This window comes from Buttiauxella sp. BIGb0552, assembly GCF_004366275.1.
In the GTDB taxonomy this organism is placed as follows: domain Bacteria; phylum Pseudomonadota; class Gammaproteobacteria; order Enterobacterales; family Enterobacteriaceae; genus Buttiauxella; species Buttiauxella gaviniae.
This window is the reverse complement of the sequence record NZ_SODY01000003.1, coordinates 401501-632186: the sequence shown is the minus strand read 5'-3', so window position 1 is coordinate 632186 and position 230686 is coordinate 401501. Positions and strand designations below refer to the sequence as shown.

The following is a 230686-nucleotide window of genomic DNA, read 5'->3' as shown; positions in this document are numbered from 1 at the left end:
GGTCACGCGCACTTGCCGTTTCAACGATAATGTTCGCATCGCAACGCAGATTTTTCTCGACCAGGCGAGTCTGTATCGCGCCAACCGCCATCGGCGCCGGAACGGGCAGGCGATCTTTCGCGATGTTACGGTCAGACAGCACTAACAGAACCGTGCCGTTGCGAACCATGCGTTCAGCTTCATCGCACAGTGTATTGACGGTTTCGTGGAGCGACTGGGTGGAAGCATCGTAAGTGATGTCCAGCGTGTCAGCCCGATAATGCTCTTCTTCAAGCGTTGTCAGCTGCTGGAAATCAGACCATAACAGAATTGGCGATTTGAAGCTCAGGCGGTGAGCCTGGCCTTCTGCTTCACAGAAGACGTTCATTTCGCGGCCAATGCTGGTTGCCAGTGACATAACGTGCGCTTCACGCAGCGGGTCGATTGGCGGGTTAGTTACCTGCGCAAACTGCTGACGGAAGTAGTCGTAAATAATACGTGGCTGGCTAGAAAGTACAGCAAACGGGGTGTCGTCACCCATTGAACCCACAGCTTCCTGGCCATTCTCACCCAGTACACGAATCACAGAATCCAGCTCTTCTACGCTGTAGTTAAACTGTTTCTGGAAGCTTGCGAGGGTATCGTCATCCATTTCACGGGAGCCAACTTCTTCGTCTGGTAAATCTTCAAACGGCACCAAGCGACGGACGTTGTTTTCCATCCACTCTTTATACGGGTGGCGGCTCTTCAAATCGGCATCGGTTTCAGCTGAATGCAGAATTCGGCCAATACGCGTATCGATAACCATCAACTCGCCAGGACCGACACGGCCTTTCTCGATGACTTCGTCAGGCTGGTAATCCCAGATCCCCACTTCAGAAGCACAAGTGATCAGCTTATCTTTAGTGATGACGTAGCGCGCCGGGCGCAGGCCGTTACGGTCCAGGTTACAGGCGGCGTAGCGCCCATCGGACATAACGATACCGGCCGGGCCATCCCATGGCTCCATATGCATGGAGTTAAAGTCGAAGAAGGCGCGTAACTCTGGGTCCATGTTCGGGTTGTTCTGCCAGGCTGGTGGAACCAGTAAACGCATGGCGCGAACAATATCCATACCGCCTGCTAACAGCAGCTCGAGCATGTTATCCATGGAGCTTGAATCGGAACCGGTTTCGTTCACGAATGGCGCTGCGTCATGCAAATCCGGAATCAATGGAGTCTGGAACTTGTAGGTACGGGCACGTGCCCACTGGCGGTTACCGGTGATGGTGTTGATTTCACCGTTGTGCGCCAGGTAGCGGAACGGCTGAGCTAGCGGCCAGCGTGGTACGGTGTTGGTGGAGAAACGTTGGTGGAACAGGCAAATAGCTGATTCCAGGCGTAAGTCCGCCAGGTCCAGGTAAAAGCGCGGCAAATCTGCCGGCATACACAGACCTTTATAGATGTTAACCAGGTTGGAGAGACTACAAACGTAGAAGTCTTTATCCTGGATGCGTTTCTCAATGCGGCGGCGGGCGATAAACAGGCGACGTTCCATATCACGTGGGCGCCAGCCAGCCGGAGCATTAACAAAAATTTGTTCGATGCGAGGTTTTGAGGAGAGGGCGATTTCACCGAGTACGTCTTCATTGGTTGGCACTTCGCGCCAGCCGACAATCGACAAGGTCTCGTTTTGCAACTCTTCTTCAACGATGCGGCGGCTTGCACTTGCCAGCGCGTCGTCTTTGTTTAAGAAAATCATGCCTACCGCATAATTTTTTGCCAAACGCCAACCACGTTCTTCCGCAACGATTCGGAAGAAACGGTCAGGTTTTTGCAACAGCAGGCCACAACCATCACCGGTTTTACCATCGGCGAGGATTGCTCCACGGTGTTGCATTCGGGCCAGTGCGTGAATAGCAGTACGCACTACCTTGTGGCTAGGTTCGCCTTCTATGTGGGCGATCAGGCCGAAACCACAGTTATCCTTCTCAAGGGATTTATCGTACAACATATCAGTGAACCTCCCCAGGCTCTACGTGATTCCCGATACCGATTGCGTCCAGACGCAGCAAGGGCATGGCGACGGGGTTTGCGCATCTACGCTCACCTCGCGTGTCGCCCTCTTTATGTCTAACGCATCCGGTTGCACAAGTATTGAGGACTTGCTTTAGAGGGAATCTTAATTACTGCATAAATATGGTGGGCACAGAACCCACCCAGAAAGCTTCCAGCGGATTTCCAAGTTATCGGGAAAGCGCACACAGGTCAAATGGCATTCTTATTTATACGATTATGTGCTAAATGGTATTTAACATCATGAATGTAAACATTTTATTATCATTTTTATCGTATTTAAGCGGCAGGAGGATCGCCTGGGTATTGTGATCTCTCTCACTATCTGGCGGGCTGCAAAATTCCAGACCGTGCTGGCAATGCTTAAGTTGGCAGGATCTTGTGCTATCAATGAGGTCTGGCGTGTTGTATGCCACTGTTTTTCACAAGGGCACATATTCTTTAAAAATAGAGGGTCAATATAAGGAAAAGTAATCATCTTATGCGTGCGTAAAATTGCACTAATTTTGCATTGTTATGCAACAGATAAAGCTGCGCCAAAGCGATTGATCCAGGTCATCGCTAAATTGGTCAGATAATGGCAGGCTACGTCCCTTTTACAGGGCGGCCCATCAGATTATGCAGTTACAAAAATTAGTCAATATGTTTGGTGGGGATCTTCAGCGTCGTTACGGCCATAAGGTCCATAAACTCACGCTGCACGGCGGTTTCAGTTGCCCAAACCGAGACGGCACTATCGGGCGTGGCGGCTGTACTTTTTGCAATGTGGCCTCTTTTGCCGATGAAACCCAACAAAACCACTCTATCGCTGATCAACTGGAGCGCCAGTCGCAGTTGGTGAATCGCGCGCAGCACTACCTTGCTTATTTTCAGGCGTACACCAGTACGTGGGCGGAAGTACAGGTACTGCGTTCGATGTATCAACAAGCCGTCAGTAAGGCATCTATTGTTGGGCTATGCGTTGGTACTCGTCCGGATTGTGTACCGGACAGCGTGCTGGATTTGTTAAGCGAATACCATGAGAAAGGCTATGAGGTCTGGTTAGAGCTGGGCTTGCAGACGACGCATGATAAAACTCTACATCGTATTAATCGTGGGCATGATTTTGCCTGCTACCAGGAAACCACGCGCCGGGCCCGTACCCGGGGTTTAAAAGTGTGCAGCCATTTGATTGTCGGCTTGCCGGGTGAAAAACACGATCACTGTATGGAGACGCTGGAAAAAGTCGTTGAGACAGGCGTGGACGGTATCAAACTCCACCCATTACATATCGTCAACGGCAGCACGATGGCCAAAAGCTGGCAGGCAGGGCGGTTGCAGGCGATTGAATTAGAAGAGTATGCGACAGTCGCCGGGGAGATGATTCGCCATACCCCGCTTGATGTCGTGTTCCATCGCATTTCGGCTAACGCACGGCAGCCAACCCTGTTGGCACCACTGTGGTGTGAGAATCGTTGGGCCGGAATGGGCGCTATCGATAAGTATCTGACTGAGCATGGCACACAAGGTTCGGCGATAGGTACACCATGGAGCCCGGCAATTCTGTTGTAATCCCTAAGCGTGCGGTATATTTAGCTGATTGATGACGAGGGAAACGTTCCATGAAGCAAATCCGGTTACTGGCACAATATTACGTTGATTTGATGGTGAAGCTCGGATTAGTGCGCTTCTCGTTGTTGCTGGCCTCTGCCCTTGTGGTGTTGGCTATTGTGGTGCAAATGGCCGTGACCATGCTGTTACGTGGCCAGGTTGAAAGTATTGATGTTGTCCGTTCTATCTTCTTTGGCCTGTTAATTACGCCCTGGGCCGTCTATTTCCTATCCGTGGTGGTTGAACAGCTCGAAGAGTCGCGCCAGCGGCTTTCAAAGCTGGTGCAGAAACTTGAAGAGATGCGCGAACGCGATCTAAAACTCAATGTGCAGCTCAAAGACAACATTGCACAGTTGAACCAGGAAATTGCCGACCGCGTTAAAGCCGAAGATGAACGCCGTACCATGCTTGAGCAATTGAAAGTTGAGATGCAGGAGCGTGAAGAGACGCAACTCCAGCTTGAGCAGCAGTCGTCATTCTTACGCTCTTTCCTTGATGCTTCCCCGGACCTGGTTTTCTATCGCAATGAGGACAAAGAGTTTTCGGGTTGTAACCGTGCGATGGAACTGTTGACGGGCAAAAGCGAAAAACAGCTGATTAGCTTGAAACCGGAAGATGTCTATTCGCCAGAAGCGGCGCAGAAGGTTATCGAAACGGACGAAAAAGTATTTCGTCATAATGTTTCCCTTACCTACGAACAATGGCTGGATTACCCCGATGGGCGTAAAGCCTGTTTTGAAATTCGTAAAGTGCCTTATTACGACCGTGTCGGCAAACGCCATGGCTTGATGGGCTTTGGTCGCGATATTACTGAGCGTAAGCGTTATCAGGATGCGCTTGAGGGCGCCAGCCGCGACAAAACTACCTTCATTTCTACGATTAGCCATGAACTACGTACACCGCTGAACGGTATCGTCGGTTTAAGCCGTATCTTACTTGATACCGAACTGAATGCTGAACAAACAAATTATCTCAAGACCATTCACGTTTCGGCGATCACGCTGGGTAATATTTTCAACGATATCATTGATATGGATAAGCTTGAACGCCGTAAGGTTCAGCTTGATAACCAACCAATTGATTTCACCAGCTTCCTTGCTGATCTCGAAAACCTCTCCGGCTTGCAGGCGCAGCAAAAAGGGCTGACGCTTGAAATGAACCCAACCCTACCGTTGCCGCATAAAGTGGTGACGGACGGTACGCGTTTGCGCCAGATTCTCTGGAACCTCATCAGCAACGCCGTGAAGTTCACCCCGAAAGGCGGGTTAGTCGCTGTGCGTGTGCAGTATGAAGAAGAGAATACGCTGCGCTTTGAAGTGCAGGATTCCGGTATTGGTATTCCGCAGGATGAGCAGGACAAGATCTTCGCCATGTATTATCAGGTGAAAGATAGCCACGGTGGTAAACCAGCAACCGGTACGGGGATTGGTCTGGCGGTATCGCGCCGTCTGGCTAAGAGCATGGGTGGCGATATTACCGTTAGCAGTAAGCCGGGTGAAGGCTCTCTGTTTACCCTGACAATTCAGGCACCGCGCGTGGCGGATGAAGTTGAAGATACCCTTGAAGACGACGAAATGCCGCTGCCAGCGTTGCACGTGTTGCTGGTGGAAGACATTGAGCTCAACGTGATTGTTGCACGCTCGGTGCTTGAAAAGTTGGGTAATAGCGTAGATGTCGCAATGACAGGCAAAGAGGCGTTAGAAAAATTCACCCCGGGAGAATATGACCTGGTGCTATTGGATATTCAGTTGCCTGATATGACGGGGCTGGATATTTCCCGTCAGCTGACAACACGTTACGCCCGTGAAGATTTACCGCCGCTGGTGGCCTTGACTGCTAACGTATTGAAAGATAAAAAAGAGTATCTGGATGCTGGCATGGATGATGTGCTGAGCAAACCACTCGCAGTTCCGGCGTTGATGGCGATGATCCAAAAATTCTGGGACAACCAAAAATCAGAGTCTGAAAAGGAGTCTCCAATGTCTCAAGTTAATAGTGAAAAGCAACAAGCCTTGCTCGATATTCCGATGCTTGAGCAGTACATGGACTTAGTAGGACCAAAACTGATTACTGATGGACTGGCGATGTTTGAAAAAATGATGCCGGGTTACCTGAGTGTGTTGGATTCCAATATGACCGCTCGCGACCAGAAAGGTGTGGTGGAAGAAGGCCATAAAATTAAAGGTGCTGCGGGATCTATTGGATTGCGCCATTTACAGCAAGTTGCTCAGCAAATTCAGTCGCCGGACTTACCAGCCTGGTCAGAAAATGTGGGTGAGTGGATTGAAGAATTGAAGCATGAATGGCAACACGATGTTGATGTTCTGAAAGCCTGGGTTGCTAACGCCCCCAAAAAATGACCCCGGATAAACCGGGGTGCGCGAATTCTGCGCCAACACCAGGGAAAAGCCCGGTTGCGCCGTAAGTTATAAGTTTTTATCCAGTCGGCGCAGCCGATAATCTCGTATGCTGCTCAGGCATTAAGATAGCAAATCTTAAATGATTTGTTACGTGAATCAGTAAAATGTGTGAAGCATAGCGATCAAATCATAATAACTGATGATAACTATCGCATGATCAATAGGAATGGCCGAATGAAGAAGATTGGTGTGGTGCTTAGTGGCAGTGGGGTTTACGACGGTAGCGAGATTCAAGAAGCGGTTATTACTCTATTGGCAATCGCTCGCTCTGGCGCTGAAGCTGTTTGTTTTGCACCTGATAAACCTCAAGCGGAAGTTATTAATCACCTGACTAATAATAAATCTATTGAGCATCGTAATGTACTGGTTGAAGCAGCTCGAATTACCCGGGGGGCTATTACTCCACTGGAGCTGGCCGATGCTAACGAACTGGATGCGTTGATTGTTCCAGGTGGCTTTGGTGCGGCAAAAAATCTGTGCGATTTTGCCAGTAAAGGTAGTGAGTGTCAGATTGATGGCGATTTACGCCGCCTTGCCAGGGATTGTCACGCGCAGGGTAAGCCTCTTGGTTTTATCTGTATTGCTCCTGTGATGTTGCCAAAGATTCTTGATGTACCAGTGCGTTTGACCATTGGCACGGATATCGACACCGCAGAAATAGTTGAAGAGATGGGGGCAGAACATGTCCCTTGCCCGGTCGATGATATCGTGGTTGATGAAGAGCAAAAAGTAGTGACCACGCCAGCTTATATGTTGGCAACACGTATTGATGAAGCCGCATTGGGCATCGAGAAACTGGTCGCTCGCGTTATGGATATGACTGCATGAAGAAAGGGCGAATTGCGCTCTTGAGTACCCTGAGGCGCTGGCTATTTCGCGGTGTACTGGCTTTCGCCGGAGTCTGGCTGGCGGGGGTTATTCTGTTTAGCTTTTTGCCTGTGCCGTTTTCAGCCGTAATGGTAGAGAGGCAGCTCAGCGCCTGGTTTAGCGGTGATTTCGGTTACGTAGCTCACTCGGATTGGGTAAGTATGGATGAGATCTCACCGTTGATGGGGCTTGCGGTTATTGCGGCAGAAGACCAGAAATTTCCCAACCACTGGGGATTTGACGTTAATGCTATCGAAAAGGCCATTGCCCATAATGAACGTAATGAAAATCGCGTTCGCGGCGCATCGACACTTTCTCAGCAAACTGCCAAGAACTTGTTTTTGTGGGATGGACGAAGCTATGTCCGTAAAGGTCTTGAGGCTGGGCTAACGCTGGGTATGGAGGCCGTCTGGACTAAACGCCGCATTCTCACGGTTTATCTAAATATCGCGGAATTTGGCGAGGGGATTTTTGGTGTGGAAGCCGCTTCACAGCGCTATTTCCACAAACCAGCAAGCCGTCTGACGGCATCAGAAGCGGCATTGCTGGCTGCTGTATTGCCCAATCCGATTCGCTTTAAAGCGAATGCACCTTCTGGCTATGTACACCAGCGGCAGCAATGGATATTGCGCCAGATGCGCCAGTTGGGTGGCGAGTCATTCATGGCGCAGAATGAGCTGAAGTAAATTAGTCTTCGTCAAAACCTGAATTAAACAGGGCGATAACCGCATTCAAGGCTTGCTCTTCTTCAGGCCCGGTAACTTCAATTTCGATGTGTCCACCTTTAGCGGAATCCAGCATCAGCAATGCAATCACGCTGTTGGCTTCCGCCTCCGTGCCAGCCTCGTTACGCAGCATTACTTCGGCATCAAAGCTTTGCACCAGTTCGAACAGTTTCATTGCTGGGCGCGCGTGCATGCCCAGTTTGTTGGTGATCTCAACGGTCTGTTTTACTGTCATGTTTTGCGTTTTTCCAGCGTACGGTGACGGGATTGCACATTTTTCCCGCGCGAACGGAAATAGTCTGCCAGTTGTTCAGCAATATAAACTGAACGGTGTTTACCGCCTGTACAACCAATTGCCACAGTCAAATAGCTGCGGTTATTGGTTTCCAGCATCGGTAACCACTGCTCAAGATAACTGCGTGTCTGGTAGATAAAATTGTGCACTTCGGTGTGACGGTCAAGGAACGCAGCGACAGGTCTGTCGAGACCAGTCATCGGACGAAGCTTCGGATCCCAATGCGGGTTTGGCAGGAAGCGTACGTCGAACACGTAGTCAGCATCGATTGGAATACCGTGTTTAAAGCCGAAGGACTCGAACACCATAGTCAATTCGCGTTCACGTTTGCCGAGCAGACGCGTACGCAACATTTCCGCAAGTTCGTGCACTGACATTTCAGAGGTATCGATAATCAGATCAGCTCTGGATTTCAGTGGTTCCAGCAGGTCACTTTCTTCATCAATTGCACTTTCTAACGAAAGATTTTTGTTGGAAAGTGGATGCAATCGACGCGTGTCGCTATAACGACGGATCAGCGTATTGCGATCGGCGTCGAGGAATAATAATTGTGGCGAAAATGAGTCAGGCAGATTACTCATCGCCTGTTCAAAAATTTCCGGGTTTTCCGGCATGTTACGCACGTCGATGCTCACTGCCGCAGAAATTTTTCGCTCTGCGAGAGTTTTGGCAAGATCAGGTAACAGCACCACTGGTAGATTATCTACGCAGTAGAATCCCATATCTTCTAGTGCACGCAAGGCTACAGACTTCCCTGAACCAGAGCGGCCGCTGACGATCATCAGCACCATTTTTTCACTCCCCCAACTTCTCTTGCTGTGATGTCAACACAATCACAGCCAGATTATTCACTTTCACTACCATGTTCTGTTTCGGTAATGATCTGATAAAGCTCTTCATCGCTTTGCGCAGAACGCAGGCGTCGACAAATTGTTTTGTCTGCCAGACGCTTTGCCACCAGAGATAATGTGTGCAAATGCGTTTTTGTTTGATCCGCCGGTACAAGCAGCGCAAACATGAGGTCTACCGGCTGGTTATCAATCGCATCAAATGCGATAGGGGTCTCCAGTTTAATAAACACCCCAACCGCGCGGGTGGTATCTTCTTCCAGCTTCCCATGAGGTATAGCGATACCGTTACCGATACCGGTACTCCCCATACGTTCGCGCGTCAGCACGGCTTCAAAAACCACTTGTGGTGGCAGGCCGAGTTGCTTTGCTGCCAGCTCACTGATGATTTCCAGTGCACGTTTTTTACTCTGGCAATGTACGTTGGTACGAGTACATTCCTTGTTCAGGACATTACTAAGTTGTAGAGCAGAATCGTTGTTCATCATAAGTTCACCTAAGCACCCTGTTATGCTAACGGCCCGTTAAGTAACGAGCCGTCTATGCTGGAACAGTTGCCCGGATTATCAGTGTTGTTTTAGTTTATCTTTATGTTTGGTTAACTGGCGCGCCAGTTTATCAATTAAGCCATCAATTGCCGCATACATATCCTGGCCATCAGAGCTTGCATGGATTTCACCACCATTCACATGAAGCGTTGCATCGGCAATATGCGTGACCTTTTCAACCTTTAACACAATGTAGACCTGGTTAATTCTATCGAAGTACTGCTCCAGTTTGGCAAACTTCGTACTCACAAAATCGCGCAGTGCGTCAGTGATTTCGACGTTTTGTCCTGTAATGTTGAGCTGCATAGTGTCTTCCTTATCGGTTAAGTCATACCAGCTGTTTACGCTGATTTGACGGTGGTATGGATAAAGACTCTCGGTACTTCGCAACAGTGCGGCGTGCCACCATGATCCCCTGATCGGATAGCATAGTCGTTAACTTGCTATCACTCAGAGGTTTCGCAGGGTTTTCCGCAGCAATTAATTTCTTCACCAGTGCCCGAATCGCCGTAGATGAGGCCTCGCCTCCGCCTTCGGTATTCACATGGCTTGAGAAGAAATACTTCAATTCAAAAATGCCGCGTGGACTGTGCAAATATTTTTGCGTGGTCACACGGGAAATAGTCGATTCATGCATTTCGACTACTTGGGCAATATCAGCAAGAACCATCGGTTTCATGTGCTCTTCGCCGTGCTCAAAAAAACCTTGTTGCTGCTCAACGATACAGCGACTGACGCGCAGCAGCGTATCGTTGCGGCTTTCAAGACTTTTAATCAACCACTTCGCTTCTTGCAGGTTACTGCGAATAAATTGTGAGTCGCTGTCATTGCGGGCATTGGTACCCATTGCAGCGTACTGCTGATTAATTTTAAGGCGTGGAATGCTGTCGGCGTTTAATTCTACCGTCCAGCGCCCCTGAATCTTTTTGACCAGAATATCGGGAATGACATATTCGGGTTCACTGGTTTGAATCGATTGGCCTGGGCGTGGATCCAGAGACTGAATCAGGCACATTGCCTCTTTCAGAACTTCTTCTTTCAGGCGAGTGACGCGCATCAGGCTACGGAAATCATGGTTGGCCAGTAGATCCAGATGATCGCTGACAATCAGTCGTGCCTCGGTCAGCCACGGTGTTTCTCTGGCGTACTGAGAAAGTTGGATGAGCAAGCAATCGCGGAGATCGCGTGCGGCAACGCCAACAGGATCAAAACGCTGGACGCGTTTAAGTACCGCTTCCACTTCGTCGATCGTGATTTCTTCATCGCCCATGCTTTCCAGAATTTCTTCCAGCGAAACCGTGAGATAACCCATCTCATCGACAGCATCGACAATAGATGTCGCAATGGCAGTATCGGTATCAGAGAACGGAGTGAGATCGACCTGCCACATCAGGTAATCCTGAAGTGACTGGGTAGTTTCCCCTTGATAAACCGGCAGCTCGTCATCACTGTAATCAGAGCCTGTTCCTGATGGTGTGCCCGCGGTGTAGATCTCGTCCCAGCTGGTATCTAACGGCAATTCGTCAGGCATCTCTTTTTGTTCGAGAGCTTCACGGGTATCTAACGCTTCGTTTTCACGAACTTCCTGAGTTTCAATTTCTTCATGCAGATCGGTTTGCTCAAGCAGTGGGTTACTTTCCAGGGCTTGTTGGAGTTCTTGCTGAAGCTCTAACGTTGACAACTGCAACAGGCGGATTGCCTGCTGTAACTGTGGAGTCATAGCAAGTTGTTGGCTAAGCCGTAATTGCAAACCTTGCTTCATATTCAGAGCGAGCTTCCTCAGGTATATACCCGGCATACTTCGAGTTGCAGGAACGAGGGCAACTCGAATTACCCAGAGTATTAATAATTATACTTCCTACCCTATCAGAGTCTGAACTCTTCGCCCAGATAGACGCGCTTAACATGCTCATCTTCCAGGATTTCCGCAGGCGTGCCATGGGCAATTAACTGGCCCTGGCTTACGATGTAGGCTCGTTCACACACGGCCAACGTTTCGCGTACGTTATGGTCAGTAATCAGCACACCAAGCCCGCTATCGCGCAAGTGCTCGATAATCCGCTTGATGTCGATGACGGAGATTGGGTCAACACCTGCAAAAGGTTCGTCCAAAAGAATAAATTTCGGGTTTGCAGCCAGAGCGCGGGCAATTTCAACACGACGGCGCTCACCACCAGACAGAGACTGCCCGAGGTTATTGCGCAGATGCTCAATGTGAAACTCTTCCATCAACTCATTCGCACGGTCTTCACGCTGCTCAGCGCTGAGGTCATCACGAATTTGCAGGACAGCCATCAAGTTATCGAACACGCTTAAGCGACGGAATATTGACGCTTCTTGCGGTAAATACCCAATCCCGCGACGGGCACGAGCATGAAGCGGCAGAAGACTAATGTCTTCATCATCAATAATGATGTTCCCTGCATCACGCGGCACAATGCCAACAACCATGTAAAAAGTCGTGGTTTTGCCTGCACCGTTAGGGCCAAGTAAACCGACAATTTCACCTGATTTAACGGTCAGGCTGACGTCTTCAACAACGCGGCGGCCTTTGTAGGCTTTGGCGAGATGTTTTGCAATTAAAGTAGCCATAACGAATTAGTTACTCTTTTTCGGGGCTGGCGCCGGAGCCTGGCCGTCTTTTTTCTGCAATTGAGAAGGGACCAGAACTGTGGTGACACGTTTCCCTTTTTCGCTAAAGGCCTGCATTTTCTGCTCTTTAACCAAATAGGTAATTTTGTCGCCTTTAATATTGCTGTCGACCTGCTCAAGATAGGCATTGCCAGTCAGTACGACAAAATCGTTCTGCAACTCATAGTGCATGGTCGCTGAGTGGCCACTAACGGGTTTACCACTATCTTGCATCTGATAGAACGTGGCTGGATTACCGTAGCCATCAATGATTTCTTTACCTTGCTCACCGCCCGGACGGGTCACAACCACTTTATCAGCGTTAATTTTGATACTGCCTTGCGTCACGATCACATTGCCGGTGAAGGTGACGACGTTGCCTTGCATATCCAGCGACTGTTGGTCAGATTCAATGTGAATCGGCTGATCGGTATCACCGGTCAGCGCAAATGCCGAAAAACTGGCGGCTAAAAGCGTACTAGTCAGTACTAAATTACGGCTGAGTTTGTTTATTCTGGATTTCATAGGATGTTCTAACCTTTTCAATCAGCTCGGCATTTTTGCTGCGTAAGTTTCCACGCATTTTGAGGCCGGTAGAGTTAAAGCTGGTTCCGTACAAGGTTACCTGGTCATCAGACGCAACATCCTGAGTGACTAAATTAACCTGCGCATTGTCCGTGGTAATTTTGCGTAGCTGTGAATCTGGTGTCAGGGCTGTCAGCACCACATTTCCGTACAAATACAGCATCCGATCGTTAGTCAGTTTGGCGCGATCTGCCCGTAATGACCAGGTTGCTACTTTGTTTTCGTCATACTGTGTCATCACCGGATTGGTGAACCATGAAACAGCAGTGTCGGAAAAGTATTCAACGTGTTCTGCGACCAGCCGGTAATTTAAAGCCCCTTCAGGACTGTAGGCGAGGGTCGTAGAATGTTCACTTTTATAGGTCGGCTCGTTACTGTTCACTGTCTGTGGTGCAACAGTGTCTTTATCGACCAGATTTACACCAATCAATACCAGTGCCAGCAATGAAAGCAGGATGATAACCCAACGTCTGGTCTTACTCATATAGATAGCCCTTTGGCCTCATCAAGCTTTCCTTGGGCCAGTAAAAGGAGATCGCAGACTTCGCGTACTGCTCCTCGTCCGCCAGCAATACGTGTAACGTAGTCTGCACGAGGAATAAGTAAAGGATGAGCGTCCGCTACCGCGACACTCAAACCTACTTTAGCCATTACAGGCCAGTCGATTAAATCATCCCCGACATAAGCCACTTGCTCAGCTGGAATGGCGAGCTTATCTAATAGATCCTGAAAAGCCAGCAGCTTGTCAGATTGACCTTGATAAAGATGGGTAATGCCAAGCGTTTCGCACCTGTCCTCAAGAAGTTTTGCTTTCCGGCCAGTAATAATCGCCACTTCGATATCAGAGGTTAGTGCACAGCGAATTCCATAGCCATCACGCACGTTGAATGCTTTCAGCTCTTCGCCGCTATTACCCATATAAATCAGGCCGTCAGACATTACACCGTCAACGTCTAAAATAAGCAGGCGCACGTTTGCTGCCCGCTCCATCACGCGCGTGCTTACCGGCCCATAACAAGTGGCAAGAGACGCTTCATGGTTACTCATTAAGGCTAATCCTTTGTTAAACCACGCCTGCGCGTAGCATGTCATGCATATGTACCACACCCAGTAGTTGCTCGCCATCTGCAACCAGTACTGAGGTTATATGGCGGGACTGCATCAAGTTCAGTGCATCAACCGCCAATAGCGTTGGGCGAACACGAATTCCGCCGACAGTCATGACATCTGCGATATTCAGGGAGTGGAGATCAACGCCCATATCAAAGACTCGACGTAAATCACCATCAGTGAAGATCCCTTCAATTTTCATCAGGGAGTCACAGATTACGGTCATACCCATATTTTTGCGCGTTATTTCCAGTAATGCATCGCGCAATGAAGCATCTTTACTGACATGGGGGATCTCATCGCCAGTGTGCATAATATCGCTGACACGTAATAACAGTTTACGTCCCAATGCACCGCCTGGGTGAGAAAGTGCAAAATCTTCTGCAGTAAAGCCACGAGCTTTCAGCAGAGCAACAGCAAGCGCATCACCCATCACAAGTGTTGCCGTGGTGCTGGATGTTGGAGCCAGTCCTAACGGGCAAGCTTCGTGGGGAACCTTGACACAAAGATGGACATCGGCCGCTTTGCCCATTGAACTTTCCGGGCGACTTGAGATGCAAATCAGTGGCACCTGCAATCGTTTGAGAACCGGAATCAGCGCCAGAATTTCGTTTGACTCGCCAGAGTTTGAAATAGCGATAACAATATCTTGCGTGCTAACCATGCCGAGGTCGCCATGGCTTGCTTCACCTGGGTGAACGAAAAACGAAGGTGTACCGGTACTTGCAAAAGTTGCCGCCATCTTTTTACCGATGTGACCCGATTTGCCCATACCCATGACAACTACTTTGCCCTGGCAATAAAACATTTTTTCACAGGCCGCAGAGAAGTCTGTATTGATGTATTGCTCAAGCTGATCCAGGCCTTCACGTTCGATCTTCAGTACTTCTTTACCTGCTTGCTGAAAGTCAAAACCCGGTTGTAATTCTATCTGTGACATAATTTCCGTTCCGCTTTACCCTACGACAGGTGATGCAATAAACCACAGCATCACAATCCATACGAAGAAACTACATGTTAACAGAGCACCTGCTGCCTTGCCGATAGAGCGTGATTTACGCCAGCAAAGTACTGCAAAAATGGCACTGACTACCAACATGACCCAATAGTCACGAGCAAAGGCATGCGGGTCAATTTCACCCGGTGCAATCAAGGCAGGAATACCCAATACCAAAACAATATTGAATATGTTCGAGCCGATAATATTGCCAATCGCAATATCGTCTTCACCTTTACGTGCACCTGCGATGGTCGTTGCAAGTTCAGGCAGGCTCGTGCCTACAGCAATAATCGTCAGGCCAATCACTAACTCGCTTACGCCAAAGTAATGTGCGAGTACGCTGGCGTTATCGATAACCATGCGAGTGGCCATCGGCATAATAATTAAAGCCACGGCGAGCCATAAAAATGCGACGGGACGGCTCCCTTCACGAGGAAGCTCTGCCAGCTGTTCGCGGGTCAGGTTGTCAGCCCCTTCATTTCCGGCAAGGCGAGCTATTTTAATCGTAAACAGCAGATAAGCTACTGCGACAGCAATCAGTATTACGCCATCAATACGGCTAAGCTGGTTATCAAAAAGAAGCCATCCGATCACGCCGCTGACGACTAACATTAGGGGCAATTCACGCCGTAGAATATCGGAATTCACGGTAAATGGATGCAAAAGTGCCGCTAAGCCGAGAATCAGTAAGATATTGGTGATATTCGAACCTAATGCTGTTCCCACCGCTAAATTCAATTGGCCATTTAGAGCCGCAGAGCTTGCGACAAGCAGTTCAGGTAATGATGTCCCGATGCTTACAACGGTTAAACCGATAAGGAGTGGCGGAACGCCGAAACTACGGCAAAGTATCGAGGCGGCGAACACCAGACGATCCGCGCCATAGACGACCAAAAGCAAACCGATAATTAACAGAGCTGTAGCTAACAGCATGCAAAATCCTTTATTCAGGTATAATCGCCGGTCTCGTGCTGTGAAAGTACCGGCAGAGCATACAGATCTGTAGGCCATGGTATGAATTCTTAATTCTGACTTTATGTGGCAGAAAAGTAAAACAAATGCCAGTTTTCGCTAATCAGGGCTGATAACATTCTGTGAAAATGTTGGGTTGGAACTGAGTTGCTATCCAATGCTTCGTCCGTGAACTTGATAAAAGGAAAGATGATGAGCCAGACGCAGACGAATCTGGTCGAAATTCGCGATGTTAGTTTTACTCGCGGCAGTCGGCGCATCTTTGACAATATTTCTCTGAACGTGCCTCGTGGCAAAATTACGGCCATCATGGGGCCTTCAGGAATTGGTAAAACGACATTGTTGCGGCTGATTGGTGGTCAAATTCAGCCTGACAATGGCGAAATCCTATTCGACGGTGAAAACGTGCCGGCTATGTCGCGCTCACGACTATATAACGTGCGTAAACGTATGAGCATGCTGTTTCAATCCGGCGCGTTATTTACCGATCTCAATGTCTTCGAAAATGTGGCATATCCGCTTCGCGAACATCGCCGCTTGCCGGAGGAGTTGCTGCATAGCACCGTTATGATGAAGCTTGAGGCGGTGGGATTACGTGGAGCCGCTAAACTGATGCCAAACGAACTCTCTGGCGGTATGGCTCGACGAGCTGCACTTGCGCGTGCCATCGCACTCGAACCTGACCTTATAATGTTTGATGAGCCATTCGTTGGTCAGGACCCTATTACAATGGGTGTGCTGGTTAAACTGATTTCAGAATTAAACAGCGCATTGGGTGTTACCTGTATTGTGGTTTCGCACGATGTACCTGAAGTGCTGAGCATCGCAGATTACGCCTATATTGCAGCAGATCAGCATATTGTCGCTGAAGGGACTCCAACCGCTTTGCGCGAAAATTGTGACCCTCGGGTTCGTCAGTTCCTTGATGGTATTGCCGATGGACCAGTACCGTTCCGCTATCCGGCAACGGATTATCGGAATGACTTATTATCAAAAACAGGGAGTTAAGTTACTCATGCTCTTTAATGCACTGGCATCGTTCGGGCAGCGGGGACTGAAAACCTGCGCGTCATTCGGCCGGGCCGGGATAATGCTTTTTAATGCGCTGGTGGGGAAACCGGAATTCCGCAAACATGCGCCATTGCTGATTCGCCAGCTGTATAACGTCGGCGTATTGTCGCTGCTGATTATTATCGTTTCTGGTCTGTTTATCGGCATGGTTCTTGGCTTGCAGGGCTACTTAGTTCTGACGACTTATAGTGCGGAATCAAGCCTGGGGATGCTGGTTGCCTTGTCGCTATTGCGTGAGCTTGGGCCTGTGGTGGCAGCGCTGTTGTTTGCTGGTCGCGCAGGTTCGGCTTTGACCGCCGAAATTGGCCTGATGAAGGCAACAGAACAACTTTCCAGTATGGAGATGATGGCGGTTGATCCTTTGCGCCGTGTCGTTTCTCCTCGTTTCTGGGCTGGTGTAATTTCCTTGCCGTTACTGACGCTTATCTTTGTCGCAGTAGGGGTATGGGGAGGAGCGCTGGTTGGTGTGAACTGGAAGGGAATCGACTCTGGGTTCTTCTGGTCTGCCATGCAAGATGCCGTCAACTGGCGTACCGATCTGATTTACTGTGTTATCAAGAGCGTAGTGTTTGCGATAACCGTTACCTGGATTGCGTTATTCAATGGCTACGATGCTATTCCTACGTCCGCAGGGATTAGCCGGGCAACAACACGAACCGTTGTGCACGCTTCATTGGCCGTTTTAGGGCTGGATTTTGTGCTCACTGCACTGATGTTTGGGAATTAAGTTCATGCAAACTAAGAAATTTGAAACTGGGGTTGGGGCATTTTTAATTATTGCATTGGCAGCCATCGTCTTCTTGTGTCTGAAAGTGGCTAATGTCACTTCGCTGCGCAGTGAGCCAACGTATCGGGTTTACGCCACCTTTGACAACATCGGTAGCCTGAAAACCGGTTCTCCATTACGCCTTGGCGGCGTAGTGATTGGACGCGTTGATGACATTACACTTGATCCAAAAACGTACTTACCGCGAGTCACTCTGGATATCGAAGAACGCTATAACCATATTCCTGATACCAGTTCGTTAGCTATCCGCACTTCAGGTTTACTCGGTGAGCAATACCTCGCACTGAACCTTGGTTTTGATGACCCTGAACTAGGTTCATCTATCCTTAAAGAGGGCGGCACGATTCAGGACACTAAATCAGCCCTGGTGTTGGAAGATCTGATTGGCCAATTCTTGTATAAGAGCGGTAATGGCGATAATCAGAAATCAGAGGATTCCTCATCGCAGGATTCAGAGAATAATAGTGCAGCGCCACAGCCTGGCACGACGCACTAATCTAAGAGGAAAAGTTTTATGTTTAAAAGATTTATCATGATTGCCATGTTGGTTATTGCGCCACTGGCGAATGCTGCGGATCAAAGCAACCCATACAAACTGATGGGCGAAGCGGCGCAAAAAACATTTGACCGACTGAAAAACGAGCAGCCTAAAATTCGTCAGAATCCGGACTATTTGCGTGAAGTTGTTGGGCAAGAACTTCTACCATATGTGCAGGTGAAATACGCGGGTGCACTGGTACTGGGCCGCTACTATAAAGATGCCACCCCTGCACAGCGTGATGCCTACTTCAAAGCGTTCGAGGCGTATCTGAAACAGGCCTACGGCCAGGCGCTTGCGATGTATAACGGGCAATCCTACCAAATCGCACCTGAGCAGCCTCTGGGTGATGCGACCATTGTGGCGATTCGTGTAACGATTGTTGATCCAAACGGCCGTCCACCTGTGCGTCTTGATTTCCAGTGGCGCAAAAACACACAAACTGGTAACTGGCAGGCTTACGACATGATTGCTGAAGGTGTCAGCATGATTACCACTAAGCAAAACGAGTGGAGCGATATCCTGCGTACCAAAGGGATTGATGGTTTGACGTCTCAGCTGCAATCAATCTCTAAACTGCCAATTACCCTGGAAAATAAAAAGTAATGGCTGATGAACTTAACTGGCAGCGTGAAGCCGCAACGTTGCACCTGGCGGGTGAGTTAGATAGCGATACGGTGGGGCCAGTATGGCGTCAGCGTGAGCAAATCATGGCTGGTATCAAAGTGTTAAATCTTTCTGGTTTATCGCGTGTAGATACTTCAGGTTTAGCGCTTTTGATTCATCTTGTGGATTTTGCCCGGTGTCAAAATGTTGAGATAGAACTCCAGGGCGCCAGCGAGAACTTACAGACGCTGACTAAACTTTATAACCTGCCAGAAGACATCCTTCCTGCTTTTGCAGGCTAGTGTTTTCATAGCGTTACTATCATTGCCCCTGATCTAATTGGATCAGGGGCTTTTTGCTTATTTAAGCCTGCGCCACTTTCCTCTAAGATGTGTGGCTTGTTTCCTTAACCGACGAATTATATCCCATGGAAAATCATGAAATTCAGACAGTGCTGATGAATGCACTGCCCCTCCAGGAAGTCCACGTCTCAGGCGATGGTAGCCATTTTCAGGTGATTGCGGTGGGTGAGTTATTCGCCGAGTTAAGTCGCGTGAAGAAGCAACAAACAGTTTATGCGCCATTGATGGAGCTGATTGCTGATAACCGTATCCATGCGGTTTCCATCAAGACCTATACTCCGCAAGAGTGGGATCGCGATCGTAAACTTAATGGTTTTTGAGCAATTCGCCACGGCGGGTTGTAACGATTTGAATTTAATAGAGAGCAGTTGCAATGGATAAATTTCGAGTTCAGGGGCCAACCCGACTGAGTGGTGAAGTGACGATCTCCGGGGCGAAGAACGCCGCGCTGCCGATCCTCTTCGCAGCACTGTTGGCCGAAGAGCCAGTTGAGATTCAAAACGTTCCAAAACTGAAAGACATTGATACCACAATGAAGCTGTTAAGCCAGTTGGGTACCAAAGTTGAACGTAACGGTTCAGTGTGGATCGATGCCAGTGAAGTAAATATCTTCTGTGCGCCTTATGATCTGGTTAAGACCATGCGTGCTTCTATCTGGGCGCTTGGGCCGCTGGTCGCACGCTTTGGCCAGGGCCAGGTTTCTTTACCTGGCGGCTGTGCAATTGGTGCACGTCCGGTTGATTTGCATATTACCGGCCTTGAGCAACTGGGTGCGGAAATTAAACTGGAAGAAGGCTACGTTAAAGCTTCTGTTCAGGGCCGTCTGAAGGGTGCGCATATTGTGATGGATAAAGTGAGCGTAGGTGCCACTGTTACCATTATGAGTGCTGCAACTCTTGCTGAAGGTACAACTATCATTGAAAACGCTGCCCGTGAGCCGGAGATCGTTGATACAGCGAACTTCCTCAACACGCTGGGTGCGAAAATTACAGGTGCAGGCACCGATCGCATTACTATCCAGGGCGTTGAACGTTTGGGTGGCGGTGTTTATCGTGTGGTGCCAGATCGTATCGAAACCGGTACTTTCCTGGTAGCAGCTGCGATTTCTGGTGGGAAAATTGTTTGCCGTAATGCTCAACCAGACACGCTTGATGCGGTGCTGGCGAAGCTGCGCGAAGCGGGTGCTGATATTGAAGTTGGCGAAGATTGGGTTAGCCTCGATATGCACGGTAAGCGTCCAAAAGGCGTGACAATCCGTACTGCGCCGCACCCAGGCTTCCCTACAGACATGCAGGCTCAGTTCACTTTGTTGAACCTCGTGGCGGAAGGTACTGGTGTTATCACTGAAACCATTTTTGAAAATCGCTTCATGCACGTCCCGGAACTTATCCGTATGGGCGCACATGCAGAGATTGAGAGCAATACAGTGATTTGCCACGGCGTTGAGAAGCTATCTGGTGCACAAGTAATGGCAACCGACCTGCGCGCGTCAGCAAGCCTCGTTCTGGCGGGTTGTATCGCAGAAGGGACCACCGTGGTTGATCGGATTTACCACATCGATCGTGGCTACGAGCGCATTGAAGATAAACTTCAGGCATTAGGTGCGAAGATTGAACGTGTGAAAGGTAATAGCGGCGAATAAAATTCGTTGTTAAAAAGAAAAACCGGGCTTGCCCGGTTTTTTTATCTTTTCCGCATCAAACTCATTCGGTCAATGAACTGATGAGTTTCCGGATCGTAGTAGCGTGAAGGCCAAATCACCCAAGGTGAAGTTTCCAGTGCCTGCGCGATGATTAATTCACCTTTTGGCCAGGGGCGTGTCAACGTATTAGCCAAAGTAGAAGAGCTCAGACCTGCTTTCCGTGATTCAGCCGCAAGTGATGTTCCGCGTTTGCGTAGCCCTGCAATGATATCTGCCGGGTGCCAGTCAGTATTGTTACTTTCCATGTTTCTCCCTGTAACCACTTCTATTTACCGGTTTACTCAATTGCGGTTATAGCACAGCATTCACCCAAAAGACTCCAATAAATGGCGTAAAAATTCAAATTTGTGTTAACACACACAAAGTGAATGAAACCAATGAATACAGGATCCTGCGGGGAGTGGTTTTGAGGGCTGGAATGAATTTATTGGAAACTTAGTGCGCCTTTAAACGGCGCACTAACTAGAGATTAACGATCGCGTTGAACAGCCATGCGAGCCAGAGCAATTAAAGCTTCTTTGTACTCGCTTTCAGGCAGAACATTCAGAGCTGAAATAGCTTTGTCAGCTTCTTGTTCTGCTCGTAGTTGAGTCCATTCCAGCGAGCCACAGGCCGCCATAGCATCTAACACTGGCTGCAGTAAATGACGCCCGTTGCCTTGCTCAATAGCCTCACGAATCATCTTTGCTTGCTCAGCGTTACCGTTACGCATTGCGTGCAGTAAAGGGAGAGTCGGCTTGCCTTCGTTCAGGTCATCACCCACATTTTTACCAAGTGTTTGCCCATCGGCACTATAGTCCAGAAGATCGTCGATAAGCTGGAAAGCAGTGCCGAGATAGCGGCCATAATCCTGAAGTGCGAGTTCTTGTTCCGCAGTTGCATCAGCTAAAATACCTGAGCACTGAGCTGCAGCTTCGAACAAACGCGCTGTTTTGCTGTAAATCACCCGCATATAGCTTTCTTCAGTAATATCAGGGTCATTACAATTCATCAATTGCAGAACTTCACCCTCGGCTATGACATTCACCGCTTCGGACATCACTTCCAGAACCTTGAGCGAGCCTAGTTGAGTCATCATCTGGAAGGCGCGGGTATAAATAAAATCACCAACTAATACACTAGCGGCATTGCCAAATGCGGCGTTAGCCGTTGCCTTCCCGCGACGCATATCTGACTCATCAACGACATCATCATGAAGTAGTGTCGCGGTGTGGATAAATTCAATGAGAGCCGCAATATTGATATGCGCGCTTCCCTGATAACCAAGCGTGCGAGCAGCAAGAACAGCAATCATTGGGCGGATACGTTTACCACCGCCACTGACGATGTAATACCCTAACTGATTGATCAATTGGACATCTGAATTCAACTGTTCAAGGATGACCGCATTGACTCCCGCCATATCTTGCGCGGTTAACTCGTTAATTTTTTCTAAATTCATCGCAAAAGTCTGGCTTAAAGTCCTGTTTACCACATGTCTTTATGGAATCACGTGAGGGTAGAGGAGTAATAATGTAGTACAGATTGTACTGAAAAAACGAGGCAGATAAACGGCTGGTGTGATGTTGCGTTTTTTTTCTACTCTGTTTAATGACAGGGCTTGTCAAAGGGTCTCGTTTTGCGTAATATTCGCGCCCTATTGTGAATATTTATAGCGCCACCTGAAACATACGTAGGGTGCGTGCGGAAAGCGGAGTTTTATATGTACGCGGTTTTCCAAAGTGGTGGTAAACAACACCGAGTAAGCGAAGGTCAAACCATTCGCCTGGAAAAGCTGGACATCGCAACTGGCGAAGCAGTTGAGTTCGCAGAAGTTCTGATGATCGCTAATGGTGAAGAAATCAAAATCGGCGTTCCTTTCGTCGATGGCGGCGTAGTTAAAGCTGAAATTGTTGCTCATGGTCGTGGCGAGAAAATTAAGATTGTTAAGTTTCGTCGTCGTAAACACTACCGTAAGCAGCAGGGTCATCGTCAGTGGTTCACTGATGTGAAAATCACCGGCATCAGCGCTTAATACAGGGGAGCATATTAAATGGCACATAAAAAGGCTGGCGGCTCTACTCGTAACGGTCGCGATTCCGAAGCTAAACGTCTGGGCGTAAAACGTTTCGGCGGAGAAGCAGTTCTGGCAGGCAGCATTATCGTTCGTCAACGTGGTACTAAATTCCACGCTGGCACCAACGTAGGTTGCGGCAAAGATCATACTCTGTTCGCTTTGACTGACGGTAAAGTTAAGTTCGAAGTTAAAGGTCCGAAAAACCGTAAGTTCATCAGCATCGTTGCTGAATAAGTTTTTCGCGTCCCGGTAACGGATAGAAGCCCCGCAACACGTTGCGGGGCTTTTTACATTCTGCGACCGGTAAATCAATGAAGTATTTTCTTCAGATTTCGGGTTGTAGGATTAGATCATGAAACAGCAGGCAGGGATTGGCATTCTCCTGGCGCTTACAACAGCAATTTGCTGGGGTGCATTGCCAATAGCGATGAAACAGGTGCTGACGGTAATGGAACCGCCAACGGTTGTTTTTTATCGCTTCCTGATGGCAAGTCTGGGTTTGGGTAGTATTCTCGCGATACGCGGAAAATTGCCTCCGTTGGCGTTGTTCAGAAAGCCACGTTGGTTGGGCCTACTCGCGATTGCAACGGGTGGCTTGTTCGGTAACTTTTTGCTGTTTAGTTCATCACTACAGTATTTAAGCCCGACGGCATCTCAAGTTATTGGCCAGCTTTCCCCGGTGGGAATGATGGTGGCAAGCGTTGTTGTGCTGAAAGAAAAAATGCGCGGTACGCAGGTCATCGGGGCCACAATGCTTCTTTGCGGGTTGGTGATGTTTTTTAATACCAGCCTGATAGAAATTTTTACCCGCCTGACAGATTACACCCTTGGGGTGATTTTCGGTGTTCTGGCGGCGACAGTGTGGGTCACCTATGGTGTGGCGCAGAAGGTATTATTACGCCGCCTGGCCTCGCAACAGATCCTCTTTTTACTGTACACTTTATGTACTCTTGCGCTTTTTCCATTGGCTCAGTTGGATAAAATCTTCCAACTCAGTAATTGGCAACTGGCGTGTTTAGTTTTCTGTGGCCTGAATACACTGGTTGGGTATGGGGCACTGGCAGAAGCCATGGCACGGTGGCAGGCGGCACAGGTTAGCGCCATTATTACGCTAACTCCGCTGTTTACTTTGCTATTTTCAGATTTATTAGCGTTAGCCTGGCCCGATTTCTTCGCCATGCCGTTACTTAACCTTGTGGGTTATTGCGGCGCGTTTATCGTGGTTGCAGGTGCGATGTATTCAGCCATTGGTCACCGTCTTTGGGGACGCTGGCGCAAAACCGAAGCTGTTCTTCCAGTACAACGTTCGGGCGAATGATTTACGGAGAAGTGAAATGAAGTTTGTTGATGAAGCAACGATCCTGGTCGTAGCAGGTGATGGCGGTAACGGCTGCGTTAGCTTCCGTCGTGAAAAATATATTCCCAGAGGCGGCCCGGACGGTGGTGATGGCGGTGATGGTGGTGATGTGTGGCTTGAGGCTGACGAAAACCTCAACACCCTTATCGACTATCGCTTTGAGAAATCTTTCCGCGCTGAACGTGGTCAAAATGGCCAGAGCCGTGACTGTACCGGTAAACGTGGTAAAGACATTACCGTTAAAGTGCCTGTAGGGACGCGTGTTATCGATCAGGGCACTGGCGAGACTATGGGTGACATGACCCAGCATGGTCAGAAGCTGATGGTTGCTAAAGGCGGCTGGCACGGTTTGGGCAACACCCGTTTCAAGTCGTCTGTAAACCGTACACCACGCCAGAAAACCATGGGTACCCCAGGTGAGAAGCGTGATATCCAACTTGAGCTGCTGCTGTTGGCAGACGTGGGTATGCTTGGTTTGCCAAATGCGGGTAAATCTACCTTTATTCGTTCTGTCTCTGCGGCAAAACCAAAAGTGGCGGATTATCCGTTTACTACGCTTATCCCAAGCCTTGGTGTTGTCCGTATGGATAACGAGAAGAGCTTTGTGGTTGCCGATATTCCAGGGCTTATCGAAGGTGCAGCTGATGGCGCAGGCCTCGGCATCCGCTTCCTGAAACACCTTGAGCGTTGCCGCGTGTTATTGCACCTCATCGATATCGCACCAATTGACGAATCAGATCCGGTTGAAAATGGCCGAGTCATCATTGGTGAGTTGGAAAAATACAGCGAGAAACTTGCTGAGAAGCCACGCTGGTTGGTCTTCAACAAATGCGATTTGATGAGCAAAGAAGACGCCGAAGCGCGTGCAAAAGAAATTGCGACCGCAATGGGCTGGGAAGAGAAGTACTACCTGATCTCTGCAGTTAACCGCGAAGGCGTTAATGCACTGTGCTGGGATGTAATGGACTTCATCATTGCTAACCCGAAAATCACTGAGCTTCAGCCTGTTGCTCCTGAGAAAGTCGAGTTTATGTGGGATGATTATCATCAACAGCAACTCGATGCAGTAGAAGCAGAAGAAGATGATGACTGGGATGACGACTGGGATGAAGATGACGACGAAGGTGTCGAAATCATCTACCAAAAATAAGACGTTATCTAATGAAGGGCCGGAATTTTTCCGGCCTTTTTTATTGGCTTTGCGAAGGTATCCAGCAACTTGCTAGCAGACCAACTCCTTCTGGGCCGTTTTCCAAATCTAACCTTCCATGGTGTAACTGTACAATACGCTGGACAATATTCAGCCCAAGACCACTGCCACCATAACGTTCATCCATACGACGGAACGGGTCGGTAATCGTCTTGCGGTGCTGTTCATTAATGCCGGGTCCCTGATCAGCAATCATCAGTGTCGCGCCAGCCCCCTGAGTATCTAACGAAACCGTTATAATACTTTTCGTCGGGCTGTAACGGGATGCATTTTCCAGCAGGTTACGTAGCATCAGGCGCAGCAATACCGCATCCCCTTGCACCATATTTTCACTTTCTTTTGCCCAGACGATGGTTTGCTCGCGTAAGGCGACCATTTCTTCCATTTCCATCTTGAGCGGCGAAATAATGTCGCGTTGCCAGTTCAGCGTATCGTAATGCCCACTCGCCAGAGCCTGCCCCGCACGCGAGAGCATTAGCAACTGCTCTATGGTATGCATCAGCTGATCTATTCGCTCCAACAGCATAGGGGCTTGCTGAACGCCTGAGTTTGCCATCAACTCAAGGTGCAGTCGGATGCCAGCAAGCGGCGTACGAAGCTCGTGTGCGGCATCTGCAGTAAATAAGCGTTCTTGCTGAATGGTATGAGCAAGCCTTGCCAGCAATTGATTCAGTGAATTGGTGACGGCAACCATCTCTTCCATGTCTGAATACATTGGCAGAGGGGTAAGATTATCAGCGGAACGATTAGCAAGACTGGTGCGCAGGCGATTCAATGGACGGGTAATCCAGGTGATCGCCCAGAAAGAAAAGAACAATGTGAAACCAATCATCACCAGGGAAGGAACAAGCAATGAAGCAATAGCTTCGCGGATCTCTTTCTCTACATGCTGATTTCGTGCCTTGGCAGACAGCGTTTCACTGACCAGGAAACTGATTTGCTCACGACTTTCATGCCATAACCAAATGACACTAATTAGCTGGAAAAACAAGAGAATAAGAGCGAGAAGAATCATCAATCGCTGGCGCATGCTATTCATGTTCGGCTCTCCAGTCGATAGCCAACACCACGCACGGTTTTTATTCTGTCTTTGCCTAGCTTGCGTCGAAGATTGTGGATATGCACTTCTAGCGTATTTGAGCCAGGGTCATCCTGCCAACTGTAGATATCTTGCTGTAATGTTTCACGGTGCACCGTCTGCCCGATTCGCATCATTAAGCGTGTGAGTAACGCGAACTCTTTGGGCGTGATTTCAACAGCCAGGTCTTGTAGCAGCACTTGCTGAGTTTGCAGGTTGAGTGTCAGATCATCATGCTGAAGAAGGTTATCGCTATGTCCCTGATAGCGGCGAATCAATGCCCGCGTACGAGCTTGTAATTCAGCTAGAGCAAAGGGTTTGACCAGATAATCATCGGCACCAGAGTCCAGACCGTTAACTCGATCTTCAAGCGCGTCACGTGCTGTTAATATCAACACTGGTGTACTGATACTACGGCGTCGCCATTGCCTCAAAAGAGTGGCACCATCTTTGTCTGGCAGGCCAAGATCGAGGATGATCATGCCATATTCACCACTTTCTATCAGTGCATCCGCTTCGGCGGCTGTCGTTGCACAATCGAGAGCATAACCCTCGTTGTTTAATGCCAGCACCAGGCCTTCCCGTAACAGTAAATCGTCTTCAACAATCAGCAGTTTCATAACTCAATTATTCTGGTAGATATCCTTATAGAGGCGACTTTCAAAGCGCACTAATGGGATACGACGGTTACGTTGATCGGCAGGCTCAACAGCATAGCCTGACAAATATTGCACAAAGGCCATGCGCTGGCCGCTAGCAGTGGTGATAAATCCGGCAAGGTTATATACACCTTGCAGTGAGCCTGTCTTAGCCGAAACTTTGCCGTCAACACCTGCCTGATGTAGGCCTGCACGATACTGCAGTGAGCCGTCATAACCGGCCAACGGTAACATTGAGATAAAGTTAAGCTCAGTGTCATTCTGGGCGATGTATTGCAACACCTGCATCATGGTGGCGGGTGAAATCAGATTATGTCGAGACAATCCCGAACCATCTACGACGATACTATTACCTAAATCGACACCCGCTTTTTGGCGCAGAATTTGTCGTACTGCATCAGCACCTGAACGCCAGGTCCCTGGTACGCCAAAACGGTTATGGCCGATGGTGCGAAAAACAGTATCGGCGATCATGTTGTCTGATTTCTTTAGCATTACCTTTAGCAAATCGTGCAGTGGTGCAGATTGCTTGCTGGCAATTACCGTTCCAGGGGTATTGGATTGCGTCTGACGCAATAAGGTTCCGCTATAACTGATCCCAGCCTCTTTCAGCTCGGCCTTCAAAATCGCTCCCGCGTAACTGGCTCCATCTTGTATCGCGAAAGCGAGTGGGAGGGGGTCTGCACGTTGTGTCATGCAGCCAGTAAGCGTAAAACGATTCAAGTCGCCTGGCACTACATCCAGTTCACAATATTGTGCATCTGGTGAGCCTTTGGCGAGAGTTCTCACCTGGCTGAACATAACCACAGGATAGTAGGAAGCGATGCGGATGAAGGCTAAATCATCAGCTTTTGGGGCACTATAGAGCGAAACAGAAAAACAGTTTCGGTCGACGATTGCAGCAGCGGGCGGAGCGCTAAAACACTGAGTCATGTCATTCCACGGCCAGCCAGGCGCTTTGTCATGACTGGCGAATATGGATGTGTCGATCAGTACATTACCCTGAATTTGCTGTACGCCTGACTTTTTCAGGACTGCGACCATATTGCGAATATCCTGACGTTTTAGCGTAGGATCGCCACCAAATCGGGCAATAAGGTCACCTTGCAATACACCGTTATTGACTTGCGCATTACTTTCAAGCGTGGTGTTAAACCTGAAATCTGGGCCCAATTGTAATAATGCTGCCAGAGCCGTGATGACTTTTTGGGTGCTCGCGGGCAGCGCCATCTGTTGACTGTGATAGTCAATCAATGGGGCCGGCGCACCAACTTTTTGCACCATCAAAGCCAGGTTCGCGCCAGCGGGTAGCTGGGAAGTATAGTCTTCAACGTTGGCGGCCTGGACGGTAAACACCACAGCACTGGTCAATCCAATGACAAATCTAAAAAATCGCATAATCTCGCGGTAACAACCTGGAAACGTATCGTCATACTACGGTGCAAAGCAGTGCAAAGTAAACGATGACCCTTAGTGAACTCCAGGGTAAAATACAGGTCAATTTGGAAACCGTTACTGGCCTGGTGCTTTGCTCCGGGTCAGTTTTATTTTGCTTAGTGCCAGGGGTTTGGCTTATTTAAAGCAAACCAGGCTCTGGATTCAGGAATACCGTTTGGTAATTCTGAACAGGAAAGTTTTGAAGAGGTATAACAATGCAACCTATTCCGATGACCCTACGTGGCGCAGAAAGATTACGTGAAGAGCTGGATTTCCTGAAGTCTGTGCGCCGCCCACAAATTATTGCCGCGATTGCTGATGCTCGCGAACATGGCGATCTGAAAGAAAACGCTGAGTACCATGCCGCGCGTGAGCAACAGGGTTTTTGTGAAGGCCGTATCCAGGATATCGAAGCGAAGCTGTCCAACGCTCAGATTATCGATATCACCAAAATGCCAAACAATGGCCGTGTCATTTTTGGCGCGAGCGTTACAGTTTTGAATCTGGATAACGACGAAGAGCAGACTTATCGCATTGTTGGTGATGATGAAGCTGATTTTAAACAGAATCTTATTTCAGTGAACTCACCGATTGCTCGTGGCCTTGTGGGCAAAGAGCAGGAGGATGTTGTTGTTATCCGCACGCCGGGTGGTGATGTTGAGTTCGAAATACTAAAAGTGGAATATTTATAATATCTGCTACGCTTTTTTATAGCGTGGCGTATTGTAAAGAAAGGAAAAAGGCCGCACCGCGGCCTTTTATCAACTAACAGAGCGTGGCATTTTGCACACTCTCTGCTTATTTCGGCAGAGAGATTTTGCGCTCTTTAGACGCGCGATAGAGCACCAGCGTTTTACCGATAACCTGTACATTACAGGCGCCGGTTTCACGCACGATGGCATCCACGATCAAGGTTTTAGTTTCGCGATCTTCCGTTGCGATTTTCACCTTGATTAACTCATGATGTTCAAGCGCTTGTTCAATCTCGGCCAGTACCCCTTCGGTCAAACCGTTATTGCCAAGCATAACTACTGGCTTGAGCGGATGAGCAAGACCTTTCAGGTGCTGTTTTTGTTTAGTACTCAGATTCATCGTATTTTTTGCTTACGTTGGGATTGAAAACGGTTCATTCTACCGCCATATCTCCCGTATCGCCAATCGGCTGTGCTGATAACTCTTACAGCCTGCTATTCACGATGAACAAAGTTGGAATTTGAGATGACAGGTAAAAAGCGTTCTGCCAGCTCTAGTCGCTGGCTGCAGGAACACTTTAGCGATAAATATGTAATTCAGGCGCAGAAAAAAGGGTTACGTTCCCGTGCCTGGTTTAAACTTGATGAAATACAGCAAAGTGACAAACTTTTTAAGCCAGGAATGACTATTGTTGATCTTGGCGCTGCTCCCGGAGGCTGGTCACAGTATGTGGTGACTCAAATCGGGAATCAGGGGCGAATCATTGCTTGCGATCTTTTACCAATGGATCCTATCGTTGGTGTTGATTTCCTTCGGGGTGACTTTCGTGATGAATTAGTCGTGAAAGCTCTGTTGGATCGTGTTGGTGACAGTAAAGTTCAGGTTGTCATGTCAGATATGGCTCCAAATATGAGCGGGACACCGGCAGTTGATATTCCTCGGTCTATGTATTTAGTAGAGCTGGCACTGGAAATGTGTCGTGATGTTCTTGCACCGGGTGGTAGTTTTTTAGTGAAAGTGTTTCAGGGCGAAGGTTTCGATGAGTACCTGCGGGAAATTCGCTCCCTGTTTACGACAGTTAAAGTTCGTAAACCGGACTCTTCTCGTGCCCGCTCACGTGAAGTGTACATTGTAGCGACTGGGCGAAAAGTATAGTCCCCTGACGCTGTTTGTTAACACAGTTGTAATATGAGGTTAATCCCTTGAGTGACATGGCGAAAAACCTAATACTCTGGCTGGTCATCGCGGTTGTGCTGATGTCTGTGTTCCAGAGCTTTGGGCCCAGCGAGTCAAACGGCCGTAGGGTGGATTACTCCACTTTCCTGTCTGAAGTAAATCAAGACCAGGTTCGCGAAGCGAGTATCAATGGACGTGAAATCAAAGTTACCAAGAAAGATAGTAACCGATACACGACTTACATCCCCGTTAACGATCCTAAGCTGCTTGATAATCTGCTGACCAAAAATGTGAAAGTAGTAGGCGAACCGCCTGAAGAGCCAAGCTTGCTGGCTTCTATTTTCATCTCCTGGTTCCCAATGCTATTGCTAATTGGGGTCTGGATCTTCTTTATGCGTCAAATGCAGGGCGGCGGTGGCAAAGGTGCCATGTCGTTTGGTAAAAGCAAGGCGCGTATGCTCACCGAAGACCAAATTAAGACCACTTTTGCTGACGTTGCTGGCTGTGACGAAGCAAAAGAAGAGGTTGCTGAGCTGGTTGAGTATCTTCGTGAGCCAAGCCGTTTCCAGAAACTGGGCGGTAAAATCCCGAAAGGCGTGCTGATGGTTGGCCCTCCGGGTACCGGTAAAACCTTGCTGGCGAAAGCCATTGCGGGTGAAGCGAAAGTACCGTTCTTTACTATTTCCGGTTCTGACTTTGTTGAAATGTTTGTGGGCGTGGGTGCATCTCGTGTTCGTGACATGTTTGAACAAGCTAAGAAAGCGGCACCATGCATCATCTTCATTGATGAAATCGACGCCGTAGGCCGTCAGCGTGGCGCGGGTCTTGGTGGTGGTCACGATGAGCGTGAACAGACACTGAACCAGATGCTGGTTGAAATGGATGGCTTCGAAGGTAACGAAGGTATCATCGTTATCGCTGCGACTAACCGTCCAGACGTACTTGACCCAGCGTTGCTGCGTCCAGGTCGTTTTGACCGTCAGGTTGTTGTTGGCCTGCCAGACGTGCGTGGTCGTGAGCAAATCCTGAAGGTGCATAGCCGCCGTGTGCCACTGGCTCCAGATGTCGATCCAGCAATCATTGCACGTGGTACTCCTGGCTTCTCCGGTGCGGATCTTGCAAACCTGGTGAACGAAGCTGCTCTGTTTGCTGCCCGTGGCAACAAGCGCGTGGTTTCCATGGTTGAATTCGAAAAAGCGAAAGACAAAATCATGATGGGTGCTGAACGTCGCTCCATGGTGATGACAGAAGCGCAAAAAGAATCCACCGCATACCACGAAGCGGGTCACGCAATTATTGGTCGCTTGGTTCCAGAGCATGATCCTGTGCATAAAGTAACTATCATTCCGCGCGGTCGTGCGCTGGGTGTGACGTTCTTCCTGCCAGAAGGTGATGCAATTAGTGCGAGCCGTCAGAAACTTGAAAGCCAGATTTCTACGCTGTACGGTGGTCGTCTCGCTGAAGAAATTATTTACGGTGCTGAACATGTTTCTACCGGTGCGTCTAACGACATCAAAGTAGCAACATCTATCGCTCGTAACATGGTTACCCAATGGGGCTTCTCTGAGAAACTCGGTCCGTTGCTATATGCGGAAGAGGACGGTGAAGTGTTCCTGGGCCGCTCCGTGGCGAAAGCGAAACATATGTCCGATGAAACTGCACGTATCATCGATCAGGAAGTGAAGCTGTTGATTGAGCGTAATTACGCTCGTGCTCGTCAGCTCCTGAATGAAAATATGGATATTCTTCACACCATGAAAGACGCACTGATGAAGTATGAAACCATCGATGCTCCACAGATTGATGATCTGATGAATCGTCGTGATGTGCGTCCGCCAGCGGGCTGGGAAGAATCAAATAGCGGCAACAACAATTCTGATAACAATGGTACACCACGAGCACCGCGTCCGGTCGACGAACCGCGTACGCCAAATCCTGGTAATACTATGTCAGAGCAGTTGGGCGATAAATAAGTCGTCTCTGCCGAATGTTACTGCAGTAATCTATAAAACCCTGGGCTTGTCCCGGGGTTTTTGTTTTTGTCTTAACCAAAGTCTATGCAGGGAATTTTGATGAAACTCACCGCTCAGGGCACTACGCTCGATCTTTCTCATCCTCATATCATGGGTATTTTGAACGTCACGCCAGACTCTTTTTCCGATGGTGGAAAGCACAATTCGTTAGTGGAAGCCTTAAAACACGCTAACGCGATGATCAATGCGGGTGCGACGATTATTGATATTGGTGGTGAGTCGACGCGCCCAGGGGCGGCTGACGTGAGTGTAGATGAGGAGCTGTCGCGTGTGATTCCGGTCGTGGAAGCAATTGCACAGCGCTTTGAGATCTGGATTTCAGTCGATACCTCCAAATCTGAGGTGATTCGCGAAGCGGCTCGGGTTGGGGCACATATAATTAACGATATTCGCTCGTTGCAGGAACCTGGCGCGCTTGAAGCAGCCGCTGAAACTGGTTTGCCTGTTTGCCTGATGCACATGCAGGGCGAACCTAAGAATATGCAGCAGGCTCCGCGTTACGATGATGTTTTTGCAGATGTGAATCGCTTTTTTATCGACCAAATAGCCCGCTGTGAAGCGGCAGGCATCGCAAAAGAAAAATTGTTGCTCGACCCCGGCTTCGGTTTCGGTAAAAATCTGACCCACAATTACCAACTTTTGGCCCGACTTTCCGAATTCCATCACTTTGGCTTACCGCTATTGGTGGGGATGTCGCGTAAATCAATGGTTGGCCAACTGCTTAATGTCGGGCCGGATCAACGCCTGAGTGGCAGTATTGCGTGTGCAGTCATTTCTGCGATGCAAGGGGCTAACATCATTCGAGTTCACGATGTAAAAGAGTCAGTCGAAGCGATGCGCGTGGTGGAAGCCACACTTTCAGCGAAGGAAAAAAAACGCTATGAGTAACCGTAAATATTTTGGCACAGATGGCATCCGCGGTCGTGTAGGCGATTCCCCAATTACCCCTGACTTTGTGCTGAAGCTCGGCTGGGCTGCGGGTAAAGTATTAGCACGCCACGGCTCGCGTAAGATTATTATCGGCAAAGATACTCGTATCTCTGGTTACATGCTGGAGTCTGCTCTCGAAGCGGGCCTCGCTGCTGCGGGTTTGTCTGCTTCATTCACCGGTCCGATGCCAACGCCTGCCGTTGCTTACCTGACCCGAGCATTCCGTGCCGAAGCAGGGATCGTTATCTCTGCATCGCATAACCCGTTCTATGATAACGGGATCAAATTCTTCTCAATTGACGGCACAAAACTGCCCGACGAAGTTGAAGAAGCCATTGAAGCTGAAATGGAAAAAGAGATCACCTGTGTTGATTCCGCGGAACTTGGCAAAGCCAGCCGTATTGTTGATGCGGCAGGTCGCTATATCGAATTCTGCAAAGGCACATTCCCTAATGAGTTAAGCCTCAGCAGCCTCAAAATTGTTGTCGATTGCGCCAATGGAGCGACTTATCACATTGCGCCAAATGTGCTTCGTGAGCTGGGTGCTACGGTCATTACCGTGGGTTGTGAACCGAACGGCGTCAACATCAACGAAAAATGTGGTGCCACTGACGTGCGTATGCTGCAGGAACGAGTGCTGGCTGAAAAAGCTGACATCGGTATTGCACTTGATGGTGATGGCGACCGTGTCATCATGGTGGACAATCTGGGCCATAAAGTTGATGGTGACCAGATCCTCTACATTATTGCTCGTGAAGGACTCCGTCAGGGCCAGTTGCGCGGTGGTGCTGTTGGTACGCTGATGAGCAATATGGGTCTGGAACTGGCCTTAAAGCAGTTGGGTATCCCGTTTGCACGTGCAAAAGTGGGCGACCGCTATGTACTGGAAAAACTTCAGGAGAAAGGCTGGAGAATTGGTGCTGAAAACTCAGGTCATGTGATCCTGCTAGATAAGACCACCACTGGTGACGGTATCGTTGCAGGTTTGCAAGTACTTACCGCTATGGTGCGTAACCATATGAGCCTTCATGACTTGTGTAGCGGAATGAAATTATTCCCGCAAGTTTTGGTTAACGTGCGCTTTACTGCGGGCAGCGGCGATCCACTTGAGCACGATTCAGTTAAAAAAGTGACCGCTGAAGTTGAAGATGCATTGGGTAATCGTGGCCGTGTGCTGTTGCGTAAATCGGGCACTGAGCCTTTAATCCGCGTGATGGTAGAAGGTGAAGATGAAGCGCTGGTTATCGAGTATGCCAACCGCATCGCTGATGCCGTAAAAGCGGTTTAATTTATTACCGCTTTGGTTGTGTAAAAAGGCGGCATTTGCCGCCTGTTTTATAAACAAATCCAAATGTATTGCTGTTTTTTTCTCCAGTCAGTGAAATGTGAATAAATTGCCCTTGCGCGTGACCCCGGCTTTGGTTAGTATTCTCACCCGCTTCAGTGGGTAAACTTAAACGTATCCGCTTGACTGGTTTGAAGCTTTGGTATGCGGTAATACCGCAAGGAACAGGTTGATAATATGTACGAAGCTCTTTTAGTTGTTTTCCTTATTGTAGCCTTGGGCCTTGTGGGTCTTATCATGCTGCAACAAGGTAAAGGCGCTGATATGGGAGCCTCCTTCGGAGCAGGCGCTTCCGCTACGCTGTTCGGTTCAAGTGGTTCAGGTAATTTCATGACCCGCATGACCGCTGTGTTAGCAACGCTGTTCTTTATCATCAGCCTGGTACTGGGTAACCTCAATACCAACAAAACCGATAAAGGAAGTGTGTGGGATAATTTAACTCAGCCAACAAAAACTGAGTCACAGCCAGCGGCACCTACCAAGCCGAGCAGCGATATCCCGCAGTAAGTAGTAAGCTTCAATACGGTAAGAAGTGATTGCCGTGTTCAAAGTGCCGAGGTGGTGGAATTGGTAGACACGCTACCTTGAGGTGGTAGTGCCCGATTGGGCTTACGGGTTCAAGTCCCGTCCTCGGTACCAAAATATCTGCATTTCTTGCATTTTATGCAATATCGGCGTAATATTTGCCACGTTTTCGGACGCGGGGTGGAGCAGCCTGGTAGCTCGTCGGGCTCATAACCCGAAGGTCGTCAGTTCAAATCTGGCCCCCGCAACCACTTTCCCTGAGAGTTCTTTTTCAAATATACTGTGAACACCAGATGGTGCCTCGCGAAGAATTTAGAAAAAAATTCTCCTGGATATTGTCCGAGCCGCATTCGCGGTGTACAGGGTTCAGTTATATAAAGCCTCGATTTATCGGGGTTTTTTGTTATCTGACTTTAGAATAACTGGGCTATATGCCCTTTTTTTATTTCTTGGGGGTGGGCTTGTCCACATTAGAGCAAAAATTAACAGAGATGATTTCAGCACCGGTCGAGGCGCTGGGCTATGAGTTGGTAGGAATCGAATTTGTTCGAGGTCGCCAATCCACGCTGCGCATCTATATTGATAGTGAAGATGGCATCAATGTTGATGATTGTGCTGATGTCAGTCACCAGGTAAGCGCAGTACTGGATGTCGAAGACCCTATCACTGTTGCTTACAACCTGGAAGTTTCCTCACCAGGCCTTGATCGCCCAATGTTTACCGCCGAGCATTACGTTCGTTTTACCGGTGAAGAAGTAAGCATTGTGTTGCGAATGGCCGTGCAAAACCGTCGTAAATGGCAGGGTATTATTAAAGCCGTAGAAGGTGAGATGATCACGGTTACGGTGGAAGGCAAAGATGAAGTGTTCGCGCTGAGCAACATCCAGAAAGCGAACCTGGTACCCCACTTTTAATAGTTTGGATTGAGGTGAAAACCCAGGATGAACAAAGAAATTTTGGCTGTTGTAGAAGCAGTTTCCAACGAAAAATCACTGCCGCGTGAGAAGATTTTCGAAGCGCTGGAAAGTGCACTGGCAACAGCGACCAAGAAAAAATACGAACAAGAGATTGATGTGCGCGTTAGCATCGATCGTAAAAGTGGTGACTTTGATACTTTCCGCCGTTGGGTCATTGTAGAAGAAGTTACTCAACCTACGCGTGAAATCACTCTTGATGCAGCTCAATTCGAAGATCCAGAGCTGAATGTTGGCGGATATGTTGAAGACCAGATTGAATCTGTAACCTTTGACCGTATCACTACTCAAACTGCAAAGCAGGTTATCGTACAAAAAGTACGTGAAGCTGAACGTGCAATGGTGGTTGATCAGTTCCGCGAGCACGAAGGTGAAATCATCACCGGTGTGGTGAAGAAAGTTAACCGCGAGAACATCTCTCTTGATCTCGGCAGCAACGCTGAAGCTGTAATTCTTCGCGAAGATATGTTACCGCGTGAAAACTTCCGCCCTGGTGACCGTATCCGCGGTGTGCTTTATGCTGTGCGTCCGGAAGCTCGTGGTGCTCAACTGTTTGTTAGCCGTTCTAAGCCTGAAATGCTGATCGAATTGTTCCGCATTGAAGTGCCGGAAATTGGCGAAGAAGTTATTGAAATCAAAGCCGCTGCTCGTGATCCTGGTTCTCGTGCGAAAATCGCCGTGAAAACCAACGACAAGCGTATCGACCCAGTAGGTGCTTGTGTTGGCATGCGCGGTGCGCGTGTTCAGGCAGTTTCTACTGAACTGGGCGGTGAGCGTATTGATATCGTGCTGTGGGACGATAACCCGGCACAATTCGTTATCAATGCTATGGCTCCGGCTGACGTGGCTTCCATTGTTGTTGACGAAGACAAACATACAATGGATATCGCGGTAGAGGCAGGCAATCTGGCGCAAGCAATCGGTCGTAACGGACAAAACGTTCGTCTGGCTGCACAGCTGAGTGGCTGGGAACTCAACGTCATGACTGTTGATGACCTGCAAGCCAAACATCAGGCTGAAGCACATGCTGCCATTGATACCTTTACCAAATACCTCGAGATCGACGAGGATTTTGCCACTGTATTGGTAGAAGAAGGCTTCTCCACCCTCGAAGAGTTGGCATACGTGCCGATGAAAGAGTTGCTGGAAATTGATGGCCTTGATGAAGATACAGTGGAAGCATTACGTGATCGCGCCAAAAACGCCCTCACCACACTGGCATTGGCGCAGGAAGAAAGCCTGGGCGATAACAAACCTCAAGAGGATCTGCTGAACCTCGAAGGTATGGATCGCAACTTGGCCTTTAAACTCGCTTCACGCGGTGTGAGCTCGCTGGAAGATTTGGCTGAGCAAGGTGTCGACGATCTGTCAGATATTGAAGGTTTAACCAACGAGAAAGCCGGGGAATTGATTATGGCTGCTCGCAATATCTGCTGGTTTGGCGGCGAAGCGTAATAAACTGTAGCAGGAAGGAACAGCATGACAGATGTAACCGTAAAAGCGCTGGCCGCAGAGATTCAGACCTCCGTGGACCGCCTGGTACAGCAATTTGCTGATGCAGGGATCCCTAAGGCTGCTGATGATTCTGTCTCGGCCCAGGAAAAACAGACATTACTGGCGCACCTGAATCGTGAACACGGTTCTGCGCCAGATAAGTTGACATTACAGCGCAAAACGCGCAGTACTTTAAACATTCCAGGTACCGGTGGGAAAAGTAAATCGGTACAAATCGAAGTCCGCAAGAAGCGCACCTTTGTGAAACGTGATCCGCAAGAGACAGAACGTCTTGCCGCGGAAGAACAGGCGCAGCGTGAAGCGGAAGAGCAAGCCCAACGTGAGGCGCAGGAAGCTGCCAATCGTCAGGCGCAAGAAAAAGCTAAACGTGAAGCTGAAGATAAAGCTAAGCGTGAAGCCGCTGATAAAGCGAAACGTGAAGCTGCGGAAAAAGACAAAGTGAGCAATCAACAAGACGATATGACGAAAAGCGCCCAGGCAGATAAAGCCCGTCGCGAAGCTGAAGCTGCAGAGCTTAAGCGCAAAGCTGAAGAAGAAGCCCGTCGCAAATTAGAAGAAGACGCCCGTCGTGTAGCTGAAGAGGCCCGTAAAATGGCTGAAGCTAACGCAGGTGTTTGGACGGAAGAAGAGAAAGTGGAAGACGATAAATCTGATTACCATGTAACCACTTCTCAACACGCTCGCCAGGCTGAAGACGAAAACGACCGCGAAGTTGAAGCTGGCCGTACTCGTGCTCGTACTGCGACAACTAAAGCACCACGCCAGAAAAAAGGCGGCAAACACGGCGAGTCTAAAGCTGACCGTGAAGAAGCGCGTGCTGCAGTTCGTGGTGGTAAAGGTAAGCGTAAACCAAGTTCTCTGCAGCAAGGCTTCAACAAGCCTGCGCAGGCAGTTAACCGTGACGTCGTAATCGGCGAAACAGTGACTGTTGCAGAACTGGCTAATAAAATGGCTGTTAAAGGCTCTCAGGTCATCAAAGCGATGATGAAACTGGGCGCAATGGCAACCATTAACCAGGTCATCGACCAGGAAACCGCACAGCTGGTTGCCGAAGAGATGGGCCACAAAGTTATCCTGCGCCGTGAAAACGAGCTGGAAGAAGCGCTGATGAGCGACCGTGACACTGACGCAGTTGCTGAGTCACGTGCTCCAGTTGTTACCATCATGGGTCACGTTGACCACGGTAAAACTTCCCTGCTCGACTACATTCGTTCTACTAAAGTAGCGTCTGGCGAAGCGGGTGGTATTACCCAGCACATCGGTGCATACCACGTAGAAACTGAAAACGGTATGGTTACCTTCCTGGATACCCCGGGCCACGCAGCGTTTACGTCTATGCGTGCTCGTGGTGCTCAGGCAACGGATATCGTTGTTCTGGTTGTTGCTGCAGACGATGGCGTGATGCCACAAACTATCGAAGCTATCCAGCACGCGAAAGCGGCGCAGGTGCCGGTAGTGGTCGCAGTGAACAAAATCGATAAGCCAGAAGCTGATCCAGACCGCGTTAAGCAGGAACTGTCTCAGTACGGCATCATGCCAGAAGAGTGGGGCGGTGAAAGCCAGTTCATCCACGTATCTGCTAAAGCAGGTACTGGTATTGACGAACTTCTGAACGCAATCCTGCTGCAAGCTGAAGTTCTCGAACTGAAAGCAATGCGTGATGGTATGGCGAGCGGTGTGGTTATCGAATCCTTCCTGGATAAAGGTCGTGGCCCGGTAGCAACTGTTCTGGTTCGTGAAGGTTCCCTGAATAAAGGCGACATCGTTCTTTGTGGCTTCGAATATGGCCGTGTTCGTGCAATGCGTGACGAAATGGGTCGTGAAGTTACTGAAGCGGGTCCGTCTATTCCTGTTGAAATCCTTGGTCTGTCTGGTGTTCCGGCAGCGGGTGATGAAGTAACAGTTGTTCGTGACGAGAAAAAAGCTCGTGAAGTTGCTCTGTATCGTCAGGGTAAATTCCGCGAAGTTAAACTGGCTCGCCAGCAGAAATCTAAACTTGAAAACATGTTCGCCAACATGACCGAAGGCGAAGTGTCTGAAGTTAACGTTGTGCTGAAAGCGGACGTTCAGGGTTCTGTTGAAGCGATCAGCGATTCCCTGCTGAAACTGTCTACTGATGAAGTTAAAGTTAAAATCATCGGTTCCGGTGTTGGTGGTATCACTGAGACTGACGCTACGCTTGCTGCAGCTTCTAACGCTATTCTGGTTGGCTTCAACGTTCGTGCTGATGCATCTGCACGCCGCGTTATCGAGTCAGAAAGCCTGGATCTGCGTTACTACTCCGTCATCTACCATCTGATTGACGAAGTTAAAGCAGCAATGAGCGGCATGCTGTCTCCGGAACTGAAACAACAGATCCTCGGCCTGGCCGAAGTTCGCGATGTGTTCAAATCACCGAAATTTGGCGCAATCGCAGGTTGTATGGTTACCGAGGGTGTGGTCAAACGTCACAACCCAATCCGTGTTCTGCGCGACAACGTTGTTATCTATGAAGGCGAGCTGGAATCCCTGCGCCGCTTCAAAGATGACGCTAACGAAGTTCGTAACGGTATGGAATGTGGTATCGGCGTGAAGAACTACAACGATGTGCGTGTTGGTGATGTGATCGAAGTATTCGAAATCATCGAAATCCAACGTACCATCGCCTGATATCAGCCGGGTACATAGCTAATATCTTTAGGGGGCCGAGCGCCCCCTGATTTTATGGAGAATTTATTATGGCGAAAGAATTTGGTCGCCCACAGCGTGTTTCCCAGGAATTGCAGAAAGAAATCGCAATCATCCTGCAGCGCGAAATTAAAGACCCGCGTCTGGGCATGATGACCACCGTTTCTGGTGTCGAAGTGTCACGCGATCTGGCTTATGCAAAAGTGTTTGTAACCTTCCTGAACGATAAAGACGAACAAGCAGTGAAAGAAGGCATCAAGGTTTTACAGGATGCTTCTGGCTACATTCGTTCTTTGCTGGGCAAAGCAATGCGCCTGCGTATCGTGCCTGAACTGACTTTCTTCTACGATAACTCGTTGGTTGAAGGTATGCGCATGTCGAATCTGGTTTCTAACGTCATCAGAAACGATGATGAGCGCCGTGTAAACGATACGGATGACAGCAAGGAGGATTAATGAGTCGTCCTCGTCGTCGTGGTCGTGATATCCACGGAGTACTGTTGTTAGATAAACCTCAGGGTTTATCTTCGAACGACGCGTTGCAGAAAGTGAAGCGTATTTATAACGCTAACCGTGCCGGTCATACCGGAGCGCTTGACCCGCTTGCAACCGGAATGCTACCGATTTGCCTCGGAGAGGCGACAAAATTCTCGCGTTATCTACTTGATTCCGACAAGCGTTACCGTGTTATTGCCCGCCTTGGGCAACGCACTGATACTTCTGATGCTGATGGCACAGTCGTTCAGGAGCGTCCGGTAACCTTTACCGAACAAGAGCTGGCGCAAGCGTTAGATAGCTTTCGTGGTGAAACACAGCAAGTTCCATCGATGTACTCCGCACTGAAATATCAAGGCAAGCCACTTTATGAGTATGCGCGCCAGGGTATCGAAGTGCCGCGTGAAGCACGGTCTATCACGGTTTACGAACTTCTGTTTATTCGCCATGAAGGCAATGAACTTGAGTTGGAAATTCACTGTTCTAAGGGAACGTACATCCGGACCATCACCGATGATTTAGGTGAAAAACTCGGTTGTGGTGCCCATGTGACTTTCCTGCGTCGCCTTGCAGTGAGCAAGTATCCTGTCGAACGTATGGTAACGCTTGAGCAATTGCATGCATTGGTTGAGCAAGCACAAGCGCAAGAAATTGAGCCATCGGTGCTGTTAGATCCATTATTGATGCCAATGGATAGTCCGGCTTCAGACTTCCCAATCGTGAATTTATTACCTGCTGTTGCGGGTTACTTCAAGAATGGGCAGCCAGTGCAAGTGGCGGGTAGCCCGGCAGAAGGGCTAGTCCGCGTCACCGAAGGTGATGAAGGCAAATTTATCGGCATGGCCGAAATTGATGATGATGGACGCGTAGCGCCTCGTCGTCTGGTTGTTGAGTATCCGCTCTGACACCTGGAGTTGCCTTGCGATAAGAGGTGGCTACAGGTAAAATGGCGCGGCTTAACTTTCATACCTTTGTTTAACATTGTTGTGAAAGTGCACTGGAGTTGCTGAATTAGAGATCGGCACTCTATCTTTTTATCTATAATTTTGGAGTTTAAAATGTCTCTAAGCGTTGAAGCTAAAGCAAAAATCGTTTCCGAGTTTGGTCGTGGTTCTAACGACAGCGGTTCTACCGAAGTTCAGGTTGCACTGCTGACTGCTCAGATCAACCACCTGCAGGGTCACTTCTCTGAGCACAAAAAAGATCACCACAGCCGTCGTGGTCTGCTGCGTATGGTTTCTCAGCGTCGTAAACTGCTCGACTACCTGAAGCGTAAAGATGTAGCACGTTACACCAGCCTGATCGAGCGTCTGGGTCTGCGTCGCTAAGTCTTGCGAGTTTCAGAAAAAGGGGCCTTTTAAGGCCCCTTTTTTCAACCAGATGGCAGCAATTCTATGGAAACTAATGTATTGTTGCAGTGTGTGATCTTTGTTGCAGAGGTTCGCGCGGCTAATGAGAGGCTTTATCCGCATGGGCGGGTTAGGGTTGTCATTAGTCGCGAGGATGCGATAGAGATCGGGTTAAACGGAGCAAGTGCAATCACCTGCTACCAAAGATTATTAAGGATATTATTTTGCTAACTCCGATTGTCCGTAAATTTCAATACGGTCAGCATACGGTCACAATAGAGACCGGTATGATGGCTCGCCAGGCTACCGCAGCAGTAATGGTCAGCATGGACGACACCGCTGTATTCGTGACCGTAGTCGGTCAGAAAAAAGCGAAAGCAGGCCAGGATTTCTTCCCTCTGACTGTTAACTATCAGGAGCGTACTTACGCTGCTGGTCGTATCCCGGGTAGCTTCTTCCGTCGTGAAGGCCGTCCAAGCGAAGGTGAAACACTGATCGCGCGTCTGATTGACCGTCCAGTGCGTCCGCTGTTCCCGGAAGGTTTCGTGAACGAAGTTCAGGTTATCGCGACCGTTGTTTCCGTGAACCCACAAGTTCACCCAGATATCGTTGCAATGATTGGTGCTTCTGCCGCTCTGAGCCTGTCTGGTATTCCGTTCAACGGCCCAATTGGCTCTGCACGTGTTGGTTATATCAATGACCAGTATGTTCTGAACCCAACTGCTGATGAACTGAAAACCAGCAAACTGGACCTGGTTGTTGCCGGTACCGAAGGTGCTGTGCTGATGGTTGAATCCGAAGCTGAGCTGCTGAGCGAAGACCAGATGCTGGGCGCGGTTGTATTTGGCCACGAACAACAGCAAATTGTTATCCAGAACATCAACTCTCTGGTTGCTGAAGCTGGCAAACCACGTTGGGACTGGCAGCCAGAAGCGGCTAACGAAGCGCTGAATGCACGCGTTGCTGCACTTGCTGAATCCCGTCTGAGCGATGCTTACCGTATTACTGATAAGCAAGAGCGTTACGCACAAGTCGACATCATCAAATCTGACGTTATCGCTGCATTGTCAGCTGAAGACGATTCAATTGATGCTGGCGAAGTAAGCGACATTCTGCACGCTATCGAGAAAAATGTTGTTCGTAGCCGTATTCTGGCTGGCGAGCTGCGTATCGATGGCCGCGAAAAAGACATGATCCGTGGTCTGGATGTGCGTACTGGCGTTCTGCCACGTACTCACGGTTCTGCACTGTTCACCCGTGGTGAAACTCAGGCGCTGGTTACAGCAACTCTGGGTACCGCACGTGATGCACAGAACCTGGATGAGTTGATGGGCGAACGTACCGACAACTTCCTGTTCCACTACAACTTCCCTCCGTACTCCGTAGGCGAAACCGGCATGGTCGGTTCACCGAAGCGTCGTGAGATTGGTCATGGTCGTCTGGCTAAGCGTGGCGTACTGGCTGTTATGCCAGAAGCTGACCGCTTCCCGTACACCGTGCGTGTAGTGTCAGAAATTACTGAATCTAACGGTTCTTCTTCCATGGCTTCCGTATGTGGTGCTTCTCTGGCTCTGATGGATGCAGGCGTGCCAATCAAAGCCGCTGTAGCCGGTATTGCGATGGGTCTGGTTAAAGAAGGCGAGAACTTTGTTGTTCTGTCTGACATTCTGGGTGACGAAGATCACCTGGGCGACATGGACTTTAAAGTTGCTGGTAGCCGTGAAGGTATCTCTGCACTGCAGATGGATATCAAAATCGAAGGCATCACCCGCGAAATCATGCAGGTGGCTCTGAACCAGGCTAAAGGTGCGCGTCTGCATATCCTTGGCGTGATGGAACAGGCTATCAACGCTCCGCGTGGCGATATCTCTCAGTTCGCTCCACGTATTCACACAATCAAAATCAACCCAGACAAGATCAAAGACGTGATCGGTAAGGGTGGTTCTGTGATTCGTGCGCTGACCGAAGAAACCGGTACAACTATCGAAATCGAAGATGACGGCACCGTGAAAATCGCGGCGACCGATGGCGAGAAAGCGAAGTTTGCTATTCGTCGTATCGAAGAGATCACTGCTGAAATCGAAGTCGGCCGTATCTACCAGGGTAAAGTTACTCGTATCGTAGATTTCGGTGCATTCGTTGCTATCGGCGGCGGCAAAGAAGGTCTGGTGCACATTTCTCAAATCGCTGACAAGCGCGTAGAGAAAGTGACTGACTACCTGCAGATGGGTCAAGAAGTTCCAGTTAAAGTACTGGAAGTTGACCGCCAGGGCCGTGTTCGTCTGAGCATCAAAGAAGCAACTGAGCAGTCCCCAGCGGAAAGCGCAGCACCAGCTGCACCAGAAGCTGAGTAAGCTATACCGATTAAGCTCTCCATGGCGACATGGAGAGCTATTTATTACGGGGCAGGGAGTCTCGTTTTAGAGCCGGCGGACAGGACGTCATCCATATGTTGTCTTCGGGAGTGGGAAATGAAGCCTTTTTTGCGCTGGTGTTTCGTTGCGACAGCTCTCGCGCTGGCAGGATGCAGCAACTCCTCCTGGCGTGAACGTGAAGTCCTGGCGGTGCCATTGCAGCCGACTTTGCAGCAAGAAGTCATTCTTGCACGCATGGAACAGATACTTGCCAGCCGGGCTTTAACCGATGATGAGCGCGCGCAGCTTTTATATGAGCGCGGAGTGTTGTATGATAGCCTTGGCTTGCGGGCTCTAGCGCGAAATGATTTTTCACAAGCGTTGGCAATCCGCCCCGATATGCCTGAAGTATTCAATTACTTAGGTATATATTTAACGCAGGCAGGCAATTTTGATGCTGCCTATGAAGCGTTTGATTCTGTACTTGAGCTTGATCCAACTTACAACTATGCGCATTTAAATCGCGGTATCGCCCTCTACTACGGTGGTCGTTATCGTTTAGCGCAAGATGATCTGCTAGCGTTTTATCAAGACGATCCCAATGATCCTTTCCGTAGTCTGTGGCTCTATATTGCTGAAAGCAATTTAGATGCAAAGCAGGCTAAAGTGGCGTTACAACAGCGCCTCGATAAATCGGACAAAGAGCAATGGGGATGGAACATTGTCGAGTTCTACCTGGGGAACATTAACGAAAAAACGTTAATGGAACGCCTCGAGGCGGACGCAACGGATAACACCTCGCTCGCTGAGCATCTCAGTGAAACCAACTTCTATTTAGGTAAGTACTACCTAAGTCTGGGGGAAAAGGACAGCGCCACGGCACTGTTCAAGTTAGCGGTCGCTAACAACGTACACAACTACGTTGAGCATCGTTATGCATTGTTGGAATTAGCGCTCTTGGGCCAGGAGCAAGATGACCTGGCAGAATCGGACCAGCAATAGCTGACGAACATCGATCAGCCCATAAACTTTTTTATTAAAGTCATCACCTTAACGGGTGAGGGCGTTTTTGTTCGTTAATCAACCAAATTTGAGCCGGTTCACACTTTTCAATGAAAATTGCAGGTCAATTTCACGATGAGTTATGTAGACTGGCCGCCATCTACGAGGCACGTGTACTACATGACTGACATCATCGAGACTACTACTATCGAAACTACTTTTTCTGATCTGGGTCTTAACGACTCCATCCTTAAAGCCCTGAACGATCTGGGTTACGAAAAACCATCTCCAATCCAGGCTGAGTGTATCCCACAGCTACTGGCTGGCCGCGATGTACTGGGTATGGCCCAGACTGGTAGCGGCAAAACTGCAGCGTTCTCTTTACCGCTGCTGCACAACCTTGATCCAGAGCTGAAAGCACCACAAATCCTGGTGCTGGCACCGACCCGCGAACTGGCGGTTCAGGTTGCTGAAGCCATGACGGATTTCTCTAAACATATGCATGGCGTAAACGTTGTTGCCCTTTACGGTGGCCAGCGTTATGACGTGCAGCTGCGCGCCCTGCGTCAGGGACCACAAATTGTTGTTGGTACCCCAGGTCGTCTGCTGGACCACTTAAAACGCGGTACGCTGAACCTGTCCAGCCTGAAAGGTCTGGTACTGGACGAAGCTGACGAAATGTTGCGTATGGGCTTCATCGAAGACGTTGAAACCATCATGGCTCAGATCCCAGAAGGTCATCAGACCGCTCTGTTCTCTGCAACTATGCCAGAAGCGATTCGTCGTATTACCCGTCGTTTCATGAAAGATCCGCAGGAAGTACGCATTCAATCTAGCGTTACTACTCGCCCGGACATCAGCCAGAGCTACTGGACTGTGCACGGCATGCGTAAGAATGAAGCACTGGTTCGTTTCCTTGAGTCTGAAGATTTTGATGCGGCGATCATTTTCGTACGTACCAAAAACGCAACTCTGGAAGTGGCAGAAGCGCTGGAACAGAGCGGCTACAACAGTGCTGCACTGAACGGTGACATGAACCAGGCGCTGCGTGAGCAAACTCTGGAGCGTCTGAAAGACGGTCGTCTGGACATCCTGATTGCAACCGACGTTGCAGCTCGTGGCCTGGACGTTGAGCGTATCAGCCTGGTTGTTAACTACGACATCCCGATGGACTCCGAGTCTTACGTTCACCGTATCGGCCGTACAGGTCGTGCTGGTCGTGCTGGTCGTGCTCTGCTGTTCGTTGAGAACCGTGAGCGTCGTCTGCTGCGTAACATCGAACGCACCATGAAGCTGACTATTCCTGAAGTTGAACTGCCAAACCGCGATCTGCTGAGTGAGCGTCGTCTGGCTAAGTTTGCAGCTAAAGTTCAGCAGCAACTGGAAAGCAGCGATCTGGATCTTTACCGTGGTCTGCTTGCAAAAATCCAACCTTCTGCTGAATCAGAAGAAGCGCTGGATATGGAAACACTGGCTGCAGCACTGCTGAAAATGGCACAGGGCGAACGTCCTCTGATCCTGCCACCAGATGCACCAATGCGTCCACGTCGTGAATTCCGTGAGCGCGATGAGCGTTTCGAACGTTCAGACCGTGCACCACGTGGCGATCGTCCAGATCGTGCACCGCGCGGTGACCGTCCAGAGCGTTCAGATCGTCCACAGCGTGATGGTGATGCACCACGTCGCGAACGTCGTGATGTTGGCGATATGGAACTGTACCGCATTGAAGTTGGCCGTGATGATGGTGTTGAAGTTCGTCATATCGTTGGCGCTATCGCTAACGAAGGTGATATCAGCAGCCGTTACATCGGTAACATCAAACTGTTCGGTACTCACTCTACTATCGAACTGCCAAAAGGCATGCCGGGCGAAATCCTGCAGCACTTTACCCGTACTCGTATTCTGAACAAACCAATGAATATGCAGCTGATGGGTGATGCTCAGCCTCGTACTGACCGTGGCGGCGAACGTCGTGGCGGCGGTGCAGCAGCAGGTGCTGGTCGTGGTTTCGGTGGTGGTGAGCGTCGTGAAGGCGGTCGCGGTCCACGTCGTGATGGCCCAGCAGGTGCTGGTGCACCACGTAGTTTCAGCGGCGAACGTCGTGAAGGCGGTCGTGGCCCACGTCGTGAAGACGGTGCAGCTCCTGCTCGTCGTCGTACCACAGAAGCATAATCACAGAAGTTTATGCCTGCTGTTTACCAGCAGGCAGTGATAAAAATCCTGGTTAACGCAACCGGGATTTTTTTTATCCAAATTGTACTCATGTACTGGTACAATGTAGCGCAGCAAGCCTGTCACTTCGACAGTCGTTCATTGTCTCAGGAATTCGTATGGCAACTTTAGCAACCATCCACGCCTCGCCGTCTATTTTTGGTGGGGTAATGATTATTGGCGGCACCATTATTGGGGCGGGAATGTTTTCCCTGCCGGTGGTGATGTCGGGTGCCTGGTTCTTCTGGTCTTTAGCTGCACTGGTCGTGACCTGGTTTTGTATGCTGCATTCCGGTTTGATGATTCTGGAAGCTAATCTCAACTACCGTGTTGGCTCAAGTTTTGACACGGTCACGAAAGATTTGCTGGGAAAAGGTTGGAATCTGATTAACGGCCTCTCAATCGCTTTTGTGCTGTATATCCTGACCTACGCCTATATTTCGGCAAGCGGCTCGGTGATTCACCACACGCTTGGCAAAATGTCTGTCGATTTCCCCGCAAGGTTCGCCGGGTTGATATTTGCCCTGGTGGTCGCTTTTATCGTCTGGCTCAGTACCCGCGCAGTCAGCCGCATGACGACCATCGTGCTTGGCGCGAAAATCCTGACTTTCTTTATGACGTTTGGCGGCCTGATGTGGCATGTCGAACCCGTAACACTTCTCGATAGCAAAGCCATCAACCCAAGCTATTTGCCGTATATGTTTATGACGTTGCCATTTTGCCTGGCCTCGTTTGGCTACCACGGTAACGTACCAAGCCTGATGAAATATTACGGCAAAGATCCACAGACTATTAAGCGATGCCTTGTCTGGGGAACGCTGATGGCACTGGTGCTGTACGCTATTTGGTTAGTTGGCAGCATGGGAAATATTCCGCGCAGCGACTTTATTGCGATTGCTGATAAAGGCGGGAATATTGATGTGTTGGTCGGTGCATTGAGTGGTGTACTGAACAGTCGCACCCTGGATTTACTGTTGATCGTTTTCTCCAACTTCGCCGTTGCCAGTTCATTCCTGGGGGTGACATTAGGCTTATTCGATTATCTGGCCGATCTGTTTAAATTTGATGACTCACCTTTAGGTCGCTTGAAAACCGCGTTAGTGACTTTCATCCCGCCAATGTTAGGGGGGGGTATCTGGCCTGATGGATTTATCTACGCGATTGGATTTGCGGGGTTGGCGGCGACTATCTGGGCGGCAATTGTTCCAGCTCTTCTCGCAAAAGCTTCTCGCAAGAAATTTGGCAGCCCGACTTACCGGGTGTGGGGCGGGAATAAAATGATTGTGCTGATTCTTATCTTCGGTGTGACAAACGCCGCTATCCATATCCTTTCAAGCTTCGATTTACTGCCGGTTTATCACTAAGTTTTCGCCCCTCCACCGAGGGGCGAAAACTTTACAGGCTCTCGTAAACATCCATCGCCAGGTCAAAGGAATGCAGGCGAGCTTGGGTATCAAAAATCTGGCCATTAACCATAATTTCATCAGCCTGCGTTTCACGCAGCAATGAGATCAGACCGTGGCGTACTTTCGCAATATCACCCACCAGAGACATGCTCAATGCCTGCTGCACGCCATATTTCTCTGCCGGGCTCCAGAAGCTATCCATGTTTTCAATCGGCGGTGGCAACTGGCCCGTTTCGCCACGACGCAATTTAGCGAAAGCTTGCTGCATCGAGGTAAACAGGAATTCGGCATCGCGGTTGCTGTCAGCTGCAATAATATTGATGCATACCATTGCATACGGTTTTTCCAGGCGGGCAGACGGTTTGAACTGGGCACGATAAAGTTGCAGCGCCTGGAACAACATATCGGGTGCAAAGTGTGAAGCAAAGGCGAACGGCAGCCCAAGTTGGGCCGCCAGTTGGGCGCTATACAAGCTTGAACCCAGCAGCCAGACAGGAATTTTAGTGTTGTAGCCAGGAACCGGGCGCACTGCCGGGTTTGGGTCTGTGGCATCAAACCATGACACCAGTTCACTGACATCGCGTGGGAAATTGTCGATATCACCACTCATATGGCGGCGCAACGCCATCATAGTGCGCTGGTCGCTTCCCGGCGCGCGACCTAATCCTAAGTCAATACGCCCAGGATAAAGAGTCTCCAGGGTGCCAAACTGCTCGGCAATCACGAGAGGTGAGTGGTTCGGCAACATCACGCCACCGGAACCGAGGCGCAACGTTTCGGTATTCGCCGCCAGATAGCCAATCAACACGGACGTCGCAGCACTCGCGATGCCGGTCATATTGTGGTGCTCTGCTAGCCAGTAGCGGTGATAGCCGCGCTTCTCGGCCAGGCGAGCTAAATCTAAGGATCGATGGAACGCATCACGAGGCTGGGAGCCTTGTGGAATAGGGGCTAGATCGAGTAGTGAAAAAGGAGTTTGAGACATAACGGCTCACTCTGTTTATTGATGATTGTCTTTCAGTATTGCCGAAAACCATCAACAATTAAGTAACAAAGTGAGCCTTTTTTAGCTCTGAGTCACCAGTTCTAAGCCAGCAACGCGTCGCCAGTAGCCATTACAATCGTTTTGCTGTGCCAAAGATAACGGCGCATTGCCATTCTCATTTTTGCGGAAGGCTTCCAGAACGCGAAGTGTTTCCATACCCATCGGTGATAAACGCACCATATCGACTAAGCCTTTCATCGAGGCCAGTTCGTTTCCGAGGTTGTACACATAGCCGCTCATGGTCTGAATTCCATTAAGCACAAACACTTGCTGATTTTCCTGAGACAACATGTTGCGGCCGACAGGATATTTAATGCAGCAGGTTTCGCATTCATCTTTTGGTTTGTCTTCGGAACGTGCGGTGAAACAGCGTGCGGAATACGCCAAAGGCAAATGGCCATAGCTGAGCACTTCGACTTCAAACTTATTGCGAATACCCAACTCGTCACACTGAGTGAGCATGTTTGCCAGCCAGTCACGTGAAAGCTCAACCGGCATACACCAGCGAACCATACCTTGTTTGAGCAGTATGCGCAGCGTCACCGCGTTATAGCAGTTGAGCGCGTGGCCTGCGACAAACGGCAGTTTGCGTTCTGCCGCCATATTCACGGCACCGAGGTCATTGGCTTCAATCAGGAAATCACCATTCTCGACGTAGCGTTTGAGCTCGTTTAATTCAGACGGAGCCTGAACCAGTGCCAGCGTGGAGAGGACAACTTGCTTACCCTGGCTTGCCAGGCTTTTCGCCATATCCAGCCATTCGCCCGTTTTGGTTGCACGGCGCTTGCTGCACACTGACTCACCAAGATAAATCGTCTCGGCACTGCTGTTTGCTGCAGCCTGGTAAAATTTTTCCAACGTCTCTTTTGGCCAGTAGTACAGCACTGGCCCTAATGAATATTTCATGGTCATCCCTACTGCCATTTACGGTGATAGGCACCGAGAGTGGTTTGCGTGCCTTCGGCCATCGCTCCCAGATCTTCCATCCACGCAGGTTTCGCACGGTAGTTTTCCGGATCAGACATACACAGATCGATTGCTTGACGCCAGACTTTCGCTACCTGGCTGACATAGGCCGGGCTACGCTGGCGGCCTTCGATTTTCACCGACGCAATATTCGCGGCTAATAATTCAGGCAGCAGTTCAAGTGTGTTCAGGCTGGTTGGCTCTTCAAGAGCGTGATATTTCTGATCGTCAACCAGATAGCGACCTTTGCAAAGCGTCGGATAACCTGCGTTTTCACCATCCTGATACCTGTCGATAAGTACATCATTGAGGCGTGACTCAAGGCCTTGCGGAGTTTGTTGCCAACGCACAAAGCGCGCAGGGGAACAGGCACCCACTGTGTTAGGCGACTCACCAGTCAGGTAGGAGGAAAGATAGCAACGCCCTTCGGCCATAATGCACAGGCTACCAAAAGCAAAAACCTCTAGCGGTACAGGGGTTACGCGAGCCAACTGTTTTACCTGATGAATGGATAACACGCGTGGTAAAACAACACGCGCAACGTCGAAGTTGCGATGATAAAAGCGGACTGCTTCTTCATTGGTGGCGGAGGCTTGTACCGATACGTGGCGCTCAATATGCGGGTAACGCTCAGCCGCGTATTCAAGCATGGCGAGGTCGGCCAGAATTAAAGCGTCGGCTCCGAGTTGCGCTGCCATATCTACTGCACGTTGCCAGCGCACGTAGCCGTCCGGATGCGCAAACGTATTGATAGCGATATGCAATTTACGGCGATGTTGATGCACGTAACTTACCGCTTCTTGCAGTTTCTTCTCCGTGAAATTCAGTCCAGCAAAATGGCGGGCGTTGGTATCATCTTTAAGACCAATGTAAACCGCATCGGCACCATTATCGATGGCCGCTTTCAACGCCGGTAAGTTTCCAGCTGGGCAAAGCAACTCCATAATTTATCCTGAATCATTGGGTAACCTGAGAGGAAACCCATGCGGCCCAGTGTCGGACAGCAAAATTGTTAACGAACTGGGATTTTAGTTAACCCGACCGCGACAAATTTTGATTTAAGGCAGCTAATGGCGTATTGATGAAATCAATATGATGGTATTGATAACCCGCAAACTTGTTGATTTACACCGCTACGGAGAATGGCTGGTGTGGCAAAATGGTGGATAAATTTCTCAAGGAGTAAAGCTTGTGTTGGATAAATTGCGTTCACGCCTGGTCCATCTCGGCCCGTCACTGTTAAGAACACCGGTTAAACTGACGCCCTTTGCTCTAAAGCGCCAGGTGCTTGAACAGGTTCTTGGCTGGCAGTTCCGTCAGGCAATGGAAGAAGGTGAACTCGAATTTCTTGAGGGACGCTGGTTAAGTATTGAAGTGCGTGATCTCGGTCTAAAATGGTTTACTTCGGTACAAGATAACAAACTGATTGTGCGTGAAGATGCTCCGGCTGATGTGAGTTTCAGTGCGACAGCCAACGATTTGTTGATGATCGCTGCACGTAAACAAGATCCCGATACCCTGTTTTTCCAACGCCGCCTGATGATTGAAGGTGACACTGAACTGGGTCTGTACGTCAAAAATTTAATGGATGCCATTGAGCTGGATGCGATGCCAAAACCACTACGCATGCTGCTACTGCAACTGGCTGATTTTGTCGAAGCGGGGATGAAGCATAAACCTGCTCCAGAAAGTAACTCGGTAGGTGAGCCATGCTAATTCGTGTAGAAATACCTATTGATGCTCCAGGCATCGACGCTTTACTTCGCCGCTCCTTTAATAGCAATGGTGAAGCAGATTTGGTGAAGGATTTACGAGAAGACGGCCTTTTAACACTGGGTGTTGTTGCCACGGATGACGAAGGTCAGGTCGTGGGTTATGCCGCATTCAGTCCGGTTGCGGTCGAAGGTGAAGAACTACAGTGGGTTGGTCTTGCGCCACTGGCTGTAGACGAAGCTTATCGCGGCCAGGGGCTGGCGAAAAAACTGGTTTATGAAGGACTCGATTCACTCAATGAATTTGGTTATGCCGCCGTTGTGACATTGGGCGAACCTGCGCTATATAGCCGCTTTGGTTTTGTTCCCGCTGCGCAATTCGATTTGCGCTGTGCCTGGCCTGATACCGAAGCCTATTTTCTGATTCATCCACTGGCCGATGACGCGCTCAATGGCGTGAGTGGTTTAGTGGAATATCACGAACATTTTAACCGAGAGTTTTGATCTCTGATTTCGTTTGAAGGCCTGCCAAAAGGTCTTCAAACGACAATGCTCCTTTTACCAACATCTCTTTCTGCGCTTTAGTTAGCTGCTTGATGCGATACTCCAGGCGCAATGCGCTTGAGCGATCGCCTACCAGATGGCTAAAGGCCAATGTTAACTCACCTTTCCCACGCAATGCTTTCGCACCTTTCCCGGTTTGATGCTGAGAGAAACGGCGCTCCACATCGGTGGTAATGCCCGTATATAAACGGTTATCGAGGGTGCGGATTAAATAGAGATACCAGGGGGACATAGGTCGGGCGCATAATTGATGTTTTCCGCAGAATATCACTCTTCAGGTTGCACATGGAAACTCTCAATGCCATTAGTCGTTGGCTGAATAAACAGCATGTACTGACTTACTGCGCAGGCAGTAATGGTGATTTATGGTGCGCAAATGCGTTCTACTTATTTGATGAACAGCGCGTCACTTTTTACCTGTTAAGCGAAACTCACACTCGTCACGGAGAGTTGATTGGAAACCAGGCCAATGTAGCCGGAACGGTTAATGGGCAGCCCAAAACCGTCGCGTTAATTCGTGGCGTACAGTTCCGCGGCGAAATCACGCTGGTGGCTGAGCAAGAAGCCGATAGCATTCGTGCTCGTTACTGCAAGCGCTTCCCAGTAGCGCGAGTGATGAAGGCACCGGTGTGGGAAATTCGTCTTGATGAAATAAAAATGACCGACAACACGCTCGGTTTTGGTAAAAAGCTCCACTGGCTGCGAGATGACACTAAACTTGGTTAATAGGCGACAGGAGAACTTATGAACCGGGTTTTGATTACGGGGGCCACAGGTCTTATTGGTGGGCACTTACTACGTATGCTAATCAATGAGCCGCAGATCGGTCATATTGTTGCTGCGACCCGTCGCCCCTTGCCTGCAATGAATAAAGTCACCAACCCCTACGATCCTCAGTTGAGTGATGCACTCACACAATTGACCGAGCCGATTGATACAGTCTTTTGCTGCCTCGGTACCACGATGAAAGAAGCGGGCAGCAAAGAAGCTTTTGTGCTGGCGGATTACACGCTGGTGGTGGACACCGCCATCACTGGGCTGCGTTTGGGAGCTAAACAGATGCTGGTGGTTAGCGCCATTGGCGCGAACAGCAAATCGCCATTCTTTTATAACCGGGTAAAAGGTGAGATGGAGGAGGCATTGATAGCGCAACAGTGGCCGCGTCTGACGATTGCTCGTCCATCCATGCTGCTCGGCCATCGGGAATCACAGCGTTTAAATGAGTCGCTGTTTGCACCATTGTTCAAAATCATGCCTGGGAAGTGGAAGTCCATCGAAGCAAGGGATGTGGCGAAAGCAATGCTGCATGAGGCGCTTAAGCCTGCAGGCGAGGGTGTGAATATTCTGGACTCAAGTCAGTTACGTGAAATAGCAAAAGCCCCATAAGGGGCTCTATCGCAAATGATGTACGACCTGGTTGCTACTGCCGCGCCAGACCAGCGCTGGGTCTTTCAAATCCTGAACGAACTTGCCATCGATTAACACGTTAATTAAATCAACCACTTCGCGCTGAGCTTCGGTTAATTCATCAAGCTTGTAACCCGTCCACATCCAGATATCTTTGCCAGGGCATTCCGCCCGCACTCGCTGCACCAGCTTTAGCACATCCGCGATGTTTTGCGGATGAAGCGGGTCGCCGCCCGAAAGCGACAACCCCTGGCGGCGGATACGCGTGTCGTTCAGATCGGCAATAATCCGGTCTTCCATCTCCTGCGTGAACGCCATACCGGAATTCAGCCGCCAGGTGCTTTTGTTATAGCACCCGGGACATTCATGTACGCAGCCGGAAACGAACAGCGTGCAGCGTGTTCCCGGCCCGTTTACGATGTCTACCGGATAGTATTGGTGGATGTTCACTTAACCAATCTGCCCGTTACCCAAATGCTTCACGCGGCGCTTCACTTCTTCCTGCTTACCGGCGTTAAACGGACGTGCATCCGGGCTGCCAAGATAACCACAAACACGGCGTGTTACGGATACGCGAGCCGCGTCGTGGTTGCCACATTTCGGGCAGGTAAAGCCTTTGCTGGTGCATTCAAACTCACCAGTAAAGCCACACTCGTAGCACTCATCAATTGGTGTATTGGTGCCGTAATACGGAACGTGTTTGTAGCTGTAATCCCAGACGTCTTCCAGCGCTTGCAGGTTGTGCTGGATGTTCGGGTATTCGCCGTAACAGATGAAACCACCATTCGCGATAGGTGGATACGCTGCTTCAAAGTCGATTTTGTCGTATGGATTAACTTTCTTCTCAACATCTAAGTGGAAGCTGTTGGTGTAGTAACCTTTGTCGGTCACGCCTGGAACCACGCCAAACTCAGCGGTATCAAGACGGCAGAAGCGGTCACACAGGTTTTCACTTGGTGTGCTGTAGAGGCTGAAACCGTAGCCAGTCTCTTCTTTCCAGCTGTCGGTTGCCTGGCGCAGACGCTCAACAATTGCGACGGCTTTCGCACGCAACTCTTCGCTGTCGTAAACGTGCTGATTACCAAACAGTGCATTCACCGTTTCGTGGATGCCGATGTAACCCAGAGAAATCGACGCACGGCCATTTTTGAAGATTTCAGAAACGTCGTCGTCTGCTTTCAGGCGCACACCGCAAGCCCCTTCCATATACAGGATTGGTGCAACACGCGCTTTCACACCTTCCAGGCGCGCAATACGCGTCATCAGTGCTTTGAACGCCAGCTCCAGACGGCTATCGAGCAGCGTCCAGAAGGTAGCTTCGTCACCTTTCGCTTCCAGCGCAATGCGTGGCAGGTTCAGGCTGATAACGCCGATGTTGTTACGACCATCATGAATCTGCTCACCGTTTTCTTCGTACACACCAAGGAAACTGCGGCAACCCATAGGCGTTTTGAACGAGCCGGTGACTTTAACCACCTGGTCGTAGTTCAGAATGTCCGGATACATGCGTTTGCTGGCGCATTCCAGAGCAAGCTGTTTGATATCGTAGTTTGCATCGCCAGCCTTGTGGTTCAGGCCATCTTTAATAGCGAAGACCAGTTTTGGGAACACCGCAGTTTTACGGTTTTTACCCAGACCCGCGATGCGATTACGCAGAATAGAGGTCTGAATCAGGCGTGATTCCCAGCTAGTTCCCAGGCCGAAACCGAAGGTCACGAATGGTGTCTGACCATTAGCGGTGTGGAGCGTATTCACTTCATATTCCAGCGACTGGAAAGCGTCGTAACACTCTTTCTCAGTACGTGAAAGCGCATAACCTTTAGCGTCTGGGATCTGCCATTCTTCGGCAGTTTTACGGTGCTTCTCAAAGCTTTCTGTAACAAATGGCGCCAGCACTTCATCAATGCGATTAATTGTGGTGCCGCCATAAATGTGGCTGGCAACCTGGGCAATGATTTGTGCGGTAACAGCTGTTGCTGTTGAGATGGATTTTGGCGGCTCAATTTCCGCATTACCCATTTTAAAGCCGTGCGTCAGCATGCCTTTAAGATCGATAAGCATGCAGTTAAACATTGGGAAGAACGGGGAGTAGTCCAGATCGTGGTAATGAATGTCCCCACGTTCATGCGCCAGAACCACATCACGCGGTAACAGGTGCTGTGAGGCATAGTGTTTAGCCACGATACCGGCTAACAGGTCGCGCTGAGTCGGGATAACTTTGCTGTCTTTATTGGCGTTTTCATTGAGTAAAGCGGAGTTGGTTTGTTCTACCAGACCACGAATTTCCTGGTTCAGGCGGCCACGCTTCTCACGTTCGATATCGCGGTCGTGGCGATATTCAATGTAAGCGCGTGCAAGTTGCTTGTAGTCACCAGCCATCAGTTGGTTTTCAACTGCGGTCTGGATTTCGCCAATATCTACCTGGCTGCGGCCTTCCATCTGCGTGCGGACAATATCTGCTACGGTGGCGCAATAGTCTGCGTCATCGACTCCCGCTGCTTTAGCTGCACGAAGAATAGCTTCTTTGATGCGCTCTGAAGTGAAAGGCACTTTGCACCCATCTCTTTTCATCACATGCGGTGTCATGATCTCTCCATTTTTAAAAAAGGTTATCCACAAAGGATTAGAATTGCCCGCGAGCTGTATTTACCCGCGTTACCATAGGTTTTTTGTTTTAGGGCCTATGTTTATCCACAGATAATCCCCAGAATTGTCTGTAGGACATGTTGTTATAATAGACGGGAACTACAACATGTTGGGTCGGGGTGCATTTTAAGGTCTATATGTAGTGATTTGCATCAAAGATGTTTGCGATTTTATTGATGCAGAACAAAGTAAATCGGGCACAGCAGGAAGGATGGGCAGCGGGCAAAACTCTTAAAATTTGAAGGAGGAGATCTCCCTCAAATATGAGGGAGAAATCGGGTAAGGATTAACCTTGCAACCAATAAACAGCTTCGAAAGGCCGTAAGCTTATCTCGCCAGGTTTACCTACAGCGTCAGAATAGTTACTCATCAGTACATCCCAGTCATCTTCGAAGGCTTCCGGCATCCACCACTGGTTTTCACGGCTGAGGTTGGCTGCCACGACTAATGTTTGCCCTTGCCACTCACGACGGTAACACCATAAATATGGGTGCTCCGGCAGCAAGTCCTGATAGCTACCCCAGGTAAACACAGGGTTTGCTTTGCGCAGCTTAATCAGTTGCTGGTAGGCATAAAATACCGAGTCCGGGTCATCCACCGCTGTTTTAGCGTTGATGGTTTGATAGTTATCGCACAGGTTAATCCACGGAGTTCCCTGGGTGAAACCTGCGTTTTCGCCATCGTCCCACTGCATCGGTGTGCGGCTGTTATCGCGCGATTTACTGGCAAGAATGGCCAGCAGATTGTCGCTATCCCGGCCTTGTGCACGCAGTTCGGCATACATGTTGTGGCTTTCCACATCGCGATAATCAACGATGCGTTTAAAGTGCGGATTGGTCATCCCCAGCTCTTCGCCCTGGTAAATATATGGCGTGCCTTGCATACCGTGCAGCACCATGCCCAGCATTTTCGCCGCAGGAACGCGCAGTTCACCTTCATCGCCAAAGCGCGACACAATTCGCGGCTGGTCGTGGTTACACCAGAACAACGCATTCCACGCCACATTGTGCATGCCTTGCTGCCAGTGGCTGAAAATCGCTTTCAGCGCGACGTAATCAGGAGCCGCCAGCGCCCATTTTTGCCCGCCAGGGTAGTCAACTTTCAGATGATGGAAGTTGAACGTCATCGACAGTTCATTGCTGTTTAGCGCAGCATATTGCTGGCAGTTATCAAGCGTGGTTGACGACATTTCACCAACAGTCATCAACCCGCGTGGTGTAAACACATCACGGCTGAATTCCTGCAGATACTCATGAATGCGCGGCCCGTCGGTATAGAAACGACGCCCATCGCCGCCATCAATATCGGCTGGGAAATCTTGATCTTTCGATATCAGGTTGATCACATCCAGGCGCAAACCATCTACGCCACGATCGGACCAGAACTCGCAGACTTTCTTCAGTTCCGCGCGAACCTGCGGATTTTCCCAGTTCAGATCCGCCTGCTCAGGAGCAAACAGATGCAGATAATACTGGCCGCTTTCCGCATGCCAGCGCCAGGCGTTACCACCGAATTTAGAGCGCCAGTTGTTTGGCACCATATCCGGTGTGCCGTCACGCCAGATATAAAACTCGCGGTACGGACTCTCTTTATTCAGCGCTTCGTGGAACCATGCGTGCTGCGTTGAGGTGTGGTTAAACACCATATCCAGAATGATACGAATCCCGCGGTCGTGCGCTTCAGCGACCAGCTTGTCGAAATCATCGAGGGTGCCGTAAGTCGGGTCAATCGCGCAGTAGTTGGCAACGTCATAGCCATTATCAATCTGCGGGGAGATATAAAACGGGGTCAGCCAAATTGCATCAACACCCAGTAGTTTTAAGTAGTCCAGGCGTTTAATGACGCCTGCAAGATCGCCGGTGCCGGTGCCGGTCGTATCCTGAAAACTCTTCGGGTAGATCTGGTAGATGACACCATGTTGCCACCAGGGAGGAGTTGTATTCATAGCACTTTCCTAAACGCCCGTCATACTTCGAGCCGCAACTGTGTTGGATGCGCTCGCTCACCCCAGTCACTTACTTTAGTAAGCTCCTGAGGATGAGCTCTCTTGCCGCCTTGCTGCAATTCGAATTATTTAGGGCATAAGTTAAAAATTGAACCACCAAAAATCTACACCACCAACAACGTGCCCTGACGGTATTTGCGCTTATACATCACGCTGGTCAGTACGATTGGCACAATCACCGCAATCACAATCGCCAGGGAATAAACTTCCCAGTAACGTGGCTGAATGGACAGAATGCCAGGCAAGCCGCCAACGCCAATCCCGTTTGCCATCACGCCGCTCAGGCCACACAACAAGCCTGCAAGCCCTGAGCCAACCATTGCGCACAGCATCGGGAAGCGGTATTTCAGGTTGATGCCGTACATCGCCGGTTCGGTAACACCGAGGTAGGCGGAAATCGCTGCCGGAACTGAAATCTCACGTTCGTTATGTTTACGGCTGCAAATAATGATGCCGACAACCGCTGACGCCTGAGCAATGTTAGACAGTGCAATCAGTGGCCAAACCGGTGTGCCACCCATGCTCTGAATCATCTGCATGTCGATGGCGAGTGTTGTCTGATGCACGCCGGTAATCACCAGCGGTGCGTACAGGAAGCCAAACAGTGCTGCACCTATCGGCGCAAAACTGCCGGTCATCAGGTGGCGAACCGCAAAGGCCACACCGTCGCCAATCCAACGACCAAACGGGCCGATAAACGCATGCGCCAGAAATACCGCCAGAATCAGTGAACAAACAGGCACTATTACAAGATAGAGGTAATCTGGCACGATGCGTTTCAGACGCGTCTCAATAAAGCCAAGAGCAAGACCTGCCAGCAGTGCTGGAATTACCTGCGCCTGGTAGCCCACTTTTTCGATGGTAAACCAGCCAAAATTCCACACTTCAGGAATTTTGCTACCTAATTCATAGGCATTCATAAGTTGTGGGGAGACGAGCGTGACGCCAAGTACAATCCCAAGGATAGGCGTTCCACCCATTTTCCGCACAGCTGACCAGCAAATACCGACCGGCAGATAGAAGAAAATAGCTTCGCCAATCAGCCACAAGAAGTCGTAGATGGATTGCAGTGAAGGGTGCATTTGCGCGAGCGTAAGCCCGTTGCTCATTGGCAAATCGCCAATCACATTACGGAAGCCGAGGATCAAACCACCGCTGATCAAAGCTGGTAACAGCGGGAAGAAGATCTCGGCGAAGTGGGAAATTAACTGCTCGTGCCATTTCATGTTCTGGCGTGCGGCGAGCTTCGCTTGCTCTTTATCTGCGGAGCTGTGCCCTGTGGCGGCAATCAGCGCCTGATAGTAATCACCCACTTCGGGGCCAATCACGACCTGGAATTGCCCGGCATTGGTAAAGCAGCCTTTTACCATCGGCAGCTCTTCAATCTCTTTTGGTGAAGCTACTTGTGGGTTGTTCAATACAAAACGCAGCCGGGTAATGCAATGACTCACGGTTGCGATATTGCCCCGTCCGCCGACCAGGTCTATCAGCTTTTCTATATCCTGTTGTTTCACTTTGGCCATGATGAGGTTCCGAAGTAGGTAGGGAGAAGTTATCTGCCAGCAAGGTTATCTTTTAATCTTTTTACCGGAAATGGGAACGTTCCCGAAACAAGGCGACGATCACAATAAACCTGAGTTTGGAGCGTTTATTGAAGAGTGCAGGGGATGACTATCTGGCGTAACTCAAGATCTTGCGTAACTTGCCCAATCAACTGCAATACCGCCTGGCGACCTGCTTCGGCATAGCCAGGGTCGACGGTGATGATTTCCGGATGCAGGAACTTCATCAGTGGCGTATTACCGACGCTCGCCAGTTGCAGCGTGGTGCGTTGGTGTTCCTGTAGATATTTGCTGGCGCCCAGAGCGAGGGTGTCGGTCGCGCATAGCAGGGCGGTGGTTTCTGGCAACAAAACTTCAGCGACGTGTTCGTAACCTTGTTTCATCGCCAACCCCGGCAATGCCACGTTTGGCGTCAGTTGGCGTTGTTTGCAGAAGGCGAGATAAGCTTCATGGCGGCGTAAACCTGTTGTCACATCACTATGCGGCACGCCAAGAAAACTAATATGACGATGGCCCTCGGCATAAAGTTTCGCCATCAGGCTGGTGATAGCGCCTTCGTCGTCATAACAAACGGAAGCAAAGCCCTTGGCATCACGCGCCATCAGAACCAGCGTCGATTGCCACGGAGTGAGCATTTTTTCGTTGATGCCGGTAAAACCAAACAGAATCACACCGTCGATATTGCGCCGCTTGAGCATGCCAAGATGTTCTTCCACCAGCTCCGGGTCGAACTGGCTTTCCATCATGATCGGGTCATATCCTTGCTCGTACAGCGACGGCAGCATGGTTTGTACCGCGAGGTTTTCGGAGAGTGAATCCAGACGCGTCACAATAATGGCAACCACTTTATCGCTCTGGCCACGCATGGCACGCGCCGAGCGGGAAGGGGAGAAACCCTCTTGCTGCATGACCGCTTCCACTCGTTCTCGTGTACGGGCACTGACGCCGCTTTCATTATTCAGAACACGGGAGACCGTGGATTTACCGACACCGCTTAAACGGGCGATGTCTTTGATAGTGAGGCGGCTTTGCATCGTTTAGGTTCCCGGCAGTCAATTGCTCATTAGAATCAAGGCAAGCCAACAATACCACAATGGAAAAAATCTGGTTTACGCCAGGTTTAGGTTTGCGGGTGTAGAATGCCCGCGATTAGTGTAATGACTTTTTCTTTTAACCGGAGGCGACATGGAACCTGATCCCAGTCCAGACCCTGTAATGACAGGAATAATCCGGTAAGACTCCCTTCTTTGAAGCAACTGCCTTTGAAGCGACTGCCTTACCGGATTGCGTAAGGCAGAGATCTATCTTGTATCAATCAACGATGTCCCTGCTGAAGAAATTATTTGGCCTGCAAGGCAAGGATTAGCCGCGCCTGCATGTCACCAGGCTCCGCATTGCGTGGGGCCGAGGGACTACTATGCTGTTAAAAAATCTGACCCGGCAGTTGTTTGCACAACTGAGCCGCCACCTGCCACGTCGCTTGATCCAACGCGACCTGATGCCAGATGACAATACCGTTGCTCATGCTCAAGAGGTTCCCGCCTCTCTGACCGAAGCCTGCCTGAAATATGCAGCAGCTCCTGAAGAGCAACTTTATCGCGATTTCAAAAGCCACCCGGAAGGGCTGAATGCGCAGGAAGTTGAACAAGCCATTGAGCTTCATGGCCTCAACCAAATCCCGGCGCAAAAGCCGTCGCCGTGGTGGGTTCATCTTTGGACCTGCTACCGCAACCCTTTCAATATCCTGCTCACAATTCTCGGCATTGTTTCCTACTCCACTGAGGATATGTTTGCCGCAGGCGTCATTGCGCTGATGGTGGTGATTGCCACATTGCTCAACTTCGTTCAGGAAGCGCGTTCCACTAAAGCGGCGGACACGCTCAAAGCGATGGTCAGCAACACCGCGACCGTACTGCGTGTAGTGAATGAAAGCGGTGAAAATGCGTTTATCGAAATCCCGCTCGAAAGCCTGGTGCCGGGCGACATTGTTAAACTGGCGGCAGGCGATATGATCCCGGCGGATCTGCGCGTGATACAAGCGCGTGATCTCTTCGTCGGCCAGGCCTCGCTGACTGGCGAATCCTTACCGGTTGAAAAGGTCGCGATCAGCCGTGATATGTCGCACAACAACCCGCTGGAATGCGACACGCTGTGCTTTATGGGCACAAACGTGGTGAGCGGCACAGCGCTTGCGATGATCATCTCAACAGGTGGCAATACCTGGTTTGGTCAACTGGCCGGGCGTGTCACGCAGCAAGAAAGCGAGCCGAATGCGTTCCAGAAAGGCATCAGCCGTGTGAGCTGGGTACTGATCCGCTTTATGCTGGTGATGACACCAATTGTGCTGCTGATCAACGGCTTCACCAAAGGTGACTGGTGGGAAGCGGCGCTGTTTTCGCTCTCGGTTGCAGTCGGCTTAACGCCGGAAATGCTGCCGATGATCGTTACCTCGACGCTGGCCCGTGGTGCGGTGAAACTCTCTAAACAGAAAGTGATCGTCAAACACCTGGATGCTATTCAGAACTTTGGTGCGATGGATATTCTGTGCACCGACAAAACCGGCACGCTCACGCAAGATCGCATTGTTCTGGAGTCGCACACCGATATTCTCGGCGCGGTGAGTCACCACGTTCTGCACACCGCCTGGCTTAACAGCCATTATCAAACCGGGCTTAAAAACCTGCTGGATGTCGCGGTGCTGGAAGGTGTTGATGAAGATCATGCCCGCAATGCTGCTGCACGCTGGCAGAAAGTTGATGAGATCCCGTTCGACTTTGAACGCCGCCGTATGTCAGTCGTGGTATCTGAACAGCCGGATGTGCATCAGCTGATCTGTAAAGGCGCGTTGCAGGAGATCCTGAATGTTTGTACTCAGGTTCGTTATGGCGACGAGATCGTACCGCTCAGCGAAACTTTGCTGGCGCGTATCCGCCGTGTGACTGACGATCTGAACCGCCAGGGTTTACGTGTGGTCGCTGTTGCCACCAAATTCCTGCCTGCGCGGAGTGAAGATTACGGCCGTGTTGATGAGTCGGATCTGATCCTCGAAGGCTACATCGCGTTCCTCGATCCACCGAAAGAAACCACCGCACCTGCGCTGAAAGCACTTAAAGCCAGCGGCATTGCCGTTAAGATCCTGACCGGAGATAGCGAGCTGGTGGCCGCGAAAGTGTGCCGCGAAGTGGGTCTGGATGTGGGCGAGTTGGTGACAGGCAGCGAAATCGAAAATATGCCTGACGAGCAGCTTGCGGCGTTGGCTCTGCGTACCACGCTGTTTGCCCGCCTGACGCCAATGCACAAAGAACGTATCGTGCGCCTGCTGCGTGGCGAAGGGCATGTAGTCGGCTTTATGGGCGATGGCATTAATGACGCGCCAGCACTGCGCGCCGCCGACATCGGGATTTCAGTGGATGGCGCGGTAGACATTGCGCGTGAAGCTGCAGATATCATCCTGCTGGAAAAAAGTCTGATGGTGCTGGAACAAGGCGTGATTGAAGGGCGCAGAACCTTTGCCAACATGCTGAAATACATCAAAATGACCGCCAGTTCTAACTTCGGTAACGTGTTCAGTGTGCTGGTGGCCAGTGCCTTCTTGCCATTCTTGCCAATGCTTCCGTTGCACTTACTGATTCAGAACCTGCTATACGATGTCTCCCAGGTGGCGATTCCGTTCGATAACGTTGATGACGAGCAAATCAAGAAACCACAGCGCTGGAACCCGGCGGATTTAGGTCGCTTTATGGTGTTCTTCGGGCCGATAAGCTCCATCTTCGACATTCTGACATTCTGCGTCATGTGGTGGGTGTTCAAGGCAAACGTGCCAGAAGCACAAACCCTGTTCCAGTCTGGCTGGTTCGTGGTTGGGTTACTGTCACAAACATTGATTGTGCATATGATTCGTACCCGCCGCATTCCGTTCATTCAGAGTCGTGCTGCGTGGCCATTGATGGTGATGACGCTGGTCGTGATGGTGGTTGGGATTGGCCTGCCGTTCTCGCCGCTGGCAAGTTATCTGCAGCTCCAGGCGCTGCCGCTGAGCTACTTCCCATGGCTGATTGCAATCCTTGCCGGATATATGACGCTGACTCAGTGTGTTAAAGGGTTCTACAGCCGTCGTTACGGCTGGCAGTAATATACCCATCATCCTTCAAGCTGAAGCGGCGTTGGCTGCAACTCGAATGCAGTAAAAATCAGCGGGATGTGATCCGCATCTCGCTGATTCTCGCCATAACCTTGATGAATATTTCTACACGTGTTACCAGATTGTTTTTGCTTTTTTCTGGCCCGTCATTGTTAAAGGAATATTCATGTTTAAATCAATACGTTTGAGCCTGCTGGCAGGTTGCATTGCTGCAACTTGTCAGGCCTGGGCTGCTCCGGCAGGTGATTTAGCATTAATGCCCTGGCCGCAGCAGGTTGACCGCCCGGCCGCAGAAGGGACGTTGGTTCTCGACAACGCCATTTCCATTAAAATCAGCGGCGACAAACTCCCCGGCGCAATTGACCGTTGGCGGCAGAGAATCTCTCAGCAAACGGGCTGGCAATTACAACCTGCACAGGCCAACCCTGCAAAACCCACCATTGATATCCAAATCAAACAAGCCGTTGCCTCATTACCTGAGCTCAACAGCGATGAAAGCTACCAGTTAAGCGTCACTGCTGGCGGCGTAAAGCTCACGGCAAACACGCGCTTTGGCGCGATGCGCGGCATGGAAACCCTGCTACAACTCATTCAGAACGGCCCGGAAAACACCGCCATTCCGTTTGTGGCTATCAAAGATCAGCCGCGCTTCCCGTGGCGTGGGTTGTTAGTCGACTCAGCTCGCCACTTCATGCCCATCAAAGATATTCTGCGCCAGTTAGACGGCATGGCCGCGGCCAAAATGAACGTTCTGCACTGGCATTTGACTGACGATCAGGGCTGGCGTTTTGCCTCCACCTCCTATCCGAAATTGCAGCAACTGGCGAGTGATGGTGACTTTTATACTCAGGCACAAATGAAAGAAGTGGTGCGCTACGCCGCATCGCTCGGTATTCGAGTGGTGCCGGAAATGGACTTGCCGGGCCATGCGTCGGCGATTGCAGTGGCCTACCCGGAACTGATGAGCGCGCCGGGACCGTATCAAATGGAGCGCCACTGGGGCGTGCTAAAACCGCTGCTGAACCCAACAAACGACGCTGCCTATAAATTTGTTGATACCTTAATTGGCGAGCTGACGGCCATTTTCCCGGACAGCTATTTGCACATTGGTGGCGATGAAGTTGATGACGAACACTGGAAAAATTCACCGCAAATCCAGGCGTTTATGAAGCAGCACAATATTGCCGACACGCACGCTTTGCAGACCTACTTCAACCAACGGCTGGAGAAGATCCTCGAAAAACATCACCGCCAGATGATGGGTTGGGATGAGATCTACCATCCGGATCTACCGAAAAGTATTCTGATCCAATCCTGGCAAGGGCAGGACGCTCTGGGGATGGTCGCGGCGAACGGTTACAAAGGTATTTTGTCGACAGGCTTCTATCTCGATCAACCGCAATCAACGGCTTACCACTATCGTAATGAGATCCTGCCGCAAGGGTTGAATGGGATCGATAAGCTTACCGAGTCAGACAGCGCGCAAAGTTGGTTCTTCAATATGCCGCGCCTAAAAGGCAGTGCGGTGGAAGGCAGTTTCACTCTGGTGAGCAGTCAGACGGCATGGCGTGGCTTTATCGACTTCAAAGGTAAATCCCGCCGCGCGGTACGTGATATTGAATGGCTGAGCCCAACCCAGGTGACGTTCATCGTCGATACCTGGATGGGAGAAACACGCCCGGTATTAACCCTCGATAAAGACAAATTGAGCGGCTATATGCTGGTGGGTAATGTGCGTTACCCGGCAACCGGCCAGAAATTAGATGACGTGCCTGATGGCATTCAGCCGGTAGTGCCAACACCTGAGCAGATGAACAATATTATCGGTGGCGAGGCGGCGCTGTGGGCCGAAAACGTCGCATCTCCATTACTGGATATCAAGCTGTGGCCGCGTGCCTTTGCGGTCGCTGAACGTTTGTGGTCCGCCGAAGATGTGAAAGATATCGATAATATGTATCAGCGTCTGCAGGCGATAGATGCATGGTCGACGGTTTCAGTGGGCTTGCAGCAGCATGCCGCCGCCGCGCAACAGCTCACGCGCCTTGCTGGCACGACGGAGATTTTGCCGTTGCAGATTCTCGCTCAGGCGGTTGAACCGGCGCAGTACTACACTCGCCAGCACCTGAAATTCCAGGCCGGAAATTACCATCATTTTGAGCCACTAAACCGCTTTGCTGATGCACTAGGCGCGGAAAGCAACCAGGTGCGATCACTCGATATGTGGGCTGATAAACTGGTGGCTGATCCTGAAGACAGCAACAGCGCCGAGTCGCTGCGCCATACCTTCGCGCGTTGGCAAAGTAACACGCCGGATGTGCTGGCCCTGATCGATGGTAACTATCAGCTTAAGGCGTTAAAACCGGTGGCTGAAAATGTCGATAAACTGGCGGGAATAGGGCTGCGTTTAACGGATCTGGTAGCAAAACAGGGAACGTTGAGCGCTGATGAAGTTCAGGGGATTCAGAAACAGCTCGATAATGCGGCACAAACGCAAGATGAGGTCGTTGTTGCGGCAGTCTATCCGTTACAGAAATTGTTGCGGGCGAGTGTGAAATAGGTCGGATTGGCGTAGCGACATCCGACAAAATTTAAGGCCGCGTTTGCGGCCTTAAAATTGAAACGTTAGCGGCGAATGGCAATCGCTTCGATCTCAATCTTCACATCTTTAGGCAGACGAGCTACTTCAACGCAAGAACGCGCAGGGAAAGTTGCTTTGTGCTCATTAAAGAAGGTTTCGTAAGTTGCGTTTACGATCGCAAAGTCATTCAGATCTTTTACGAAAACAGTCGTTTTAATGATATCGCCAACTTTCAGGCCAGCGGCTTCAACAATCGCCTGCACGTTTTCCAGAGACTGGCGCGCTTGTGCTGCCACATCTTCCGGTACGGTACCTGTTTTTGGGTTCACTGGGATCTGGCCAGAAGTGATAATCATGCTGCCAAGATCGACACCCTGAACATATGGGCCGATTGCTGCTGGGGCGTTTTCGGTGCTGATAATACGAGACATATATCATTCCTTAATGGTTCGTAGGCAAACAAAAAGCTCCCGCCCATTATAGAGGCGAGAACTTCAGCGGCAATGATTAATCTGCCAGCACAACGTGATGCGCAAACTCTTTTTCACAATATTTGCATTTGAGACTGATGTTTTCGTCGCGTTTTTTCACTGCAAACGAAGAATGAACGGGTTCGCTGCGGCTGATGCAGTTGGTATTCGGGCAAACCAACACTTTATCGATGCGTGAAGGCAGGCTCGGTTTGCTCTTACCGACCACTTCATATTCATCAATGCGGTTGACCGTTGCATGCGGTGCATACAGTGCCAGTTGGTTAACTTGCTCATCCGTCAGGAAGGTGTTTTCGATTTTAATCAGGTCTTTACGGCCCTGTTCTTTTGAAGGCAAGTTCAGGCCGATAGTGATGCGCTGGTCTGTTTCCGTTAACTGAAAAAGAGTCAGTAACTTAAAGCCAACCTGTGCAGGAATATGATCGATAACCGTACCGCGTTTGATCGCTTCAACTTGTAATTTGTTGTCGTGTGTCATCTTTATCTTCCTCTCACTCAAACCAGTTCACGATTCAAAACTAACGCCAGCAAAGCCTGACGAGCATAAATACCGTTGCCTGCCTGCTGGAAATACCAGGCGTGCGGGGTTTTATCGACATCCGTAGTGATTTCATCAACGCGTGGCAGCGGGTGCAGTACTTTCATGTTTTCGCGGGCATCGGCAAGGTCTGCTGCACGTAGGACAAACTGCGCCTTCACGTTGGCGTATTCAGACGGGTCCAGCCGCTCTTTCTGCACACGAGTCATGTACAGAATATCCAGCTCGCCTACCACGTCGTCGATAGCTTCATGGCAGCTCCAGACGATGCCTTTTTCATCCAGCATATCGAGAATGTATTTCGGCATCGCCAGCGCATTTGGCGCGATAAAGTAGAAGCGGTTGCCTTCAAATTTCGCCAGCGCCTGCGCCAATGAGTGCACGGTACGGCCATATTTCAGGTCACCCACCATGGCGATATTCAGGTTTTCCAGGCGGCCCTGCGTTTCCTGGATGGTGAACAAATCCAGCAGGGTTTGTGTTGGGTGCTGGTTGGCACCGTCACCGGCATTCAGCACCGGCACATTGCCAGAGAACTCGGTTGCCAGGCGTGCAGCGCCTTCTTGCGGATGGCGCATGACGATTGCATCAACATAGGTGCTGATAACTGAAATAGTATCGGCCAGCGTTTCGCCTTTCTTACCCAGCGAGGTATTGCTGCTGTCGGAGAAGCCGACAACCGATGCACCCAGGCGGTGAATCGCGGTCTCAAAAGAGAGACGAGTGCGCGTTGAAGCCTCAAAGAAACAGCTGGCAACAACGATATGTTTCAACAGTTCAGGTTGCGGATTGGCTTTCAGTTTTGCCGCGGTAGATAACACCAGTTCAAGTTCTTCACGACTGAGATCGTTTATGGAAATGATATGTTTTTGATATAGGGGGTTAGCCATGTTTATCTCCTGTTCTCGGGCGTCGGGCAAAAAAAAAGCCCCTCAATGAGGGGCCTTTGGAATTGATTGATGCAACGGAAAGAAAAACAGGTTAGCGCCGTCTTTTAGACGACGTGGTGTGGCAATTTTTTGAACACACTGGACCATGCTTCCTCCGGCAAATTGTGGCGCATTATACGCATGTGGGAGGACACTTCAAGGGATAAATTCACATATTTTAGCCATTAGCAATCGGTTGCTGTGAATATTTATCCGACTCTAATGTAATCCAAGGGTTTGCATAACTCGCCGATGGACCTGTGCGGTTTTTTGTACCTCGCGTGGTGCAATCCATACAATGCTGCTGCCCGCTACTACGCCTAAAATCTCTGGCACTGCTCGATAATCGAGAATTCTTGCTATGGCCCGCCCGTATCCATGAACGGCATGAATCATGACAAACTCAGCATTATGCTCGACGCTAATCACCATCTCTGCGATTGAACGTGCTGCATCCGGTGCGGGTTGAGATTGCGGATTTAATGCATAAATTTTCTGACCTTTGGCGTTGCGTACTTTTATAACGCCAAGCAATTTCAGCAGCCGGGACACCGTAGACTGACTAATGTTTTCAAATCCGTGGAGCTGCATATCGCGACGCAGTTCTTCTTGCGATTGATAGCTTTTATGGACAATGAGTCTTTGGCAGAGTGTTAGTTGATTATGATCCTTCTCAGAGGGGGCGTGGGATACGCTCATTGCATTCACCATTCCTTGATTTATCAGGCGACTAATTTACGCCGCTTATAAATTTAAACTGTTCGTTTGATCGGGTTTTTCAAGGTTTATCAATAATAAATGTTGCAAATTATTAGGTTTAAAGAATTTAACGCCCCCTAAGGGGCGTTAAACATATCAAGTGATCTGTATTGATCCGGAAACAACCAGTTTTAATGTCCAGGCCGCCAACAGCAAGATCGCCGCCGCAATCGCCCATTCATAACCCTTCAGCATTTGTTGCCCCTGCTGTTTCTTCTGCCACAGGAAGACCAAAAGCCCTGGGGTGAACAACAACGAACTCAGTAGCATTGAGTCGCCAGCGGCATAGCAAAGCCAGAATCCGTAGACGGTGGCGATGATGCCGAGAATCAATCCGCTGGTGCGTGATTCCCCTTTCGCATAGCGTTCGCCCGTCCAGGCCAGTTTCAGCCCATAGGCGGCGCTAAACAGATAAGGAGGCAGAATGGCAGCGGTTGCGATAGAGAACAGCGCCTGATAACCCGCCTGGTAGAACAGTGTGAGGATGAGGAATAACTGGATCAGGCCGTTGGTTATCCACAATGAGAACGAAGGGGAATGTCTGGCGTTCTCTTTGGCAAAGATTTTCGGGAAGATACCGTCTTTGGCGGCAACGCGTGGCAGTTCTGCGGCGAATAGCGTCCAGGCGAGCAGGGCGCCTGCAACAGAAAGAATAACGCCACCTGCAACAAATTTAGCGCCCCATGGCCCAACCACACTCTCCAGCACACCGGCCATAGAAGGGTTTCTCAGCCCGGCAAGTGACGCCTGGTCCAAAATCCCCATCGACAACACGCTGACCAGCACATAAATAGTCAGTGCGCCCAGTAAACCAATCACTGTAGCTTTACCAATATCGCTACGATTTGCGGCACGCGCAGAAACGACGGTCGCTCCTTCAATACCGATAAACACCCATGTGGTCACCAGCATGGTATTTTTCACCTGATCGAAAAGCTCAGGCGCGGTGCCGTTGACGACCATCATGCGGCCCCAAAAATCGGCGGTGAACACGCCAATCTTAAAGGCTATCAACACGGCGACGATAAATACCAGCAGGATAACCACTTTGACGACGGTGAGTATGGTGTTGATGTAAGCCGCTTCACGCACGCCACGCAGAACCAGCGCGTGTACCAGCCACAGCACTACAGATGCGCCGATGATCGACGGCAGGTTATTACCATCGCCGAATACCGGGATGAAAAAGCTCATCGCGCTAAACAGTAATACCGCGTAGGAAACGTTGCCCAGCCAGGCGGAGAACCAGTATCCCCAGGCGGACTGGAAGCCGATGAAATCGCCGAATCCAGCGCGAGCGTAGCTATAGACGCCCCCTTCAAGTTCCGGACAACGGGAGCTGAGGTTTTGATAGATAAATGCGAGACATAACATCCCGACTCCGGTAATTACCCAACCAATGAGTAACGCGCCCGGTGAGGCGACGGAGCCAAAGTTTTGCGGCAGGCTGAATACCCCACCGCCAATCATTGAACCAATTACCAGCGCAACCAGCGCGCTAAGCCCTAATTTTGTTTCTTTTGTTGTGGATGTCGCGGCGACATCACCGTGGGTAGCATCGGCCATTTTCATTTCCTCTTGCTGTGGGATACAGCATGAATGCGCGGGTGGCGGCGAGACTATTCCCGCCGCCAGTGCGAATTACTCTCCTAGCGTGGCAACCATGACGGCTTTAATCGTATGCATGCGGTTTTCGGCTTCATCGAAGACAATGGAATGTGCTGATTCAAAGACTTCTTCAGTCACTTCCAGCCCTTTCAGGCCGTACTCCTGCTCGATTTCTTTACCGACTTTGGTGTTTTCGTTGTGGAAAGCAGGCAGGCAGTGCATGAATTTCACATTCGGGTTGCCAGTGGCATTAATGACGTTTTGGTTAACCTGATAAGGCGTCATGATGCTGACGCGTTCAGCCCAGGCTTCTTTAGGCTCGCCCATAGAAACCCACACATCGGTGTAGAGGAAATCAACGCCGGCAACCCCTTCTTCGACGCTGTCGGTCAACATGATGCGGCCACCTGTTTCTTTGGCGATAGCGCGGCATTGTTCAACCAGGGCAGGTTCTGGCCAGAACGCTTTTGGTGCCACCAGGCGAATATCCATACCCATCTTCGCAGCACCCACCATCAGGGAATTACCCATGTTGTTGCGTGCATCGCCCAGATAAGCGAAGGCGATGTCCTGAAGTTTTTTGTCCGGTGCGTGTTCAAGCATGGTCATCAAATCCGCGAGAATTTGAGTCGGGTGATATTCATTGGTCAAACCGTTCCACACCGGAACGCCCGCGTACTCGCCCAGCTCTTCAACGATATCCTGGCCGTAGCCACGATATTCGATGCCGTCATACATCCGACCTAATACGCGGGCGGTATCTTTCATTGATTCTTTGTGACCAATCTGTGAGCCGCTTGGGCCGAGATAAGTCACCAGAGCACCTTGATCAAAGGCACCAACTTCAAATGCGCAGCGTGTGCGGGTGGAGGTTTTTTCAAAGATCAGCGCGATGTTTTTGCCCACCAGGGTTTTCTTCTCAGTACCTGCTTTTTTGGCGGCTTTCAGTTCGCGAGACAAATCGATCAGGTACTGGATTTCTACAGGTTTGAAGTCCAGCAGTTTCAGGAAGTTGCGGTTTTTCAGGTTAATAGTCATTTTTACATCCTTAATATTGTTGGTGGATGACGCTGCCGCTTATCCGCCCTACGCTTTGAGGGTAAGTGCTGCGCCATCCGACAAAATTGCTGCAGCTATTCGCGAATCAGTGTGCCTTTCTCGCCTGCCAGAATTGCCGGGCCATCTTCGAGCGCACCAATTCCGGCAATACCGTGGCACTGCGCGACGAATTTGCTGCAGGCGGCGACCTTCGGTCCCATAGAACCGGCATCGAATTTCATGGCGTCTAGCTCTTGCGGCGTAATATGCGAAATCGGGCGTTGCGCAGGGGTTCCCCAATCGAAATAGACCGCGTCCGCATCGGTGAGGATCAAAAGCGCATCGGCCTCGATCTGGCGTGCCAGCAATGCGGCGGAAAGATCTTTATCAATCACCGCTTCGATACCGTGGTAGCCATCGGCTCTTTCCACTACCGGAACACCGCCGCCACCGTTACAAATAACCAGGTGATCGCGCTGGATAAGGGCGGTGATCGCATCGCTTTCAACAATCTGTTTTGGTTGTGGGGATGGCACCACACGGCGGAAATACTGGCCGTCGGCTTTAACTGTCCAGCCTTTTTCAGCAACCAGCATGTCGGCTTGCGCCTTGTCATAGACCGGGCCGATGTACTTCGTTGGGTTCTGGAATGCGGGGTCATTGGCATCCACTTCAACCTGAGTCAGCAGTACGCTGACTTCCCGGTTTGGCAGCTGGTTTTTCAGTGACTGCTGTAACATGTAGCCAATCATTCCCTGGCTTTCGGCCCCAAGAATGTCGAGCGGATATGGCGTCACTTTTTCATAGGCACTGTTTTGTAGTGCCAGCAACCCGACCTGCGGGCCATTGCCATGAACCAGCACCACACGCCAGGAGGAGGTGAGTTGTGCGATAGTTTTAGCCGCTAAATCAATGTTCTTACGTTGTATTTCCGCTTCCAGAGGCTCGTCGCGCTTCAATAGTGCATTGCCGCCGAGTGCTACAACCAGTGTCGGTTTGTGTTCCATTTCATTTCTCCCTGGATTAAATACCGTCACGTTCTAATGGGCAGCTCATGCAGCGTGCGCCACCGCGACCACGACCCAGCTCGTCACCAGGAATCGGCAGGACTTTGATGCCCGCTTTGTCGTATTTCTCGTTGGTCCAGATATTGCGTTCATAGCCAATGACCACACCCGGGCGCACGGTTAACACGTTGTTGGCGTCATTCCATTGCTCACGTTCTGCTTCGAACGCATCACCGCCGGTAGTGATTAAACGGACTTGATCGATGCCCAGCGCCTGTTCAATGGCGTGCAGCAGGTTTGGCTCCTGGTGGCGTTTGATGCCGCCACGGCCATCCGGGGTTAATGTCCAGCACTGAGCGTCTTTGCGGACCACTTCCGGGTAGACGGAGAAGGTGTCGATATCGATGTGTGTCATCACTGTATCTAGGTGCATACAGGAGCGGTGTTTAGGCAGTTCAACGGCAATAACGCGAGTGGCTTGTTGATGTTTGAATAATGATTCAGCGAGGAACTCCACACCTTGCGGAGTGGTGCGCTCAGATAAACCAATTAATACCGCGCCACGACCAATAACTAATACGTCACCACCTTCTAATGTTGCGTGGTCATAATTAATATTGTCGTCACCGTAATACTTAATAAAATTGCCATCGGTAAATGTTGGATGCCAGCGGTAGATGGCCCGCAGGTTATTTGTTTCACGTTGGCGTGCGGCTTTCGCCATTGGGTTAATAGATACGCCATTATAAATCCAGCAGGAGGTATCGCGGGTGAATAAATGATTCGGCAGCGGCTTCATAATAAAGTCGGTAACTTCATGGGTATCGACAACCATATTTTGAATATAAGTCGGAATTTCACCATAAGTCAGGCCACCACTCAGCCTGCGAGCCAATTCACGGTGTGGCATATCGGCAAGCCAGCTGCGAATATCGGAGGCAAATGCCGGGCCAAGGCGGTAGTCAGAAATCTGTGTTGCCAGCAGCCAGGCCTTGGCATCGCTAACGTCCAGGGTTTGAGTCAGAAGGTCAGTCAGTAATAAAACTTCTACCCCCTCACTACGTAATGTATTGGCAAATATATCGTGTTCTTCACCAGCACGTTCTACAGATAAAACGTCGTCAAATAATAATTCCTGGCAATTAGAGGGGGTGAGTCTTTTCAGGCTCAGATTAGGGCGGTGCAGCATTACACTGCGAAGTTATCCAATTTCGGAACCAACATAGTGCTTATCCATGACTATTCCTTTGCATTAATCCTGAGATGAAAATATCAGTGGTAATAGTTAACTATTACCGCAAGTTAAATAGGCTTTCGAAATGTCTTCGAGGCGTATGTTAATTTCATGAGGGATATTTAATGTGAGCTTAATCACGCACTCAAGGGGCTTTTTAATTCTCTGTTAATTAATTGATAGCTGTCATGGAATTATAAATAAAGTCATTAGTAAGTCTGAATAAATACGCGAAATTATGCATATTCTATTTTATTAGTGTTAACCCAATGTTATTGAGTAACCAAAATGATGTTTTTTAATTAATTGAAATTTATGGATATTTTGAAATTTAAATATAACTATGCATAAAGCCGTATTTTTCATCCATATCATGGGAAAATAAACAAAATATTTATGACTAAACTTGCACTTACTTACCAAGCTTAAAATGTGACTGGTGGTTAGTTTTAAATAATTTTGTTTTTTAAACAGCAGGTTACGAATGAGTCTGCCGGAGTCTATTTTGAGGTTATGCTTTTTTCATGCATAAAAACCTCATGGCTGATACAAAGCTGTAACATATTTTGCGCTAAACATGCGTCAGCACAGGTTTTCTTCAAAAACTCATGGCGGCAAAAGGTGAATGCTCGTATAAATACCGTAATAAAACATCGTTTCAAAAAGGTATTAATCATGATTATTGGCAACATTCATTCTTTGCAATCCTGGCTTCCTGAAGAACTGCGTCAGGCGATTGAGCATGTTAAACAGCACATCACTCCTGAAACCCCGTTGGGCAAGCATGATATTGACGGTAACCGTCTATTTATGTTGGTTTCTGAAGACTCTACGCAACCGATTGAAGAGCGCCCAGCAGAGTTTCACCAGCGCTATCTGGATATCCAGATTGTGATGCGCGGCCAGGAAGGTATGACATTTAGCTGCCTGCCTGCGGGCACGCCAGAAACTGACTGGCTGGCTGACAAAGACATCGCGTTCCTGCCAGAAGGCGAGCAGGAAAAAACCATCGTGTTAAATGAAGGGGATTTCGTGGTGTTCTATCCAGGCGAAGTTCACAAGCCGCTGTGCGCTGTTGGCAAGCCTGCGACCGTGCGTAAGGTCGTTGTGAAGATGTTGATGGCCTAAAAATAATGCCGGGTAGCGCAGTGTGCTTACCCGGCTTTAAAACTCATTAAATATCCGCAAGGGTGGCGACCATCACCGCTTTGATGGTGTGCATGCGGTTTTCAGCCTGATCAAACACAACGCTATTTGCCGATTCAAACACCTCGTCCGTCACTTCCATACCGCCATGCAGGCCATATTGTTCTGCCATCTGCTTGCCCAGCGTGGTTTGGTCATCATGGAAAGCAGGCAGGCAGTGCAGGAATTTAACCTGCGGATTACCGGTTAACGCCAGCATCGTGCTATTAACTTGATAAGGGCGCAGCAGGTTAATACGCTCAGCCCATTTCTCTTTGGCTTCACCCATTGATACCCACACATCGGTATAAATGAAGTCAGCGCCTTTAACGCCTGCGGCAATATCTTCAGTGAGCGTGATTTTCCCGCCATTGTGAGCGGCCATTGCCTGGCACTCTGCCACCAGCTTTTCATCAGGCCAGCAGGCTTGTGGAGCCACAAGGCGCAGATTCAGCCCGGTAAGTGCCGCGGCTTCGAGCATGGAATTGCCCATGTTATTACGCGCATCACCCGCATAGACCAGCGTCATTTCTTTGAAAGTTTTGCCTGGCATGTGCTCCTGCATTGTCAGCAGGTCGGCCAGCAATTGCGTGGGATGGTACTCATTGGTCAACCCGTTCCACACCGGCACGCCAGCATGCTGCGCCAGTGTTTCAACGATTTCCTGACCAAACCCGCGATACTGAATACCGTCATACATACGGCCCAATACACGGGCCGTATCTTTAATTGATTCTTTATGCCCAATCTGGCTGCCGCTTGGGCCGAGATAAGTGACGCGAGCGCCCTGGTCAAATGCGGCAACTTCGAAAGAGCACCTCGTACGAGTCGAGTCTTTTTCGAAGATGAGCGCAATATTTTTTCCAGTAAGATGCTGAACTTCAGTGCCTTTTTTCTTATCGTTTTTTAGTTTGGCAGAGAGAGCAAGTAACTCGTGAAGCTGTGCAGGGGTGAAATCCAGTAATTTAAGAAAATGCTTTTGATAGAAATGACTCATATTTTCCTCGCATGGCACCTGCCACTTATTGAATTAAAATTCAATTTATATGTATGATTATGCATTTGCAACCCCCGACGAATAAATCTTTATCGGGAAAGGTGGAGGCAAACTCAGCCGTGTGTGAAAATAGAAGTATCTGCCTACAAATTGAGGAAAGGGCCATGGCAAATCCAGAACTGCTCGAAGAGCAACGCGAAGAAACGCGTTTGATTATTGAAGAATTACTGGAAGACGGCAGCGATCCTGACGCGCTGTACACTATTGAGCATCACCTTTCCGCAGACGATTTCGAAACTCTTGAAAAAGCAGCTGTTGAAGCTTTCAAAATGGGTTACGAAGTTACTGACCCGGAAGAGCTGGAAGTGGAAGAGGGTGATACCGTTATCTGCTGTGACGTGCTGAGCGAAAGTGCGTTAAAAGCTGAGCTGTTGGATGAGCAAGTAGAACAACTGCTGAACCTCGCTGAAAAATTTGGTGTGGAATATGACGGTTGGGGCACTTACTACGAAGATCCGAATGGCGAAGACGGTGAAGAAGGTGATGACGACGAAGATTTAGCCGACGAAGACGACGACGGCGTCCGCCACTAATCTCTTCTGTGCAGCGGCGATTGCCGCTGCACATCAACGAAAGATAACAACTCATTATGAACTACCCGCAACTCCTCTCCCCGGTACTGAATTTTCTGCACTGCCCAACACCTGATGCATGGATTGAAAAGGCCCGCCAGCCTGAGCATTTGCCATTGCTGTTGACTGACCATCTGGTGTGCGAACTCAAAGCGGCACAAACGGCCATGTTCCTGATTCGTAAATATGTCGCCGATAAAAGCAGTGCGCAGTTTTTACTCGATTGGCTCAAACCCTACGAAGATTTCGCTTTCCGTGAAGGAGCCGAACCTGATTTTGTCGCGCTGCATAAAACCTTGAGCAAAAACGTCATGCCGCAAACGCAGAGTGCCTGGGGCCAGCAACTTATCGACAGCATGGTGTTGTTGATTAAAGAAGAGCTGCACCACTTTTGGCAGGTGCGCGAGATCATGATTGCCCGCAACATTCCCTACGTGAAAATGACCGCCAGCCGTTACGCCAAAGCGCTGCTGGGCCAAACGCGAACGCATGAACCGGTTATGCTGGTGGATAAACTGATTTGCGGGGCGTATATCGAGGCGCGATCCTGTGAGCGTTTCGCCGCTCTGGCACCGCATCTGGATGATGAACTACAGAAATTCTATTTGTCGCTGCTGCGTTCGGAAGCCCGGCATTATCAGGATTATTTAGCCCTGGCAGAACAGATTGCAGGTGGGGACATCAGCGATCGTGTGCGTTTCTTGGGCGAGGTCGAAGCGGCATTAATTAACAGCCCGGATGAAGAGTTTCGTTTCCACAGCGGCTTACCTTCCTCTTAAACCGCAGGATCCTGAAGTGCCGCTGTATGTTCATCTGCCTGTGGCCTCCCTCGAATTGCTTAAGGCTTGAACAGCTTCGCGCTTATCGCTAAGGTAAGCGCGTTTTTACCTTCCTGGAAAGTATCATGATAACCATCGCCCTTATTGACGACCACCTTATCGTCCGCTCCGGCTTTGCGCAGCTGTTGGGGCTGGAGCCGGATTTTCAGATTGTGGTTGAGTTCGGCTCCGGGCGCGAAGCGCTGGCTGGGCTGCCGGGGCGCGGCGTGCAGGTGTGTATTTGCGACATCTCGATGCCGGATATTTCCGGGCTGGAACTGCTCAGCCAGCTACCCAAAGGGATGGCGACGATTATGTTGTCGGTGCACGATAGCCCGGCACTGGTGGAGCAGGCTTTAAACGCTGGCGCGCGAGGCTTTCTGTCAAAACGCTGTAGCCCGGATGAGCTGATTGCCGCCGTGCATACGGTAGCGACGGGTGGCTGCTACTTGACGCCAGACATCGCCGTTAAACTGGCGGCCGGACGGCAGGATCCGCTAACCAAACGCGAGCGCCAGGTGGCGGAAAAACTGGCCCAGGGCATGGCGGTGAAAGAGATTGCCACCGAGCTTGGGTTATCGCCAAAGACTGTTCACGTGCATCGCGCCAATCTGATGGAAAAACTCGACGTCAGTAACGATGTCGGTCTGGCTCACCGCCTGTTTGACGGATGGTGATGCAACCTTTTTTCTCCCGGCTTATCTCCGTCGTCGCCAGCTTTTTTATCTTTACGGCCAGTTGGTTTTGCCTGTGGAGCATTAGCTTGCACCTGGTGGAACGGCCTGAGCTTGCCGTGCTGCTGTTTCCTTTTGGCCTGCGTTTAGGGCTGATGCTGCAATGCCCGCGTGGCTACTGGCCCGTATTGCTCGGCGCGGAGTGGTTGATGCTCGTCTGGCTGGCGCAGGAAGTCGCATTGGCGCATCTTCCGTTGTTAATGGTCGGCGGTGTGCTAACCCTTCTGCCTGTGGCGCTGATTTCCCGCTATCGCCATCAGCGTGACTGGCGCACGTTGCTGCGTCAGGGCGGGGCGCTGATTGCCGCCGCACTGTTACAGTCGTTGCCGTGGCTTGGGCAAGGGCAGGAGACCCTGAACGCGCTGTTGCTGACGTTGACCGGTGGGTTAACCTTGGCTCCAACTTGCCTCGTCATCTGGCATTACCTCACCAGCACCGTCTGGCAGCCGCTGGGACCAGGACTGGTTTCACAGCCGGTGAACTGGCGTGCCCGTCACCTTATCTGGTATCTGCTGCTGTTTGTTGTCAGCCTGTGGCTACAACTTGGGCTACCTGACGAACTTTCCCGCTTTACCCCGTTTTGCCTGGCGTTGCCGATTATCGCCCTGGCCTGGCATTACGGCTGGCAGGGCGCGCTGATCGCCACGTTGATGAACGCCATTGCGCTGATCGCCAGCCAAACCTGGCACGATCATCCGGTGGATCTACTGCTTTCGTTGCTGGCACAAAGCCTGACCGGGCTGTTGCTGGGCGCGGGTATCCAGCGCCTGCGCGAGCTTAACCAGTCCCTGCAAACTGAGCTTGCGCGCAATCGCCGCCTTGCTGAACGCCTGTTGGAAACCGAGGAGAGCGTGCGGCGCGAAGTGGCGCGCGAACTCCATGACGATATCGGCCAGACCATTACCGCGATTCGTACCCAGGCGGGGATTGTGCAGCGCCTGGCACCGGGTAACGAAGGGGTCAAGCTGGGTGGGGCGCATATCGAACAGCTCTCCCTTGGGATTTACGATTCGGTACGCCGCCTGCTGGGAAGGCTGCGCCCACGCCAGCTGGATGATTTATCCCTGGAGCAGGCGATTCGTTCGTTGATGCGTGAAATGGAACTGGAAAGCCGTGGCATCGTGAGCCACCTCGACTGGAAAATCGACGAGCCGCTACTGAGTGAAAGCCAGCGCGTTACGCTGTTCCGCGTTTGCCAGGAAGGGCTGAACAACATTGTGAAACACGCCAGTGCCAGCGCAGTAACGATCCAGGGCTGGCAGCAGGACATACGCCTGATGTTGGTGATTGAAGATGACGGCAGTGGCCTGCCGTCCGACTCCGGGCAGCAAGGTTTTGGCCTGGCAGGTATGCGCGAACGGGTTACGGCGCTCGGCGGAAACCTCACTATTTCCTGTACTCACGGCACGCGCGTCAGCGTCAGTTTGCCATTGCGATACGCGTAAGGACTGACGATGTTCACTTTCCTGAAAGCCCCACCGGCGGCGACGCCAGTCAGCGATAAAGCTGAAATTGACGCACGCTATAGCTACTGGCGTCGGCATATTCTAATCACCATCTGGTTGGGCTATGCGCTGTTTTACTTCACCCGTAAAAGCTTTAATGCCGCCGCGCCGGAAATCCTCGCCAGCGGCGTGATGACACGTACCGACATCGGCCTGTTGGCTACGCTGTTTTACATAACTTATGGGCTGTCGAAATTTTTCTCCGGCATCGTCAGTGACCGCTCAAACGCCCGTTATTTTATGGGGTTGGGGCTTATCGCCACCGGTGTGGTTAACATTCTTTTTGGTTTCTCCACCTCCCTTTGGGCATTCGCGTTGCTGTGGGTGCTGAATGCCTTTTTCCAGGGTTGGGGTTCGCCGGTATGCGCCCGTTTGCTCACGGCATGGTACTCCCGTACCGAGCGCGGTGGCTGGTGGGCGGTATGGAACACCGCGCATAACGTCGGTGGGGCGCTAATCCCGATGGTGGTCGGCGCGGCGGCACTGCATTACGGCTGGCGTGCCGGGATGATGATCGCCGGTTCACTGGCTATTCTGGCCGGGTTATTTCTCTGCTGGCGTCTGCGCGATCGCCCACAAACCGTGGGCTTGCCGCCGATAGGTGACTGGCGGCACGATGAACTGGAAATCGCCCAGCAGCAGGAAGGCGCAGGTCTGACGCGCCGGGAAATCCTCTACAAGTACGTGCTGGGGAATCCCTATATCTGGCTGCTGTCACTGTGCTATGTCCTGGTTTACGTGGTGCGGGCGGCGATCAACGACTGGAGTAATCTCTATATGTCGGAGACTCTGGGCGTGGATCTGGTCACTGCGAACTCGGCGGTAACGATGTTTGAGCTGGGCGGGTTTATCGGCGCACTGGTGGCAGGCTGGGGATCGGACAAACTCTTCAATGGCAACCGTGGGCCGATGAACCTGATATTTGCCGCCGGGATTTTGCTCTCGGTAGGCTCGCTATGGCTGATGCCATTTGCCAGCTATGTGATGCAGGCGGCCTGCTTCTTCACCACAGGTTTCTTTGTGTTTGGCCCGCAGATGCTTATCGGCATGGCGGCGGCAGAGTGCTCGCATAAAGAAGCTGCGGGGGCTGCGACCGGTTTTGTTGGCCTGTTTGCTTACCTCGGCGCATCTTTGTCTGGCTGGCCGCTGGCGCGCGTGATCGATATCTGGCACTGGAACGGTTACTTCGCGGTGATTGCCATTGCGGCAGGTATTTCTGCGCTGCTGTTGCTGCCGTTCCTGAATGCCCAGTCGCCACGCGTCCGTAGCGAAGCGTGATACATCTCACCTTTTTACCTCGAATGGCGCAAAACTAAGAAATTTTCCAGGTTGTTCCTGGAAGCCATCTCAGGCCAAAGCCGCTACTGATTTTTACAATGCCTGCTATCACGCAGGTTTTTAAATCAGGAGTAACCCATGCTGGCCTTATTAAATCAGGTGCGCAAGCCGACCCTGGATCTGCCGCTCGATGTGCGGCGCAAGATGTGGTTCAAACCCTTCATGCAGTCTTACCTGGTGGTCTTTATCGGCTACCTGACCATGTATCTGATCCGTAAGAACTTCAATATCGCGCAGAACGACATGATCTCTACCTACGGGTTGAGCATGACGCAACTGGGGATGATAGGCCTGGGCTTCTCCATCACCTACGGCGTGGGTAAAACCCTGGTTTCGTACTACGCAGACGGCAAAAATACCAAACAATTCCTGCCGTTTATGCTGATCCTCTCGGCTATCTGTATGCTGGGCTTTAGCGCCAGTATGGGCACCGGTTCGGTCAGCCTGTTTTTGATGATTGCTTTCTACGCCCTGAGCGGTTTCTTCCAGAGCGCGGGTGGCTCATGCAGCTACTCCACCATCACCAAATGGACGCCGCGCCGCAAGCGCGGAACCTATCTGGGGCTGTGGAATATCTCCCATAACCTGGGCGGTGCGGGGGCCGCAGGCGTGGCGCTGATTGGCGCGAACGTTCTGTTCGACGGCCACGTTATTGGCATGTTTATCTTCCCATCCATCATTGCGCTGATTGTTGGCTTCATTGGCCTGCGTTATGGCAGCGACTCTCCTGAATCCTACGGTCTGGGCAAAGCTGAAGAATTGTTTAGCGAAGAAATCAGTGAAGAAGATAAAGAGACCGAAGACGAGTCGATGACCAAATGGCAAATCTTCGTGGAGTACGTGCTGAAGAATAAAGTTATTTGGCTGCTGTGCTTCTCTAATATCTTCCTCTACGTCGTACGCATCGGTATTGACCAGTGGTCCACGGTTTACGCGTTTCAGGAGCTGAAGCTCTCCAAAGAAGTGGCGATTCAGGGCTTTACTCTGTTTGAAGTGGGGGCATTGGTCGGCACGCTGCTGTGGGGCTGGTTGTCGGATCTGGCGAACGGTCGCCGTGCGCTGGTGGCCTGCGTTGCGCTGGCATTAATCATCGCGACTCTCGGCGTTTATCAGCACGCCAGCAACCAGTATGTCTACCTGGCATCACTGTTCGCGCTGGGCTTCCTGGTGTTTGGTCCACAATTGTTGATTGGTGTGGCGGCGGTGGGCTTCGTTCCGAAAAAAGCTATCGGTGCGGCTGACGGCATCAAAGGTACTTTCGCCTATCTGATTGGCGACAGCTTCGCTAAATTAGGGCTTGGGATGATTGCCGACGGTACGCCAATCTTTGGTCTGACTGGCTGGGCAGGGACTTTCGCAGCGCTTGATGCCGCAGCAATTTGTTGCATCGTGCTGATGGCGATGGTTGCGGTGATGGAAGAACGCAAAATCCGCCGTGATAAGCGAATTCAACGGTTAGCGACCCAATAAAAAGTTGCAGGGTTTACTGGATTGAATAGATTCAGTAAACCCGTTTAAAACGGTTACAGAGACTTAATCATCCGCACTTCGCAATCCACATGGCCGGTGCAGCCAAGCGGCTCAGAAATATGTTCAAAGCCCAGACGCTCATACAGCGCGATGGCTTCAGTCAGAAACGCCGTGGTTTCCAGATAGCAGCGCTTAAAGTCTTTTTCGCGGGCAAAATCCATTGCCTGCAACGCCAGGCGTTTTGCCAACCCTTTGCCACGCACTACTGGCAGGAAATACATCTTCTGCAATTCACAAATGTCCGGTTCGCTGCACGTTAACGGCGCGACACCACCACCACCGACGACTTCACCATCCACTTCCACAACCCAATAGGCATGACCCGGTTGGCTGTAGACCTGATAAAGCTCATCGAGATTCGGATCTGCCACGGTATAGCCTTTATCGGCGGTTAAGCCGTATTCAGCAGAGACTTCACGGATAACGCGCGCGATGGCTGCATTGTCCTGGGGGGTTATCCGGCGCAGTGCGATTTCGACCGGAGCAGCAAGATTCATAGCGTGGACTCATTAATGATGGGCTAAAGACAGCTCATTTTAATACCACTGTGAAACTTAACAAGCAAGTTTCTAAAATGTTCATTGATTCCCGCTTCGACATATTTAAAGATGTTAATGTGCGCTTAAACGCTAATCGACAAATTCGGCTGTATTAATAATTAAAAATAATAAGGAATAATTCCTTAAGGATAACTATGTCTGAGCAACAGGGGTGTACGGAAGTAAATTATTCAAGAAATCTAATGTTTCATGGTTTGGGGAAAGAGTATTTTCGTCTTTGTATCGTTAATTTTTTGTTAATAATAGTAACACTTGGCGTTTTTGCTCCCTGGGCTTTTGTACGTTCTAAAAAGTATTTATATAGTCATACTGAATTATCAGGATCTCGGTTTTCCTATAATGTTACAGGGAGCTCAATATTCATAAGCTGGGTGTTTGCAGGTGTTTTTTTACTTTCGCTTTATATGTCAATTTATCATCATGCATCTGCTCCCACTTGGTGCTTAGTCGCTGTGGTTATTTTATTTTTACCATGGCTTATGATGAGAAGTATTCGTTATCAAATGCAATCAACTATGCTTAATAATGTACGTTTTAATTTTAAATGTAGTGGTTTGAAAGCATGGTGGGTGGTGTTAGGCTGTCCAGCGTTATTATTTGCAGTGCTTTATTTTATTTGCCTAATCACTATGAGTGTCGTGTTCATTGTAATATCTATTAATCTTAAGAATATGATGATTATCATTGCGATATGCGTGATGTTTGGTTTTTTTTGGGGTGGACTTGTACAAGGCATTACAAGTGCATTGTGGCTACGTTTGCTTTTTAACAGACTGAGCTTTGGTAAGCAAAAATTTAGTGCGGAAATTAGTATCAGAAAATGTACCAGGATTATATTTGGCGGTATTTTAGTACTGCTTCCATTCATGGTAGCAATAGTTGGATTAAACTTATCGTGGCTGATAAAAGCATTATCAATAACTATGTCGGGGTATGTAGAGTCTCCATATACACTATCTGAACTTGAATCAATTAGCTCGATGATTAAGATTTCTTATTATCTTTACTTTTTCGGTGCAGTACTGTGTTGGAGTTATATCTATGTCACACTGAGAGGTTATTATTTTAACTCTGTAGTTTTTAGTGAAAAGATTGCTTTCCGTTCCACGCTTACGGTGATAGGTTTTATTATCCAACTAGTAATAAATAGTTTACTGACAGTCTGTACTTTAGGGTTCGGCTATCCGTGGGCGCGAGTTCGCTATTGTCGCTACCTTGCGAGTAATACTTGGGTAGATGGTGATTTAGACGCATTAGATCTGCAAGACCATGACGACAAAATCGCCGCAGATATTGTGAGCCGAATTTCGTGTGGGATCGTACCAGATATCAGTTTGTAGTCATAAAAAAGGCCGGGAAATCTCCCGGCCTTCTCATATCAATGCACTCAATTACAGCGCAGCTATAGTTTCTTTCTGCTCAGCCAATTTCACTTTAGCTTCGCCACATGCCGCCAGACGTTCGCGTTCTTTCGCAACTACGGCTTCTGGCGCGCGCGCCACAAAACCTTCGTTAGACAGCTTGTTTTCGATGGATGTAATTTCAACATCCAGCTTCGCCATCTCTTTGTCCAGACGCGCAAGTTCAGCCGCTTTGTCGACCAGGCCTGCCATTGGAATCAGCAGCTCTGCACCTTCGATGATTTTGGTCACGGAAACCGGGCCTTTATCATCAGCAGGCAGCAGGGTGATGCTTTCCAGACGCGCCAGGTTTTGCAGGAAGGTACGGTTCGCATTGACACGACGTTCCGCTTCCGCGCTCACGTTACGCAGCAGGATTGGCAGTGGTTTGCCCGGAGAGATGTTCATCTCAGCGCGAACGTTACGTACTGCGGTGATTGCCAGCTTCAGCCACTCGGTATCTGCAAACGCAGCTTCGTCGTCCTGTGCGCTGTTATACGCCGGGAACGGTTGCAGCATGATGGTATCTGCGGTGATGCCTTTGAAGGTTTTCACGCGCTGCCAGATGGTTTCAGTGATGAATGGAATGATTGGATGCGCAAGACGCAGCAAACCTTCCAGCACGTTAATCAGCGTATTACGCGTACCGCGCAGTTCCGCTTCAGTGCCACTGTTCATCACCGGTTTGGTCAGCTCCAGATACCAGTCACAGAACTGGTTCCAGGTGAATTCATACAGAATGTTGGCAGCGATATCAAAGCGATAGCTATCCAGCGCCTCACGGTATGCTTTCACAGTGCGGTTGAATTCCGCCAGAATCCAGCGATCCGCCAGAGACAGAACCATTTCGCCGCCGTTAAAGCCGCAATCCTGGTCTTCGGTGTTCATCATCACGAAACGGCTGGCGTTCCACAGCTTGTTACAGAAGTTACGATAACCTTCCAGGCGTTTCATGTCCCAGTTGATATCGCGACCAGTAGACGCCAGAGCTGCCAGCGTAAAGCGCAGTGCATCGGTGCCGTGTGGTTCAATGCCGTTCGGGAATTGCTTCTCGGTGCGTTTACGGATTTTCTCAGCCAGTTGTGGCTGCATCATGTTACCGGTGCGCTTCTCGAGCAGGTCTTCCAGGGAAATACCGTCAACCATATCCAGTGGATCGATAACGTTACCCTTGGACTTGGACATTTTCTGCCCTTCGTCATCACGGATAAGACCGGTCATATAGACGGTTTTAAACGGAACCTGTGGCTTGCCGTCTTCATCTTTGATGAAGTGCATGGTCAGCATGATCATGCGTGCAATCCAGAAGAAGATGATGTCGAAGCCGCTAACCATCACGCTAGTTGGGTGGAAGGTGCGCAGCGCTTCGGTGTTCTCAGGCCAGCCGAGGGTGGAGAATGTCCACAGGCCAGAAGAGAACCAGGTGTCGAGAACGTCTTCGTCTTGATTCAGTGCAACGTCGTCGCCAAGGTTGTTTTCAGCGCGAACTTCCGCTTCGTTACGGCCAACATACACATTGCCTTCGGCATCGTACCAGGCTGGGATACGGTGACCCCACCACAGCTGACGAGAAATACACCAGTCCTGAATATCGCGCATCCAGGAGAAGTACATGTTTTCGTACTGCTTCGGCACGAACTGAATGTCGCCTTGCTCAACCGCTTCAACCGCGACTTTCGCCAGCGGAGCGGTGCGCACGTACCATTGGTCGGTCAGCATTGGCTCAATAACCACGCCGCCACGGTCGCCGTATGGAACGGTCAGATCGTGTGGTTTGATCTCTTCGAGCAGGCCCATTTCATCGAACGCAGCAACTACCGCTTTACGCGCCGCGAAACGCTCAAGTTTCTGGAACTGAGCGGGGATTTCATTGCTATACACATCGGCTTCTTCGCCGTTGGTATCAAACACTTCTGCGCTCTCACGGATATCACCGTCAAAGGTCAGAATGTTGATCATTGGCAGCGCATGACGGCGGCCAACTTCGTAGTCGTTAAAGTCGTGAGCAGGCGTGATTTTCACGCAGCCGGTGCCTTTTTCCATATCAGCGTGTTCATCGCCAACGATTGGAATGCGGCGGTTAACCAGCGGCAGCACGAGGAATTTGCCGATCAGATCTTTGTAACGTGGATCTTCCGGGTTCACTGCTACGCCAGTATCGCCGAGCACGGTTTCTGGACGCGTGGTAGCAACAACCAGGTAATCTTTGCCATCAGCGGTTTTCGCGCCGTCAGCCAGCGGATAACGCAGATGCCACATAGAACCTTTGGACTCGCGGTTTTCAACTTCCAGATCGGAAATCGCAGTGCGCAGTTTCGGGTCCCAGTTAACCAGGCGTTTGCCACGATAAATCAGATCTTCTTTATACAGGCGCACGAACACTTCTTTCACCGCGTTGGACAGGCCTTCATCCATGGTGAAGCGCTCGCGCTCCCAGTCTACGGAGTTGCCGAGACGACGCATCTGACGGGTGATGGTGCCACCAGACTCTGCCTTCCACTGCCAGATTTTCTCGATAAAGGCGTCGCGGCCGTAGTCGTGACGTGTTTTCCCTTCTTCGGCGGCAATTTTGCGCTCAACGACCATCTGGGTCGCGATACCGGCGTGGTCAGTCCCCGCCTGCCACAGAGTATTTTTACCCTGCATGCGCTGGTAACGAATCATGGTGTCCATGATCGTTTGCTGGAAGGCGTGACCCATATGCAAGCTGCCGGTAACGTTCGGCGGCGGGATCATGATGCAGAAGCTTTCCTGGCTGGTGTCGCCATTTGGCTTAAAGTAGCCCTGCTGTTCCCAGTGCTCGTAAAGCGGCTGTTCGATATCTTGCGGGTTATATGTCTTTTCCATTGTCTGCTATGTCGTTCCCGGCGGGGTATGAGTCGCCGTAGTCAAGTGGAAACCAGCAACGCGATACGCCTTATAGCGATCACGGGCCAGTTGTTTTTGAGTGTCTTCGTAAGGTACGAAGTCTATCACTTCATGGAAAGCGGTGGCAAAATCTGCGAACTGTGGCAACAGGCTAATCAGCACATCGCGGGGTGAACTACCACGCCGTTGTGGCCAGGCCAATTCTACCGGAGCGCCATAACGTGGCCCCTCACCGGCAAGATTATGCGGTACAAACGCGTGCGCGTCGCGCTGCCAAAGTGCTTCATCCAGACGGATAGCTTGTTGTTCATCAACACAAGCAATCAGCAGGCGTTTTCCTGCACGAAAGCTTTCTGCCGCCAGTTCACACACCAACGCTTCAACGGCACTCAACTCACCGGATGGCGTGTCGTTGTCGAGCAGGTAGAACGTCGCGTTTTTCATTAAGCCAGCTTTTTCTTGTGAATGGTGTTTCACTCTAACCCTCTCTTGGGTGAGGGCTAGAGTGAGGGCGTTAAATTACTCTTCGCCGTTAAACCCAGAACGGTTCAACAGGAATTGTGATAACAGCGCAACAGGGCGTCCGGTTGCGCCTTTGGCTTTACCTGAACGCCATGCAGTACCTGCGATATCCAGGTGCGCCCAGTTGTACTTACGGGTAAAGCGCGACAGGAAGCAGGCTGCGGTAATTGCGCCACCTGGGCGGCCACCAATGTTTGCCATATCAGCAAAGTTGGAGTCGAGTTGATCCTGATACTCATCAGCAATCGGCAGACGCCACGCGCGGTCACCGGCTTGTTCAGATGCGCCGATAAGCTCGTGTGCCAGTGGGTTGTGGTTAGACATCAAACCGGTGATGTGATGGCCCAGGGCAATCACACACGCGCCGGTCAGCGTCGCCACATCAATTACCACATCAGGCTCGAAGCGTTCAACATAGGTCAGCACATCACACAGCACCAGACGGCCTTCGGCATCGGTGTTCAACACTTCAACCGTTTGGCCTGACATGGTGGTCAGCACATCGCCCGGGCGATAAGCACGGCCACCAGGCATGTTTTCACAGCCCGCCAGTACGCCAATCACGTTAATCGGCAGGTTCAGCTCTGCAACCATACGCATTACGCCGTATACGGATGCAGCACCGCACATATCGTACTTCATCTCATCCATGCCTTCGGCAGGTTTGATAGAAATACCGCCGGAGTCAAACGTCAGGCCTTTACCGACCAGCACGATTGGGCGCACATCAGGATCGGTGCTGCCTTTGTATTCAATAACCGACATCAGCGATTCGTTCTGGGAACCATCACCCACCGCGAGGTAGGAGTGCATGCCCAGTTCTTTCATCTGCTGTTCGCCAATCACGCGAGTGACGACATTTTTGCTATATGAGTCAGCCAGCTGACGCGCCTGGGAAGCCAGGTAAGCCGCGTTACAGATGTTTGGTGGCATGTTGCCAAGATCTTTTGCCGCTTTAATACCGGCTGCAATAGCCAGACCGTGCTGAATGGCGCGCTCACCGCTGGTCAGTTCACGGCGGGTTGGCACGTTAAACACCATTTTACGCAGCGGGCGGCGTGGCTCGCTTTTGTTGGTTTTTAACTGGTCGAAGCTATACAAAGACTCTTTTGCCGTTTCTACTGCCTGGCGTACTTTCCAGTATGTGTTGCGGCCTTTGACGTGCAGTTCGGTCAGGAAGCAGACAGCTTCCATTGAACCGGTATCGTTCAGAGTATTAATCGTTTTCTGGATAACTTGCTTATACTGACGTTCATCCAGTTCACGCTCTTTGCCACACCCAATCAACAGAATGCGCTCTGAGAGGACGTTTGGAACGTGGTGGAGCAACAAAGTTTGACCGGGTTTCCCCTCGAGCTCACCACGGCGCAAAAGTGCGCTGATGTAGCCATCGCTGATTTTATCGAGTTGTTCGGCGACCGGGGACAGGCGACGCGGTTCAAAGACTCCCACAACGATGCAGGCACTACGCTGTTTCTCGGGACTACCGCTTTTTACACTGAACTCCATGCACTACGCTCCTGAATCTTAAAGACAACGGCGGTGGCTACAGCTAGAATTGCAAGCTTTCGTAACTCATCTCCGCGGTTGCGATGACTTCGTGTTAATCTTACGAGTATGTTTTTTACGGTTTCGGCAACGTCATTTAAATCACCCTGCGCCAGTATTATGCCGGGCTTTTTAATCTTAGCGATGTTTTCGACGACTCAAGAGAATAAATGACGTATAAGCGATGAAACAAGCGATTTTCCTGCAAAAAGACTCGTTTTCACAGGCGTATTTAATGTGATTATCATAAGATATCTGGTTCGGGAGACGCTCAAAAGCCAACTTGCGATCCTCTTCATCCTGCTACTGATCTTCTTTTGTCAGAAGCTGGTCAGGATTCTCGGGGCGGCGGTTGACGGCGATATTCCGACAAACCTCGTACTTTCTTTGTTAGGACTTGGTGTGCCTGAAATGGCGCAGCTCATCCTTCCACTTAGCCTTTTCCTTGCGCTGCTCATGACGCTAGGCCGACTGTATACCGAAAGTGAAATCACGGTAATGCATGCCTGCGGTTTGAGTAAAGCGGTGCTGATCAAAGCTGCAATGATCCTCGCACTCTTTACCGGTGCAATTGCGACAGTCAACGTAATGTGGCTTGGGCCGTGGTCTTCTCGTCATCAGGACGAAGTATTGGCTGAGGCCAAAGCTAACCCTGGTATGGCTGCACTTGCTCAAGGGCAATTCCAGCAAGCGACCGACGGCAACTCAGTTTTGTTCATTGAAAGCGTTGACGGCTCAAGTTTTAAAGACGTTTTCCTGGCTCAGTTGCGCCCGAAAGGTAATGCACGTCCATCGGTAGTGGTTGCGGATTCCGGCCATTTATCCCAACGCCCAGACGGTTCGCAGGTTGTGACGCTCAATACCGGTACGCGTTTCGAAGGTACGGCATTACTGCGCGATTTTCGTATTACTGACTTCCAGGATTATCAGGCGGTTGTAGGGCACCAGACGGTGGCGCTTGACCCTGAAGATTCCAGTCAGATGTACATGAAAGCCCTGTGGACTAACGATTCGCCAAATGCTCGCGCTGAACTGCATTGGCGTCTGACACTCATCATGGCCGTTGTCATTATGGCGTTGATGGTGGTGCCATTAAGCGTGGTTAACCCACGGCAGGGGCGCGTGCTTTCAATGCTTCCGGCTATGTTGTTGTATCTGATTTTCTTCCTGCTTCAGACCTCGTTGAAATCGAATGCGGCGAAGGGGAAAATCGATCCGATGATCTGGATATGGTTGGTTAATCTGGTCTATTTTGCCATCGCGATTGTCCTCAATGTGTGGGATACGGTGCCGATGCGCCGGCTACGTGCAAGCTTTAGCAAAACACGAGGAGCGGCATAAATGTTTGGTGTTCTCGACCGTTATATCGGTAAAACCATCTTTACCACCATCATGATGACACTCTTCATGCTGGTGTCGCTGTCGGGCATTATTAAGTTTGTCGACCAGTTGAAAAAGGCCGGGCAGGGTAGCTATTCAGCAATGGGCGCAGGTGTATATACCGTCCTTAGCATTCCAAAAGATATCCAGATCTTCTTCCCGATGGCAGCACTGCTTGGTGCTCTACTTGGGTTGGGGATGCTGGCGCAACGTAGTGAACTGGTGGTGATGCAAGCTTCTGGTTTTACGCGTATGCAAATCGCGCTGTCAGTGATGAAAACGGCTATTCCGTTGGTGTTACTGACCATGGCGATTGGTGAATGGGTTGCTCCGCAAGGCGAGCAAATGGCGCGTAACTACCGTGCACAGCAGATGTATGGCGGTTCTTTGCTGACAACTCAGCAAGGCTTGTGGGCTAAAGATGGCCACAGTTTTGTCTATATCGAGCGCGTGAAAGGCGATAACGATTTGGCGGGCGTGAGTATTTATAGTTTTAACAAAGAGCGTCGCCTGCAATCTGTTCGTTATGCGGCATCGGCCCAGTACGATGTGGAACATAAGGTATGGCGTTTGTCACAGGTTGATGAGTCAAATCTGACAAATGAGAAGCAAATTACCGGTGCCCAAACCGTCAGCGGTGAGTGGAAAACCAACCTGACCCCAGACAAACTGGGTGTGGTGGCGTTGGACCCGGACGCACTTTCTATCAGCGGCCTGCACAATTATGTGAAGTATCTGAAATCCAGTGGCCAGGATGCCGGGCGTTACCAGCTCAACATGTGGAGCAAAATCTTTGCGCCGCTCTCCGTTGCGGTAATGATGCTGATGGCCCTGTCATTCATTTTTGGCCCGCTGCGTAGCGTGCCAATGGGTGTACGGGTTGTCACTGGTATCAGCTTTGGTTTCGTCTTCTACGTGCTTGACCAAATCTTTGGCCCGCTAAGCCTCGTGTATAGCATCCCACCGATTTTGGGTGCGTTGTTACCCAGTGCGACGTTCTTCCTTATCAGTCTTTGGATGATGATGAAGCGCTCGGGCTAATACCCGTCATACTTCGAGTTGCAGGGGTGTTGGCTGCGCTCGCAAATCCCAGTCACTTACTTATGTAAGCTCCTGGGAGTTTGCTCTCTTGCCGCCTACCTGCACCTCGAATTATTTTGGGTATTGACCTGATTGACTAAAATGGCCTTTCTCGTAAAAGCGAAGGACTAAAGTGTAGAAATTACCGTTTACGCCCACCCATAATACTGCCTAAAACTCCGCGAATAATTTGGTTAGTTACCTGGCGTGCCGCACTCTTCGCCATGGTTTGCACTACGCCATCTTTCTTGCCGCCACGCGGCCCTGTGGTGCCAAACAGAATATCTTTCAGCCCGCCGAGAATACCGCTATCAACCGCTACAGCTTCACCTTTAGCAGGTGGTGCATTTTGTTGCTCACCAGCCGTCTGAACGCCCTTTTGCAAACGCTCATACGCCGATTCTCTGTCGACAGTTTCATCGTATTTGCCGTACAGCGGTGAGTGGTTAAGTAACCCGTTGCGTTCATCGTCAGTGACTGGTCCCATACGTGAACACGGGGCGATAACCATGGCTCGCTCAACCACTGTTGGGCTGCCTTTTTCATCCAGCAATGAGATAAGTGCCTCGCCGGTTCCTAACTCCTGAATCGCTTTTTCGGTATCGAATTTTGGATTTGCGCGCATGGTTTGTGCGGCGGTTTTTACGGCTTTTTGGTCTTTAGGCGTAAAAGCACGCAGTGCATGTTGAATGCGGTTACCGAGCTGGCCGAGCACGGTGTCTGGAATATCAGATGGGTTTTGGGAAACAAAATAGACCCCAACGCCTTTGGAACGAATCAGGCGAATTACCTGCTCGATTTTGTCCAACAATACCTGTGGGGCATCGTTAAACAATAGATGCGCTTCGTCGAAGAAGAACACCAGTTTGGGTTTTTCCAGGTCGCCCGCTTCAGGTAATTGCTCATAGATTTCCGAAAGCATCCACAACAGGCTGGCGGCGTAAAGTTTGGGCATCTGATAGAGCTTTTCGGCTGATAGAATATTGATAATTCCTTTACCATTAGCATCAGTGCGCATCCAGTCTTTGATATCCAGCATCGGTTCGCCAAAGAAATATTCAGCTCCCTGTTGCTCAAGCTGCAACAGCCCACGCTGAATGGCACCCACAGATGCACTGCTGATATTGCCATATTGGTTCTGGAACGATTTTGCGTTATCGCCGATGTACTGTGTTGCTGCCCGTAGGTCTTTAAAATCGAGCAGTAATAAACCCTGATCGTCAGCAATGCGGAAGATGATTTGCAGTACGCCGGACTGGACTTCATTGAGGTTGAGCAGACGTGAAAGTAGCAATGGGCCAAGATCGGACACCGTTGCTCGCACCGGGTGGCCTTTTTCGCCAAAAATATCCCACAAGACAACTGGATTGCTATGAGGTGACCAGTCAGTCACGCCAATTTTGGCAAGCCTTGCGAGCAGCTTTTCGGATTCAGCACCCTCTTGCGCAATACCCGTGAGGTCGCCTTTTACATCAGCCATAAATACTGGCACACCGATTTCTGAAAATGACTCGGCCAGTTTTTGCAGCGTCACGGTTTTACCAGTGCCCGTAGCCCCGGTTATTAACCCGTGACGGTTTGCCATACTGGGCAACAGATGCAGTTCTTGTTCGGTGGTTCTGGCAATCAGGAGCGGCGCAGTCATGGTGATTTTCCTGTGGCAACATTTCCATAAGCATAGCAAGTGGATAGGGAACGTCATCACGCAAAAATCCTGGTTTGCGGCATCTCTCGCAGCAAAGGCTATGCTTTGCATATGTATTACTTATTGTTGGGAAACTATGTCCAGATTCTTCTTTAATGACCGCCAGCAAATGGTCAACGATGCCATCGAAGGCGTCATCATCAGCTCTCGTTTTCATAACCTGGCCCGGTTAGATACCGATCCCGCTATTCGCGTGGTGGTACGTAAAGACTGGAACAAAAGCAAAGTAGCGATTATTTCTGGCGGTGGTTCGGGCCATGAACCTGCGCACGCAGGCTTTGTTGGTAAGGGGATGCTCACCGCTGCGGTATGTGGCGACCTGTTCGCATCACCGAGCGTGGATGCGGTATTAAACGCCATTGTGGCCGTTACCGGCGACCGTGGTTGCCTGCTTATCGTCAAAAACTATACCGGTGACCGCCTGAATTTCGGGCTGGCAGCCGAGAAAGCTAAAAAGCACGGCCTGAGAGTGGAGATGGTTATTGTTGGTGATGATATTTCTCTGCCCGATAACAAGCAGCCGCGTGGAATTGCCGGGACGGTACTGGTACACAAAATTGCGGGCTTTGCCGCAGAGCAGGGGAAATCACTGAGTGATGTTCGAGACATCGCGCAAAGTGCCTGCGACAGCATTGCCAGCATCGGTGTCGCCATGCAAACCTGCAATCTGCCCGATCAACACGAGGAAGAAGGGCGCATCAAAGGCGGCCATGTTGAGTTAGGGCTGGGTATCCACGGTGAACCTGGTGCAAGCACTGTTGCCAGCCAGAACAGTCAGCAAACGGTGGCGACGCTGGTAAAACATTTGCGTAAAAAAACCGGTACAGACACAAGGCTTGCGGTGCTAGTCAACAACCTGGGCGGAGTGTCATCGCTGGAGATGGCTATTCTGACCAAAGAGCTTGCGCATTCAGAATTAAAAGAACAAATCGACTATTTGATTGGCCCGGCGCCGTTGGTTACCGCGCTTGATATGAAAGGTTTTTCGCTCTCAACCATTGTGCTTAATGACGAATTTATTAAAGCGTTACAGGCAGATGTAGAAACGGCGGGCTGGCAAACCATGGTGAAGCTTCACGCAATGCCGATGCAAAAACACAGCATTATCCGTAAGGGGATGCAGGTAAAATCATCGGAAAATGCCACGGTGAAAGCACTGGTCGTCAGTATCACAAAGACGCTTATCGAGCAGGAAAAAGCGTTGAATGCTCTGGATGCAAAAGTAGGGGATGGCGACACCGGCTCCACGTTTGCACAGGGTGCGCGGGATATCACTCAGCTTAATGATGATGGGAAACTGCCACTCAATGATCCGGCCGTTTTGCTGGAGTTGATTGGTGAACGGCTTGCCACGGTGATGGGCGGCTCAAGCGGTGTATTGATGTCCATTTTCTTCACGGCAGCGGGGCAAAAGGTGGCTAAAAAGCAGCCGATTGCCGATGCGCTGTTGTTTGGTCTTGAACAGATGAAACGCTACGGCGGTGCCGATCTTGGCGATCGTACGTTAATAGACGCGTTGCAGCCTGCACTTGAAGCCTTGAAAGATAGCGATTTGAACGCTGCAGTGAAGGCTGCACAAGATGGTGCAGAGGCAACGGCGCAGATGCAAAAGGCGAATGCCGGGCGCTCGTCATATGTGAACAGCGATAACCTGAAAGGGGTGAAAGATCCTGGGGCTGTGGCAATTGCTGCGGTCTTTGCCGGGTTGAAGTAATGGCATCGTGATTGTGTCGGATGTCGCTGGCGCTATTCCGACCTACAATTGCATGATTTGGCAGGAAGATGTTGCTCAAGCCTGCCCGTTCAATGCCATCTGCGTTAACCAAAGCCGCGTATCAAACTCCAGTTGGTGATATTGCGGCTCCATATGGCAGCACAGTGAATAGAATGCTTTGTTGTGGTCTTTCTCTTTCAGGTGAGCCAGCTCGTGAACCACAATCATGCGCAAAAAGGCTTCTGGCCCATTCTTAAATACCGTCGCGACACGAATCTCCGCTTTGGCTTTTAGCTTGTTTCCCTGAACGCGTGACACTGCCGTGTGTAAGCCCAGTGCATTATTTAGCACGTGAATCTTGCTGTCATAAGCCACTTTATTCACCGGTGGCGCATTGCGCAGATACTGGTTTTTCAGATCTTGCGTCCACGCATACAACGCTTTATCGGTGGTGATGTTATGCGTATACGGATACCGTTTTTGCAGCACCTCGCCCAGACGTTGTTCCGCAATTAATGTTCTGACCTGTGCGAGCAAATGCTCGGGATAGCCTTGAAGGTAGGTTAAATTGCTCATTAGATCTCGCTCGCTCGACGTCTTTCAAAAGGCAGTTGCGCAGTTTGAGGAAAAAAAAGGGTATACTCACGCCCCCATTCGGGGATTACGCCGAAATTTTACCATCCAGGAGGGCCGATGAGCCAATTAGACGACGGTTTCCGTTCACTGACACTAAAACGTTTTCCAGAAACGGATGACGTTAACCCACTACAGGCGTGGGAAGCTGCCGATGATTATCTTTTGCAGCAACTGGACGAAATCGAAATCAGTGGCCCGGTCCTGATTTTTAACGACACTTTCGGGGCGCTGTCTTGCGTGCTGGCTGAACACAAGCCATACAGCATCAGTGACTCGTATCTTAGCGAACTGGCTATCCGTGAGAACTTGCGTGAGAACGGCATCGTTGAATCCAACGTAACGTTCCTTGATAGCACCGTTAAATACCCGGAAGCGCCAGCCGTGGTTCTGATTAAGATCCCTAAAACGCTGGCACTGCTTGAGCAACAGCTTCGTGCTTTGCGCCATGTTGTGACCCCTGAAACACGTATTATCGCGGGTGCTAAAACGCGTGATATTCACAACTCAACTATCGAGTTGTTTGAAAAGATCCTTGGGCCAACCACCACAACACTTGCGTGGAAAAAAGCACGTCTGATCAACACGACGTTCAATGCTCCGGCAATTAAAGAAGTACCCGAAACGCTGAACTGGAAACTGGAAGGCACGCCGTGGACGATTCATAACCACGCTAACGTCTTTTCCCGTACCGGTCTGGATATTGGCGCGCGCTTCTTTATCGAAAATCTACCGACAGGCCTTGAAGGTGAAATTGTTGATTTAGGTTGTGGTAACGGCGTGGTCGGTTTGCACTTGCTTGAGCAAAACCCGGAAGCGAACGTGGTATTTGTTGATGAATCACCGATGGCCGTTGCTTCAAGCCGCCTGAACGTTGAAACCAACATGCCAGAAAACCTGGATCGTTGTGAGTTTATGATCAACAACGCATTGTCCGGTGTTGAGCCATACCGCTTTAACACTATTCTGTGCAACCCACCGTTCCATCAGCAGCATGCGCTGACCGATCAGGTTGCGTGGGAAATGTTCCACCACGCCCGTCGTTGCCTGCAAAATGGCGGCGAGCTGTACATCGTTGCTAACCGCCATCTGGATTACTACCACAAACTGAAGAAGATCTTCGGTAACTGTGACACCGTTGCTACGAACAAGAAATTCGTCGTATTAAAAGCCGTGAAACTAGGCCGTCTTCGCTAAATTTCCAGTGCTAAACGGGTGCCCTGCGCGATTGCGCGCCGGGCATCCAGCTCCATCGCCACATCCGCACCACCAATCAAATGCATTGTTTTCCCCAGTTCACGCAACGGTTGTGCCAGTTCACGGCGTGAGTCTTGCCCGGCACAAATAATCACGTTATCGATCGCCAGCGTTTGTGGCTCTCCACCGACTGTAATATGTAGCCCTTCATCGTCAATGCGTTCATAAGTCACACCCGCCACCATTTTCACACCGCGAGCTAACAGTGTTGTGCGATGGATCCAGCCCGTTGTTTTGCCCAATCCTTCGCCTGGCTTACTGGTTTTGCGCTGTAGCATCACAATCTGGCGTGGGCTTTTATGTAGATGCACACCTTCCGGACGCAAGCCCCCCGCATGTTGCAGGCTAGTGTCGATGCCCCATTCCACGCAAAACTCGGCGATATTCTGGCTGGTGGACTCCCCTTCCTGGCTTAAATACATCGCGGTATCAAAACCAATTCCGCCAGCACCGATGATTGCCACGCGGTCACCCACTGGCGCTTTCTCACGCAGTACATCGATATAATTGAGCACTTTAGGATGCATGATGCCGTCAATAAGCGGCAAGCGTGGCTCGATGCCGCAGGCGAGAATAATCTCGTCGAATTCTTTAAGCAGCGGGGCGGTGACGTACTGATTCAGGCGTACTTCAACGCCCGTAATCCCTAGCATGCGGCGGTAGTAGCGCAGTGTTTCGTAAAATTCCTCTTTGCCGGGGATCTGCTTGGCAATATTAAACTGCCCACCGATTTCCGAAGCGGCATCGAATAATGTCACTTTGTGGCCACGCGCTGCGGCGTTGATCGCAAAAGCTAATCCTGCGGGTCCTGCCCCCACTACCGCCAGGTTTTTATGCACTGTGGCCGGGACGATGGGCATTTTGGTTTCATGACAGGCACGCGGGTTTACCAGGCAAGAAGTGACTTTACCGAGGAAAATCTGGTCCAGACACGCCTGATTACAGCCGATGCAGGTATTGATCTCATCTTCACGCCCTTGCTCGGCTTTAGACACAAACTCGGCATCGGCGAGGAATGGCCGCGCCATTGACACCATATCGGCATCACCTTCGGCAAGGATCTTTTCGGCAGTTTGCGGATCGTTAATGCGGTTGGTGGTGACTAAAGGGATCGAAACCTGTCCTTTTAATTTGCGTGTTACCCAGCTGAATGCACCGCGCGGCACAGGTGTTGCGATGGTTGGAATACGCGCTTCATGCCAGCCAATGCCAGTGTTAATCAACGTGGCACCGGCTTTTTCAATCGCTTTTGCAAGTTCAACGGCTTCTTCAAACGTGCCGCCGCCATCGACCAAATCCAGCATCGACAGGCGATAAATGATAATAAAATTCGCTCCCACTTTCTCACGCACCGCGCGTACCACTTCGATGGCAAAACGCATGCGTCGGGTGTAATCGCCGCCCCACTCATCATCGCGCTGGTTAGTCCTTGCCGCCAGAAACTGGTTAATTAGGTAGCCTTCAGACCCCATGATTTCCACGCCGTCATATCCGGCTTGTTGCGCGAGATGTGCGCACTGAGCAAACTCTTCAATCAACGTAAGGATTTCATCATGGGTTAATGCATGAGGCTTAAAGCGGTTGATCGGAGCCTGAATAGCGGAAGGGGCGACCGGGTTTGGCTGGTAGCTGTAGCGCCCGGTGTGCAGGATTTGCAGGGCAATCTTCCCACCTTCACGGTGCACGGCGTCGGTCACGATGCGGTGGTGGGCAAGCTGGCTTTCATCATTGAGTACCGCGCCGCTTTCCACACCGACACCCGAAGGGGAAGGGGCAACGCCGCCAGTCACAATCAATGCCACACCGTGACGCGCACGCTCGGCATAAAAAGCGGCTAAACGCTCGGCGCCATTCGGATGTTCTTCAAGTCCGGTATGCATCGAACCCATCAGCACACGGTTTTTAAGCTGGGTGAAACCCAGATCTAGCGGGGCAAGCAGCGACGGATAGCTCATATTCTCTTCCTGAAAGGTCATTATTATTATGTGGTCGGATGAGTTAGTAATTTAGCGGGATGTAGCGTAAATGTGGAAAAGTTGTCTGATGATTGTGACGTGATTCAAAGAACGATGAAGTTTTTCCTCTCCAGCAACGCGGCCTTCCGATTGCTCTCAGTTATGAATTTACGTTTACGTATGCATAAATTTCGTTAAAAAACTGAGGGTAATATATATATATCTATTTTCATATTCTCATGATGAATATATCATCGCTCTGTTTTAATTTTTATTTATTCGAATGTGATAAAGCTACGGTTCTGGCACTTAATATTTTGAAGTGAAAAATAAAAGTTGCTATTTTGTTTTTTGTTGTAATTAAAGCTAGAGCTGCGATTTATTTTATTCTCTATATATTAGTATGCTCTTATCTATTCACGAGGATTATATAAATTATTCATTTATAAGGATGTATGATGCGTATAAAAATAAAGTTTTTAGCATTATTTACGAGTGCGGTAATATCCAGTGGAGCTATGGCTTCAAACAATGAACGTGCGTTAGAACAACGCCTTGACCTGTTAGAACAAAGGCTTATAGCAGCTGAAAAACGTGCGTCCACGGCAGAATCAGAAATTCAAAAAATAAAATCTACCCCAGCACCCGTCACTGCTCCTGTTACTGTTGTCAGTGAGCAATCTGTTAATAGTAAAACCGATAATCAATCACCAAAATTACAATTAACGGGGTACGGAGATCTAAAAATTTATGGCGACGTGGAATTTAATATGGATGCCGCCAGCCGCAGTAATGGTCTGACATCTATGCGTCGTAGTGCCAATATTAACTGGGCAGATGGTAATAACGAACGCTGGGATATTAATGGTCGTTTACTGCTTGGGTTTGATGGTTATCGCCGAATGGATGACGGCAAATTTGCGGGTTTCACTGCACAACCATTGGCAGACTTAACCGGGCATATGAATCTTGATGATGCAGCGTTCTTCTTTGGCCAGGAAAATGACTGGAAAATTAAGATCGGGCGTTTCGAAGCCTACGATATGTTCCCGCTTAACCAGGATACCTTTGTCGAGTACTCGGGCAATACTGCAAATGATCTTTACGGTGATGGCTACGGCTATATCTACATGATGAAAGAAGGGCGTGGGCGTAGCGATTCTGGCGGTAGCTTCCTGATGAGCAAAACAATAGATAATTGGTATTTTGAGTTGAATACCTTGCTGGAAGACGGCACCTCGCTCTACCAGGACAAGGAATATCATGGTAACGAATTGACTAAAGATAAGAATGTGGCTTATCTGCGTCCGGTGATCTCTTGGTCGCAAGATGCATTCTCGGTTGCTGCCGCGATGGAAGCCCAAGTGGTGGATAACGCTTACGGTTACAAAGATGCCAACGGTAAAATAGTAGATCAATCCAGCCGTACTGGTTACGGCTTGACCATGACGTGGAATGGACTGAAAAACGATCCGGATAACGGCATCGTTGCTAACTTCAATACGGCCTACCTCGACGCCGCCGATGAAACCGATTTCACCGCAGGTGTCAACGCATTGTGGCAGCGCTTCGAGCTAGGTTATATCTACGCGCATAACGACATTGATAAGTTTGATGTTAACTCAGCGATGGGTACCTGTGACGACGATTGCTGGATAACCAATGCCGGCACTTACGATATCCACACCATCCACTCTTCCTATCAATTCCCGAACGTGATGGGTATGAAGAACTTTAATATTTATCTCGGGACTTATGTGTCGTGGGTTAGTGCTGATCATGACGGCAGTGATGGCGACGACAACACGCGCTACGGTGGACGTGTGAGATTTAAATATTATTTCTAATGTGAGTTAGAAGCGCCCTCACCCTAACCCCGGACCGTTCAGCCCTCAGGGAGAAGGCCTGGCTGAGGGCGCATCACCAGGCCTGGGGCCTTCCACATAGAAGTGGTTAAACCGCTATCCACCAGTGTGAGCTGGTCAGCATACACCTTCGTCCATTTGCGTTTCATCTCGTCATACAGCTCACGGTGCGCTCGATTTGGCGTGAATTCGCGTTGCCATTGCACAAGGCGCTCACCCGCTTCGGCAAGGTCGTTAAACAACCCAGCACCTACGCCTGCGGCAATAGCACAACCGAGTGCTGTCGCCTCTTTAACGACTGGCACACGCACTGGTAGCCCTGTTACATCACTCAGGATCTGGCTCCACAACGCGCCTTTAGAACCACCGCCTGCAAATACCAATGATTCAAACTGGATGCCGGAAAAACCGGAAATCTGCTCAAGATTGCACGCTGAAACAATCGCAGCATTCTCTTCTAACGCACGGAATAGTGTCGCTTTATTGCATTTTTCGGGGTCGATTGAGAGGTTAATAAACGACGGTGCTGCGTGATACCACTGTTTGAAATGCATGGCGTCGGAGAAAATCGGCATCACGCCGTGAGAGCCCGCAGGAACTCGCGCAGCCATATCTTCGAGCAGGGCGTAAGTGTCCACGCCAAGCCTTTCTGCCAGCAGTTTTTCTTCGGCGCAGAAAGCATCCCGGAACCAACGCATCGTCAGGCCGGTGAAGAAGCTGATAGATTCCGCCTGCACCATGTTGCCGATGACATGCGGGTTAATGCGGATATTCATCTCCGGATCGGTTTTGATAGCAGGCAGGTTCACTACCTGCTGCCAGAATGTCCCACCCAATACTGCCGCCTGCCCGGCGCGGACTACGCCAAGCCCGACACAACCTAGCTGCACATCGCCACCACCCATAACCACCGGTGTGCCAGCCAGTAAACCACTGTGCTGCGACGCTTCTTGTGTTACACCACCAAGTACCGTACCGGTTTCTTTAACTGGCGAGAGAATATCTGCCCGCAATCCAGCCATATCCATCAGTGACGGTTGCCAGTCACGGGTCGCCAGATCAAGCATTCCTGTTGTACCTGCATTAGAAGGATCGACTGCCAGCTCGCCGCTGAGTTTCGCCGCCAGCCAGTCGCTGATCATGGTCACGGTCGCAGCCTGGCGATAAATATCCGGACGATGATGCGCAAGCCACAACAGGCGCGGCATAGCGCTTAGCGCCAGCGTTTGGCCAGAAACATGATAAACCTCGGATTCAAACTGGAAATCATGGATCTCTTTAAGTTCGCTGACTTCACGGCTGGCGCGGGCATCAACGTTGGCACATGCCCAGATAGGATCGCCGTTACGATCGTAGAGCACGATCCCTTCGCGCATTGAACAGCAGGAAACGGCGCTGATAGCACCCGGTGGAAGATGTGCTTTTTGGAGAGCTTCACGGATGCACTGGCAGGCAAGCTGCCAGTTGGTTGCGAGATCAAACTCCATCGATCCGGGGACATCGGTGATGCTTAAATGTTTCCATTCAGCCTGGCCGACGGCAATCTGGTGGCCTGAAGTATCAAAGATGACGGCGCGAATACTGCCCGTCCCGGCGTCTAATGCCAACAAGTAACTCATTGATTATCCCCGCAACCTAAGGCGCGAGGTTAATCAGCCAAAGCTAACACCGCCCGCGCAGTCTCTTCTTCCGTCACCAGGCCGTTTATTCGCAGGCCTCGAAGTGCGGCATAAATAGCGTCCGCTTTGTCCACGCCTCCCGCGACACCCACAATGGTTGGGAGATGCGCCAGGTCGTCGAGCGTTACGCCAAGCAGTTCGCGGTGAATTTCCAGAGCTTCCACCAGTTCGCCATCCGCTTGCAGGAAATAGCCAAGAATATCGCCCACAGCACCTTTGCGGGCGTACATCAGTTGTTCTCCCTCGCTGATATAACCGGAACGTAAAATGGTCGCATCACGCTTCTGGTTGATAGCGCCGATACCCACCACTGCGACATCCGCGGCCGTGGCGGCGAGAATGACATCCCGCACGCTCGACTCCATGCGTAAAATCTCTGCCACTTGTGGCGATGAAACCCGCAGTGGTGCCGGGATCATGCTAACGCTACATGCTGCATCCAATTGTCCGATGCCAGTCATGTACGGCCCAACACCGCCGGAAAGCGTCACCAGACGAATCTGTTGCGAGCTGATAAAACCACTCAAATGTTGGAGGCAATTCATCGTTGCCTCACCAAATCCCACCGCCAACAACTGCCCTGGTTCCAGAATCCCCATCAGTGATTGCGCTGCGCCAATGCCTAATCGCGTGTTCATCGGCGGGGTGTTATGCGCGGGAAGTACACGCGCAATTTTGAGGCCGAATCGCTGCTGCAACTGGGTTTCCAGTGCCAGGCATCCTTCAAAACGCGAGTTAATCTGTACGCGAATCACCCCAGATTGACGCCCTTTCTCCAGTAAGCGTGAAATCTTTAACCGTGGCAGCCCAAGTCGCTCACCAATATCATTCTGCGTCAGGCCGTCGTGGTAGTAAGACCAGGCCACGCGTGCCAATAGCTCTTCTTCGGCCATGGGGAGTGCTGCTAGTTTCCCTTCTTCTGCTGCTCGTTTATCGCTCATAAGTGAACTCTTATTAAAATTTAGATCATATGTTCGAAGGTGCGGGGCAAGAAAATGTGAAGCGCACGGCAAAAAGATCATTTTCAGATGCAAATGGTTTAGCTGATCTATTTAAAAATTTTGTGATCTCTGCCCTGTTGTAAAAATTACCCGGCGTCTACGCTTTTGAACATTATTAATTCAATTTCTCTTTTGTTCAATTGTGGAGTGACGATGCCCAACCCCACCGCAATGCTTGAAGCACGCCAGATAAGCAAACAGTTTTCTGGTGTGAGCGTGCTCAAAGCTATTGATTTTGCTCTGTATGCAGGGCAGGTGCACGCATTGCTGGGCGGTAATGGGGCAGGGAAATCCACACTGATGAAGATTTTTGCCGGGGTGGAAACCCCCGATAGCGGTGAACTGAAGGTACAAGGCAAAGCATTTGGGCGGCTCAAACCAGGGCAGGCGCACGAGTTAGGCATTTACCTTGTGCCGCAGGAACCGATGCTGTTTCCAAATCTGACGGTGCGCGAGAACATCCTTTTTCGGCTGCCGCGGCAAAACGATATGGAAAAGCGCCTGCAACAGAAAATGCAGCAGCTTGAATGTCAGATCCCTCTTAGCGCTACAGCCAGTACGCTGGAAGTTGCCGATCAACAGATGGTCGAGATCCTGCGCGGTTTAATGCGTGAGGCGAAGATCCTGATCCTGGATGAGCCTACCGCGTCCCTTACACCTGGCGAAACCGAACGGCTATTTCGCCAGATCCGCGCCTTACAAAGTCTCGGAGTGGGCATTGTATTTATCTCCCACAAATTGCCCGAAATCCGCCAGCTTGCCAGCCATATCTCAGTGATGCGTGACGGTGCCGTAGTGTTACAAGGTGAAACTGCACAGCTACTTGATGAGCAGTTGATCAACGCCATGACACCGAACGCTCGCCAACACGCGTTAAGTGATACGCAAAAGTTGTGGCTGGCATTGCCGGGAAATCGTCGCACCGAACCGCAGGATTTTCCGGTACTGCGCGTAGAGGAGCTGACCGGTGAAGGATTTATCGATCTCAGTTTTGAACTGTACGCAGGTGAGATCGTAGGCCTGGCCGGGCTGGTGGGATCCGGGCGTACTGAACTGGCAGAAACGCTTTATGGTCTGCGGCCGGTGCGCGGTGGGCACATTTATTTAGAAAATCGTGAAATTAGCGGCGATCGCACCAAATCACGGCTCGATCGTGGACTGATTTACTTGCCAGAGGATCGACAGGTTTCCGGGCTATTTCTTGATGCGCCGATCCGCTGGAACACAGTGGTGCTTAACGAGCCGGGCCTGTGGCAACAAAGCAGGCGGGAGTCCGCGATAGTGGAACGTTACCACCGGGCGCTTGGGATCAAACTCAACGATGCCGGGCAGACGGTGCGCACACTGTCCGGCGGTAATCAGCAAAAAGTCCTGCTGGCGCGATGTCTTGAAGCCAATCCATTGTTGCTCATCATTGATGAGCCAACGCGCGGTGTGGATGTGGCGGCGCGAGCGGATATCTATCAACTGATCAAAAGTGTGGCGGCGCAAAATGTTGCAGTGCTGATGATCTCATCCGATCTTGATGAGTTCAGTGGGCTTGCGGATCGCGTGCTGGTGATGCACCAGGGCGCCATGAATGGTGAGTTACGTAAGCCAGCAATCACTGTGGATCGCATGATGAGTATGGCGTTTGGCGGAGGTAAAGCATGAAAACATTGCTGCGCAACCGTGAACTCAGCGCGCTGCTGGCGATAGTTGCCCTATTTGGCGTGTTGGTCGCACTTAATCACAACTACTTCAGCTTGCAAACGCTAAGCATGATATTCACCAGCGCTCAGATCCTGATCCTACTGGCGGTAGGAGCTTCGATGGTGATGCTGACGCGCAATATCGACGTTTCGGTGGGATCGACCGTTGGACTGTGTGCAATTGCTGTCGGTGTGGCGCTTAACAGCGGCTTCAGCTTGCCGGTGTCGATGCTTTTTGCCTTGTTGATTGGCGCGGTGGCGGGTTTCTTTAATGGGATTTTAGTCGTCTGGTTGCGCATTCCCGCGATTGTCGCAACGCTTGGTACGCTCGGGCTTTATCGCGGCGGTATGTTGTTATGGACAGGAGGCAAATGGATTGAAGGACTGCCCCCTAATCTGAAATCGCTCTCCGAACCCGTCGCTTTGGGGATTTCCCCGCTTGGTTTCACGGTTCTTGCTTTAGTGGCTATCGCTGCCTGGGTATTTGCACGAACCGCTTTCGGGCGTGATTTTTACGCTGTGGGCGACAACCTGGCCGCTGCTCGTCAGCTTGGTGTTTCAGTAAACCGCACTCGTCTTATGGCATTCACTTTCAATGGCATGCTGGCTGCCATCGCTGGGATTATCTTCGCTTCGCAAATTGGCTTTGTACCTAATCAAACCGGCAGCGGGCTGGAGATGAAAGCTATCGCAGCTTGTGTGTTGGGCGGTATTTCTCTGCTTGGCGGTACAGGAACCGTCATTGGCGCATTTCTCGGTGCATTTTTCCTGACGCAAATCGATACCGTTCTGGTGCTCTTCAAACTCCCTGCCTGGTGGAATGACTTTATTGCAGGTCTGGTTTTACTCGGGGTGCTAGTGCTGGATGGGCGGTTACGCCAGGCACTGGCGCGCCATCAGCGGGCGCAGAAATACAGCCGTTTTGTACCGCCATTACCGGGTGCGAAAAATGTGCGGCCTTTTCCTCGTAAGAAAAAGGATGTGGCGTAGATGAAGCTAAAACTCAACTGGGAAGTGGCGCTGCTTCTTATTCTGGTGGCTGAAATCTTGCTGTTTGGCGCAATTAATCCCCGCATGTTAGACATCAATATGCTGCTGTTTAGCACCAGCGATTTTATCTGCATCGGGATAGTGGCGTTGCCGCTGACGCTTGTGATCATCAGCGGTGGCATTGATATATCGTTGGGTTCAACCATTGGCCTGTGCGCTATTGCGCTGGGGGTGATGTTGCAGGCAGGTTTGCCAATATCTTTAGCCATAATTTTGACCCTGGCAGTCGGCCTGCTGTGCGGATTGTTTAATGCGGCATTGATTCACTACACCGGCATCAGCCCGCTGGTTATCACACTCGGCACGCTTTATCTGTTCGGCGGCGCGGCGTTGTTGCTTTCCGGTATGGCAGGCGCGACGGGTTATGAAGGTATTGGTGGCTTCCCGGATGCGTTTACCAACTTCGCCAACCTCACTCTTTTCGGCCTGCCTATTCCGCTGGTGATGTTTGCCGTTATCACGCTGATTTTCTGGCTACTGACTCACCGCGCGCGCTTTGGCCGCCATATTTTTCTGATTGGCCAAAACCCTCGTGCGGCCCGTTATGCGGCTCTGCCGGTGAACGGCTCACTGTATGGGGTCTACGGCATGGTGGGATTGGCGTCGGCTATTGCGGCGATTGTGCTGGTTTCGTATTTTGGCTCGGCGCGTTCTGATTTAGGGCGCGATTTGTTGATGCCTGCTTTAACGGCGGCTGTGTTGGGTGGCGCGAATATTTATGGCGGCTCCGGTTCGATTTTGGGAACAGCACTGGCGGCTCTGTTGGTGGGGTATTTGCAACAAGGTTTACAGATGGCTGGCGTGCCTAATCAGGTATCGAGTGCGTTGTCCGGTGCGCTGTTGATTGTGGTGGTCATTGGTCGTTCGGTGAGTTTGCACCGCGAATATCTACAAGCGGCGTGGCGTCGTTTGCGCGGTAACAGAAAACTAACGGGAGTGTGATTATGAAGCAGACAACAAAACGCGTCCTGCAACTCAGTGCATGGGCATTAGCCTTTGGTGTGGTTAGTGTGCAAGCCGCCGACAGGATTGCCTTTATTCCAAAACTGGTTGGCGTGGGCTTCTTTACCAGCGGCGGTAATGGCGCGATGCAGGCGGGCAAAGATCTCGGTGTTCCGGTGACTTACGACGGGCCAACTGAACCAAGCGTCTCCGGCCAGGTGCAGCTTATCAACAACTTCGTCAATCAGGGTTACAACGCGATTATTGTCTCGGCAGTTTCGCCAGATGGGCTATGCCCGGCGCTTAAACGCGCCATGCAGCGCGGGGTAAAAGTGCTGACATGGGATTCTGATACTAAACCCGAATGTCGCAGTATTTACATCAACCAGGGAACGCCGCAACAGCTCGGTGGCATGCTGGTGGATATGGCGGCCAAACAAGTTACTAAATCTGCTGCCAAAGTTGCATTCTTCTACTCGAGCCCAACGGTGACGGATCAAAATCAGTGGGTAAAAGAGGCGAAAGCGAAGATTGCCAAAGATCATCCGCAGTGGGAAATCGTTACCACCCAGTTTGGCTATAACGACGCGACTAAATCTCTGCAAACCGCTGAAGGGATCTTAAAAGCGTACCCGGATCTGGATGCGATCATTGCACCCGATGCTAACGCATTACCTGCTGCCGCACAGGCCTCTGAAAACCTGAAACGCACCAATGTTGCGATTGTCGGTTTCAGCACACCAAACGTCATGCGCCCATATGTTGAACGTGGAACGGTGAAAGCCTTTGGCCTATGGGACGTGGTTCAGCAGGGTGAAATTGCGGTTAACGTCGCAAATACCATGCTGAAAAAGGGCGATCTTAATGTTGGTGACACTGTTGATGTGGCGAAAATTGGCAGCCTGAAAGTCGAGCCTAATAGCGTACAGGGCTACCAGTATGAAGCGAAAGGTAACGGCATTGTGCTGCTGCCAGAACGCGTGGTGTTTACCAAAGACAATATCGGCAAATACGATTTCTGAGGGTGGGAAAATGGCAGATCTTGACGATATCCGCGAGGGCAAAGATTACGGTATTGGCCGCCCTCAGGAGAACAAAGCGTTTTACCTGAAGGGGAGTGGGGCACTGGATTGGGGGATGCAGTCGCGGCTGGCGCGTATTTTCAATCCTGACTCTGGGCGTACCGTGATGTTGGCATTTGACCACGGTTATTTCCAGGGGCCCACTACCGGTCTTGAACGCATTGATTTATCTATCGCACCTCTATTCCCGGAAACCGATGTGCTGATGTGTACACGCGGAATACTGCGCAGCGTTGTGCCGCCTGCTACCAACAAACCGGTGGTATTACGCGCTTCTGGCGGGAATTCGATTCTCAGTGAACTGTCGCGTGAAAGTGTGGCTGTGACTATGGAGGATGCGTTGCGCCTCAATGCCTGCGCGGTGGCGGCGCAGATTTATATCGGCAGTGAATACGAACATCAGTCGATCAACAACATCATCAAGCTGGTGGATGAAGGTACACGCTATGGCATACCAACGCTCGCTGTAACCGGTGTGGGTAAGGAGATGGCGCGTGATGCTCGCTATTTCTCGCTCGCCAGTCGAATCGCTGCAGAAATTGGTGCGCAGTTTGTGAAAACCTATTTTGTCGAAGAGGGTTTCGAGAAGGTTGCTGCCAGTTGTCCGGTGCCGATCGTTATCGCCGGAGGCAAGAAGCTTCCAGAACAAGAGGCGCTGGAGATGTGTTTCCGGGCTATCGATCAGGGTGCATCCGGCGTGGATATGGGACGTAATATTTTCCAGTCAGACGCGCCACTTGCCATGCTAAAAGCGGTGAAAAAGGTGGTTCATGAAAATGCCACCGCCCGTGAGGCGTATCAGTTCTGGCTCGATGAGAAGCATCAGGGAGGCAAAGCATGAATGTGACGCTGGTAGAGATTAATATCAAACCGGAACGGGTCGATGAGTTTATGGACGTGTTCCGCGCCAACCACGAAGGGTCAATCAAGGAGCCGGGGAATCTGCGTTTTGATGTGTTGCAGGACCCTGATGTGGCGACGAGGTTCTTTATTTATGAGGCTTACCAGGACGATGAAGCCGTGCTGGCGCATAAGCAAACGCCGCATTATCTGACCTGCGTTGAGAGGCTCGATGAGATGATGTCAGAACCGCGTAAGAAGAGGAGTTTTGTGGGGTTATTGCCAGCTTAGTATTAGCACCCTAACCCTCTCCTTCAGGAAGTGGGCTAGGGTGAGGATGGTTTTAAACCTTAGCGAATAAACTCTGCAAACTTATGAGCATTTTGTTTCAAATACTCAGGGAAATCCCCACTTGGTAAATCAACCACTTGCAGGTTTCTTTCTCGAGCCCAAATATCCAACCCGTTCTCAATTGCATTCTTTATATGTTCTTGATTGTTAAGCTCAGGGGTGTCGTATTCCGTGTGTGAAATAGTCGACATTTTTTCTGAGATACGTTCAGCCGTCATGATCCAAGAGAAATGCCAGCCGGCGTTATGCACAATATTGTTTCTTAATTTAAACCAGCGCCACTTCAACCAGTTTTTGCGAATTTTTGAGCGTTTTACATTACGCAACGTTTCTGGCTCGCCATTAAAGAATGTACGCAGATTTTTATAACTGGTCATTCTCGGTAACGTGCACTGGCGGGGCGTGCCATCGCTATTAAATACCTGCAAATTAAACTGATAATTATAGAAATTCTGGTAGAGCGTGGAGCAAAGGTAGTTTGGCTTATACTCTGCAAGCGCGGCTGGGCGAATAATTTCATCGACATCAGACACGATGATGATGTCTTGCTCCTTCGCTGCCGTCAGCCCGTTCATTATGGCGTTCCGCGTTCTGGCCTCATTCGTCCAACTGTCTGCATCCGGCTTTTCATCAAAGACAACATAGATAATCTTGTCCTTAAATTGCGCGAATTTGTTGATATCAAAATTCAGCTCGACTGGCTGCCCAGTAAAGGAGTGTGTCGATTCAACAATGACAAACTTATCAACATAGTCATTGAGTGTATTGAGTCGAATATCGAGCAACATATCTTCGTCATAGTAGAGGAAGCAGTCGTAGATCATAGGGCGGAGACCAGATTTTAAATATTGAAAAGATCAGCGAGTATAGAGCGTTCAGAGGGGTAAAAACATAAGTTTGCTTATAATATCCCCCGGCATTATAGCTCCGGGGGATCATTCGATCACAGGGCTAACTCAGTTTTGTTGCTGTTGGCATAAAGCAATTTCAATGCCTTCCTCGCACAGCCCAACACATGTTCACACTGCTCAATCGTGATAGTCAGTGGAGGCTCAATACGAATGGTTTTCGAATTGTTGAGCGTTCCGGCGACCAGTACCTGCTGGCGGAACATTTCACTGGCAAAGTTATAGCCAATTTCGTTGTCGCTAAACTCGATGGCAATCAACAAACCTTGCCCACGGGCATCAACCACCAGTTCCGGAAACTCACGTTTCAGGGCCTGGAAGCCATCCACCAACAGTTGTCCTTTCTGTTGCGCTTGTGCCGGTAGATTCTGCTCAAGCAGAACATGAATGGTTGCAAGTGCCGCCGCGCAGGCTAGCGGATTGCCGCCAAATGTTGTGGTGTGTAGGAAAGGATTATCAAACAGCACAGAGAATACTTCTTCTGTCGCAACGGTCGCACCAATCGGCATTACGCCACCGCCTAGTGCTTTGGCGAGGCATAAAATATCAGGCTGTACGTTCTCATGTTCGCAGGCGAACATTTTGCCCGTACGTCCCATACCGGTTTGCACTTCATCAAAAATGAGTAGTGCGCCAAATTCGTCACATAATTTACGAACCGCCGGTAAATATCCTGCTGGTGGGATAATCACACCGCCTTCTCCCTGAATAGGTTCAAGGATTACAGCTGCAACTTCATCACCGGTTTTACGGCACTCACTGAGCATGGTACGCATCGCGTCTATATTGCCGAACGGAACATGCCTGAAGCCTGGAAGTAACGGCATAAACGGTTTACGGAAAGCCGATTTTGCTGTTGCTGACAACGCCCCGAGAGATTTGCCATGAAACGCGCCGCTGGCGGCGATAAAGGTAAATTTCCCGCGTGGAGATTGATAGGCCTTGGCGAGTTTAATCGCGGCTTCAACCGATTCTGTACCGCTGTTGCTAAAGAAGCTGTATTTCAGTTTACCCGGAGTGAGGGTCGCAAGCGTTTTGGCGAGCATCGCCCGTAAGGGGTCGAGCAGCTCCTGACTGTGCAGGGGTTGTTTTTCGAGCTGATGCTGTACGGCGGATACCACTGTTGGATTACGGTGCCCCACGTTAAAAATGCCGAACCCACCCAGACAATCTAAATATTCCTTACCCTGGGTGTCGACAAGCGTATTTAAACTACTCGCTTGCCACTCTACGGCTCCGTAATCCCCGCCGGCGGTCACTGATTTGCGATACTCAAGAAAACCCGGATTCACATGCTGTTGGAAGTTTTCGATAACCTCGCGATTTAACGCCTTCATTTCCTCATGAGTTAATGACTTCTTTTCGATGATGTTGAGAGCGTGCGCTGTGCAGGCAAGAGCCGAAGCGCTAGTAGGTAACCTGTTCAAAATGTGCTCCTGGGAATGACGTATCACGCGATACACAAAATAAGTATTGCAGGGAATACGCCACTTCGCTTCCCATAAGCGAAATCAGGATAAACGATCTGACGAAATTCAAGTTGCGCAATAAATAGTCACAAAGAATCACATTCCGTGGATAAAAATGCTGACATAAAGCGGCTTTGTTCTTCGTTATCCGGTTTTTGTGCACCGTAACCGTGCGTCATGCTGCTTTAGAGTGCATTGCACTGCAAAGTTAACTTTTTTATTTCTCTCATTGCAAAGAAGTCAGTGTAATTTCATTTTTTTTGAAACTAATAAGAACTCAGTAAATTACAGAAGGAATGCTTGTAAGTTTAATGATTATTGCAGTTATAATTCGCGCGGGAAATTTCTCACCATTGAACGTTATCTTTTGTGGTGGTTATTTAATCAATATGACGTGAGTGTGGTTTGAAAATGATTATCAATGACCTTGATTACTCCTTGTCTGAATTAAATATTGCGATGAAGGAACATTATGACTGGGCTGGAAAATTCCTGCGCTTGAGTCTATTGGATGGCGAGGTCGACAGCGATATCCTCGACCCAATGTCACACCAGCGTTGCCGGTTTAGCCGCTGGCTGTCGCTACGTCTGAATGGCAGTGCTCTGGATAAAGAGATGGTCATGGCCATCAATACAAATCATATCCTTATGCATGATGTTGCCCGCGAGTTAATGCAGTCTATTATTCAAAAAAATGTCACAGACTCATTGCTAGAAAAATACCAACATGCGCAGCACGAATTTATTCATAGCCTTGATCGTTACAAAGAACATCTATTTTCCTACCGTAATTTGCATGATGCATTAACTGGCTTGCCACTACGCCACTTGTTATATCAAGAATTTCCATTGTTCCGTGAACAGTGCCAACGTACCTGCCGTAATCTTTATTTGTTAATTATGGATATTGACCATTTTAAAACAATTAACGACACCTGGGGGCATAATGCAGGGGATGATGTATTACGCAGCGTGGCCTTGACGTTAAAAGATGCCACACGCAGAACTGAGCGTATTTATCGTTTTGGTGGCGAAGAATTCATTATCTTGTTGGATGTAAGAAATGACGAGGATGCGCAGAAAGCTGCAATGCGTATTCGCGAACATTTACAGCAACATCAAATTACCGTGGGTGACGAGCAGATTAGTGTGACGGCCACTGGTGGGCTGACAAACGTCTCGCATACAGATTCATTACATGAGGCGATTAGTCGTGCTGATAAGGCGATGTACTGCGGTAAAAATAGCGGGCGCAATCGCTGCATTATGTCTACTGCAGCAGAAGAGATGATTGCGCTCGACTAGATATTATGCGGCCTCCATACGGTGCTCGCCTCGCACCAGAGCGGCGCGGTCAAACTCATGTTTAATGACCCCGCCTGCCATATAAGCCGCACGGTCCGACATATGTGCAATCACATCGGCATCATGGCTAACGAGTAGATAGGTCATGCCAAACTGTTGTTTGAGGCGGTTTAACAGATTGAGAATTTCTGCCTGCACCGACATATCGAGTGCTGAAGTGGGTTCATCAAGCAGCAGAATCTTAGGCCGCAACAGCAGTGCTCGGGCAATGGCTACGCGTTGGCGCTGCCCGCCGGAAAGCTGGTGCGGATAGCGCTTCATTGCATCGGTTGGTAGCCCTACCTGAAGTAGTGCCTCTTCCACACGATCGGCTATTTGCACTTCCCCATGAATCGTTAGTGGCTCAGCCAGCGTGCGGTAAATGCTGTGATTAGGATGCAAGGAGGCATACGGGTCCTGGAATACCATTTGCACGTTACGGCGCAAATCACCCTGAAAACGCACACCGGGTTTGATTATCCCATCCAGCAGTTTTACTCCACCTTGCCACTCGCGTTGTAAACCCGCAAGGACGCGCAAAATAGTAGATTTCCCGCACCCTGACGCGCCAATTAAACTGAATGTTTCCCCTGAATTAATGGCGAAACTGGCATCGCGAACGGCAGTTTTTAGCTGGCCTTTTGCGGCAAACTGCACGCACAAATTATTGACCTCAACGAGCGCCATTATTTTCTCCCTGCAGATTCTGGCTGCGGTCTAAAGTCGGTAGCATCATGCCGTAAGTTGCGGCGTTAGGGCGGCATGTCCAGAGTGTGCGGGTATAAGGATGTGTTGCTGCGGCAAGCTGACTGGCAGCCATCTCATCCACTTTTTGTCCCTGATACATCACCAGTACTCGTTGGCAATGCTGGGCAACAAGCGGCAGATCGTGGCTAATCAGTAACATTGCCATCTGGCGCTGCTCGCACTGTTCAACCAGCAGTTCCAGAATCTGGTTGCGCAGACGAGCATCCAGAGCAGAAGTAGGTTCGTCTGCGATCAACACTTTTGGATTGTTGACCAGAGCGATTGCTATCATCACGCGTTGCCCCATGCCGCCCGAGAGTTCCGCCGGGTAGCGTGACAGCACATTTTCCTGTAATCCAACGGCGTTGATCACTTCTCGGATCCGCTCACGGCGCTGTGAACCAGATAGCTTTTGATGCAAGCGCAGTGCTTCATCAATTTGCTGTGCAACGCTTTTCACCGGGTTGAGTGCGTAGCGTGGGTCTTGTAAAACCATCGCGATATCATTACCACGCAGGCGTTGCCAGTCACGGTTACGCATACTGAGCAGATCGTTATCCAACACTTTGAGCTGAGTTGCGCTTACCTTGCCTGGCCTACGCACCAGACCCATTAACGCTCTGGCGGTCATCGATTTACCGGAGCCGGATTCGCCTACCAGTGCCAGCCGTTCGTTACCTAGCGTGAATGAGAGGTTATTTACGACCCGAGCGCCCGGGTAATCAATGTTTAATCCACTGACTTCAATACGATTCTCAGTCATTTCCAGGCTCCAGCACGTCGCGTAATCCATCACCCAGTAAGTTAAATGCCAGGCTGCTAATCAAGATGGCGGTACCTGGGATGGCTGCAATCCACCACTGATCGAAAATAACCTGCATACCGTCAGCGATCATCGAACCCCATTCTGCCATTGGCGGTCTGGCTCCCAGGCCTAAGAAACCTAACCCGGCTGCGGCTAGAATAATCCCAGCTAAGTCGAGCGCCAGGCGCACAATCGCCGAAGGTAAACACAGCGGCAGAATGTGACCTGCTAAAAGGCGCGTTCCACGAATTCCCATCATTTCTGCAGCGGCGAGATAGTCGCTATGGCGCAGGCGCTGAATTTCGCTGCGCGCCTGACGCGCATAGGCAGGCCAAGTGGTGAGTGCCAGCGCCAGAGCGCCATTCACAAGGCCTGGGCCAAGCATTGCCACAAAAGCAAAGGCCAGAATCAGGCGTGGCATCGACATAACGACATCGGTAAAACGCATTAACACACGCTCCAGCCAACCGCCGTAATAGCCCGAAAGAATACCGATCAGCATCCCAACGGGGAGCGTTATCACTGTGACCAGCAACACCAGCCCAAGAGCAGGGCGTGAGCCATAAATCAGACGTGAGAGTAGGTCGCGGCCATAGCTATCGGTACCCAACCAGTGCTGAGCATTGGGAGCTTGCAGACGTGCAGCGGCATCCTGCCAGTTCGGATCGAACGGTGCGAGTAGCGGAGCGAAGATGGCAATCAGCACTAGCAGGGTAATGATGATTAACCCGCACAGTGCCGCCGGTGAGCGCAATGTGCGGCGTAAGAAGAGATAAGACGGCATTAGCGCACCCTCGGATCGGTGACACGCACCAGCACGTCAGTCAGATTGTTGATAATGACAAACGATACGCCAATCAACAGCGTGCCGCCCATAATCGCTGTGGTGTCGCCAGCAAATAGAGCGGTGGTGAGATAGCGCCCAATACCCGGCCAGGAGAAGACCGTTTCAGTCAGTACCGCACCTTCAAGCATGCCGGTGTACGCCAGCGCAATAACCGTAAACAATGTGCCGCGAATATTGGGCAGCACATGGCGCACCAGAATCGCCATCTCCCCGGCGCCTTTGGCGCGCGCAAGCGTGATGTACTCTTTGTTCATTTCGCTCAGACAAGCGGTACGTGTGAGGCGGGTAATACTTGCCAGCGAATAATAGGCGAGTAGTAACACGGGTAATGTAAGGTGATTGATAGCATTCAGGAAGGCATCACGATCGCCGGATAGCCAGGTATCAACCAACACAAAGCCTGTTTTTGCTTCCACACTGTACTGATAAATATCGTCCAGACGCCCCGGCCCGGCACTCCATTGAAGCCGCGCATAGAAAAACGCCAGCATCAGCAGACCCAACCAGAAGATAGGGACTGAATTGCCAAGCAGTGTGAACGTGCGCACCGCTAAATCCCATGGTGAGCCGGCAAATCGAGCACAAAGCACACCAAAAATAACGCCCATAACGCTGCCAATAATCAGCGCGAGGGTGGCAAGCTCAAGTGTTGCCGGGAAGGCGGCGAGTAAATCGTGTAATACCGGCTGCCCAGTGGCGCTGGCGGTGCCCAAATCGCCATGAGCAAGACTGGTCAGGTAATGCCAGAACTGAACGGGAAGGGGCTGGTCCAGACCAAGCTGGTGGCGCACCTGATCGTATGTGGCCTGGCTTGCATGATCGCCAACGATTTGCAGTACGCGGTCGACAGGCGAAAGCGCCGACAGGGCAAAAGTGATAAGCAGTAAGCCGATAATCGTTAGTGCCAGGGTAAACAGCCCCTGGAGCAGCGTCAACAACGAGCGGCTTAAGCGACTCGATGCTGAAAGGGTGGAGATGTCCGACATGTGGAACTCTTCTTAAACATATTTCGCGGATTGTCTCCTTCCCCCTAAGAGGAAGAAGACAAAGCAGTTATTTGCTTACTCGATCGTAATACACCATATCCGCATTCAAACCCTGCTGGTAGCCCTTCACATTCTCACGCACAACGATCTGAGTTTTACCCTGATCCACAAATACGTACGGCGAATTGTGCTGAACTTCTTCCTGTATTTTTTTATACAGATCCAGGCGTTTAGCCGGGTCAGCTTCCGCAACTGCGGCCAGAGTTTGCTTGCTTAACTCCGGGATTTGCCAGCCGTTTAAGCCTGCTACGGTACTTGCTTTGCCATCGTTATAAGCAAAGGCACTGGCGTTTGAGTGGGCGTCAAAGTAATCCGGGATCCACAAGCGGATCGCGGCCTGGTGTTGTTTGGCACGAACGCGGGCGTAAACCTGGCTGCCTGCGGCTGGCAGAAGATCAATCTTCACGCCGCCCTGAGCAAAGCTTGCCTGCATAGACTGCGCGATGGTGATAAACGGTGGTTTATTTTCTACATCCAGCGTGAAGTGGGCGTCTTTGATGCCTGCTTTAGCGAGGATCTCTTTCGCTTTTGCCGGGTCAAATTTGAATGGGTTGTTGTCCAGTGCGCCTGCAAAACCTACTGGCAGGAAGCTCTGGTGGATAAAGTACTGGCCTTTTAACAGATCTTTGGTGATGCCCTGGTAATCCACCAGATAACGAGAGGCTTCCCAGAGGGCAGGGTTTTTCAACAGTGGGTTTGCATCGTTACCCGCGTTGAACACCATATAGTTCTGCTCGGCAGAAGGGATGCTCAGCACTTTCACGCCCGGTTTACCTTCCAGCGCGCTGGTCTGATCCGCACCCAGGTCACGGGCAATATCGGCGTCACCTTGCTGAATCAGCAGGCGGCGAGCTGCCGGGTCTGGAACGTTTTTAATGATGATGTTTTTAACTTTAGGCGCGTCACCCGGTGAGGTTGGGTTGGCGTCTAACACAATCGCCTGATGCGGCTGGTAAACTCGCATCTTGAATGGGCCGCTGCCAGCAGAGTGCATTTTCAACCATTCGTTACCGAAATCGCCCGCTTTCGCGTTAGGGCTAACGGCTTTTTCATCCACGATAGAGGCAATCGGCGTGGAGAGAATATTCAGCGCCACCGCCGGGCTAACGTCAGCCGTCCAGTGTAGTTCCAGCGTGTGGTCATCGACCTTTTTCAACTGGCTGGCGATGTTGTCTGGTTGCCAGCCAAGGACGTTAAGGATAAACGCCGGGGACTTATTGAGCGTCACCGCACGGGTATAAGAGAAGATAACGTCTTCCGGGCGCAGCGGGTTACCCGATGAGAATTTGGCATCCGGGCGCAGCTTAATGGTCAGTTTTTTGTTAGCCGCATCGCCCTGCCAGCTTTCTGCTAGCACCGCGACTAATTTGGCCGGGTCTTCACGGTCGGCCTGTACCAGGCGCTGGTAAAGGCTCGGCACCGTTTGAATGCTCGATAGCTCATTCGCTTCGGCAGGATCAAGGCTGACGATATCGTCCAGTCCCTGGGCAACAATTAAAGTATTTGGCGGTGTTGCGGCAAAGCTGCTCGCGGAGATTGCAGCCAGCAGCAGTAATGGCATTATTTTTCTTTGCATGTGGCATCCTGGATGAATCTATATGAATTGTTATTCTTTAAGCAGGTTACGTTAGGTGAGTTATGAATATTCGCAAAGTCCAAAAAATACTTTGCTTATAAATTTTAGACATAACCAATTCCTTCCAGGAATGAGGGTTAAAGCCAGAAATGAAAACGCCGGGCATTGGCCCGGCGCTTTTGATGCTGCTAAAAATTACTCGTTAATGCGCGGGTGCTGATCCACCAGATTGGTACGTTTCGCCTGTAATTCTTCAATCTCACGGTCGATATCTTCGATTTTTTGCTCGATGTTATCGTGGTGTTCCTGAACAATTTCACGCGCTTCGGCAATATCAGAAGCCGCTGGTGTGGCACCTTTCAGCGGCTTATTCGCCGTCTCTTTCATCGTCAGGCCGGTAATCAAACCGATAGCCGCGACCACCATCAGATAATACGCTGGCATCATCAGGTTTTCGGTCGACTCCACTAACCACGCCGCAACCGTTGGAGTCACACCCGCAACCAGCACCGAAATATTAAAGGCACTGGCTAACGCACTGTAACGAATATGCGTAGGGAACATGGCGGGCAGAGTCGAAGCCATTACCCCGGTGAAGCAGTTCAGCACGACAGCCAGAATCAGCAGCCCGGCGAATATCAGCCCCAGCACATTACTGTTAATCAGAATAAAGGCCGGGATCGCCAGAACAAGCAATGCCACGCTACCGAAGACGATAAACGGACGGCGGCCAAAACGGTCGCTCAGCAGGCCGATTACCGGCTGCACAAACAGCATCCCAATCATAATAGCGATAATAATCAGTACGCCATGTTCCTCGGAATAGTGCAGGTTGTGGGAGAGATAGCTTGGCATATACGTGAGCAACATGTAGTAGGTCACGTTGGTTGAAATCACGATGCCGACACAGGTCAGCAGGCTGCGCCAGTGTTTGGTCGCAATCTCTTTGAAGGAGACTTTCGGGCCATCAGCCAGGCCTTCTTTATCGCCCTGTTCGAGTTTATCAATGTGCTGCTGGAACGCAGGTGTCTCTTCCAGCGCATGGCGCAGATACAGGCCGATAATCCCTAATGGCAATGCCAGGAAGAACGGCAGACGCCAGCCCCATTCGAGGAAGTTAGCTTCACCGACAATCGCCGTAATCAGCACCACCACACCCGCACCACAGACAAAACCGGCGATGGAGCCGAAGTCCAGCCAACTGCCCATAAAGCCGCGTTTACGGTCTGGCGAGTATTCGGCGACGAATATTGAAGCACCGGTGTATTCACCACCCACTGAGAACCCTTGCGCCATTTTCGCAAGTAACAACAGGATTGGCGCCCAGATACCGATAGTCGCGTACGACGGAATCAGGCCAATACAGAAGGTACTCAATGACATAATGATGATGGTTATGGACAGGATCTTCTGGCGACCATATTTGTCACCGAGCATGCCGAAGAACAGGCCACCCAACGGGCGAATCAGGAAGGGAACAGAGAAGGTACCCAAGGCGGCAATCATCTGCACACTAGGGCTGGCATCCGGGAAGAAAACCTTACCGAGGGCGTAGGCAACAAAGCCGTATACGCCGAAATCAAACCATTCCATCGCATTGCCAAGCGATGCGGCAGTAATCGCCTTTTTAAGGCGACTATCGTCGATGATGGTGACGTCACTGACCTTAATAGGTCTGACTTTCTTTTTCCTTTTTAACATTATTATCCTCTTTTTCCTTGCGGGGGCGAAACGGCCCCGTACTAAGTGTAGTGTGCCGATTGCAAATTGAAGGTCAAAACTCCAGCACTTAGCGTCACTATGACATTTTCATTAATAACTTCATGAAATTAATGGGAAATGTGCTCCCCATCCAAAATCATTATAAAAAATATGGCTTAGTTAAAAAAGTGTGATCGTCGTCAAGTTTAACCGCTAAAGGAAATTTTTGCAGCGCCGAAATAACAATACAACTAAAAATATTAACAATTGGATAACCTGCCAAGGGAGTTGCTATGACTGCGCGCACGGCTGCTACACAGCATGAATACCTGCTTGATGACGACACGACATTGATGTCGACAACCGATTTAAAAAGCACAATCACCCATGCGAACGACGCATTTGTGAAGGTCAGTGGTTACTCGCTTCATGAACTTACAGGCCAGCCCCACAACCTGGTGCGCCACCCCGATATGCCCAAAGCCGCCTTTGCCGATATGTGGTTCACCCTGCAAAAAGGAGAACCCTGGACCGGTATCGTCAAAAACCAGCGCAAAAACGGCGATCACTACTGGGTGCGGGCTAACGTCGTGCCGGTGGTGCGTAACGGCAAAACTACTGGCTATATGTCGATCCGTACCAAAGCGAAGCCGGAGGAAATCGCAGCGGTCGAGCCGCTGTATAAGGCGCTCAGGGAAGGGCGCTGCAAACGTCGTTTATTTAAAGGATTAGTGCTACGTAAAGGTTGGCTGGGTAAATTGCCCGCTCTCCCGCTGCGAGGCCGCATTAGGCTTATCATGAGCGGTGTGTTTTTGCTGATGGTGGCAGCCTCTATTTCATTGGGGCAGGGGGCGTTGCCTGTGCTTATCAGTGCGTTAGCAAGTCTACTTGCCTGCGCGTTGCTGGAGTGGCAAATTGCCCGCCCGCTGGAAAATGTCGCCCGCCAGGCGCTGGAAGTCGCCACGGGAAATCAACAGCGTGTGCAGAATCTTGCGCGAACGGATGAAATTGGTATGACGCTGCGTGCCATTGGCCAGCTAGGTTTGATGTGCCGCTGGCTGATTCATGATGTCAGCCATCAGGTTGAGAACGTGCGCAGTGGCAGCGAAACGCTGGCCCAGGGCAATGTGGAACTCAATGAGCGCACGCGCCAGTCGGTGGTCAACGTGCAGCAAACCGTCACCACCATGGGCCAGATGGCGGTGTCGGTGCAGAACAACTCAGAAACTGCCGCAGCGGCCGATAAGCTTTCCAGTTCCGCGAGCGAGGCCGCAGCCCATGGCGGCAAGGCGATGGAAACTGTTGTGACTACCATGGATGAAATCGCCGACAGTACGCAGCGTATCGGCTCGATTACCAGCCTTATCAATGACATTGCCTTCCAGACCAATATTCTGGCGCTTAATGCAGCCGTGGAAGCGGCGCGTGCCGGTGAGCAAGGGAAAGGTTTTGCCGTGGTGGCCGGTGAAGTGCGAAACCTGGCGCAGCGCAGTGCGACTGCGGCAAATGATATCCGCAAACTTATCGATGCCAGCGCCAGCAAAGTGCAATCCGGCACCATTCAGGTTCACGAAGCGGGGCGCACCATGAAAGACATTGTTGAACAGGTGCGAAACGTGACTCAGTTACTCGGGCAAATCAGCAATGCGACTTCCGAGCAGGCGGAGGGGTTGTCTGATTTAACGCGTGCGGTGGCTGAACTGGACGCTATCACGCAAAAAAATGCGGCGTTAGTTGAAGAGAGCGCGGAAGTGTCGGCGATGGTGAAACACCGGGCAACGCGTCTGGAAGATGCCGTGACGGTTTTGCATTAATTTTAAATGGCACATTTTTCACCCCATGTCGGTGGATTATTAGCTAGTCTGGGACTAACTGAATTTTTACTCACGACCCAATCAATGGAGAGCGTTATGACTCAGTCGTCCCAGATTAACCGTCGCTTTGTGTTAGCGAAGCGCCCGCAGGGTATGCCGACCAGTCAAGATATCAAACTGGAAGACGCGCCTGTTCCACAACCTGCCGCAGGTCAGTTACTGCTGCGCACGCTCTATTTATCACTCGACCCGTATATGCGCGGGCGTATGGATGATGCCGAGTCTTATTCCGCACCGCTGGCTATTGGCGATGTCATTGGTGCAGGCACCGTCTGCCGTGTCGAAAAATCTCAACATGCGGATTATAAAGACGGTGACCTGGTTCTGGCATACACCGGCTGGCAGGATTACGCGTTGTCCAATGGCGAAGGTTTGCAGAAACTCGATGCCAATATGCAGCACCCTTCTTACGCGCTCGGTCTGCTCGGTATGCCTGGTTTTACCGGTTACATGGGACTGACCGACATTGGCCAGCCAAAAGCGGGAGAAACTGTGGTGGTCGCGGCTGCCAGCGGTGCAGTAGGTTCGGTTGTTGGGCAAGTGGCAAAACTGCTGGGTGCAAAAGTCGTGGGGATTGCAGGTGGCGCGGATAAATGCCGTTACGTCACTGAAACGCTGAAATTCGATGCCTGTATTGACCACAAGGCCCCTGATTTTGCCGAACAGCTGAAAAAAGCCTGTGACAAAGGTATTGATGTCTATTTTGAAAATGTCGGCGGGGCGGTATTTGACGCAGTGCTGCCGCTACTCAATACCAAAGCGCGAATCCCAGTGTGTGGCGTTATCAGCCAGTACAACGGCATGAACAGCGCGTTTGAACAAGACCGCTTGCCATTGCTGATGGGCACCATCCTGAAAAAACGGCTGCGCGTACAAGGCTTTATTATTTCTCAGGATTACAGCGACAGTTACCCGCAATTCTTTAATCAGATGAGCCAGTGGCTGGCGGAAGGGAAAATCCAGTTCCGTGAAGATATCGTCGATGGTCTGGAAAACAGCGTTGAAGCGTTCCGTGGTTTGCTCAGTGGTAAGAACTTCGGCAAATTAATTGTAAAAGTCGCGAGCTGATTTTTATTGAAACGGCGCGAATGCGCCGTTTTATTAACCTTTATATGGCCCGTCAATCACTGAATTTCTTGCCAGTAAATCTGACGTAAATACATTCTCTTTCGACAAATATCCGCCATCGAGCATGGATATTAAGCGGTTGATAACCTCGCTTATCATATCGCTCACGGGATCTTTAATGCTGGTTAAAGCTGGTGAGAGATAAGGTGCGGTAGGTATATTATCGAAACCGATAATTGATATTTCACCAGGAACAGAAATACCCATATCGTTTAATTGTTTCATTGCGCCAACCGCCATTTCATCATTACTGGCGAGGATTGCGCTGATCTTGTTTGTGCGCGCAAGCAACGTTTCAACTGCCGCAACACCGCTGGCTGGCGTCCATTTCCCTTGTGCAATCAGATCTTCATTTACACCAATATCATATTGATTTAACGCTTCTTTATAGCCTGACAAACGCTCAATAGCGGTAGGGGAGTCCATTGAGCCGGTAATAAAGGCAATATCGCGATGCCCACGTTCAATCAGATATTTTGTTGCCTGGAAACTGGAGCCTTTATGATCACAAAAAACGCAGTGGCTTTGGTTTTTTCTTAATTTTCGGTTAACCACCATAATCGGTTTTTTATGCTGCTCAATAATCAAATCCATTTCATCAATGGTTAAAAAGCGCGGGTAAATAATTACCGCATCACAGCGTAAATCGAGCAGAAATTGAATCGCTTCACGTTCTTCTTGTGCGCTGTGTTTACCATCGACCAGAATGAGCTGGCGACCATTATCTTCTAATTTCTTGGCAGCCTGCGAAAGTATTTCACTGAAATAACTGCCGTGATAAAGCGTGTTGGTGACCACTAAACCAATGCATTCCGATTTATTCGTTGCCAGGTTACGCGCCAGTAAATTTGGCCGATATCCCGCTTCCTCAATCGCTTTAAAGACCTGCTCTTTGGTGGCTTCGCTGACGTATCCCTTGCCGGATAAAACGCGTGAAACAGTGGCTTTTGAGACGCCGGCTTTTTTTGCCACTTCTTGCATTGTCGACATGGGAGCTTCCTGGCTTTGTTGAATGTGCCCATTTTACACATTCCGCGATGACAAAATACTGCCCCATACCCGCCATACTTCAAGCTGCTTCTTTGTTGGCTGCGTGATCTCGCCCGGGTCACTTACTTAAGTAAGCTCCCAGGGACTCGTTCCCTTGCCGCCTCGAAGCAACTCGAATTATTTAGGGTATGAAAGCGGTGATAATGGCCTTAAAAGACTGATTATGGCGATCGTAATCACAAAATTAACAATATGTAAAATTAGTGTTTGATCTGTTTATTTTTCATGTCCAATCTAATGTGGAACCGGTTACCTATTTCTCGAACCCCTACTCGTCGACGCGGTGTTACCGGCATAAATCATTCATAACTACATGAATTTAAATACGAAAGAGTGGTAGCTCATGGCTAAGAATTATGCGGCAGTATCACAGTCGATAGTCGACGCAATTGGTGGCGCAGGTAACGTTGGCGCGGTGACTCATTGCATGACGCGTTTGCGGTTCGTACTCAATGACGACAGCATCGTAGATACTGCAAAACTGAAAGCTATCAATGGCGTGATGGGTGTCGTTCGCAGCGAAAATCAGTGCCAGGTGATTATCGGTAACACCGTGTCTCAGGCCTACGCTGAAGTATTGAAACTCTTGCCAGAAGGTATGCAGCCCGCTGAACCCGCACAAGGCAAAAGCAAAATCACCCTGAAACGCATTGGCGCAGGGATTCTGGATGCCCTGATTGGCACCATGTCACCGCTGATCCCCGCCATTATTGGCGGCTCAATGGTAAAACTGTTGGCGATGATTCTGGACATGACCGGCGTCTTCGAGAAAGGCTCCTCAACGCTTGTCATTCTGAATGTGATTGGTGATGGCGCGTTCTTCTTCCTGCCTGTCATGGTCGCGGCTTCTGCGGCGGTAAAATTCAAAACCAATATGTCGCTGGCCATCGCGATTGCCGGGGTTCTGGTTCATCCAAACTTTGTCGACCTGATGGCGAAAGCGGCCCAGGGGCAACACGTTGAATTTATGGGGATGTCGGTCACTGCGGTGAAATACACCTACACCGTTATCCCAGCGCTGTGCATGACCTGGCTGCTGTCTTACATCGAAAGATGGGTTGACCGTATCACGCCTGCGGTCACGAAAAACTTCCTGAAACCGATGCTGATTGTGCTTATCTCAGCCCCGATTGCCATCATGCTGATTGGCCCGCTGGGTATCTGGATTGGTACCGGTATTTCTTCACTGGTTTACACCATCCACCACTACCTTGGCTGGTTGTCGGTGGCGATTATGGGCGCGCTGTGGCCACTGCTGGTGATGACAGGCATGCACCGCGTATTCACGCCGTCTATTATTCAAACCATCGCGGAGACGGGCAAAGAAGGGATGGTTATGCCATCTGAAATCGGTGCCAACTTGTCACTCGGCGGTTCATCTTTAGCAGTGGCATGGAAAACGAAAAACCCTGAACTGCGCCAGACGGCTCTTGCTGCGGCAGCCTCAGCGATAGTAGCGGGTATTTCTGAACCTGCGCTTTACGGTGTGGCGGTGCGTCTTAAGCGCCCATTGATTGCGGCATTAATCAGTGGTTTTGTCTGCGGAGCGGTCGCCGGAATCGGCGGGCTGGCGAGCCATTCGATGGCCTCTCCAGGTTTATTTACCAGCGTGCAGTTCTTTGACCCCGCGAATCCAATGAGCATCGTATGGGTGTTTGGCGTGATGATCCTCGCGGTGGTGCTCTCTTTCTTCCTGACACTGTTACTGGGCTTCGAAGATATCCCGGTTGAACAAGAACAAACTAAAGAGAAAGAACAAGTACAGCCAAACGCCGTTGTTGCATCTGCAAGCGCAAATTAATTTAGAAGAGGAATCTCATGAGCGAATCTCTATTTCCGAAGGATTTTTTATGGGGCGGAGCGATAGCTGCGAACCAGGCTGAAGGCGCATATCTTGAAGGCGGTAAAGGGCTAACCACGGTTGATACCATCCCGCATGGTAAAGACCGTATGTCGGTAAAACTGGGTATCGAAAAGCGTTTTAGTTTGCGTGATGACGAATACTACCCGAGCCATGTCGGTATCGATTTCTATCATCGTTACAAAGAAGACATCGCGCTGATGGCCGAAATGGGTTTCACCGTATTTCGTACTTCCATTGCCTGGAGCCGTATTTACCCTAATGGCGATGAATTAACGCCAAACGCGGAAGGCATCGCTTTTTACCGTGACATGTTTGCCGAGTGTAAAAAGTACGGTATAGAACCGCTGGTCACACTGTGCCATTTCGATGTGCCAATGCATCTGGTTAAAGAGTACGGTTCCTGGCGTAACCGCAAAATGGTGGAGTTTTTTACCCGGTATGCGCGTACCTGTTTTGAAGCGTTCGATGGCCTGGTGAAATACTGGCTCACTTTCAACGAAATCAATATCTTGCTACACAGCCCATTCTCTGGCGCAGGTCTGGTATTCGAAGCAGGCGATAATAAAGAACAAGTGAAGTACCAGGCGACGCACCACGAACTGCTGGCAAGCGCCCTGGCGACTAAAATTGCCCACGAAGTGAATCCGAACAATCAGGTGGGCTGTATGTTAGCGGGTGGGAATTTCTACCCGTATTCTTGCAAACCTGAAGATGTTTGGGCTGCACTGGAAAAAGACCGTGAGAACCTGTTCTTTATTGATGTGCAGGCGCGTGGTGCTTATCCGGCCTATACCAAACGCTTGTTCCGCGAGAAAGGTTTTGAGCTTGAAGTGCAGCCTGGTGATGACGAAATCCTTAAAAACACTGTCGATTTTGTCTCATTCAGTTACTACGCTTCGCGCTGCGCTTCGGCTGATATGAACGACCAAAACAGCAATGCGGCAAACATCGTGAAATCCCTGAAAAACCCGCATATTCAAGCGAGCGAATGGGGTTGGGGTATTGACCCGCTCGGTCTGCGCATCACCATGAACATGATGTACGACCGCTACCAGAAACCGTTATTCCTGGTGGAAAACGGACTCGGTGCAAAAGATGAAATTAACGAGCAGGGCGAAATCAACGACGACTATCGCATCAGCTATTTGCGTGAGCACATCAAAGCGATGGCAGACGCCATCGACGACGGTATCCCGGTTATCGGTTACACATCGTGGGGCTGCATTGATTTGGTATCAGCATCGACCGGAGAAATGAGCAAGCGCTACGGCTTTATCTACGTTGATCGCGACGACCAGGGCAACGGTACACTCGCCCGCACGCGTAAAAAATCGTTTTACTGGTACAAGAAAGTGATAGCCAGTAACGGTGCTGATTTGAGCTAACTTGTGAATCATGCGGCCTGGCCTTGTAGCCTGGCCGCAATAAAACGTCTAAACCCGCGCCACCATCTCCAGTGCATCACTATCCTGCAACCAGTCACGCGTATTAATCCTCAGCATTTCCATAAAGGTATTTCCGGCGGTTGAAAGCCTGGCAATATTTGGGCACAAAATGCAGATGCTGCTGGCCGGAAGCACTTCGCGCAGCACCAGCGGCCGAAGGTTCGGGCTGTAGCCTGGAAAGCGCAGGCGCACGGATGTCCACATGCTTACCGCATCCGTTTGTTCCATCATGCGCGCCATGATCCAGGGTGATGAGCAGTGGATAATATTTTGCGGTAGAGGCAGGTTATAACGACGAAAAACTTGCCCAAGAATGGAGTGCTCACCGGGTTCATCCCAGTCCAGCCAGGGGTAATCCATCAAATGTTTCAGTGAGGTTGTGTGTGTGACGGGGTGCTGGTTACCGGCAATCACCGTGTTGCCAAGGGCATACAGCGTTTCATAATACATTCCGTTTGGCGCCACATTGCTGGCGGTGGTGATGACGGCAATATCCAGCCGTTGGTTCTCAAGCGCATCGTGAATTTGCTGCGGCCTGCCTTCCATCACAATCAGTTTTACGCCGGGATAGCGTGCCTGAAATTGAATCAGCGTGTTGGTAAATGGCCCGTAAGAGGCCGCCGAAGTAAAACCAACCCGTAACTGGCGCATGGCTTTGCCAAGCAGGTTGTCGATTTCATCCCGTGCCTGATGCAGGGAGCGATCGATGTCTCGAGCGTGGCGCAGCAAAACCTGCCCATACTCATTTAACGTTACGCCGCGTGATGAGCGTTGCAGAATCGGCATGCCGATTTCAGCTTCCATTTCCTGAATTGTTTTAGAAATGGCGGGTTGTGTGAGGTGTAACGCCTTTGCCGCCTTGCCGATGCTGCCTTGCGCGGCAACTTCCAACAAAATATCTAACTGATTTAGTTTGATTTTCAATTTTCCGTACCGCCTGAATCATCACCGTGGTGCAAATTTTGCTCTCTTACAATACAAATAAGATAACCAAAGGCATAACTAATTTTTATGATTGTAATGTTCTTTTTTTATGCAGATAGTTAAAACACAATCCCAGTTTGTTTACATCTGAGTAACAAAAAAAGGACGTGAGCATGAAACAGCGTGTCAGCTATGCCCAGGTGGATGCCGAGATGTCAGCCTCGCTTCCGTATGATGCGCCGTTGGTCCCGGAGCGCGCTAACGCTAAGTCGTTGGTGGCAGTTACTCTCGGCAATGGCCTCGAGATTTACGACTTTGCGGTTTACAGCTTTTTCTCGGTGATCATTGGTCATCTGTTTTTCCCAAGCTCCAACGATTACACCTCATTGTTACTGGCTGTCGGGACCTTTGGGGTTGGCTTTGTGATGCGCCCGCTCGGCAGTATGGTCCTTGGGAGTTATGCCGATAAACACGGGCGTAAATCGGCAATGACGCTGATCCTCGGTCTGATGTCCTTAGGTGTCATGATGGTGGCCTTTGCGCCGACTTATCAGCAGGCGGGGATTATGGCGCCGGTTGTGCTGGTGGCCGGGCGTATGCTTCAGGGGTTCTCAGCGGGTGGGGAAGTTGGGGCGGCGACCTCATGGTTGATGGAGGCGGGGGATAAATCTCGCCGTGGTGCACGCGTCAGCTGGCAGATGACCAGCCAGGGTGGGGCGGCACTGTTTGGTGCGGCGATGGGCGCGGGATTAAGCCATGTCCTGAGCGAGCAACAGCTCTATGACTGGGGCTGGCGTATACCGTTTATTGTTGGCCTGGCGATTATGCCGATTGGTTTGTATATCCGCCGCCAGCTTTCCGAAACGCATACTGTGACGCCAACCGTTAGTGCAGAAAACCCGACTTTTACGCTGTGGCGCGAACATCGCCGCGCTTTGTTACTGGGCATTTTGCTGGTGATGAAAGGCACCACGACCTTTTACATCATCATCTACTACATGCCTGCTTATATGGTTAACACGCTGCATATGCCTGCCAGTACGTCGTGGTGGGTGAGTTTGACGGCGGCGGCATTAACGCTGGTGGTGCCTTTCTTTGGCGGCAAACTGGCGGATAAATTACCTAAACGCAAACCGATCTTGATCGCCTGTGCATTAGGATCATTTGCCCTGATCTGGCCGATCTTCGCCACCATTCTGCACGGTGCGCCGCTCGGCATTACCCTGGCGCTGATCGCCGTGGATCAGATCCTCGCCAATATCAGTTCCGCCGCCTTTTTCTTGTTGATCCTCGAAGCCTTCCCAAAAGCGGTTCGTGCTTCTGGTATGGCTATGGTTTATGCCATTGGTGTCACGCTGTTTGGTGGTTTCGCACAATTGATCGTGACCTGGCTGTTAAAAGTCACCGGGCAACCCATGGCCCCAGCCTGGTATTTGATGTTCTGTGCTGTGGTGACATTCGGCGCATTGCTGGCCTGGCATGAACGCAAAACTTTCTGTGATGAATAAAAAGGAATAACCCTATGCTGATTAAAGAAATTCTCGACCACGAAGAAGAGATGATTGCTATCCGCCGTGATTTCCATCAACACCCGGAATTAGGTTTTGAGGAGTTCCGCACCAGCGATCGCATCGCCCAATTGCTGACGGGTTGGGGTTACGAGGTGCATCGTGGCCTGGGCGGAACAGGCGTGGTTGGGACGTTAAAAGTCGGGAAGGGCGGTAAGCGTTTGGGCATCCGTGCCGATATGGACGCACTGCCGATGCAGGAACAAACCGGGCTGCCGTGGGCGAGCGTGAATGAGGGGAAAATGCATGCCTGTGGGCATGACGGACACTGCGCGATTTTGTTATCAGCAGCACGTTATATGGCAGAGCACCGCCCGTTCAACGGCACGCTGCACCTGATTTTCCAGCCGTCAGAAGAGTCTATCGGTGGTGCAAAGCGCATGATTGATGACGGTTTATTCAAGCTGTTCCCATGCGATGCGGTATTTGGCTTGCACAATTTCCCGCTGCTTCCTGCCGGGGAAATCGCCACCAAACCTGGCGCACTAATGGCCTCGTCAGACAGCATGACGATTACGCTTGAAGGCAAAGGCGGGCACGGATCGATGCCGGAGCATTGTATTGATCCTACCGTTGCCGGGGCCTCGATCGTGATGGCGCTACAAACGATTGTCTCGCGCAATGTTGATCCGCAGGATTCTGCGGTGGTGACCGTAGGGAGCCTGCAAAGTGGCACCACGCATAACATTATCCCGCACAGTGCGGTGCTTAAACTGAATATGCGTACCTTTAAATCAGAAGTACGCGATGTGGTAAAACAGCGGATCCAGACGCTGGTGAATGCCCAGGCTGAAAGTTTTGGTGTTAAAGCCTCGATCGCGGTGGATTTTGGCTACCCGGTGACGGTGAATGATCCTCAACAGACCGAGTTTGCACTGCAAATAGCACGTGACGTTTTTGGATCCGATAAAGTTGCCGATCCTTCGCAGGTAAAAAGTGCGATGGGCAGCGAAGATTTCTCGTTTATGTTGGAGGAAGTTCCTGGCTGTTATCTGTGGCTTGGCACGGCGACGGGCAAAAATGACTATTCGGTTCACCATCCTCTGTATCAATTTAACGATGCCTGTATTTCGGGTGGCGCGACATATTGGGTCAAACTGACCGAGTCATTTTTACGTTAAATTCCCAGCCCTCATCCTGAGTAAAGCAGGGTGAGGGTGCCCGTAAATTACAACTTTCTGCTGACTGTGAATAACCCTACATTTTCTAGACTGAAAGAAAACGTGTGTAGAGGTTTAACATGTCCTGGCAGCCTTTTCTCTCAGTGATCCCAGGCTCTGTACCTGCGGATCTGGCCATTAAACATATCTCTTACAGTGATATAAGCGATAGCTGGCCGATGAAAGATCAGGTTTTAGAGCAGATTGATGATATCAACCAGCAGTTAGAAGGTGATCCGACACTCGAAGCCCCGGAAATTTTTGTGGATGGTCAGGGAATGCGACGGATACGCTATCGAAACAAGCTGTCAGAACAAGCCTTTATAAACCGTCCCGCACTTGAAGAGTGGCGTTGCCAGTTGGTCCCTACAGCTCTTTCATTATGGTCTGTGCAGCATCCGCTTGCCGAGCGCCTGATAAGCGGAAGGGAAATAGATAGCAACAGCCGGGCATGGTTTATACATGCCAATGATGCACAAGGTGTTCGGTCACGAGCGAAAGTGATGTCGGCGATTGCTGATGTGTATATCAATAATCATGTTACAGGCAACTGGATAAGTCTTGCCTGTGGCGCTGCGGTACCCGTGCTTAGAGCATTGCGTGGTGCGAAATTACGCGCGCAGAAATTCACTATATTGCTGGTTGATCACGACAGGCAGTCGCTGAAATTTGCCCGTGGGCTTGCGACACAATATGGCCTGGTGGAAGGGCATCATTTTCAGCTGTTAATGAGGAATTTATTCGACCGGATGATTTTCAGTGACAAGCTGGTTCAGGAACTGGGCGAACAGTCAGCTGAGCTCGTTGATGGTCTGGGGATTTTCGAATATTTTACGACATCTGAAGCGGTGAGTTTTATTCGCCATGCGTTGCGCTTAGTTAAGCCAGGCGGTGTGTTGGTTATTTCCAATATGCTGACTTCTAGCCCGCAGCTTGCCTTTTTATTGCGCTGTATCGGCTGGCCAACACTCTATCCGCGCACATTACCTGAGCTAAGAGATATTATTATTGCAGCGGGTGTCGATTTGAAAAATGTCACCGTTACGTTACCCAGTGATGGTGTCTACGCGGTGCTGGAAATCAAAGTGAAATCCTAAATCTGCCCCCAAGATCAGGGGCAGGCAATCTGATTAAGAGAGATAATTTACGCCTTGCTTCAGGACAAAATCACAAGCCTGAGTTTTGACTTTTTCTGCCAGCGGTGAATTACCGATGGTTTTCAGATCCAATTGCTGGCCTTTGCCGGTGTTCAGTAAGCCCATCAAACCCTGAGTGTAATCTTCAGGCGGAGTTTGCTTTGTGCCGCTATCTAAACCTAATTTATCCATCAGCTGATTTTTGATGTTGTCCGGGTTGGTCGCGGACACCAGCTTATTCTTCATGCAGTACTGCAAAATACCTGCCGCATTCGTCATGCTGTCTGAACTCAGGGCTTTAGTGCCGCCGCCAAGCAGGCTGGTCAGTGACGCCATTGAATTGCCGGTTGTTGCGGTGCTACCGCTGGAGGTGGTGGTTTTGCTTAACTCTGTTGCCGCGCTGGAGAGTTGATCTTGCCAGCTTGATGCCATCGCCTGGCCGGTAAATACGGACGTTGCCAGCGCCAGAGCGCATATAACACGATTGCTTGCTTTCATCTTTTATACTCTTTTTCGATAACCTGCATCGCAGGAGAATTTCCGCCGAGTATACCGCTTTCTCTGGGCCTGTTGAGGCTCAGAGAGTTCTTAAAGCAGCTGGATTACCGAGTTATTTACGGCCCGATATAGCGCAGTACCACTTTTACCGCCATTTCGCGGTAATGGGCCGTGCTATCAACCGGTTCCGCTCCATCTTCGAAGAAGTTTGAAAAGGTATAGCTGTTAGCAACATGGTAAAAACTAAAGCTACTGATCAGGCGGTGAACGTCTTTGGCGCAAACCTGCTTATTGAACAGCTGTTTTTCCTGCCCGCGTGTGAGTACATCTTGCAATACTTCCAACGCGCTGCGGTTAATTTCGCGCAGGTAAGCTGACTCTTTTACGAAGCGCCCGCGCTGCATGTTTTCCATACAGATGATGCGAATAAAATCCGGGTGTTCGGCATGGAAATCAAATGTCCATTCCACCAACTCCACCATTGCTTCTACCGGCGGTTGGTCGGAGAGATTGAGCTTGCGCTCACAGCTACGAATTTGGGTATATACATACTCAAGCACCTGAACATACAGCAGCTCTTTGCTTTTGAAGTGATATACCACCATCCGCTTTGTGGTGTTAGCTTTCTCGGCAATCTGTTCCATGCGTGCGCCGTTAAGGCCAAATTCAGCGAACAAACTAATGGCGCTGAAGAAAATCTTTTCTTTCAGACTGGCGTCATCAAAACGCTCAGGAAGATAAATTTCGTGGGTTTCCACGCAAGGCTCCTTAATGTCATCAGACCGCGGGTAACAGACCTGGCCTGATGACATTAAAACAAGTTTACGTGGGCAAAGCACTGATGAGTTAGCGAAGCCCTGAAACACATCACACTCGCGGGCGTTTACGGTAAAGCCACAGGCCAGGAATAGATAAGCCAATAGACAATGCGCCGAGGATAAACGAGGCTTTCAGGAAGTTGGTGAGCAGCTGAATCATGAGGTCTTCGGTGTAACCAAAGTGGCTAAGTTTCACCGCTGAAATCATCGCGGTATAGGCAGAAATTCCTGGGAACATGGGAATTACCGCGGCTACGGTGAACACTTTAGGATGGGCCAGGTACCAACGCGACCACTGTATTCCAATCGTGCCTACCAGAAGGGAGGCGATAAACGTACTCCATTCGATGTTCATACCTGCTGCCATCATTGCCATTCGGGAACCGTGGCCAATCGCGCCGAGCAGAGCGCAGTAGGGCAAAGCACGCTGCGGGACGTTAAACACCAGCGCAAAGCCTAGCGCGGGAATTGCCGCAAGCACCATGTCTTGTAGCAACGCCAGTAAAAAATCGATTATTCCCATCCGCGCAACCCCCATAGTGACATGGCCATCACTACACCAATACAGGTAGCAAGTGTAAGTAGGCTCGCCATTGCCCATCTTGCAAGCCCGGTATTGACGTGACCTTTAAACATATCGGCTACGGCATTAATCAGCGGAAAACCCGGCACCAGTAACAGCACACTTGCCGCCATGGCAATATTTGATGTCGTGGCAAATGGGCCTTTGGCAATGAGTAACCCAGAAATTGTGGTAGCAACAAATGCCGTAATGCAGAAATTAATTTGAGGGTGTAGGTGGCGTGCGGTAAACACCAGGCGAACATACATCGCTACAGAACTGGCAAGAAAGGCGACGAAGGCACCATCCCAACCGCCTTTATTTAGCTTACAGAAGCAGCCACAAGATAGGCCAACCATTAGCACCACTAGCCAACGTGGATAGCGCAGCGGTTTTATATGCGCAAAACGTTTCAAAACATCCTTATGATCCAGAAGCTTATGCTCGGCCATAATCACTATGTGTTGCACTTCTGTCACTACATGCATGTTGATGCCGCGGTCAGTGTTTTTACGGGTGGTGGTAAGGCACTGATTGTCTTTTATGGTGCTTAGCACAATAGCATTTGCTGAAATTGAGCTTTCAACGCTATCCATGCCTAAGGCAATGCCAAGGCGACAGGAAAGTTCTTCCACCAGTGCGCTTTCGGCACCATGTTGCAGCAAAAAAAGCCCACACTGGATGCAAAGGCGAGTCACGTCCCGTTGCGTGTTTACATCTTCCGACATACCTGTCCTATGAAAGGTAGAAGCGACGATAGCCGCTCAAATTTTAACATCCCTCATTATTAGCATATGCCGCTACCTGGACTCAGGCGCTCCAGATCAACATTTAACCAAATAACCTATTTCGCACACTTTTTCGGCGAACTATGAACTCGTCCACACTCTTTGCATGACTTTCGAAAAGTGCACGTTTTAGACCGATATTGGCCTTCTTTTTCCCTCTGATGACGTTAAAAATGCATTAACGAGCAATTGTTAAACATAAAAATAACATTTTAATAACGCATATCAGAGAACGTATCCTATGAAAACTCAGGTAGTGATTATTGGTGCTGGTCCATCGGGTCTACTGTTGGGGCAGTTACTGCATAACGCAGGCATCAGCAATGTGGTGCTTGAACGACAACCACCCGAACATGTTTTAGGCCGTATCCGTGCAGGCATCCTGGAAAATGGCACCGTAGATTTATTACGTGAGGCTGGGGTCAGTAAAAGAATGGATGCGGAAGGGTTAGTCCATGAAGGTGTTGAGTTTCTGGTCGATGGTAAGCGTATCCCTGTTGCGCTAAAAGAACTGACGGGCGGAAAGACGGTGATGGTGTATGGCCAGACGGAAGTAACTCATGATTTGATGGGAGCGCGCCGAGCAACTGATGCTGTTTCCATATACGGTGTTAGCAACGTGCAATTATTTGATGTCAAAAGTGATTGTCCATATGTCACTTTCGAGAAGCAGGGCGAAACCTGCCGTATCGATTGTGACTACATAGCGGGTTGCGATGGCTTTCACGGTGTTTCCCGTAAAGCTATTCCTGAAGAAGTCACTCGTGAGTATGAGCGTGTTTATCCATTCGGCTGGCTAGGGTTGTTATCGGATACGCCTCCAGTGAATCATGAGCTTATTTATGCCCATCATGAGCGGGGATTCGTTTTGTGTAGTCAGCGCTCACTAACTAGAAGCCGCTACTATTTACAGGTCTCGCTTAGTGACAATGTTGAATCCTGGTCAGATGAACGCTTCTGGGGCGAACTAAAGCAGCGGTTGCCTAAAGAGCTGGCTGAGAAGTTAGTGACTGGTCACTCACTTGAGAAAAGTATCGCCCCGTTACGTAGTTTTGTGGTTGAGCCGATGCAATATGGCCATCTTTTCCTGGTGGGCGACGCCGCTCATATCGTACCGCCGACGGGGGCGAAAGGATTAAATCTTGCCGCATCTGACGTAAACTATCTGTATCGGATTTTGAGCAAGGTGTATCACGAAGGGCGAACTGATTTGCTGGAGACTTATTCACCAATGGCGTTGCGCCGGGTGTGGAAAGGGGAGCGTTTTAGCTGGTTTATGACGAATCTGCTTCATGATTTCGAAGGCATGGATGAGTTTGACCGTAAGATGCAACAGGCCGATCGTGACTACTATCTGTCATCGCGTGCGGGTTTGACGACCATTGCCGAAAATTATGTCGGGTTGCCATTTGAATCCATTGAATAACCTATACTTTCGGCATTGAATTTGATCATCACGAAAGAGGATGTCATGGCCCAGAACACCAGTATTCCGGTATTCAAACTTTATGGTGAAAGCCGGAACTGGCCTGCATCTGATTTGCTGCATTGCGAGTCTATCCACAGCCGTAGTAGCCTTTATGAATGGCATATTCGTACGCATCAACATGCGGATTTAGTTCAACTGCTTTATTTGCATAAAGGTCAGGTGGAGATAGACATTGAGGGCTGTACTCACCACGTGACGCATGCCTGCATTCAAGTTGTTCCAGCCTTATGCGTGCATGGTTTTAAATTTTCGCCCGGAGCACAGGGCTATTCACTGTCTTTTTCAGCGCCATTAATAACGCAGTTTGAACAACAGTTTGGTCGCCCTTTGCAGGTGCTCTCACAAGCAACCTGCCTACCGGTGAAAGGCTCTCGCAGGCAAATTAATACTCTGTTTAGCACTCTGCAAAGTGAGTATGAGGGGCAGGGTGAAGCGCGCGATATGATGTTGCATTCACTGATTAGCGCCTTGCTGGTTTGGCTTAATCGGCAATGTACTCCGGCCCAGAGTGGCAGTTCGCGTGTTGAGCGAAAACGTTCAGTGATTCATCAGTTTAACCAACTCGTTGAACGACATTATCGTGAGCAACTTACGGTAACGCATTATGCAAGTGCCGTAGGGCTATCCAGTGTGCATTTAAATAATCTGTGCCATGAGTTTTATGGCTACAGCGCACTAAACGTATTGCATCAAAGGCTGTTGCTTGAAGCTCGACGCAGTTTGCTCTACACCAGCATGACAGTTAGTCAAATTTCTGATTATCTTGGTTTTAGTGACTCAACTTACTTTTCACGTTTTTTCCGCCGCCATATGGCAACTACGCCAAAGGATTTTCGTAATCATCCAATTCGGGATCTTTAAGCTAATTTCCTTTTTTAAAGTAATTTTTTATATTAAATTATTTTTTTCTTTTCCATCACTCTATTAGCTTGTTTTCTATTAAATATAATGAATTTAAAATGCTAATTTCCATTGGTATTGTTTTTTTTGATTTTTATTTTTCATGTATATCTATTATTCTTGTTTTTTTCATTGTTGATATATTGATCAAGGGAATGATATGAAAAATACCATCACCACAAGTAATGATTTAAGCCAAATAATGATTGTTGTGCCCTGTGCGTTAACGGTAGTAGGTATCATGCATCAACTCAAAACAGAGCCAGGAATTAAAGATGTGATTAATATCATCAAACATATTGATGACGCTTATGATGAAATTTTAAAAAAACCTTACTCCATGGCTATTTTAAATATCAGTAACACCTCAAAGCAACTAGCTGAGGAGATAAGGTTTATTAAGTGGTGCCGAAAGGAAAAGCCAAATATAACTATTGTTATTTACACTCACAATCATAAGGTTAGCATTCTAAAGTATCTTTCATCTCTTGGTATACGAGTAATAATATCTCAGTATGAGCTGCCCTCCATATTCATGGAACTGCTAGTAGAATCGCTCTCTAGTAGCATCGCTCTATATAGCCCAATGATAAAAAAAATACTACAAGAGCAGATGTCTGGTGAGCTGACGGTATGCGAAACTCAGGTAATTGAGCAGCTATTTTTAGGCCATAACGTCACTCAAGTAGCTCACCATTTAGGGCGTGATATCAGAACAGTAAGCGCGCATAAAAGACATGCAATGGAAAAATTGGGATTGCATTGTGATAAAGATCTCCATGTTTTTGGCTGTGACATTACAGGGAATTGATTATTTTATAAGGAGATTAATATGCCAGAAAACAAAGTACGCATCTTGCTGCGTAACCCATTTTGCCGTGCGGTAGTTATTAGTAAACGCCCTTTGATGAGAGAAGGTTTACAGATTGTTATGAGAGAAACAGCGGCAGAATCTTCACAGATTTTGTTGGCTGATTATTTTGATCTGACTTCAGACATCCTGGATAAAGTTGATGTTGTTATGCTTGAACTGGATAGTTCTCAACAGGAGATTCTGGAACAATGTGACTATCTGAACTATCTAAAAAGTAAATCTCAGCATGTAAGATGGATATTTATTTTACCTCTGCATCTACGGAATATTGCGGTTGAGCGATTGCTAACAGCCAATACTTCGTTGCTGTCTTTACATGAACCGACGAGTAGTATTATTGAGCATATATTTAATAACACGGATGATATTGAAAGAATCAGCAAGTATCTTTTGCTGGAGCAAGCAGAGCAGGCATCTGTTAATGATATGGTAAAAATGAGTTTAACTTTTTCAGAATGCCGAGTTTTACGGCTAATTAGTAAAGGTTGGAAGTTGGTTCAAATTGCGACTCTCCTTGAAAAAAACTATAAAACCGTTAGTGCGCAAAAAAAAAGCGCTATGCGCCGATTGGAAATTAAAACAGATGCCGAAATGTATGCCTGGATATTCAGTGATCATGGAAAGCGGGAGTTAAATATTCCACCTTATAACCAGTGAGTATGAAAATAATAAGGTACGACTGAGGAGCTTAAATCCGTCCTCAGTCTCCTGATTATTGGCACACATCAACCCAATTTGCAGCGGTGAGTTCTGCTAAGCGAGCAGGGGAAATACGCACCGCACTATGAATGGCTCCGGCAGCAGGTAAAACCTCCTCGTACTGTTTAAGTGAAATATCGCAGTAAACTGTTAACGGATTTTCTAGTCCAAAAGGACACACTCCGCCCACGGGGTGGCCTGTCCAGGTAACAACCTCATCACTGCTAAGCATGCGGGCTTTGGCCCCAAAAACAGTTTTAAGTTTTTTATTATCCAGGCGTGTGTCACCTTTCGCGACAACCAGCACCACTCTATCCTTCACTTTCAACGACAATGTCTTAGCAATCTGCCCAGGCTCAACGTTATGGGCTACCGCAGCTAAAGCAACAGTTGCTGTGCTTTGATTCAATTCAATGATGTCGATATCGGGGGCGTTTTCGGCAAAGAATTGCCGGACGGACTGTAGGCTCATGCTTTTCTCCCATTTTGTTCAGCAAATAATTTGGCATAAGTATGTGCTATATGTAAACCAGTGAAACCGACCCTGATTGTGTCGAATGAAAGGGCGACATTGTGATGCGAAATACCTAAAGAAGTTAAAGTTTCAGTGATTTCTGGATCTTCTTCACATTCACTGCAACCGGTTTCAGTAACCGGTTGCAGTACGTCAATTAGCGATGAATACTGAAACGGTCACACACCTGTACCCAATAATAAGAGCAGCCTATGAAACCGATTTTTTTATGCTGTGCCACTGATGTCGAATTGAAAGCTGTATCTAAAAAGGTCCCGGTTTCGGGGACGAATTCTATGAATTACGGACTGTTGCGCGGCGATACTTTTCCCGCGGCTACATTCGCGTTGATAGCCTGACTGGAGTTCCGATATGTCTACGAATCACGCAGCTTTTAATTTGATTTTCCGTTTTGTAGAAAACTACGTTAGTCCCGTTGCGGGACGAATCTCTTCACAGCGCCATGTTATGGCGATTCGTGATGGGTTTATTTCCGCGATGCCATTTATGATTGTCGGTTCGTTCTTATTGGTCTTTGCCTATCCACCGTTCTCGCCAACCACCACCTGGGGGTTTGCACGTGCGTGGCTGGATATGGCGAAACAGTTTGAAGGGCAAATTCTGACGCCGTTTGATATGACGATGGGCATTATGTCTATCTACATTTGTGCGGCTATTGCCTATAACCTCGGTAAGCACTATGTGAAGTCGCACGGTCTGGACCCATTCATGTGTGCAATGCTTTCACTCATGGCTTTCTTGCTGGTGGCAGCACCAAAAACTAAAGGCACGATGCCGGTAGATAGCATGGGAGGGACAGGGATTTTCACTGCAATTCTGGTGGCGATTTACTGTGTCGAAATGATGCGTTTCCTGAAAGCGCATAATATCGGAATCAAACTCCCGGACCAGGTTCCACCGATGATCAAAAACTCCTTTGATCTTCTGATCCCCGTTCTGGTTGTGGTGCTAACGCTTTACCCGCTGAGCCTGTTCATTCAGTCTGAGTTTGGAATGTTGATTCCACAAGCCATTATGTCACTGTTTAAACCGCTGGTTTCTGCGGCGGACTCACTGCCTGCTATTTTGCTGGCGGTGCTGATTGGACATCTGCTTTGGTTTGCAGGAATTCACGGCGCGGCCATTATTTCTGGCATGCTGCAAATGTTCTGGCTGACCAACCTCGGTATGAACCAGAGCGCGTTGGCACAAGGTGCACCACTGCCGCACATCTTTATGGAAGCGTTCTGGACGTTCTTTATCGTGATTGGTGGTTCGGGTGCAACCATGGGGCTGGTGATTTGCTATCTGCGTAGCAAATCAGCTCACCTGCGCTCAATTGGGCGACTAAGCGTGGTGCCAAGTTTCTTTAACATTAACGAACCGGTCATTTTCGGTACGCCAATTGTTATGAACCCAGTGTTCTTTATTCCGTTCCTGCTGGCTCCAATGGTTAACGCCGTGCTGGCGTGGGGCGCAATGAAGATGGATTTGATTGGCCGCGTGATTTCAGTTGTGCCGTGGACTGCTCCTGCACCAATTGGTGCGGCATGGGCTCTGGGCTGGGATTTCCGCGCGGCGATTCTGGTTATTCTGCTGGCTGTGGTTTCCGCCATCATCTACTTCCCGTTCTTCAAAGTATACGAGAAGCAGTTGCTGGAACAAGAAGCGGAAGAAGCACAGAGATCATCTGGAGAAGAGAGCCAACAGGCTGCTTAATAGAAGAGCGATAAGTGAAATGAAACGGTGGGGAAACCCACCGTTTTACTTTAACGTACAGTCACCGCAACGTTGTACATCTGGCAGTTTATAGCGTTGGCAGCAGGTGCGACGTACCAGCAAACCTTCACGGAGAATGACGGTACGGTAGAGGGGATTATCCTGACCATCCTGCAGTTGTTTCTCAAAGAAACAGGCATGACGTAACTCGGCAATTGTCGATTCATCCAGCAACTCTCTGAGCTCGCCAAAAAACCAGTTCAGCAGATATCCCGTATTACTCCAGATAAGTTTTCCACTGATTTCACCACTTTTTTCCAGTGCATCAACGACGGGCATTAACCCTTTAATAAGCAGTTTTTCAAGGCGTTGGGTTAACGACATTGTCGTCGCCATCTTATCTTCCTGAACGTCTAGCCAGAAAGTAGCAGCTCTGCCTGTTTCATGAAACTCAACATGGATATGTTGCGGGTCGATATCCAGTGCTCGAGGTTGGGTAATCAATGCCATGACTAGCGGTGGAACCAACAAGCCAAGATACCATTGTGCCCATAGCGATTTTAGCGGCTTCCCTTCACGCACAAGCTGTGGCTGGTTCCGGTAAATGTGGTCACTGTAGCAGGCGAGAAGTGAAGTTAAGGCCGCAGGTTGTGCCCACTGGTGCAGAGCCAGGCTGGTGTGAGGCGCAGGTTCATTGAGTTTGATGATGTCGTTGAAGTATGGTCGATGCATAGCAAAATGCGCGCGTAACTCATCCGCGAGCGTCGGCTGCGAATGCGTAAATGGCGGTAGCCACGCAAAATCGTCGTTAAGCTGAGAAGATTGAAACGCCATCTACAAACAAGACCACTAATACAAATGATAATGATTGCCAATCCTATCTATAGATAGCGCCTTTAGCAAGGTTGTTTTGTGTTCAAGGCATTTAGCCGTTAAAAATGAGCGGGTTCTGTTTGCGAGTGAAGGAGAGTTTCGCTGACAAAGATGCTGTTACGGCCCTGTCGCTTGGCACGATAAAGTGCGCCGTCAGCTTTGCGCAATGCTTCTTCAATGTCATGCTGCTCAAGTGCTGCAAGGCCGATGCTTATAGTAAGATGGGTCGCCACGCTTTTATTAAACATGTGCTGAATATTTAAATCATAAACGCGTTGGCGAATGCGCTCTGCTGTTTGCAAGGCTTGTTCAGGATCGACATCAACCAGTAAAACCATAAACTCTTCACCGCCATAACGCGTGACGACATCACGTGAACGAACAGCGTCACGAATGGCCGCAGAGACATGCGTCAGAGCCTTATCGCCCATGTTATGGCCATAGTTATCGTTGTAGGATTTAAAATGGTCGATATCCAGCAGCAGTATGTAATGCTGGCCGCTGCCGACTGAGAGCAGAGTATCAAAACGGTTCTGGAACCCACGGCGATTATTCAAACCGGTAAGTGGATCTAACATACTCAGATCGTTAAGGGTTTCTTTTTCTTCAAGCAGCTTATTCATCAAACGACGCGTAAAGTTATCATGACGCTGATGAATGATATGTTGAATGGTTATCCCCACGCCTGGCAGAACAATTGAATACAACAGGCGCGGCCAGTTGGCACCCTGATCAAGCCAGAATATGATTAAGGTGGCAGGCAGACATGCGGCAATAAATGCTTGTATATTATTAATAAAAGATATTGCGCCAATAAATAATATTGCCAACAAGGCAATAATTAAAAAAGAAACGTCTTTATTCGGCATTACAGAGACTTTTATATAGATATGCCCCGCCCAGAGTAAGCCAATTATTAACGAAATGAAGTTAATGTTAATTAGTTTCTTTTTATTTACCAGCTGCCAGAGCAGACAGGACAGGCTTACCACCAGCACCAGAACAATGGGTACTGTAATATGTTGCGTATTAGTTGCTGGGGATATCATGCTAAATCCCGCAGAAAACGCATTCAATAATAAAAATAAACGCAAAGAGAGTTGATGTTTCCCTTTGAGTAAAGTGGACCAATTTGTTGCTGTCATATCAAAAATAGTTCTTTCGACTCATGTCGACATCATGCTGTGAATGAAGTAGGAAAATATATCCGGAAAGTGATTACTTCATGTAGGCAATAGGTGTTAATCAGAGATTTAACATTATGGGCCAATCTATCACCTTACTGAATATATGTCATCTGATGATGCGGAAAGCTTAACATTTCTCATGTAAAACTGACGATACGCTATCGCTGACAAACGAGAAATAATATCATATGATATTGGTTATCATTACCAATTGATGAGATAGCGATGATGTTACAACGTCAGTTAGAAAGTGCATGGGGTGTGTTGGTACCGGCAGGCATCGTCGCCGCGTTACTGTATCTAGATCTTTCTTTTAGTCAGTGGCGCGTCTTGATTGTATTGGGATTATTGGTGACCACAGCCATGCTGTACCATAAACGGTTACGTCATTTTGTGCTGCTACCGTCGTGCGTTGCATTTGCCAGTGGGCTTGCTTTGGTGATGATGAATATGGGAACGATGAAATAGCGAGATAAAACCGAGGGATAAAAGAGTACTGCTGAGAAGTTGATAAGAATTGGTGCGAAGAGAGGGACTTGAACCCTCACGCCCGTTAGAGCACTAACACCTGAAGCTAGCGCGTCTACCAATTCCGCCACCTTCGCAAATCAAGTCTTATCTAAGATATCGCCTTCGCATTGGTGCGAAGAGAGGGACTTGAACCCTCACGTCCGTAAGAACACTAACACCTGAAGCTAGCGCGTCTACCAATTCCGCCACCTTCGCGCAGTGCGAACGATATCTTGCGTGGTTAATGGTGCGAAGAGAGGGACTTGAACCCTCACGTCCGTAAGAACACTAACACCTGAAGCTAGCGCGTCTACCAATTCCGCCACCTTCGCATACCCACAACACCGAAGTATTGTAACCACGGAGGCGCATTCTAGATGTTTTCTGCGCGTCGTCAACAGTTAATTTGGTGCCGCTTTTCTAATCGCTGTAAAAAGCGGCACTGCGTGTGTTAGCGCTTCTTCTTTGCCCCACGCACAACCACTGAGCGGTAAACTTTGAAACGGCCCGTCTGCGCGATCACTTCATGATTACCAAACGTTTCATCCAGCACGTCCGGATAGGCGAGGAAGGCGTTCGCGACAATACGTAATTCACCGCCAACACTCAGGTGACGAATTGCGCCACGAATCAACTGGTGCGCAGCATCAAGGCTGGTTTGCAGGCCATCGTGGAACGGTGGGTTAGAGATAATCATGTCAAAACGACCATTCACTTCGGAATAGACGTTGCTGGCGATAACTTCGCCTTCAATTCCGTTGGCAGCAAGCGTTGCGCGGCTGGCAGCAACTGCCGGTGCGGAAACATCACTTAATGTCAGACGAACTTTTGGAGAATGCTTAGCAAGTGAAACAGCTAACACGCCAGCGCCACAACCCACGTCCAGCACTTTGCCTTTGGTGTGCGCAGTCAGCGTGGAAAGCAGCAATTTACTGCCGGTATCCAGGCCATCACGGCTAAATACGCCAGGCAGGGTTTTGACGGTCAGGCTTTCGTGTTGGTACTCATCCCACCAGGAATTTTCATCAAACTGCGGCTGTGTTTCCAGACGACCGTGATAGAAGCCACAACGGCGCGCGCTATCGATTTTGTTGAGTGGGCAAAATTCAGCGAGCATCTGCTCAGCACTACGCACTCCGCTACGGTTTTCACCGACAACAAAAATATCGCTGCCAATGGGCATCAACGACAAAATATTCATCAGCTGGAACTGAGCTTCTGGCTTATTTTTCGGCCAGTAGTAAACCAGGGTATTGCAGTCGCCAATGCTGCTGGCGTCAGCCACCAGGCCGTATTGTGCATCTTCGCCCATCTGAGCGCTCAATACCTGCCAGTGGTGAAATTGTTGGGTATGAACGCGACTTGCTGCCGTTTCGAAACGGGCTGGCAGATCGTCTTGTAAGTCACCGGCAAACAGCACGCGGCTTTCGGTAAAATCATCGCTATGGCGCAGTAGCACTTCACTTGCCGGGGTTAACGCAGTCATCAAATTACTCCTGGGAAATCAGAACCGGGATTATACACTTCTTACTCGAAGTTGCAGCGGCGTTCACTGCACTCATTCACCTGAATCACTTACTCAAGTAAGCTCATCGGGATGACTTCGTTTGTTGCCTTGCTGCCACTCCGATTAATTCGTGTAATAGAGCTTTAATGGCGCATATTCGATGAATTTGCTATATTTGCGCCCCAATTGGCACTCTCTACCTGGTTTCGCTATGCCTCATATACCTTTGCGACGAGACTGGTTGTTACAACAACTGGGCATTACCCAGTGGGAGTTGCGGCGCCCGGCTGCGTTGCAGGGCGAAATTGCAGTCTCACTGCATGAAAACATCAGGCTACTGATGGTCGCCGAAGCGCTTCCTGCTTTAAACGATCCGTTAGTTAACGATGTTTTGCGTAGCCTGAATTTGGATGCACAGCAGGTCATGCAACTGACACCAGAACGGGCCGCGATGCTGCCAGGTGATAGCCGCTGTAATAGCTGGCGATTGGGCGTGAGTGAACCTCTTCCCATACCAGGCGCGCAATTAGCGACCCCCGAATTAAACGAGCTTTATCAAAATGGCGCCGCTCGACAGGCGTTGTGGCAGCAAATTTGTGAACATGAAAACGATTTCTTCCCTCACCACAAGTGACTTGAGCGCGGCTTACGCCATCGAACAGCGCAGCCATGCTTTCCCATGGAGTGAAAAAACCTTCGCCAGTAATGAAGGTGAGCGCTATCTCAATTTGCGTCTCGACGTAGACGGCAAAATGGCGGCGTTTGCGGTGACGCAAGTCGTGTTGGATGAGGCGACGCTGTTTAATATTGCGGTCGATCCCGATTTTCAACGTCAGGGATTAGGTCGCCAGTTGCTGGAGCATTTGATCAGCGAACTGGAAAAGCGAGATGTGTTTACCCTGTGGCTTGAAGTGCGCGCGTCGAACACAGCTGCGATAGCACTTTATGAAAGCCTGGGTTTTAACGAGGCGACGATTCGCCGTAACTACTACCCGGCTAAAGAGGGTCGCGAAGATGCCATCATCATGGCATTACCGTTAGGCTAATTTGAAAAAGGTGTGTTGATGAACTGGGACTGGATTTTATTTGATGCTGACGAAACGTTATTTACCTTTGACGCGTTCGGCGGTTTGCAGCGGATGTTTCTCGATTATAGCGTGACCTTTACCGCTGAAGACTTCCAGGATTACCAGGCAATTAACAAGCCTTTATGGGTCGATTACCAGAACGGTGCCATTAGCGCTCTTCAGTTACAGCATCAGCGTTTTGAGGGCTGGTCCGAAAGGTTATCAGTTCCTGCGGGTGACTTAAACGCTGCATTCCTCAACGCCATGGCCGAAATTTGCGTGCCGTTGCCGGGGGCTATTTCGCTGCTTAATGCGTTAAAAGATAAAGTAAAAATCGGTATTATCACCAACGGTTTTACTGCATTGCAGCAAATTCGCCTGGAGCGCACCGGTCTGCGTGATTATTTCGATTTGCTGGTGATTTCTGAACAGGTCGGTGTCGCGAAACCCGATCGTAAGATTTTTGATTACACCTTTGAGCAAATGGGCCAGCCGCCGCGCGACCGAGTATTGATGGTTGGCGACACTGCGGAATCAGATATTTTAGGCGGCATGAACGCAGGAATTGCCACCTGCTGGCTCAATGCCCATGGACGAAGCTTACCTGAAGGCATCATGCCGACCTGGGAAGTGACCACATTAAGTGAACTGGAGCAATTGTTGTGTAATTAATGACTGCTTACAGCCGATTGTTAAACCTGACCTGATGGGTAGAATAGCCGTCAGGTAACGTTCATTTGCCGCGCAGTGATGTCTGTGCGCAATTCACAGAAGATTTCATTATGACTTTGTCTCCTTTTTTGCAAGAAGTGGGGAAACGCCGCACTTTTGCGATCATTTCTCACCCCGATGCCGGTAAAACGACTATCACTGAAAAAGTGTTGCTGTTCGGACAGGCAATTCAGACTGCCGGTACTGTAAAAGGCCGTGGTTCCAGCCAGCATGCTAAATCTGACTGGATGGAAATGGAAAAGCAGCGTGGTATCTCGATTACCACCTCTGTCATGCAATTCCCGTATCACGACTGCCTGGTTAACCTGCTCGATACCCCAGGGCACGAAGACTTCTCCGAAGATACTTATCGTACTCTGACCGCAGTTGACTGCTGTTTGATGGTTATCGATGCCGCGAAAGGTGTAGAAGATCGTACCCGTAAGTTGATGGAAGTTACCCGTCTGCGTGATACGCCAATTCTCACCTTCATGAACAAACTGGACCGCGATATCCGCGACCCAATGGAAGTGATGGATGAAGTTGAACGTGAGCTGAAAATCGCCTGTTCACCAATCACCTGGCCAATCGGTTGTGGCAAGTTGTTCAAAGGTGTTTATCACCTTTATAAAGACGAAACTTACCTCTACCAGACTGGTAAAGGTCACACCATTCAGGAAGTGCGCATTGTTAAAGGGCTAGATAACCCAGAGCTGGATGCAGCTGTTGGTGAAGACCTGGCTGCACAATTGCGTGATGAGCTGGAACTGGTTCAAGGCGCTTCCCACGAATTTGATCGTGAGCTGTTCCTTGAAGGTGAGCTGACCCCTGTCTTCTTCGGTACTGCATTGGGCAATTTTGGTGTTGACCACATGCTCGATGGCCTGGTTGATTGGGCACCTGCTCCAATGCCGCGCAAAACTGATACTCGTGAAGTAAAAGCAGCAGAAGATAAATTCACCGGCTTCGTATTTAAGATTCAGGCCAACATGGACCCGAAACACCGTGACCGCGTTGCCTTTATGCGTGTGGTTTCCGGTAAGTATGAAAAAGGCATGAAACTGCGCCAGGTTCGTACCGGTAAAGATGTGGTGATTTCTGATGCGTTAACCTTTATGGCGGGCGACCGTTCGCACGTTGAAGAAGCGTATCCAGGCGATATTATCGGCCTGCACAACCACGGCACCATTCAGATTGGTGATACCTTCACTCAAGGCGAAATGATGAAGTTCACCGGTATTCCGAACTTCGCACCGGAACTTTTCCGTCGTATTCGTCTGCGTGATCCGCTGAAACAGAAACAGTTGCTGAAAGGTTTGGTACAGCTTTCTGAAGAGGGCGCGGTACAGGTATTCCGTCCAATCGCGAACAATGATCTGATTGTTGGCGCGGTCGGTGTGCTGCAGTTCGACGTGGTTGTGGCGCGTCTGAAAAGTGAATACAACGTTGAAGCGATTTACGAGTCGGTCAACGTCTCAACGGCGCGTTGGGTAGAAAGCACAGACGTTAAGAAGTTTGAAGAATTCAAACGGAAAAACGAAATGCAGTTGGCCCTTGATGGTGGTGATAACCTGGCTTATATCGCTCCAACAATGGTCAACCTGAACCTGACACAAGACCGTTACCCAGAAGTCACGTTCCGTAAAACCCGCGAGCATTAATCGTCTCTCAGGGCGCGGCAGCCGTCGCGTCCTGCTACTTTTCCCGTCTTATTAATCCCTTACGGATTGTTCTTAATTTCCCGCATTTCCCTCATGTTCACCCACTTTCGCCATGCAATTCCGTGATTGTTGTCTATATTTAACAAACCAGTGACAAATTGGTTGGTTGAAAATGCCACGTAAATGAAGATTTCTGGCGGGTTCATTCGTACTCAATTTTCCTGGCGCTATTAAAAACTGATCGCAAAATTTTTAGGCCGTACCACTTGGCCTGATGTTTAAGGAAAGCCGGTACCTGAAGGCTTGTGCTCAAATAGTGAGCAAAACTATAGGAATTAATCGATGACTATGACTACGACTAAGATTTCTAAAACTCTGTTAGCTGTTGTTCTTGGCTCTGTGCTGGCAAGCGGTAGCGCTTTAGCAGAAGACAAGATGCTTAACAAAACCGAATCGACAGCGGACACAGCAGGCGAAAAAATTGATAGCTCCGTAAAAGACGTCGGTAATTTCATGGATGACAGCAGTATCACGGCGAAAGTGAAAGCCGCCCTGGTCGATCATGACAATATCAAGAGTACCGATATCTCCGTGAAAACCGACAAGAAAGTGGTAACGCTCAGTGGCTTTGTTGAAAGCCAGGCGCAGGCCGAACAGGCCGTAACTGTCGCAAAAGGCGTGGAAGGGGTTTCTTCTGTGAGCGACAAACTTCATGTGCGTAACGGGTCTGATAAATCTGTCAGCGGTTATGCAGGCGATACTGCGACCACTAGCGAAATTAAAGCTAAACTTTTAGCTGATGACATCGTCCCTTCACGTCACGTGAAAGTGGAAACCACTGAAGGTGTTGTACAGCTATCCGGTACCGTGGAATCGAATGCACAGTCTGCTCGAGCCGAAAGTATCGCTAAAGCAGTTGATGGCGTGAAAAGCGTCAAAAACGACCTGAAAGTGAAGTAACAGGGCATATAGAAACTTTCTCCTTCGGTGTAATGCCGGGGGAGTAGGTCAGCAACATCGTTACTCAATATCGCCAATGAGTGTGTATCTGGCACTCATCCAGAAGCGATTCGGGTTCATTATGGTTAAGGAGAAGCTTATGTTTCGTTGGGGCATTATTTTTCTGGTCATTGCGTTGATTGCAGCAGCACTGGGTTTTGGTACTCTCGCGGGTACTGCGGCAGGTGCAGCAAAAATTGTCTTCGTGGTAGGTATTATTCTGTTCTTGGTTAGCCTGTTTATGGGTCGAAAACGCCCATAGCAATATTTACGTGCTATAACATTTAGAGACAGACCAGAGAGCCAGTCTATTTAGACTGGCTCTCGCGTTTTTAAGCGACTAACAAATAACCAATATCTAATAATAAATATCCTTTAGATTAAGGAAAGCAGGGTGGGACAAAGAATACCCGTAACGCTCGGCAATATTTCGCCGCTTGCGCTTCCAAAGTTTCGTCCCGGAAAACTTGCCATTGTTTGTGAAGGTGGCGGGCAGCGTGGGATATTCACAGCCGGCGTGCTGGACGAATTTATGCGCGCTAATTTCAACCCGTTTGACCTCTTCTTAGGCACTTCTGCCGGTGCGCAAAACCTTTCAGCTTATGTTTGTAACCAGCCGGGTTATGCCAGAAGAGTGATCACTCGTTTTACTACAACTCGCGAATTTTTTGATCCTCTGCGCTTTGTGCGTGGCGGGCATCTCATCGATCTCGATTGGCTCGTGGAATCCACCTCAGCAAAAATTCCGCTCTCGATGGGCACTGCAGAAAAAATGTTTGAGTCTGGTAAAGCGTTCTATATGTGTGCTTGTCGCAGCGATGACTACACGCCGGGATATTTTTCCCCGGACAGCGGCACATGGCTGAATCTTCTGAAAGCCTCAAGTGCGATTCCTGGCTTTTACCGTAGCGGGGTTGAGATTGACGGCATCGGTTACCAGGATGGAGGAATAAGCGATGCGGTACCGGTGAGAGAAGCTGTGCGCCTGGGAGCCGATACTTTGGTCGTAATTCGCACCGTCCCTTCGCAAATGTATTACACACCTGAATGGTTTAAACGTATGGAGCGTTGGCTTGGCGACAGCAGCCTGCAGCCCTTATTAAACCTGGTACATCACCATGAAGCCAGCTATCGCGAGATTCAGAACTTCATTGAAAAGCCGCCAGGTAAACTGCGTATCTTCGAGATTTACCCACCGAAACCATTGATGAGCTCTGCATTGGGCAGCCGATTACACGCGCTAAATACCGACTATAAAACTGGACGTTTATGCGGACGTTACTTCCTCGCAACCATCGGGAAATTGCTCTCGGATAAGCCGCCAATAAAACGCCACCTTCCGCGTATTGTCGTTCCGGGGCCGGTGGTCGTTCCGCAAGCCGTGGTCACTGAGCCATTGTCTAAAGCGGTGATTGAAACACCAGAAGCTAACGACGCCACTTTCAATAACGAAGATACGGCGTGACGATGACGTTTTACGATACCCATTGTCACTTCGACTTTCCGCCGTTTAGCGATGATGAAGCCAACAGCATTGCCCTCGCGGCGCAAGCGGGCGTAACAAAAATCATTGTTCCGGCAATCGAAGCTGACCGGTTTAACACGGTACTTGCGCTGGCAGACAATTACCCGGCGCTATATGCCGCAGTCGGTTTGCATCCAATAGTGATTCACAAGCATCAGGATGCGTCTTTAGCGCTGCTTGAGCATTACCTTAAACAGCGGCCGGAAAAATTAGTGGCTATCGGTGAGATAGGACTCGATCTTTATATGGAAAATCCGCTTTTTGATAAACAAGAAGCGATGCTGGATGCGCAGCTAAAACTGGCAAAACGTTATGACTTACCTGTCATTCTCCATTCACGTCGCACGCACGACAAACTTGCCGCGCATTTGAAGCGTCATAATTTACCGCGCACTGGTGTGGTACATGGTTTTTCGGGGAGCCTGCAACAGGCCGAGCGTTTTGTGGCGATGGGTTACAAAATTGGTGTGGGTGGCACGATTACTTACCCACGTGCTAGCAAAACGCGAGATGTTATGGCGCGCTTACCCCTTAGCGCGCTGGTACTGGAAACGGATGCACCTGATATGCCGCTTAACGGCTGGCAGGGGCAGCCGAATCGCCCGGAACGCATTGTTAATGTTTTTCAGACACTTTCTACACTGCGTTCAGAATCTCCCGAAGTTATCGCGAATGCGATCATTAATAACTGCAATGAATTATTTGCAATGAAATAGTAAGTAACAAAATGTGACTTGGCTCACTTAATAAGACAAACGTTTCCGTGAATGTCTATAAATACGTGATTGCCATTCCATTTACTGGCCTCCCTGCCGTTATAATCCCGCCTCACTAAGGTTTTTTTAGCTCGCTTTCCTTTTTCATTCAATACACAGGGATTCTGTATGCAACTACTCATGGGATTGATCGGCATGATCGTTCTGCTGCTGATCGCCGTTCTACTTTCCAGTAATCGCAAAGCAATTAATCTGCGTACTGTTTTAGGTGCATGGATTATTCAGGTCGGTATCGGGGCGCTAATCCTGTATGTTCCGGTCGGTCGCCAGGTTCTGCTCGCTATGTCCGAAGGGGTCGCTAACGTAATTGGTTACGGTAACGCCGGTATTTCCTTCCTGTTCGGTGGCTTAGTTTCAGACAAAATGTTCGAAGTCTTTGGCGGCGGCGGATTTATTTTCGCACTGCGTGTCCTGCCAATTATTGTCTTCTTCTCCTCACTGATTGCTGTGCTGTACTACCTTGGCATTATGCAGTTTGTTATTCGTATTCTCGGCGGTGGTCTGCGTAAGATTCTGAAGACTTCCCGTACAGAATCTCTGTCTGCAACAGCAAATATCTTTGTTGGTCAGACTGAAGCTCCGCTGGTTGTTCGTCCTTATATCGCCACCATGACGCGTTCAGAACTGTTCGCTGTAATGTGTGGTGGTTTGGCTTCTGTTGCAGGTTCAGTACTGGCAGGTTACGCGCAAATGGGCGTGCCACTAGAGTACCTGATTGCCGCTTCATTTATGGCAGCCCCTGGCGGGTTACTGTTCGCCAAAATTATCCTGCCTGAGACCGAAACGCCAAACGACTCACCTGAACTGGACTCTTTGAAAAATGATCCCGACCGCCCGGCAAACGTGCTGGATGCTGCGGCATCAGGTGCAGCTTCTGGTATGCAACTGGCTCTGAACGTGGGCGCAATGCTGCTGGCGTTTGTTGCTTTAATTGCACTGCTTAACGGTATGCTTTCTGGCATTGGTGGTTGGTTCAACTATCCGCAACTGTCTATGGAACTGATTCTCGGCTGGGTGTTCTCACCGCTGGCATGGGTTATCGGTGTACCGTGGAGTGAAGCTAACGTTGCTGGTTCCTTCATCGGCCAGAAGTTAATCATCAACGAATTTGTGGCGTACCTGAACTTCGGGGAATACCTGAAAGATGACGCGACTGTAGCGGCAGCAGGTCTGCAAGTTCTGTCAGATCACACCAAAGCAATTATCTCCTTCGCTCTGTGTGGTTTTGCTAACCTTTCTTCTATCGCTATCCTGATTGGTGGACTTGGAAGCATGGCTCCAAACCGTCGTCATGATATTGCCCAGTTAGGTCTTAAGGCTGTAGCAGCAGGTACATTGTCAAACCTGATGAGTGCCACAATTGCCGGGGTCTTCCTGTCATTATAAAAAAGAGATGTTAAAATTATAACATCTCTGTGAAATCAATGGCTGGCGCTTGCGCCGGCCATTTTTTATATCTGGCGATGACTTTTCCGTTATCACTCGTTGTTAAATCACATATACTGTACAAATTATGTAATTTCATCGTGGCTTTTGTGAAGCTATCCGCAAAACCATCAGGGTTGTGAATGTTATAATTATAACATCGCAACTGATTCTATATCTTTTGTTGGAGAATGTTATGACCGATTTAACTGCAAGCAGCCTGCGCGCCCTGAAACTGATGGATCTGACCACTCTGAATGACGATGACACTAATGAAAAAGTGATCGCACTTTGTCATCAGGCAAAAACTTCAGTGGGCAACACCGCAGCTATTTGTATCTACCCGCGCTTCATCCCAATCGCGCGTAAAACTCTGAATGCTCAGGGCACACCTGATATTCGCATCGCGACGGTGACCAACTTCCCACACGGCAACGACGATATCGAAATCGCGCTGGCTGAAACTCGTGCAGCTATCGCTTATGGCGCAGACGAAGTTGATGTGGTGTTCCCATACCGTGCGCTGATCGCCGGTAACGAACAAGTTGGTTTCGAACTGGTGAAAGCCTGTAAAGAAGCCTGTGCTGCGGCTAACGTTTTGCTGAAAGTCATCATCGAAACTGGTGAGCTGAAAGAAGAAGCGCTGATTCGTAAAGCTTCTGAAATCTCTATCAAAGCAGGCGCTGATTTCATCAAAACCTCTACTGGTAAAGTGCCAGTCAACGCAACACCTGAAAGCGCACGCATCATGATGGAAGTTATTCGTGATATGGGCGTTGAAAAAACTGTTGGTTTCAAACCAGCTGGTGGCGTGCGTACTGCTGAAGATGCAGCGCTGTTCCTGTCTATCGCTGATGACCTGTTTGGTGCTGACTGGGCTGATTCGCGTCACTACCGCTTTGGTGCTTCCAGCCTGCTCGCGAGCTTGTTAAAAGCGCTGGGTCATGGCGACGGTAAAAGCGCCAGCGCTTACTAATCTCTTCCTTTGCGGCGGGCTCCCCGCCGCATTTCACCTGATGCACTCAGGGGGTTACCTTGTTCCTCGCTCAAGAAATTATTCGTAAAAAACGTGATGGCCATGCTCTAAGTGATGAGGAGATTCGTTTCTTCATTAATGGTATTCGAGATAACACCATCTCCGAAGGGCAGATTGCCGCACTGGCAATGACCATTTTCTTCCACGACATGACTATGCCTGAACGCGTATCACTGACCATGGCGATGCGAGATTCAGGAACCGTGTTGGACTGGAAGAGCCTTAACCTGAACGGCCCAATCGTTGATAAACACTCAACGGGCGGCGTGGGTGATGTGACGTCCTTGATGCTCGGCCCAATGGTGGCGGCATGCGGTGGTTACATCCCAATGATCTCTGGCCGAGGTTTAGGCCACACTGGCGGTACGCTCGATAAACTTGAAGCGATCCCAGGCTTTGATATTTTCCCGGACGATAACCGTTTCCGCGACATCATCAAAAATGTCGGTGTGGCGATTATCGGCCAGACAAACTCGCTTGCTCCGGCTGATAAGCGCTTCTACGCGACGCGTGACATTACCGCGACCGTAGACTCCATTCCGCTGATCACCGCGTCGATTCTTGCGAAGAAACTGGCAGAAGGCCTGGATGCGCTAGTGATGGATGTGAAAGTGGGCAGTGGCGCATTTATGCCAACTTACGAGCTTTCCGAATTGCTTGCTGAAGCGATTGTTGGCGTGGCAAATGGCGCGGGCGTTAAAACCACGGCATTGCTGACCGACATGAACCAGGTGCTGGCATCCAGCGCGGGTAATGCTGTTGAAGTGCGTGAGGCCGTGCAGTTCCTGACTGGCGAATACGTGAATCCACGTCTGCATGAAGTGACCATGGCGCTGTGCGTGGAAATGTTACTTTCCGGTAACCTTGCGAAAGACGACGCCGAAGCGCGTGCCAAACTGCAAGCAGTGCTGGATAACGGTAAAGCGGCAGAAGTATTTGGTCGTATGGTTGCAGCTCAAAAAGGGCCGGCAGACTTTGTCGAAAATTACGCGAAATACCTGCCAACCGCGGTTCTGAGCAAACCTGTATTCGCAGACCGTGCTGGTTTCGTAAATCAGATGGACACTCGTGCATTAGGTATGGCGGTTGTTTCCATGGGCGGTGGTCGTCGTCAGGCTTCTGATTCTCTGGACTACAGTGTTGGCTTTACCGACATGGCTCGTCTGGGCGAGAGTGTAGATACCTCACGTCCACTGGCAGTGATTCATGCAGCAAGTGAAGCTCAATGGCAGGAAGCGGCACGTGCTGTTAAAGCGGCAATTAAAGTTAACGAGACCGCACCGGCACAAACGCCAGATGTGTATCGCCGTATTAGCTAATTGCTGGCATACTGATCTGATCACTTTTTGAAACGCCTCCGGGCGTTTCAGGCGCAACGACGCAGGAGAAATTATGAAACGTGCATTTATTATGGTGCTGGACTCTTTCGGTATCGGCGCAACAGAAGATGCAGCAAAATTTGGCGATGTTGGCTCTGATACTTTCGGGCACATCGCAGAAGCTTGTGCCAAAGGCGAAGCAGACAAAGGCCGTAAAGGGCCACTGAATTTGCCAAACCTGACCCGCCTGGGTCTGGTGAAAGCCGCCGAAGGCTCTACCGGCAAAATCCCAGCAGGTATGGACGGTAATGCAGAAGTTATCGGTGCATATGGCTGGGCGCATGAACTGTCATCAGGTAAAGACACGCCGTCTGGCCACTGGGAAATCGCCGGTGTTCCTGTGTTATTTGACTGGGGTTACTTCTCTGATACGCAAAACAGCTTCCCGCAAGAATTGCTGGATAAACTGGTTGAGCGTGCAAACCTGCCAGGTTACCTCGGTAATTGCCACTCATCCGGTACTGTGATTCTCGATGAGTTGGGCGAAGAGCATATGAAAACCGGCAAGCCGATTTTCTATACCTCTGCTGACTCGGTGTTCCAGATTGCTTGCCATGAAGAAACTTACGGCCTCGATAAACTTTATGAGCTGTGCGAAATCGCACGTGAAGAGTTGACCGAAGGTGGCTACAACATTGGCCGTGTTATCGCGCGTCCGTTTATCGGCGATAAAGCCGGTAACTTCCAGCGTACTGGTAACCGCCATGATCTGGCTGTTGAACCGCCAGCACCAACCGTGTTGAAAAAACTGGTTGATGAGAAAAATGGTCAGGTTGTTTCCGTGGGTAAAATTGCGGATATCTATGCTGAAGTCGGTATCACCAAAAAAGTGAAAGCAACCGGTCTGGATGCGCTGTTTGACGCCACCATCAAAGAGATGAAAGAAGCGGGCGACGACACTATCGTGTTCACCAACTTCGTTGATTTCGACTCATCTTACGGCCACCGCCGGGATGTAGCGGGTTACGCTGCAGCTCTGGAACTGTTTGACCGCCGTCTGCCAGAACTGATGGAACTGCTGAAAGAGGACGATATTTTAATCCTCACCGCTGACCACGGTTGTGACCCAACCTGGCAAGGCACTGACCATACTCGCGAACACATTCCGGTGCTGGTTTACGGCCCGAAAGTGAAAGCCGGTTCTTTAGGTCACCGTGAAACCTTCGCCGATATCGGTCAGACGGTTGCTAGCTATTTCGGTACGTCTCCGATGGATTACGGTAAGAACATGCTGTAATACCCGTCATTCTTTGAGCCGCAGGGGTGTTGGCTGAAAAAGCTCACCTGCGACTCGAATTATTTAGGGTATATGGATTACAGATTTGGGTGAGATGTTTTATCCGCCCAGACGTTTACCTCTTCAAACAAGGATATAAATATGGCAACGCCACATATTAATGCTGAAATGGGTGATTTCGCAGACGTCGTTTTGATGCCTGGGGACCCGTTGCGTGCAAAACACATCGCAGAAACTTTCCTCGAAGATGTTCGTGAAGTGAACAACGTGCGTGGCATGTTGGGCTTCACCGGTACTTATAAAGGCCGCAAAATCTCTGTAATGGGTCACGGTATGGGTATTCCGTCCTGCTCCATCTACACCAAAGAACTGATCACCGATTTCGGCGTGAAGAAAATCATTCGTGTGGGTTCTTGCGGCGCGGTTCGTGCTGATGTGAAACTGCGTGACGTGGTTATCGGCATGGGTGCTTGTACCGACTCTAAAGTGAACCGTCTGCGTTTTAAAGACCACGATTTCGCAGCTATCGCTGACTTCGATATGGTTCGCAATGCCGTTGATGCGGCTAAAGCGCTGGGCGTAGACGCTCGCGTAGGCAACATCTTCTCCGCGGACCTGTTCTACACGCCAGACCCAACCATGTTTGACGTAATGGAAAAATACGGCATCCTGGGTGTGGAAATGGAAGCTGCAGGTATCTACGGCGTGGCAGCAGAGTTCGGTGCTAAAGCACTGACTATCTGTACTGTATCTGACCATATCCGTACTCACGAGCAGACGACTGCGGAAGAGCGCCAAACTACCTTTAACGACATGATCAAGATTGCTCTTGAGTCTGTGTTACTGGGCGACAAAGAGTAAGATTCAAAAGGGTGCTTCGGCACCCTTTATTGTTCATAGTATCTATTCACTCAAACCCCTTCATTCTCCTCGGCTTCCTTACCTTTCAAGTATATAGCGCTATAAATCTATTCAAGTATCTATTCAAGAATCTATTCTCATGAGCGCTCTGACTGATTTATTACTACACGGACCACAAACTGCAAACTCATTGCTGCAGCGTTTGGGTGTCAGCCAGGCGACGTTTTCACGTCTGGTAAATACTGAAAGTGATGTAATCAAAGCGGGGGCGGCCAGAGCGACTCAATATGCCCTGATCAGACCTGTGCGTCAGATTCGGCAGTTTCCATTGTGGCAAATAGATGATGCGGGGCAGGCCTGGCGTTTTGGTGACTTGTACCCCATCTGGCCGAGAGACATCTGGCTGGAAATGCTGATATTTGCACGGCAATTCTGGCTTGAGGCAAGCCAGAACCAAGAAATTAGCCAGGCGTTTCGCGAGCTATGCAGGGGGATGGCATTAGAACTTGATACCGTTGAGGCAAGCATTAAACGGCTCGCTTAGCGCACCGTCTGAGCAATCCACGTGCTCAACTCGCGTAATTCCGTTTCTTGTTCCGGAAAATCGGCAATCAACGTTTCACACTGCTGTTGCAACATATCGCTACGATACAAACAACCCTGCAAGCGCGCTGCCAGAGCTTCCAGCGGGGCCGGATTCAGGCTATCAGTGAAGATTTGCGTGCGCGTGATATGCCCTTTCTCAACGTCGAAATGCAGCTCAACACCGCCCCAGGTAAAACGCTGATCCAACAAATGGCTGAATGCAGGTGCCTGGCCGAAATTCCATTCCCAGCTGCTTTGGCGGGCAAAGATTTCCGTAAACCCAGGGAGGTCGGGCAGGGCATCAGGCGAGATATGTTCTGCTTCAACGCGCTCGCCGTAATAAGCAAAGAATGATTCGCGCACGGCATCGCAAATTTGCGCATGAGTCAGGCCCGGATGGATCTCGCCAAGATTGGTAACGCGGCCGCGTACTGAGGTAATACCTTTGGCCTGGAGTTTTTTCTCATCTGGATTCAGGTAGTTAGCCAGGCGGCTTAAATCTGCGTTGAGCAACAGCGTGCCATGGTGGAAGCCGCGATCCATGGTTTCTTTATACGCGGACCCTGAAACTTTGCGTGGCCCTTCAGCAGTGGCAACTTCCAGATCGTTGCGCCCGGAAGCAGTCGCGCTAATTCCCAGTGAATTGAGTGCATTCACCACAATGGCGGTAGATACGCTTTTATCGTATTCCGGCTTCCCGGCCATAAACGTGAAACAGGTATTCCCCAGATCGTGGAAAACCGCGCCGCCGCCACTGCTGCGCCTTGCCAGGCGCACGTTATCTTCTTCCATGCGACGGGTGTTGCACTCTTTCCACGGGTTTTGCGCCCGCCCAATAACTACGGTATCTGCGTTACGCCATAAAAAGAGTACGCGCTGGGTCGCGGGCATCTGGCGGAAAATACACTCTTCTACGGCCAGGTTGAACCAGGGATCGTAAGAGTCAGAAATCAGTAGTCGTAAGGTAGTCATCGTAGAGATCCTTTCTTATTTACGGCTTATTGTCAGCCTGTTCTTCCTCATCTTCTTTCACTTCGGTATTTGCAGTGAGAAGGAAAGGAGATTGCTGCCAGCGGGTGCGTTTTCCCTGCAAAAGGGTACGCGTCAGCACAATGCCAATTGCCAGTGCCAGCAACATCATCAGGCGCAAAATATTCGTGGTGTTATCCACCTGTTTAGCTTCGGTAGCGAGAGTGTGGGTATCAAGCGTGATTCGCAGATAGCCAACCGGCCCGTCTTTATCTTCAATCGGCTGAACAATTTGCTGATTAAAATAACTGCCTGCTTTTTTGCCATCCAGCGCCAGCCTGTCACGCACGCCAATTCCTTCACCTGCTCGCGCGATTTGGCCGCCGCTATCGTCATAAACGCCCGCATCGAGAATACGGCTATCTTGGGTCAATAACTTGAGGACGGCTGAAATCTTTTTCTCATCTGGGTTTTCGGATTTCATCAGCGGTGTCAGGTTGTAACTCACCTGGCGCGCCAAAGTTTTGGCCAGCTCTTCAAGCTGCACATTGCGGGCTTGTTGGTGGCCCTGGCTAAACCACGACGCTCCCTGCATCAGCGCGACTAAAAGTGCGAGGCAGATAAGCACAATCACTGCACGATGTAGCCTGAATTTCATTTTTGCCCGAGCCATAATGCACCTTAGGAAAATTGCCGATTTTACTGCGCAGTTTAATGTTGCCAGAAGCGGCTCTGACAAGGTAGCCTCATGCGTTGTTTTGTCCCGGCCTTTATCTTTATTCTGGAGTTATGATGCCAAATAGTCTGACCTGGTGCGACCTGCCGACCGATGTCTCTCTCTGGCCTGGGTTGCCGCTATCGTTAAGTGGTGATGAAGTCATGCCACTCGATTACCGTGCTGGCCGCAGTGGCTGGCTTCTGTATGGTCGGAATCTGAATAAAGAGTGCCTGAATCACTACCAACGTAAATTGGGTGCGGCGATGGTAATCGTCACCGCATGGTGTGTTGAAGACTATCAGGTTATTCGCCTGGCAGGTTCATTAACACCGCGAGCAACTAAGCTTGCGCACGAGGCTGGGCTGGATGTCGCACCGCTGGGTAAAATCCCACATCTTCGCACGCCGGGTCTGCTGGTGATGGACATGGATTCCACCGCCATTCAAATCGAGTGCATTGATGAAATCGCCAAACTGGCGGGCACCGGTGAAATGGTAGCGGAAGTGACGGAGCGCGCGATGCGTGGCGAACTCGACTTCGCGGCAAGCCTGAAGCAACGTGTTGCGACCCTCAAAGGAGCAAATGCTTCTATTTTGCGCCAGGTACGTGATGAACTGCCACTGATGCCAGGACTGACTTCTCTGGTGCTTAAGCTTGAATCGCTAGGCTGGAAAGTGGCTATTGCTTCCGGCGGCTTCACCTTCTTTGCGGAATATCTGCGCGACAAACTGCATTTGCATGCAGTAGTGGCAAATGAGCTGGAAATTTGCGACGGCAAGCTGACGGGTGAAGTTATTGGTCAAATTGTTGATGCTCAGTTCAAAGCAGATACGCTCAAGCGCCTCGCGGATAAATATGAAATCCCTGTCGAACAAACTGTTGCGATTGGTGATGGCGCGAATGATTTACCGATGATTCTGTCTGCCGGGCTGGGTATTGCTTATCACGCGAAACCGAAGGTTAATGAGAAAACAGAAATCACCATCCGTCATGCTGATTTGATGGGTGTATTCTGTATTCTTTCAGGCAGTCTTATTCAGGAAGAACGCTAATGGCCAAAGCGCCGAAACGTGCATTTGTCTGCAACGAATGTGGTGCAGATTATCCTCGCTGGCAAGGGCAATGCAGCGCCTGCCAGGCGTGGAACACTATCACTGAGGTGCGCATTGCCGCCTCTCCGACAGTTGCGCGTAACGAGCGTTTATCTGGTTATGCCGGCAGTGCGGGCGTCAGCAAAGTACAAAAACTTTCTGATATCAGCCTCGAAGAACTGCCACGTTTTTCTACCGGTTTTAAAGAGTTCGACCGCGTACTGGGCGGCGGTGTGGTGCCGGGTAGCGCCATTCTGATTGGCGGTAACCCTGGCGCGGGTAAATCCACGCTGCTGCTGCAAACACTGTGCAAACTCAGCGAACAGATGAAAACGCTGTACGTCACGGGTGAAGAGTCGCTGCAACAAGTGGCGATGCGTGCGCACCGCTTAGGTTTGCCGACTAACAACCTGAATATGCTTTCGGAAACCGGCATTGAGCAAATCTGCATGATTGCCGAAGAAGAAGCGCCGAAGCTGATGGTAATCGACTCCATTCAGGTGATGCATATGGCCGACGTACAATCGTCGCCGGGCAGCGTAGCGCAGGTGCGTGAGTCTGCCGCTTACCTGACGCGCTTTGCCAAAACGCGCGGCGTGGCGATTATCATGGTCGGCCACGTCACCAAAGATGGTTCACTTGCCGGGCCAAAAGTCCTCGAACACTGTATCGACTGCTCGGTGATGCTTGATGGCGATGCCGATTCCCGTTTCCGCACCCTGCGCAGCCATAAAAACCGCTTTGGTGCGGTGAATGAGCTGGGCGTATTTGCCATGACGGAACAGGGTCTGCGTGAAGTGAGCAACCCTTCCGCTATCTTCCTGAGTCGTGGTGATGAAGTGACGCCCGGTAGCTCTGTGATGGTTGTGTGGGAAGGGACGCGTCCGCTGCTGGTAGAAATTCAGGCGCTGGTGGATCAATCTATGATGTCCAACCCACGCAGGGTTGCTGTTGGCCTGGAACAAAACCGTCTGGCGATTTTATTGGCCGTTTTGCACCGCCATGGCGGGCTGCAAATGGCTGACCAGGATGTGTTTGTTAACGTGGTTGGCGGTGTGAAAGTTACCGAAACCAGTGCCGACCTCGCGCTTTTACTGGCGATGGTTTCAAGTCTGCGCAACCGGGCTCTGCCACAAGATTTAGTGGTGTTTGGTGAGGTTGGGTTGGCAGGTGAAATTCGCCCGGTGCCAAGCGGGCAGGAACGTATTTCTGAAGCCGCAAAACACGGTTTTAAACGGGCGATTGTGCCGCAGGCGAATGTGCCGAAAAAATTACCAGAAGGGATGCAGGTCTTCGGGGTGAAAAAACTTGCTGATGCGCTGTCGGTATTTGACGACTTATAATTGATACCCGTCATAATTCAGGTTGCAGCAGTGTTGGCTGCAACTCGAATGATTTAGGGTATATTTCCCATTTTGCAGGAGCAGGCAACATGTCGTCTTTTGAGTACCTGAAGACTGCTATTCGTCAGCAGAACGTTACGCTACAGCAAGTTGCAGAATCCTGCGGCATGACCAAGGGTTATCTTAGCCAGTTACTGAACGCCAAAATCAAAAGCCCAAGTGCGCAGAAACTGGAAGCATTACATCGTTTCCTCGGCCTTGAATTTCCCCGGCGTGAGAAAAAAGTGGGCGTTGTCTTCGGAAAGTTTTATCCGCTGCATACCGGCCATATCTACTTGATTCAACGCGCCGCAAGCCAGGTTGATGAGTTACATATCATCATGGGCTATGACGAAACCCGCGATCGTCTTCTGTTTGAAGACAGTGCCATGTCGCAACAGCCGACAACCGGTGACCGTCTGCGCTGGTTGCTTCAGACCTTTAAATACCAGAAAAACATTCGCATTCATTCATTTAACGAAGAAGGGATGGAGCCGTATCCACACGGTTGGGATGTCTGGAGCCGCGGCATCAAAGCTTTTATGGAAAGCAAAGGCATAAATCCTGACTGTATCTACACCTCTGAAGAGAATGATGCACCACGTTTTATCGAACAGCTCAGTATTGAAACCGTGCTTATTGATCCGAAACGCACATTTATGAATATCAGCGGTGGGCAGATCCGCGAAAACCCGTTCCGCTACTGGGAATACATTCCAACTGAAGTGAAACCGTTCTTTGTCCGAACCGTCGCGATTCTGGGCGGTGAGTCGAGCGGTAAGTCGTGGATGGTGAATAAGCTCGCCAACATTTTCAACACGACCAGCGCCTGGGAATACGGGCGTGACTATGTCTTTTCCCATCTGGGTGGCGATGAGATGGCATTGCAATATTCTGACTATGATAAAATTGCGATTGGCCATGCTCAGTACGTTGATTTTGCAGTTAAATATGCCAATAAAGTCGCTTTTATCGATACTGACTTTGTTACCACTCAGGCATTCTGCAAAAAATATGAAGGGCGTGAGCACCCATTTGTGCAGGCGCTGATTGATGAGTACCGCTTTGATCTGGTGATTTTGCTGGAAAACAATACTCCGTGGGTAGCCGATGGCTTGCGTAGCCTGGGCAGTGATACCGACAGGAAATCGTTCCAGAATCTTTTGGTGTCGATGCTTGATGAGAACAACATCAGCTACGTTCATGTAGAAGAACCTGACTACGATTCGCGTTTCTTGCGCTGTGTTGATTTGGTGAAGAACATGATTGGCGAGCGGGGATAATCGGGCTTGTCAAAAAAGGGGGCGCATTAAGCGCCCCATTTTTATTACTTCGTTACGCGCTTGTACTTAATACGCTTAGGTTCCAGCGCATCCGCACCCAGGGTGCGTTTCTTGTACTCTTCGTACTCAGTAAAGTTGCCTTCGAAGAATTCCACTTTGCCTTCATCCTGGTAATCCAGAATGTGCGTGGCGATACGGTCCAGGAACCAACGGTCGTGCGAGATAACCATTGCACAGCCTGGGAATTCCAGCAGGGCGTTTTCTAACGCGCGCAGGGTTTCGATATCCAGGTCGTTTGTTGGTTCATCGAGCAGCAGTACGTTGCCGCCAACTTGCAGTAATTTTGCAAGGTGCAGACGACCACGCTCACCACCGGACAACTCACCGACACGTTTACCCTGGTCGACGCCTTTGAAGTTAAAGCGACCAACGTACGCACGGCTTGGCATTTCGGTGTTACCGACACGCATGATGTCCTGGCCGCCGGAAACTTCTTCCCACACGGTTTTGCTGTTGTCCATTGCATCACGGAACTGATCCACAGACGCCAGTTTGACGGTTTCGCCCAGTTCAATGGTGCCGCTATCTGGCTGTTCCTGGCCAGACATCATACGGAACAGGGTAGATTTACCCGCGCCGTTCGGACCGATGATCCCGACAATTGCACCTTTCGGTACAGAGAATGTCAGGTCTTCAATCAGCAGGCGGTCGCCGTAGGATTTACGCAGATTGGTAACCTCAACGACTTTATCGCCCAGACGTGCGCCTGGTGGAATAAACAGTTCGTTGGTTTCGTTACGTTTCTGATATTCAGTGTTATTAAGCTCTTCAAAGCGAGCCAGACGCGCCTTGCCTTTGGACTGGCGGCCTTTCGCACCCTGACGTACCCACTCCAGCTCTTTCTCGATGGATTTACGGCGAGCCGCTTCCGAAGAGGCTTCCTGAGCCAGACGTTCGTCTTTCTGCTCAAGCCAGGAGGAGTAGTTACCTTCCCACGGAATACCTTCACCGCGGTCAAGTTCCAGAATCCAGCCTGCAACGTTATCGAGGAAGTAACGGTCGTGGGTAATCGCCACAACAGTGCCTTCGAAGTCGTGCAGGAAGCGCTCGAGCCACGCCACGGATTCAGCATCCAGGTGGTTCGTTGGTTCGTCGAGCAGCAGCATGTCTGGTTTTTCGAGCAGTAGGCGGCACAGTGCTACACGGCGGCGTTCACCACCGGACAGGTTAGCAATTTTCGCATCCCAGTCAGGCAGACGCAGCGCATCAGCAGCACGTTCTAGTTGCACGTTCAGGTTGTGACCGTCGTGTGCCTGAATGATTTCTTCAAACTTACCCTGTTGGGCAGCCAGCTTGTCGAAATCGGCGTCCGGCTCGGCGTATTTAGCATACACTTCGTCGAGGCCTTTCAGGGCATTAACCACTTCAGCCACGGCTTCTTCAACCGACTCACGGACGGTATGTTCAAGGTTGAGTTGCGGTTCTTGCGGCAGATAGCCGATTTTCAGTCCTGGTTGTGGACGAGCTTCGCCTTCGATGTCGGTATCAATGCCGGCCATAATGCGCAGCAGCGTGGATTTACCGGAACCGTTCAGACCCAGTACGCCAATCTTGGCGCCAGGGAAGAAACTAAGAGAGATATTTTTCAGGATATGACGTTTCGGCGGAACAACTTTGCCGACTCGATGCATGGTATAAACGAATTGAGCCACAGTGCGACTTCGCCTCTTTTTCGTGATTTAAGATGGTTCGTATCAAAGGCGAAGTGTAGCCGTTTTCAGCAGGTAATCCCAGCAGGGGAAGTAGGATGTGTTACCCGAAACACTCTGGACAGTGTTATACCCAAAATAACGTGCTCTGGCGTGGCGAAACAGCAATAGCAGAGTTAGCATGAAGTAACTAATGGCGGCATGATGCTGCCTGTAAATATGTGAGGAGAACTTGTGGGGAAAGCCAAACAAGTCGCGGGACAATTGCTGGTGGCAATTGTAAGCCTTGCGGCATTAACTCATGCAGTTCGTGCGGATTCGCTCGATGAGCAACGCAGCCGATACGCACAAATCAAACAAGCGTGGGATAGCAAGCAAATGGATGTGGTGCAGCGAATGATGCCCACGTTGCAGGATTATCCTCTCTATCCTTATCTCGAATATCGCCAGATTACAGATGACTTAATGAATGAGCCAACGCTTGTCGTTAGTCGCTTTATTGAGGCAAACCCAACACTGCCGCCAGCCCGCTCCCTGAAGTCACGCTTTGTGAATGAACTCGCCCGTCGTGAAGACTGGCGTGGCTTGCTGGCATTTAGCCCTGAGCAGCCGGGCACGACTGAATCTAAATGTAATTATTACTACGCGAAATGGAACACCGGCCAGACGGATGACGCATGGGCGGGAGCAAAAGATTTATGGCTGACCGGGAAGAATCTGCCGTCAAGCTGTGACCGTTTATTCTCGGCGTGGCGCTCTTCAGGGACACAAGATCCGTTGGCCTATCTGGAGCGTATTCGCCTGGCGATGAAAGAGGGCAATACCTCGCTGGTCAACAACCTCGCAAGCCAAATGCCTGCGGATTATCAGACCATATCCAGCGCGCTAATAACTCTGCAAAACAATCCCAATTCGGTGCTGACTTTTGCGCAAACCGTGGGTGCAACAGACTTTACGCGTCAGGCTGCGGCAATTGCTTTTACTCGAGTGGCCCGGGATGACGTAGAAAATGCGCGCATGATGATCCCTTCACTGGTGCAAGCGCAGCAACTTAATGACTCTCAGGCTCAGGAGCTTAGAGATACCGTCGCCTGGCGTTTGATGGGCAATGATGTTACGGCCGAACAGGCTGCATGGCGCGATGATACCATTATGCGTTCAGAATCCACGACGCTAGTTGAGAGACGTGTACGTATGGCGCTGGGAACGGGCGATCGTACTGGCCTGAATACCTGGCTTGCGCGTTTACCGATGGAAGCCAAAGAGAAAGATGAATGGCGCTATTGGCAAGCAGATCTATTGTTGGAACGAGGCCGGGATGCGGAAGCCAAAGAGATTCTGCATTCTTTAATGCAGCAACGCGGATTTTACCCAATGGTGGCAGCCCAGCGTTTAGGGGAAGACTACCCGTTGCGTGTAGACAAAGCGGTAGCGGTGAATCCTGCGCTGGTCCAGGGGCCAGAAATGGCACGAGTGCGCGAGTTAATGTACTGGCAGATGGATAACACTGCGCGCAGCGAATGGGCTAATTTAATCACCAGCCGCAGCAAACCAGAGCAGGAAGGATTGGCACGTTACGCGTTTGATCAAAACTGGTGGGATCTTAGCGTACAGGCAACGATCGCCGGGAAGCTCTGGGATCATCTGGAGGAACGTTTCCCTCTGGCGTATAAGGATGTTTTCTCTCGTTATGTTAGCGATAAAGATATCTCGCAAAGCTATGCAATGGCGATTGCGCGTCAGGAAAGTGCCTGGAACCCGAAAGTGAAATCACCTGTTGGAGCCAGCGGCTTGATGCAAGTTATGCCCGCTACGGCTGCGCATACTGTGAAAGTCTTCAACATTCCAGGTTACAGCAGCCCCTCTCAGTTACTCGACCCTGAAACCAATATCAATATTGGTACCACGTATTTGCAGTCCGTCTATCAGCAATTTGAGAAGAACAGGATCTTCTCCTCAGCTGCTTATAATGCGGGGCCGGGTCGAGTCAGAACCTGGCTTGGTAACAGTGCCGGTCGCATCGATGCAGTTGCGTTTGTTGAGAGTATTCCCTTCTCTGAAACGCGCGGATATGTGAAAAACGTGCTGGCTTATGATGCGTATTATCAATACTTCATGGGTAAATCCGCACCGTTGCTGACGGACACTGAGTGGCAACGCCGTTATTGATTTTGGGGTGTCCATGTTATGCTATCGTACTAGTTAATTAGTATGAAGTAGGGTGGCATAACATGACTCAGCACTCTCAATACTCGGCAGAACATGCCGAACAAAGCAATCAAGAGTGGCTCCGCTTTGTGGAGTTACTACAGCAATCGTTCGATAAGCAGTTGCATATGCCGTTGTTGATGTTGCTACTGACACCAGACGAACGCACAGCCCTTGGGACTCGTGTCAGAATTGTCGAAGAGTTACTGCGCGGCGAGATGAGTCAGCGTGAGCTTAAAAATGAACTAGGTGCGGGGATTGCGACTATTACCCGTGGTTCAAATAGCTTGAAATCTGCTCCACCAGAGCTGCGTGCATGGCTGGAGCAGGAATTATTGAGCGCTAAAGGTTAACGATAAACGTCGTTATGAAATGGGCTCAACGCCAGAATAACCGCCTGGTGGTAAACGCTACTGCGAGTCAATTTCCCGGCGGTGAACACGCCAATCGCACCCTCTTTACGGCCAATTTTATCGATACCGGTATAGGCAGACATCACAGGCCCTAACGCTTCGCCTGCACGTACTTTTTCAAGAATGATGTTGGGAAGTGGGAGCGTTGCTGAACGGGCTTCGCCACGCTTATTTTGGTTTTCAATCACTACCCAACTGAATGTACTGTCATCATCAATTCCTGCCTCAACTGCCACCCAAAAATCAGCTTCCGGACGCACCTGACGGGCGTTCATAATTCGGCATCGTGCGCCAGTTCGCGTTTCATGGTTTCCAAATGGCTGTTCAGGCACACCACTATCGACGGCGACGGGTTCAATATGGCAGCATCCCTCCCCATAGATATCGTCGAATGCCTGGTGAATTGCCTGAATTTTGGCTGGATTAGTTGTTGCGCAGACGACATGGTACATAATCAGTGAAACTCTCAAGAAATTGTTGCCGCAGTATAACGGAAAAAACGCATGTTACAGGTATACCTTGTTCGCCACGGCGAAACGCAGTGGAATGCGCAACGCCGCATTCAGGGCCAGTCAGACAGTGCGCTGACTGAAAAAGGAGAACGCCAGGCCGAGCAGGTGGCCGAGCGGGTTAAAACGCTAGGCATTACTCATGTGATTGCCAGTGATTTGGGGCGCACGCGCCGCACCGCTGAGATAATTGCGCAGGCATGTGGTGTGGATGTCACGCTGGATGCGCGTTTACGTGAGCTGGATATGGGCGTGCTAGAACGCCGTAATCTGGACACGCTAAGCGAAGAAGAAGAGAGTTGGCGTCGTCAGTTAGTTAATGGCACTGCTGATGGGCGTATTCCCGAAGGGGAAAGCATGCTCGAGATGAGTGAGCGTATGCACGCGGCTTTGAATGCTTGCCTGGATTTACCCGCTGGCAGTCGCCCATTGCTGGTTAGCCACGGTATGGCGTTAGGCTGCCTGGTGAGTACGATTCTGGGGTTACCGGCCTGGGCTGAACGTCGCTTACGTTTAAGAAACTGTTCGATTTCCCGTGTTGATCACCAGCAAAGCCCGTGGTTGGCTTCCGGCTGGGTGGTTGAAACGGCAGGGGACATTTCTCATCTGGATGCCCCTGCGTTGGATGAACTTCAGCGTTAGTTAACGACGTACTGGGATCAGATACTCACATCTGATCTGCATCGGACGGTCATGAACACGCGCTTCTTCTTGCGGGAAGAAGCGTTCAATATCCTGGCCTTTGCGACGAGTCAGATTCAGAGACGGCATGCAGGTTCCATAAATGGTCAGGATAAACTCCTGTAAACCCGTGCCCGGTCCTTCATAGTCGAACTGCACGTAATCCCCACCTTCCAGGCTGACCGGATGAGAGTCGGGTAAGAACCCATTTGCCATTTCAGGTGTTAACGCCGTGGTATAGAAGACTTCTTGTTCGTCGTCTTTCTCGATGCTTGGGCGCGGCTCATGCAGACCATACAATACGCGCGGCAGTGTCGGAGAATTCCCGAGGAACTGTGTCCAGAACTGGATACGCATTTCATTACGGAAATCAGAGATTTGCTCAAGCGTGCAGCTGTAACTTTGCGTGACCCCCACCAAATGTGTTTTTGGCAGAGTGATAAATTGCGCTTGAGGAAGAGTAAACTCATCTAAACGCAGCGGCGGACGCATACCGAAAGCGCTCCAGTCAGGTGAGCGACGATAGAGTGCCGGTGTTTGGGCAAATTGCTTTTTGAAGGCGCGAGTGAATGTCTGCTGAGAATCAAAGCGATACTGCAAAGCAATATCAAGGATAGGTCGAGCGGTTAGACGCAACGCCACAGCTGACTTTGATAAACGACGTGCGCGGATGTATGCACCGATGGCATGACCCGTAACATCTTTGAACATCCGTTGTAGATGCCACTTGGAATAACCTGCTTTTGCCGCCACATTATCAAGAGACAGTGACTGATCCAGATGGCCTTCTAGCCAAGTTAATAGATCGCGAATGATCCCTGTCTGATCCATATAATATCCTCATCCTGGCACGGTGAGTGCCGTCAATGTGGGCGATGATAGCACTTTTTGTTTGCATGACATTCAGAGTTTTTTTTAACAAGACGTGCCAAAATCAGTTACTCATTCGAACAATTTTATTAATAACGTGATATTTAACGGTTTTTTAGCCCAAGGTGTGAATAGTCGCTTAAGGCAATCTTAACTAATGGTAACAATATGAAATATAAAGTTTTAGTCGCGCTTAGTTCGTTGCTATTTATTTCACTGGGTGTCCAGGCGGAAGAAATTGGCTCAGTTGATACCGTTTTCAAGGTGTTTGGCCCTGACCATAAGATAGTTGTTGAGGCATTTGACGATCCGGATGTTAAAAACGTCACTTGCTATATAAGCCGTGCAAAAACGGGTGGTATTAAAGGTGGGCTAGGACTCGCAGAAGATACTTCAGATGCGGCGATTTCTTGCCAGCAAGTTGGGCCAGTAGAGCTAAGCGAAAAAATTAAAGCGGGTAAAACTCAGGGTGATGTTGTGTTCCAGAAACGGACATCATTGGTGTTCAAGAAACTGCAAGTCGTGCGTTTTTATGATGCTAAACGTAACACTCTGGCCTATCTGGCGTATTCCGACAAAGTGGTTGAAGGTTCACCAAAAAATGCGCTGAGTGCGGTGCCAATTATGCCGTGGAAGTAACAGGGAGCACGCGATGAGCCAGGCCACTATCTGGTTAGTTGAAGATGAAACCAGTATTGCTGATACGTTGATCTACACGTTACAGCAAGAGGGGTTTTCCGTGCGTGCCTTCGATCGCGGCTTGCCTGTGCTGGACGCTGCACATCAAGAACGCCCGGATCTGGCTATTCTGGATGTTGGCCTGCCTGATATTAACGGCTTTGAATTATGTCGCCGCCTGCTGGCTGATTACCCGGATCTACCGCTGCTGTTTCTTACCGCGCGCAGTGAAGAAGTCGATAGGTTGATTGGCCTTGAGATTGGCGCTGATGATTACATCGCCAAACCGTTTTCCCCACGTGAAGTTTGCGCGAGGGTGCGAACGGTGCTGCGTCGCCTGCAGAAACAACGGCAGGCTTTAGCCGGGAGCGCCCTGCGGATTGGCCTGTTCGAGTTCAATGAAATGGCCGCGCAGATCTCCTGGTGCCAGCAGCCATTGCTGCTGACGCGTTACGAGTACCTGCTACTGAAGACTTTTTTACAGTGGCCGGGTCGAGTATTTTCCCGCCAACAATTGATGGATCTGGTATGGAGTACTGCCGAAGAAAGTTTTGATCGCACGGTCGATACACACATTAAAACGCTGCGTGCCAAACTGCGGGTGATCAACCCCGATCTTTCACCGATCAACACGCATCGTGGCTTAGGCTACAGTCTTGGTGTTAATTAATGCGCATCGGGATGCGCCTGCTGCTGGGCTATTTTTTGATTGTGGCGATTGCGGCCTGGTTTGTGTTGTCTATCTTTTTACAGGAAGTTAAGCCAGGCGTTCGACGCGCAACGGAAGGCACCCTAATTGATACCGCTACGCTACTGGCCGAATTTGCTAAAGCCGATATGCTGGTGGGAAATGCACAAAACGGCCAGCTCGCGCAGGCGTTTTCCCGGCTTAATCAACACTCCTTCAAGGCCAATATCAGTGGCATTACCAAATCCAAAAATGAATACCGTGTTTATCTAACTGATACGAAAGGCATCGTTTTATTTGATTCCAGCGGCAAAGCAACTGGTGAGGATTACTCGCGCTGGAACGATGTCTGGCTGACGCTACAGGGTAAATACGGTGCACGCAGCACGCCGGTACACGCTAACAACCCTGAAAGCACAGTGATGTATGTGGCCGCACCCGTGCGCGACGGGAAAAACATCATTGGTGTGTTGAGTGTTGGTAAGCCAAACAGCGCAATGGACCCGGTTATACGCCGCAGTGAGCGGCGCATTCTGTGGGCGGGCATTGCATTACTGGGCATCGCTTTGCTGATTGGTTTCGGGTTTGTGTTGTGGATTAACCGGGCCATTGGGAAACTGGTTCGCTATGCAGACTCGGTCACGACCGAGCACCCTTTACCGCTACCTAAACCGGGCAGTAGCGAATTGCGTAAATTGGCGTTGGCGCTAGAAAGTATGCGGCTGAAACTCGAAGGGAAAACGTATATAGAGCAGTACGTTCATGCCCTTACTCATGAGTTGAAAAGCCCGATGGCGGCGATTCGTGGTGCGGCAGAAATTTTACGTGAAGGCCCGCCGCCAGAAGTTGTGGAGAAGTTCTCTGCGAACATTCTTCAGCAAAATCTGCGCATGCAGCAGCTGGTCGATAATCTATTACGCCAGGCGAAACTGGAAAGCCGGGTTGAAATCACGGCTCAACCGATAAGTCTGGCAGTGCTATTTTCCTCGCTATGCGAAAGCCGCGAAGTGCTCGCCCGCAGTAAACAAATCTCGCTAAGAATCGATAAAAATGTTCCCGAAGAACTTACCGTGGATGGTGATCCAGCTTTGCTTGAGCAAGCTGTTGGGAATTTGCTGGATAATGCGCTCGATTTTACTCCACCCGCTGGGGAGGTGGTTTTAAGTGTTGAACAGAATATTGGACAGACTACTATTCTGGTTTCTGATACAGGAAGCGGGATACCTGATTATGCAAAAGAACGCGTATTCGAACGTTTTTACTCATTGCCCCGCAGCAACGGGCAAAAAAGCAGTGGCTTAGGACTGGCATTTGTCCGTGAAGTCGTACGTTTGCATCGTGGAACCATAACTCTTGAGAATCGTCCTGAAGGTGGTGTGCAAGCTCGATTAGCATTGCCTGAAAAATAACTCCCGCACTTCACCGTCCCTTCACATAACTTCATTTAGCCCCCACAAACGCTCGCTATCCTCGGCCCATCAAAAATGGAGGGGATTATGTTTAAATCTGCGTTGTTCTGGAAAGTCATGACCTTGCTAGGATGTATGGTGGTGTTGTTGATTCCATTAAATATGTTGAGTTCGTTAGTTAATGAACGCAGCAGTTATCGGGATGATGTTGAACAGTCACTGCGCCAAAGTGCCAGTGGCCCGCAAACAATTACTGGTCCACTGATCGCCATCCCCATAACGGAGCTAACGACCGTTATGGAAGACAATAAAGAGATTAAGAAAGAGCGCCGGTTCATTCGTTACTACCTGCCGGAGAACTTGAGTATTGTGGGGAAGCAAACCGTTGAACCACGTCATATCGGTATTTATGAGGGGCAAATCTGGCGCACGGCTATCACGCTAAATGCTACGTTTAATCGCCAATTGCTCTCAAACGAGGTAGGTCCCGATACTCTTATTGGTACGCCATACGTGGTGCTGGCAGTTGGCGACTCACGCGGTATTGGCAAAGTGGGTGAATTGGATATCAACGGTGAGTCTTATCCGATTGAACCCGGTAGCAACCTGCCTGGAGTAGGGCAGGGGCTACATGCCATTCTCCCTGTAAAACGTCTTCAGGATGAGAAACTCACGCTGCGTTTTAACCTGGATTTGATGGGAACTAAACAGCTTGCTGTGGTGCCTGTTGGGCGTAATAGCCAGTTCAACTTAACCAGCAACTGGCCGCATCCTGGATTTATGGGCGATTTTTTGCCGCAGCAGCGGACTGTCACTGAGAGTGGATTTAGCGCCAGCTGGCAAAGCACCTGGTTTGCTAACAATTTGAACACCAGCTTCTATGATGGTCAGCTGATTGACGTCGATCGTCTGCCGGCCTTTAGCGTCACAGTAGCGAACCCGGTGGACCAATATCAACTGACTGACCGCGCCGTAAAATATGCCATCTTGCTGATTGGCTTGACGTTTATGAGCTTCTTCTTGCTGGAGACACTGACCGGACTGCGTGTTCACCCGATGCAGTATTTGCTGGTTGGGCTATCGCTTGTGATGTTCTATCTCGTTCTACTGGCTGTATCGGAGCACATTGGATTTAACGGAGCATGGCTGCTGGCGAGCCTGGTTTGTGCCGGAATTAACGGTTTTTACCTTAAGGCTGTACTCAATAGCGGCAAAGCGAGTGCGATGTTTACTCTGGGATTATTGATGCTGGATGCGGTGCTCTGGCAGCTGCTGCAGTCTGAAGACAGTGCTTTACTGCTCGGTACAGGCGTCCTTTTTGCAGCGCTCTCAGCCATTATGTTACTGACACGAAATATCGACTGGTACGGAATGAGAAGGAAAGTGCAGGTGCCAGAAAATGGCGAGATCCAGGAAGATCCGGAGCGGTTCCGCTTGTGGAAATAGATAGATAATCGAGACAAAAGAAAAGGGCGGATTAAAAATCCGCCCTTTCACATTCATGTTTGATTACAGGTTTATTCCTGTAAATCGCCGCAGAAGCGATAACCTTCGCCGTGAATCGTAGCGATGATTTCAGGTGTATCTGGGGTCGATTCGAAATGCTTACGAATACGACGAATTGTGACGTCAACAGTACGATCGTGTGGCTTCAGCTCACGGCCTGTCATTTTCTTCAGCAATTCAGCGCGGGACTGAATTTTCCCTGGGTTTTCACAGAAGTGCAGCATGGCGCGGAATTCGCTACGCGGCAACTTATACTGCTCGCCATTTGGACTGACCAATGAACGGCTGTTGATATCCAATTCCCAACCATTGAACTTGTAGCTTTCAACGGAACGACGTTCTTCGCTGATTGCACCCAGGTTCATAGTACGAGACAACAGGTTGCGCGCACGGATGGTTAATTCGCGTGGGTTGAATGGCTTAGTGATGTAATCATCTGCACCGATTTCAAGACCAAGGATTTTATCCACTTCGTTGTCGCGGCCAGTCAGGAACATCAATGCCACATTGGCTTGCTCACGCAATTCACGTGCGAGCAGCAGGCCATTTTTGCCTGGCAAATTGATATCCATAATGACCAGGTTGATGTCATTATCGGAAAGGATTTGATGCATTTCAGCGCCATCAGTCGCTTCAAAAACATCATAACCTTCTGCTTCAAAAATGCTCTTTAACGTGTTGCGTGTTACTAATTCGTCTTCGACGATAAGAATATGCGGGGTCTGCATGTTTGCTACCTAAAATTGCCAACTAAATCAAAACAGGAAGTACAAAAGTCCCTGACCTGCCTAATACATGCCAAAAATTAACATGCTGGGCGTAACATGACTAAAGTACGTAATTGCGTTCTTGATGCACTTTCCATCAACGTCAACAACATCATTAGCTTGGTCGTGGGCACTTTTCCCTCTGGACCCGACGGTGTCAAAAACGGTTGTTATCCTATACCATTTTAACAGCAACATAACAGGCAGGACCGCTTTAGACATCTGATAAAACTACGCTTCGTTGACATATATCAAATTCAATTGTAGCACGTTAACAGTTTGATGAAATCATCGTAGCGTTTTGCCACATTCCATCACAATATTTTAATAATATATATAGTTACATGAATTGATTAGTAAAGAACATAAATCAGATTGATGATGGTGTTAATGTTGTTTTTTTACCATTAAAAACAATTAGATAATGCTGTTTATTGCATGTTTTCTTGCTGGTCAAACCACCAATATGTATTCAAGGTGCTTATGATTCGCATTACATACATTTTATATATGAATGTTGCTTTAATGTAAATTTTTGATGCGTATTATCATTTGAAACTTGTGAATGTCCAATAACGGGCACTTTTTTTAAAGAGAGTTTTAATGCGTTTTATAATTATTCTGGTCGCACCCGCCAGAGCTGAAAATGTTGGTGCAGCAGCCCGAGCGATGAAGACCATGGGATTTGCTGAATTGCGTGTAGTTGATAGCGAAGCCGATCGACAACCTGAGGCACGCTGGGTCGCGCATGGTTCTGGCGATGTGCTCGATAATGCACAGCATTTTAATACGCTGGCGGAAGCCTTGCATGATGTCGATTTTACGATTGCAACCACTGCCCGCAGCCGCGCTAAATTTCATTACTACGCCACACCGCAACAATTGGTTCCATTACTTGAAGAAAAGCGTACCTGGGTAGGGACTGCGGCACTGGTGTTTGGCCGTGAAGATTCGGGGCTGACCAATGAAGAACTCGAACTGGCGGATGTTCTGACCGGCGTACCAATGGTTGCGGATTATCCATCGCTTAATCTTGGTCAGGCTGTAATGGTCTACTGTTATCAACTGTCAGCGCTTATGCAGCTCCCTGCGCCAGAACATGATGTGGTGGATGCTAAACAGCTAAGCGCATTGCGTTCTCGTCTCACTGCTTTGCTTGAGCGTGTTGAGGCGAGCAGCGACCAAAAAATGGTTGATTGGTTACAGCAGCGTCTTGGCTTGTTAGCGCAGCGAGATACGGCAATGTTGCACCGTTTGCTGCATGATATCGAAAAAAAACTGCCAGAGAATAATGCTGTAAACTGCTTTAATAGCAGTGAGGATGGGGTGTAATTCCCCCATTTTTTCAGCGTAATAAGCGCGGTTTTTGCTGCTTTTTCAGCGTTCAAAAGCTGTGCCACTAACAGTGGTAAAATTAAAAATAAATTGACTTAGGCCGTCGGATACTTTAGTCAATATAGGTAAATCATATTACGAGCACACAACATCCATGATTCGCATCAGCCCAATGACAACAATTATTACAACCACCATTACCACAGGTAACGGTGCGGGCTGACGCATACCAGGAAAAACGAAAAAAGCCCGCACCTAAACAGTGCGGGCTTTTTTTTGGACTAAAAACTCAAGGGTAATAATAAATGCGAGTGTTGAAATTCGGTGGTACTTCAGTGGCAAATGCGGAGCGTTTTCTGCGTGTTGCCGATATCCTGGAAAGTAATGCCAAACAGGGGCAGGTTGCGACCGTGCTGTCTGCCCCGGCGAAAATTACCAATCACCTCGTTGCCATGATTGAAAAAACAATTGGCGGCCAGGATGCCTTACCGAATATCAGCGATGCAGAACGCATTTTCAGCGAACTTCTGAATGGTCTCGCAGATGCACAGCCGGGTTTCCCTGTCGTGCAGCTCAAGGGATTTGTTGAGAAGGAGTTTGCGCAGCTGAAGCATGTTCTGCACGGGATTAGCCTTTTGGGGCAATGTCCGGACAGCATTAACGCCGCTATCATCTGCCGTGGCGAAAAGCTCTCTATCGCTATTATGGCTGAATTGCTTAAAGCTCGCGGTCACAATGTGACGGTTATCAATCCGGTAGAAAAACTTCTCGCTGTTGGGCATTACCTTGAGTCTACTGTAGATATTACTGAGTCCACTCGTCGCATTGCTGCCAGCCGTATTCCGGCAGACCATATGATCCTGATGGCGGGCTTTACTGCCGGGAACGATAAAGGTGAGTTAGTCGTTCTGGGTCGTAATGGCTCTGACTATTCAGCGGCCGTGTTGGCTGCGTGTTTACGTGCAGATTGTTGTGAGATCTGGACTGATGTTGATGGCGTTTATACTTGCGACCCACGTCAGGTACCGGATGCAAGGCTTTTAAAATCGATGTCGTATCAGGAGGCCATGGAGCTTTCTTACTTCGGCGCCAAAGTTCTTCATCCACGTACTATTTCCCCAATTGCTCAATTCCAAATCCCTTGTCTGATTAAAAATACTGGTAACCCGCAAGCGCCAGGCACTTTAATTGGTGCAGAGAGTGATGAAGATGACCTGCCGGTTAAAGGCATCACTAACCTGAATAATATGGCGATGTTTAACGTTTCAGGCCCAGGGATGAAAGGCATGGTTGGTATGGCGGCACGCGTCTTTGCTGCTATGTCTCGAGCTGGAATTTCGGTGGTGTTGATTACTCAGTCATCCTCTGAATACAGCATCAGCTTCTGTGTGCCGCAGGCGGATTGCGTACGTGCGCGTCGTGCGATGGATGATGAGTTCTATCTCGAACTCAAAGAAGGTCTGCTTGAACCACTGGCGATCATGGAGCATCTGGCCATTATCTCTGTCGTCGGGGATGGGATGCGTACTTTGCGCGGTATTTCCGCTAAGTTCTTCGCAGCCCTTGCCCGCGCCAACATCAATATCGTCGCCATCGCACAGGGCTCTTCAGAGCGTTCTATCTCGGTTGTGGTCAGCAATGATGACGCCACCACAGGTGTGCGTGTGACTCACCAGATGCTATTCAATACCGATCAGGTTATCGAAGTGTTCCTGATTGGCGTCGGTGGCGTGGGTGCTGCACTGGTTGAGCAGGTGAAACGTCAACAGGCGTGGCTGAAGCAGAAGCATATTGACCTGCGTGTATGTGGCATTGCGAATTCGAAAGCGCTGCTCACCAATATTCACGGCCTGAATCTGGATAACTGGCAGGAAGAGTTGGCCCAGGCGAAAGAGCCGCTCAACCTTGGCCGCCTGATTCGTCTGGTAAAAGAGTATCACCTGTTGAACCCGGTCATTGTTGACTGTACCTCCAGCCAGGCAGTTGCTGACCAGTATGCTGATTTCCTTGGTGAGGGTTTCCACGTGGTGACGCCGAATAAAAAGGCGAACACTTCCACCATGAATTACTACCACCAGATGCGTAACGCGGCGGCAAAATCGCGCCGTAAGTTCCTTTATGACACCAACGTAGGTGCGGGTTTGCCGGTTATCGAAAACCTGCAAAACCTGCTGAATGCGGGTGACGAGTTACAGCGTTTCTCCGGCGTTCTTTCGGGTTCCCTGTCGTTTATTTTTGGCAAGCTGGACGAGGGCATGAGCCTTTCAGAAGCCACCAAAGTTGCCCGTGAAATGGGGTATACCGAACCCGATCCGCGTGATGATCTCTCTGGTATGGATGTGGCGCGTAAGCTATTAATTCTGGCGCGTGAAACCGGCAGTAATTTTGAGCTTTCGGATATCATCATTGAGCCAGTATTACCGGAGTCATTTGATTCTACAGGTGATGTCGAGTCATTTATGTCACGTTTACCGCAGATGGATGATGAGTTCTCTGCGCGAGTTGCAAAAGCCCGTGATGAAGGAAAAGTGCTGCGTTATGTTGGCGTTATTGAAGAAGACGGTAGTTGTAAAGTTAAAATTGATGCGGTGGATGGCAACGACCCATTGTATAAAGTTAAAAATGGCGAAAATGCGTTGGCCTTCTACAGCCATTATTACCAGCCTTTGCCGTTAGTCCTGCGTGGCTACGGAGCAGGGAATGATGTTACTGCTGCCGGTGTTTTCGCCGACTTATTGCGCACTTTGTCATGGAAGTTAGGAGTTTAAGATGGTTAAAGTATACGCCCCGGCTTCCAGTGCCAATATGAGCGTCGGGTTTGATGTTCTGGGCGCGGCCGTATCGCCGATAGATGGCTCGCTGCTTGGGGATTACGTGACTGTCGAAGCGGCAGACACTTTTAGTTTGAACAACATCGGGCGCTTCGCCAGCAAATTGCCAGACGAGCCGCGCGAAAACATCGTTTATCAGTGCTGGGAGCGCTTCTGCCAGGAAATCGGCAAGAATATTCCCGTGAAGATGACTCTGGAAAAGAGCATGCCGATTGGTTCCGGCCTCGGTTCCAGCGCTTGTTCAGTGGTCGCAGGCCTGATGGCGATGAATGAATACTGCGGCAAACCATTGAGCGATACGCGTTTACTGAGCTTGATGGGCGAGCTGGAAGGGCGCATTTCAGGCAGCGTTCATTATGATAACGTAGCGCCGTGTTTCCTCGGTGGCATGCAGCTGATGATTGAAGAAAATGGCATCATCAGCCAGTCTGTACCGGGTTTTGATGAATGGCTTTGGGTGCTGGCGTATCCGGGGATTAAAGTCTCTACCGCAGAAGCACGAGCCATTCTACCGGCGCTTTATCGCCGCCAGGATTGTATTAGCCACGGTCGTCATCTGGCGGGCTTCATTCACGCATGCCACACCCGCCAGCCACAACTTGCGGCAAAACTGATGCGTGATGTGATTGCTGAGCCTTATCGCGCTAAATTGCTGCCGCGCTTTAACGAGGCACGCCAGGCTGCTGCAGATATTGGTGCGCTGGCGAGTGGTATTTCGGGTTCCGGTCCAACTCTCTTTGCGTTGTGCGATAACACTGATACCGCACAACGCGTGGCTGACTGGCTCAGCCAACACTATTTGCAGAACCAGGAAGGTTTTGTACATATTTGCCGTCTGGATACGGCGGGCGCACGAGTTCTGGGATAACGCATGAAACTGTATAACCTTAAAGATCATAACGAGCAGGTCAATTTTGCCCAGGCGATTGTGCAAGGGTTGGGTAAGCAGCAAGGGCTGTTTTTTCCACATGATTTGCCGGAATTTGAACTGACAGAAATCGACGAAATGCTGAAGATGGATTTCGTCTCCCGCAGCAGCAAAGTTCTGTCTGCCTTCCTCGGTGATGAAATTCCGCAGGAAATCCTCGAAGAGCGCGTGCGTGCGGCCTTCGCCTTCCCTGCACCAGTTAAAAGCGTTGAACCGGACATCGGCTGTCTTGAGCTGTTCCATGGCCCAACTCTGGCATTTAAGGATTTCGGCGGGCGCTTTATGGCGCAGATGCTGACGCATATCAGCGGTGACAAGCCGGTTACGATTCTGACTGCAACGTCTGGTGATACTGGTGCTGCGGTTGCCCATGCATTTTATGGACTGAAAAACGTGCGTGTGGTGATTTTGTACCCGCGTGGCAAAATCAGCCCGCTGCAGGAAAAACTGTTCTGCACGCTTGGCGGTAACATTGAAACTGTCGCAATCGACGGTGATTTTGATGCCTGCCAGGCGCTGGTGAAACAAGCGTTTGATGATGAAGAGCTGAAAGTGGCGCTGGGGTTAAACTCTGCCAACTCCATCAACATCAGCCGTTTGCTGGCGCAGATTTGCTATTACTTTGAAGCGGTTGCTCAACTGCCTCAGGAAGCGCGTAACCAGTTAGTGGTTTCCGTACCAAGCGGTAACTTTGGTGATTTGACTGCGGGCCTGCTGGCAAAATCACTCGGCCTACCAATCAAGCGTTTTATTGCGGCGACCAATGCGAACGATACCGTTCCACGCTTCTTAGCTAACGGCGAATGGACCCCGAAAAAGACTGTGGCGACGCTTTCTAACGCCATGGATGTCAGCCAGCCAAACAACTGGCCGCGCGTGGAAGAGTTGTTCCGCCGTAAAACCTGGCGTTTGACCGATCTGGGTTATGCGACAGTGACTGACGAAACCACCAAAGCCACCATGCAAGAGCTGAAAGCGGTGGGTTATGTTTCTGAACCACACGCTGCCATTGCTTACCGTGCGCTGCGTGACCAGCTCCAGCCGGGCGAATACGGCCTGTTCCTGGGAACGGCGCATCCAGCGAAGTTTAAAGAGAGCGTGGAAGAGATTCTGGGCGAAACTCTGCCGCTGCCTGCAGAACTTGCTGAGCGTGCTGACTTACCGCTGCTCTCCCATAATCTACCAGCCGATTTTGCCGCGCTGCGCGAATTGATGATGAACAAAGCGTAATTGTCTTTCCGTTTATAAGGCAACGATACTCAGTAAAGCCGCTTGCTTAACCGCAAGCGGCTTTTTCTTTTCGTATATCGGAGTAAAAGCTTATGTGCAGTAGCCAGTTTTTCTCTCTGCTACTGCAATTGGCAGCCCGGTTCTTCGCTTTGGCTAACCACGCGTTTGAATGTTGGCAGCGGGCAATATCCTTCAGCCGTTTGGTCACTACAGCCAGGAATTTTTAGCTGCACACTTCCTGCGGGTTCCTTAAGGCTAAGCGGTGTTTGAGCGCGTAACTGCACGAGTGTCTGATACACCATGCTCACGCTAACGTATTGTTTCCCTGACTTATCGGCCAAACGCTCAAAGACTAAAGCGCCGCCCGGAGGGGTATTATCGGGTTGCCCAGGTAGCGTCCAGCGCATGTTGAGCATGCCTGCGATATTGGCAATATTAGTATCGTGCCCGGCAATAAACAGGATCTTATTGTCAGGTGAGATATCCGGTAGTTTGCTTACGTCGGCTTTCGGCTCCAGCGCATTGCTGATGGTCTGTAATAAAGGCGTTCCGTTATGTGCGGCGATGTAAGGTGTGCGCGCCATCAAATCAAACTGGGCGTTATGCAGTTTTAGTAGCGACGCCCACTCTTGCTCTGAATGAATATTCCCCCACGCCGCTAGCGGCATCCCTTGGGCATATTCCAGTAGGAAAATTTCAGCAAGCGTAGACGAAAGGCCAATGGCCCCGTCGAGAGCGACTTTGTTGCCATTATCTTTTATCGACAGCTTGCTCGGCATGGATTGCGCTAAATCACAGCTTTTATCCGCGCTGTGTTTCTGACACCAGGCAGACGTCGAAAAGTTGAGAGCCCTGTTCATCAAGGCCAGAGAGGGAATATAGCGCTGGTTCAGATTCTCAATGGGCGTTTGAGCTTCTTTTTCAACGGCCTGTTGGATTTGAGTTTTATCCATTGAACAGGTGCCCGCTTTCACCGGATGGAACAGCGGATCGGCTTTTTCAAGATTCTGTTGGTGGTGAATAGTTAAACCACATTGCGGGGCAAGTCCTGCCAGGAAAGCTTCGCCCGTTTTAAGCGTGCGTTGATCGACATCTGCCCAGACGTAAACTGAATTCGGTGTAGGGCAATTTTCCTGCGATAAAATGCCCTGTTGTTGAAACTTCTCGCGATAAAACCCGCCCATCAGGCTAATCAGATGCTCACCGCGTGGCGTGATATAACCCAGTTTTACTGGCCATTCGGGCCAGGTATTGGGTGTTACGTCGCGCATGGTCTGTGTCATTTTGGTGGGGGCTCGCACACCGTGGCGGCTGAGGATAACCACTTTTTCAACCTGGTAGCCTGAAGCGGGAGTGTCGTTGGCATATGCCGTCGAGCCTAATGAAAATATGGCGCTCAGTGCGACAGGCAGACCATTGCGAAGCGTTAGCTTTTGGCGTTTAAACGCAGGTATTGTCATCTACAGCCTCTTTATTTTTGGCGTGTTAAAGCTGGATCTTCAGTTCGACAAATATACTCCAGAAGCAAAGGGGTAACGTCGAGTTCGTCTCGTTGTTGTATTAGTCCACAAAAGAAAATCCACGCAGGCATATAAATTTAGTGACCAGAATCATGGAGGAATTGTGCAGGAAACAAGGAGGGAAAATGTAGGAATTCCCATTAAATGCGGGCTATTTGAGATTAGGATTGCAGAGAATAACAAGGCGGTATTATTCGGCATATGCTGGCTTCAGTAACCCATAACGGGCACGAATGCAGTAAGGAGTAACTTATGTTGAAATCAATTATTCTGGCCTTGTCGATTCTGGTCGTGGCTCCGCTGGCTGCACAGGCTTCAGAAATTACGCTAATTCCAGCGGTGAAGCTGCAAATTGGCGACCAGGATCGGGGCGGTAATTACTGGGACGGCGGCCACTGGCGGGATCGTGGCTGGTGGAACGACCACTATGAATGGCGTGATAACAGATGGCATCCGCATGACCATCATGACGAGCGCCATGATCATGACCACCATGATAAAGACCATCACGATAACGGCAACCACTATGGCCAATACAAACATCACTAAGCAAAACGCCAGCATTGCGCTGGCGTTTTGTTTTACTGCTCGTGGCGTTTAAACACTAATTCATTCTTAGTCGACATTGTTTCATCGAAGAAATAGCCGTCTGTGTTAAAGCCCGTGAGTTGCTCAGGTTTAGTCAGGCGATTTTGAATGATGTAGCGGCTCATCAGGCCACGGGCTTTCTTGGCATAGAAACTAATGACTTTAAATTTGCCATTCTTCTCATCAAGGAACACCGGCTTGTAGATTTCTGCATTGAGCTTTTTCGGTTTTACCGATTTGTAGTATTCATCTGAAGCCAGGTTAATCACAACATTGTCACCCTGAGCTTCCAGCGCCTGATTCAGTTTCTCGGTGATGGTGTCACCCCAGAAATGATACAGATCTTTACCCTGCGGGTTCTCAAGCTTAATACCCATCTCCAAACGATACGGCTGCATTAGATCAAGTGGACGTAATACGCCGTACAATCCGGAAAGCATCCGTAAATGCTGCTGTGCGAACTCGAAATCTGCATCGCTAAACTCTTCAGCCTGCAAACCTGTATACACATCACCTTTAAACGCCAGAATCGCCTGACGCGCATTTTGAGGGGTGAATTCCGGGTGCCATTCGTGAAAACGGGTTTCGTTCAGGGATGCCAGTTTGTCGCTGATATGCATCAGGGAGGAGATTTGCGGGGCGCTAAGTTTACGCGCCACGGCAATCAGTTGCTGAGAATAGTCCAGCAACTCGGGCTGTGTATAGCGATCGGTAGGGAGGTCGCTTTGATAATCCAGTGTTTTTGCAGGTGAAATTAGAATTAGCATATCTGTTCCTTGCCGATTAATGCCCACTACTTTAGCAAATTTACTGAAAGTATTAGCCGATGGTTGCGATTAGCGCCTGGTTTCAGGTGGTTCCGGATTGTCCCAGATACCCGGTGCCAGCTGGCTTTTAATTTCCGGAAAGCGATTTGGGTCGAAAACGGGTGTTTTACCTAATTTTAACTGCCGCAGGTAATCGATACTGAGATCGCGGGCGATAGGCGAAAGCAGCAGAATTGCCGTGAGGTTAGTGACAGCCATAAACGCCATTGCTACGTCTGCCATTTGCCAGACTAATGGCAATGGAGAAAGAGTGCCAAACATCACCATTACCAGTGCCAGGCAACGGAATAACACAGTAGCAAAAGGGCTTTTTTGTTGTAAAAACAGAAGGTTGTTTTCTGCATAGGCATAGTTGGCGACAATCGATGTGAATGCAAACAGCATAACAATGATTGCGATGAATCCAGTTCCCCACGACCCCACTACACTACTAAGTGCTTGTTGTACCAGCATTATGCCGTTCATATCAGGATTTGCCGTATCCAGAATGCCCGAAAACAGGATAATCCCGGCGGTGGCTGAACAGATGATTATTGTATCAATCAACACACCAAACATCTGCACCAACCCTTGTGATGCGGGATGTGGCGGCCATGTCGCGGCAGCGGCTGCAGCGTTAGGTGAAGAACCCATGCCCGCTTCGTTAGAAAACATACCGCGCTGAAAACCTGTGGTGATTGCCTGACTAATAGTGAATCCAAGAGCGCCTGATGCCGCTTCTTGCCAGCCGAATGCGCTTTTGAACACCAGCGAAACCACTTCAGGTAAACGCTCAATATTCATTGCCATGACGACCAGGCTCATCAACACCCAGATAAGCGCCATAAACGGAACCAACCATTGGGCGACGCGCGCGGTGCCACGCATTCCACCCCAAATAACACCGGCTGTTAAGACAACAAGCCCGATGCCAATCCAGGTTTTGGGAATGCCGAAAGCGTTATTCACGGCATTGGCGATGGAGTTCGCTTGCACCGCATTGAAGATCAAACCAAAGGCTATCATCAGAAAGATGGAGAACATCACCCCCATCCAGCGCATTCCCAGCCCACGTTCCATATACCACGCCGGGCCACCGCGATAATTGCCTTCGATATCGCGTGTTTTATAAAGTTGGGCAAGGGTGCATTCGGCAAAAGAGGTCGCCATTCCGAGCATGGCTACGACCCACATCCAGAAAATAGCACCAGGGCCACCGAGTGTAAGAGCAAGCGCCACGCCAGAAAGATTACCGCTACCTACACGTGCAGCGAGGCTTGTGCAAAGCGCCTGAAATGAGGATATTCCGGAAGAATCTTTATTTTTATTCGCCAGAATTATGCTTCGAAGCTGGGTCAAATAGCGGAATTGTACAAAACCACAGCGCCAGGTGAACCAAAGGCCTGCGCCGACTAACAAATAAATGAGGATAGAACCCCATAGTATCTCATTGATAAACAGAAAAAAATCTGCCATTAACATCCCTCGTTTGCATGCGTTGCGAGCACAGCTAATGCGCGGTGCTCGCGCATGATCCTTTAGATTGCAGGCAAATAATACACGGTATTTATCACTTTCGCGTTCAGTTCCTGCCGATGTGTTGCTGCGGTTGCACCTGAATTGCGTCGTGATATCATCAAGCCAGACCGGTTACATCCCCCTAACAAGTTACATCTAATGAGAAACACTATCATGACGGATAAATTGACCTCCCTGCGTCAGCTAACCACAGTAGTTGCGGACACCGGGGATATTGCGGCAATGAAGCTGTATCAACCGCAAGATGCCACCACTAACCCATCTCTGATCCTGAACGCTGCGCAAATCCCTGAATATCGCAAACTGATTGACGATGCGATTGCGTGGGCGCGCGAGCAGAGCAGTGATCATGCACAACAGGTTGTGGATGCGACTGACAAGCTGGCGGTGAATATTGGTCTGGAAATCCTGAAACTGATCCCAGGTCGTATTTCTACTGAAGTTGATGCGCGTCTGTCTTATGACACCGATGCCAGCATCACTAAAGCAAAACGTCTGATTAAAATGTACAACGATGCGGGTATCAGCAACGACCGTATCCTGATCAAACTGGCTTCTACCTGGCAGGGCATCCGTGCTGCTGAGCAGCTGGAAAAAGAAGGCATCAACTGTAACCTGACTCTGCTGTTCTCCTTCGCTCAGGCGCGTGCTTGTGCTGAAGCAGGTGTGTTCCTGATTTCTCCATTCGTGGGTCGTATCCTCGACTGGTACAAAACGAACACCGACAAGAAAGAGTACGCACCGCATGAAGATCCAGGTGTGGTTTCTGTTTCTGAAATCTACCAGTACTACAAAGAACACGGCTATGAAACCGTGGTTATGGGCGCAAGCTTCCGTAACCTGGGTGAAATCATCGAACTGGCTGGTTGTGACCGTCTGACCATCGCACCTGCTCTGCTGAAAGAGCTGGCTGAAAGCGAAGGTACGGTTGAGCGTAAACTGTCTTACACTGGTGAAGTGAAAGCACGTCCAGAGCGTATGACTGAATCCCAGTTCCTGTGGAGCCACAACCAGGATCCAATGGCAGTTGATAAACTGGCTGACGGCATCCGTAAGTTTGCTATCGACCAGGAAAAACTGGAAAAAATGATCGGCGACCTGTTGTAATCATTACGTGTGGCAGGCTCCGCCCTGCCACGCTTTTTAGTGTTTCACCTCTGTCTGCTGCTCCCTCCAACGTGTATCATTCCGTTAAGTTTTGAATCTCCGGGAATGATATGAATACCTTACGCATTGGCTTAGTTTCCATCTCCGACCGCGCTTCGAGCGGTGTATATCAAGATAAAGGCATTCCGGCGCTTGTTGACTGGCTGGAGCGCACCATAACGACTCCTTTCCAAATTGAAACGCGCTTAATCCCTGATGAACAACCGCTTATTGAGCAGGCGCTGTGTGAGCTGGTGGATGAAATGGCATGTCATTTGGTGTTAACCACTGGCGGCACAGGCCCTGCACGCCGCGATGTCACTCCTGATGCAACGCTTGCGGTTGCGGATCGTGTAATGCCTGGCTTTGGCGAGCAGATGCGCCAGATAAGCCTGCACTTTGTGCCGACGGCAATTCTTTCACGCCAGGTTGGAGTGATTCGCAAGCAGGCACTCATTCTGAATTTACCTGGGCAGCCGAAGTCAATTCAGGAAACCCTGGAAGGCGTAAAAGATGCTGACAACAAGGTGGTAGTGTCGGGTATTTTCGCAAGTGTACCGTATTGTATACAGCTATTAGATGGTCCTTACATTGAGACGGATAGCTCTGTGGTAGCAGCTTTTCGCCCTAAAAGTGCCATTCGCGATACAAACTCCTAAAACCAAGTTGTTTTCGGTATAAGATGTAGTCACTCTGGTATGTGGAGTGTGGTTCGTTATAGTGAATTTGCTTTACAGCAAAATGGAAACTAATAACCACACTCACTCTGGAAGCAGGCTCTTATGGCACAACAACTCAATTCAACACATCGCACCAGGCCCCTGAATCGTCAGGATTACAAAACCCTGACCCTTGCCGCTTTGGGTGGTGCGCTAGAGTTCTACGACTTCATCATTTTCGTCTTTTTTGCCACCGTCGTTGGAGCGCTTTTTTTCCCGGCCGATATTCCCGAGTGGCTTCGTCAGCTACAAACTTTTGGTATCTTTGCTGCAGGCTATCTGGCTCGTCCGCTGGGTGGGATCATCATGGCGCACTTCGGCGACCTGGTTGGTCGTAAAAAAATGTTCACCTTGAGCATTTTACTGATGGCGCTGCCAACGCTTGCGATAGGGATGCTGCCAACCTATGAAACGTTGGGTATCGCGGCACCTGTATTATTGCTGCTGATGCGCGTTCTTCAGGGGGCGGCAATCGGTGGTGAAGTGCCCGGAGCATGGGTATTTGTCGCAGAACACGTTCCCTATAAACGTATTGGTATTGCATGTGGCACCTTAACTGCTGGTTTAACTGCCGGTATTTTGTTGGGGTCCGTGGTTGCTACCATCATTAATACCTCGATGACCCAGCAGGCAATTCACGATGGCGGCTGGCGTATACCGTTCTTCCTCGGTGGGATTTTCGGCCTGGTGGCAATGTATTTGCGCCGCTGGTTGCAAGAAACTCCCATCTTCCTTGAGATGCAGCAACGCAAAGCGCTGGCGGAAGAGTTGCCGTTGAAATCTGTCATCGCAAACCATAAAAAAGCGGTCGTGATTTCGATGCTGCTGACCTGGTTGTTGTCAGCGGGGATTGTGGTGGTCATTTTGATGGCGCCAACCTGGCTGCAAAAACAGTTGGGTATTGCACCCGCGTTGACGCTTCAGGCGAACAGTATCGCCATCGTAATGTTGTGCATTGGTTGTATTCTGGCTGGGCTGATTATTGACCGTATCGGTGCCAGCAAAACCTTTACTTTCGGCAGCTTACTATTGGCTGTGTGCAGTTGGATGTTCTATCACCTGACGGCAATTTATCCTGAATATCTTTTCTTATTCTATGGGCTTGCTGGTTTGAGCGTTGGGGTTGTGGGGGCAGTGCCGTTTGTGATGGTGCGAGCGTTCCCGGCGGAAGTGCGTTTTAGCGGTATCTCGTTCTCTTACAATATGTCGTATGCCATTTTTGGTGGCCTGACGCCAATCTTTGTCACGATGTTGTCTGCCATATCACCAATGGGACCTGCCTGGTATGTACTGGCACTGGCAATGGTTGGGCTGGGATTGGGGATTTGGTTGCGCAAAGATTTAACGCATGAAGATAAGGTGGTTGAAAGGCCGCTGCAACATTCATAAAAAAACGCGGAGGCTAGCCTCCGCGTTTTTGTTTTCTTACACGTGAGTGCAGGAATTAGTGTTTTTCACCAATTGGCAGCACGGTACGGCCAAACTGCTCATTGAGCACTTCGCCCATTGCCAGATAAATGGCGCTTGCACCACAAACCAGGCCAATCCAACCCGCAACGCGAACGATGCTTTCGTTATCTACCAGGTGGCCAATAGCCAGCAGGGCAAACAGTACTGTCAAGCTACCAAACACGAACTGCAGCATGCGTGGCGCAGAAGCCAGGGTGCCGAAGAACATGAACAGTGTGAATACGCCCCACAAACCGAGGTACGCACCGAGGAAGTGTGCGTTCGCAGCATCTGCAAGACCCATCTTAGGCATGATCAGAATGGCGACCAGAGTCAGCCAGAAAGAGCCATAAGAAACGAAAGCTGTCAGGCCGAAAGTATTACCTTTCTTAAATTCTAACAGGCCGGCAAAAATTTGTGCGATACCACCGTAGAAAATGCCCATTGCAAGGATGTTGACATCAAAAGGGAAGATGCCGGTGTTATGCAGATTGAGCAGAATGGTGGTCATGCCGAAGCCCATCAAGCCCAGGGGAGCTGGATTAGCCAACTTAGTGTTGCCCATAGTTCCTCTAAAATTCGTCTGAAAATGATTATATGTCGTCGCCACACAACTGCTAAAGGGCAGCGGGGCGCGGCATCATAATCAGGTCGAGAGCCTGAGTCCATGATCTAAACAGGTGTGAAGATGAAAATTTTTTTTGCCTTGCCCCTTGATGGCGAGCCGAGTGACCCCATCTTGTATGCAACCGCAGTTGATGGACCTGTAAAAAATCATGTTTGGGCAGTTGAAAGACTCTTGTTTGCCCGCATAACAGGTTCACGACCATATGACGAACAAATTTTAAGTGGAGACGTTTAGATGGGTAAAATTATTGGCATCGACTTGGGTACTACCAACTCTTGTGTAGCGATTATGGATGGTACTACTGCTCGCGTTCTGGAAAACGCCGAGGGCGACCGCACCACTCCTTCTATCATTGCTTATACGCAAGATGGTGAGATTCTGGTTGGTCAGCCGGCTAAACGTCAGGCAGTGACTAACCCGCAGAACACACTGTTCGCGATCAAACGCCTGATTGGCCGTCGCTTCCAGGATGAAGAAGTGCAGCGTGATGAAGCTATCATGCCCTACAAAATTATTGGCGCTGATAACGGTGATGCATGGATCGACGTTAAAGGCCAAAAAATGGCACCTCCGCAGATCTCTGCTGAAGTGCTGAAGAAAATGAAGAAAACCGCTGAAGATTACCTGGGTGAACCAGTAACTGAAGCTGTTATCACCGTTCCTGCATACTTCAACGATGCTCAGCGTCAGGCAACTAAAGATGCTGGCCGTATCGCAGGTCTGGAAGTAAAACGTATCATCAACGAACCAACCGCAGCGGCTCTGGCCTACGGTCTGGATAAAGAAGTTGGCAACCGTACTATCGCGGTATACGACTTGGGTGGTGGTACTTTCGATATCTCTATTATCGAAATCGACGAAGTTGATGGCGAGAAAACCTTCGAAGTTCTGGCAACCAATGGTGATACCCACCTGGGTGGTGAAGACTTCGATAGCCGTCTGATCAACTACTTAGTGGAGGAGTTCAAGAAAGATCAAGGTATCGATCTGCGTAACGATCCACTGGCTATGCAGCGTCTGAAAGAAGCTGCTGAAAAAGCGAAAATTGAGCTGTCTTCTGCTCAGCAGACCGACGTGAACCTGCCGTACATCACAGCAGACGCGACTGGTCCAAAACACATGAACATCAAAGTGACTCGTGCGAAACTGGAATCCCTGGTCGAAGACCTGGTAAACCGTTCTATCGAGCCGCTGAAAGTTGCACTGCAAGATGCTGGCCTGTCTGTATCCGATATCCAGGACGTAATCCTGGTTGGTGGTCAGACTCGTATGCCAATGGTGCAGAAGAAAGTTACTGAGTTCTTTGGTAAAGAACCACGTAAAGACGTTAACCCGGACGAAGCTGTTGCAATCGGTGCAGCTGTTCAGGGTGGTGTGCTTGCTGGTGATGTGACTGACGTACTGCTGCTGGACGTTACCCCGCTGTCTCTGGGTATCGAAACCATGGGCGGTGTGATGACTTCACTGATCAACAAAAACACCACTATCCCGACTAAGCACAGCCAGGTGTTCTCCACAGCTGAAGATAACCAGTCTGCGGTGACTATCCATGTGATTCAGGGTGAACGTAAACGTGCAGCAGATAACAAATCTCTGGGTCAGTTCAACCTGGATGGTATCAGCCCAGCACCACGTGGCATGCCGCAAGTCGAAGTTACCTTCGACATCGATGCTGATGGTATTTTGCATGTGTCTGCAAAAGACAAAAACAGCGGTAAAGAGCAGAAAATCACCATCAAGGCTTCTTCTGGTCTGAATGAAGAAGAAATCCAGAAAATGGTGCGCGATGCGGAAGCTAACGCCGAGGCTGACCGTAAGTTCGAAGAACTGGTTCAGACTCGCAACCAGGGTGACCACCTGATGCACAGCACTCGTAAGCAGGTTGAAGAAGCAGGCGATAAACTGCCAGCTGACGACAAAACTGCAATCGAGTCTGCACTGAGCGCACTGGAAACTTCTCTGAAAGGCGAAGACAAAGCTGACATCGAAGCGAAAATGCAGGCGCTGGCAGAAGTTTCTCAGAAACTGATGGAACTGGCTCAGGCACAGCATGCAGAACAGCAAGCAGGTAACGCTACTGACGCTGGTAACTCTGCAAGCAAAGACGACGATGTTGTTGATGCTGAGTTCGAAGAAGTTAAAGACAAAAAATAATCGCCCTTTTGTAAGTTAAAGTGTGATGTGAATAGAAGCACGGGCGTTGAGGTTTTCCTCTGCGCCCGTGCCCGCATGTTAGGGGCAGACAAAAAAGATGGCGAAGAGAGACTATTACGAGGTTTTAGGCGTTCCGAAAAACGCGGAAGAGCGTGAAATCAAGAAAGCCTATAAACGCCTGGCAATGAAGTTCCACCCAGATCGTAATCAGGGTGACAAAGAGTCCGAAGGCAAGTTTAAAGAAATTAAAGAAGCCTACGAAATCCTGACCGACGAGCAAAAACGTGCAGCCTATGACCAGTATGGTCACGCCGCGTTTGAGCAAGGCGGTATGGGCGGTGGTGGTCACGGCGGATTTGGCGGTGGCGGTGCTGATTTTGGTGATATCTTTGGCGACGTATTCGGTGACATCTTCGGTGGTGGCCGTCGTCAGCGTGCATCCCGCGGTGCCGATTTACGCTACAACATGGACTTAACGCTGGAAGAAGCGGTTCGTGGCGTCACCAAAGAGATCCGCATCCCAACGCTTGAAGAGTGTGGCGTTTGTCACGGTAGCGGCGCGAAAGCGGGCTCCAAGCCACAGACTTGCCCGACTTGTCATGGACAAGGCCAGGTGCAAATGCGTCAGGGCTTCTTCACCGTGCAGCAAAGCTGTCCACACTGTCAGGGTCGCGGTTCAATTATTAAAGATCCGTGCAACACCTGTCATGGACATGGTCGTGTAGAAAAAACCAAAACGCTGTCGGTGAAAATCCCGGCTGGCGTTGATACCGGCGACCGTATTCGTCTGGCAGGTGAAGGCGAAGCGGGTGAGCACGGTGCACCATCAGGTGATTTATACGTCCAGGTTCAGGTTAAACAGCACCCAATCTTTGAGCGTGAAGGTAACAACCTGTATTGCGAAGTGCCTATTAACTTTGCAATGGCCGCTTTGGGTGGTGAGATTGAAGTCCCAACACTGGATGGGCGTGTAAACCTGAAAGTGCCTGGTGAAACGCAAACTGGTAAATTGTTCAGAATGCGTGGTAAAGGGGTGAAATCTGTACGTGGCGGGGCCCAGGGTGACCTGTTATGCCGCGTTGTTGTAGAAACCCCAGTTAGCCTGAATGAAAAGCAGAAACAATTGCTGCGCGATCTGGCGGAAAGTTTTGGTGGGCCGAGTGGCGAAAAGAACAGTCCGCGTTCAAAGAGCTTCTTTGACGGCGTGAAGAAATTCTTTGACGATCTAACCCGCTAAACCTAACTTCCTTATTGGTAGTAAAAAAGCCTGAATCGAATATTTTTGATTCAGGCTTTTTTTATGCGCCAGGTATTCATTAGTTTTTTATGTGATTTGATTCGTTATTTCCGATCATTGAATGCAATATAATCTACTTTTATCGATGTGTTAGGCGCGCTATGCTTAATACATATTAATGCCCTAAATGATTTAAGGCAGTTTGAAAACCGGGATGAAAAGATGACAAAAAAACTAAAATACTTTTTCAATAATGATGCCTCCAGCGGCATCTTTTTAATCCTTGCCGCTGTGCTGGCAATGGTTCTTGCCAACTTGAGCTCCACCAGTGACCTGTACCAGTCGTTTTTAAATACGCCGGTAGAGGTGCGTATTGGTTCGCTGGATATCAGTAAAAATCTACTGTTGTGGGTCAACGATGCATTGATGGCAATCTTCTTCCTGATGATTGGCCTTGAAGTAAAACGCGAAATGGTAAGTGGCTCACTTGCCAGCATGCGCCAGGCATCGTTCCCGGTTATTGCGGCATTGGGCGGTATGGTCGTCCCTGCAGCAATCTATTTGCTGTTCAACTTCCAGGACCCGATTACCCGTGAAGGTTGGGCGATTCCGGCGGCAACCGATATCGCTTTCGCACTGGGTATTCTGGCATTGCTGGGCAATCGTGTACCGGTCGCACTTAAAGTGTTCCTGATGGCTTTGGCCATTATTGATGATTTGGGCGCGATCGTAATTATCGCTCTGTTCTACACCAGCGATCTCTCCATCCTTTCGCTGGCTGTTGCTGCTGGTGCTATTGCTGTACTGGCATTACTGAATATCTGCAATGTGCGCCGTACTGGTTTGTATATTTTGGTTGGCGTGGTGTTGTGGACCGCAGTATTGAAATCGGGCGTTCATGCAACGCTTGCTGGGGTAATTATTGGTTTCCTTATCCCACTGAAAGAAAAAGATGGGCGCTCTCCAGCTAAAGAACTGGAGCATGTGCTGCATCCTTGGGTCGCATTTTTGATTCTGCCGTTGTTTGCTTTTGCCAATGCGGGCGTTTCATTAAGCGGTGTGACTTTTGCCGGGTTAACCTCATTGTTACCGATGGGGATTATGGCGGGTCTGTTTATCGGCAAGCCACTGGGTATTAGCCTGTTCTGCTGGGCAGCACTGAAGCTGAAACTGGCAACGTTGCCTGAAGGGACGACCTGCAAGGAGATCATGGCGGTCGGTGTGCTTTGCGGGATTGGCTTCACAATGTCTATCTTCATTGCATCGCTGGCATTTGACGGTGCAGACCCGGCGCTGATTACCTGGGCCAAACTGGGTATTCTATTAGGGTCACTGTTCTCAGCCGTCGTCGGTTACTGCATGTTGAGAAGCCGCTTCAGCTCGCAATTACAGCATCATTAATTTATATACTAACGGCTCCTCGGGAGCCGTTAGCTAATGGATTGTTTATCAGGGAGTGAAAAACATATGTCACACATAAATTACAACCATCTCTATTACTTCTGGCATGTCTGCAAGGAAGGGTCAGTGGTAGGTGCTGCTGAAGCGCTGTATTTAACGCCACAAACCATAACCGGCCAGATCAAAGCGTTGGAAGAGCGCCTGCAAGGTAAACTGTTCCGCCGCCAGGGGCGTGGTCTGGTGCCTTCTGAATTAGGCCAGCTTGTTTTCCGCTATGCAGACCGTATGTTTACCTTAAGCCAGGAAATGCTGGATATCGTGAACTACCGCAAAGAGTCCAGCCTGTTGTTTGATGTCGGTATTGCGGATGCGCTATCAAAACGCCTGGTGAGCGGCGTGCTTGATGCGGCTGTCGTTGAAGACGAGCAAATCCACCTACGCTGTTTTGAATCGACCCATGAAATGCTGCTTGAGCAATTGAGCCAACACAAACTGGATATGATCATCTCTGACTGCCCGATTGATTCAACTCAGCAGGAAGGGTTGTTCTCGGTAAAAATTGGCGAATGTGGCATTAGTTTCTGGAGCCAAAATCCGGTGCCAGATTTGCCTTTCCCTGCCTGTCTAGAAACCCGACGCTTGTTGATTCCAGGCCGCCGGTCGATGTTAGGGCGTAAGATTTTGAACTGGATTAACACTCAAGGATTGAAGGTTGAAATTCTCGGTGAGTTTGATGATGCGGCGCTGATGAAAGCCTTTGGTGCGGCACACAATGCGATTTTTGTCGCGCCGACCCTATACGGGCAGGATATCTATAACGACGAGAATATTGTTGAGATTGGGCGAATCGAGAATGTTATGGAAGAGTATCACGCCATATTTGCTGAACGAATGATTCAACACCCGGCGGTGCAGCGTGTGTGCAATCGGGATTACTCGGCTTTGTTTAAAGAGATTTAAATCAGGACTCAAATTTCAGATATAAAAAAACCGGCATAAGCCGGTTTTTTTCAAGCTAACAACAAGTTGGCGATTAAGCCAGTTTGTTGATGTGCGCTACAAGGTTAGCCTTATGACGCGCAGCTTTGTTTTTGTGGATCAGACCTTTGCTAGCCTGACGATCCACGATTGGTTGCATTTCGTTAAATGCTTTCTGTGCAGCAGCTTTGTCGCCAGTTTCAATCGCTGCGTATACTTTCTTGATGAAAGTACGCATCATAGAGCGACGGCTTGCGTTGTGCTTACGAGCCTTTTCAGACTGTACAGCACGTTTCTTAGCTGATTTGATATTAGCCAAGGTCCAACTCCCAAATATGATCTATGTAGACAATTCAAAGGCCGAGGAATATGCCCTCTTAGCCTTCTTTTGTCAATGGATTTGTGCAAATAAGCGCCGTTAAATTTCCGGAGCCTCTTACGTTGTGATGGCGCGGATTCTACCAGCATAACGGTCATGAATACAGCTTTAAGCAACAAAAATCGTCCAGTGATGTGCATCCATGTAGAAACCAGGCGCCAGTTCGATGAAATCCTTGATGCTTTATGCCAAAGGGTACAATCGCCGGTTAACCTTCACCGTGGTAATTGATATAATCCGCCGATTTCCACTGTTTTGAGCCAGCCATGAAGCTGATACGCGGCATACATAATTTACGCCAGAACCACCACGGGTGTGTCCTCACCATTGGTAATTTTGATGGCGTGCATCGAGGCCACAAGTCCCTTTTAAAAGGGTTGTGTGCACAAGGGCGTGCGCGAAATCTGCCGGTGATGGTCATGATCTTTGAACCGCAACCGCTTGAGCTGTTCGCGGGTGATAAAGCTCCAGCGCGCCTCACACGCCTGCGCGAGAAGCTGCGTTATCTGGCTGAGTGTGGTGTGGACTACGTACTATGCGTGCGGTTTGATCGCCGCTTTGCGGCACTCACAGCACAAAGTTTTGTCAGCGATCTGTTGGTAGACCGCCTCGGGGTAAAATTCCTCGCGGTCGGTGATGATTTCCGCTTTGGTGCTGGTCGCCAGGGGGATTTCTTGTTATTACAGAAGGCTGGCCTCGAATATGGTTTTGACGTTACCAGTACGCAAACTTTCTGCGAAGGTGGCGTGCGAATCAGTAGCACGGCGGTTCGCCAGGCACTGGCTGATGACGACTTAACGCTTGCCGAAAGTCTATTGGGTCATCCGTTTATTATCTCCGGGCGTGTCGTCCATGGTGATGAACTGGGAAGAACCATTGGTTTCCCCACGGCGAATTTACCGCTGCGTCGTCAGGTTTCCCCGGTGAAAGGGGTGTTTGCAGTAGAAGTCGCAGGCCTTGGCGATAAACTGCTGCCGGGTGTTGCCAATATTGGTACACGGCCAACGGTAGCGGGCCTGCGCCAACAGCTGGAAGTCCATTTGCTGGACGTTGCAATGGACTTATATGGGCACCATATTGATGTGGTGCTACGTAAAAAAATACGAAATGAACAACGGTTTGCTTCGCTTGATGAACTGAAAGCGCAAATCGCCAAAGATGTGGTAACCGCCCGCGAATTTTTTGGGCCCAATACCTGAGCAAGCTAACTACGGAACCGAGAATCTAATGAGTGACTTTAAATCTACCCTGAATTTACCGGAAACAGGGTTCCCGATGCGTGGCGACCTCGCCAAACGCGAACCGGGCATGCTGGCTCGCTGGAATGATGATGACCTGTACGGCATCATCCGTAATGCAAAGAAAGGCAAAAAATCCTTCATTCTGCATGATGGCCCTCCATACGCGAACGGCAGCATTCACATTGGTCACTCAGTTAACAAGATTCTGAAAGACATTATCGTGAAGTCCAAAGGTCTTTCCGGTTTTGACTCTCCGTATGTTCCAGGTTGGGACTGTCACGGTCTGCCAATCGAACTGAAAGTAGAACAGCTGATCGGCAAGCCTGGTGAGAAAGTTTCTGCGGCTGAATTCCGCGCAGCATGCCGTAAATACGCGGCAGAGCAGGTAGACGGGCAGCGTGCCGACTTCATCCGTCTGGGTGTGTTGGGCGACTGGTCACGTCCTTACCTGACTATGGATTTCAAAACCGAAGCGAATATCATCCGTGCGCTGGGTAAAATCGTCGGTAACGGTCACCTGCATAAAGGGGCTAAACCTGTGCACTGGTGCGTTGACTGCCGTTCAGCCCTGGCTGAAGCGGAAGTTGAGTACTACGACAAAACCTCTCCATCTATCTTCGTTAGCTTCCAGGCTGTTGATGCTGACGCGGTAAAAGCGAAATTTGGCGCAACTCAGGTTGATGGCCCGGTTTCCATGGTTATCTGGACCACCACACCGTGGACTCTGCCAGCTAACCGTGCGGTTTCTCTGAATGCAGAATTCGAATATGCGCTGGTGCAGGTTGATGGCCAGGCGTTGATCGTTGCTAAAGATTTGCTCGAAAGCGTAATGAAGAGCGCGGCTATCACCGAATGGACTGTTCTGGGCACAGCTAAAGGCGCCGATCTGGAACTGACTCGCTACAAGCACCCGTTCTTAGATTTCGATGTGCCGGCGATTCTTGGCGAGCACGTTACGCTGGAAGCAGGTACTGGTGCAGTGCATACCGCTGGCGGCCACGGCCCTGACGACTACGTGATCAGCCAGAAATACAATCTGGAAATCGCTAACCCGGTTGGCCCGGACGGTTGCTACCTGCCAGGTACTTATGAAGGTCTGGATGGCGTACAGGTGTTCAAAGCGAACGACCTGATCGTTAACATCCTGCGTGATAAAGGCGTTCTGCTGCACGTTGAGAAACTGCTGCACAGCTATCCGCACTGCTGGCGTCACAAAACACCAATCATCTTCCGTGCAACACCTCAATGGTTCATCAGCATGGATCAAAAAGGCCTGCGCGCGCAGTCACTCAAAGAGATCAAAGGCGTGCAGTGGATCCCGGACTGGGGCCAGGCGCGTATTGAATCTATGGTTGCTAACCGCCCGGACTGGTGTATTTCCCGCCAGCGTACCTGGGGCGTGCCAATGTCGATGTTTGTACACAAAGACACTGAAGAGCTGCATCCGCGTACTCTGGAATTGATGGAAGAAGTTGCTAAGCGTGTTGAGCAAGACGGCATCCAGGCGTGGTGGGATCTCGACCCGCGCGACATTCTGGGTGATGACGCTGACAACTACACCAAAGTGCCAGATACTTTGGACGTGTGGTTCGACTCCGGTTCAACGCATTCATCTGTTGTTGATGTGCGCCCTGAGTTCAACGGCCATGCAGCAGATATGTATCTGGAAGGTTCGGATCAGCATCGCGGCTGGTTCATGTCTTCACTGATGATTTCGACGGCGATGAAAGGCAAAGCGCCTTACCGCCAGGTACTGACTCACGGCTTCACCGTTGATGGTCAGGGCCGCAAAATGTCTAAATCCATCGGTAACACTGTTTCTCCGCAGGATGTGATGAACAAACTGGGCGCGGATATTCTGCGTCTGTGGGTGGCATCAACGGATTACACCGGTGAAATTGCGGTGTCCGATGAGATCCTGAAACGCGCTGCTGACTCTTATCGTCGTATCCGCAACACCGCGCGCTTCCTGTTGGCAAACCTTAATGGCTTCAATCCAGAAACCGATATGGTGAAACCGGAAGAGATGGTTGTGCTGGATCGCTGGGCTGTCAGCTGTGCGCAGGATGCACAAACCGATATCCTCGCGGCTTACGAAAACTACGATTTCCACGAAGTGGTGCAACGCCTGATGCGTTTCTGCTCCATCGAAATGGGCTCGTTCTATCTCGACATCATCAAAGACCGCCAGTACACCGCGAAACCTGACAGCGTAGCGCGTCGTAGCTGCCAGACTGCACTGTTCCACATTGCAGAAGCGCTGGTTCGCTGGATGGCACCAATCATGTCCTTCACCTCTGACGAAATCTGGGCGTTCCTGCCAGGCAATCGTGAGAAATACGTCTTCACCGGCGAGTGGTACGAAGGTCTGTTCGGCCTGGCTGACAGCGAAACGATGAACAATGAATACTGGGACACGCTTTTAACTGTGCGTGGCGAAGTGAACAAAGTTATCGAACAAGCGCGTGCTGATAAGCGTGTGGGCGGCTCTCTGGAAGCAGCAGTTACCCTGTATGCCGACAGCGAACTGGCGGCGAAGCTCAACAGCCTGGGCGAGGAATTGCGATTTGTCCTGTTGACCTCAGGTGCTGAAGTTGCCGATTATTCGCAGGCAACTGATGACGCACAGCAAAGCGAAATCCTGAAAGGATTGAAAGTTGCCCTGCGTAAAGCCGACGGTGAAAAATGCCCGCGTTGCTGGCATTACACTACCGACGTCGGTCTGGTTGCGGAACACGCAGAAATCTGCGGCCGCTGTGTCACCAACGTAGCCGGTGACGGCGAAAAGCGTAAATTTGCCTGATGAGTAAATCGATCTGTTCGACCGGACTGAGCTGGCTGTGGCTGGTGGTCGTGGTACTGATTATCGATCTGGGCAGCAAATACCTGATCCTCCAGCATTTCATGCTGGGGGACACCGTATCGCTGTTCCCGTCGCTGAATCTGCACTATGCCCGCAATTACGGTGCCGCGTTTAGTTTCCTTGCGGATAAAGGCGGCTGGCAGCGCTGGTTCTTCGCGGGTATCGCCATCGGTATCTGTGTGATTCTGGCGGTGTTGATGTATCGCGCCAAAGCAAGCCAGAAGCTGCATAATATCGCCTATGCTTTAATCATTGGCGGTGCACTCGGTAACTTGTTTGACCGGTTGTGGCACGGTTTTGTGGTCGACATGATTGATTTCTATGTCGGCGACTGGCACTTCGCCACGTTTAACTTAGCTGATACGGCAATCTGTATCGGTGCGGCGCTGATTGTCCTGGAGGGGTTCTTCGTCTCCTCCGACAAGCCCGCAAAGCAAAAAGGGTAACCCATGGCTGAGTCTATCCAGGCCAATAGCAGAGTATTAGTGCATTTCACGCTGAAACTCGAAGATGGTTCCACTGCCGAGTCGACCCGTAATAACGGCAAGCCGGCACTCTTCACGCTGGGTGACGAAACACTGTCACCGGGCATGGAAGACCAGCTTGTCGGCCTGAAAGCAGGGGACAAAAAAGCCTTCTCACTGGCACCTGAATCGGCGTTTGGTATTCCAAGCCCGGACATGATTCAGTATTTCTCACGTCGTGAATTTATTGATGCGGGTGAGCCGGTGCCAGGGGCGATTATGCTGTTCACCGCAATGGATGGCAGCGAGATGCCAGGTGTTGTGCGTGAGGTTAACGGTGATTCCATCACCGTTGACTTTAACCACCCACTCGCCGGGCAAACCATTCATTTTGATATCGAAGTACTGGAAATTGACCCGGTACTGGAGGCGTTGAATGCAGATCCTGTTGGCTAACCCTCGCGGCTTTTGTGCCGGGGTAGACCGCGCTATCAGCATTGTTGAAAACGCGCTGGCCATTTACGGCGCGCCAATTTATGTCCGTCACGAAGTGGTCCATAACCGCTACGTGGTAGACAGCCTGCGCGAACGTGGGGCGATTTTCATCGAGCAAATCAGTGAAGTGCCTGATGGCGCAATCCTGATTTTCTCAGCACATGGTGTTTCCCAGGCGGTGCGTAACGAAGCCAAAGGCCGTGATTTAACGGTATTCGATGCGACCTGCCCGCTGGTGACCAAAGTGCATATGGAAGTGGCTCGCGCCAGCCGCCGTGGTGAAGAATCCATTCTGATTGGCCATGCTGGTCACCCGGAAGTGGAAGGCACCATGGGCCAGTACAGCAACCCAAAAGGTGGTATGTATCTGGTTGAATCACCGGAAGATGTCAGCAAGCTGGATGTGAAAAACGAAGCCAAACTTTCGTTTATGACCCAGACCACGCTATCTGTGGATGACACTTCTGATGTGATTGACGCGCTGCGTAAACGCTTCCCGAAAATCATTGGCCCGCGTAAAGACGATATTTGCTACGCCACTACCAACCGTCAGGAAGCTGTGCGTGCGCTGGCTGATGAAGCGGATGTGGTGTTGGTGGTTGGCTCGAAAAACTCGTCCAACTCCAACCGCCTGGCAGAGCTTGCACAACGCATGGGCAAGGCCGCATATCTGATTGACGATGCGACCGATATCCAGGAATCCTGGGTTAAAGATGCGGAATGCGTTGGTGTTACGGCAGGTGCGTCTGCGCCAGATATTCTGGTGCAAAACGTTCTGGCTCGCTTGCGTGAGTTAGGTGGCAGCGAAACCCGTGAGCTTGTTGGGCGCGAAGAAAATATTATCTTCGAAGTGCCGCGTGAACTGCGTATGGATGTGAAAGAAGTCGAGTAATCGTTATCCATCGCAAACACCAAATTCAAAAGGGGAGCTTATGCTCCCCTTTTTTGATCAAGCGTCACTCCTCACAGTTGGAAGTCAGTCAGGAAGCGATCAATCGTCTGATGGTCTTCACTGGACAGTTGCCAGCCAGGCTTGCGGCAATAGTCCGTTGCGATAATCCCACGCTTCATCAAAATCGTTTTCTCAACCTGAATGATGTATTCGCAATGCGTCATCCAGCGTTGGATATAGGGTAACAGCGCCTGATGCAGTGCCTCTGCCTGTGCTGTTTCGCCCCGCTGCCAGTGCTGATAAATCCGCACATACACTTCAGCAAAAGAACAACCCGGCATCACGCCTTTTCCGCCTGCTGTCAGCATTTGCAACATGTACAAACCGGCATATCCATTGAGTACGCTGACCTGTGGGGCTTTAACGAGAAACTCCCTTGTATAATCCACTGGTGGATTACACTCGATTTTGAATACCGCATGCGGGTAGCGGTCTGCGACTGCTGCTAGTTGTTCAGGCGTAATCGGCAACCCGGTTTCACCCGGCGCGTACTGCACCATCACCGGAATATCCACCGCTTCCAGCACGGCAAAAATATGTGCCTGAATCGCTTGTGGATTAGGGCTGAGGAAAAACGGTGGCAGCAGCATCAGCGCATCCACACCCAGAGAGGCGTAGTATCGGGCGCGTTTTACGGCCACTTCCGTGCTGTGATCGGTCACCGACATCGCCCGATAAAGCGGGCTACCTGCCAGTGTGCTGACAAACATTTGTGCAAGCCGGTTACGCTCGCTGTCTTCCAGTTTGGGAAACTCGCTGGCGATACCAAAAAGCGTGGTGCCTTGCACGCCAGTCGTCGCGAGATGCTCCAACAGGCGCACAAAACTCACTTCATCAATTTCGCCGCTAGAGGTAAAAGGCATCGCAACAATCGGATTTACCCCGACGATATTCGTCGCGCTATAGCGCTGAGTCATCAGTCTTCCTCCCGGTCAGCCAGCACGGCACCCTGTGCGGCTGGAAGTGCCCAACGGCGATACAAACGCAGGAAGCCGCGTGGCACTTCTTTATCTACCGGTTTCCAGTGCTCGCGACGGGTTGCCAGTTCGGTTTCTGAAACGTGCAATGTCAGCGTGCGGGTTGGGATATTTATAGAGATTTCATCGCCATCTTCTACCAGACCCAATTCGCCGCCATCCACCGCTTCCGGTGAAATATGGCCGACGAACAGACCACGGTTGGAGCCTGAGAAACGCCCGTCAGTAATCAACGCACAAGTATCAGAAAGCCCCATACCTTCAAGCGATTTCATGGGCTTGTACATCTCTGGCATTCCCGGCCCGCCTTTTGGCCCTTCATAACGCAGCACCAGCACGCTACCCGGCTGGATTTGGCCGGACATGATGGCTTCCACAGATTCCTGCTCACTGTTAAACACCACCGCAGGGCCACGGAACACCATCAGGTTTTCCGGTACGGCAGCAGGTTTCACCACGCATCCGAGTGGCGACAGATTGCCGTGCAGCACAGCAACACCGGCCTCATTACGCACGGGAATGGCTAAGGTATGGATGACTTCCGGGCGGCAACTCCGGGTTGCTTCGGTCAGCAACTCAGCTTTGGTTTTTCCAGCCACGGTCAGCGCATTCAGATCCATCAATTTGCTGATTTCATATTCGACCGCTTGCACACCACCGGCTTCCCAGAAGTCGATCATGTCGTGTTCAGAGGCCGGATAAAGCGAGGCAACCAATGGCACCTGATGGCTTAACTCATCAAAAGCAGACAGCGGCAAATGGCCCAGCTCTGCTTCATAATAGATTGCCTGTAAATGCAGAATTGCGTTGGTCGAACCGCCCGTAGCCAGCAAATAAATCATCGCATTGCGGATGGATTCAGCGGTAATGATCTGGCGTGCATTAACACCATCCAATACCAGTTTGACGGCCTGACGACCGGTTTCCACAGCACATTCGCGGCGCTCTTTTGAGATAGCAGGCAGCGTACTGCTACCCGGTAAACTCATTCCCAGCACTTCTCCGATACAGCACATGGTGTTCGCGGTGCCATACATGGTGCAGGAGCCAGGGCCGGGTTCGGCTATATTTTCAATGTGGGCGAACTCTTCTTCGCTGATTTCACCGCGCATTTTCCAGCCAATGGCTTCGGTGACGATATTGCCGTCCCAGTGTTTACCTTTATATTCAGCCGGGTACATTGGGCCGCCGTTAACCATAATCGCCGGGATATCCAGGCGTGCAGCGGCCATTAGCATCGCCGGAACGATTTTGTCGCACGAGCCGAGTAGCACCATGCCGTCAAAACGGTGGGCACGCATCATCACTTCAATCGACGCGGTGATCACTTCACGGGCAGCGAGGATGTAACGCATCCCCAGATGCCCTTCAGCTATCCCGTCGCAAGGGGCGATAGTGCCAAACACCATTCCGACACCACCGGCTTCATCAATGCCTTCGAGCACTTTGGCGGTCAGTTCATTCAGGTTTGCATGTCCCGCCGTCGCATTGGTGTAGCTGTTCACTACTGCGATTACAGGCTTACGCAGTTGTTCATCGGTATGACCCATGGATTTGTACAGCGCACGTTTCAGTGCGCCATCGTCACCTTCGAGGATCGGGTTGAAATGCGTGCCACAACTGGCACATCCGCCACCGCCACATCCACTCATAGTTTCTATCTCTTCTAAACGTTGCGATTAATAGTCGCGTTAATATGTTGGGCAGCATCAAGCTGCTCACCGCTCTGTTCGGGTACAGCGATAACTTTCTTCGGATTCGCCAGCCGTGCTGGCAGGGCGAGAATGAGTGGCGCACACAGCAGCAAGAAGGCCGCGAGGATATATAAGCCCGTGTCGGTGCGCCCGGTGGTGTCTTTCAGCCAGCCCAATACTGTCGGGCCAAAGAAACCTGCCAGGTTGCCGATGGAGTTGACGAAGGCGATACCTGCGGCTGCGGCCGTGCCGGAAAGCAGGGCGCCAGGCAGGCTGATGTAGGTTGGAATCAATGCCAGGGTGCCGGACATCGCCACGCAAATCCACGCCATCATCCAGAAGGTGGATCCGCTGCAATACGCACTCAATGCCAGGCCCACGCAGCCAATCATGGCGGGAATAGCGATGTGCCAACGACGTTCTTGTTTCAGGTCAGAATGGCGACTGTTCCACACCATAAAACAGGCACCGAAGACATACGGCAGTGCCGCGAGCAGGCCGATATGGAAATCGTCGCTGACGCCTGAGGATTTGATGATCGACGGTAGCCAGAAGTTGATGCCGTAGTAACCGATGTTGAAGCTAAAGAACACCACCGTCAGCAGCCAGACGTAGCCGTTTTTCAACATTCCTTTCACGCTGCTATCCACTTTGCCTTGGTTGGCACGTGCACGATTGGCGGCATCTTTTGCCAGATCGTTAATGACGACCTGTTTTTCGGCATCGCTCAGCCACTTCGCTGACTTCACATCGTTATCGAGATAACGCAGCACCACAAAAGCGAGCAGGAAAGAGGGAATTGCTTCAACCAGGAATAGCCACTGCCAGTTGTGCAGGTGGCCAACTCCTTCAAACATCTTTAGGATCAAGCCCGAAAGCGGGCTGCCGATAATGGTCGAAAGCGGCGTAACCAGAATAAACAGACCGAGCGTGCGAGCAGAGCGCCACGACGGGAACCACAGCGTGAGATAGAACACGATTCCAGGGAAGAAGCCGGCCTCTGCCACACCGAGTAAAAAACGCACTATGTAAAACTGTGTCGGGGTGGTGACAAACATCATGCCAGCCGAAAGCACCGCCCAGGTTGCCATAATGCGGGCAATCCAGAAACGCGGCCCGAAACGCTGCATCAGCAAGTTGCTCGGCATCTCAAACAGGAAATAACCGATAAAGAAGATGCCCGCACCCAACCCATACACGGTGTCACTGAAGTTCAGTGCATCTTGCATGTGTAGTTTAGCGAACCCGACGTTAACGCGGTCCAGATAGGCGAAGAAATAACATAAGATCAAAAACGGGATTAGGCGTCGCGTTATCTTGCTATAAACCTTTGACTCCGCTGCCGAAGCTGTGGGTTTGTTGTCCAGAGTTTTGCTCATTGTTCTGTCTCCAGAAAATTCAGGGTAAGAGGTTTTTTATTGTGTAGGGAATCTAATGTTCTATTGCTCCAGCCAGGCTTGCTGATATGCCTGCGCCCGTTCACGCAATACAGCCATGCTCATACCTGCCTGATACAACCCGCCACCCAGGCCAAAACCATCGGCTCCTGCCTGAATATAGCTGCGCATTTGCGCAGCATCAGGTTGGATACCACCGACGGGTAAACAGGCCACTTCACGTGGGACGACTGCGCGGAACGCTTTGGTTATTACTGGGGTGATATGCTCGGCCGGGAATAATTTCAGCGCGCTCGCCCCGGCATCTATGGCGCTAAAAGCCTCGCTGGGTGTCATGACGCCAGGGAGACTTATCAAGCCGCGTTTCACCGAATGGCGAATCACATCGGGATTACAGTTTGGGGAGATGATCAATTGCCCGCCGCATTCAGCAACGCTATCAACTTGTTCCACATTTAACACCGTGCCCGCACCCACATAGCCACGGTTGCCTACGGTGTCTCTCATCAGGTGAATAGATTTCAGTGCAGATGGGCTATTAAGGGGGACTTCCAGGTAATGGAAACCGCACTCCAACAGAATTTCTGCGGCTTCAACAGCGTGCTCGGGCGTTATACCGCGCAAAATGGCAATCAACGGTAGAGGCTCTTGTTGCCAGCGGGCAATAAATTGTTCCGGGCTCATTTTTGCATTCCTTGTAGTCGATTAAAGAGGTGACTGAGGCCCGTCACGAAGCAGGCGTCGCCATCAGCCGATAGCAGATTGAGATCCATCTGGTTTGCTGCAAGTTGATATCGAGCTATCAGCGCCGGGTTGCCCACAACCCAGGCGTGTTGGCCTGCGGGAAGTGCTTTAAGTTCATAGCCAATCACCAGGCCTGAGAGATAGCTGTGAACGTGGGATTCCTGGATTTCTAAGGCCAGACGGCGTGTTCGCGCTGAAAAGATCAGGTGACTGAATGGCGCATCACGCAGGGCTGTTGCCACGCCAAGCAAGAAAGCCTCTTCACTTTCTTTCTGTTCTGGTAGTGCGCGCCCAAGGATTGAGTGCTGGCTTAAAAGCGAGAAGAGTTCACCGCTCATAAATGTTGAGAAGGCGGTGATTTCCCCGTTCACGATCGTCGCGTGTTTGCTGTGAGTACCTGGCAGCAAGACCAGATGTTCATTTGCAGGATGTAATGCGGCGAGCCCCAGTAATTGGACTTCTTCGCCACGCATGACGTCGGGCTGGTGGTATTGGCTCATCCCCTGTACGCCAGGCACAATCCACGCTGGACTGCCCCATGGTGTCGTGAAAGCCAGTGTCCGAGTGATTAAATTGTCGATGTCGCAAGGCAGCGGAGCGTAGGGTACTTCCCGCCAGCCTTGCTGTGAGCCGACCATCCCCGCCATCACGACGGGCAATGCTCCATGCTGCTCAAGCCACGGTTGCAGTAAGTTTTGCAGCGTGCTGGAAAATTGCCCTTGTTCAATGGACAACAACCCGCAGGCTTGATTGATTTGGGTAACTTGTACACTTTCCTGCATCAAAAATGCCCGGAAATTAGTCGTGCCCCAGTCGATGGCGATCCAGTTGTTTTTCATTTCAAGTAATACAAACCATGTAATCTTGTAATACAAGAATGCTAGAGCAAAAAACACCCACAATCTGTGAGAGAGATCGAAATTACATCAGGAGAGGATCAAATAATGTGGTCGAACATTTCCGGACGATCTTGCCAGATGCGTTTTTTGGCCGCATTCAACAAGATGGTGCGCATTTGCTGGCGGGCAGTCTCGACTTGTTTAAGGCGAATAGCATCAAACAGTTGAAAGTGATCATCAACGGCGGCTTTGGTCTGGCGAACATCTTTCTCAATCGTCTGTTTGAAAGACAGTTCCATGGCTGCGGAAAGCGCATTACCGAGAGCCAGTAAGAAAGGATTATGAGTAGCACGCAGCAGCGCATGGTGAAATGCCAGATCACCTTCTTCAAATAAGGCTCTTTGCGCTTCAACCTGACCTTTACGCATCAACTGGAGTGCGTCTTCCATCGCTGCCAAATCATGTCCGTTGGCGTTTAATGCTGCGAGTGTTGCCACATTTGGCTCGAAAATCAGGCGTGTCACAATCAGTTGTTCAACCAGTTTCAGGTCAACTTCACCTTCGGCAAGCCACCCCAGAACATCAATATCCAACAGACTCCACTGTTCACGATTATTTACCGTGCTGCGTTTTTTGGCCTGAATGGAGATAAGCCCTTTTGCGGCAAGTACCTGGAGGGCGTTGCGTACTGAAGTGCGGGAGACTTCATACTCCACGGCCAGTTCGTTTTCACCTGGTAAAGAAAGCCCCGGCGCGAGATCGCCATGCATGATACGGCGTGCAAGATGCTGGGTGACAGATTCAGAAATATTTGTCTGTGGGACTTTCATTACACTTTCTCGGTCGTGACTAAACATGGAAATGAGCTACATAGTAAGCTAATCGCGCCGTAATCGCACCGTATGTACTTAAAAGATAAGAGAGCAATGTATGAGTAGAACTCCAATCATTCTCGATACCGACCCTGGCATCGACGACGCCGTAGCCATTGCCGCTGCACTTTTTGCCCCGCAGCTTGATTTGAAGTTGCTGACCACGGTCGCAGGCAATGTCAGCGTCGAGAAAACGACCCGCAACGCGCTGCAACTGATGCACTTCTGGCACAAAGATATTCCTGTTGCTCAAGGGGCAGCCACGCCGCTGGTGCGTAAATTGCGCGATGCGGCCTACGTGCACGGCGAGTCCGGCATGGAAGGTTATGCATTTGTCGACCACCAACGCCAGCCGCTGGATAAACCCGCTTTTCAGGCTATTTATGAATGCCTGAACGCAAGCCCTGAAGCTATCACGCTGGTGGCCATCGGGCCGTTGACCAATATTGCGCTGTTGCTCACGCAATACCCGCAATGCAAAGCGAAGATCAAACGGCTGGTGATCATGGGCGGATCGGCGGGGCGCGGCAACTTCACACCAAACGCCGAGTTTAATATCGCCATTGATCCAGAAGCTGCAGCACGAGTGTTCGAAAGTGGGCTGGAAATTGTGATGTGCGGCCTGGATGTCACCAATAAAGCGATGTTAAGCCCTGCATATTTAGAGCAGCTCCCATCTCTTAACCAAACCGGAAAAATGCTACACGCGCTATTTAGTCATTACCGCAGCGGCAGCATGGTGACAGGTTTGCGGATGCATGATTTATGCGCCATTGCCTGGTTGGTGAAGCCTGAGTTGTTCGTTGTGAAGCCTTGTTTTGTGGCTGTTGAAATCCACGGAGAATTCACTTCTGGCACGACTGTTGTGGATATCGAAGGGCGCTTTGAACGGCAACCCAATGCTCAGGTTGCGCTGGATTTGGATGTCGATGGTTTTCAGGCATGGGTGGCGCAAGTCCTGGCGTTGGCACCCTGAGAATTTGCGCGACATAGATCGACTTTCTCCGGTCTGATTAAGCGGTTAATCGATTAACCTGCTATGCTAATTTCGCAGTTCTCCTTGGGCCGGAGAAACAACATGACTATTCCTTTCTTTATGCCACCAGGTGTGGCGTTCGCTAACGGCCATTTCACGGCTGAAAATATCATTACTAAGGTCACGCATAGCGGGGATCTGGCTGGCATATTTCACGATCAAACTGCCTGGCGGGCGATCTCTTCAGAAACGCCAATTTACCAGGTTGAAATGCTGAGTTCAGCGCAAGGTGACGGCGAGCTTTATGTGGGAACCACGCATCTGAATCCGGGGCGTGTTGGCGACGAATTTTACATGACCAGAGGGCATTTTCATCAACGGCGCGAGCAAGGTGAGGTTTACTTTGGCCTGCGTGGAAGTGGCCTGTTGCTACTGCAAACTGAGCAGGGTGAGACGAGGCTGGAGCAAGTCTTCGCTGGCTCTGTCCACATCATTCCAGGTTTTACAGCACATCGTCTAATCAACACCGGAACGGAAATTCTCTCAGCACTGGCAGTCTGGCCAACCATTGCCGGGCATGACTATGCCTCGTTGGCAAAGGGCTTTGCGCTACGCGTTATAGAGCAGGATGGCAAAATTCAGGCGAAGGAGGTGCAAAATGGCTGAGCCGCTCCTCAATTTCGGACTGGATATGCAGGTCCATCACCAGCCAATGGGTTTTAGCTACGGCGAAGAGGTAATTGGGCCAGTGCCGGAGATCCGTAAACTCGATCAGATCCGTGCTTCATTGCGTGATCCTTTGTGCCAGGGGCCGGAAGATGTTTATGCGATCGTCATGGATGTTGCTCGATTGCAGGACAGAGAAGAACTTAAAAAACGGATGTTACTGTTTGGCGTGGTGACTTACGCTTCCGGGCGGTTGGGCGATGAACCTGTCCGCAGCCAGGGGCATATTCATCGGATTAGTGCGCACAGTGGCTGGTCGCCGCCAGAGTTATATGAAATCTGGCAGGGTAAAGCGATTATTTACATGCAGGAATATGTTTCCGACGATCCGGGGCGCTGCTTTGCAATCGTGGCCGGGCCTGGCGAAAAAGTGCTGGTGCCGCCGGGTTGGGCGCATGCCACGATCTCAGCTTCACCTGATGAACCGCTGACATTTGGTGCCTGGTGCGACCGGGAATATGGATTTGAATACGAAGCCGTGCGGGCATACAAAGGGCTGGCGTGGTATCCACTATTGCAGGATGAGCATATTGCCTGGCAGCATAACCGTCGCTATATGCCGGGGCGTTTGCAGGTGACTTCACCACGCAGCTATACCGAATTTGGGATTACCGATGAGCCGCTATATCAACAATTTATTGATGATCCCGCGCGTTTTCAATTTATCTCAAAGCCAGGAATGATGAGCCAGAAGTGGGTGGGTTTCCATCCTTAAAAGAGTCGGATGTCGCTCACGCTAATCCGACCTTCGGGCTTGGTGTTGTACGGTGGATAGGCGTAAGCGTCATCCACCGTTTTTTTAAGAGAACAACCCCACTGCTACGCCTACTGCCGCTAACACTAATAACAGCAACATCGCTTTCACCGGTGACACGCCGCGTTTTGCCATCAAATACCAGGTACCAATCACCACCAACAATGGCAATAAATTCGGGAAAATCCCGTCCAACATTTGTTGCACATGAATATTCACGCCGTCTTTGGTGACAAATTCAAGTCCGGTGCCGAGCTTCACGTAACTTGCCGCCACGCCACCCATCACGAATACGCCGAGCAACGATAGCGCTTCACGCAGGCGAGTCGATTTGCTGCTCACCAGCATCTCAACGGACGTCGATCCCATGCGGTAGCCTTTCAGGAACAGGAACCACGAGCCAGGAATAATAATCGCCAGCCACGCCACGCAGTAAAACAGTGGCCCTAGAATATTCCCTCCCGCCGCCAGCGCCATCCCGATACTGAGCAGAATCGGGATTAACATCCCTGGAATCATTGAATCGCCAATTCCAGCCACTGGCCCCATCAGTCCCACTTTCAGGGTGTTGATAGTTTCGCCGTCGATTGGCTCACCGTTGGCGCGCTTCTCCTCAAGACCCAGCACCATGCCGTTGACTATCGCACCCAACTGCGGCTCGGTGTTATAGAACGACGCGTGGCGTTTGAGCATCTCTTTGCGTTGTTCATCATCGGGATAGAGCTTTTTCGCCACCGGCAACATACTCAAGCAAAAGCCGAATGACTCCAGGCGCTCAAAGCTCATTGAGGAGAGGTTGTACATCATCCAACTACGCCAGCAACGGCGCAGATCCTGGCGAGTGAGTTTACGTTCTTCCATCAGAATTCATCCTCATCATCAGCGGGCGTGGAGGCTGTACGTTCAGCCTGTGGCTCAGGTTTGTAGTTGTAGTGAATCAGTGCCAGTAACGCGCCGACAATCACCAGCGCCACCATATTTAGCTTCAGGAAAACAATGCAGATAAACCCCACCAGGAAGTAAATCAACATGCTGTAATTCTTGATGATTTGTTTAAGCAGAATGGCGATACCGACAGCTGGCAGAATCCCGCCGAGCACGTTCATGGTGGAAAGAACGATGTGCGGCAGGCTGTCCATAAAGGCGTTGATATACTGCGCGCCGAAATAGACCGCGATAAACGTTGGAATAAAACGCATCAGGAAGTTGGTGGCTTGCGGCCAGATAGCGCTGTTGAGATACACGCCGCGCTCGTCGCCCTTTTCCAGCGCGATATCCGCACGGTGGTTCCACCAAGAATTGAGCACCATCATGGCGTTGAATAACACGGTGCCCGCAATACCTATAGTGGCAGCTAACGCTACAGCCACTTCAGGGCCTTTATTGGAAAGAATGCCCAGTGCAATGGCCGGGAAGGCCACAAAGTTGAGATCCGCAGGCATAGAACCACCGGGGGTTACCATGGCGATATACACGGCCTGAACCGCCACGCCGATGATAATCCCGGTTTGCACATCGCCGAGAATAAAACCTACCAGCATCCCTGAAACCAGTGGGCGGGTAATCAGATACCAGCCGCCAGTCAACCCCAGTAGCCATGGGCTACTAAGCGCACCGAGGTAACAGAGAATGCCGATTAGAGCTGCTTCGAAAGCCATAATGCACTCCTTTATTTGAGTTTTTGTCGAGCATCTTGCCAGCTGTAACTGCTGGCATCGGGTACCAGTCGAAATTCAATCTGGTGCCCGTGCTGCGAGAGATAGTCGAACGCCGCTATCTCTTCGGGATTCACAGACTGATTCGGGCCAATGGTGGTGGTAGTGGCTCGTGCGCTCATCGGACCAACGTTGATTTTCTTATTGCTGTTTTGCAGGCTGATACCGGCTTCTTCAATGCGTTTAAGCGTCACCGGAGATTTACCAATCACGAAATAGTGCTTCTCACTGGCGATGATCTTCGGCAGTTTTTCAATCGCGGTGGCGGTATCAAACAACCAGACTTTGGTGTCCTGCACCGCACCTTTCATCACCGAAGACAACAACGGATCGGCGGCAACAGCGTCATCAATGGCGATGATCCCATCGCACGGCAACTCCTTTGCCCAGCGGGTGATCAACTGGCCGTGGATCACCCGATCGTCAATGCGTACAAAAGAAATACTCATCGCTGCCCCTTAGAAATCATCAGATTGTGTGGTTTCAGCCAGTTGGGCCTGAACCAGCGAGTCGCGCGACTCTTCCAGTAAAACCGCTGCTGCTTGGGCGACATCGGTCAGATCTTTTATTTCATCGCTTAGCAATAGCATCGGGAAATTAACACCTCCCAACACCGCCATTGGCGGCTGCGTTTGCGGATCGAACGCATGATGGCAGGCGATATTCCACGGCGTGCCGCTTTGCAAATCGCACAACACCAGCACACCATCAGCATCTTTGGCGGCCTGTTTCAGCACCGCGGCAAACTCATCGCCAAAACTATTGATGCCCTTGTTCTCAGTGAGCATCACCGGGAATACATGCGGCAATTCGCCATAAACCATTTTGCTACCGGCCAGTAGTGCTTCGGCAAGCGAGCCATGTGTTGCCAGAATTACGTTAATCATCTTGTTATCCTCTTACCCAGGCTTTCATGGTGGCGAGCTGTTGACCTACACCGCTGCCATATGGAGAAATGCGATATTCGCCGACTGCCGCTGGAACAATGAAGGTTTCGGCGTAATGCACCACAAAGGGTTCGAATGCGCCGCTCGGGCTTTCAACCAGCGCTTCACTGCCTTCCACCAGATTCAGTACGTTCACGCCACCATGAGTGTGGTGCGTGACTGGCTGTGTAAACCAGTGGCGGCGGGTTTCGATAAACTCACGTTCATGTAGACCCGTACGTTCTTCGCGCCAGCCATCACCTTCCGCGATAGGCTCGAAATGATTCACCAGATGCTCGGTGACCCATTGCGTATCACGTTGCCAGTCAATCACTTGCGCGCCATGTTCCAGATGTAGCGGACGTGGTAGACCATCCAAACCGAGGCGGCCCCAATCCCACAATTTGAAAGTGAAAATATACGGCGTTGCGCTGATCTCCAGCACCATTGCACCGGATCCAGAGCAGTGAACGGTACCTGCCGGGATCAGGAAGTGATCGTGTTTACGTGCCGGGAAACGGTTAACGAATTTCTCATCATCAAAAGCTTTTTCACCCCGCTGCGCACTCGCAAGATCGTCGAGCATTTCCTGTGGATTAATACCGGTTTTGGTCCCCAGATACACTTCCGCACCAGGCTCTGCTTCCAGCATGTAATAGCTCTCATCCTGGGTGTAATGCATGCCGAAATGCTGCTGGATGTATTCGGTAATCGGGTGAACCTGGAAGCTTAAATTCTGCCCGCCGATGGTATCGAGGAAGTCGAAGCGGATCGGGAATTCCGCACCAAAACGGGCATGCACACGCTCGCCAAGCAACGGGCGAGGGTAGAGCAATACCAGATCCTGAGAGGGGATCTCGATCCGCACATCACCAAAACGCAGTAACAGGCTGTTCTCCTCGGGCACACAGTCAAAACACCATGCGTAATTTGGTTTTGAGGGATCGAGATCGAATTTGTCTTTCATCCATTGACCGCCCCAGACTCCTGGGTCGAAGAATGGCACTACGCGGAACGGTTGTTGCGTGGTTTGTTGCAGCGCGTAGCGTAGCGCTTCACCGCTGACCATTGCTGGTTGTTCGGCATTGGTATCGAGTAGGAAATCTGCACGTTTCAGAAGCGGCGTTTTATGACGATCAAACACACGCCACTCAATGAAAAACGCGCGTTTGTAGCGGCGCAGAATATCTTCATCTGTATTATTCGCGCCCCAGTTGCCTAGTTCACCACGGCGAAAACGCTGCTGGATTTCCCAGCGCGCCAGATCCGCATACACCAGAACATCCCCTGAATGAATAAGTGCTGCTCCCGGGCCGTAAACCACTACCAATCCTTCGGTTATTTCAGCGACCTCTAGCTGTGCGGCGGCGAGTTTTTCCGGGCAAAGAAACTCATTTAATTCATGGCATGAGAGTACGCCAAACACCCGGTCATCCGTCAGGTTGCGTGCCAGCAAATCATGCAGATGTTGTTCACTTAAGCGCGCAGATTCGGCATTAATGGTGAGTGTTGGGTTGAGTTGTGCAATGAGTTGCGCGTGAATCTCTTCGAGTTGAACGCCTGGGTAGCAGTCAATAACCAACACGGTTTTTCCCGAGCGAGCAAGTTGCTTACTGACGGCTTGTTGGATTGCGGGCCAACCCTGCCATGCGTGATGGTCAAATCCCGAAACGCTGACTTCGGGATACTTATCGTATGATGCCGGATGCATATTCTTCTCCCTGTTCTTGATAAATTAAGATTAATCGATTAACCGACTTTGAACAGGGTGGTAAACGCGATTAACCCGCCACTTTTAGCAAGATGTCGCCTGAAGTTGAGTTATCTGTGATGGCTTTCACATGGAGAAATGCATTTTTTTGGTTATTCGATTAATCTGAGAATAATTGCTAAATACCAAGGAGTGCTAATGAGCACCGTAACCCTTGCCAAAGTCGCAAAGCAGGCGGAAGTTTCAACTGCTACCGTTTCAATGGTGTTGCGTAACCGAGGCAGAATTTCTGACGCCACTCGAACCCGTGTGCTGAAAGCTCTGGATGACCTGGGGTACGTGTATAACCAAACGGCAGCCAATTTACGCAATCGCACCAGTAATCAGGTCGGACTGCTGCTGCACGATATTACCAACCCTTTTTACGGTGAAATGACTGCCGGGCTAAGCCAGGAAATGGAACGTCACGATCTGCTGCTATTTTTGGCAAACAGTGAAGAGTCCGGCGAGCGCCAGCAAAAATTTGTCGATTCTCTGATGCGCAATAACGCCTGCGGCATGGTGTTGTGCGCGGCACGGGAAACGCCATCGATATTTTTCGAAACCCTGAAGCGCCGTAATATTCCGGCGATTATGGTGGTGCGCCCCATGGACGATGTGGACTTCGATTTTGTCGGCACCGATAACTTTTTGGGCACTCAGTTGGCGACACAGCATCTGTTACGTCTTGGGCATCGCAACATTGCATTTATCGGCGGTAGTGAAAATTCTATTAGCCGTGCACAGCGTATCGGCGGCTACAGCAGCAAACTGCTAGAGCACCGTATCCAGCCGAAAAGTGAATGGGTGGTTTCATCGCTCGCGAGTCAAAGTGATGGTGCCCGCGTGGCTGAAGAGCTATTCCGGCAGTATCCGGAAATCACGGCCGCTGTCTGTTATCAGGATATTGTGGCACTCGGCGTCATGCAGACACTGCGTAAAATGGGACGCCAGACAGGCATCGACTTCGCGCTTGTAGGTTTTGACGATATTACCGAGGCATCTTTGGTTCAGCCGGCGCTGACGACAGTTTCGGTCGCCGCTAAAGAGATTGGTCGCAAAGCTGGAGAGCTGTTATTTAGCCGTATTCAGGGTAACGATGAGCCCCCAAAACGTATCATCCTGCCTCCAACGCTAGTGGTGCGGGAGTCATGTGGGTTTGCATAATGGGTGATTTAAAACCTTTTGATTATCAGGTGAATGATGGGTTTTACTGATAACTTCAGCGTTTTGTCATAAATTTCTTATTATCGGTGTTTTCGAGTGGCGGCTTGTGAGCGGGCTGGTTAACCTGAGAACGTTATATATGCAGATTAATATAGAAAAGAGAGTGAATATGGATGGATCACAAGTCCGTGTAGCAATCGCGGGTGCGGGTGGTCGCATGGGGCGACAACTGATTCAGGCTGCATTACAGCTGGATGGCATCAAACTCGGTGCAGCACTTGAGCGTACAGGGTCATCCCTGGTTGGTAGTGATGCAGGTGAATTAGCCGGTGTAGCGAAAACAGGCGTTATCGTGAGCGACAGTCTGGATGCCGTGGTCAACGACTTCGATGTCTTTATCGATTTCACTCGTCCTGAAGGCACGCTGAACCATCTGGCTTTCTGCCGCCAACACGGTAAGGGCATGGTTATTGGGACGACGGGTTTTGATGATGCGGGCAAACAGGCGATTACTGACGCTTCAACACAGATCCCAATTGTCTTTGCCGCCAACTTTAGCGTTGGTGTGAACGTGATGCTCAAGCTGTTGGAAAAAGCTGCAAAAGTGATGGGCGACTATACCGATATCGAAATCATCGAAGCGCATCATCGTCACAAAGTTGATGCTCCATCGGGTACCGCTCTGGCGATGGGCGAGGCTATTGCTCATGCGATGGATAAAGACTTAAAAGAGTGTGCGGTCTATTCCCGTGAAGGGTACACCGGCGAGCGCGTTCCAGGCACTATTGGTTTTGCCACAGTGCGTGCAGGCGACATTATTGGTGAACATACGGCGATGTTTGCGGACATCGGCGAGCGTATTGAAATCAGCCATAAAGCATCCAGTCGTATGACTTTTGCAAATGGTGCAGTTAAGTCTGCATTATGGCTGAGTGCTATGAAAAGTGGTCTTTATGACATGCGTGATGTCCTTGATCTTAATAGTTTGTAATCGTTATTACCCATCGTGATGTGGTTATTTCAATCGTAATTACTTGATTGATAGGGCAATATTTTATTGCCCTTTTTATTTAATGTTATTTTTGTTGTTTGTTTTAATTATTTGTTTGTAATGCTTGTAATTGTACCTTTATGACCCGTTCATCATTGTTTTTTTGTCATTTTTGACCATTTGGTCCACTTTTTACCTTCTTGCAATCAGATTCCCATTCATCCAGGCCCGCAACCGATTACGCACCGTAAGTTAGCTGTTGATTTCACCGGTCAATTCCTCTTTTTCACATCAGATCGCTAAAAAACACATAAAAAGTTGCGCTTATGGTAGACTTTTCCCCGGCCGCTCACTAGAATGCCGCCGTTTGTCAAAAATCCAAATGACAGGCTGTTTTGCATTGATTCCTGAATTCGTTTTGAATTAATATGCAAATAAATTGACTGTTTATTCCCTGGAGGGCGTTTTGATTAAGTCAGCAATATTGGTTCTGGAAGACGGAACCCAATTCCACGGTCGGGCCATTGGGGCATCGGGTTCGGCCATTGGGGAAGTCGTTTTCAACACCTCTTTGACCGGTTATCAAGAAATCCTCACTGATCCTTCCTACTCCCGCCAGATTGTCACTCTTACTTATCCTCATATCGGAAATGTCGGCACCAATGCTGCTGACGAAGAATCCTCCCAGGTACATGCGCAAGGCCTCGTTATCCGTGACCTACCACTGATTGCCAGCAACTACCGCAATACCGAAGACCTTTCTTCCTATCTTAAGCGCCATAACATTGTGGCCATCGCCGATATCGATACCCGTAAGCTGACCCGAATTCTGCGTGAGAAAGGTGCACAGAACGGCTGCATTATTGCCGGTGATAACCTGGACGCCACTCTGGCTCTTGAGAAAGCAAAAGCCTTCCCTGGCCTTAATGGTATGGATCTGGCGAAAGAAGTGACCACTCAGGAAGCTTACGCCTGGCAGCAGGGGAGCTGGACACTTGAAGGCGAGTTGCCTGAAGCGGCTAAAGAAGAAGATTTACCGTTCCATGTCGTCGCCTACGATTACGGCGTGAAGCGCAACATTTTGCGCATGTTGGTTGACCGCGGCTGCCGCCTGACGGTGGTTCCGGCGCAAACATCAGCTGAAGATGTGTTGAAGATGAATCCAGACGGCATCTTCTTATCTAACGGCCCAGGTGACCCGGCACCATGTGATTACGCTATCAGCGCAATCAAATCCTTCCTGGAAACCGACGTGCCGGTATTCGGTATCTGCTTAGGCCACCAGTTGCTGGCTCTGGCAAGCGGCGCGAAAACCGTGAAGATGAAGTTTGGTCACCACGGTGGTAACCACCCGGTTAAAGATTTGGATCGCGATTGCGTGATGATTACTGCTCAGAACCACGGTTTTGCGGTAGAGGAATCAACACTTCCGGCGAACCTGCGCGTGACCCATAAGTCACTGTTCGATGGCACGCTGCAAGGCATCCATCGTACCGATAAAGCGGCATTTAGTTTCCAGGGCCACCCTGAAGCAAGCCCGGGTCCACACGATGCGGCACCACTGTTTGACCACTTTATCGAATTGATTAAGCAATACCGTTCTACCGCCACTCTTAATAGCAAGTAAGTATCAGGAGCTAAATAAAATGCCAAAACGTACAGATATAAAAAGCATCCTGATCCTCGGCGCAGGTCCAATTGTTATCGGCCAGGCGTGCGAGTTCGACTACTCCGGTGCTCAGGCGTGTAAAGCGCTGCGTGAAGAGGGTTACCGTGTCATTCTGGTGAACTCCAACCCTGCAACAATTATGACCGATCCGGAAATGGCCGATGCGACTTACATCGAGCCGATTCACTGGGAAGTGGTGCGCAAAATCATTGAGAAAGAGCGCCCGGATGCGGTTCTGCCAACCATGGGCGGCCAGACTGCGCTGAACTGTGCGCTGGAACTGGAACGTGAGGGCGTGCTGGCTGAATTCGGCGTCACCATGATTGGTGCGACCGCTGATGCGATTGATAAAGCTGAAGACCGCCGCCGTTTCGACGTAGCGATGAAAAAAATCGGCCTTGATACTGCGCGTTCTGGCATTGCACACAATATGGAAGAAGCGCTGGCTGTTGCGGCTGACGTGGGTTATCCGTGCATTATCCGCCCTTCATTCACCATGGGTGGCAGCGGCGGCGGTATCGCTTACAACCGTGAAGAATTCGAAGAAATCTGCGAGCGTGGTCTGGATCTTTCGCCAACCAAAGAGCTGCTGATTGATGAATCCTTGATCGGCTGGAAAGAGTACGAAATGGAAGTTGTGCGTGATAAAAACGACAACTGCATCATCGTTTGCTCTATCGAAAACCTTGACCCGATGGGTATCCACACCGGTGACTCCATCACTGTTGCGCCAGCGCAAACGCTGACCGACAAAGAATACCAAATCATGCGTAACGCCTCGATGGCGGTGCTGCGTGAAATCGGCGTAGAAACGGGCGGTTCTAACGTGCAGTTCTCGGTCAACCCGAAAACTGGCCGTCTGATTGTTATCGAGATGAACCCGCGCGTGTCGCGTTCTTCGGCGCTGGCTTCTAAAGCAACCGGCTTCCCGATTGCGAAAGTTGCTGCGAAACTGGCAGTTGGTTACACCCTCGATGAGCTGATGAACGACATCACCGGCGGCAAAACGCCTGCGTCGTTTGAACCGTCTATCGACTACGTTGTGACTAAAATTCCTCGTTTTAACTTCGAGAAGTTCGTCGGCGCTAACGACCGTCTGACCACGCAGATGAAATCTGTGGGTGAAGTGATGGCGATTGGTCGCACACAACAGGAATCACTGCAAAAAGCGTTGCGCGGCCTGGAAGTGGGCGCAACCGGTTTTGACCCGAAAGTGAATCTTGATGACCCTGAAGCGCTGACCAAAATTCGCCGCGAGCTGAAAGACGCTGGTGCTGAGCGTATCTGGTACGTTGCTGATGCATTCCGCGCGGGCATGTCTGTTGATGGCGTGTTCAACCTGACCAACATTGACCGCTGGTTCCTGGTACAGATTGAAGAGCTGGTGCGTCTGGAAGAGAAAGTCGAAGAGATTGGCATTACTGGCCTGACTCACGACTTCCTGCGCTTCCTCAAGCGTAAAGGTTTTGCAGATGCGCGTCTGGCTAAACTGGCTGGCGTTCGCGAATCTGAAATCCGCAAACTGCGTGAGCAATACAAATTACACCCGGTTTATAAGCGTGTTGATACCTGTGCGGCTGAGTTCTCAACAGATACGGCCTACATGTACTCCACTTATGAAGATGAGTGCGAAGCTAACCCGAACAACGACCGTGACAAAATCATGGTGTTGGGTGGCGGCCCGAATCGTATCGGCCAGGGTATCGAGTTCGACTACTGCTGCGTTCACGCATCCCTTGCGCTACGTGAAGATGGTTACGAAACCATCATGGTTAACTGTAACCCGGAAACCGTTTCTACCGACTACGACACCTCTGACCGCCTGTACTTCGAGCCTGTAACCCTCGAAGACGTGCTGGAAATTGTCCGCGTTGAGAAACCAAAAGGCGTTATCGTGCAGTACGGCGGCCAGACTCCGCTGAAACTGGCTCGTGAACTGGAAGCAGCTGGCGTACCGATTATCGGTACCAGCCCGGATGCCATCGACCGTGCAGAAGACCGTGAGCGTTTCCAGCACGCTGTTGACCGCCTGAAGCTGAAACAGCCTGCCAACGCCACCGTCACCGCCATCGAAATGGCGGTAGAGAAAGCGGCACACATTGGTTACCCGCTGGTTGTCCGTCCATCCTACGTTCTGGGTGGCCGCGCGATGGAAATCGTCTATGACGAAGTCGATTTGCGCCGTTACTTCCAGACTGCGGTTAGCGTTTCAAACGACGCGCCAGTGCTGCTCGACCGCTTCCTCGACGATGCGGTAGAAGTGGATGTTGACGCAATTTGCGACGGTGAAACCGTGCTGATTGGCGGCATTATGGAACACATCGAACAGGCAGGCGTTCACTCCGGTGACTCCGCATGTTCATTGCCAGCTTACACGCTGAGCCAGGAAATCCAGGATGTGATGCGCCAGCAGGTGCAGAAACTGGCCTTCGAACTGCAAGTTCGCGGTTTGATGAACGTGCAGTTTGCGGTGAAAGATAACGAAGTCTATCTGATTGAAGTTAACCCACGTGCAGCGCGTACTGTACCGTTTGTCTCTAAAGCAACCGGCATGGCGCTGGCTAAAGTAGCGGCGCGTGTGATGGTTGGGCAAACCCTTGTACAGCAGGGCATGACCAAAGAAATCATCCCACCGTACTACTCCGTAAAAGAAGTGGTGTTGCCGTTCAACAAATTCCCGGGCGTTGACCCACTGTTAGGGCCAGAAATGCGCTCAACCGGTGAAGTCATGGGCGTTGGCCGCACCTTCGCTGAAGCTTTCTCCAAAGCAATGCTGGGCAGCCAGTCCACCATGCGTAAACCAGGCCGCGCACTGCTGTCTGTTCGCGAAGGTGACAAAAAACGTGTGGTAGACCTGGCGGCTAAATTGCTGAAGCAGGGCTTCGAACTGGACGCAACCCACGGTACTGCGGTTGTGTTGGGTGAAGCAGGTATTAACCCGCGTCTGGTGAACAAGGTGCATGAAGGTCGTCCGCACATTCAGGACCGTATCAAGAATGGCGAATACACCTACATCATCAACACCACGGCCGGTCGTCAGGCGATTGAGGATTCCAAGCTCATTCGCCGCAGCGCACTGCAATACAAAGTGCACTACGACACCACGCTGAACGGTGGTTTTGCTACCGCGATGGCGCTGAACTCTGACGCGACAGAAAAAGTGATTTCAGTGCAGGAAATGCACGCGCAAATCGCTAAGTAATCGCTTCATAAAGCTTTCTAAACCCGCCTCGGCGGGTTTTTTTTCGCTTATTGTCCGCACCGGGACGCCTTCAGAGTGTTCTGTATTTTCCAGCGAAGCCGGAAAATCCTGCTAATGTTTTTAGTCTGAAGATGAGAAATGACTACAAACAGGGAGAACAATATGAAAAACAAAATTCTACTGGCGTCCTTATTCGCTACCGCAACGTTGCTGACCGTAGCAGGCTGTTCGTCTAACCAGGCGGTAAAAACCACAGATGGCAAAACCATTGTCACAGACGGTAAGCCGCAGGTTGATGACGAGACTGGCCTGGTTTCTTACAAAAATGCGGAGTCCGGCAAGACTGAGCAGATCAACCGCGATCAGGTTAAATCGATGGGCGAACTGGATAACTAATTCAGGTTTTCCCACTTAGCACATCAAGAATTATGACTATTAGCCTGTTGAATTACTGACTACACTCTTTGAGAAAAGAATGCGGTAAAACAACAGGCTAATTGATGATTTTAATTATTTATTCACACCCTTACCCGCAACACTCTCACGCAAACCGAAAAATGCTCGAGCAAGCCTCGCTTTTGCCCGATGTAGAAGTGCGCTCCCTCTATGAGTTATACCCCGATTTCAACATTGATATTGCCGCCGAGCAGGAAGCATTAAGCCGCGCAGATTTGGTTATCTGGCAGCACCCGATGCAGTGGTACAGCACTCCGCCATTAATGAAACTGTGGATCGACAAAGTCCTTGCTCACGGCTGGGCCTACGGGCATGGCGGTAAGGCACTACACGGAAAAAACGTCATGTGGGCGGTAACTACTGGCGGTGGCGATAACCACTTTAATCTGGGTGACCATCCAGGCTTTGATGTGCTTGGGCAACCCTTGCAGGCGACCGCGCTTTACTGTGGCATGAACTGGCTGCCGCATTTCACCGTTCATTTCACTTTCGTTTGTGATGAGAACACGCTCGAAGTTCAGGCCGAGCAATATAAACAACGGTTACTCGACTGGCGGGAGGCGAACCATGGATAGTCACAGCATGATTCAGGCGCTGATTTATCTCGGCTCCGCCGCGATCATTGTGCCGATTGCGGTGCGCCTAGGATTAGGTTCGGTGCTTGGCTACCTGATTGCCGGCTGCATTATCGGCCCGTGGGGATTACGTCTGGTTACCGATGCCGAAACTATTCTGCATTTTGCGGAGATCGGCGTGGTGTTGATGTTATTTGTGATTGGTCTGGAGCTTGACCCTCGTCGCTTGTGGACGCTACGCGCCTCGGTGTTTGGCGGAGGTGCCCTGCAAATGGTGGCGTGTGGTTTGCTGCTCGGCTTGTTCTGCATGTTCTTAGGGCTGCGTTGGCAGGTGGCGGTTTTAATCGGCCTGACGCTGGCGCTTTCTTCTACCGCCATCGCTATGCAAGCCATGAACGAGCGTAACCTGACGGTTTCGCAAATGGGGCGCAGCGCATTCGGCGTGCTGTTATTCCAGGATATTGCGGCGATCCCGCTGGTGGCGATGATTCCGTTATTAGCCAGTAGCGGTGCGACTACGACCCTGGCTGCGTTTTCCATTTCAGCTCTGAAAGTGGTTGGTGCATTGGCCATCGTTGTGTTGCTGGGCCGCTATGTGACGCGCCCGTTGCTGCGGTTCGTTGCGCGTTCCGGCCTGCGTGAAGTCTTCAGTGCTATGGCACTGTTTATGGTGTTTGGCTTCGGCTTATTGCTGGAAGAAGCTGGGCTTTCGATGGCGATGGGCGCGTTTCTTGCCGGTGTGTTACTGGCAAGTTCCGAGTATCGCCATGCGCTGGAAAGTGATATCGAACCGTTCAAAGGTTTGCTGCTCGGGCTGTTCTTTATCGGTGTGGGCATGTCGATAGATTTCGGTACGTTGCTTGAGAATCCGCTGCGGATTATCGCGCTATTGTTCGGTTTCCTGGCGATTAAAATCATTACGCTCTGGATTGTGGCAAAACCACTGAATGTGCCGCGCAAACAACGGCGCTGGTTTGCTGTTTTGCTGGGACAAGGTAGTGAATTTGCTTTCGTGATTTTTGGTACAGCAAGAATGGCTGAGGTGTTAGATGACAGTTGGGCGAAATCTCTGACCCTTGCTGTTGCGCTATCAATGGCGGCAACGCCGCTACTGCTAGTATTGCTCAACCGCCTGGAGAAGTCGGGTAAAGAGCAGGCGCGAGAAGCGGACGAAATCGATGAAGAACAGCCGCGAGTGATTATCGCAGGCTTCGGTCGTTTCGGGCAGATTGCCGGCCGTTTGTTACTCACCAGCGGGGTAAAAATGGTCGTTCTTGATCACGACCCAGACCATATTGAAACGCTGCGTAAGTTTGGCACCAAGGTCTTTTATGGTGATGCAACACGCGTGGATTTACTGGAGTCCGCCGGGGCTGCAAAAGCTGAAGTGCTGATCAATGCTATCGATGATCCTGATGCCAATATGCAACTTGCAGAGCTGGTGCAGGAACATTTTCCGCATCTGAAAGTGATTGCGCGAGCACGCGATCTTGACCACTTCATTCGCCTGCGGCAGTTGGGTGTTGAACAACCAGAGCGTGAAACATTCGAAGGCGCATTAAAAGTGGGGCGCCGGGCACTGGAAGGTCTGGGCGTTGGCAGCTACGAAGCGCGTGAGCGAGCCGATCACTTCCGACGTTTTAATACGCAGATGGTTGAAGAGATGGTTCCGGCTCCAGACTGGTCGGCGCGAGCCGATGTGCTCAAACGCACCAGTGCCATGCTGACTGAGGTGATTAACGAAGATCGTACACATCTGAATGTGATTCAGCGCCACGGCTGGCAGGGGACGGAAGAAGGGCTTCATTCGGGGAAACTGGCCGATGAGCCGCCAGTGAAACCGGAATAACTAAAAAGCTCCCAAATTTGGGAGCTTTTTTAAATCTATTGGTTTGAGCAAAAGTCAGCTCAAAGCTACTTTAATCCCTAGCGCAATCAACATTCCACCCAGCAGTTTATCGACAATTTTCTGTGCCTTAGCCAGGCCGCGACGAACAGGCTCGCTTTGGATTAACACGACCAACAGAGGCCACCAGACCACGGACAGCATCAGAATAACTCCGGCGTACCAAAGTTTTTCCATGGTCCCCGAATTCACGTTCAATACCTGGGTGAAAACAGAAAGGAAGAATAGGGTCGCTTTGGGGTTCAGCAGGTTGCACAAATAGCCCTGTAAAAAGGCTTTCTTAAGAGTCGTTTGTTGGCGCTCAACATTGCTGACATCCATTTTACTGCTGCCGCGTGCGAGTAATGCCTGGAAACCAATCCAGATCAGATAAGCGGCCCCGGCATATTTCAATAGGTCAAATAACCATGGCGTGGTGGTAATAACCACCGCTAAACCCGCAACACAATAAGTCATGTGAGTTGCCACGCCGCTGATGACGCCCAGCGAGGTCATCATTGCCGCAGTGCGTGAATAGCGGGCGGCATTCTTAATGACCAGAAAGAAATCAGGCCCAGGAGAGAGCATCCCCAAAGTGGCAATTGTGGCGACAAAAAGCGTGGTTTCCAGCATGGTTTTATCCGGCAAAATAGAGGAAAAGTGTGAACTGCGACAACTATAACGCAGCTATCACGTAAACTTATAGTGGATGGTCTTCCACAGTTAAGAATTTTTTACGTTCCTTCTGGCAATTTTAAGCTAACTCATTGTTCCTGCTGAATCAGGAAGCAATGCGTTACAGGTTTACAGTCGCAGAATAAAAAAATTCTTACGGACAGGCTTGCGGATAGTCGACGAAAGAATGCGCTTTCCGTATAGTGGCGGCAATTTTTTCACCACCCTTGGGTTAATAGAATGATCAGTCTGATTGCTGCATTAGCGGTAGATCGTGTAATTGGCATGGAAAACGCCATGCCCTGGGATATCCCTGCCGATCTGGCATGGTTTAAACGTACTACGCTCAATAAACCTGTCATCATGGGGCGTTTGACCTGGGAATCGATTGGTCGTCCTCTTCCTGGTCGCAAGAATATCGTCATTAGCAGCAAGCCCGGCACCGACGATCGCGTTGAGTGGGTTTCATCCGTAGAAGATGCCATTAAAGCCTGTGGCGATGCGGAAGAGATTATGGTGATTGGCGGTGGGCGTATTTACGAACAGTTCCTGCCGAAAGCACAGCGCTTGTATCTGACGCATATTGATGCGGAAGTGGAAGGGGACACGCACTTCCCGGATTACGACCCGGATGAATGGCAGTCTACCTTCAGCGAATTTCATGACGCCGACGAGCTCAACTCGCACGGCTACTGCTTCGAAGTACTGGAACGTCGTTAAGGCGTTGAGAATGAAAAAAACGGTTAGCTAGTATATCCAAAATAATTCGAGTTGCAGGAAGGCGGCAAAGGAGTGAATCCCCAGGAGCTTACTAACGTAAGTGACTGGGGTGAACGAGAGCAGCCAACACTCATGCAACTTGAATTATGACGGATATAACCGGGTTTTTTATTATGAAGCGATAGCCGTTTCTCCACCGCCAACATCTTGCTGGCGATTCGATGGCTGGGTGAAATATTTTTTATCTTCCCAGCGTAGGCATGTTAGCTCACCACCCCAGCAGCATCCTGTATCCAGCCCGTAAATCCCTTCAGGTGTACCTTTACCTTCCAGTGATGCCCAGTGCCCGAAGATAACGGAGTATTCATCGGTAACCGGCCCTGAAATAGCAAACCACGGTTTAAGCGGCGCAGGAGCGCTTTCTGGTGTGTCTTTGCAGTACATATCCAGTTGCCCGTTCGGGAAGCAATAACGCATGCGGGTCAGCGAATTGGTAATAAAGCGCAGACGAGCGAGCCCTGAAAGTTCAGGCGACCAATTGTTAGGCATATCGCCATACATTGCATCGAGGAATAATGGATAGCTGTCGCTTGAAAGCACGGCTTCAACATCACGCGCACAGGCCATTGCAGTATTCAAATCCCACTGCGGCGTAATCCCGGCATGTGCCATCACCAGTTTTTTATCTTCATCAACCTGAAGCAAAGGTTGGCGACGTAACCAGTTCAGCAGTTCGTCGGCATCTGGCGCTTCCAGCAATTGGGAAACGCGATCTTTAGGTTTATTACGGCTAATTCCTGCATAAACCGCCAGCAGATGCAGATCGTGGTTACCGAGAACTATACGCACGCTATCGCCAAGGCCACGTACGTAGCGCAGAACTTCAAGCGAGCCGGGTCCACGCGCGACGAGATCGCCCGTAAGCCATAAAATATCTTTGCCAGGCGTAAACTCAACCTGTTGTAGCAGGGCTACCAGTTCATCGTAACAACCATGAACATCGCCAATCAGGTATGTAGACATCGTATCAGTGAATAAAGGCTGGGATAGCCAGACGGAATACGGGAATAGCGACACGGAAAGCATCGCCCTGAGAGTCGACCATTTCGTAATGGCCTTGCATGGTGCCAAGCGGTGTTTCAAGTACCGCACCGCTTGTGTAGCTATATTCGTTGCCCGGTTCAATATGCGGCTGGACGCCAATCACGCCCTCGCCCTGAACTTCAGTTTCATGGCCGTTTCCATTGGTGATAAGCCAATAACGACCAAGCAATTGCACCGGTGTTCGCCCCAGGTTGCGGATGGTTACAGTGTAAGCAAAGACGAAACGTTCGTTCTCCGGGGAGGACTGCGCTTCGATATAAACGCTTTGTACCTGAATGCATACGCGGGGCGAATTTAACATCGTTAACTCTCCTTTGGCTGCTGCGGATTGTCAGCCAAATAGTTTGCCAGTTGGCAATACTGTGCGACTGAGATGTTCTCAGCGCGTAGGGTTGCGTCGATTCCCAGTTCCGCCATCACCTCTGGACTAAACAGATGCCCAAGGCTGTTACGAATCGTTTTGCGACGCTTGTTAAAGGCTTCAGTGGTGATGCGGCTTAACACACGCAGCTCTTTAACAGGGTTCGGTATTACTGCATGTGGCACCAGGCGCACGACGGCAGAATCAACTTTCGGTGCCGGTGTGAAGGCCGTTGGTGGCACTTCAAGTACTGGGATCACATTGCAATAATACTGCGCCATGACTGATAAACGACCATACGCTTTACAGTTAGGGCCAGCAACTAAACGATTTACCACCTCTTTTTGCAGCATAAAGTGCATGTCAGCAATGGCATCAGTATAGCTAAAGAGATGGAACATCAATGGCGTGGAGATGTTATACGGCAGGTTGCCAAAAACGCGCAACGGCTGACCGATTTTTTGCGACAGCTCTCCAAAATCCATTGTCATGGCATCTTGCTGATAAATAGTCAGCTTCGGTGCCAGGAATGGGTGCGTTTGCAGACGGGCTGCAAGATCACGGTCTAGTTCGATGACGGTCATTTCATCAAGGCGTTCACCCACAGGCTCGGTTAATGCGCCAAGGCCGGGGCCGATTTCAACCATCGCCTGGCCTTTCAGTGGATTAATAGCAGAGACAATACTGTCGATAACGAACTG

General features: G+C 50.2%; 213 protein-coding genes, 5 tRNA genes, 2 pseudogenes and 1 other annotated feature (2 of these 221 cut by a window edge). Of the genes and pseudogenes, 128 read left to right on the top strand and 92 right to left on the bottom strand.

From position 1 onward, the window contains the following. On the bottom strand, positions 1 to 1972 hold the 5' portion of the coding sequence (gene gltB / locus EDF88_RS11890) for a glutamate synthase large subunit (protein WP_134184826.1). Its footprint begins 2486 nt before the window's first position; 1972 of the gene's 4458 nt are visible here — the first part of the coding sequence; it begins with the start codon at positions 1970 to 1972; its stop codon lies beyond the left edge, outside the window. 680 nt (positions 1973 to 2652) lie between these two features. On the opposite strand from gltB, the gene EDF88_RS11885 reads away from it, so the two are divergent. The 4 genes from EDF88_RS11885 to mtgA all read left to right on the top strand — a co-directional run bounded on the left by EDF88_RS11885 (position 2653) and on the right by mtgA (position 7597). Beyond that, positions 2653 to 3585 (top strand): TIGR01212 family radical SAM protein, encoded by a 933-nt coding sequence (locus EDF88_RS11885; RefSeq protein WP_134184824.1) that lies wholly within the window; start codon positions 2653 to 2655, stop codon positions 3583 to 3585. Positions 3586 to 3635: 50 nt separating this feature from the next. Further along, positions 3636 to 5984 (top strand): aerobic respiration two-component sensor histidine kinase ArcB, encoded by a 2349-nt coding sequence (gene arcB / locus EDF88_RS11880; protein WP_134184822.1) that lies wholly within the window; start codon positions 3636 to 3638, stop codon positions 5982 to 5984. 234 nt (positions 5985 to 6218) lie between these two features. Next, positions 6219 to 6872: an isoprenoid biosynthesis glyoxalase ElbB gene (gene elbB / locus EDF88_RS11875; RefSeq protein ID WP_064514111.1), complete on the top strand. Its 654-nt coding sequence runs from the start codon at positions 6219 to 6221 to the stop codon at positions 6870 to 6872. Beyond that, positions 6869 to 7597, top strand: a complete 729-nt coding sequence (mtgA, locus tag EDF88_RS11870; RefSeq protein ID WP_064514110.1) for a monofunctional biosynthetic peptidoglycan transglycosylase — start codon at positions 6869 to 6871, stop codon at positions 7595 to 7597. The genes elbB and mtgA overlap by 4 nt, the downstream gene beginning before the upstream one ends. 1 nt (position 7598) lies before the next feature. On the opposite strand, the gene npr is transcribed toward mtgA, so the two are convergent. The 11 genes from npr to EDF88_RS11815 form a co-directional block, all read right to left on the bottom strand. Next, positions 7599 to 7871: a PTS phosphocarrier protein NPr gene (gene npr, locus EDF88_RS11865; protein WP_034459769.1), complete on the bottom strand. Its 273-nt coding sequence runs from the start codon at positions 7869 to 7871 to the stop codon at positions 7599 to 7601. After that, positions 7868 to 8722: an RNase adapter RapZ gene (rapZ, locus tag EDF88_RS11860; RefSeq protein ID WP_064514108.1), complete on the bottom strand. Its 855-nt coding sequence runs from the start codon at positions 8720 to 8722 to the stop codon at positions 7868 to 7870. Before rapZ ends, npr begins: the two co-directional genes overlap by 4 nt. Before the next feature lie 53 nt (positions 8723 to 8775). Continuing rightward, on the bottom strand, positions 8776 to 9267 hold the full coding sequence (gene ptsN, locus EDF88_RS11855) for a PTS IIA-like nitrogen regulatory protein PtsN (protein WP_064514106.1): 492 nt from the start codon (positions 9265 to 9267) through the stop codon (positions 8776 to 8778). A gap of 78 nt (positions 9268 to 9345) precedes the next feature. After that, positions 9346 to 9633 (bottom strand): ribosome hibernation promoting factor, encoded by a 288-nt coding sequence (gene hpf / locus EDF88_RS11850; protein WP_064514104.1) that lies wholly within the window; start codon positions 9631 to 9633, stop codon positions 9346 to 9348. 22 nt (positions 9634 to 9655) lie between these two features. Continuing rightward, on the bottom strand, positions 9656 to 11089 hold the full coding sequence (gene rpoN / locus EDF88_RS11845) for an RNA polymerase factor sigma-54 (protein ID WP_134184820.1): 1434 nt from the start codon (positions 11087 to 11089) through the stop codon (positions 9656 to 9658). 104 nt (positions 11090 to 11193) lie between these two features. Continuing rightward, positions 11194 to 11919 (bottom strand): LPS export ABC transporter ATP-binding protein, encoded by a 726-nt coding sequence (lptB, locus tag EDF88_RS11840; RefSeq protein WP_034459758.1) that lies wholly within the window; start codon positions 11917 to 11919, stop codon positions 11194 to 11196. A 6-nt stretch (positions 11920 to 11925) separates the two neighbouring features. Then, a complete protein-coding gene (gene lptA / locus EDF88_RS11835) occupies positions 11926 to 12483 on the bottom strand; it encodes a lipopolysaccharide ABC transporter substrate-binding protein LptA (RefSeq protein ID WP_064514100.1) in 558 nt (185 codons plus the stop codon). Continuing rightward, positions 12452 to 13027, bottom strand: a complete 576-nt coding sequence (gene lptC, locus EDF88_RS11830) for an LPS export ABC transporter periplasmic protein LptC (RefSeq protein ID WP_064514098.1) — start codon at positions 13025 to 13027, stop codon at positions 12452 to 12454. The genes lptA and lptC overlap by 32 nt, the downstream gene beginning before the upstream one ends. Beyond that, positions 13024 to 13590, bottom strand: coding sequence for a 3-deoxy-manno-octulosonate-8-phosphatase KdsC (gene kdsC, locus EDF88_RS11825; RefSeq protein WP_064514096.1), 567 nt, complete (start codon positions 13588 to 13590; stop codon positions 13024 to 13026). Before kdsC ends, lptC begins: the two co-directional genes overlap by 4 nt. 16 nt (positions 13591 to 13606) lie before the next feature. Beyond that, a complete protein-coding gene (gene kdsD / locus EDF88_RS11820; protein WP_134184818.1) occupies positions 13607 to 14593 on the bottom strand; it encodes an arabinose-5-phosphate isomerase KdsD in 987 nt (328 codons plus the stop codon). A gap of 15 nt (positions 14594 to 14608) precedes the next feature. Continuing rightward, complete coding sequence (locus EDF88_RS11815; RefSeq protein WP_134184816.1) at positions 14609 to 15586, bottom strand: calcium/sodium antiporter; 978 nt, start codon at positions 15584 to 15586, stop codon at positions 14609 to 14611. A 231-nt stretch (positions 15587 to 15817) separates the two neighbouring features. On the opposite strand from EDF88_RS11815, the gene mlaF reads away from it, so the two are divergent. From mlaF to murA, 7 genes are all read left to right on the top strand, one after another. Further along, on the top strand, positions 15818 to 16633 hold the full coding sequence (gene mlaF / locus EDF88_RS11810) for a phospholipid ABC transporter ATP-binding protein MlaF (protein ID WP_064514090.1): 816 nt from the start codon (positions 15818 to 15820) through the stop codon (positions 16631 to 16633). Between the two features lie 7 nt (positions 16634 to 16640). Continuing rightward, the gene (mlaE, locus tag EDF88_RS11805) at positions 16641 to 17423 is read left to right on the top strand and encodes a lipid asymmetry maintenance ABC transporter permease subunit MlaE (RefSeq protein ID WP_064514217.1); all 783 of its coding nucleotides are present in this window, start codon (positions 16641 to 16643) and stop codon (positions 17421 to 17423) included. A 4-nt stretch (positions 17424 to 17427) separates the two neighbouring features. Beyond that, positions 17428 to 17979 carry an outer membrane lipid asymmetry maintenance protein MlaD gene (gene mlaD / locus EDF88_RS11800; protein ID WP_134184814.1) on the top strand — a complete coding sequence of 184 codons (552 nt, stop codon included), beginning with the start codon at positions 17428 to 17430 and terminating at the stop codon, positions 17977 to 17979. 18 nt (positions 17980 to 17997) lie between these two features. After that, the gene (gene mlaC, locus EDF88_RS11795; RefSeq protein WP_134184812.1) at positions 17998 to 18627 is read left to right on the top strand and encodes a phospholipid-binding protein MlaC; all 630 of its coding nucleotides are present in this window, start codon (positions 17998 to 18000) and stop codon (positions 18625 to 18627) included. Then, positions 18627 to 18929 carry a lipid asymmetry maintenance protein MlaB gene (mlaB, locus tag EDF88_RS11790; protein ID WP_134184809.1) on the top strand — a complete coding sequence of 101 codons (303 nt, stop codon included), beginning with the start codon at positions 18627 to 18629 and terminating at the stop codon, positions 18927 to 18929. Before mlaC ends, mlaB begins: the two co-directional genes overlap by 1 nt. A 125-nt stretch (positions 18930 to 19054) precedes the next feature. Next, positions 19055 to 19309, top strand: a complete 255-nt coding sequence (gene ibaG / locus EDF88_RS11785; protein WP_034459734.1) for a BolA family iron metabolism protein IbaG — start codon at positions 19055 to 19057, stop codon at positions 19307 to 19309. Positions 19310 to 19362: 53 nt separating this feature from the next. Beyond that, on the top strand, positions 19363 to 20631 hold the full coding sequence (gene murA, locus EDF88_RS11780) for a UDP-N-acetylglucosamine 1-carboxyvinyltransferase (RefSeq protein WP_064514082.1): 1269 nt from the start codon (positions 19363 to 19365) through the stop codon (positions 20629 to 20631). Positions 20632 to 20672: 41 nt separating this feature from the next. Here murA and sfsB read toward each other — a convergent pair whose 3' ends face one another. Together sfsB and ispB are read right to left on the bottom strand one after the other, a co-directional pair. Beyond that, on the bottom strand, positions 20673 to 20936 hold the full coding sequence (sfsB, locus tag EDF88_RS11775; RefSeq protein WP_064514080.1) for a DNA-binding transcriptional regulator SfsB: 264 nt from the start codon (positions 20934 to 20936) through the stop codon (positions 20673 to 20675). 224 nt (positions 20937 to 21160) lie between these two features. Beyond that, positions 21161 to 22132, bottom strand: a complete 972-nt coding sequence (gene ispB / locus EDF88_RS11770) for an octaprenyl diphosphate synthase (RefSeq protein ID WP_064514078.1) — start codon at positions 22130 to 22132, stop codon at positions 21161 to 21163. Positions 22133 to 22393: 261 nt separating this feature from the next. Here ispB and rplU point away from each other — a divergent pair, with 261 nt between their 5' ends. The 4 genes from rplU to cgtA all read left to right on the top strand — a co-directional run bounded on the left by rplU (position 22394) and on the right by cgtA (position 25254). Continuing rightward, entirely contained in the window at positions 22394 to 22705 is a 312-nt protein-coding gene (rplU, locus tag EDF88_RS11765; protein ID WP_034498836.1) for a 50S ribosomal protein L21, read from the top strand. An 18-nt stretch (positions 22706 to 22723) separates the two neighbouring features. Beyond that, entirely contained in the window at positions 22724 to 22981 is a 258-nt protein-coding gene (gene rpmA, locus EDF88_RS11760; protein WP_024549632.1) for a 50S ribosomal protein L27, read from the top strand. Positions 22982 to 23099: 118 nt separating this feature from the next. Next, positions 23100 to 24065, top strand: a complete 966-nt coding sequence (locus EDF88_RS11755; RefSeq protein ID WP_064514076.1) for a DMT family transporter — start codon at positions 23100 to 23102, stop codon at positions 24063 to 24065. Positions 24066 to 24081: 16 nt separating this feature from the next. After that, positions 24082 to 25254 (top strand): Obg family GTPase CgtA, encoded by a 1173-nt coding sequence (cgtA, locus tag EDF88_RS11750; protein ID WP_064514074.1) that lies wholly within the window; start codon positions 24082 to 24084, stop codon positions 25252 to 25254. A gap of 40 nt (positions 25255 to 25294) precedes the next feature. Here the strand turns inward: cgtA and pmrB are convergent, their stop codons facing one another. Genes pmrB through dacB form a run of 3 tightly spaced genes read right to left on the bottom strand, consistent with a single transcriptional unit; the run spans position 25295 to position 28449 of the window. Beyond that, positions 25295 to 26353 (bottom strand): two-component system sensor histidine kinase PmrB, encoded by a 1059-nt coding sequence (gene pmrB / locus EDF88_RS11745; protein ID WP_134184807.1) that lies wholly within the window; start codon positions 26351 to 26353, stop codon positions 25295 to 25297. After that, positions 26350 to 27012, bottom strand: a complete 663-nt coding sequence (gene pmrA / locus EDF88_RS11740; RefSeq protein ID WP_064514070.1) for a two-component system response regulator PmrA — start codon at positions 27010 to 27012, stop codon at positions 26350 to 26352. The genes pmrB and pmrA overlap by 4 nt, the downstream gene beginning before the upstream one ends. A gap of 3 nt (positions 27013 to 27015) precedes the next feature. Beyond that, entirely contained in the window at positions 27016 to 28449 is a 1434-nt protein-coding gene (dacB, locus tag EDF88_RS11735; RefSeq protein ID WP_134184805.1) for a serine-type D-Ala-D-Ala carboxypeptidase, read from the bottom strand. Between the two features lie 254 nt (positions 28450 to 28703). Here dacB and greA point away from each other — a divergent pair, with 254 nt between their 5' ends. Further along, positions 28704 to 29180, top strand: coding sequence for a transcription elongation factor GreA (gene greA, locus EDF88_RS11730; RefSeq protein WP_034459707.1), 477 nt, complete (start codon positions 28704 to 28706; stop codon positions 29178 to 29180). Between the two features lie 106 nt (positions 29181 to 29286). Here the strand turns inward: greA and yhbY are convergent, their stop codons facing one another. Further along, positions 29287 to 29580, bottom strand: coding sequence for a ribosome assembly RNA-binding protein YhbY (gene yhbY / locus EDF88_RS11725; RefSeq protein WP_064514066.1), 294 nt, complete (start codon positions 29578 to 29580; stop codon positions 29287 to 29289). A 126-nt stretch (positions 29581 to 29706) separates the two neighbouring features. Here yhbY and rlmE point away from each other — a divergent pair, with 126 nt between their 5' ends. The 18 genes from rlmE to mtr all read left to right on the top strand — a co-directional run bounded on the left by rlmE (position 29707) and on the right by mtr (position 49120). Then, positions 29707 to 30336 carry a 23S rRNA (uridine(2552)-2'-O)-methyltransferase RlmE gene (gene rlmE, locus EDF88_RS11720; RefSeq protein ID WP_134184803.1) on the top strand — a complete coding sequence of 210 codons (630 nt, stop codon included), beginning with the start codon at positions 29707 to 29709 and terminating at the stop codon, positions 30334 to 30336. A gap of 56 nt (positions 30337 to 30392) precedes the next feature. Next, on the top strand, positions 30393 to 32330 hold the full coding sequence (ftsH, locus tag EDF88_RS11715) for an ATP-dependent zinc metalloprotease FtsH (RefSeq protein ID WP_064514062.1): 1938 nt from the start codon (positions 30393 to 30395) through the stop codon (positions 32328 to 32330). A gap of 99 nt (positions 32331 to 32429) precedes the next feature. Continuing rightward, complete coding sequence (gene folP / locus EDF88_RS11710; protein WP_134184801.1) at positions 32430 to 33278, top strand: dihydropteroate synthase; 849 nt, start codon at positions 32430 to 32432, stop codon at positions 33276 to 33278. Next, a complete protein-coding gene (gene glmM / locus EDF88_RS11705; protein WP_064514058.1) occupies positions 33271 to 34608 on the top strand; it encodes a phosphoglucosamine mutase in 1338 nt (445 codons plus the stop codon). Before folP ends, glmM begins: the two co-directional genes overlap by 8 nt. 234 nt (positions 34609 to 34842) lie before the next feature. Further along, a complete protein-coding gene (gene secG, locus EDF88_RS11700) occupies positions 34843 to 35172 on the top strand; it encodes a preprotein translocase subunit SecG (protein WP_034459692.1) in 330 nt (109 codons plus the stop codon). A 45-nt stretch (positions 35173 to 35217) separates the two neighbouring features. After that, a tRNA-Leu gene (locus EDF88_RS11695) sits at positions 35218 to 35304 on the top strand. 60 nt (positions 35305 to 35364) lie between these two features. Further along, positions 35365 to 35441, top strand: a tRNA-Met gene (locus EDF88_RS11690). 210 nt (positions 35442 to 35651) lie between these two features. Next, positions 35652 to 36104: a ribosome maturation factor RimP gene (rimP, locus tag EDF88_RS11685; RefSeq protein WP_072009469.1), complete on the top strand. Its 453-nt coding sequence runs from the start codon at positions 35652 to 35654 to the stop codon at positions 36102 to 36104. Between the two features lie 27 nt (positions 36105 to 36131). Continuing rightward, positions 36132 to 37619, top strand: a complete 1488-nt coding sequence (gene nusA, locus EDF88_RS11680; RefSeq protein ID WP_034459687.1) for a transcription termination factor NusA — start codon at positions 36132 to 36134, stop codon at positions 37617 to 37619. 24 nt (positions 37620 to 37643) lie between these two features. Beyond that, positions 37644 to 40328, top strand: coding sequence for a translation initiation factor IF-2 (infB, locus tag EDF88_RS11675; protein WP_134184799.1), 2685 nt, complete (start codon positions 37644 to 37646; stop codon positions 40326 to 40328). 68 nt (positions 40329 to 40396) lie between these two features. Continuing rightward, on the top strand, positions 40397 to 40801 hold the full coding sequence (gene rbfA, locus EDF88_RS11670) for a 30S ribosome-binding factor RbfA (RefSeq protein WP_034459684.1): 405 nt from the start codon (positions 40397 to 40399) through the stop codon (positions 40799 to 40801). Next, entirely contained in the window at positions 40801 to 41745 is a 945-nt protein-coding gene (gene truB / locus EDF88_RS11665; protein WP_064514053.1) for a tRNA pseudouridine(55) synthase TruB, read from the top strand. Before rbfA ends, truB begins: the two co-directional genes overlap by 1 nt. A gap of 153 nt (positions 41746 to 41898) precedes the next feature. Next, positions 41899 to 42168 (top strand): 30S ribosomal protein S15, encoded by a 270-nt coding sequence (gene rpsO, locus EDF88_RS11660; RefSeq protein ID WP_064514052.1) that lies wholly within the window; start codon positions 41899 to 41901, stop codon positions 42166 to 42168. 245 nt (positions 42169 to 42413) lie between these two features. Next, positions 42414 to 44543 (top strand): polyribonucleotide nucleotidyltransferase, encoded by a 2130-nt coding sequence (pnp, locus tag EDF88_RS11655; RefSeq protein WP_134184797.1) that lies wholly within the window; start codon positions 42414 to 42416, stop codon positions 44541 to 44543. 117 nt (positions 44544 to 44660) lie between these two features. Continuing rightward, positions 44661 to 45545 (top strand): lipoprotein NlpI, encoded by an 885-nt coding sequence (gene nlpI / locus EDF88_RS11650; protein WP_064514048.1) that lies wholly within the window; start codon positions 44661 to 44663, stop codon positions 45543 to 45545. Positions 45546 to 45655: 110 nt separating this feature from the next. After that, a complete protein-coding gene (gene yrbN, locus EDF88_RS11645; RefSeq protein ID WP_110510645.1) occupies positions 45656 to 45733 on the top strand; it encodes a protein YrbN in 78 nt (25 codons plus the stop codon). Next, entirely contained in the window at positions 45726 to 47717 is a 1992-nt protein-coding gene (locus EDF88_RS11640) for a DEAD/DEAH family ATP-dependent RNA helicase (RefSeq protein WP_134184795.1), read from the top strand. Before yrbN ends, EDF88_RS11640 begins: the two co-directional genes overlap by 8 nt. 158 nt (positions 47718 to 47875) lie before the next feature. Continuing rightward, entirely contained in the window at positions 47876 to 49120 is a 1245-nt protein-coding gene (gene mtr / locus EDF88_RS11635; protein ID WP_134184793.1) for a tryptophan permease, read from the top strand. A gap of 31 nt (positions 49121 to 49151) precedes the next feature. Here the strand turns inward: mtr and EDF88_RS11630 are convergent, their stop codons facing one another. The 3 genes from EDF88_RS11630 to EDF88_RS11620 all read right to left on the bottom strand — a co-directional run bounded on the left by EDF88_RS11630 (position 49152) and on the right by EDF88_RS11620 (position 52117). Further along, on the bottom strand, positions 49152 to 50147 hold the full coding sequence (locus tag EDF88_RS11630; RefSeq protein WP_064514042.1) for an LLM class flavin-dependent oxidoreductase: 996 nt from the start codon (positions 50145 to 50147) through the stop codon (positions 49152 to 49154). Between the two features lie 81 nt (positions 50148 to 50228). After that, entirely contained in the window at positions 50229 to 51113 is an 885-nt protein-coding gene (locus EDF88_RS11625) for a U32 family peptidase (protein WP_064514215.1), read from the bottom strand. A gap of 8 nt (positions 51114 to 51121) precedes the next feature. Beyond that, entirely contained in the window at positions 51122 to 52117 is a 996-nt protein-coding gene (locus tag EDF88_RS11620) for a peptidase U32 family protein (protein WP_134184791.1), read from the bottom strand. 247 nt (positions 52118 to 52364) lie between these two features. Here EDF88_RS11620 and EDF88_RS11615 point away from each other — a divergent pair, with 247 nt between their 5' ends. After that, positions 52365 to 52889 (top strand): SCP2 domain-containing protein, encoded by a 525-nt coding sequence (locus EDF88_RS11615; protein ID WP_134184789.1) that lies wholly within the window; start codon positions 52365 to 52367, stop codon positions 52887 to 52889. Then, on the top strand, positions 52883 to 53389 hold the full coding sequence (locus tag EDF88_RS11610) for an N-acetyltransferase (protein WP_064514037.1): 507 nt from the start codon (positions 52883 to 52885) through the stop codon (positions 53387 to 53389). Before EDF88_RS11615 ends, EDF88_RS11610 begins: the two co-directional genes overlap by 7 nt. Here EDF88_RS11610 and EDF88_RS11605 read toward each other — a convergent pair. Further along, positions 53373 to 53681 carry a GIY-YIG nuclease family protein gene (locus EDF88_RS11605; protein WP_064514035.1) on the bottom strand — a complete coding sequence of 103 codons (309 nt, stop codon included), beginning with the start codon at positions 53679 to 53681 and terminating at the stop codon, positions 53373 to 53375. The two genes, EDF88_RS11610 and EDF88_RS11605, sit on opposite strands and share 17 nt — an antisense overlap. A 53-nt stretch (positions 53682 to 53734) precedes the next feature. Between EDF88_RS11605 and EDF88_RS11600 the strand changes: the two genes are divergently transcribed. Beyond that, complete coding sequence (locus EDF88_RS11600; RefSeq protein WP_134184787.1) at positions 53735 to 54175, top strand: YhbP family protein; 441 nt, start codon at positions 53735 to 53737, stop codon at positions 54173 to 54175. Between the two features lie 18 nt (positions 54176 to 54193). Further along, positions 54194 to 54835, top strand: coding sequence for an NAD(P)H-binding protein (locus EDF88_RS11595; protein ID WP_134184785.1), 642 nt, complete (start codon positions 54194 to 54196; stop codon positions 54833 to 54835). A gap of 6 nt (positions 54836 to 54841) precedes the next feature. On the opposite strand, the gene nrdG is transcribed toward EDF88_RS11595, so the two are convergent. The 5 genes from nrdG to treR form a co-directional block, all read right to left on the bottom strand. Continuing rightward, positions 54842 to 55306 carry an anaerobic ribonucleoside-triphosphate reductase-activating protein gene (gene nrdG, locus EDF88_RS11590; RefSeq protein WP_134184783.1) on the bottom strand — a complete coding sequence of 155 codons (465 nt, stop codon included), beginning with the start codon at positions 55304 to 55306 and terminating at the stop codon, positions 54842 to 54844. Next, positions 55307 to 57442: an anaerobic ribonucleoside-triphosphate reductase gene (gene nrdD / locus EDF88_RS11585; RefSeq protein WP_134184781.1), complete on the bottom strand. Its 2136-nt coding sequence runs from the start codon at positions 57440 to 57442 to the stop codon at positions 55307 to 55309. Positions 57443 to 57788: 346 nt separating this feature from the next. Beyond that, positions 57789 to 59447: an alpha,alpha-phosphotrehalase gene (treC, locus tag EDF88_RS11580; RefSeq protein ID WP_134184779.1), complete on the bottom strand. Its 1659-nt coding sequence runs from the start codon at positions 59445 to 59447 to the stop codon at positions 57789 to 57791. Between the two features lie 164 nt (positions 59448 to 59611). After that, complete coding sequence (gene treB, locus EDF88_RS11575) at positions 59612 to 61030, bottom strand: PTS trehalose transporter subunit IIBC (protein WP_134184777.1); 1419 nt, start codon at positions 61028 to 61030, stop codon at positions 59612 to 59614. Positions 61031 to 61155: 125 nt separating this feature from the next. Continuing rightward, positions 61156 to 62103 carry a trehalose operon repressor TreR gene (gene treR, locus EDF88_RS11570; protein WP_064514020.1) on the bottom strand — a complete coding sequence of 316 codons (948 nt, stop codon included), beginning with the start codon at positions 62101 to 62103 and terminating at the stop codon, positions 61156 to 61158. A gap of 386 nt (positions 62104 to 62489) precedes the next feature. Here treR and mgtA point away from each other — a divergent pair, with 386 nt between their 5' ends. Together mgtA and EDF88_RS11560 are read left to right on the top strand one after the other, a co-directional pair. Beyond that, the gene (gene mgtA / locus EDF88_RS11565; protein ID WP_134184883.1) at positions 62490 to 65201 is read left to right on the top strand and encodes a magnesium-translocating P-type ATPase; all 2712 of its coding nucleotides are present in this window, start codon (positions 62490 to 62492) and stop codon (positions 65199 to 65201) included. Between the two features lie 175 nt (positions 65202 to 65376). Continuing rightward, positions 65377 to 67767: a family 20 glycosylhydrolase gene (locus EDF88_RS11560; protein WP_134184775.1), complete on the top strand. Its 2391-nt coding sequence runs from the start codon at positions 65377 to 65379 to the stop codon at positions 67765 to 67767. A gap of 65 nt (positions 67768 to 67832) precedes the next feature. Here EDF88_RS11560 and ridA read toward each other — a convergent pair whose 3' ends face one another. The 8 genes from ridA to arcA (EDF88_RS11515) all read right to left on the bottom strand — a co-directional run bounded on the left by ridA (position 67833) and on the right by arcA (EDF88_RS11515) (position 75347). Continuing rightward, positions 67833 to 68219 (bottom strand): 2-iminobutanoate/2-iminopropanoate deaminase, encoded by a 387-nt coding sequence (ridA, locus tag EDF88_RS11555; RefSeq protein ID WP_134184773.1) that lies wholly within the window; start codon positions 68217 to 68219, stop codon positions 67833 to 67835. Between the two features lie 76 nt (positions 68220 to 68295). Beyond that, positions 68296 to 68757, bottom strand: coding sequence for an aspartate carbamoyltransferase regulatory subunit (pyrI, locus tag EDF88_RS11550; RefSeq protein ID WP_064514013.1), 462 nt, complete (start codon positions 68755 to 68757; stop codon positions 68296 to 68298). Between the two features lie 17 nt (positions 68758 to 68774). Continuing rightward, positions 68775 to 69707 carry an aspartate carbamoyltransferase gene (pyrB, locus tag EDF88_RS11545; RefSeq protein WP_064514011.1) on the bottom strand — a complete coding sequence of 311 codons (933 nt, stop codon included), beginning with the start codon at positions 69705 to 69707 and terminating at the stop codon, positions 68775 to 68777. A 258-nt stretch (positions 69708 to 69965) separates the two neighbouring features. Further along, positions 69966 to 70445 (bottom strand): ArgR family transcriptional regulator, encoded by a 480-nt coding sequence (locus EDF88_RS11535; RefSeq protein ID WP_064514009.1) that lies wholly within the window; start codon positions 70443 to 70445, stop codon positions 69966 to 69968. Positions 70446 to 70601: 156 nt separating this feature from the next. Then, the gene (arcD, locus tag EDF88_RS11530) at positions 70602 to 72071 is read right to left on the bottom strand and encodes an arginine-ornithine antiporter (RefSeq protein ID WP_064514007.1); all 1470 of its coding nucleotides are present in this window, start codon (positions 72069 to 72071) and stop codon (positions 70602 to 70604) included. A gap of 75 nt (positions 72072 to 72146) precedes the next feature. Next, entirely contained in the window at positions 72147 to 73151 is a 1005-nt protein-coding gene (argF, locus tag EDF88_RS11525) for an ornithine carbamoyltransferase (RefSeq protein ID WP_064514005.1), read from the bottom strand. 95 nt (positions 73152 to 73246) lie between these two features. Next, positions 73247 to 74158 (bottom strand): carbamate kinase, encoded by a 912-nt coding sequence (locus tag EDF88_RS11520; RefSeq protein ID WP_134184771.1) that lies wholly within the window; start codon positions 74156 to 74158, stop codon positions 73247 to 73249. Between the two features lie 16 nt (positions 74159 to 74174). Beyond that, the gene (arcA, locus tag EDF88_RS11515; protein WP_134184769.1) at positions 74175 to 75347 is read right to left on the bottom strand and encodes an arginine deiminase; all 1173 of its coding nucleotides are present in this window, start codon (positions 75345 to 75347) and stop codon (positions 74175 to 74177) included. 720 nt (positions 75348 to 76067) lie between these two features. On the opposite strand from arcA (EDF88_RS11515), the gene EDF88_RS11510 reads away from it, so the two are divergent. Then, positions 76068 to 76520, top strand: a complete 453-nt coding sequence (locus EDF88_RS11510; protein ID WP_064513999.1) for a YhcH/YjgK/YiaL family protein — start codon at positions 76068 to 76070, stop codon at positions 76518 to 76520. 46 nt (positions 76521 to 76566) lie between these two features. Here EDF88_RS11510 and argF (EDF88_RS11505) read toward each other — a convergent pair whose 3' ends face one another. Then, on the bottom strand, positions 76567 to 77574 hold the full coding sequence (gene argF / locus EDF88_RS11505; RefSeq protein WP_134184767.1) for an ornithine carbamoyltransferase: 1008 nt from the start codon (positions 77572 to 77574) through the stop codon (positions 76567 to 76569). Between the two features lie 164 nt (positions 77575 to 77738). Between argF (EDF88_RS11505) and rraB the strand changes: the two genes are divergently transcribed. The 6 genes from rraB (at position 77739) to uhpT (ending at position 84071) form a co-directional block, all read left to right on the top strand. Next, entirely contained in the window at positions 77739 to 78167 is a 429-nt protein-coding gene (gene rraB / locus EDF88_RS11500; RefSeq protein WP_064513995.1) for a ribonuclease E inhibitor RraB, read from the top strand. A gap of 56 nt (positions 78168 to 78223) precedes the next feature. Next, complete coding sequence (locus tag EDF88_RS11495) at positions 78224 to 78985, top strand: tRNA isopentenyl-2-thiomethyl-A-37 hydroxylase MiaE (protein WP_134184765.1); 762 nt, start codon at positions 78224 to 78226, stop codon at positions 78983 to 78985. A 125-nt stretch (positions 78986 to 79110) separates the two neighbouring features. Continuing rightward, complete coding sequence (gene uhpA / locus EDF88_RS11490) at positions 79111 to 79701, top strand: transcriptional regulator UhpA (RefSeq protein WP_064513989.1); 591 nt, start codon at positions 79111 to 79113, stop codon at positions 79699 to 79701. Further along, positions 79701 to 81203, top strand: a complete 1503-nt coding sequence (uhpB, locus tag EDF88_RS11485) for a signal transduction histidine-protein kinase/phosphatase UhpB (RefSeq protein WP_134184763.1) — start codon at positions 79701 to 79703, stop codon at positions 81201 to 81203. Before uhpA ends, uhpB begins: the two co-directional genes overlap by 1 nt. 9 nt (positions 81204 to 81212) lie before the next feature. After that, positions 81213 to 82541, top strand: coding sequence for an MFS transporter (locus tag EDF88_RS11480; RefSeq protein ID WP_134184760.1), 1329 nt, complete (start codon positions 81213 to 81215; stop codon positions 82539 to 82541). Between the two features lie 138 nt (positions 82542 to 82679). Next, a complete protein-coding gene (gene uhpT / locus EDF88_RS11475) occupies positions 82680 to 84071 on the top strand; it encodes a hexose-6-phosphate:phosphate antiporter (protein WP_134184758.1) in 1392 nt (463 codons plus the stop codon). A 53-nt stretch (positions 84072 to 84124) separates the two neighbouring features. On the opposite strand, the gene EDF88_RS11470 is transcribed toward uhpT, so the two are convergent. Beyond that, positions 84125 to 84628, bottom strand: coding sequence for a GNAT family N-acetyltransferase (locus EDF88_RS11470; protein WP_064513981.1), 504 nt, complete (start codon positions 84626 to 84628; stop codon positions 84125 to 84127). Between the two features lie 197 nt (positions 84629 to 84825). Here EDF88_RS11470 and EDF88_RS11465 point away from each other — a divergent pair, with 197 nt between their 5' ends. After that, positions 84826 to 86031: a DUF898 family protein gene (locus EDF88_RS11465; protein WP_064513979.1), complete on the top strand. Its 1206-nt coding sequence runs from the start codon at positions 84826 to 84828 to the stop codon at positions 86029 to 86031. A 51-nt stretch (positions 86032 to 86082) separates the two neighbouring features. Here EDF88_RS11465 and EDF88_RS11460 read toward each other — a convergent pair whose 3' ends face one another. From EDF88_RS11460 to pepA, 3 genes are all read right to left on the bottom strand, one after another. Further along, the gene (locus tag EDF88_RS11460; protein ID WP_064513977.1) at positions 86083 to 88938 is read right to left on the bottom strand and encodes a valine--tRNA ligase; all 2856 of its coding nucleotides are present in this window, start codon (positions 88936 to 88938) and stop codon (positions 86083 to 86085) included. Between the two features lie 6 nt (positions 88939 to 88944). Continuing rightward, complete coding sequence (locus EDF88_RS11455; protein ID WP_034459595.1) at positions 88945 to 89403, bottom strand: DNA polymerase III subunit chi; 459 nt, start codon at positions 89401 to 89403, stop codon at positions 88945 to 88947. Positions 89404 to 89478: 75 nt separating this feature from the next. Continuing rightward, complete coding sequence (gene pepA, locus EDF88_RS11450; protein ID WP_064513975.1) at positions 89479 to 90990, bottom strand: leucyl aminopeptidase; 1512 nt, start codon at positions 90988 to 90990, stop codon at positions 89479 to 89481. Positions 90991 to 91266: 276 nt separating this feature from the next. Between pepA and lptF the strand changes: the two genes are divergently transcribed. Together lptF and lptG are read left to right on the top strand one after the other, a co-directional pair. Beyond that, positions 91267 to 92370: an LPS export ABC transporter permease LptF gene (gene lptF, locus EDF88_RS11440; RefSeq protein ID WP_064513973.1), complete on the top strand. Its 1104-nt coding sequence runs from the start codon at positions 91267 to 91269 to the stop codon at positions 92368 to 92370. Then, the gene (gene lptG / locus EDF88_RS11435; RefSeq protein ID WP_064513971.1) at positions 92371 to 93450 is read left to right on the top strand and encodes an LPS export ABC transporter permease LptG; all 1080 of its coding nucleotides are present in this window, start codon (positions 92371 to 92373) and stop codon (positions 93448 to 93450) included. 181 nt (positions 93451 to 93631) lie between these two features. Here the strand turns inward: lptG and EDF88_RS11430 are convergent, their stop codons facing one another. Beyond that, a complete protein-coding gene (locus EDF88_RS11430) occupies positions 93632 to 95134 on the bottom strand; it encodes a helicase HerA-like C-terminal domain-containing protein (protein ID WP_134184756.1) in 1503 nt (500 codons plus the stop codon). 136 nt (positions 95135 to 95270) lie between these two features. Between EDF88_RS11430 and EDF88_RS11425 the strand changes: the two genes are divergently transcribed. Further along, positions 95271 to 96908: a glycerone kinase gene (locus EDF88_RS11425; protein WP_134184754.1), complete on the top strand. Its 1638-nt coding sequence runs from the start codon at positions 95271 to 95273 to the stop codon at positions 96906 to 96908. A 75-nt stretch (positions 96909 to 96983) separates the two neighbouring features. Here EDF88_RS11425 and EDF88_RS11420 read toward each other — a convergent pair whose 3' ends face one another. Then, positions 96984 to 97484 (bottom strand): M48 family metallopeptidase, encoded by a 501-nt coding sequence (locus EDF88_RS11420; RefSeq protein WP_134184752.1) that lies wholly within the window; start codon positions 97482 to 97484, stop codon positions 96984 to 96986. A 117-nt stretch (positions 97485 to 97601) separates the two neighbouring features. Here EDF88_RS11420 and rlmG point away from each other — a divergent pair, with 117 nt between their 5' ends. Further along, entirely contained in the window at positions 97602 to 98738 is a 1137-nt protein-coding gene (rlmG, locus tag EDF88_RS11415) for a 23S rRNA (guanine(1835)-N(2))-methyltransferase RlmG (protein WP_064513965.1), read from the top strand. On the opposite strand, the gene EDF88_RS11410 is transcribed toward rlmG, so the two are convergent. Beyond that, positions 98735 to 100753: an NADPH-dependent 2,4-dienoyl-CoA reductase gene (locus EDF88_RS11410; protein WP_134184750.1), complete on the bottom strand. Its 2019-nt coding sequence runs from the start codon at positions 100751 to 100753 to the stop codon at positions 98735 to 98737. The genes rlmG and EDF88_RS11410 overlap by 4 nt on opposite strands. Before the next feature lie 518 nt (positions 100754 to 101271). Here EDF88_RS11410 and EDF88_RS11405 point away from each other — a divergent pair. Further along, on the top strand, positions 101272 to 102600 hold the full coding sequence (locus EDF88_RS11405; protein ID WP_243839611.1) for a carbohydrate porin: 1329 nt from the start codon (positions 101272 to 101274) through the stop codon (positions 102598 to 102600). A 38-nt stretch (positions 102601 to 102638) separates the two neighbouring features. Here EDF88_RS11405 and lsrK read toward each other — a convergent pair whose 3' ends face one another. Both lsrK and lsrR read right to left on the bottom strand, forming a co-directional pair. After that, entirely contained in the window at positions 102639 to 104237 is a 1599-nt protein-coding gene (gene lsrK, locus EDF88_RS11400) for an autoinducer-2 kinase (RefSeq protein ID WP_064513962.1), read from the bottom strand. 29 nt (positions 104238 to 104266) lie between these two features. After that, positions 104267 to 105238, bottom strand: coding sequence for a transcriptional regulator LsrR (lsrR, locus tag EDF88_RS11395; RefSeq protein WP_064513960.1), 972 nt, complete (start codon positions 105236 to 105238; stop codon positions 104267 to 104269). A 231-nt stretch (positions 105239 to 105469) separates the two neighbouring features. Between lsrR and lsrA the strand changes: the two genes are divergently transcribed. From lsrA to lsrG, 6 genes are read left to right on the top strand one after another with little or no spacing between them, the layout of a single operon-like run. Next, positions 105470 to 106951: an autoinducer 2 ABC transporter ATP-binding protein LsrA gene (gene lsrA / locus EDF88_RS11390; protein WP_134184881.1), complete on the top strand. Its 1482-nt coding sequence runs from the start codon at positions 105470 to 105472 to the stop codon at positions 106949 to 106951. Continuing rightward, on the top strand, positions 106948 to 107979 hold the full coding sequence (lsrC, locus tag EDF88_RS11385) for an autoinducer 2 ABC transporter permease LsrC (protein WP_064513956.1): 1032 nt from the start codon (positions 106948 to 106950) through the stop codon (positions 107977 to 107979). Before lsrA ends, lsrC begins: the two co-directional genes overlap by 4 nt. After that, a complete protein-coding gene (gene lsrD / locus EDF88_RS11380) occupies positions 107980 to 108981 on the top strand; it encodes an autoinducer 2 ABC transporter permease LsrD (RefSeq protein ID WP_064513954.1) in 1002 nt (333 codons plus the stop codon). A gap of 2 nt (positions 108982 to 108983) precedes the next feature. Further along, entirely contained in the window at positions 108984 to 110003 is a 1020-nt protein-coding gene (gene lsrB / locus EDF88_RS11375) for an autoinducer 2 ABC transporter substrate-binding protein LsrB (RefSeq protein ID WP_134184746.1), read from the top strand. A 10-nt stretch (positions 110004 to 110013) separates the two neighbouring features. Next, complete coding sequence (gene lsrF / locus EDF88_RS11370; protein WP_064513949.1) at positions 110014 to 110904, top strand: 3-hydroxy-5-phosphonooxypentane-2,4-dione thiolase; 891 nt, start codon at positions 110014 to 110016, stop codon at positions 110902 to 110904. Beyond that, a complete protein-coding gene (gene lsrG / locus EDF88_RS11365) occupies positions 110901 to 111194 on the top strand; it encodes a (4S)-4-hydroxy-5-phosphonooxypentane-2,3-dione isomerase (protein WP_064513947.1) in 294 nt (97 codons plus the stop codon). The genes lsrF and lsrG overlap by 4 nt, the downstream gene beginning before the upstream one ends. A 59-nt stretch (positions 111195 to 111253) precedes the next feature. On the opposite strand, the gene EDF88_RS11360 is transcribed toward lsrG, so the two are convergent. Beyond that, positions 111254 to 112078: a benzoate transporter gene (locus tag EDF88_RS11360; RefSeq protein ID WP_064513945.1), complete on the bottom strand. Its 825-nt coding sequence runs from the start codon at positions 112076 to 112078 to the stop codon at positions 111254 to 111256. 119 nt (positions 112079 to 112197) lie between these two features. Then, positions 112198 to 113589, bottom strand: a complete 1392-nt coding sequence (gene ygjG, locus EDF88_RS11355; RefSeq protein ID WP_208326135.1) for a putrescine aminotransferase — start codon at positions 113587 to 113589, stop codon at positions 112198 to 112200. A gap of 453 nt (positions 113590 to 114042) precedes the next feature. Here ygjG and EDF88_RS11350 point away from each other — a divergent pair, with 453 nt between their 5' ends. Further along, on the top strand, positions 114043 to 114936 hold the full coding sequence (locus tag EDF88_RS11350; protein WP_243839610.1) for a diguanylate cyclase: 894 nt from the start codon (positions 114043 to 114045) through the stop codon (positions 114934 to 114936). 3 nt (positions 114937 to 114939) lie between these two features. Here EDF88_RS11350 and EDF88_RS11345 read toward each other — a convergent pair whose 3' ends face one another. From EDF88_RS11345 to proP, 6 genes are all read right to left on the bottom strand, one after another. Then, complete coding sequence (locus EDF88_RS11345) at positions 114940 to 115662, bottom strand: ABC transporter ATP-binding protein (protein ID WP_134184740.1); 723 nt, start codon at positions 115660 to 115662, stop codon at positions 114940 to 114942. Further along, positions 115649 to 116485, bottom strand: a complete 837-nt coding sequence (locus EDF88_RS11340; RefSeq protein WP_134184737.1) for an ABC transporter ATP-binding protein — start codon at positions 116483 to 116485, stop codon at positions 115649 to 115651. Before EDF88_RS11340 ends, EDF88_RS11345 begins: the two co-directional genes overlap by 14 nt. Then, on the bottom strand, positions 116478 to 117311 hold the full coding sequence (locus EDF88_RS11335; protein WP_064513937.1) for an ABC transporter permease: 834 nt from the start codon (positions 117309 to 117311) through the stop codon (positions 116478 to 116480). Before EDF88_RS11335 ends, EDF88_RS11340 begins: the two co-directional genes overlap by 8 nt. Next, complete coding sequence (locus EDF88_RS11330; RefSeq protein WP_134184735.1) at positions 117311 to 118360, bottom strand: ABC transporter permease; 1050 nt, start codon at positions 118358 to 118360, stop codon at positions 117311 to 117313. Before EDF88_RS11330 ends, EDF88_RS11335 begins: the two co-directional genes overlap by 1 nt. Positions 118361 to 118427: 67 nt before the next feature. After that, positions 118428 to 119996, bottom strand: a complete 1569-nt coding sequence (locus EDF88_RS11325) for an ABC transporter substrate-binding protein (protein WP_134184733.1) — start codon at positions 119994 to 119996, stop codon at positions 118428 to 118430. A 195-nt stretch (positions 119997 to 120191) separates the two neighbouring features. Next, complete coding sequence (gene proP / locus EDF88_RS11320; protein ID WP_134184731.1) at positions 120192 to 121697, bottom strand: glycine betaine/L-proline transporter ProP; 1506 nt, start codon at positions 121695 to 121697, stop codon at positions 120192 to 120194. Between the two features lie 293 nt (positions 121698 to 121990). On the opposite strand from proP, the gene EDF88_RS11315 reads away from it, so the two are divergent. Both EDF88_RS11315 and EDF88_RS11310 read left to right on the top strand, forming a co-directional pair. Continuing rightward, positions 121991 to 123511: a PAS domain-containing methyl-accepting chemotaxis protein gene (locus tag EDF88_RS11315; protein ID WP_134184729.1), complete on the top strand. Its 1521-nt coding sequence runs from the start codon at positions 121991 to 121993 to the stop codon at positions 123509 to 123511. Positions 123512 to 123607: 96 nt separating this feature from the next. Next, the gene (locus EDF88_RS11310) at positions 123608 to 124639 is read left to right on the top strand and encodes an NADP-dependent oxidoreductase (protein WP_134184727.1); all 1032 of its coding nucleotides are present in this window, start codon (positions 123608 to 123610) and stop codon (positions 124637 to 124639) included. A gap of 33 nt (positions 124640 to 124672) precedes the next feature. Here the strand turns inward: EDF88_RS11310 and EDF88_RS11305 are convergent, their stop codons facing one another. Then, positions 124673 to 125689 (bottom strand): LacI family DNA-binding transcriptional regulator, encoded by a 1017-nt coding sequence (locus EDF88_RS11305; protein WP_064513925.1) that lies wholly within the window; start codon positions 125687 to 125689, stop codon positions 124673 to 124675. 403 nt (positions 125690 to 126092) lie between these two features. On the opposite strand from EDF88_RS11305, the gene ascF reads away from it, so the two are divergent. Together ascF and EDF88_RS11295 are read left to right on the top strand one after the other, a co-directional pair. After that, positions 126093 to 127550: a PTS cellobiose/arbutin/salicin transporter subunit IIBC gene (gene ascF, locus EDF88_RS11300; RefSeq protein WP_134184725.1), complete on the top strand. Its 1458-nt coding sequence runs from the start codon at positions 126093 to 126095 to the stop codon at positions 127548 to 127550. Between the two features lie 17 nt (positions 127551 to 127567). Further along, on the top strand, positions 127568 to 128998 hold the full coding sequence (locus EDF88_RS11295) for a 6-phospho-beta-glucosidase (protein WP_064513920.1): 1431 nt from the start codon (positions 127568 to 127570) through the stop codon (positions 128996 to 128998). Between the two features lie 48 nt (positions 128999 to 129046). On the opposite strand, the gene EDF88_RS11290 is transcribed toward EDF88_RS11295, so the two are convergent. Continuing rightward, positions 129047 to 129982 carry a LysR family transcriptional regulator gene (locus EDF88_RS11290; protein ID WP_064513918.1) on the bottom strand — a complete coding sequence of 312 codons (936 nt, stop codon included), beginning with the start codon at positions 129980 to 129982 and terminating at the stop codon, positions 129047 to 129049. Positions 129983 to 130155: 173 nt separating this feature from the next. Here EDF88_RS11290 and EDF88_RS11285 point away from each other — a divergent pair, with 173 nt between their 5' ends. From EDF88_RS11285 to EDF88_RS11275, 3 genes are all read left to right on the top strand, one after another. Continuing rightward, positions 130156 to 131490, top strand: coding sequence for an MFS transporter (locus EDF88_RS11285; protein ID WP_134184723.1), 1335 nt, complete (start codon positions 130156 to 130158; stop codon positions 131488 to 131490). 14 nt (positions 131491 to 131504) lie between these two features. Then, positions 131505 to 132671, top strand: coding sequence for a M20 aminoacylase family protein (locus tag EDF88_RS11280; RefSeq protein WP_134184721.1), 1167 nt, complete (start codon positions 131505 to 131507; stop codon positions 132669 to 132671). A 119-nt stretch (positions 132672 to 132790) separates the two neighbouring features. Beyond that, positions 132791 to 133807 carry a class I SAM-dependent methyltransferase gene (locus EDF88_RS11275; RefSeq protein WP_134184719.1) on the top strand — a complete coding sequence of 339 codons (1017 nt, stop codon included), beginning with the start codon at positions 132791 to 132793 and terminating at the stop codon, positions 133805 to 133807. 33 nt (positions 133808 to 133840) lie between these two features. Here the strand turns inward: EDF88_RS11275 and EDF88_RS11270 are convergent, their stop codons facing one another. The 4 genes from EDF88_RS11270 to EDF88_RS11255 form a co-directional block, all read right to left on the bottom strand. Continuing rightward, a complete protein-coding gene (locus EDF88_RS11270; protein WP_064513910.1) occupies positions 133841 to 134344 on the bottom strand; it encodes a DUF2501 domain-containing protein in 504 nt (167 codons plus the stop codon). A gap of 116 nt (positions 134345 to 134460) precedes the next feature. Then, positions 134461 to 135102, bottom strand: coding sequence for a TetR family transcriptional regulator (locus tag EDF88_RS11265; protein WP_064513908.1), 642 nt, complete (start codon positions 135100 to 135102; stop codon positions 134461 to 134463). 109 nt (positions 135103 to 135211) lie between these two features. Then, entirely contained in the window at positions 135212 to 135685 is a 474-nt protein-coding gene (locus EDF88_RS11260; RefSeq protein WP_064513905.1) for a threonine/serine exporter, read from the bottom strand. Further along, the gene (locus EDF88_RS11255; protein ID WP_034459513.1) at positions 135676 to 136452 is read right to left on the bottom strand and encodes a threonine/serine exporter ThrE family protein; all 777 of its coding nucleotides are present in this window, start codon (positions 136450 to 136452) and stop codon (positions 135676 to 135678) included. Before EDF88_RS11255 ends, EDF88_RS11260 begins: the two co-directional genes overlap by 10 nt. A gap of 301 nt (positions 136453 to 136753) precedes the next feature. Between EDF88_RS11255 and pobA the strand changes: the two genes are divergently transcribed. The 4 genes from pobA to EDF88_RS11235 all read left to right on the top strand — a co-directional run bounded on the left by pobA (position 136754) and on the right by EDF88_RS11235 (position 140432). After that, positions 136754 to 137938: a 4-hydroxybenzoate 3-monooxygenase gene (pobA, locus tag EDF88_RS11250; RefSeq protein WP_134184717.1), complete on the top strand. Its 1185-nt coding sequence runs from the start codon at positions 136754 to 136756 to the stop codon at positions 137936 to 137938. A 45-nt stretch (positions 137939 to 137983) separates the two neighbouring features. After that, positions 137984 to 138862 (top strand): helix-turn-helix domain-containing protein, encoded by an 879-nt coding sequence (locus EDF88_RS11245; RefSeq protein ID WP_134184715.1) that lies wholly within the window; start codon positions 137984 to 137986, stop codon positions 138860 to 138862. 199 nt (positions 138863 to 139061) lie between these two features. Further along, on the top strand, positions 139062 to 139712 hold the full coding sequence (locus EDF88_RS11240) for a LuxR C-terminal-related transcriptional regulator (RefSeq protein ID WP_134184713.1): 651 nt from the start codon (positions 139062 to 139064) through the stop codon (positions 139710 to 139712). 21 nt (positions 139713 to 139733) lie between these two features. Next, positions 139734 to 140432 (top strand): LuxR C-terminal-related transcriptional regulator, encoded by a 699-nt coding sequence (locus tag EDF88_RS11235; protein WP_134184711.1) that lies wholly within the window; start codon positions 139734 to 139736, stop codon positions 140430 to 140432. Positions 140433 to 140487: 55 nt separating this feature from the next. Here EDF88_RS11235 and EDF88_RS11230 read toward each other — a convergent pair whose 3' ends face one another. Next, positions 140488 to 140946 (bottom strand): YbaK/EbsC family protein, encoded by a 459-nt coding sequence (locus EDF88_RS11230; protein ID WP_064513894.1) that lies wholly within the window; start codon positions 140944 to 140946, stop codon positions 140488 to 140490. A gap of 414 nt (positions 140947 to 141360) precedes the next feature. On the opposite strand from EDF88_RS11230, the gene EDF88_RS11225 reads away from it, so the two are divergent. Continuing rightward, positions 141361 to 142707, top strand: coding sequence for a PTS sugar transporter subunit IIC (locus EDF88_RS11225; RefSeq protein ID WP_064513892.1), 1347 nt, complete (start codon positions 141361 to 141363; stop codon positions 142705 to 142707). Positions 142708 to 142752: 45 nt separating this feature from the next. On the opposite strand, the gene fhuF is transcribed toward EDF88_RS11225, so the two are convergent. Both fhuF and EDF88_RS11215 read right to left on the bottom strand, forming a co-directional pair. After that, on the bottom strand, positions 142753 to 143541 hold the full coding sequence (gene fhuF, locus EDF88_RS11220) for a siderophore-iron reductase FhuF (RefSeq protein ID WP_134184709.1): 789 nt from the start codon (positions 143539 to 143541) through the stop codon (positions 142753 to 142755). Between the two features lie 98 nt (positions 143542 to 143639). Then, on the bottom strand, positions 143640 to 144725 hold the full coding sequence (locus EDF88_RS11215) for a GGDEF domain-containing protein (RefSeq protein ID WP_064513888.1): 1086 nt from the start codon (positions 144723 to 144725) through the stop codon (positions 143640 to 143642). A 270-nt stretch (positions 144726 to 144995) separates the two neighbouring features. Here EDF88_RS11215 and EDF88_RS11210 point away from each other — a divergent pair, with 270 nt between their 5' ends. Then, positions 144996 to 145235, top strand: a complete 240-nt coding sequence (locus tag EDF88_RS11210; protein WP_134184877.1) for a DUF1435 domain-containing protein — start codon at positions 144996 to 144998, stop codon at positions 145233 to 145235. Between the two features lie 50 nt (positions 145236 to 145285). Here the strand turns inward: EDF88_RS11210 and EDF88_RS11205 are convergent. From EDF88_RS11205 to rsmC, 4 genes are all read right to left on the bottom strand, one after another. Then, positions 145286 to 145372: transfer RNA gene (locus tag EDF88_RS11205), tRNA-Leu, on the bottom strand. A gap of 34 nt (positions 145373 to 145406) precedes the next feature. Further along, positions 145407 to 145493, bottom strand: a tRNA-Leu gene (locus EDF88_RS11200). Between the two features lie 29 nt (positions 145494 to 145522). Then, positions 145523 to 145609 (bottom strand) — tRNA-Leu (locus tag EDF88_RS11195). 119 nt (positions 145610 to 145728) lie between these two features. After that, complete coding sequence (gene rsmC, locus EDF88_RS11190; protein ID WP_064513886.1) at positions 145729 to 146763, bottom strand: 16S rRNA (guanine(1207)-N(2))-methyltransferase RsmC; 1035 nt, start codon at positions 146761 to 146763, stop codon at positions 145729 to 145731. Between the two features lie 241 nt (positions 146764 to 147004). On the opposite strand from rsmC, the gene EDF88_RS11185 reads away from it, so the two are divergent. From EDF88_RS11185 to EDF88_RS24940, 14 genes and pseudogenes are all read left to right on the top strand, one after another. Then, the gene (locus tag EDF88_RS11185) at positions 147005 to 147418 is read left to right on the top strand and encodes a DNA polymerase III subunit psi (protein ID WP_208326140.1); all 414 of its coding nucleotides are present in this window, start codon (positions 147005 to 147007) and stop codon (positions 147416 to 147418) included. After that, entirely contained in the window at positions 147387 to 147830 is a 444-nt protein-coding gene (gene rimI, locus EDF88_RS11180; RefSeq protein WP_064513883.1) for a ribosomal protein S18-alanine N-acetyltransferase, read from the top strand. Before EDF88_RS11185 ends, rimI begins: the two co-directional genes overlap by 32 nt. An 18-nt stretch (positions 147831 to 147848) precedes the next feature. Beyond that, positions 147849 to 148523 carry a pyrimidine 5'-nucleotidase gene (yjjG, locus tag EDF88_RS11175; protein ID WP_134184705.1) on the top strand — a complete coding sequence of 225 codons (675 nt, stop codon included), beginning with the start codon at positions 147849 to 147851 and terminating at the stop codon, positions 148521 to 148523. A 110-nt stretch (positions 148524 to 148633) separates the two neighbouring features. Continuing rightward, positions 148634 to 150223 (top strand): peptide chain release factor 3, encoded by a 1590-nt coding sequence (gene prfC, locus EDF88_RS11170; protein WP_064514205.1) that lies wholly within the window; start codon positions 148634 to 148636, stop codon positions 150221 to 150223. 342 nt (positions 150224 to 150565) lie between these two features. Then, positions 150566 to 151183 (top strand): molecular chaperone OsmY, encoded by a 618-nt coding sequence (gene osmY, locus EDF88_RS11165; protein ID WP_064513879.1) that lies wholly within the window; start codon positions 150566 to 150568, stop codon positions 151181 to 151183. 139 nt (positions 151184 to 151322) lie between these two features. Continuing rightward, a complete protein-coding gene (locus EDF88_RS11160) occupies positions 151323 to 151484 on the top strand; it encodes a DUF1328 domain-containing protein (RefSeq protein ID WP_064513877.1) in 162 nt (53 codons plus the stop codon). Between the two features lie 132 nt (positions 151485 to 151616). Beyond that, a complete protein-coding gene (locus tag EDF88_RS11155; protein WP_134184703.1) occupies positions 151617 to 152687 on the top strand; it encodes a patatin family protein in 1071 nt (356 codons plus the stop codon). Next, positions 152684 to 153463, top strand: coding sequence for a TatD family hydrolase (locus tag EDF88_RS11150; protein WP_134184701.1), 780 nt, complete (start codon positions 152684 to 152686; stop codon positions 153461 to 153463). The genes EDF88_RS11155 and EDF88_RS11150 overlap by 4 nt, the downstream gene beginning before the upstream one ends. A 168-nt stretch (positions 153464 to 153631) precedes the next feature. Next, positions 153632 to 154909: a NupC/NupG family nucleoside CNT transporter gene (locus tag EDF88_RS11145; protein ID WP_064513871.1), complete on the top strand. Its 1278-nt coding sequence runs from the start codon at positions 153632 to 153634 to the stop codon at positions 154907 to 154909. A 235-nt stretch (positions 154910 to 155144) separates the two neighbouring features. After that, on the top strand, positions 155145 to 155924 hold the full coding sequence (deoC, locus tag EDF88_RS11140) for a deoxyribose-phosphate aldolase (RefSeq protein ID WP_064513868.1): 780 nt from the start codon (positions 155145 to 155147) through the stop codon (positions 155922 to 155924). Positions 155925 to 155983: 59 nt separating this feature from the next. Further along, entirely contained in the window at positions 155984 to 157303 is a 1320-nt protein-coding gene (gene deoA, locus EDF88_RS11135; protein ID WP_064513866.1) for a thymidine phosphorylase, read from the top strand. Between the two features lie 73 nt (positions 157304 to 157376). Beyond that, on the top strand, positions 157377 to 158600 hold the full coding sequence (deoB, locus tag EDF88_RS11130; protein ID WP_064513864.1) for a phosphopentomutase: 1224 nt from the start codon (positions 157377 to 157379) through the stop codon (positions 158598 to 158600). A gap of 141 nt (positions 158601 to 158741) precedes the next feature. Further along, complete coding sequence (gene deoD / locus EDF88_RS11125; RefSeq protein ID WP_034459469.1) at positions 158742 to 159461, top strand: purine-nucleoside phosphorylase; 720 nt, start codon at positions 158742 to 158744, stop codon at positions 159459 to 159461. 139 nt (positions 159462 to 159600) lie between these two features. Then, positions 159601 to 159852, top strand: a pseudogene (locus EDF88_RS24940) (transcriptional regulator); the annotation flags it as partial. Positions 159853 to 160001: 149 nt separating this feature from the next. On the opposite strand, the gene lplA reads toward EDF88_RS24940, so the two are convergent. Together lplA and EDF88_RS11110 are read right to left on the bottom strand one after the other, a co-directional pair. Further along, on the bottom strand, positions 160002 to 161018 hold the full coding sequence (gene lplA / locus EDF88_RS11115; protein WP_134184697.1) for a lipoate--protein ligase LplA: 1017 nt from the start codon (positions 161016 to 161018) through the stop codon (positions 160002 to 160004). A 19-nt stretch (positions 161019 to 161037) separates the two neighbouring features. Continuing rightward, positions 161038 to 161688 (bottom strand): YtjB family periplasmic protein, encoded by a 651-nt coding sequence (locus EDF88_RS11110; protein WP_064513858.1) that lies wholly within the window; start codon positions 161686 to 161688, stop codon positions 161038 to 161040. A 119-nt stretch (positions 161689 to 161807) separates the two neighbouring features. On the opposite strand from EDF88_RS11110, the gene serB reads away from it, so the two are divergent. The 3 genes from serB (at position 161808) to nadR (ending at position 165489) form a co-directional block, all read left to right on the top strand. Then, complete coding sequence (serB, locus tag EDF88_RS11105) at positions 161808 to 162785, top strand: phosphoserine phosphatase (RefSeq protein WP_064513856.1); 978 nt, start codon at positions 161808 to 161810, stop codon at positions 162783 to 162785. After that, complete coding sequence (gene radA / locus EDF88_RS11100; RefSeq protein WP_064513854.1) at positions 162785 to 164167, top strand: DNA repair protein RadA; 1383 nt, start codon at positions 162785 to 162787, stop codon at positions 164165 to 164167. The genes serB and radA overlap by 1 nt, the downstream gene beginning before the upstream one ends. A gap of 89 nt (positions 164168 to 164256) precedes the next feature. After that, positions 164257 to 165489 carry a multifunctional transcriptional regulator/nicotinamide-nucleotide adenylyltransferase/ribosylnicotinamide kinase NadR gene (gene nadR, locus EDF88_RS11095; RefSeq protein ID WP_064513852.1) on the top strand — a complete coding sequence of 411 codons (1233 nt, stop codon included), beginning with the start codon at positions 164257 to 164259 and terminating at the stop codon, positions 165487 to 165489. A 44-nt stretch (positions 165490 to 165533) separates the two neighbouring features. Here nadR and ettA read toward each other — a convergent pair whose 3' ends face one another. After that, positions 165534 to 167201 carry an energy-dependent translational throttle protein EttA gene (gene ettA, locus EDF88_RS11090; protein WP_064513850.1) on the bottom strand — a complete coding sequence of 556 codons (1668 nt, stop codon included), beginning with the start codon at positions 167199 to 167201 and terminating at the stop codon, positions 165534 to 165536. A gap of 231 nt (positions 167202 to 167432) precedes the next feature. Here ettA and sltY point away from each other — a divergent pair, with 231 nt between their 5' ends. Together sltY and trpR are read left to right on the top strand one after the other, a co-directional pair. After that, positions 167433 to 169367 carry a murein transglycosylase gene (sltY, locus tag EDF88_RS11085; protein ID WP_134184695.1) on the top strand — a complete coding sequence of 645 codons (1935 nt, stop codon included), beginning with the start codon at positions 167433 to 167435 and terminating at the stop codon, positions 169365 to 169367. A 62-nt stretch (positions 169368 to 169429) separates the two neighbouring features. Beyond that, positions 169430 to 169759 (top strand): trp operon repressor, encoded by a 330-nt coding sequence (trpR, locus tag EDF88_RS11080; protein WP_064513845.1) that lies wholly within the window; start codon positions 169430 to 169432, stop codon positions 169757 to 169759. On the opposite strand, the gene yjjX is transcribed toward trpR, so the two are convergent. Further along, positions 169756 to 170271, bottom strand: coding sequence for an inosine/xanthosine triphosphatase (gene yjjX, locus EDF88_RS11075; protein ID WP_134184693.1), 516 nt, complete (start codon positions 170269 to 170271; stop codon positions 169756 to 169758). The two genes, trpR and yjjX, sit on opposite strands and share 4 nt — an antisense overlap. A gap of 51 nt (positions 170272 to 170322) precedes the next feature. Between yjjX and gpmB the strand changes: the two genes are divergently transcribed. Beyond that, positions 170323 to 170970, top strand: a complete 648-nt coding sequence (gene gpmB / locus EDF88_RS11070) for a 2,3-diphosphoglycerate-dependent phosphoglycerate mutase GpmB (RefSeq protein WP_134184691.1) — start codon at positions 170323 to 170325, stop codon at positions 170968 to 170970. On the opposite strand, the gene robA is transcribed toward gpmB, so the two are convergent. After that, positions 170971 to 171840, bottom strand: coding sequence for an MDR efflux pump AcrAB transcriptional activator RobA (robA, locus tag EDF88_RS11065; RefSeq protein WP_064513839.1), 870 nt, complete (start codon positions 171838 to 171840; stop codon positions 170971 to 170973). Between the two features lie 207 nt (positions 171841 to 172047). Between robA and creA the strand changes: the two genes are divergently transcribed. The 4 genes from creA to creD all read left to right on the top strand — a co-directional run bounded on the left by creA (position 172048) and on the right by creD (position 176100). Further along, complete coding sequence (creA, locus tag EDF88_RS11060; RefSeq protein ID WP_034459446.1) at positions 172048 to 172518, top strand: protein CreA; 471 nt, start codon at positions 172048 to 172050, stop codon at positions 172516 to 172518. 13 nt (positions 172519 to 172531) lie between these two features. Beyond that, the gene (gene creB / locus EDF88_RS11055) at positions 172532 to 173227 is read left to right on the top strand and encodes a two-component system response regulator CreB (RefSeq protein WP_134184689.1); all 696 of its coding nucleotides are present in this window, start codon (positions 172532 to 172534) and stop codon (positions 173225 to 173227) included. Then, entirely contained in the window at positions 173227 to 174654 is a 1428-nt protein-coding gene (gene creC / locus EDF88_RS11050) for a two-component system sensor histidine kinase CreC (RefSeq protein WP_134184687.1), read from the top strand. Before creB ends, creC begins: the two co-directional genes overlap by 1 nt. A gap of 87 nt (positions 174655 to 174741) precedes the next feature. Next, entirely contained in the window at positions 174742 to 176100 is a 1359-nt protein-coding gene (gene creD / locus EDF88_RS11045) for a cell envelope integrity protein CreD (RefSeq protein ID WP_134184685.1), read from the top strand. Positions 176101 to 176171: 71 nt separating this feature from the next. Here the strand turns inward: creD and arcA (EDF88_RS11040) are convergent, their stop codons facing one another. Continuing rightward, positions 176172 to 176888 carry a two-component system response regulator ArcA gene (gene arcA / locus EDF88_RS11040; RefSeq protein ID WP_034459438.1) on the bottom strand — a complete coding sequence of 239 codons (717 nt, stop codon included), beginning with the start codon at positions 176886 to 176888 and terminating at the stop codon, positions 176172 to 176174. A 96-nt stretch (positions 176889 to 176984) separates the two neighbouring features. On the opposite strand from arcA (EDF88_RS11040), the pseudogene yjjY reads away from it, so the two are divergent. The 6 genes and pseudogenes from yjjY to thrC all read left to right on the top strand — a co-directional run bounded on the left by yjjY (position 176985) and on the right by thrC (position 183251). Beyond that, a pseudogene (gene yjjY / locus EDF88_RS11035) lies at positions 176985 to 177127 on the top strand (protein YjjY). A 403-nt stretch (positions 177128 to 177530) separates the two neighbouring features. After that, positions 177531 to 178259: a tRNA/rRNA methyltransferase gene (locus EDF88_RS11030; protein WP_134184683.1), complete on the top strand. Its 729-nt coding sequence runs from the start codon at positions 177531 to 177533 to the stop codon at positions 178257 to 178259. 157 nt (positions 178260 to 178416) lie between these two features. Continuing rightward, a complete protein-coding gene (gene thrL / locus EDF88_RS11025) occupies positions 178417 to 178485 on the top strand; it encodes a thr operon leader peptide (protein ID WP_072009468.1) in 69 nt (22 codons plus the stop codon). Beyond that, positions 178424 to 178541 (top strand) — a sequence feature (Thr leader region). It overlaps the preceding gene by 62 nt. Before the next feature lie 26 nt (positions 178542 to 178567). Continuing rightward, the gene (gene thrA, locus EDF88_RS11020) at positions 178568 to 181030 is read left to right on the top strand and encodes a bifunctional aspartate kinase/homoserine dehydrogenase I (protein WP_134184681.1); all 2463 of its coding nucleotides are present in this window, start codon (positions 178568 to 178570) and stop codon (positions 181028 to 181030) included. Between the two features lies 1 nt (position 181031). Beyond that, entirely contained in the window at positions 181032 to 181961 is a 930-nt protein-coding gene (thrB, locus tag EDF88_RS11015; RefSeq protein ID WP_064513827.1) for a homoserine kinase, read from the top strand. Between the two features lie 3 nt (positions 181962 to 181964). Continuing rightward, positions 181965 to 183251, top strand: a complete 1287-nt coding sequence (thrC, locus tag EDF88_RS11010; protein WP_134184679.1) for a threonine synthase — start codon at positions 181965 to 181967, stop codon at positions 183249 to 183251. 119 nt (positions 183252 to 183370) lie between these two features. Here thrC and EDF88_RS11005 read toward each other — a convergent pair whose 3' ends face one another. Next, complete coding sequence (locus EDF88_RS11005) at positions 183371 to 184711, bottom strand: AppA family phytase/histidine-type acid phosphatase (RefSeq protein WP_134184677.1); 1341 nt, start codon at positions 184709 to 184711, stop codon at positions 183371 to 183373. 312 nt (positions 184712 to 185023) lie between these two features. On the opposite strand from EDF88_RS11005, the gene EDF88_RS11000 reads away from it, so the two are divergent. Beyond that, positions 185024 to 185320, top strand: a complete 297-nt coding sequence (locus EDF88_RS11000) for a DUF2502 domain-containing protein (RefSeq protein ID WP_064513822.1) — start codon at positions 185024 to 185026, stop codon at positions 185318 to 185320. 32 nt (positions 185321 to 185352) lie between these two features. Here EDF88_RS11000 and yaaA read toward each other — a convergent pair whose 3' ends face one another. Together yaaA and EDF88_RS10990 are read right to left on the bottom strand one after the other, a co-directional pair. After that, positions 185353 to 186126 carry a peroxide stress protein YaaA gene (gene yaaA / locus EDF88_RS10995; protein ID WP_134184675.1) on the bottom strand — a complete coding sequence of 258 codons (774 nt, stop codon included), beginning with the start codon at positions 186124 to 186126 and terminating at the stop codon, positions 185353 to 185355. A 69-nt stretch (positions 186127 to 186195) separates the two neighbouring features. Next, complete coding sequence (locus EDF88_RS10990; RefSeq protein ID WP_134184673.1) at positions 186196 to 187641, bottom strand: alanine/glycine:cation symporter family protein; 1446 nt, start codon at positions 187639 to 187641, stop codon at positions 186196 to 186198. A gap of 216 nt (positions 187642 to 187857) precedes the next feature. Between EDF88_RS10990 and tal the strand changes: the two genes are divergently transcribed. The 3 genes from tal (at position 187858) to EDF88_RS10975 (ending at position 190958) form a co-directional block, all read left to right on the top strand. Next, positions 187858 to 188811 carry a transaldolase gene (tal, locus tag EDF88_RS10985; protein ID WP_064513817.1) on the top strand — a complete coding sequence of 318 codons (954 nt, stop codon included), beginning with the start codon at positions 187858 to 187860 and terminating at the stop codon, positions 188809 to 188811. A 110-nt stretch (positions 188812 to 188921) separates the two neighbouring features. Continuing rightward, positions 188922 to 189509 (top strand): molybdopterin adenylyltransferase, encoded by a 588-nt coding sequence (gene mog, locus EDF88_RS10980; protein WP_064513815.1) that lies wholly within the window; start codon positions 188922 to 188924, stop codon positions 189507 to 189509. A gap of 123 nt (positions 189510 to 189632) precedes the next feature. Beyond that, positions 189633 to 190958 (top strand): MFS transporter, encoded by a 1326-nt coding sequence (locus EDF88_RS10975; protein ID WP_064513813.1) that lies wholly within the window; start codon positions 189633 to 189635, stop codon positions 190956 to 190958. A 55-nt stretch (positions 190959 to 191013) separates the two neighbouring features. On the opposite strand, the gene satP is transcribed toward EDF88_RS10975, so the two are convergent. Then, the gene (gene satP / locus EDF88_RS10970; RefSeq protein WP_064560874.1) at positions 191014 to 191583 is read right to left on the bottom strand and encodes an acetate uptake transporter; all 570 of its coding nucleotides are present in this window, start codon (positions 191581 to 191583) and stop codon (positions 191014 to 191016) included. A 123-nt stretch (positions 191584 to 191706) separates the two neighbouring features. Between satP and EDF88_RS24680 the strand changes: the two genes are divergently transcribed. The 5 genes from EDF88_RS24680 to nhaR all read left to right on the top strand — a co-directional run bounded on the left by EDF88_RS24680 (position 191707) and on the right by nhaR (position 197398). Then, a complete protein-coding gene (locus EDF88_RS24680; RefSeq protein WP_154150710.1) occupies positions 191707 to 191880 on the top strand; it encodes a hypothetical protein in 174 nt (57 codons plus the stop codon). Then, complete coding sequence (gene dnaK / locus EDF88_RS10965) at positions 191881 to 193800, top strand: molecular chaperone DnaK (protein WP_134184671.1); 1920 nt, start codon at positions 191881 to 191883, stop codon at positions 193798 to 193800. It abuts the gene before it with no gap. 97 nt (positions 193801 to 193897) lie between these two features. After that, positions 193898 to 195037, top strand: coding sequence for a molecular chaperone DnaJ (gene dnaJ, locus EDF88_RS10960; RefSeq protein ID WP_034459395.1), 1140 nt, complete (start codon positions 193898 to 193900; stop codon positions 195035 to 195037). A 222-nt stretch (positions 195038 to 195259) separates the two neighbouring features. Beyond that, positions 195260 to 196438 carry a Na+/H+ antiporter NhaA gene (gene nhaA / locus EDF88_RS10955; protein WP_064513807.1) on the top strand — a complete coding sequence of 393 codons (1179 nt, stop codon included), beginning with the start codon at positions 195260 to 195262 and terminating at the stop codon, positions 196436 to 196438. A 66-nt stretch (positions 196439 to 196504) separates the two neighbouring features. After that, positions 196505 to 197398 carry a transcriptional activator NhaR gene (nhaR, locus tag EDF88_RS10950; protein WP_064513805.1) on the top strand — a complete coding sequence of 298 codons (894 nt, stop codon included), beginning with the start codon at positions 196505 to 196507 and terminating at the stop codon, positions 197396 to 197398. 73 nt (positions 197399 to 197471) lie between these two features. Here nhaR and rpsT read toward each other — a convergent pair whose 3' ends face one another. Further along, entirely contained in the window at positions 197472 to 197735 is a 264-nt protein-coding gene (gene rpsT / locus EDF88_RS10945) for a 30S ribosomal protein S20 (RefSeq protein ID WP_064513803.1), read from the bottom strand. Between the two features lie 326 nt (positions 197736 to 198061). On the opposite strand from rpsT, the gene ribF reads away from it, so the two are divergent. Genes ribF through ispH form a run of 5 tightly spaced genes read left to right on the top strand, consistent with a single transcriptional unit; the run spans position 198062 to position 203750 of the window. After that, positions 198062 to 198994 (top strand): bifunctional riboflavin kinase/FAD synthetase, encoded by a 933-nt coding sequence (gene ribF, locus EDF88_RS10940; protein ID WP_064513801.1) that lies wholly within the window; start codon positions 198062 to 198064, stop codon positions 198992 to 198994. 28 nt (positions 198995 to 199022) lie between these two features. Then, positions 199023 to 201839, top strand: coding sequence for an isoleucine--tRNA ligase (gene ileS / locus EDF88_RS10935; RefSeq protein ID WP_134184669.1), 2817 nt, complete (start codon positions 199023 to 199025; stop codon positions 201837 to 201839). Next, entirely contained in the window at positions 201839 to 202345 is a 507-nt protein-coding gene (lspA, locus tag EDF88_RS10930) for a signal peptidase II (RefSeq protein WP_064513797.1), read from the top strand. Before ileS ends, lspA begins: the two co-directional genes overlap by 1 nt. Positions 202346 to 202348: 3 nt before the next feature. Then, entirely contained in the window at positions 202349 to 202819 is a 471-nt protein-coding gene (fkpB, locus tag EDF88_RS10925; RefSeq protein WP_034459386.1) for an FKBP-type peptidyl-prolyl cis-trans isomerase, read from the top strand. Further along, the gene (gene ispH / locus EDF88_RS10920) at positions 202800 to 203750 is read left to right on the top strand and encodes a 4-hydroxy-3-methylbut-2-enyl diphosphate reductase (protein WP_134184667.1); all 951 of its coding nucleotides are present in this window, start codon (positions 202800 to 202802) and stop codon (positions 203748 to 203750) included. Before fkpB ends, ispH begins: the two co-directional genes overlap by 20 nt. A 71-nt stretch (positions 203751 to 203821) precedes the next feature. On the opposite strand, the gene EDF88_RS10915 is transcribed toward ispH, so the two are convergent. The 6 genes from EDF88_RS10915 to EDF88_RS10890 all read right to left on the bottom strand — a co-directional run bounded on the left by EDF88_RS10915 (position 203822) and on the right by EDF88_RS10890 (position 210291). Further along, positions 203822 to 204727 carry a dihydrodipicolinate synthase family protein gene (locus EDF88_RS10915; protein WP_134184665.1) on the bottom strand — a complete coding sequence of 302 codons (906 nt, stop codon included), beginning with the start codon at positions 204725 to 204727 and terminating at the stop codon, positions 203822 to 203824. Further along, positions 204727 to 206439, bottom strand: coding sequence for a dihydroxy-acid dehydratase (gene ilvD, locus EDF88_RS10910; protein WP_064513792.1), 1713 nt, complete (start codon positions 206437 to 206439; stop codon positions 204727 to 204729). The genes EDF88_RS10915 and ilvD overlap by 1 nt, the downstream gene beginning before the upstream one ends. A gap of 14 nt (positions 206440 to 206453) precedes the next feature. Continuing rightward, on the bottom strand, positions 206454 to 207860 hold the full coding sequence (locus tag EDF88_RS10905; RefSeq protein WP_134184663.1) for an MFS transporter: 1407 nt from the start codon (positions 207858 to 207860) through the stop codon (positions 206454 to 206456). Positions 207861 to 207920: 60 nt separating this feature from the next. Continuing rightward, complete coding sequence (locus EDF88_RS10900) at positions 207921 to 208562, bottom strand: 2-dehydro-3-deoxy-6-phosphogalactonate aldolase (RefSeq protein ID WP_064513787.1); 642 nt, start codon at positions 208560 to 208562, stop codon at positions 207921 to 207923. Next, positions 208559 to 209461, bottom strand: a complete 903-nt coding sequence (locus EDF88_RS10895; RefSeq protein ID WP_134184661.1) for a 2-dehydro-3-deoxygalactonokinase — start codon at positions 209459 to 209461, stop codon at positions 208559 to 208561. Before EDF88_RS10895 ends, EDF88_RS10900 begins: the two co-directional genes overlap by 4 nt. 98 nt (positions 209462 to 209559) lie before the next feature. Further along, positions 209560 to 210291, bottom strand: a complete 732-nt coding sequence (locus EDF88_RS10890) for a FadR/GntR family transcriptional regulator (protein ID WP_064513783.1) — start codon at positions 210289 to 210291, stop codon at positions 209560 to 209562. A gap of 100 nt (positions 210292 to 210391) precedes the next feature. Between EDF88_RS10890 and rihC the strand changes: the two genes are divergently transcribed. The 3 genes from rihC to EDF88_RS10875 all read left to right on the top strand — a co-directional run bounded on the left by rihC (position 210392) and on the right by EDF88_RS10875 (position 212750). Next, a complete protein-coding gene (gene rihC, locus EDF88_RS10885; protein WP_064513781.1) occupies positions 210392 to 211309 on the top strand; it encodes a ribonucleoside hydrolase RihC in 918 nt (305 codons plus the stop codon). Between the two features lie 102 nt (positions 211310 to 211411). Beyond that, positions 211412 to 211975 carry a glucose-6-phosphate isomerase family protein gene (locus EDF88_RS10880; RefSeq protein WP_064513778.1) on the top strand — a complete coding sequence of 188 codons (564 nt, stop codon included), beginning with the start codon at positions 211412 to 211414 and terminating at the stop codon, positions 211973 to 211975. Further along, positions 211968 to 212750 (top strand): glucose-6-phosphate isomerase family protein, encoded by a 783-nt coding sequence (locus tag EDF88_RS10875; protein WP_064513777.1) that lies wholly within the window; start codon positions 211968 to 211970, stop codon positions 212748 to 212750. The genes EDF88_RS10880 and EDF88_RS10875 overlap by 8 nt, the downstream gene beginning before the upstream one ends. A gap of 84 nt (positions 212751 to 212834) precedes the next feature. Here the strand turns inward: EDF88_RS10875 and EDF88_RS10870 are convergent, their stop codons facing one another. The 5 genes from EDF88_RS10870 to EDF88_RS10850 are packed head-to-tail and all read right to left on the bottom strand — an operon-like array spanning position 212835 to position 217141. Further along, positions 212835 to 213650 carry a PTS system mannose/fructose/sorbose family transporter subunit IID gene (locus EDF88_RS10870; RefSeq protein ID WP_034459364.1) on the bottom strand — a complete coding sequence of 272 codons (816 nt, stop codon included), beginning with the start codon at positions 213648 to 213650 and terminating at the stop codon, positions 212835 to 212837. Then, the gene (locus tag EDF88_RS10865; RefSeq protein ID WP_064513773.1) at positions 213650 to 214447 is read right to left on the bottom strand and encodes a PTS sugar transporter subunit IIC; all 798 of its coding nucleotides are present in this window, start codon (positions 214445 to 214447) and stop codon (positions 213650 to 213652) included. Before EDF88_RS10865 ends, EDF88_RS10870 begins: the two co-directional genes overlap by 1 nt. Positions 214448 to 214458: 11 nt before the next feature. After that, positions 214459 to 214953 (bottom strand): PTS sugar transporter subunit IIB, encoded by a 495-nt coding sequence (locus EDF88_RS10860; protein WP_064513771.1) that lies wholly within the window; start codon positions 214951 to 214953, stop codon positions 214459 to 214461. A gap of 9 nt (positions 214954 to 214962) precedes the next feature. Further along, the gene (locus EDF88_RS10855; RefSeq protein ID WP_064513769.1) at positions 214963 to 215391 is read right to left on the bottom strand and encodes a PTS fructose transporter subunit IIA; all 429 of its coding nucleotides are present in this window, start codon (positions 215389 to 215391) and stop codon (positions 214963 to 214965) included. 4 nt (positions 215392 to 215395) lie between these two features. Then, positions 215396 to 217141 carry a mannose-6-phosphate isomerase gene (locus tag EDF88_RS10850; RefSeq protein ID WP_134184659.1) on the bottom strand — a complete coding sequence of 582 codons (1746 nt, stop codon included), beginning with the start codon at positions 217139 to 217141 and terminating at the stop codon, positions 215396 to 215398. A 198-nt stretch (positions 217142 to 217339) separates the two neighbouring features. Here EDF88_RS10850 and EDF88_RS10845 point away from each other — a divergent pair, with 198 nt between their 5' ends. The 7 genes from EDF88_RS10845 (at position 217340) to kefC (ending at position 227089) form a co-directional block, all read left to right on the top strand. Beyond that, a complete protein-coding gene (locus EDF88_RS10845; RefSeq protein WP_134184657.1) occupies positions 217340 to 218347 on the top strand; it encodes a LacI family DNA-binding transcriptional regulator in 1008 nt (335 codons plus the stop codon). Between the two features lie 169 nt (positions 218348 to 218516). Then, complete coding sequence (gene dapB, locus EDF88_RS10840; RefSeq protein WP_064513762.1) at positions 218517 to 219338, top strand: 4-hydroxy-tetrahydrodipicolinate reductase; 822 nt, start codon at positions 218517 to 218519, stop codon at positions 219336 to 219338. A gap of 466 nt (positions 219339 to 219804) precedes the next feature. Next, on the top strand, positions 219805 to 220965 hold the full coding sequence (gene carA, locus EDF88_RS10835) for a glutamine-hydrolyzing carbamoyl-phosphate synthase small subunit (protein ID WP_064513760.1): 1161 nt from the start codon (positions 219805 to 219807) through the stop codon (positions 220963 to 220965). A gap of 19 nt (positions 220966 to 220984) precedes the next feature. Then, positions 220985 to 224209, top strand: coding sequence for a carbamoyl-phosphate synthase large subunit (gene carB / locus EDF88_RS10830; protein WP_134184655.1), 3225 nt, complete (start codon positions 220985 to 220987; stop codon positions 224207 to 224209). Positions 224210 to 224371: 162 nt separating this feature from the next. After that, positions 224372 to 224605, top strand: coding sequence for a YgdI/YgdR family lipoprotein (locus EDF88_RS10825; protein WP_064513757.1), 234 nt, complete (start codon positions 224372 to 224374; stop codon positions 224603 to 224605). A gap of 104 nt (positions 224606 to 224709) precedes the next feature. Beyond that, positions 224710 to 225240: a glutathione-regulated potassium-efflux system oxidoreductase KefF gene (gene kefF, locus EDF88_RS10820; RefSeq protein ID WP_134184653.1), complete on the top strand. Its 531-nt coding sequence runs from the start codon at positions 224710 to 224712 to the stop codon at positions 225238 to 225240. Further along, positions 225233 to 227089 carry a glutathione-regulated potassium-efflux system protein KefC gene (gene kefC, locus EDF88_RS10815; RefSeq protein WP_134184651.1) on the top strand — a complete coding sequence of 619 codons (1857 nt, stop codon included), beginning with the start codon at positions 225233 to 225235 and terminating at the stop codon, positions 227087 to 227089. The genes kefF and kefC overlap by 8 nt, the downstream gene beginning before the upstream one ends. Before the next feature lie 54 nt (positions 227090 to 227143). Here the strand turns inward: kefC and EDF88_RS10810 are convergent, their stop codons facing one another. Continuing rightward, positions 227144 to 227758, bottom strand: coding sequence for a LysE family translocator (locus EDF88_RS10810; RefSeq protein WP_064513754.1), 615 nt, complete (start codon positions 227756 to 227758; stop codon positions 227144 to 227146). A 282-nt stretch (positions 227759 to 228040) separates the two neighbouring features. On the opposite strand from EDF88_RS10810, the gene folA reads away from it, so the two are divergent. Further along, complete coding sequence (gene folA / locus EDF88_RS10805; RefSeq protein ID WP_134184649.1) at positions 228041 to 228520, top strand: type 3 dihydrofolate reductase; 480 nt, start codon at positions 228041 to 228043, stop codon at positions 228518 to 228520. Positions 228521 to 228691: 171 nt separating this feature from the next. On the opposite strand, the gene apaH is transcribed toward folA, so the two are convergent. The 3 genes in view from apaH to rsmA are tightly spaced (at most 4 nt apart) and all read right to left on the bottom strand, a layout consistent with a single transcriptional unit that may run on beyond the window. Further along, positions 228692 to 229543, bottom strand: coding sequence for a bis(5'-nucleosyl)-tetraphosphatase (symmetrical) ApaH (gene apaH / locus EDF88_RS10800; RefSeq protein ID WP_134184647.1), 852 nt, complete (start codon positions 229541 to 229543; stop codon positions 228692 to 228694). A 4-nt stretch (positions 229544 to 229547) separates the two neighbouring features. Continuing rightward, entirely contained in the window at positions 229548 to 229925 is a 378-nt protein-coding gene (gene apaG, locus EDF88_RS10795; protein WP_034459334.1) for a Co2+/Mg2+ efflux protein ApaG, read from the bottom strand. Positions 229926 to 229927: 2 nt separating this feature from the next. After that, positions 229928 to 230686: the 3' portion of a 16S rRNA (adenine(1518)-N(6)/adenine(1519)-N(6))-dimethyltransferase RsmA gene (rsmA, locus tag EDF88_RS10790; RefSeq protein WP_064513749.1), read on the bottom strand. The gene runs 66 nt beyond the window's last position; only the last 759 of its 825 coding nucleotides appear in the window; the start codon falls outside the window, past its right edge — the gene reads right to left on this strand; its stop codon occupies positions 229928 to 229930.

What these genes read in the sequence shown, in the direction of transcription:
- rplU (WP_034498836.1), top strand. Translation starts at nt 22,394, where the DNA reads ATGTACGCGGTTTTCCAAAGTGGTGGTAAACAACACCGAGTAAGCGAA.
- EDF88_RS10870 (WP_034459364.1), bottom strand. Translation starts at nt 213,650, where the DNA reads ATGGAAGAACGTAAACTCACTCGCCAGGATCTGCGCCGTTGCTGGCGT.
- radA (WP_064513854.1), top strand. Translation starts at nt 162,785, where the DNA reads ATGGCCAAAGCGCCGAAACGTGCATTTGTCTGCAACGAATGTGGTGCA.
- thrC (WP_134184679.1), top strand. Translation starts at nt 181,965, where the DNA reads ATGAAACTGTATAACCTTAAAGATCATAACGAGCAGGTCAATTTTGCC.
- rlmG (WP_064513965.1), top strand. Translation starts at nt 97,602, where the DNA reads ATGAGCCAATTAGACGACGGTTTCCGTTCACTGACACTAAAACGTTTT.
- EDF88_RS11240 (WP_134184713.1), top strand. Translation starts at nt 139,062, where the DNA reads ATGAAAAATACCATCACCACAAGTAATGATTTAAGCCAAATAATGATT.
- fhuF (WP_134184709.1), bottom strand. Translation starts at nt 143,541, where the DNA reads ATGGCGTTTCAATCTTCTCAGCTTAACGACGATTTTGCGTGGCTACCG.
- nhaR (WP_064513805.1), top strand. Translation starts at nt 196,505, where the DNA reads ATGTCACACATAAATTACAACCATCTCTATTACTTCTGGCATGTCTGC.
- EDF88_RS11420 (WP_134184752.1), bottom strand. Translation starts at nt 97,484, where the DNA reads ATGAGCAATTTAACCTACCTTCAAGGCTATCCCGAGCATTTGCTCGCA.
- deoC (WP_064513868.1), top strand. Translation starts at nt 155,145, where the DNA reads ATGACCGATTTAACTGCAAGCAGCCTGCGCGCCCTGAAACTGATGGAT.
- lsrR (WP_064513960.1), bottom strand. Translation starts at nt 105,238, where the DNA reads ATGAGCGATAAACGAGCAGCAGAAGAAGGGAAACTAGCAGCACTCCCC.
- EDF88_RS11340 (WP_134184737.1), bottom strand. Translation starts at nt 116,485, where the DNA reads ATGACTGAGAATCGTATTGAAGTCAGTGGATTAAACATTGATTACCCG.
- EDF88_RS11160 (WP_064513877.1), top strand. Translation starts at nt 151,323, where the DNA reads ATGTTTCGTTGGGGCATTATTTTTCTGGTCATTGCGTTGATTGCAGCA.
- lsrK (WP_064513962.1), bottom strand. Translation starts at nt 104,237, where the DNA reads ATGAGTTACTTGTTGGCATTAGACGCCGGGACGGGCAGTATTCGCGCC.
- EDF88_RS11000 (WP_064513822.1), top strand. Translation starts at nt 185,024, where the DNA reads ATGTTGAAATCAATTATTCTGGCCTTGTCGATTCTGGTCGTGGCTCCG.
- EDF88_RS11470 (WP_064513981.1), bottom strand. Translation starts at nt 84,628, where the DNA reads ATGAATCTTGCTGCTCCGGTCGAAATCGCACTGCGCCGGATAACCCCC.
- lptB (WP_034459758.1), bottom strand. Translation starts at nt 11,919, where the DNA reads ATGGCTACTTTAATTGCAAAACATCTCGCCAAAGCCTACAAAGGCCGC.
- EDF88_RS11885 (WP_134184824.1), top strand. Translation starts at nt 2,653, where the DNA reads ATGCAGTTACAAAAATTAGTCAATATGTTTGGTGGGGATCTTCAGCGT.
- pepA (WP_064513975.1), bottom strand. Translation starts at nt 90,990, where the DNA reads ATGGAGTTCAGTGTAAAAAGCGGTAGTCCCGAGAAACAGCGTAGTGCC.
- truB (WP_064514053.1), top strand. Translation starts at nt 40,801, where the DNA reads ATGAGTCGTCCTCGTCGTCGTGGTCGTGATATCCACGGAGTACTGTTG.
- treB (WP_134184777.1), bottom strand. Translation starts at nt 61,030, where the DNA reads ATGGCCAAAGTGAAACAACAGGATATAGAAAAGCTGATAGACCTGGTC.
- lsrB (WP_134184746.1), top strand. Translation starts at nt 108,984, where the DNA reads ATGAAGCAGACAACAAAACGCGTCCTGCAACTCAGTGCATGGGCATTA.
- EDF88_RS11225 (WP_064513892.1), top strand. Translation starts at nt 141,361, where the DNA reads ATGTCTACGAATCACGCAGCTTTTAATTTGATTTTCCGTTTTGTAGAA.
- apaH (WP_134184647.1), bottom strand. Translation starts at nt 229,543, where the DNA reads ATGTCTACATACCTGATTGGCGATGTTCATGGTTGTTACGATGAACTG.
- mlaF (WP_064514090.1), top strand. Translation starts at nt 15,818, where the DNA reads ATGAGCCAGACGCAGACGAATCTGGTCGAAATTCGCGATGTTAGTTTT.
- creC (WP_134184687.1), top strand. Translation starts at nt 173,227, where the DNA reads ATGCGCATCGGGATGCGCCTGCTGCTGGGCTATTTTTTGATTGTGGCG.
- EDF88_RS11625 (WP_064514215.1), bottom strand. Translation starts at nt 51,113, where the DNA reads ATGAAATATTCATTAGGGCCAGTGCTGTACTACTGGCCAAAAGAGACG.
- lsrA (WP_134184881.1), top strand. Translation starts at nt 105,470, where the DNA reads ATGCTTGAAGCACGCCAGATAAGCAAACAGTTTTCTGGTGTGAGCGTG.
- thrB (WP_064513827.1), top strand. Translation starts at nt 181,032, where the DNA reads ATGGTTAAAGTATACGCCCCGGCTTCCAGTGCCAATATGAGCGTCGGG.
- carB (WP_134184655.1), top strand. Translation starts at nt 220,985, where the DNA reads ATGCCAAAACGTACAGATATAAAAAGCATCCTGATCCTCGGCGCAGGT.
- EDF88_RS11610 (WP_064514037.1), top strand. Translation starts at nt 52,883, where the DNA reads ATGCTAATTCGTGTAGAAATACCTATTGATGCTCCAGGCATCGACGCT.
- satP (WP_064560874.1), bottom strand. Translation starts at nt 191,583, where the DNA reads ATGGGCAACACTAAGTTGGCTAATCCAGCTCCCCTGGGCTTGATGGGC.
- EDF88_RS11235 (WP_134184711.1), top strand. Translation starts at nt 139,734, where the DNA reads ATGCCAGAAAACAAAGTACGCATCTTGCTGCGTAACCCATTTTGCCGT.
- EDF88_RS11110 (WP_064513858.1), bottom strand. Translation starts at nt 161,688, where the DNA reads ATGGCTCGGGCAAAAATGAAATTCAGGCTACATCGTGCAGTGATTGTG.
- EDF88_RS24680 (WP_154150710.1), top strand. Translation starts at nt 191,707, where the DNA reads ATGAAAATTTTTTTTGCCTTGCCCCTTGATGGCGAGCCGAGTGACCCC.
- nlpI (WP_064514048.1), top strand. Translation starts at nt 44,661, where the DNA reads ATGAAGCCTTTTTTGCGCTGGTGTTTCGTTGCGACAGCTCTCGCGCTG.
- EDF88_RS11325 (WP_134184733.1), bottom strand. Translation starts at nt 119,996, where the DNA reads ATGCAAAGAAAAATAATGCCATTACTGCTGCTGGCTGCAATCTCCGCG.
- serB (WP_064513856.1), top strand. Translation starts at nt 161,808, where the DNA reads ATGCCAAATAGTCTGACCTGGTGCGACCTGCCGACCGATGTCTCTCTC.
- deoD (WP_034459469.1), top strand. Translation starts at nt 158,742, where the DNA reads ATGGCAACGCCACATATTAATGCTGAAATGGGTGATTTCGCAGACGTC.
- EDF88_RS11280 (WP_134184721.1), top strand. Translation starts at nt 131,505, where the DNA reads ATGCTGATTAAAGAAATTCTCGACCACGAAGAAGAGATGATTGCTATC.
- folP (WP_134184801.1), top strand. Translation starts at nt 32,430, where the DNA reads ATGAAACTCACCGCTCAGGGCACTACGCTCGATCTTTCTCATCCTCAT.
- yjjX (WP_134184693.1), bottom strand. Translation starts at nt 170,271, where the DNA reads ATGTACCATGTCGTCTGCGCAACAACTAATCCAGCCAAAATTCAGGCA.
- arcA (WP_134184769.1), bottom strand. Translation starts at nt 75,347, where the DNA reads ATGCTGCACCGCCCTAATCTGAGCCTGAAAAGACTCACCCCCTCTAAT.
- EDF88_RS11230 (WP_064513894.1), bottom strand. Translation starts at nt 140,946, where the DNA reads ATGAGCCTACAGTCCGTCCGGCAATTCTTTGCCGAAAACGCCCCCGAT.
- yjjG (WP_134184705.1), top strand. Translation starts at nt 147,849, where the DNA reads ATGAACTGGGACTGGATTTTATTTGATGCTGACGAAACGTTATTTACC.
- dnaJ (WP_034459395.1), top strand. Translation starts at nt 193,898, where the DNA reads ATGGCGAAGAGAGACTATTACGAGGTTTTAGGCGTTCCGAAAAACGCG.
- infB (WP_134184799.1), top strand. Translation starts at nt 37,644, where the DNA reads ATGACAGATGTAACCGTAAAAGCGCTGGCCGCAGAGATTCAGACCTCC.
- deoB (WP_064513864.1), top strand. Translation starts at nt 157,377, where the DNA reads ATGAAACGTGCATTTATTATGGTGCTGGACTCTTTCGGTATCGGCGCA.
- EDF88_RS11480 (WP_134184760.1), top strand. Translation starts at nt 81,213, where the DNA reads ATGTTCACTTTCCTGAAAGCCCCACCGGCGGCGACGCCAGTCAGCGAT.
- kdsD (WP_134184818.1), bottom strand. Translation starts at nt 14,593, where the DNA reads ATGTCACAGATAGAATTACAACCGGGTTTTGACTTTCAGCAAGCAGGT.
- EDF88_RS10905 (WP_134184663.1), bottom strand. Translation starts at nt 207,860, where the DNA reads ATGAGCAAAACTCTGGACAACAAACCCACAGCTTCGGCAGCGGAGTCA.
- dacB (WP_134184805.1), bottom strand. Translation starts at nt 28,449, where the DNA reads ATGCGATTTTTTAGATTTGTCATTGGATTGACCAGTGCTGTGGTGTTT.
- EDF88_RS11535 (WP_064514009.1), bottom strand. Translation starts at nt 70,445, where the DNA reads ATGAGCGTATCCCACGCCCCCTCTGAGAAGGATCATAATCAACTAACA.
- EDF88_RS10850 (WP_134184659.1), bottom strand. Translation starts at nt 217,141, where the DNA reads ATGCATCCGGCATCATACGATAAGTATCCCGAAGTCAGCGTTTCGGGA.
- prfC (WP_064514205.1), top strand. Translation starts at nt 148,634, where the DNA reads ATGACTTTGTCTCCTTTTTTGCAAGAAGTGGGGAAACGCCGCACTTTT.
- dnaK (WP_134184671.1), top strand. Translation starts at nt 191,881, where the DNA reads ATGGGTAAAATTATTGGCATCGACTTGGGTACTACCAACTCTTGTGTA.
- lsrF (WP_064513949.1), top strand. Translation starts at nt 110,014, where the DNA reads ATGGCAGATCTTGACGATATCCGCGAGGGCAAAGATTACGGTATTGGC.
- EDF88_RS10875 (WP_064513777.1), top strand. Translation starts at nt 211,968, where the DNA reads ATGGCTGAGCCGCTCCTCAATTTCGGACTGGATATGCAGGTCCATCAC.
- EDF88_RS10975 (WP_064513813.1), top strand. Translation starts at nt 189,633, where the DNA reads ATGGCACAACAACTCAATTCAACACATCGCACCAGGCCCCTGAATCGT.
- greA (WP_034459707.1), top strand. Translation starts at nt 28,704, where the DNA reads ATGCAACCTATTCCGATGACCCTACGTGGCGCAGAAAGATTACGTGAA.
- pmrA (WP_064514070.1), bottom strand. Translation starts at nt 27,012, where the DNA reads ATGAAACTGCTGATTGTTGAAGACGATTTACTGTTACGGGAAGGCCTG.
- ptsN (WP_064514106.1), bottom strand. Translation starts at nt 9,267, where the DNA reads ATGATGAACAACGATTCTGCTCTACAACTTAGTAATGTCCTGAACAAG.
- lplA (WP_134184697.1), bottom strand. Translation starts at nt 161,018, where the DNA reads ATGACTACCTTACGACTACTGATTTCTGACTCTTACGATCCCTGGTTC.
- nusA (WP_034459687.1), top strand. Translation starts at nt 36,132, where the DNA reads ATGAACAAAGAAATTTTGGCTGTTGTAGAAGCAGTTTCCAACGAAAAA.
- EDF88_RS10990 (WP_134184673.1), bottom strand. Translation starts at nt 187,641, where the DNA reads ATGGCAGATTTTTTTCTGTTTATCAATGAGATACTATGGGGTTCTATC.
- cgtA (WP_064514074.1), top strand. Translation starts at nt 24,082, where the DNA reads ATGAAGTTTGTTGATGAAGCAACGATCCTGGTCGTAGCAGGTGATGGC.
- EDF88_RS11460 (WP_064513977.1), bottom strand. Translation starts at nt 88,938, where the DNA reads ATGGAAAAGACATATAACCCGCAAGATATCGAACAGCCGCTTTACGAG.
- EDF88_RS11255 (WP_034459513.1), bottom strand. Translation starts at nt 136,452, where the DNA reads ATGTCGGAAGATGTAAACACGCAACGGGACGTGACTCGCCTTTGCATC.
- lptA (WP_064514100.1), bottom strand. Translation starts at nt 12,483, where the DNA reads ATGAAATCCAGAATAAACAAACTCAGCCGTAATTTAGTACTGACTAGT.
- uhpB (WP_134184763.1), top strand. Translation starts at nt 79,701, where the DNA reads ATGCAACCTTTTTTCTCCCGGCTTATCTCCGTCGTCGCCAGCTTTTTT.
- EDF88_RS11350 (WP_243839610.1), top strand. Translation starts at nt 114,043, where the DNA reads ATGATTATCAATGACCTTGATTACTCCTTGTCTGAATTAAATATTGCG.
- EDF88_RS11520 (WP_134184771.1), bottom strand. Translation starts at nt 74,158, where the DNA reads ATGGAACACAAACCGACACTGGTTGTAGCACTCGGCGGCAATGCACTA.
- mlaC (WP_134184812.1), top strand. Translation starts at nt 17,998, where the DNA reads ATGTTTAAAAGATTTATCATGATTGCCATGTTGGTTATTGCGCCACTG.
- EDF88_RS11430 (WP_134184756.1), bottom strand. Translation starts at nt 95,134, where the DNA reads ATGACTGCGCCGCTCCTGATTGCCAGAACCACCGAACAAGAACTGCAT.
- arcD (WP_064514007.1), bottom strand. Translation starts at nt 72,071, where the DNA reads ATGGCCGATGCTACCCACGGTGATGTCGCCGCGACATCCACAACAAAA.
- pobA (WP_134184717.1), top strand. Translation starts at nt 136,754, where the DNA reads ATGAAAACTCAGGTAGTGATTATTGGTGCTGGTCCATCGGGTCTACTG.
- EDF88_RS10845 (WP_134184657.1), top strand. Translation starts at nt 217,340, where the DNA reads ATGAGCACCGTAACCCTTGCCAAAGTCGCAAAGCAGGCGGAAGTTTCA.
- EDF88_RS11630 (WP_064514042.1), bottom strand. Translation starts at nt 50,147, where the DNA reads ATGTCTCAAACTCCTTTTTCACTACTCGATCTAGCCCCTATTCCACAA.
- mog (WP_064513815.1), top strand. Translation starts at nt 188,922, where the DNA reads ATGAATACCTTACGCATTGGCTTAGTTTCCATCTCCGACCGCGCTTCG.
- EDF88_RS10860 (WP_064513771.1), bottom strand. Translation starts at nt 214,953, where the DNA reads ATGAGTATTTCTTTTGTACGCATTGACGATCGGGTGATCCACGGCCAG.
- EDF88_RS11560 (WP_134184775.1), top strand. Translation starts at nt 65,377, where the DNA reads ATGTTTAAATCAATACGTTTGAGCCTGCTGGCAGGTTGCATTGCTGCA.
- rlmE (WP_134184803.1), top strand. Translation starts at nt 29,707, where the DNA reads ATGACAGGTAAAAAGCGTTCTGCCAGCTCTAGTCGCTGGCTGCAGGAA.
- EDF88_RS11600 (WP_134184787.1), top strand. Translation starts at nt 53,735, where the DNA reads ATGGAAACTCTCAATGCCATTAGTCGTTGGCTGAATAAACAGCATGTA.
- lsrG (WP_064513947.1), top strand. Translation starts at nt 110,901, where the DNA reads ATGAATGTGACGCTGGTAGAGATTAATATCAAACCGGAACGGGTCGAT.
- dapB (WP_064513762.1), top strand. Translation starts at nt 218,517, where the DNA reads ATGGATGGATCACAAGTCCGTGTAGCAATCGCGGGTGCGGGTGGTCGC.
- ispB (WP_064514078.1), bottom strand. Translation starts at nt 22,132, where the DNA reads ATGAATTTAGAAAAAATTAACGAGTTAACCGCGCAAGATATGGCGGGA.
- EDF88_RS10855 (WP_064513769.1), bottom strand. Translation starts at nt 215,391, where the DNA reads ATGATTAACGTAATTCTGGCAACACATGGCTCGCTTGCCGAAGCACTA.
- EDF88_RS11145 (WP_064513871.1), top strand. Translation starts at nt 153,632, where the DNA reads ATGCAACTACTCATGGGATTGATCGGCATGATCGTTCTGCTGCTGATC.
- EDF88_RS10890 (WP_064513783.1), bottom strand. Translation starts at nt 210,291, where the DNA reads ATGAAAGTCCCACAGACAAATATTTCTGAATCTGTCACCCAGCATCTT.
- EDF88_RS11245 (WP_134184715.1), top strand. Translation starts at nt 137,984, where the DNA reads ATGGCCCAGAACACCAGTATTCCGGTATTCAAACTTTATGGTGAAAGC.
- rimI (WP_064513883.1), top strand. Translation starts at nt 147,387, where the DNA reads ATGAAAACGATTTCTTCCCTCACCACAAGTGACTTGAGCGCGGCTTAC.
- mlaB (WP_134184809.1), top strand. Translation starts at nt 18,627, where the DNA reads ATGGCTGATGAACTTAACTGGCAGCGTGAAGCCGCAACGTTGCACCTG.
- lsrC (WP_064513956.1), top strand. Translation starts at nt 106,948, where the DNA reads ATGAAAACATTGCTGCGCAACCGTGAACTCAGCGCGCTGCTGGCGATA.
- treC (WP_134184779.1), bottom strand. Translation starts at nt 59,447, where the DNA reads ATGAATACAACTCCTCCCTGGTGGCAACATGGTGTCATCTACCAGATC.
- EDF88_RS11310 (WP_134184727.1), top strand. Translation starts at nt 123,608, where the DNA reads ATGACTCAGTCGTCCCAGATTAACCGTCGCTTTGTGTTAGCGAAGCGC.
- EDF88_RS11510 (WP_064513999.1), top strand. Translation starts at nt 76,068, where the DNA reads ATGATTATTGGCAACATTCATTCTTTGCAATCCTGGCTTCCTGAAGAA.
- nhaA (WP_064513807.1), top strand. Translation starts at nt 195,260, where the DNA reads ATGACAAAAAAACTAAAATACTTTTTCAATAATGATGCCTCCAGCGGC.
- EDF88_RS11295 (WP_064513920.1), top strand. Translation starts at nt 127,568, where the DNA reads ATGAGCGAATCTCTATTTCCGAAGGATTTTTTATGGGGCGGAGCGATA.
- rapZ (WP_064514108.1), bottom strand. Translation starts at nt 8,722, where the DNA reads ATGGTGCTGATGATCGTCAGCGGCCGCTCTGGTTCAGGGAAGTCTGTA.
- EDF88_RS11335 (WP_064513937.1), bottom strand. Translation starts at nt 117,311, where the DNA reads ATGCCGTCTTATCTCTTCTTACGCCGCACATTGCGCTCACCGGCGGCA.
- sfsB (WP_064514080.1), bottom strand. Translation starts at nt 20,936, where the DNA reads ATGGAAAGTAACAATACTGACTGGCACCCGGCAGATATCATTGCAGGG.
- EDF88_RS11285 (WP_134184723.1), top strand. Translation starts at nt 130,156, where the DNA reads ATGAAACAGCGTGTCAGCTATGCCCAGGTGGATGCCGAGATGTCAGCC.
- EDF88_RS10900 (WP_064513787.1), bottom strand. Translation starts at nt 208,562, where the DNA reads ATGAGCCCGGAACAATTTATTGCCCGCTGGCAACAAGAGCCTCTACCG.
- EDF88_RS11425 (WP_134184754.1), top strand. Translation starts at nt 95,271, where the DNA reads ATGTCCAGATTCTTCTTTAATGACCGCCAGCAAATGGTCAACGATGCC.
- uhpA (WP_064513989.1), top strand. Translation starts at nt 79,111, where the DNA reads ATGATAACCATCGCCCTTATTGACGACCACCTTATCGTCCGCTCCGGC.
- ascF (WP_134184725.1), top strand. Translation starts at nt 126,093, where the DNA reads ATGGCTAAGAATTATGCGGCAGTATCACAGTCGATAGTCGACGCAATT.
- ispH (WP_134184667.1), top strand. Translation starts at nt 202,800, where the DNA reads ATGCAGATCCTGTTGGCTAACCCTCGCGGCTTTTGTGCCGGGGTAGAC.
- lptG (WP_064513971.1), top strand. Translation starts at nt 92,371, where the DNA reads ATGTTTGGTGTTCTCGACCGTTATATCGGTAAAACCATCTTTACCACC.
- EDF88_RS11495 (WP_134184765.1), top strand. Translation starts at nt 78,224, where the DNA reads ATGAACTACCCGCAACTCCTCTCCCCGGTACTGAATTTTCTGCACTGC.
- ibaG (WP_034459734.1), top strand. Translation starts at nt 19,055, where the DNA reads ATGGAAAATCATGAAATTCAGACAGTGCTGATGAATGCACTGCCCCTC.
- elbB (WP_064514111.1), top strand. Translation starts at nt 6,219, where the DNA reads ATGAAGAAGATTGGTGTGGTGCTTAGTGGCAGTGGGGTTTACGACGGT.
- rihC (WP_064513781.1), top strand. Translation starts at nt 210,392, where the DNA reads ATGAGTAGAACTCCAATCATTCTCGATACCGACCCTGGCATCGACGAC.
- mlaD (WP_134184814.1), top strand. Translation starts at nt 17,428, where the DNA reads ATGCAAACTAAGAAATTTGAAACTGGGGTTGGGGCATTTTTAATTATT.
- EDF88_RS11275 (WP_134184719.1), top strand. Translation starts at nt 132,791, where the DNA reads ATGTCCTGGCAGCCTTTTCTCTCAGTGATCCCAGGCTCTGTACCTGCG.
- mtr (WP_134184793.1), top strand. Translation starts at nt 47,876, where the DNA reads ATGGCAACTTTAGCAACCATCCACGCCTCGCCGTCTATTTTTGGTGGG.
- pyrB (WP_064514011.1), bottom strand. Translation starts at nt 69,707, where the DNA reads ATGGCTAACCCCCTATATCAAAAACATATCATTTCCATAAACGATCTC.
- arcB (WP_134184822.1), top strand. Translation starts at nt 3,636, where the DNA reads ATGAAGCAAATCCGGTTACTGGCACAATATTACGTTGATTTGATGGTG.
- rraB (WP_064513995.1), top strand. Translation starts at nt 77,739, where the DNA reads ATGGCAAATCCAGAACTGCTCGAAGAGCAACGCGAAGAAACGCGTTTG.
- pmrB (WP_134184807.1), bottom strand. Translation starts at nt 26,353, where the DNA reads ATGAATAGCATGCGCCAGCGATTGATGATTCTTCTCGCTCTTATTCTC.
- rpsO (WP_064514052.1), top strand. Translation starts at nt 41,899, where the DNA reads ATGTCTCTAAGCGTTGAAGCTAAAGCAAAAATCGTTTCCGAGTTTGGT.
- EDF88_RS11315 (WP_134184729.1), top strand. Translation starts at nt 121,991, where the DNA reads ATGACTGCGCGCACGGCTGCTACACAGCATGAATACCTGCTTGATGAC.
- EDF88_RS11030 (WP_134184683.1), top strand. Translation starts at nt 177,531, where the DNA reads ATGCGTTTTATAATTATTCTGGTCGCACCCGCCAGAGCTGAAAATGTT.
- treR (WP_064514020.1), bottom strand. Translation starts at nt 62,103, where the DNA reads ATGCAAAGCCGCCTCACTATCAAAGACATCGCCCGTTTAAGCGGTGTC.
- creB (WP_134184689.1), top strand. Translation starts at nt 172,532, where the DNA reads ATGAGCCAGGCCACTATCTGGTTAGTTGAAGATGAAACCAGTATTGCT.
- pyrI (WP_064514013.1), bottom strand. Translation starts at nt 68,757, where the DNA reads ATGACACACGACAACAAATTACAAGTTGAAGCGATCAAACGCGGTACG.
- nadR (WP_064513852.1), top strand. Translation starts at nt 164,257, where the DNA reads ATGTCGTCTTTTGAGTACCTGAAGACTGCTATTCGTCAGCAGAACGTT.
- EDF88_RS10915 (WP_134184665.1), bottom strand. Translation starts at nt 204,727, where the DNA reads ATGACTCAGCGCTATAGCGCGACGAATATCGTCGGGGTAAATCCGATT.
- yaaA (WP_134184675.1), bottom strand. Translation starts at nt 186,126, where the DNA reads ATGCTAATTCTAATTTCACCTGCAAAAACACTGGATTATCAAAGCGAC.
- EDF88_RS11410 (WP_134184750.1), bottom strand. Translation starts at nt 100,753, where the DNA reads ATGAGCTATCCGTCGCTGCTTGCCCCGCTAGATCTGGGTTTCACCCAG.
- robA (WP_064513839.1), bottom strand. Translation starts at nt 171,840, where the DNA reads ATGGATCAGACAGGGATCATTCGCGATCTATTAACTTGGCTAGAAGGC.
- EDF88_RS11605 (WP_064514035.1), bottom strand. Translation starts at nt 53,681, where the DNA reads ATGTCCCCCTGGTATCTCTATTTAATCCGCACCCTCGATAACCGTTTA.
- tal (WP_064513817.1), top strand. Translation starts at nt 187,858, where the DNA reads ATGACGGATAAATTGACCTCCCTGCGTCAGCTAACCACAGTAGTTGCG.
- glmM (WP_064514058.1), top strand. Translation starts at nt 33,271, where the DNA reads ATGAGTAACCGTAAATATTTTGGCACAGATGGCATCCGCGGTCGTGTA.
- EDF88_RS11815 (WP_134184816.1), bottom strand. Translation starts at nt 15,586, where the DNA reads ATGCTGTTAGCTACAGCTCTGTTAATTATCGGTTTGCTTTTGGTCGTC.
- hpf (WP_064514104.1), bottom strand. Translation starts at nt 9,633, where the DNA reads ATGCAGCTCAACATTACAGGACAAAACGTCGAAATCACTGACGCACTG.
- ridA (WP_134184773.1), bottom strand. Translation starts at nt 68,219, where the DNA reads ATGTCTCGTATTATCAGCACCGAAAACGCCCCAGCAGCAATCGGCCCA.
- EDF88_RS11305 (WP_064513925.1), bottom strand. Translation starts at nt 125,689, where the DNA reads ATGTCGACAATGCAAGAAGTGGCAAAAAAAGCCGGCGTCTCAAAAGCC.
- trpR (WP_064513845.1), top strand. Translation starts at nt 169,430, where the DNA reads ATGACTCAGCACTCTCAATACTCGGCAGAACATGCCGAACAAAGCAAT.
- npr (WP_034459769.1), bottom strand. Translation starts at nt 7,871, where the DNA reads ATGACAGTAAAACAGACCGTTGAGATCACCAACAAACTGGGCATGCAC.
- EDF88_RS10880 (WP_064513778.1), top strand. Translation starts at nt 211,412, where the DNA reads ATGACTATTCCTTTCTTTATGCCACCAGGTGTGGCGTTCGCTAACGGC.
- EDF88_RS10865 (WP_064513773.1), bottom strand. Translation starts at nt 214,447, where the DNA reads ATGGCTTTCGAAGCAGCTCTAATCGGCATTCTCTGTTACCTCGGTGCG.
- argF (WP_134184767.1), bottom strand. Translation starts at nt 77,574, where the DNA reads ATGAGTCATTTCTATCAAAAGCATTTTCTTAAATTACTGGATTTCACC.
- lsrD (WP_064513954.1), top strand. Translation starts at nt 107,980, where the DNA reads ATGAAGCTAAAACTCAACTGGGAAGTGGCGCTGCTTCTTATTCTGGTG.
- yhbY (WP_064514066.1), bottom strand. Translation starts at nt 29,580, where the DNA reads ATGAATCTGAGTACTAAACAAAAACAGCACCTGAAAGGTCTTGCTCAT.
- EDF88_RS11455 (WP_034459595.1), bottom strand. Translation starts at nt 89,403, where the DNA reads ATGAAAAACGCGACGTTCTACCTGCTCGACAACGACACGCCATCCGGT.
- rsmC (WP_064513886.1), bottom strand. Translation starts at nt 146,763, where the DNA reads ATGACTGCGTTAACCCCGGCAAGTGAAGTGCTACTGCGCCATAGCGAT.
- arcA (WP_034459438.1), bottom strand. Translation starts at nt 176,888, where the DNA reads ATGCAGACCCCGCATATTCTTATCGTCGAAGACGAATTAGTAACACGC.
- creA (WP_034459446.1), top strand. Translation starts at nt 172,048, where the DNA reads ATGAAATATAAAGTTTTAGTCGCGCTTAGTTCGTTGCTATTTATTTCA.
- EDF88_RS11215 (WP_064513888.1), bottom strand. Translation starts at nt 144,725, where the DNA reads ATGACAGCAACAAATTGGTCCACTTTACTCAAAGGGAAACATCAACTC.
- EDF88_RS10825 (WP_064513757.1), top strand. Translation starts at nt 224,372, where the DNA reads ATGAAAAACAAAATTCTACTGGCGTCCTTATTCGCTACCGCAACGTTG.
- ilvD (WP_064513792.1), bottom strand. Translation starts at nt 206,439, where the DNA reads ATGAGTGGATGTGGCGGTGGCGGATGTGCCAGTTGTGGCACGCATTTC.
- uhpT (WP_134184758.1), top strand. Translation starts at nt 82,680, where the DNA reads ATGCTGGCCTTATTAAATCAGGTGCGCAAGCCGACCCTGGATCTGCCG.
- ileS (WP_134184669.1), top strand. Translation starts at nt 199,023, where the DNA reads ATGAGTGACTTTAAATCTACCCTGAATTTACCGGAAACAGGGTTCCCG.
- rbfA (WP_034459684.1), top strand. Translation starts at nt 40,397, where the DNA reads ATGGCGAAAGAATTTGGTCGCCCACAGCGTGTTTCCCAGGAATTGCAG.
- EDF88_RS11640 (WP_134184795.1), top strand. Translation starts at nt 45,726, where the DNA reads ATGACTGACATCATCGAGACTACTACTATCGAAACTACTTTTTCTGAT.
- EDF88_RS11465 (WP_064513979.1), top strand. Translation starts at nt 84,826, where the DNA reads ATGTCTGAGCAACAGGGGTGTACGGAAGTAAATTATTCAAGAAATCTA.
- EDF88_RS10895 (WP_134184661.1), bottom strand. Translation starts at nt 209,461, where the DNA reads ATGAAAAACAACTGGATCGCCATCGACTGGGGCACGACTAATTTCCGG.
- kdsC (WP_064514096.1), bottom strand. Translation starts at nt 13,590, where the DNA reads ATGAGTAACCATGAAGCGTCTCTTGCCACTTGTTATGGGCCGGTAAGC.
- EDF88_RS11005 (WP_134184677.1), bottom strand. Translation starts at nt 184,711, where the DNA reads ATGACAATACCTGCGTTTAAACGCCAAAAGCTAACGCTTCGCAATGGT.
- EDF88_RS10810 (WP_064513754.1), bottom strand. Translation starts at nt 227,758, where the DNA reads ATGCTGGAAACCACGCTTTTTGTCGCCACAATTGCCACTTTGGGGATG.
- rpmA (WP_024549632.1), top strand. Translation starts at nt 22,724, where the DNA reads ATGGCACATAAAAAGGCTGGCGGCTCTACTCGTAACGGTCGCGATTCC.
- rpoN (WP_134184820.1), bottom strand. Translation starts at nt 11,089, where the DNA reads ATGAAGCAAGGTTTGCAATTACGGCTTAGCCAACAACTTGCTATGACT.
- EDF88_RS11620 (WP_134184791.1), bottom strand. Translation starts at nt 52,117, where the DNA reads ATGGAGTTGCTTTGCCCAGCTGGAAACTTACCGGCGTTGAAAGCGGCC.
- fkpB (WP_034459386.1), top strand. Translation starts at nt 202,349, where the DNA reads ATGGCTGAGTCTATCCAGGCCAATAGCAGAGTATTAGTGCATTTCACG.
- EDF88_RS11360 (WP_064513945.1), bottom strand. Translation starts at nt 112,078, where the DNA reads ATGATCTACGACTGCTTCCTCTACTATGACGAAGATATGTTGCTCGAT.
- EDF88_RS11270 (WP_064513910.1), bottom strand. Translation starts at nt 134,344, where the DNA reads ATGAAAGCAAGCAATCGTGTTATATGCGCTCTGGCGCTGGCAACGTCC.
- creD (WP_134184685.1), top strand. Translation starts at nt 174,742, where the DNA reads ATGTTTAAATCTGCGTTGTTCTGGAAAGTCATGACCTTGCTAGGATGT.
- thrA (WP_134184681.1), top strand. Translation starts at nt 178,568, where the DNA reads ATGCGAGTGTTGAAATTCGGTGGTACTTCAGTGGCAAATGCGGAGCGT.
- EDF88_RS11755 (WP_064514076.1), top strand. Translation starts at nt 23,100, where the DNA reads ATGAAACAGCAGGCAGGGATTGGCATTCTCCTGGCGCTTACAACAGCA.
- argF (WP_064514005.1), bottom strand. Translation starts at nt 73,151, where the DNA reads ATGACTATTAACCTGAAAAACCGCAACTTCCTGAAACTGCTGGACTTC.
- proP (WP_134184731.1), bottom strand. Translation starts at nt 121,697, where the DNA reads ATGTTAAAAAGGAAAAAGAAAGTCAGACCTATTAAGGTCAGTGACGTC.
- ftsH (WP_064514062.1), top strand. Translation starts at nt 30,393, where the DNA reads ATGGCGAAAAACCTAATACTCTGGCTGGTCATCGCGGTTGTGCTGATG.
- gpmB (WP_134184691.1), top strand. Translation starts at nt 170,323, where the DNA reads ATGTTACAGGTATACCTTGTTCGCCACGGCGAAACGCAGTGGAATGCG.
- secG (WP_034459692.1), top strand. Translation starts at nt 34,843, where the DNA reads ATGTACGAAGCTCTTTTAGTTGTTTTCCTTATTGTAGCCTTGGGCCTT.
- EDF88_RS11345 (WP_134184740.1), bottom strand. Translation starts at nt 115,662, where the DNA reads ATGGCGCTCGTTGAGGTCAATAATTTGTGCGTGCAGTTTGCCGCAAAA.
- EDF88_RS11405 (WP_243839611.1), top strand. Translation starts at nt 101,272, where the DNA reads ATGGCTTCAAACAATGAACGTGCGTTAGAACAACGCCTTGACCTGTTA.
- murA (WP_064514082.1), top strand. Translation starts at nt 19,363, where the DNA reads ATGGATAAATTTCGAGTTCAGGGGCCAACCCGACTGAGTGGTGAAGTG.
- EDF88_RS11330 (WP_134184735.1), bottom strand. Translation starts at nt 118,360, where the DNA reads ATGTCGGACATCTCCACCCTTTCAGCATCGAGTCGCTTAAGCCGCTCG.
- apaG (WP_034459334.1), bottom strand. Translation starts at nt 229,925, where the DNA reads ATGTTAAATTCGCCCCGCGTATGCATTCAGGTACAAAGCGTTTATATC.
- ribF (WP_064513801.1), top strand. Translation starts at nt 198,062, where the DNA reads ATGAAGCTGATACGCGGCATACATAATTTACGCCAGAACCACCACGGG.
- osmY (WP_064513879.1), top strand. Translation starts at nt 150,566, where the DNA reads ATGACTATGACTACGACTAAGATTTCTAAAACTCTGTTAGCTGTTGTT.
- kefC (WP_134184651.1), top strand. Translation starts at nt 225,233, where the DNA reads ATGGATAGTCACAGCATGATTCAGGCGCTGATTTATCTCGGCTCCGCC.
- EDF88_RS11210 (WP_134184877.1), top strand. Translation starts at nt 144,996, where the DNA reads ATGTTACAACGTCAGTTAGAAAGTGCATGGGGTGTGTTGGTACCGGCA.
- yrbN (WP_110510645.1), top strand. Translation starts at nt 45,656, where the DNA reads ATGAAAATTGCAGGTCAATTTCACGATGAGTTATGTAGACTGGCCGCC.
- EDF88_RS11260 (WP_064513905.1), bottom strand. Translation starts at nt 135,685, where the DNA reads ATGGGAATAATCGATTTTTTACTGGCGTTGCTACAAGACATGGTGCTT.
- kefF (WP_134184653.1), top strand. Translation starts at nt 224,710, where the DNA reads ATGATTTTAATTATTTATTCACACCCTTACCCGCAACACTCTCACGCA.
- mtgA (WP_064514110.1), top strand. Translation starts at nt 6,869, where the DNA reads ATGAAGAAAGGGCGAATTGCGCTCTTGAGTACCCTGAGGCGCTGGCTA.
- mlaE (WP_064514217.1), top strand. Translation starts at nt 16,641, where the DNA reads ATGCTCTTTAATGCACTGGCATCGTTCGGGCAGCGGGGACTGAAAACC.
- EDF88_RS11595 (WP_134184785.1), top strand. Translation starts at nt 54,194, where the DNA reads ATGAACCGGGTTTTGATTACGGGGGCCACAGGTCTTATTGGTGGGCAC.
- folA (WP_134184649.1), top strand. Translation starts at nt 228,041, where the DNA reads ATGATCAGTCTGATTGCTGCATTAGCGGTAGATCGTGTAATTGGCATG.
- lptC (WP_064514098.1), bottom strand. Translation starts at nt 13,027, where the DNA reads ATGAGTAAGACCAGACGTTGGGTTATCATCCTGCTTTCATTGCTGGCA.
- lspA (WP_064513797.1), top strand. Translation starts at nt 201,839, where the DNA reads ATGAGTAAATCGATCTGTTCGACCGGACTGAGCTGGCTGTGGCTGGTG.
- nrdD (WP_134184781.1), bottom strand. Translation starts at nt 57,442, where the DNA reads ATGACACCGCATGTGATGAAAAGAGATGGGTGCAAAGTGCCTTTCACT.